Origin of the sequence: Rhizobium sp. YJ-22, from assembly GCF_029601685.1 — a bacterium.
GTDB lineage: Bacteria > Pseudomonadota > Alphaproteobacteria > Rhizobiales > Rhizobiaceae > Metarhizobium.
Map to the genome: position 1 here is coordinate 113,425 of NZ_JARRIR010000004.1, position 224,649 is coordinate 338,073.

General features: G+C 61.8%; 220 protein-coding genes, 3 tRNA genes and 2 pseudogenes (2 of these 225 cut by a window edge). 101 read left to right on the forward strand and 124 right to left on the reverse strand.

Features of this window, described 5'->3' with window-relative positions:
* The 5 genes from P7F60_RS11125 to P7F60_RS11145 all read left to right on the forward strand — a co-directional run.
* Positions 1-1,110 carry the 3' portion of a TolC family protein gene (locus tag P7F60_RS11125; protein ID WP_277917798.1) on the forward strand. It extends 354 nt beyond the left edge of the window, so the window shows 1,110 of its 1,464 coding nt (coding positions 355-1,464); its start codon lies beyond the left edge, outside the window; the stop codon is at positions 1,108-1,110.
* Between the two features lie 15 nt (positions 1,111-1,125).
* Positions 1,126-2,484: a copper oxidase gene (locus P7F60_RS11130; RefSeq protein WP_277917799.1), complete on the forward strand. Its 1,359-nt coding sequence runs from the start codon at positions 1,126-1,128 to the stop codon at positions 2,482-2,484.
* A gap of 33 nt (positions 2,485-2,517) precedes the next feature.
* Positions 2,518-2,997: a plastocyanin/azurin family copper-binding protein gene (locus P7F60_RS11135; protein WP_153312728.1), complete on the forward strand. Its 480-nt coding sequence runs from the start codon at positions 2,518-2,520 to the stop codon at positions 2,995-2,997.
* 18 nt (positions 2,998-3,015) lie between these two features.
* Positions 3,016-3,300: a copper-binding protein gene (locus tag P7F60_RS11140; RefSeq protein WP_149737031.1), complete on the forward strand. Its 285-nt coding sequence runs from the start codon at positions 3,016-3,018 to the stop codon at positions 3,298-3,300.
* A 524-nt stretch (positions 3,301-3,824) separates the two neighbouring features.
* Positions 3,825-4,274, forward strand: a complete 450-nt coding sequence (locus P7F60_RS11145; protein WP_277917800.1) for a DUF411 domain-containing protein — start codon at positions 3,825-3,827, stop codon at positions 4,272-4,274.
* Between the two features lie 10 nt (positions 4,275-4,284).
* Here the strand turns inward: P7F60_RS11145 and P7F60_RS11150 are convergent, their stop codons facing one another.
* Positions 4,285-4,689, reverse strand: a complete 405-nt coding sequence (locus P7F60_RS11150; protein WP_188129318.1) for a MerR family transcriptional regulator — start codon at positions 4,687-4,689, stop codon at positions 4,285-4,287.
* A 53-nt stretch (positions 4,690-4,742) separates the two neighbouring features.
* Between P7F60_RS11150 and P7F60_RS11155 the strand changes: the two genes are divergently transcribed.
* From P7F60_RS11155 to P7F60_RS11175, 5 genes are all read left to right on the forward strand, one after another.
* Positions 4,743-5,522, forward strand: a complete 780-nt coding sequence (locus tag P7F60_RS11155; RefSeq protein ID WP_149737027.1) for a glutaredoxin family protein — start codon at positions 4,743-4,745, stop codon at positions 5,520-5,522.
* Between the two features lie 123 nt (positions 5,523-5,645).
* A complete protein-coding gene (locus tag P7F60_RS11160) occupies positions 5,646-5,999 on the forward strand; it encodes a hypothetical protein (RefSeq protein WP_277917801.1) in 354 nt (117 codons plus the stop codon).
* Between the two features lie 74 nt (positions 6,000-6,073).
* Entirely contained in the window at positions 6,074-7,540 is a 1,467-nt protein-coding gene (locus tag P7F60_RS11165) for a multicopper oxidase domain-containing protein (protein WP_277918171.1), read from the forward strand.
* 13 nt (positions 7,541-7,553) lie between these two features.
* The gene (locus tag P7F60_RS11170; protein WP_277917802.1) at positions 7,554-9,770 is read left to right on the forward strand and encodes a copper-translocating P-type ATPase; all 2,217 of its coding nucleotides are present in this window, start codon (positions 7,554-7,556) and stop codon (positions 9,768-9,770) included.
* Positions 9,767-9,952, forward strand: a complete 186-nt coding sequence (locus P7F60_RS11175) for a DUF2933 domain-containing protein (protein WP_277917803.1) — start codon at positions 9,767-9,769, stop codon at positions 9,950-9,952. The genes P7F60_RS11170 and P7F60_RS11175 overlap by 4 nt, the downstream gene beginning before the upstream one ends.
* A gap of 50 nt (positions 9,953-10,002) precedes the next feature.
* On the opposite strand, the gene P7F60_RS11180 is transcribed toward P7F60_RS11175, so the two are convergent.
* Positions 10,003-11,760, reverse strand: a complete 1,758-nt coding sequence (locus P7F60_RS11180; RefSeq protein WP_277917804.1) for a penicillin-binding protein 2 — start codon at positions 11,758-11,760, stop codon at positions 10,003-10,005.
* Between the two features lie 412 nt (positions 11,761-12,172).
* Between P7F60_RS11180 and P7F60_RS11185 the strand changes: the two genes are divergently transcribed.
* Positions 12,173-12,634, forward strand: a complete 462-nt coding sequence (locus tag P7F60_RS11185) for a hypothetical protein (protein ID WP_149737022.1) — start codon at positions 12,173-12,175, stop codon at positions 12,632-12,634.
* A gap of 1 nt (position 12,635) precedes the next feature.
* Entirely contained in the window at positions 12,636-13,667 is a 1,032-nt protein-coding gene (locus P7F60_RS11190; protein WP_277917805.1) for a serine/threonine-protein kinase, read from the forward strand.
* Between the two features lie 277 nt (positions 13,668-13,944).
* Here P7F60_RS11190 and P7F60_RS11195 read toward each other — a convergent pair whose 3' ends face one another.
* The gene (locus P7F60_RS11195) at positions 13,945-14,298 is read right to left on the reverse strand and encodes a hypothetical protein (protein ID WP_277917806.1); all 354 of its coding nucleotides are present in this window, start codon (positions 14,296-14,298) and stop codon (positions 13,945-13,947) included.
* 380 nt (positions 14,299-14,678) lie between these two features.
* Here P7F60_RS11195 and P7F60_RS11200 point away from each other — a divergent pair, with 380 nt between their 5' ends.
* The 3 genes from P7F60_RS11200 (at position 14,679) to dcm (ending at position 18,002) form a co-directional block, all read left to right on the forward strand.
* Entirely contained in the window at positions 14,679-15,095 is a 417-nt protein-coding gene (locus P7F60_RS11200; RefSeq protein WP_277917807.1) for a helix-turn-helix domain-containing protein, read from the forward strand.
* A 388-nt stretch (positions 15,096-15,483) separates the two neighbouring features.
* Positions 15,484-15,897 carry a hypothetical protein gene (locus tag P7F60_RS11205; protein ID WP_149737018.1) on the forward strand — a complete coding sequence of 138 codons (414 nt, stop codon included), beginning with the start codon at positions 15,484-15,486 and terminating at the stop codon, positions 15,895-15,897.
* A gap of 155 nt (positions 15,898-16,052) precedes the next feature.
* Positions 16,053-18,002 (forward strand): DNA (cytosine-5-)-methyltransferase, encoded by a 1,950-nt coding sequence (dcm, locus tag P7F60_RS11210; protein ID WP_277917808.1) that lies wholly within the window; start codon positions 16,053-16,055, stop codon positions 18,000-18,002.
* Between the two features lie 89 nt (positions 18,003-18,091).
* Here the strand turns inward: dcm and P7F60_RS11215 are convergent, their stop codons facing one another.
* From P7F60_RS11215 to P7F60_RS11225, 3 genes are read right to left on the reverse strand one after another with little or no spacing between them, the layout of a single operon-like run.
* Complete coding sequence (locus P7F60_RS11215) at positions 18,092-18,346, reverse strand: hypothetical protein (RefSeq protein ID WP_277917809.1); 255 nt, start codon at positions 18,344-18,346, stop codon at positions 18,092-18,094.
* Between the two features lie 43 nt (positions 18,347-18,389).
* Positions 18,390-20,270 carry an AAA family ATPase gene (locus P7F60_RS11220; RefSeq protein ID WP_277917810.1) on the reverse strand — a complete coding sequence of 627 codons (1,881 nt, stop codon included), beginning with the start codon at positions 20,268-20,270 and terminating at the stop codon, positions 18,390-18,392.
* A gap of 9 nt (positions 20,271-20,279) precedes the next feature.
* Positions 20,280-20,909, reverse strand: a complete 630-nt coding sequence (locus P7F60_RS11225; protein WP_277917811.1) for a hypothetical protein — start codon at positions 20,907-20,909, stop codon at positions 20,280-20,282.
* Positions 20,910-21,115: 206 nt separating this feature from the next.
* On the opposite strand from P7F60_RS11225, the gene P7F60_RS11230 reads away from it, so the two are divergent.
* From P7F60_RS11230 to P7F60_RS11240, 3 genes are all read left to right on the forward strand, one after another.
* Positions 21,116-21,655, forward strand: a complete 540-nt coding sequence (locus P7F60_RS11230) for a 2'-5' RNA ligase family protein (protein WP_277917812.1) — start codon at positions 21,116-21,118, stop codon at positions 21,653-21,655.
* Between the two features lie 17 nt (positions 21,656-21,672).
* Positions 21,673-22,845, forward strand: coding sequence for a hypothetical protein (locus P7F60_RS11235; protein ID WP_277917813.1), 1,173 nt, complete (start codon positions 21,673-21,675; stop codon positions 22,843-22,845).
* 438 nt (positions 22,846-23,283) lie between these two features.
* Positions 23,284-23,844 carry a PIN domain-containing protein gene (locus P7F60_RS11240; protein WP_347276867.1) on the forward strand — a complete coding sequence of 187 codons (561 nt, stop codon included), beginning with the start codon at positions 23,284-23,286 and terminating at the stop codon, positions 23,842-23,844.
* Between the two features lie 7 nt (positions 23,845-23,851).
* Here P7F60_RS11240 and P7F60_RS11245 read toward each other — a convergent pair whose 3' ends face one another.
* The gene (locus P7F60_RS11245) at positions 23,852-24,532 is read right to left on the reverse strand and encodes a hypothetical protein (RefSeq protein ID WP_277917815.1); all 681 of its coding nucleotides are present in this window, start codon (positions 24,530-24,532) and stop codon (positions 23,852-23,854) included.
* 792 nt (positions 24,533-25,324) lie between these two features.
* Between P7F60_RS11245 and P7F60_RS11250 the strand changes: the two genes are divergently transcribed.
* From P7F60_RS11250 to P7F60_RS11275, 6 genes are all read left to right on the forward strand, one after another.
* On the forward strand, positions 25,325-25,720 hold the full coding sequence (locus P7F60_RS11250; RefSeq protein ID WP_277917816.1) for a hypothetical protein: 396 nt from the start codon (positions 25,325-25,327) through the stop codon (positions 25,718-25,720).
* Positions 25,721-25,811: 91 nt separating this feature from the next.
* Positions 25,812-25,970 carry a hypothetical protein gene (locus P7F60_RS11255; RefSeq protein WP_277917817.1) on the forward strand — a complete coding sequence of 53 codons (159 nt, stop codon included), beginning with the start codon at positions 25,812-25,814 and terminating at the stop codon, positions 25,968-25,970.
* On the forward strand, positions 25,954-26,706 hold the full coding sequence (locus P7F60_RS11260) for a hypothetical protein (protein WP_277917818.1): 753 nt from the start codon (positions 25,954-25,956) through the stop codon (positions 26,704-26,706). Before P7F60_RS11255 ends, P7F60_RS11260 begins: the two co-directional genes overlap by 17 nt.
* A gap of 139 nt (positions 26,707-26,845) precedes the next feature.
* A complete protein-coding gene (locus P7F60_RS11265; protein WP_277917819.1) occupies positions 26,846-29,029 on the forward strand; it encodes a Mu transposase C-terminal domain-containing protein in 2,184 nt (727 codons plus the stop codon).
* 2 nt (positions 29,030-29,031) lie between these two features.
* Positions 29,032-30,075 carry a TniB family NTP-binding protein gene (locus P7F60_RS11270; RefSeq protein ID WP_277917820.1) on the forward strand — a complete coding sequence of 348 codons (1,044 nt, stop codon included), beginning with the start codon at positions 29,032-29,034 and terminating at the stop codon, positions 30,073-30,075.
* 10 nt (positions 30,076-30,085) lie between these two features.
* Entirely contained in the window at positions 30,086-31,915 is a 1,830-nt protein-coding gene (locus tag P7F60_RS11275) for a TniQ family protein (RefSeq protein ID WP_277917821.1), read from the forward strand.
* A 69-nt stretch (positions 31,916-31,984) separates the two neighbouring features.
* Here the strand turns inward: P7F60_RS11275 and P7F60_RS11280 are convergent, their stop codons facing one another.
* Together P7F60_RS11280 and P7F60_RS11285 are read right to left on the reverse strand one after the other, a co-directional pair.
* Positions 31,985-32,611, reverse strand: coding sequence for a nucleotidyltransferase domain-containing protein (locus tag P7F60_RS11280; RefSeq protein ID WP_277917822.1), 627 nt, complete (start codon positions 32,609-32,611; stop codon positions 31,985-31,987).
* 875 nt (positions 32,612-33,486) lie between these two features.
* The gene (locus tag P7F60_RS11285) at positions 33,487-34,179 is read right to left on the reverse strand and encodes a P-loop NTPase fold protein (protein ID WP_277917823.1); all 693 of its coding nucleotides are present in this window, start codon (positions 34,177-34,179) and stop codon (positions 33,487-33,489) included.
* 562 nt (positions 34,180-34,741) lie between these two features.
* On the opposite strand from P7F60_RS11285, the gene P7F60_RS11290 reads away from it, so the two are divergent.
* Positions 34,742-35,290: a type II toxin-antitoxin system VapC family toxin gene (locus P7F60_RS11290; protein ID WP_277917824.1), complete on the forward strand. Its 549-nt coding sequence runs from the start codon at positions 34,742-34,744 to the stop codon at positions 35,288-35,290.
* 192 nt (positions 35,291-35,482) lie between these two features.
* Positions 35,483-36,592 (forward strand): hypothetical protein, encoded by a 1,110-nt coding sequence (locus tag P7F60_RS11295; protein ID WP_277917825.1) that lies wholly within the window; start codon positions 35,483-35,485, stop codon positions 36,590-36,592.
* Between the two features lie 326 nt (positions 36,593-36,918).
* Here P7F60_RS11295 and P7F60_RS11300 read toward each other — a convergent pair whose 3' ends face one another.
* Positions 36,919-37,806, reverse strand: a complete 888-nt coding sequence (locus P7F60_RS11300) for a LysR family transcriptional regulator (protein ID WP_277917826.1) — start codon at positions 37,804-37,806, stop codon at positions 36,919-36,921.
* Positions 37,807-37,892: 86 nt separating this feature from the next.
* On the opposite strand from P7F60_RS11300, the gene P7F60_RS11305 reads away from it, so the two are divergent.
* The gene (locus tag P7F60_RS11305) at positions 37,893-38,690 is read left to right on the forward strand and encodes a phytanoyl-CoA dioxygenase family protein (protein WP_277917827.1); all 798 of its coding nucleotides are present in this window, start codon (positions 37,893-37,895) and stop codon (positions 38,688-38,690) included.
* A gap of 42 nt (positions 38,691-38,732) precedes the next feature.
* On the opposite strand, the gene P7F60_RS11310 is transcribed toward P7F60_RS11305, so the two are convergent.
* Both P7F60_RS11310 and P7F60_RS11315 read right to left on the reverse strand, forming a co-directional pair.
* On the reverse strand, positions 38,733-40,022 hold the full coding sequence (locus P7F60_RS11310; RefSeq protein WP_277917828.1) for a replication-associated recombination protein A: 1,290 nt from the start codon (positions 40,020-40,022) through the stop codon (positions 38,733-38,735).
* Positions 40,019-41,422 (reverse strand): DegQ family serine endoprotease, encoded by a 1,404-nt coding sequence (locus P7F60_RS11315; protein WP_277917829.1) that lies wholly within the window; start codon positions 41,420-41,422, stop codon positions 40,019-40,021. The genes P7F60_RS11310 and P7F60_RS11315 overlap by 4 nt, the downstream gene beginning before the upstream one ends.
* A gap of 250 nt (positions 41,423-41,672) precedes the next feature.
* On the opposite strand from P7F60_RS11315, the gene P7F60_RS11320 reads away from it, so the two are divergent.
* Complete coding sequence (locus P7F60_RS11320) at positions 41,673-42,023, forward strand: hypothetical protein (protein WP_277917830.1); 351 nt, start codon at positions 41,673-41,675, stop codon at positions 42,021-42,023.
* Between the two features lie 178 nt (positions 42,024-42,201).
* Here P7F60_RS11320 and ilvD read toward each other — a convergent pair whose 3' ends face one another.
* Positions 42,202-44,037 (reverse strand): dihydroxy-acid dehydratase, encoded by a 1,836-nt coding sequence (gene ilvD / locus P7F60_RS11325; RefSeq protein WP_277917831.1) that lies wholly within the window; start codon positions 44,035-44,037, stop codon positions 42,202-42,204.
* Positions 44,038-44,382: 345 nt separating this feature from the next.
* Between ilvD and msrP the strand changes: the two genes are divergently transcribed.
* Positions 44,383-45,330, forward strand: a complete 948-nt coding sequence (msrP, locus tag P7F60_RS11330; RefSeq protein WP_277917832.1) for a protein-methionine-sulfoxide reductase catalytic subunit MsrP — start codon at positions 44,383-44,385, stop codon at positions 45,328-45,330.
* Complete coding sequence (gene msrQ, locus P7F60_RS11335) at positions 45,330-45,968, forward strand: protein-methionine-sulfoxide reductase heme-binding subunit MsrQ (RefSeq protein ID WP_277917833.1); 639 nt, start codon at positions 45,330-45,332, stop codon at positions 45,966-45,968. The genes msrP and msrQ overlap by 1 nt, the downstream gene beginning before the upstream one ends.
* Here msrQ and P7F60_RS11340 read toward each other — a convergent pair.
* Positions 45,946-47,430, reverse strand: coding sequence for an NAD(P)H-hydrate dehydratase (locus tag P7F60_RS11340; protein WP_277917834.1), 1,485 nt, complete (start codon positions 47,428-47,430; stop codon positions 45,946-45,948). The two genes, msrQ and P7F60_RS11340, sit on opposite strands and share 23 nt — an antisense overlap.
* A gap of 340 nt (positions 47,431-47,770) precedes the next feature.
* Here P7F60_RS11340 and P7F60_RS11345 point away from each other — a divergent pair, with 340 nt between their 5' ends.
* Positions 47,771-48,109 carry a P-II family nitrogen regulator gene (locus P7F60_RS11345; RefSeq protein WP_018324798.1) on the forward strand — a complete coding sequence of 113 codons (339 nt, stop codon included), beginning with the start codon at positions 47,771-47,773 and terminating at the stop codon, positions 48,107-48,109.
* A gap of 66 nt (positions 48,110-48,175) precedes the next feature.
* Positions 48,176-49,585, forward strand: coding sequence for a type I glutamate--ammonia ligase (gene glnA, locus P7F60_RS11350; RefSeq protein WP_277917835.1), 1,410 nt, complete (start codon positions 48,176-48,178; stop codon positions 49,583-49,585).
* Between the two features lie 140 nt (positions 49,586-49,725).
* Here glnA and P7F60_RS11355 read toward each other — a convergent pair whose 3' ends face one another.
* Entirely contained in the window at positions 49,726-50,766 is a 1,041-nt protein-coding gene (locus P7F60_RS11355; RefSeq protein ID WP_277917836.1) for a TAXI family TRAP transporter solute-binding subunit, read from the reverse strand.
* Positions 50,767-50,788: 22 nt separating this feature from the next.
* Positions 50,789-51,907 (reverse strand): hypothetical protein, encoded by a 1,119-nt coding sequence (locus tag P7F60_RS11360; RefSeq protein WP_277917837.1) that lies wholly within the window; start codon positions 51,905-51,907, stop codon positions 50,789-50,791.
* 220 nt (positions 51,908-52,127) lie between these two features.
* On the opposite strand from P7F60_RS11360, the gene hspQ reads away from it, so the two are divergent.
* On the forward strand, positions 52,128-52,457 hold the full coding sequence (gene hspQ / locus P7F60_RS11365; protein WP_277917838.1) for a heat shock protein HspQ: 330 nt from the start codon (positions 52,128-52,130) through the stop codon (positions 52,455-52,457).
* Between the two features lie 135 nt (positions 52,458-52,592).
* Here the strand turns inward: hspQ and P7F60_RS11370 are convergent, their stop codons facing one another.
* A complete protein-coding gene (locus P7F60_RS11370; RefSeq protein WP_277917839.1) occupies positions 52,593-53,228 on the reverse strand; it encodes an invasion associated locus B family protein in 636 nt (211 codons plus the stop codon).
* A gap of 298 nt (positions 53,229-53,526) precedes the next feature.
* Here P7F60_RS11370 and P7F60_RS11375 point away from each other — a divergent pair, with 298 nt between their 5' ends.
* From P7F60_RS11375 to P7F60_RS11385, 3 genes are all read left to right on the forward strand, one after another.
* Positions 53,527-55,404, forward strand: a complete 1,878-nt coding sequence (locus P7F60_RS11375) for an extracellular solute-binding protein (protein ID WP_277917840.1) — start codon at positions 53,527-53,529, stop codon at positions 55,402-55,404.
* A gap of 93 nt (positions 55,405-55,497) precedes the next feature.
* Positions 55,498-56,169 carry a DsbA family protein gene (locus P7F60_RS11380; RefSeq protein ID WP_277917841.1) on the forward strand — a complete coding sequence of 224 codons (672 nt, stop codon included), beginning with the start codon at positions 55,498-55,500 and terminating at the stop codon, positions 56,167-56,169.
* A 126-nt stretch (positions 56,170-56,295) separates the two neighbouring features.
* Positions 56,296-57,228, forward strand: a complete 933-nt coding sequence (locus P7F60_RS11385) for an EamA family transporter (RefSeq protein WP_277917842.1) — start codon at positions 56,296-56,298, stop codon at positions 57,226-57,228.
* Position 57,229: 1 nt separating this feature from the next.
* On the opposite strand, the gene P7F60_RS11390 is transcribed toward P7F60_RS11385, so the two are convergent.
* From P7F60_RS11390 to P7F60_RS11400, 3 genes are read right to left on the reverse strand one after another with little or no spacing between them, the layout of a single operon-like run.
* The gene (locus P7F60_RS11390; RefSeq protein ID WP_277917843.1) at positions 57,230-57,700 is read right to left on the reverse strand and encodes an OsmC family protein; all 471 of its coding nucleotides are present in this window, start codon (positions 57,698-57,700) and stop codon (positions 57,230-57,232) included.
* Between the two features lie 60 nt (positions 57,701-57,760).
* Positions 57,761-61,267 (reverse strand): transcription-repair coupling factor, encoded by a 3,507-nt coding sequence (gene mfd, locus P7F60_RS11395; RefSeq protein WP_277917844.1) that lies wholly within the window; start codon positions 61,265-61,267, stop codon positions 57,761-57,763.
* Positions 61,264-61,581 carry a succinate dehydrogenase assembly factor 2 gene (locus tag P7F60_RS11400; protein ID WP_277917845.1) on the reverse strand — a complete coding sequence of 106 codons (318 nt, stop codon included), beginning with the start codon at positions 61,579-61,581 and terminating at the stop codon, positions 61,264-61,266. The genes mfd and P7F60_RS11400 overlap by 4 nt, the downstream gene beginning before the upstream one ends.
* 446 nt (positions 61,582-62,027) lie before the next feature.
* Between P7F60_RS11400 and recG the strand changes: the two genes are divergently transcribed.
* On the forward strand, positions 62,028-64,133 hold the full coding sequence (gene recG / locus P7F60_RS11405) for an ATP-dependent DNA helicase RecG (protein ID WP_277917846.1): 2,106 nt from the start codon (positions 62,028-62,030) through the stop codon (positions 64,131-64,133).
* Positions 64,134-64,142: 9 nt separating this feature from the next.
* On the opposite strand, the gene P7F60_RS11410 is transcribed toward recG, so the two are convergent.
* The 5 genes from P7F60_RS11410 to P7F60_RS11430 form a co-directional block, all read right to left on the reverse strand.
* Positions 64,143-64,811 (reverse strand): DUF502 domain-containing protein, encoded by a 669-nt coding sequence (locus P7F60_RS11410; RefSeq protein ID WP_277917847.1) that lies wholly within the window; start codon positions 64,809-64,811, stop codon positions 64,143-64,145.
* Between the two features lie 24 nt (positions 64,812-64,835).
* Positions 64,836-65,330, reverse strand: coding sequence for an N-acetyltransferase (locus tag P7F60_RS11415; protein WP_277917848.1), 495 nt, complete (start codon positions 65,328-65,330; stop codon positions 64,836-64,838).
* Positions 65,327-67,153, reverse strand: a complete 1,827-nt coding sequence (gene glmS, locus P7F60_RS11420) for a glutamine--fructose-6-phosphate transaminase (isomerizing) (RefSeq protein ID WP_277917849.1) — start codon at positions 67,151-67,153, stop codon at positions 65,327-65,329. Before glmS ends, P7F60_RS11415 begins: the two co-directional genes overlap by 4 nt.
* A gap of 99 nt (positions 67,154-67,252) precedes the next feature.
* The gene (glmU, locus tag P7F60_RS11425; protein ID WP_277917850.1) at positions 67,253-68,617 is read right to left on the reverse strand and encodes a bifunctional UDP-N-acetylglucosamine diphosphorylase/glucosamine-1-phosphate N-acetyltransferase GlmU; all 1,365 of its coding nucleotides are present in this window, start codon (positions 68,615-68,617) and stop codon (positions 67,253-67,255) included.
* 170 nt (positions 68,618-68,787) lie between these two features.
* Complete coding sequence (locus P7F60_RS11430) at positions 68,788-70,710, reverse strand: L,D-transpeptidase family protein (RefSeq protein WP_277917851.1); 1,923 nt, start codon at positions 70,708-70,710, stop codon at positions 68,788-68,790.
* Between the two features lie 442 nt (positions 70,711-71,152).
* Between P7F60_RS11430 and fumC the strand changes: the two genes are divergently transcribed.
* The 3 genes from fumC (at position 71,153) to P7F60_RS11445 (ending at position 75,576) form a co-directional block, all read left to right on the forward strand.
* Positions 71,153-72,544, forward strand: coding sequence for a class II fumarate hydratase (gene fumC / locus P7F60_RS11435; RefSeq protein WP_277917852.1), 1,392 nt, complete (start codon positions 71,153-71,155; stop codon positions 72,542-72,544).
* Positions 72,545-72,677: 133 nt separating this feature from the next.
* Positions 72,678-74,285 (forward strand): fumarate hydratase, encoded by a 1,608-nt coding sequence (locus P7F60_RS11440; protein WP_277917853.1) that lies wholly within the window; start codon positions 72,678-72,680, stop codon positions 74,283-74,285.
* A gap of 223 nt (positions 74,286-74,508) precedes the next feature.
* The gene (locus P7F60_RS11445) at positions 74,509-75,576 is read left to right on the forward strand and encodes a GGDEF domain-containing protein (protein WP_277917854.1); all 1,068 of its coding nucleotides are present in this window, start codon (positions 74,509-74,511) and stop codon (positions 75,574-75,576) included.
* A gap of 46 nt (positions 75,577-75,622) precedes the next feature.
* Here the strand turns inward: P7F60_RS11445 and P7F60_RS11450 are convergent, their stop codons facing one another.
* From P7F60_RS11450 to P7F60_RS11460, 3 genes are read right to left on the reverse strand one after another with little or no spacing between them, the layout of a single operon-like run.
* On the reverse strand, positions 75,623-76,009 hold the full coding sequence (locus P7F60_RS11450) for a hypothetical protein (RefSeq protein WP_277917855.1): 387 nt from the start codon (positions 76,007-76,009) through the stop codon (positions 75,623-75,625).
* A gap of 32 nt (positions 76,010-76,041) precedes the next feature.
* Positions 76,042-77,883 (reverse strand): monovalent cation:proton antiporter-2 (CPA2) family protein, encoded by a 1,842-nt coding sequence (locus P7F60_RS11455; protein ID WP_277917856.1) that lies wholly within the window; start codon positions 77,881-77,883, stop codon positions 76,042-76,044.
* Positions 77,884-77,897: 14 nt separating this feature from the next.
* Positions 77,898-78,272, reverse strand: a complete 375-nt coding sequence (locus P7F60_RS11460; protein WP_277917857.1) for a DUF971 domain-containing protein — start codon at positions 78,270-78,272, stop codon at positions 77,898-77,900.
* Between the two features lie 215 nt (positions 78,273-78,487).
* Between P7F60_RS11460 and moaA the strand changes: the two genes are divergently transcribed.
* On the forward strand, positions 78,488-79,477 hold the full coding sequence (gene moaA, locus P7F60_RS11465) for a GTP 3',8-cyclase MoaA (protein WP_277918172.1): 990 nt from the start codon (positions 78,488-78,490) through the stop codon (positions 79,475-79,477).
* A 155-nt stretch (positions 79,478-79,632) separates the two neighbouring features.
* Complete coding sequence (locus tag P7F60_RS11470; RefSeq protein ID WP_277917858.1) at positions 79,633-80,538, forward strand: S1C family serine protease; 906 nt, start codon at positions 79,633-79,635, stop codon at positions 80,536-80,538.
* Positions 80,539-80,660: 122 nt separating this feature from the next.
* Here the strand turns inward: P7F60_RS11470 and P7F60_RS11475 are convergent, their stop codons facing one another.
* Together P7F60_RS11475 and P7F60_RS11480 are read right to left on the reverse strand one after the other, a co-directional pair.
* Positions 80,661-83,198, reverse strand: a complete 2,538-nt coding sequence (locus P7F60_RS11475) for a HAMP domain-containing methyl-accepting chemotaxis protein (RefSeq protein ID WP_277917859.1) — start codon at positions 83,196-83,198, stop codon at positions 80,661-80,663.
* A complete protein-coding gene (locus tag P7F60_RS11480; protein WP_277917860.1) occupies positions 83,185-83,421 on the reverse strand; it encodes a hypothetical protein in 237 nt (78 codons plus the stop codon). The genes P7F60_RS11475 and P7F60_RS11480 overlap by 14 nt, the downstream gene beginning before the upstream one ends.
* A gap of 18 nt (positions 83,422-83,439) precedes the next feature.
* Here P7F60_RS11480 and mobA point away from each other — a divergent pair, with 18 nt between their 5' ends.
* Together mobA and mobB are read left to right on the forward strand one after the other, a co-directional pair.
* Positions 83,440-84,057, forward strand: coding sequence for a molybdenum cofactor guanylyltransferase MobA (gene mobA / locus P7F60_RS11485; protein ID WP_277917861.1), 618 nt, complete (start codon positions 83,440-83,442; stop codon positions 84,055-84,057).
* The gene (mobB, locus tag P7F60_RS11490) at positions 84,054-84,599 is read left to right on the forward strand and encodes a molybdopterin-guanine dinucleotide biosynthesis protein B (protein ID WP_277917862.1); all 546 of its coding nucleotides are present in this window, start codon (positions 84,054-84,056) and stop codon (positions 84,597-84,599) included. Before mobA ends, mobB begins: the two co-directional genes overlap by 4 nt.
* 22 nt (positions 84,600-84,621) lie before the next feature.
* Here mobB and P7F60_RS11495 read toward each other — a convergent pair whose 3' ends face one another.
* Positions 84,622-86,775 carry an OmpA family protein gene (locus P7F60_RS11495; RefSeq protein ID WP_277917863.1) on the reverse strand — a complete coding sequence of 718 codons (2,154 nt, stop codon included), beginning with the start codon at positions 86,773-86,775 and terminating at the stop codon, positions 84,622-84,624.
* A gap of 331 nt (positions 86,776-87,106) precedes the next feature.
* Here P7F60_RS11495 and P7F60_RS11500 point away from each other — a divergent pair, with 331 nt between their 5' ends.
* The 8 genes from P7F60_RS11500 to P7F60_RS11535 all read left to right on the forward strand — a co-directional run bounded on the left by P7F60_RS11500 (position 87,107) and on the right by P7F60_RS11535 (position 93,676).
* A complete protein-coding gene (locus P7F60_RS11500; RefSeq protein ID WP_277917864.1) occupies positions 87,107-87,889 on the forward strand; it encodes an ABC transporter substrate-binding protein in 783 nt (260 codons plus the stop codon).
* Between the two features lie 114 nt (positions 87,890-88,003).
* The gene (locus P7F60_RS11505; protein WP_277917865.1) at positions 88,004-88,807 is read left to right on the forward strand and encodes an ABC transporter permease; all 804 of its coding nucleotides are present in this window, start codon (positions 88,004-88,006) and stop codon (positions 88,805-88,807) included.
* Positions 88,804-89,634 carry an ABC transporter permease gene (locus P7F60_RS11510; protein ID WP_277917866.1) on the forward strand — a complete coding sequence of 277 codons (831 nt, stop codon included), beginning with the start codon at positions 88,804-88,806 and terminating at the stop codon, positions 89,632-89,634. Before P7F60_RS11505 ends, P7F60_RS11510 begins: the two co-directional genes overlap by 4 nt.
* A 158-nt stretch (positions 89,635-89,792) precedes the next feature.
* Positions 89,793-90,059 carry an usg protein gene (locus tag P7F60_RS11515; protein ID WP_277917867.1) on the forward strand — a complete coding sequence of 89 codons (267 nt, stop codon included), beginning with the start codon at positions 89,793-89,795 and terminating at the stop codon, positions 90,057-90,059.
* Positions 90,060-90,129: 70 nt separating this feature from the next.
* The gene (locus P7F60_RS11520; RefSeq protein ID WP_277917868.1) at positions 90,130-90,945 is read left to right on the forward strand and encodes a class I SAM-dependent methyltransferase; all 816 of its coding nucleotides are present in this window, start codon (positions 90,130-90,132) and stop codon (positions 90,943-90,945) included.
* A 24-nt stretch (positions 90,946-90,969) separates the two neighbouring features.
* On the forward strand, positions 90,970-91,842 hold the full coding sequence (locus P7F60_RS11525) for an NAD(P)-dependent oxidoreductase (protein ID WP_277917869.1): 873 nt from the start codon (positions 90,970-90,972) through the stop codon (positions 91,840-91,842).
* A 300-nt stretch (positions 91,843-92,142) separates the two neighbouring features.
* Positions 92,143-93,159, forward strand: coding sequence for a nicotinate-nucleotide--dimethylbenzimidazole phosphoribosyltransferase (gene cobT, locus P7F60_RS11530; protein WP_277917870.1), 1,017 nt, complete (start codon positions 92,143-92,145; stop codon positions 93,157-93,159).
* A gap of 136 nt (positions 93,160-93,295) precedes the next feature.
* Entirely contained in the window at positions 93,296-93,676 is a 381-nt protein-coding gene (locus P7F60_RS11535) for a diacylglycerol kinase (RefSeq protein WP_277917871.1), read from the forward strand.
* A gap of 2 nt (positions 93,677-93,678) precedes the next feature.
* On the opposite strand, the gene P7F60_RS11540 is transcribed toward P7F60_RS11535, so the two are convergent.
* Positions 93,679-95,214 (reverse strand): HAMP domain-containing sensor histidine kinase, encoded by a 1,536-nt coding sequence (locus P7F60_RS11540; protein ID WP_277917872.1) that lies wholly within the window; start codon positions 95,212-95,214, stop codon positions 93,679-93,681.
* Positions 95,215-95,338: 124 nt separating this feature from the next.
* On the opposite strand from P7F60_RS11540, the gene P7F60_RS11545 reads away from it, so the two are divergent.
* From P7F60_RS11545 to P7F60_RS11570, 6 genes are all read left to right on the forward strand, one after another.
* Positions 95,339-95,899 (forward strand): thermonuclease family protein, encoded by a 561-nt coding sequence (locus P7F60_RS11545; RefSeq protein WP_277917873.1) that lies wholly within the window; start codon positions 95,339-95,341, stop codon positions 95,897-95,899.
* Positions 95,896-96,525, forward strand: a complete 630-nt coding sequence (locus P7F60_RS11550) for a uracil-DNA glycosylase family protein (protein ID WP_277917874.1) — start codon at positions 95,896-95,898, stop codon at positions 96,523-96,525. The genes P7F60_RS11545 and P7F60_RS11550 overlap by 4 nt, the downstream gene beginning before the upstream one ends.
* Positions 96,526-96,591: 66 nt before the next feature.
* On the forward strand, positions 96,592-97,080 hold the full coding sequence (locus P7F60_RS11555) for an Lrp/AsnC family transcriptional regulator (RefSeq protein ID WP_277917875.1): 489 nt from the start codon (positions 96,592-96,594) through the stop codon (positions 97,078-97,080).
* A 214-nt stretch (positions 97,081-97,294) separates the two neighbouring features.
* Positions 97,295-98,080 (forward strand): adenosylcobinamide-GDP ribazoletransferase, encoded by a 786-nt coding sequence (locus P7F60_RS11560; protein WP_277918173.1) that lies wholly within the window; start codon positions 97,295-97,297, stop codon positions 98,078-98,080.
* A gap of 49 nt (positions 98,081-98,129) precedes the next feature.
* Positions 98,130-98,351, forward strand: coding sequence for a DUF1289 domain-containing protein (locus P7F60_RS11565; protein WP_277917876.1), 222 nt, complete (start codon positions 98,130-98,132; stop codon positions 98,349-98,351).
* Complete coding sequence (locus P7F60_RS11570; protein ID WP_277918174.1) at positions 98,351-99,052, forward strand: TIGR02281 family clan AA aspartic protease; 702 nt, start codon at positions 98,351-98,353, stop codon at positions 99,050-99,052. The genes P7F60_RS11565 and P7F60_RS11570 overlap by 1 nt, the downstream gene beginning before the upstream one ends.
* Here the strand turns inward: P7F60_RS11570 and P7F60_RS11575 are convergent, their stop codons facing one another.
* The 3 genes from P7F60_RS11575 to P7F60_RS11585 form a co-directional block, all read right to left on the reverse strand.
* Positions 99,053-99,814 carry an ABC transporter permease gene (locus P7F60_RS11575; protein WP_277917877.1) on the reverse strand — a complete coding sequence of 254 codons (762 nt, stop codon included), beginning with the start codon at positions 99,812-99,814 and terminating at the stop codon, positions 99,053-99,055.
* Positions 99,811-100,743, reverse strand: coding sequence for an ABC transporter ATP-binding protein (locus P7F60_RS11580; RefSeq protein WP_277917878.1), 933 nt, complete (start codon positions 100,741-100,743; stop codon positions 99,811-99,813). Before P7F60_RS11580 ends, P7F60_RS11575 begins: the two co-directional genes overlap by 4 nt.
* 86 nt (positions 100,744-100,829) lie before the next feature.
* On the reverse strand, positions 100,830-102,119 hold the full coding sequence (locus P7F60_RS11585; protein ID WP_277917879.1) for an extensin family protein: 1,290 nt from the start codon (positions 102,117-102,119) through the stop codon (positions 100,830-100,832).
* A gap of 292 nt (positions 102,120-102,411) precedes the next feature.
* Here P7F60_RS11585 and P7F60_RS11590 point away from each other — a divergent pair, with 292 nt between their 5' ends.
* From P7F60_RS11590 to P7F60_RS11600, 3 genes are all read left to right on the forward strand, one after another.
* Positions 102,412-102,801: an acyl-CoA thioesterase gene (locus tag P7F60_RS11590; RefSeq protein WP_277917880.1), complete on the forward strand. Its 390-nt coding sequence runs from the start codon at positions 102,412-102,414 to the stop codon at positions 102,799-102,801.
* A 129-nt stretch (positions 102,802-102,930) separates the two neighbouring features.
* Positions 102,931-105,912, forward strand: a complete 2,982-nt coding sequence (gene uvrB, locus P7F60_RS11595; RefSeq protein ID WP_277917881.1) for an excinuclease ABC subunit UvrB — start codon at positions 102,931-102,933, stop codon at positions 105,910-105,912.
* Between the two features lie 43 nt (positions 105,913-105,955).
* Positions 105,956-106,855: an alpha/beta hydrolase gene (locus P7F60_RS11600; protein ID WP_277917882.1), complete on the forward strand. Its 900-nt coding sequence runs from the start codon at positions 105,956-105,958 to the stop codon at positions 106,853-106,855.
* A gap of 32 nt (positions 106,856-106,887) precedes the next feature.
* On the opposite strand, the gene prfB is transcribed toward P7F60_RS11600, so the two are convergent.
* From prfB to P7F60_RS11615, 3 genes are all read right to left on the reverse strand, one after another.
* Positions 106,888-108,019 (reverse strand): peptide chain release factor 2 gene (gene prfB, locus P7F60_RS11605; RefSeq protein ID WP_277917883.1). Its coding sequence is split into 2 segments (ribosomal slippage): positions 106,888-107,949 and positions 107,951-108,019, totalling 1,131 coding nucleotides; the frame shifts between segments, so codons are not numbered across the junction.
* Positions 108,020-108,116: 97 nt separating this feature from the next.
* Positions 108,117-110,576, reverse strand: coding sequence for a penicillin-binding protein 1A (locus tag P7F60_RS11610; protein WP_277917884.1), 2,460 nt, complete (start codon positions 110,574-110,576; stop codon positions 108,117-108,119).
* A gap of 261 nt (positions 110,577-110,837) precedes the next feature.
* The gene (locus P7F60_RS11615; RefSeq protein WP_277918175.1) at positions 110,838-112,022 is read right to left on the reverse strand and encodes an N-acetylmuramoyl-L-alanine amidase; all 1,185 of its coding nucleotides are present in this window, start codon (positions 112,020-112,022) and stop codon (positions 110,838-110,840) included.
* Positions 112,023-112,693: 671 nt separating this feature from the next.
* Here P7F60_RS11615 and P7F60_RS11620 point away from each other — a divergent pair.
* The 6 genes from P7F60_RS11620 to P7F60_RS11645 all read left to right on the forward strand — a co-directional run bounded on the left by P7F60_RS11620 (position 112,694) and on the right by P7F60_RS11645 (position 120,051).
* On the forward strand, positions 112,694-115,549 hold the full coding sequence (locus P7F60_RS11620; RefSeq protein WP_277917885.1) for a ribonuclease E/G: 2,856 nt from the start codon (positions 112,694-112,696) through the stop codon (positions 115,547-115,549).
* 308 nt (positions 115,550-115,857) lie between these two features.
* Positions 115,858-116,616: a DsbA family protein gene (locus P7F60_RS11625; RefSeq protein WP_277917886.1), complete on the forward strand. Its 759-nt coding sequence runs from the start codon at positions 115,858-115,860 to the stop codon at positions 116,614-116,616.
* A gap of 200 nt (positions 116,617-116,816) precedes the next feature.
* Complete coding sequence (gene accB / locus P7F60_RS11630) at positions 116,817-117,290, forward strand: acetyl-CoA carboxylase biotin carboxyl carrier protein (RefSeq protein ID WP_277917887.1); 474 nt, start codon at positions 116,817-116,819, stop codon at positions 117,288-117,290.
* A gap of 10 nt (positions 117,291-117,300) precedes the next feature.
* Positions 117,301-118,644: an acetyl-CoA carboxylase biotin carboxylase subunit gene (gene accC / locus P7F60_RS11635; protein ID WP_277917888.1), complete on the forward strand. Its 1,344-nt coding sequence runs from the start codon at positions 117,301-117,303 to the stop codon at positions 118,642-118,644.
* Positions 118,645-118,650: 6 nt separating this feature from the next.
* Entirely contained in the window at positions 118,651-119,262 is a 612-nt protein-coding gene (gene aat, locus P7F60_RS11640; protein WP_277917889.1) for a leucyl/phenylalanyl-tRNA--protein transferase, read from the forward strand.
* 30 nt (positions 119,263-119,292) lie between these two features.
* On the forward strand, positions 119,293-120,051 hold the full coding sequence (locus P7F60_RS11645) for a DUF930 domain-containing protein (protein ID WP_277917890.1): 759 nt from the start codon (positions 119,293-119,295) through the stop codon (positions 120,049-120,051).
* Positions 120,052-120,069: 18 nt separating this feature from the next.
* Here P7F60_RS11645 and P7F60_RS11650 read toward each other — a convergent pair whose 3' ends face one another.
* The 4 genes from P7F60_RS11650 to gatB form a co-directional block, all read right to left on the reverse strand.
* Entirely contained in the window at positions 120,070-120,471 is a 402-nt protein-coding gene (locus tag P7F60_RS11650; RefSeq protein ID WP_277917891.1) for a DUF2155 domain-containing protein, read from the reverse strand.
* Between the two features lie 150 nt (positions 120,472-120,621).
* Positions 120,622-121,020: an NADH:ubiquinone oxidoreductase subunit NDUFA12 gene (locus tag P7F60_RS11655; protein WP_277917892.1), complete on the reverse strand. Its 399-nt coding sequence runs from the start codon at positions 121,018-121,020 to the stop codon at positions 120,622-120,624.
* Positions 121,021-121,144: 124 nt separating this feature from the next.
* Positions 121,145-121,642 (reverse strand): GNAT family N-acetyltransferase, encoded by a 498-nt coding sequence (locus tag P7F60_RS11660; protein WP_277917893.1) that lies wholly within the window; start codon positions 121,640-121,642, stop codon positions 121,145-121,147.
* Between the two features lie 4 nt (positions 121,643-121,646).
* A complete protein-coding gene (gene gatB, locus P7F60_RS11665; protein WP_277917894.1) occupies positions 121,647-123,149 on the reverse strand; it encodes an Asp-tRNA(Asn)/Glu-tRNA(Gln) amidotransferase subunit GatB in 1,503 nt (500 codons plus the stop codon).
* A 98-nt stretch (positions 123,150-123,247) separates the two neighbouring features.
* On the opposite strand from gatB, the gene P7F60_RS11670 reads away from it, so the two are divergent.
* Positions 123,248-123,586, forward strand: a complete 339-nt coding sequence (locus P7F60_RS11670) for a DUF1294 domain-containing protein (protein ID WP_277917895.1) — start codon at positions 123,248-123,250, stop codon at positions 123,584-123,586.
* Here P7F60_RS11670 and P7F60_RS11675 read toward each other — a convergent pair.
* The 4 genes from P7F60_RS11675 to P7F60_RS11690 form a co-directional block, all read right to left on the reverse strand.
* Complete coding sequence (locus tag P7F60_RS11675) at positions 123,562-124,080, reverse strand: GNAT family N-acetyltransferase (RefSeq protein WP_277917896.1); 519 nt, start codon at positions 124,078-124,080, stop codon at positions 123,562-123,564. The genes P7F60_RS11670 and P7F60_RS11675 overlap by 25 nt on opposite strands.
* A gap of 77 nt (positions 124,081-124,157) precedes the next feature.
* Positions 124,158-125,639, reverse strand: coding sequence for an Asp-tRNA(Asn)/Glu-tRNA(Gln) amidotransferase subunit GatA (gene gatA / locus P7F60_RS11680; protein WP_277917897.1), 1,482 nt, complete (start codon positions 125,637-125,639; stop codon positions 124,158-124,160).
* A gap of 56 nt (positions 125,640-125,695) precedes the next feature.
* On the reverse strand, positions 125,696-125,983 hold the full coding sequence (gene gatC, locus P7F60_RS11685; RefSeq protein WP_277917898.1) for an Asp-tRNA(Asn)/Glu-tRNA(Gln) amidotransferase subunit GatC: 288 nt from the start codon (positions 125,981-125,983) through the stop codon (positions 125,696-125,698).
* A 97-nt stretch (positions 125,984-126,080) separates the two neighbouring features.
* On the reverse strand, positions 126,081-126,785 hold the full coding sequence (locus tag P7F60_RS11690) for a metal-dependent hydrolase (protein WP_277917899.1): 705 nt from the start codon (positions 126,783-126,785) through the stop codon (positions 126,081-126,083).
* 86 nt (positions 126,786-126,871) lie between these two features.
* On the opposite strand from P7F60_RS11690, the gene P7F60_RS11695 reads away from it, so the two are divergent.
* Both P7F60_RS11695 and ruvX read left to right on the forward strand, forming a co-directional pair.
* Positions 126,872-127,168, forward strand: coding sequence for an alkylphosphonate utilization protein (locus tag P7F60_RS11695; RefSeq protein ID WP_277917901.1), 297 nt, complete (start codon positions 126,872-126,874; stop codon positions 127,166-127,168).
* A gap of 2 nt (positions 127,169-127,170) precedes the next feature.
* Positions 127,171-127,659, forward strand: a complete 489-nt coding sequence (ruvX, locus tag P7F60_RS11700; RefSeq protein ID WP_277917902.1) for a Holliday junction resolvase RuvX — start codon at positions 127,171-127,173, stop codon at positions 127,657-127,659.
* On the opposite strand, the gene P7F60_RS11705 is transcribed toward ruvX, so the two are convergent.
* The 3 genes from P7F60_RS11705 to P7F60_RS11715 form a co-directional block, all read right to left on the reverse strand.
* Positions 127,602-127,928 carry a DUF6105 family protein gene (locus P7F60_RS11705; RefSeq protein ID WP_277917903.1) on the reverse strand — a complete coding sequence of 109 codons (327 nt, stop codon included), beginning with the start codon at positions 127,926-127,928 and terminating at the stop codon, positions 127,602-127,604. The two genes, ruvX and P7F60_RS11705, sit on opposite strands and share 58 nt — an antisense overlap.
* Positions 127,925-128,092: a hypothetical protein gene (locus P7F60_RS11710; protein ID WP_277918185.1), complete on the reverse strand. Its 168-nt coding sequence runs from the start codon at positions 128,090-128,092 to the stop codon at positions 127,925-127,927. The genes P7F60_RS11705 and P7F60_RS11710 overlap by 4 nt, the downstream gene beginning before the upstream one ends.
* Before the next feature lie 159 nt (positions 128,093-128,251).
* Positions 128,252-129,901 carry an acyl-CoA dehydrogenase family protein gene (locus tag P7F60_RS11715; protein WP_277917904.1) on the reverse strand — a complete coding sequence of 550 codons (1,650 nt, stop codon included), beginning with the start codon at positions 129,899-129,901 and terminating at the stop codon, positions 128,252-128,254.
* A gap of 157 nt (positions 129,902-130,058) precedes the next feature.
* Between P7F60_RS11715 and P7F60_RS11720 the strand changes: the two genes are divergently transcribed.
* The 4 genes from P7F60_RS11720 to dprA are packed head-to-tail and all read left to right on the forward strand — an operon-like array spanning position 130,059 to position 134,088.
* Positions 130,059-131,000, forward strand: a complete 942-nt coding sequence (locus P7F60_RS11720) for an aspartate carbamoyltransferase catalytic subunit (protein WP_277917905.1) — start codon at positions 130,059-130,061, stop codon at positions 130,998-131,000.
* The gene (locus P7F60_RS11725; RefSeq protein ID WP_277917906.1) at positions 130,997-132,286 is read left to right on the forward strand and encodes a dihydroorotase; all 1,290 of its coding nucleotides are present in this window, start codon (positions 130,997-130,999) and stop codon (positions 132,284-132,286) included. The genes P7F60_RS11720 and P7F60_RS11725 overlap by 4 nt, the downstream gene beginning before the upstream one ends.
* 31 nt (positions 132,287-132,317) lie before the next feature.
* Positions 132,318-132,935, forward strand: coding sequence for a glycerol-3-phosphate 1-O-acyltransferase PlsY (plsY, locus tag P7F60_RS11730; RefSeq protein WP_277917907.1), 618 nt, complete (start codon positions 132,318-132,320; stop codon positions 132,933-132,935).
* A gap of 1 nt (position 132,936) precedes the next feature.
* Positions 132,937-134,088: a DNA-processing protein DprA gene (dprA, locus tag P7F60_RS11735; protein WP_277917908.1), complete on the forward strand. Its 1,152-nt coding sequence runs from the start codon at positions 132,937-132,939 to the stop codon at positions 134,086-134,088.
* Here the strand turns inward: dprA and P7F60_RS11740 are convergent.
* Complete coding sequence (locus P7F60_RS11740) at positions 134,068-134,289, reverse strand: hypothetical protein (RefSeq protein ID WP_277917909.1); 222 nt, start codon at positions 134,287-134,289, stop codon at positions 134,068-134,070. The genes dprA and P7F60_RS11740 overlap by 21 nt on opposite strands.
* Before the next feature lie 256 nt (positions 134,290-134,545).
* Here P7F60_RS11740 and topA point away from each other — a divergent pair, with 256 nt between their 5' ends.
* The 6 genes from topA (at position 134,546) to rpmG (ending at position 142,284) form a co-directional block, all read left to right on the forward strand.
* Positions 134,546-137,227 carry a type I DNA topoisomerase gene (topA, locus tag P7F60_RS11745; RefSeq protein WP_277917910.1) on the forward strand — a complete coding sequence of 894 codons (2,682 nt, stop codon included), beginning with the start codon at positions 134,546-134,548 and terminating at the stop codon, positions 137,225-137,227.
* Positions 137,227-139,581, forward strand: a complete 2,355-nt coding sequence (gene rnr / locus P7F60_RS11750; RefSeq protein WP_277917911.1) for a ribonuclease R — start codon at positions 137,227-137,229, stop codon at positions 139,579-139,581. Before topA ends, rnr begins: the two co-directional genes overlap by 1 nt.
* A 27-nt stretch (positions 139,582-139,608) precedes the next feature.
* The gene (locus P7F60_RS11755; protein WP_277917912.1) at positions 139,609-140,064 is read left to right on the forward strand and encodes a DUF983 domain-containing protein; all 456 of its coding nucleotides are present in this window, start codon (positions 139,609-139,611) and stop codon (positions 140,062-140,064) included.
* A 2-nt stretch (positions 140,065-140,066) separates the two neighbouring features.
* Positions 140,067-140,762 carry an NUDIX domain-containing protein gene (locus P7F60_RS11760; protein ID WP_277918176.1) on the forward strand — a complete coding sequence of 232 codons (696 nt, stop codon included), beginning with the start codon at positions 140,067-140,069 and terminating at the stop codon, positions 140,760-140,762.
* Positions 140,763-140,837: 75 nt separating this feature from the next.
* Positions 140,838-142,022, forward strand: coding sequence for an MFS transporter (locus P7F60_RS11765; RefSeq protein WP_277917913.1), 1,185 nt, complete (start codon positions 140,838-140,840; stop codon positions 142,020-142,022).
* 94 nt (positions 142,023-142,116) lie between these two features.
* Positions 142,117-142,284 carry a 50S ribosomal protein L33 gene (gene rpmG / locus P7F60_RS11770; RefSeq protein WP_277917914.1) on the forward strand — a complete coding sequence of 56 codons (168 nt, stop codon included), beginning with the start codon at positions 142,117-142,119 and terminating at the stop codon, positions 142,282-142,284.
* Positions 142,285-143,052: 768 nt separating this feature from the next.
* Here the strand turns inward: rpmG and P7F60_RS11775 are convergent.
* Positions 143,053-144,423 carry a PleD family two-component system response regulator gene (locus P7F60_RS11775; protein WP_277917915.1) on the reverse strand — a complete coding sequence of 457 codons (1,371 nt, stop codon included), beginning with the start codon at positions 144,421-144,423 and terminating at the stop codon, positions 143,053-143,055.
* An 11-nt stretch (positions 144,424-144,434) separates the two neighbouring features.
* Positions 144,435-144,806 (reverse strand): response regulator, encoded by a 372-nt coding sequence (locus P7F60_RS11780; RefSeq protein ID WP_028754034.1) that lies wholly within the window; start codon positions 144,804-144,806, stop codon positions 144,435-144,437.
* Between the two features lie 146 nt (positions 144,807-144,952).
* Here P7F60_RS11780 and P7F60_RS11785 point away from each other — a divergent pair, with 146 nt between their 5' ends.
* The 4 genes from P7F60_RS11785 (at position 144,953) to P7F60_RS11800 (ending at position 148,690) form a co-directional block, all read left to right on the forward strand.
* Complete coding sequence (locus P7F60_RS11785; protein ID WP_277917917.1) at positions 144,953-145,243, forward strand: DUF3572 domain-containing protein; 291 nt, start codon at positions 144,953-144,955, stop codon at positions 145,241-145,243.
* A complete protein-coding gene (locus tag P7F60_RS11790) occupies positions 145,233-145,898 on the forward strand; it encodes a hypothetical protein (RefSeq protein ID WP_277917918.1) in 666 nt (221 codons plus the stop codon). Before P7F60_RS11785 ends, P7F60_RS11790 begins: the two co-directional genes overlap by 11 nt.
* 68 nt (positions 145,899-145,966) lie before the next feature.
* Positions 145,967-147,259, forward strand: coding sequence for a DNA polymerase IV (locus P7F60_RS11795; RefSeq protein ID WP_277917919.1), 1,293 nt, complete (start codon positions 145,967-145,969; stop codon positions 147,257-147,259).
* A 180-nt stretch (positions 147,260-147,439) separates the two neighbouring features.
* Positions 147,440-148,690, forward strand: a complete 1,251-nt coding sequence (locus P7F60_RS11800) for a L,D-transpeptidase family protein (RefSeq protein WP_277917920.1) — start codon at positions 147,440-147,442, stop codon at positions 148,688-148,690.
* Positions 148,691-148,731: 41 nt separating this feature from the next.
* Here P7F60_RS11800 and dnaE read toward each other — a convergent pair whose 3' ends face one another.
* Positions 148,732-152,226 carry a DNA polymerase III subunit alpha gene (gene dnaE / locus P7F60_RS11805; protein WP_277918177.1) on the reverse strand — a complete coding sequence of 1,165 codons (3,495 nt, stop codon included), beginning with the start codon at positions 152,224-152,226 and terminating at the stop codon, positions 148,732-148,734.
* 405 nt (positions 152,227-152,631) lie between these two features.
* Between dnaE and P7F60_RS11810 the strand changes: the two genes are divergently transcribed.
* Positions 152,632-153,213 (forward strand): hypothetical protein, encoded by a 582-nt coding sequence (locus P7F60_RS11810; protein WP_277917921.1) that lies wholly within the window; start codon positions 152,632-152,634, stop codon positions 153,211-153,213.
* Positions 153,214-153,386: 173 nt separating this feature from the next.
* Here P7F60_RS11810 and P7F60_RS11815 read toward each other — a convergent pair whose 3' ends face one another.
* The 3 genes from P7F60_RS11815 to proS are packed head-to-tail and all read right to left on the reverse strand — an operon-like array spanning position 153,387 to position 156,732.
* Positions 153,387-154,070 (reverse strand): ABC transporter ATP-binding protein, encoded by a 684-nt coding sequence (locus P7F60_RS11815; RefSeq protein ID WP_277917922.1) that lies wholly within the window; start codon positions 154,068-154,070, stop codon positions 153,387-153,389.
* A gap of 14 nt (positions 154,071-154,084) precedes the next feature.
* Positions 154,085-155,392: a lipoprotein-releasing ABC transporter permease subunit gene (locus P7F60_RS11820; protein ID WP_277917923.1), complete on the reverse strand. Its 1,308-nt coding sequence runs from the start codon at positions 155,390-155,392 to the stop codon at positions 154,085-154,087.
* Positions 155,393-155,409: 17 nt separating this feature from the next.
* Positions 155,410-156,732 (reverse strand): proline--tRNA ligase, encoded by a 1,323-nt coding sequence (gene proS, locus P7F60_RS11825; protein ID WP_277917924.1) that lies wholly within the window; start codon positions 156,730-156,732, stop codon positions 155,410-155,412.
* A gap of 65 nt (positions 156,733-156,797) precedes the next feature.
* Between proS and P7F60_RS11830 the strand changes: the two genes are divergently transcribed.
* The gene (locus tag P7F60_RS11830) at positions 156,798-157,028 is read left to right on the forward strand and encodes a hypothetical protein (protein WP_277917925.1); all 231 of its coding nucleotides are present in this window, start codon (positions 156,798-156,800) and stop codon (positions 157,026-157,028) included.
* Positions 157,029-157,305: 277 nt separating this feature from the next.
* Here P7F60_RS11830 and P7F60_RS11835 read toward each other — a convergent pair whose 3' ends face one another.
* The 21 genes from P7F60_RS11835 to P7F60_RS11935 all read right to left on the reverse strand — a co-directional run bounded on the left by P7F60_RS11835 (position 157,306) and on the right by P7F60_RS11935 (position 176,965).
* Entirely contained in the window at positions 157,306-157,596 is a 291-nt protein-coding gene (locus P7F60_RS11835) for a DUF1467 family protein (RefSeq protein WP_277917926.1), read from the reverse strand.
* 209 nt (positions 157,597-157,805) lie between these two features.
* On the reverse strand, positions 157,806-158,210 hold the full coding sequence (gene mce / locus P7F60_RS11840; protein ID WP_277917927.1) for a methylmalonyl-CoA epimerase: 405 nt from the start codon (positions 158,208-158,210) through the stop codon (positions 157,806-157,808).
* Between the two features lie 13 nt (positions 158,211-158,223).
* Positions 158,224-159,891: a ribonuclease J gene (locus P7F60_RS11845; protein ID WP_277917928.1), complete on the reverse strand. Its 1,668-nt coding sequence runs from the start codon at positions 159,889-159,891 to the stop codon at positions 158,224-158,226.
* An 11-nt stretch (positions 159,892-159,902) separates the two neighbouring features.
* Positions 159,903-160,664, reverse strand: a complete 762-nt coding sequence (locus P7F60_RS11850) for a biotin--[acetyl-CoA-carboxylase] ligase (RefSeq protein WP_277917929.1) — start codon at positions 160,662-160,664, stop codon at positions 159,903-159,905.
* Positions 160,664-162,106: an NADH-quinone oxidoreductase subunit NuoN gene (nuoN, locus tag P7F60_RS11855; RefSeq protein ID WP_277917930.1), complete on the reverse strand. Its 1,443-nt coding sequence runs from the start codon at positions 162,104-162,106 to the stop codon at positions 160,664-160,666. Before nuoN ends, P7F60_RS11850 begins: the two co-directional genes overlap by 1 nt.
* A 17-nt stretch (positions 162,107-162,123) precedes the next feature.
* Positions 162,124-163,635 carry an NADH-quinone oxidoreductase subunit M gene (locus P7F60_RS11860; protein ID WP_277917931.1) on the reverse strand — a complete coding sequence of 504 codons (1,512 nt, stop codon included), beginning with the start codon at positions 163,633-163,635 and terminating at the stop codon, positions 162,124-162,126.
* On the reverse strand, positions 163,635-165,638 hold the full coding sequence (nuoL, locus tag P7F60_RS11865; RefSeq protein WP_277917932.1) for an NADH-quinone oxidoreductase subunit L: 2,004 nt from the start codon (positions 165,636-165,638) through the stop codon (positions 163,635-163,637). The genes P7F60_RS11860 and nuoL overlap by 1 nt, the downstream gene beginning before the upstream one ends.
* A gap of 7 nt (positions 165,639-165,645) precedes the next feature.
* Positions 165,646-165,954, reverse strand: coding sequence for an NADH-quinone oxidoreductase subunit NuoK (gene nuoK, locus P7F60_RS11870; RefSeq protein ID WP_277917933.1), 309 nt, complete (start codon positions 165,952-165,954; stop codon positions 165,646-165,648).
* A gap of 29 nt (positions 165,955-165,983) precedes the next feature.
* Positions 165,984-166,598: an NADH-quinone oxidoreductase subunit J gene (locus P7F60_RS11875; RefSeq protein WP_277917934.1), complete on the reverse strand. Its 615-nt coding sequence runs from the start codon at positions 166,596-166,598 to the stop codon at positions 165,984-165,986.
* A 135-nt stretch (positions 166,599-166,733) separates the two neighbouring features.
* A complete protein-coding gene (gene nuoI, locus P7F60_RS11880) occupies positions 166,734-167,225 on the reverse strand; it encodes an NADH-quinone oxidoreductase subunit NuoI (protein WP_277917935.1) in 492 nt (163 codons plus the stop codon).
* 39 nt (positions 167,226-167,264) lie between these two features.
* Complete coding sequence (gene nuoH / locus P7F60_RS11885) at positions 167,265-168,308, reverse strand: NADH-quinone oxidoreductase subunit NuoH (protein ID WP_277917936.1); 1,044 nt, start codon at positions 168,306-168,308, stop codon at positions 167,265-167,267.
* A gap of 11 nt (positions 168,309-168,319) precedes the next feature.
* On the reverse strand, positions 168,320-170,401 hold the full coding sequence (nuoG, locus tag P7F60_RS11890) for an NADH-quinone oxidoreductase subunit NuoG (RefSeq protein ID WP_277917937.1): 2,082 nt from the start codon (positions 170,399-170,401) through the stop codon (positions 168,320-168,322).
* An 80-nt stretch (positions 170,402-170,481) separates the two neighbouring features.
* Positions 170,482-171,180: a 5' DNA nuclease gene (locus P7F60_RS11895; RefSeq protein ID WP_277917938.1), complete on the reverse strand. Its 699-nt coding sequence runs from the start codon at positions 171,178-171,180 to the stop codon at positions 170,482-170,484.
* 5 nt (positions 171,181-171,185) lie between these two features.
* Positions 171,186-172,490, reverse strand: coding sequence for an NADH-quinone oxidoreductase subunit NuoF (gene nuoF / locus P7F60_RS11900; RefSeq protein WP_277918178.1), 1,305 nt, complete (start codon positions 172,488-172,490; stop codon positions 171,186-171,188).
* A 76-nt stretch (positions 172,491-172,566) separates the two neighbouring features.
* Complete coding sequence (gene nuoE / locus P7F60_RS11905) at positions 172,567-173,391, reverse strand: NADH-quinone oxidoreductase subunit NuoE (RefSeq protein ID WP_277917939.1); 825 nt, start codon at positions 173,389-173,391, stop codon at positions 172,567-172,569.
* Between the two features lie 17 nt (positions 173,392-173,408).
* A complete protein-coding gene (locus P7F60_RS11910; RefSeq protein WP_277917940.1) occupies positions 173,409-173,666 on the reverse strand; it encodes a hypothetical protein in 258 nt (85 codons plus the stop codon).
* Positions 173,666-174,856 carry an NADH-quinone oxidoreductase subunit D gene (locus P7F60_RS11915; protein ID WP_277917941.1) on the reverse strand — a complete coding sequence of 397 codons (1,191 nt, stop codon included), beginning with the start codon at positions 174,854-174,856 and terminating at the stop codon, positions 173,666-173,668. Before P7F60_RS11915 ends, P7F60_RS11910 begins: the two co-directional genes overlap by 1 nt.
* Before the next feature lie 159 nt (positions 174,857-175,015).
* A complete protein-coding gene (locus P7F60_RS11920; RefSeq protein WP_277917942.1) occupies positions 175,016-175,618 on the reverse strand; it encodes an NADH-quinone oxidoreductase subunit C in 603 nt (200 codons plus the stop codon).
* Between the two features lie 19 nt (positions 175,619-175,637).
* Complete coding sequence (locus P7F60_RS11925; protein WP_277917943.1) at positions 175,638-176,219, reverse strand: NADH-quinone oxidoreductase subunit B; 582 nt, start codon at positions 176,217-176,219, stop codon at positions 175,638-175,640.
* Positions 176,210-176,575 (reverse strand): NADH-quinone oxidoreductase subunit A, encoded by a 366-nt coding sequence (locus P7F60_RS11930; RefSeq protein ID WP_277917944.1) that lies wholly within the window; start codon positions 176,573-176,575, stop codon positions 176,210-176,212. Before P7F60_RS11930 ends, P7F60_RS11925 begins: the two co-directional genes overlap by 10 nt.
* A 313-nt stretch (positions 176,576-176,888) precedes the next feature.
* Positions 176,889-176,965, reverse strand: a tRNA-Asp gene (locus tag P7F60_RS11935).
* 363 nt (positions 176,966-177,328) lie between these two features.
* On the opposite strand from P7F60_RS11935, the gene P7F60_RS11940 reads away from it, so the two are divergent.
* The 3 genes from P7F60_RS11940 to P7F60_RS11950 all read left to right on the forward strand — a co-directional run bounded on the left by P7F60_RS11940 (position 177,329) and on the right by P7F60_RS11950 (position 178,009).
* A tRNA-Val gene (locus P7F60_RS11940) sits at positions 177,329-177,404 on the forward strand.
* A 153-nt stretch (positions 177,405-177,557) separates the two neighbouring features.
* Positions 177,558-177,800 carry a hypothetical protein gene (locus P7F60_RS11945; RefSeq protein WP_277917945.1) on the forward strand — a complete coding sequence of 81 codons (243 nt, stop codon included), beginning with the start codon at positions 177,558-177,560 and terminating at the stop codon, positions 177,798-177,800.
* 8 nt (positions 177,801-177,808) lie between these two features.
* Positions 177,809-178,009, forward strand: coding sequence for a hypothetical protein (locus P7F60_RS11950; RefSeq protein ID WP_277917946.1), 201 nt, complete (start codon positions 177,809-177,811; stop codon positions 178,007-178,009).
* A gap of 175 nt (positions 178,010-178,184) precedes the next feature.
* On the opposite strand, the gene P7F60_RS11955 is transcribed toward P7F60_RS11950, so the two are convergent.
* From P7F60_RS11955 to P7F60_RS11990, 8 genes are all read right to left on the reverse strand, one after another.
* Positions 178,185-178,619 (reverse strand): DUF1515 domain-containing protein, encoded by a 435-nt coding sequence (locus P7F60_RS11955; protein WP_277917947.1) that lies wholly within the window; start codon positions 178,617-178,619, stop codon positions 178,185-178,187.
* A 35-nt stretch (positions 178,620-178,654) separates the two neighbouring features.
* The gene (locus tag P7F60_RS11960) at positions 178,655-178,876 is read right to left on the reverse strand and encodes a hypothetical protein (RefSeq protein ID WP_277917948.1); all 222 of its coding nucleotides are present in this window, start codon (positions 178,874-178,876) and stop codon (positions 178,655-178,657) included.
* Positions 178,869-179,183: a cell wall anchor protein gene (locus tag P7F60_RS11965; RefSeq protein ID WP_277917949.1), complete on the reverse strand. Its 315-nt coding sequence runs from the start codon at positions 179,181-179,183 to the stop codon at positions 178,869-178,871. The genes P7F60_RS11960 and P7F60_RS11965 overlap by 8 nt, the downstream gene beginning before the upstream one ends.
* Positions 179,184-179,213: 30 nt before the next feature.
* Complete coding sequence (locus P7F60_RS11970) at positions 179,214-179,915, reverse strand: peptidoglycan-binding protein (RefSeq protein WP_277917950.1); 702 nt, start codon at positions 179,913-179,915, stop codon at positions 179,214-179,216.
* A 903-nt stretch (positions 179,916-180,818) separates the two neighbouring features.
* Positions 180,819-181,283: a hypothetical protein gene (locus P7F60_RS11975; protein ID WP_277917951.1), complete on the reverse strand. Its 465-nt coding sequence runs from the start codon at positions 181,281-181,283 to the stop codon at positions 180,819-180,821.
* On the reverse strand, positions 181,280-182,518 hold the full coding sequence (locus P7F60_RS11980) for a hypothetical protein (protein ID WP_277917952.1): 1,239 nt from the start codon (positions 182,516-182,518) through the stop codon (positions 181,280-181,282). The genes P7F60_RS11975 and P7F60_RS11980 overlap by 4 nt, the downstream gene beginning before the upstream one ends.
* Positions 182,515-182,817, reverse strand: coding sequence for a hypothetical protein (locus P7F60_RS11985; RefSeq protein ID WP_277917953.1), 303 nt, complete (start codon positions 182,815-182,817; stop codon positions 182,515-182,517). The genes P7F60_RS11980 and P7F60_RS11985 overlap by 4 nt, the downstream gene beginning before the upstream one ends.
* Before the next feature lie 12 nt (positions 182,818-182,829).
* Entirely contained in the window at positions 182,830-184,410 is a 1,581-nt protein-coding gene (locus tag P7F60_RS11990; RefSeq protein WP_277917954.1) for a hypothetical protein, read from the reverse strand.
* Positions 184,411-184,480: 70 nt separating this feature from the next.
* Here P7F60_RS11990 and P7F60_RS11995 point away from each other — a divergent pair, with 70 nt between their 5' ends.
* Entirely contained in the window at positions 184,481-184,876 is a 396-nt protein-coding gene (locus P7F60_RS11995) for a hypothetical protein (RefSeq protein ID WP_277917955.1), read from the forward strand.
* Between the two features lie 344 nt (positions 184,877-185,220).
* Positions 185,221-185,502 carry a hypothetical protein gene (locus P7F60_RS12000; RefSeq protein WP_277917956.1) on the forward strand — a complete coding sequence of 94 codons (282 nt, stop codon included), beginning with the start codon at positions 185,221-185,223 and terminating at the stop codon, positions 185,500-185,502.
* A gap of 267 nt (positions 185,503-185,769) precedes the next feature.
* Here the strand turns inward: P7F60_RS12000 and P7F60_RS12005 are convergent, their stop codons facing one another.
* The 35 genes and pseudogenes from P7F60_RS12005 to P7F60_RS12175 form a co-directional block, all read right to left on the reverse strand.
* Complete coding sequence (locus P7F60_RS12005; RefSeq protein ID WP_277917957.1) at positions 185,770-186,111, reverse strand: hypothetical protein; 342 nt, start codon at positions 186,109-186,111, stop codon at positions 185,770-185,772.
* A gap of 211 nt (positions 186,112-186,322) precedes the next feature.
* Complete coding sequence (locus P7F60_RS12010) at positions 186,323-188,329, reverse strand: hypothetical protein (protein WP_277917958.1); 2,007 nt, start codon at positions 188,327-188,329, stop codon at positions 186,323-186,325.
* Complete coding sequence (locus tag P7F60_RS12015; RefSeq protein ID WP_277917959.1) at positions 188,329-190,635, reverse strand: hypothetical protein; 2,307 nt, start codon at positions 190,633-190,635, stop codon at positions 188,329-188,331. The genes P7F60_RS12010 and P7F60_RS12015 overlap by 1 nt, the downstream gene beginning before the upstream one ends.
* Positions 190,635-190,907: a hypothetical protein gene (locus P7F60_RS12020; protein WP_277917960.1), complete on the reverse strand. Its 273-nt coding sequence runs from the start codon at positions 190,905-190,907 to the stop codon at positions 190,635-190,637. Before P7F60_RS12020 ends, P7F60_RS12015 begins: the two co-directional genes overlap by 1 nt.
* 2 nt (positions 190,908-190,909) lie before the next feature.
* A complete protein-coding gene (locus P7F60_RS12025; RefSeq protein WP_277917961.1) occupies positions 190,910-192,544 on the reverse strand; it encodes a tail fiber domain-containing protein in 1,635 nt (544 codons plus the stop codon).
* On the reverse strand, positions 192,513-193,001 hold the full coding sequence (locus tag P7F60_RS12030; RefSeq protein ID WP_277917962.1) for a GNAT family protein: 489 nt from the start codon (positions 192,999-193,001) through the stop codon (positions 192,513-192,515). Before P7F60_RS12030 ends, P7F60_RS12025 begins: the two co-directional genes overlap by 32 nt.
* The gene (locus tag P7F60_RS12035) at positions 192,998-194,602 is read right to left on the reverse strand and encodes a hypothetical protein (RefSeq protein WP_277917963.1); all 1,605 of its coding nucleotides are present in this window, start codon (positions 194,600-194,602) and stop codon (positions 192,998-193,000) included. The genes P7F60_RS12030 and P7F60_RS12035 overlap by 4 nt, the downstream gene beginning before the upstream one ends.
* Positions 194,599-195,192, reverse strand: a complete 594-nt coding sequence (locus P7F60_RS12040; protein ID WP_277917964.1) for a hypothetical protein — start codon at positions 195,190-195,192, stop codon at positions 194,599-194,601. Before P7F60_RS12040 ends, P7F60_RS12035 begins: the two co-directional genes overlap by 4 nt.
* Complete coding sequence (locus tag P7F60_RS12045; protein ID WP_277917965.1) at positions 195,189-195,791, reverse strand: hypothetical protein; 603 nt, start codon at positions 195,789-195,791, stop codon at positions 195,189-195,191. Before P7F60_RS12045 ends, P7F60_RS12040 begins: the two co-directional genes overlap by 4 nt.
* Positions 195,791-195,982, reverse strand: a complete 192-nt coding sequence (locus P7F60_RS12050; protein ID WP_277917966.1) for a hypothetical protein — start codon at positions 195,980-195,982, stop codon at positions 195,791-195,793. Before P7F60_RS12050 ends, P7F60_RS12045 begins: the two co-directional genes overlap by 1 nt.
* Positions 195,982-196,305 carry a hypothetical protein gene (locus P7F60_RS12055; protein WP_277917967.1) on the reverse strand — a complete coding sequence of 108 codons (324 nt, stop codon included), beginning with the start codon at positions 196,303-196,305 and terminating at the stop codon, positions 195,982-195,984. The genes P7F60_RS12050 and P7F60_RS12055 overlap by 1 nt, the downstream gene beginning before the upstream one ends.
* Positions 196,305-196,685 (reverse strand): hypothetical protein, encoded by a 381-nt coding sequence (locus P7F60_RS12060; RefSeq protein WP_277917968.1) that lies wholly within the window; start codon positions 196,683-196,685, stop codon positions 196,305-196,307. Before P7F60_RS12060 ends, P7F60_RS12055 begins: the two co-directional genes overlap by 1 nt.
* 12 nt (positions 196,686-196,697) lie before the next feature.
* Positions 196,698-197,132: a hypothetical protein gene (locus tag P7F60_RS12065; RefSeq protein WP_277917969.1), complete on the reverse strand. Its 435-nt coding sequence runs from the start codon at positions 197,130-197,132 to the stop codon at positions 196,698-196,700.
* 13 nt (positions 197,133-197,145) lie between these two features.
* Positions 197,146-198,132, reverse strand: coding sequence for a DUF5309 domain-containing protein (locus P7F60_RS12070; RefSeq protein ID WP_277917970.1), 987 nt, complete (start codon positions 198,130-198,132; stop codon positions 197,146-197,148).
* 27 nt (positions 198,133-198,159) lie between these two features.
* Entirely contained in the window at positions 198,160-199,149 is a 990-nt protein-coding gene (locus P7F60_RS12075; RefSeq protein ID WP_277917971.1) for a hypothetical protein, read from the reverse strand.
* Positions 199,150-199,184: 35 nt separating this feature from the next.
* Entirely contained in the window at positions 199,185-199,427 is a 243-nt protein-coding gene (locus P7F60_RS12080; protein ID WP_277917972.1) for a hypothetical protein, read from the reverse strand.
* Positions 199,424-201,487 (reverse strand): phage portal protein, encoded by a 2,064-nt coding sequence (locus P7F60_RS12085; RefSeq protein ID WP_277918179.1) that lies wholly within the window; start codon positions 201,485-201,487, stop codon positions 199,424-199,426. Before P7F60_RS12085 ends, P7F60_RS12080 begins: the two co-directional genes overlap by 4 nt.
* The gene (locus tag P7F60_RS12090; protein ID WP_277917973.1) at positions 201,487-202,998 is read right to left on the reverse strand and encodes a terminase; all 1,512 of its coding nucleotides are present in this window, start codon (positions 202,996-202,998) and stop codon (positions 201,487-201,489) included. The genes P7F60_RS12085 and P7F60_RS12090 overlap by 1 nt, the downstream gene beginning before the upstream one ends.
* Positions 202,976-203,434, reverse strand: a complete 459-nt coding sequence (locus tag P7F60_RS12095; protein WP_277917974.1) for a terminase small subunit protein — start codon at positions 203,432-203,434, stop codon at positions 202,976-202,978. The genes P7F60_RS12090 and P7F60_RS12095 overlap by 23 nt, the downstream gene beginning before the upstream one ends.
* An 8-nt stretch (positions 203,435-203,442) precedes the next feature.
* On the reverse strand, positions 203,443-203,928 hold the full coding sequence (locus tag P7F60_RS12100) for a hypothetical protein (RefSeq protein WP_277917975.1): 486 nt from the start codon (positions 203,926-203,928) through the stop codon (positions 203,443-203,445).
* 165 nt (positions 203,929-204,093) lie between these two features.
* Positions 204,094-204,321 (reverse strand): hypothetical protein, encoded by a 228-nt coding sequence (locus P7F60_RS12105; protein ID WP_277917976.1) that lies wholly within the window; start codon positions 204,319-204,321, stop codon positions 204,094-204,096.
* Positions 204,318-204,473 carry a hypothetical protein gene (locus tag P7F60_RS12110; RefSeq protein WP_277917977.1) on the reverse strand — a complete coding sequence of 52 codons (156 nt, stop codon included), beginning with the start codon at positions 204,471-204,473 and terminating at the stop codon, positions 204,318-204,320. The genes P7F60_RS12105 and P7F60_RS12110 overlap by 4 nt, the downstream gene beginning before the upstream one ends.
* Before the next feature lie 275 nt (positions 204,474-204,748).
* Positions 204,749-205,066, reverse strand: coding sequence for a DUF3307 domain-containing protein (locus P7F60_RS12115; protein ID WP_277917978.1), 318 nt, complete (start codon positions 205,064-205,066; stop codon positions 204,749-204,751).
* A gap of 1,168 nt (positions 205,067-206,234) precedes the next feature.
* Positions 206,235-206,849, reverse strand: coding sequence for a DUF6362 family protein (locus P7F60_RS12120; protein ID WP_277917979.1), 615 nt, complete (start codon positions 206,847-206,849; stop codon positions 206,235-206,237).
* Entirely contained in the window at positions 206,846-207,274 is a 429-nt protein-coding gene (locus P7F60_RS12125; RefSeq protein ID WP_277917980.1) for a hypothetical protein, read from the reverse strand. Before P7F60_RS12125 ends, P7F60_RS12120 begins: the two co-directional genes overlap by 4 nt.
* The gene (locus tag P7F60_RS12130) at positions 207,271-208,176 is read right to left on the reverse strand and encodes a ribonuclease H (RefSeq protein WP_277917981.1); all 906 of its coding nucleotides are present in this window, start codon (positions 208,174-208,176) and stop codon (positions 207,271-207,273) included. The genes P7F60_RS12125 and P7F60_RS12130 overlap by 4 nt, the downstream gene beginning before the upstream one ends.
* Positions 208,173-208,604 (reverse strand): hypothetical protein, encoded by a 432-nt coding sequence (locus P7F60_RS12135; protein ID WP_277917982.1) that lies wholly within the window; start codon positions 208,602-208,604, stop codon positions 208,173-208,175. Before P7F60_RS12135 ends, P7F60_RS12130 begins: the two co-directional genes overlap by 4 nt.
* The gene (locus P7F60_RS12140; RefSeq protein ID WP_277917983.1) at positions 208,601-208,798 is read right to left on the reverse strand and encodes a hypothetical protein; all 198 of its coding nucleotides are present in this window, start codon (positions 208,796-208,798) and stop codon (positions 208,601-208,603) included. Before P7F60_RS12140 ends, P7F60_RS12135 begins: the two co-directional genes overlap by 4 nt.
* A pseudogene (locus P7F60_RS12145) lies at positions 208,798-208,947 on the reverse strand (ClpX C4-type zinc finger protein); the annotation flags it as partial. The pseudogene P7F60_RS12145 and the gene P7F60_RS12140, both read right to left, overlap by 1 nt.
* A gap of 149 nt (positions 208,948-209,096) precedes the next feature.
* Positions 209,097-209,618, reverse strand: a complete 522-nt coding sequence (locus tag P7F60_RS12150; RefSeq protein ID WP_277917984.1) for a hypothetical protein — start codon at positions 209,616-209,618, stop codon at positions 209,097-209,099.
* Positions 209,615-210,043, reverse strand: coding sequence for a hypothetical protein (locus tag P7F60_RS12155; protein ID WP_277917985.1), 429 nt, complete (start codon positions 210,041-210,043; stop codon positions 209,615-209,617). Before P7F60_RS12155 ends, P7F60_RS12150 begins: the two co-directional genes overlap by 4 nt.
* Positions 210,040-210,510, reverse strand: coding sequence for a hypothetical protein (locus P7F60_RS12160; RefSeq protein WP_277917986.1), 471 nt, complete (start codon positions 210,508-210,510; stop codon positions 210,040-210,042). The genes P7F60_RS12155 and P7F60_RS12160 overlap by 4 nt, the downstream gene beginning before the upstream one ends.
* A 38-nt stretch (positions 210,511-210,548) precedes the next feature.
* Positions 210,549-210,827: a DUF6074 family protein gene (locus tag P7F60_RS12165; protein ID WP_277917987.1), complete on the reverse strand. Its 279-nt coding sequence runs from the start codon at positions 210,825-210,827 to the stop codon at positions 210,549-210,551.
* On the reverse strand, positions 210,824-211,708 hold the full coding sequence (locus P7F60_RS12170) for a helix-turn-helix domain-containing protein (protein ID WP_277917988.1): 885 nt from the start codon (positions 211,706-211,708) through the stop codon (positions 210,824-210,826). The genes P7F60_RS12165 and P7F60_RS12170 overlap by 4 nt, the downstream gene beginning before the upstream one ends.
* Complete coding sequence (locus P7F60_RS12175) at positions 211,705-212,076, reverse strand: hypothetical protein (protein ID WP_277917989.1); 372 nt, start codon at positions 212,074-212,076, stop codon at positions 211,705-211,707. The genes P7F60_RS12170 and P7F60_RS12175 overlap by 4 nt, the downstream gene beginning before the upstream one ends.
* Between P7F60_RS12175 and P7F60_RS12180 the strand changes: the two genes are divergently transcribed.
* The 8 genes from P7F60_RS12180 (at position 212,075) to P7F60_RS12215 (ending at position 218,947) form a co-directional block, all read left to right on the forward strand.
* Positions 212,075-212,806: a helix-turn-helix transcriptional regulator gene (locus tag P7F60_RS12180; protein ID WP_277917990.1), complete on the forward strand. Its 732-nt coding sequence runs from the start codon at positions 212,075-212,077 to the stop codon at positions 212,804-212,806. The genes P7F60_RS12175 and P7F60_RS12180 overlap by 2 nt on opposite strands.
* Positions 212,807-212,878: 72 nt before the next feature.
* Complete coding sequence (locus P7F60_RS12185; protein WP_277917991.1) at positions 212,879-213,922, forward strand: ParB N-terminal domain-containing protein; 1,044 nt, start codon at positions 212,879-212,881, stop codon at positions 213,920-213,922.
* Positions 213,919-214,398: a hypothetical protein gene (locus tag P7F60_RS12190; RefSeq protein WP_277917992.1), complete on the forward strand. Its 480-nt coding sequence runs from the start codon at positions 213,919-213,921 to the stop codon at positions 214,396-214,398. Before P7F60_RS12185 ends, P7F60_RS12190 begins: the two co-directional genes overlap by 4 nt.
* A complete protein-coding gene (locus P7F60_RS12195) occupies positions 214,395-214,868 on the forward strand; it encodes a hypothetical protein (RefSeq protein ID WP_277917993.1) in 474 nt (157 codons plus the stop codon). The genes P7F60_RS12190 and P7F60_RS12195 overlap by 4 nt, the downstream gene beginning before the upstream one ends.
* 50 nt (positions 214,869-214,918) lie before the next feature.
* Entirely contained in the window at positions 214,919-215,584 is a 666-nt protein-coding gene (locus P7F60_RS12200) for a hypothetical protein (protein ID WP_277917994.1), read from the forward strand.
* A 160-nt stretch (positions 215,585-215,744) separates the two neighbouring features.
* Complete coding sequence (locus tag P7F60_RS12205) at positions 215,745-215,915, forward strand: hypothetical protein (RefSeq protein ID WP_277917995.1); 171 nt, start codon at positions 215,745-215,747, stop codon at positions 215,913-215,915.
* Positions 215,890-217,020: a tyrosine-type recombinase/integrase gene (locus P7F60_RS12210; RefSeq protein ID WP_277917996.1), complete on the forward strand. Its 1,131-nt coding sequence runs from the start codon at positions 215,890-215,892 to the stop codon at positions 217,018-217,020. The genes P7F60_RS12205 and P7F60_RS12210 overlap by 26 nt, the downstream gene beginning before the upstream one ends.
* Positions 217,021-217,297: 277 nt before the next feature.
* Complete coding sequence (locus P7F60_RS12215; RefSeq protein ID WP_277917997.1) at positions 217,298-218,947, forward strand: DUF4214 domain-containing protein; 1,650 nt, start codon at positions 217,298-217,300, stop codon at positions 218,945-218,947.
* Between the two features lie 48 nt (positions 218,948-218,995).
* On the opposite strand, the gene P7F60_RS12220 is transcribed toward P7F60_RS12215, so the two are convergent.
* Positions 218,996-219,559 (reverse strand): NAD(P)H-dependent oxidoreductase, encoded by a 564-nt coding sequence (locus P7F60_RS12220; RefSeq protein ID WP_277917998.1) that lies wholly within the window; start codon positions 219,557-219,559, stop codon positions 218,996-218,998.
* A gap of 114 nt (positions 219,560-219,673) precedes the next feature.
* Between P7F60_RS12220 and selD the strand changes: the two genes are divergently transcribed.
* Both selD and P7F60_RS12230 read left to right on the forward strand, forming a co-directional pair.
* Positions 219,674-220,720: a selenide, water dikinase SelD gene (gene selD, locus P7F60_RS12225; protein WP_277917999.1), complete on the forward strand. Its 1,047-nt coding sequence runs from the start codon at positions 219,674-219,676 to the stop codon at positions 220,718-220,720.
* A 106-nt stretch (positions 220,721-220,826) separates the two neighbouring features.
* Entirely contained in the window at positions 220,827-221,117 is a 291-nt protein-coding gene (locus tag P7F60_RS12230) for a hypothetical protein (RefSeq protein WP_347276870.1), read from the forward strand.
* Between the two features lie 27 nt (positions 221,118-221,144).
* Here P7F60_RS12230 and P7F60_RS12235 read toward each other — a convergent pair.
* The 3 genes and pseudogenes from P7F60_RS12235 to selA form a co-directional block, all read right to left on the reverse strand.
* Positions 221,145-221,240: transfer RNA gene (locus P7F60_RS12235), tRNA-Sec, on the reverse strand.
* Positions 221,241-221,337: 97 nt separating this feature from the next.
* Complete coding sequence (gene selB, locus P7F60_RS12240) at positions 221,338-223,278, reverse strand: selenocysteine-specific translation elongation factor (protein ID WP_277918001.1); 1,941 nt, start codon at positions 223,276-223,278, stop codon at positions 221,338-221,340.
* Positions 223,275-224,649: pseudogene (gene selA, locus P7F60_RS12245) on the reverse strand (L-seryl-tRNA(Sec) selenium transferase) (it continues 18 nt past the right edge of the window). Before selA ends, selB begins: the two are co-directional and overlap by 4 nt.

Genomic DNA, 224,649 nt, shown 5'->3' on the forward strand with positions numbered 1-224,649 from the left:
AGCGGGATCGGCACGCCTGGTCTGGAAGCCTACCGGATTCTCGAAGGCGCTATCGCGGCCAACATCCTCGCGCTCGCGACCTACGACCGGAACATCAAGCTTGCCGACAACCGTTTCCGGCAGGCCCAGCTCAAGGCATCGATCGCCACCATTTCGCTCGCCGCGGAAACCCGACGCGCGTGGATCAACGCCGTCGCGGCCTGGGAGAACGTTGCCTACCTGAACCAGGCGAAGAACGCCGCCGACGCTTCCTCCGAACTCGCCAAGAAAATCGGCGAGGCTGGCTCCATGCCCAAGGGCGAACAGGCCCGCGAGCACGTCTTCTATGCCGAGCTGACGGGTGACACGGCCAAGGCCCGGCTGGAAGCGAAACTCGCCAAGGAAGAACTCGTCCGGCTCATGGGCCTGTCGGGAACGGATATCGACTTTCAGATACCGAACCGCCTTCCGAACCTGCCGAAGGCGCTGATCAAGCGGGACGACATCGAAGCCGAGGCCATCCACAAGAGGATGGACCTGCAGGTCTCACGGCTCGAGCTTCAAGCTACGGCGAAATCCTACGACCTCACGAACGCAACGCGCATCGTGACGGACATCGGACTCGTCGGCACATGGGAGAAGGAGCGCGAGCGCGAGGACGGCAAGATCCTCTCCGACATCTCGAAGACCGCATCTCTCGAATTCACGATCCCGATCTTCGACTCCGGCCAGGCGCGGCTGCGCAAGGGCGAGCTGGCATACATGCGGGCGGCAAACCAGTTGGCGGCGCTGGCTGTAAACGTCCGGTCGGAAGCGCGGTCGGCTTATGTGGCCTACAGATCGAACTACGACATTGCCCGGCACTATCGCAACAACGTCCTGCCATTGCGAAGTGCGATCGAGCAGCAGTCGATGCTCAACTACAACGGCATGATCACCAGCACGTTCGAACTCATTTCGGACACGCGCGACAAGATCACTTCCACAATCCTTGCCGTCAACGCAAAGCGCGACTTCTGGCTTGCCGAGGCGAACCTCGCTCCCGTCATCTACGGCGGAAGTACAGGGTCAGGCGCAGCGGAGACGGAAGTCGCGTCTGCGGCAGAAGCGGCGCCCGCGGGCGGACACTGAGAAAGGAAAACGAGAATGTTCAGTAGAAGACAATTGCTCGGAGCAGGTGCTGCCTCCGCCGCCCTCGTCTCCTCCCAGTCCTGGAGCCAGACAACCAACATGGGTCTGCCGGAAGCCGCCGTCATGGAATCGGCGGCGACCCAAAAGCCCGTGAAGCCCTCGGTCGGCCCGGACTACAATCCGGTAGTAACTCTCAATGGCTGGACCCTGCCCTTCCGTATGAACAACGGGGTCAAGGAATTCCACCTCGTCGCAGAACCTGTCGAACGCGAGATGGCTGAAGGCATGACTGCTTACCTGTGGGGCTATAATGGTCAGTCGCCGGGTCCGACCATCGAGGCCGTCGAAGGCGACCGCGTCCGGATCTTCGTGACCAACAAGCTGCCGGAGCACACCACCGTCCACTGGCACGGCATGATCCTGCCGTCGGGCATGGACGGCGTGGGCGGCCTTTCGCAGCCGCATATCCCGGTCGGCAAGACGTTCGTCTACGAGTTCGACCTCGTGAAGTCAGGGACGTTCATGTACCACCCCCACTCCGACGAGATGGTGCAGATGGCGATGGGCATGATGGGCTTTTTCGTGGTCCATCCGAAGGACCCGGCGTTCATGCCCGTCGATCGTGACTTCGTCTTTCTCCTCAGCGCGTACGACATCGATCCCGGCTCATATGTACCGCGGGTCATGGAGATGACCGACTTCAACCTGTGGACCTGGAACAGCCGCGTGTTCCCCGGCATCGATCCTCTGGTCGTATCGAAGAACGACAAGGTCCGCGTGCGGGTTGGAAACCTGACGATGACCAACCATCCGATCCACATGCACGGCTACGACTTCGAGGTGACCTGCACCGACGGCGGTTGGGTGCGGCCGGAGGCCCGCTGGCCCGAGGTGTCGATCGACATCCCCGTTGGGGCGATGCGCGCATACGAGTTCGACGCAAAATATGTCGGCGACTGGGCGATCCACTGCCACAAGTCGCATCACACGATGAACGCGATGGGCCACGAGATCCCGACCTTCATCGGGGTCGACAAGAAGGAAGTCGCCAAGAAGATCCGACAGTTCCGCCCGGAATACATGCCGATGGGTACCGCAGGCATGGCCGACATGGGCGAGATGTCGATGGAGATCCCGGAGAACACCGTTCCCATGATGACTGGCTGGGGCCCGCACGGCCCCATCGAGATGGGCGGCATGTTCTCCGTGGTGAAGGTCCGCGAGGGAATATCCGCGGGCGATTACACCGATCCGGGCTGGTACGAGAACCCGCCCGGCACGCAGGCCTGGGAGTGGACGGGCAGCCTGCCCGACGCGACTAAGGCAAAAGACGCGAAGACGCAGCTACCTTCGAAGCATTCGAACCACGGCTGACACCCCTCCTGAACAACCAAAAAGGAAACAAATATGAGAAATGCAATCATCGGCATGCTTCTAGCAACCGCCCTCACTACTCCTGCTCTCGCATCGGGCAGCCACGCAGGAGGACATGGCGAGGCCATGGCCGTCGGCGAGCCGGGCGACAAGTCCAAGGTCACGCAGACCATCCGCGTCAGCATGAAGGAGACACCGGACGGCAAGATGGTTTTCACCCCGAACAACTTCAAAGTCCGCAAGGGTCAGACCGTACGCTTCACGATCAAGAACGAAGGCGAGCTCGATCACGAGTTCGTTCTCGACCAGGAAGACAAGGTCATGGAGCACAAGGCTGTCATGGAGAAGTTCCCAGACATGGAACATGACGACCCCAATGCCATCCGGCTCGCATCCGGCAAGTCCGGCGAGATCGTCTGGAAGTTCACCAACGACGGAGTGTTCAAGATCGCCTGCCTTGTTCCCGGCCACTACGACGCTGGCATGCACGGCGACGTTGCTGTCGCCAAGTAACCTGAAAGGAACTCGAAAATGAAAAACATCATCAAGCTGGGTCTCGCAGCGGCGATCGCCCTCTCCTCGGCAGCCGGCGCGTTCGCCCAGGAGTTCACCAACGGCACCGTGAAGAAGCTCGACGCGAAGGCAAAGAAGGTCACCCTGATCCATGAAGAGCTCAAGGGTCTCGAGATGCCTGCGATGACCATGGTCTTCGAGGTCAAGGACGATGCCCTCCTGACAAAGCTCAAGGAAGGCGCGAAGGTCCAGTTCGTTGCCGAGCGCGTCAACGGCAAGCTTACCGTCACCCAGGTCAAGTGACGCTGAGGCGGCCGCGCTCGCCGATTGGGGGCGCGGCCGCCAGCCTCAGGAAGTGGGCTGCTGGCATAGGACCTTCCACAAGTCCTGCATCCAGTCCCCAGAGAAAGACGGCTGGGGCATGAGATGGGTGAAGCGGCCGACCTTCACTGCTCCAGGTGCTTCGCATCTTACCCGGACGGCATGCGCACTATGGTCCACGAAGAGGGTATCCCCGCCCGGCGACATCTCCGTTAGGCCGATTCCGACTTCGTAGTCGTACTGCATGTCATCTGGCCTCATGGACGATGTTATGGCGAGGCTGATGGTTCGGCTGTCGGAAAAACGGGCAATGTGGAAGGGCTGGCGTTCTTCGGCTTGAGCGCTTGAACATAGGACTGCGGATGCTGCGACAAGAATACTGATGCGGCACATGAGCACCTCCCGGTACTATCATGCCAGTATAACACAGCGAATGCGTACGCGACAGATTATCCGTTAGACTGCAGTGGGTCTGCATGGTGCGGGCACTAGGAAAGGAAGAGACGATGAAACGTAGGCAATTCATCTGCATGGCAGCGTCGGCGGTGCTTCTCCCTGGCGCGGCCGTGGCAAGCATGCCGAAACTGGTTGTCCATAAGGATCCCTACTGCGGCTGTTGCGAGGCGTGGGCTTCTGCGTTTGCCGATGCGGGCTTCGAAGTCGATCTCAGAAATGAGAACGACATGGACGCAATCAAGGCGAGGCTGAAAATCCCCGCATCCATCCAGGGATGCCATACCGCGACTGTGAACGGATACTTCCTCGAAGGACACGTTCCTCTGGAAGCCGCACAACGACTGCTCGCGGAAAAGCCAGCGCTCGCAGGTCTGGCCGTCGCAGGCATGCCGAAGGGATCCCTCGGCATGGGCACTGATCCCGGTGCATCCTACGATGTCATGGCGATACCGAAGGACGGTGGTGCGCCTTATGTCTACATCGCCGTCAGACCAAAGTGACCGCGTCCCGTCAGATACCGAACGACGACAGGATCGGGCATGGCCCGGTCTTCCCGGATGCGCACTCCCCCACGAGCCGCTTGAGCGCAATCCTCGCCTGATCCAGCTCCGCGATGCGGGCTTCGAGGGCCTCAAGCCGAACTTTCGCGAGCCTTCGTGCAGTTTCCCGATCGTCTCCGGCATCGAGATCCATGAGTTCCTTGATTTCCTCAAGCGTGAACCCCGCGGTCTGCGCCTGTCTGATGAACATGAGGCGGCGGAGATCATCCTCCCCGTAGTGCCGAACACCCACGTGCTTCTTCGGTGTCGTCAGCAGCCCTCGCCGCTGATAGAAGCGAATAGTCTCTACCCCGACGTTTCCGGCCGCAGCAAGTTTTCCAATCGTCATGTCCATTGGCTGTTGACTCCGTACCACGGTACGGAACGTATGGTCATGCCAACGTTTTCACAAGACAAAGGAGAAGTGAAATGTTGGACAAGGTCCAGAACACGAAGAAAGCGGCCATCTACCGCATGGTGATGCCGGGCCATACTTGCCCTTACGGCTTGAAGGCCAAATATCTGCTCGAGCGTTACGGCTACGAGGTCGAAGACCATCACCTGGAGACGCGCGAGGAAACCGACGCGTTCAAGAAGGAGCACGATGTCGCGACCACGCCGCAAGTGTTCATCGACGGCAGGCGCGTCGGCGGACATGATGACCTGCGCAGGTTTCTCGGCAAGAAGGTTGCCGATCCCAAGGCGACGACCTACCGCCCAGTCATCGTGCTCTTTGCCATGACCGCGCTGACAGCGATGGCGACAAGCTATGCGGTCAGCGGCGATCCTTTCACGCTGAGAGCGGCTGAATGGTTCATCGCCTTCTCGATGGTCGTGCTCGCGCTTCTGAAGCTTCAGAACGTCGAGACCTTCGCCACCATGTTCCTGAACTATGATCTGCTCGCGAAACGGTGGGTTCCGTATGGCTACGTCTACCCTTACGCGGAAGGCCTCGCGGGCATCCTCATGGTGGCGGGCGCCCTCAACTGGATCTCCATCCCCGTCGCCCTTTTCATCGGCACCATTGGCGCTGTGTCGGTCTTCAAGGCCGTCTACATCGACAAGCGGGAGCTGAAATGCGCATGCGTGGGCGGATCCAGCAATGTCCCGCTGGGTTTCATCTCGCTCACCGAGAACCTGATGATGATCGCTATGGCCATCTGGATGGCGGCGGCCACCCTGGGCTTCATTGGCGGCCACGCAATGTGACCCGTGCTGCCCGCTGATGCCAATCGGAGATGCCGTGATGCATCTCCGACCCACTTGATGAAGATCAACGCAAGCGTATCCTAGCGCGGTAGATTGTTCCCGTGCGAAACTGGGCAGAACAAGATGAACCTGCGGAAGCTTTCACCGCTGATGTTGAGGATTTGCGTGGTCATTGTTGCCGTCGCCGTCCTCTTCAGCGCGCCCGCCTCCCAAGCCGCTGCTCATCACACCTGCTCTACGGAGACCAGTGTTTCCGTCGGACATCAGCATAGCGGCGACCATCATTCGAAAACGAAGACCGTGCTTGCCGATCAGGCTTGCTGCAGCACAATCTGCGCCGTTTGTCTGCTTATCCTTCCCACGCCTACCGAGTTGTCGTCCGTGTCGATGCTGCTCACCCGAACCTCGGATCTGCAGGATCATCTGACCGGGGTAGCCCCCTCGCCTGCCCTTAAGCCCCCGCAGTCCGCCGCCTGATGAATCCGTCCGCCTTCCAGCGGAAAACCATCATCAGCAATGTCGGCATGCCGACAAGGACAAAGAGGCATATCATGTATCGCCGCCAATTTCTGAAGACGCTAGCCGCAGGGGCGGCAGCCGTCTCTCCCATCCTCAATTCCAGAAGTGCGTTTGCGAATCCCGCCGCCGTGGATCTCATCATCGGAACCAGAACCCTGGAGGTGAACGGCAAGGCCGCCAGGGTCTACGGGCTGGCCGACCGCAACAGCAGGCCCGGTCTGGTCCTTGATGCAGGCTCGGACTTCAATGTCCGCCTTATCAACGAGTCCAAGGAGGACACGCTCATCCATTGGCACGGCTTGACACCGCCGTGGGACATGGACGGCGTACCGGAAAATCCGGCCGCGCCGCTCCCTGCCGGACAGAGTCGGGAATACACCTTCCCTGTCGGACCCGGCGGCACACACTGGATGCATGCCCATACGCTTCAGGAGCAGAGCCTGCTTGCGGCACCGCTCATCGTCCGGACGGCCGAAGACAGAAGCCGGGACGAACAGGAAGTCGTGGTCCTGCTACATGACTTTTCCTTCAAGTCACCCGAGGAGCTGTTGGAAACCTTGAAGGGCGGCAGTTCCGGCCACGGAGGGATGCAGTCGGGCCAACAGAACATGATGCAGACTATGACGAACATGCAGGGGCACCAGATGCCGATGACAGGCATGTCGACGATGAGTATGCCGATGAAAGGGATGTCGTCACCAGACCTGAACGACATCGAATACGACGCATATCTCGCCAACGACCGCACGCTGGACGATCCCGAGGTCATCAGAACCGAGAAAGGGGGTCGCGTTCGGCTTCGCATCATCAACGGAGCGACTGCCACTGCATTCACGGTCGATACGGGAGCGATCGTCGGCAATCTGATCGCCGTGGACGGCATCGATGTCGAGCCCGTGGCGGGAAGCCGCTTCCCGATCTCAATGGGCCAGCGCCTGGACATCCGGCTCGAGCTTCCAGCAGGTTCCGGTTCATATCCGATCCTCGCTCTCCGCGAAGGCGCGACGGAGCAGACCGGAATTGTCCTCGCAACCAGCGGCGCGACTGTCGCGAAGATCGGCACCACCTCTTCAGGCCCAGGGCCTGTTCTCGATCTCGGTCTCGAGCAGCAGCTCCGTGCAAGGAGACCTATTTTCCCGCGCGTGCCCGACCATCAGTTCACACTGACACTGGGAGGTGACATGGCCGCATACACTTGGAGCATATCGCCCGGTGCACCGCTGAAAGTTTCCAAGGACAAGCGAGTTCGCCTGACGATGCGGAACATGTCGATGATGGCGCACCCCATGCACCTGCACGGGCACCACTTCCAGGTCTTGCGCGTCAACGGCCGTGATATCAGCGGGGCTGTCCGGGACACCGTCCTCCTGCCCCCGATGGCAGAGGTCGCGGTGGAGTTCGATACGGGCAATCCCGGCAACTGGCCACTGCACTGCCACCATCTGTATCACATGGCGACGGGGATGATGACCTATGTTTCCTACAACGGCGCGATCTGATCAGGAGACCGACATGGCACACGACCATTATGGACATCCTCACCACCACGATCGCGAGAATGGGCACCACAAGGGCAATGTGGTTCCTCTCAAGGGGCATCAGCCGCCCACCGGGCAAGGAACAATCTTCACGTGCCCGATGCACCCACAGGTCAGGCAGACCGGGCCAGGCAATTGCCCGATCTGCGGAATGACACTCGAACCGGAATCACCGACGATCGCTTCCGGCCCAAGCCCCGAACTTATCGACATGCGACGCAGGTTCTGGATCGGCCTCGTGCTGGCGCTTCCCGTCCTCGCGTTGGAAATGGGCGGGCACCTGACGAACCTGCACATGCTGCTCGGGCCGCAGACATCCAACTGGATTCAGATGGTTCTGGCCACTCCCGTCGTTCTATGGGCGGGCTGGCCTTTCTTCGAGCGCGGCTGGCAGTCCCTGGTGACGCGCCATCTGAATATGTTCACCCTCATCGCGATGGGTACGGGTGTCGCGTGGATCTACAGCGTCGTCGGGACGGTCCTGCCAGGAGCGTTTCCGGAAAGCCTGCGCTCGGCCGAGGGCACGGTCGCGGTCTATTTCGAGGCGGCCGCCGTCATCACGGTTTTGGTGCTGCTCGGCCAGGTGCTAGAGCTTCGGGCGCGCGAGCAGACGGGTGGCGCAATCCGGGCGCTGCTTGATCTGGCACCGAAAGTCGCACGACGCGTGAAAACAGACGGAACCGACGAGGACATCGGGCTTGACGCGGTCGCCGGGGGAGACAGGCTGCGGGTACGTCCGGGGGAGAAGGTGCCCGTCGACGGCACACTGCTTGAGGGTCGAAGCTCCGTCGATGAGTCTATGATCACGGGGGAGTCGATGCCTGTGACCAAGGCGGTCGGAGCCAACCTGATCGGGGGTACCATGAACCAGACTGGCGGCTTCATCATGGAGGCAGGCAAGGTCGGGCGCGACACCATGCTGTCCCAGATCGTCAGGATGGTGGCTGAAGCGCAACGGTCCCGCGCTCCCATTCAGCGGCTTGCGGACGAAGTGTCCGGCTGGTTCGTCCCCGTGGTGATCGCGGTCGCCGTCTTGTCCTTCATTATCTGGATGCTGGTCGGGCCGGAGCCGCGGTTTGCGCATGGCCTCATAGCGGCGGTGGCGGTCCTAATCATCGCCTGCCCCTGTGCACTGGGTCTAGCAACTCCGATGTCCATCATGGTGGGAGTGGGCCGAGGCGCAAGGCTCGGCGTGCTCATAAAGAACGCCGAGGCTCTTGAACGCTTCGAAAAGATCGACACCTTGGTCGTCGACAAGACCGGAACCCTGACCGAAGGCCACCCCAAAGTTACCGCGATTGCACCCCGCGAGGGCATTTCCGAAGTGGACCTTCTCAGGCTCGCTGCCACCTTGGAGCGGTCGAGCGAGCACCCGCTGGCGTTGGCGATCGTAAACGTGGCCAATGAGCGCAAAATCCCGCTCGGCGACGCACAGGACTTCGACAGCCCGGTGGGTAAGGGTGTGACGGGCACGGTCGAAGACAGGAAGCTAATTCTGGGCAGCCACCGGATCATGGGGGAGGCCAGTGTCGATGTGTCAGCGATGGCATCGACGGCCGAGGAGCTGCGCGGCGAAGGCGCGACTGTCATCTTCATGGCGGCCGACAACGTTCTGGTAGGCCTGTTCGCCATAGCAGATCCGATCAAGGCGACCACGTCTGACGCAGTCAGGACGCTTGTGAATGAAAACGTTCGGGTGGTCATGCTGACTGGTGACAACCGGACGACCGCCGAGGCTGTGGCGCGGAAGCTCGGCATTACCGAAGTCGAGGCCGAAGTCCTGCCGGAGGACAAGAGCAAGATCGTCGCCCGACTCCGGAAAGAGGGGCGCATCGTCGCCATGGCCGGGGACGGCGTGAACGACGCTCCCGCACTGGCGGCAGCGGATGTCGGCATTGCCATGGGGACAGGCACCGACGTTGCGATCGAAAGCGCCGGGGTGACCCTTCTGAAGGGCGACCTGCAGGGCATCGCCCGCGCCCGGCAGTTGAGCCGGATGACGATGCGGAACATCCGCCAGAACCTGTTCTTCGCGTTCATATACAACGCCGCCGGAATTCCAGTCGCGGCGGGCGCCCTCTACCCGACGTTCGGGCTTCTTCTGTCGCCAATCATTGCCGCCGCGGCAATGGCCCTGTCATCGGTCAGCGTGATCGCCAACTCACTCAGACTGAGGAGCGTCAATCTATGAACTCGTCTCGCACATGGCTTCTGATGGCTGCCTCGCTCGTCATCGTCGTTGCCTTCTTCATTCTGCGCGAGCACTGGGGGCATGCCCGGGGTCTGGCACCATATCTCCTATTGCTCGTCTGCCCCCTGATGCACCTGTTTCATGGTCATGGCGGCCACGATCACAAGGATCGCTCCCGCTAGGCCCGATGCGCATCGTCGGCGCGGCGGCCATCGTGTGCCGGACGAGATATTCAGTAGTCCGCCACTAGATAAGGTTGCGCGCTCGATCCAAAGCTGGGCTGCACCCCGAGCAATGGGGCGGTGCGCGCGATGATCTGCTTGACCATCGGAGCTGCGGTGGAGGCCGCAGTCCGCCCCCCATGCTCTCCGGTCTTCGGTGCATCGATGATGCTCAGCACGACGTATTTCGGCTTGTCCATCGGGTAAGCCGCTACGAAGGCATTGAAGTTGACATCGCTCGCGTATCGCCCGTTGATGACCTTGTCCGCAGTTCCAGTCTTCCCGCCTACCCGGAATCCTTCGACCTGCGCTGCTCGGCCGGATCCCTTGGTACCGTTCCACGAAAACAGGTAGCGCATGTCGGTGCTTGTCGATGACTTGACCACGGTCTTCGCGAGCTCCGCGGCCGCCTCGGGAGCGCGGGGAAGAAATGTCGGTGGCAGCAGCTTGCCACCGTTGATCAGGGAGGCCGCCGCGACCGCTGTCTGAAGTGGTGTGGTCGCAACTCCATGGCCGAAGGAGATCGTCACCGAGTTGATCTTCTTCCAGGTGCGCGGCTGAGTTGGTGTAGCCACCCCCGGCATTTCGGTCTCCATCTTCGAAAGCAGACCCAGCCGTGTGAGGAATTCCTGGTGGCCCTCGATGCCCACCCTGTCCGCGACGGCCGCGGTACCGATGTTCGAAGAGTACTGGAAGACCTCAGGGATGCTAAGCGGCCTGTTCTTGCCCTTGAAGTCCTTGATGGTGAAACCGCCCATCCGGATTGGTCTTGAAGCATCTACGACTGTGTTGAGGTCGATCTTGCCAGCATCGAGACCCATGGCAAGGGTGAAGCTTTTGAACGTCGACCCCATCTCGAAGGTCGCGTTGCTCATCCGGTTGAACCAGCCTTTCTCGTATTCCTTGTCGATGCGGCCGTCGGCAAGCATCCGGGAAGGCTCGTTCGGATTGTAGTCTGGCACCGACGCCATCGCGAGAACCTCGCCCGTCTCCACGTCGATGATTGCCGCGCCGGCGGCTTCCGCTTGATAGGATTCCATTGCCTTTGCGGCAACATCGCGGACGATGGTCTGTGCACGGATGTCGATCGACAGGCGCACGGGTTCAAGTGGCGCGCCGCTCGTCATGCCGAGCTGGCGGAGATCGGCCAAACCCTGCTGATCAAGGTAACGCTCCATACCTGCGAGACCCTGATTGTCGATATTGACGTGGCCGACGATGTGGGAGGCGGTCTCGGCACCGGGGTAGAAGCGCCGCTTTTCAGGACGAAAGCCGATGCCCGGAATACCCAGGGCCAGAATATCGGCCTGCTGCCTGGGAGTGAGTTGGCGCTTCAGCCACTGGAACGCCGTTTTCGAACGTAGCTTCTGATGCGTCTCCCGCCAGTCGAGGTTGGGGATTACCGAGGAGAGCTTCTCTACGACCTCGTCGGGATCAACGATCCTGCGTGGATCCGCATATAGGGAGGTCATGTTGAGATCGGTCGCCAGTAGCTCTCCGTTCCGGTCCAGAATGTCCGGACGGGATGCAACCATGGCAGGATTGCCGATCGATGCCGTCGTCAGCGGCTCGGCAAACCCGTACCAGACAAGGCGGCCTCCGACGACCGAGAAGCAGACCGCGAACCCGGCTATCAGGATGCCGACGCGCTGCCTGGCCTGACTTCGCCTTCGCGCACCTGCCCCCACAAGCGGCGCTCCTGACGCACCCGCCCTGCTCTTCAGGCTGAAATGGGATCGGCTTCGGAGCCGCACAACGAATGAGAGCATTGCAAACCGACCTGTGAGAAGCATGCGCCGACGCAGAGAGCCTGTGTCACGAGATGATCCGAACCTTTACACAGCATTGATGACAGCCAACGGCAAATTGAAACAAGCACTGCCGATCATTAAAAACTGCATAAATATACAGTTAGGGTTGCACTTTCTTACGGGCCGAAAATTAACGAAGTGCAACCAGCGAATGACGTGGCGATAGCAATTCCGTGAAAGACGCTGCCCATCAAAACGGGGCACCCGCAAGCACGAGCAAATAGCTGTATGCTGCCGCCAGCAGCTTCGTGCCGCACCTTGACCGAATCGTCCCCGTCATCAACTATCCCGCTAGTTTCAAACGACTAAAGCACCCCTGCGTTTCGCGACTGCGTTGTCTCTCCGGGTGCCCTAAAGGACTCGGAAGATAGTGACGGACAGGTGGCTGGGTGTGCACGTTTCAGGCGACGGACTGATCATAGTCGACGCCGAGGTTCCTGATGACGGCCCGATAGTCGTCGTAGCAGACGAGTCCTGGAAGCTGGAGAAGGGCGATCGCCCGAAGGCTTTCCAGACGATCTATAAGCGTCTCTCCGACTATGTCCGCGACAAAGGCATCGCCAAGGCCGTCATCAAGGAGAGCGCCGCCAACGCTCGAGGCATGGGTCTTGCACATCTTCAGGCGGCTGAACTGCGCGGGGTTGCCATATGCGCGCTGGCTTGTGGGTGCCCGGTCGAGCAGGTCTCCAAGGCCCGCATCAGCAAAGGTTTCGGCGAGCGCAAGGCGGACGAATATCTGAAGGACAACGATTTCTGGAAGGAGAACCTCGACGGTCTGGCGATGCGCACCGGAAGCCGCGAGGCCGCCCTCCTCATATTGGCGACCCGCTGAGATGAGCGAGTTCTCTTCCAATCTCAAGATCGGCGCCAAGCTTGGCAACGGGCATTTCGGCGACGTGCACCTCGGAAGCGACGACATCCACGAACAGCTTGCCGTCAAGGTCATCCGCCCCAAGGATGACGACACTCCCGACAAGTGGGAGGAGCGGAAGGAGAACCTTGTGAAGGAGGGTGTCAGCCTCAAGAAGGCGACCCACGACAACATCGTCCAGGTCTACTATGTCAACCGATCGACGACCGAGGACGCAATCTACCTTGTCATGGAACTATGCGAGCGTGGCTCTCTTCAGAAGCCTTATGAGGCGGGCCCGCTCCCGTCGACCGAAGTCCATCGGATAGCGACGCAGATCTGTCACGGTCTGGGGTCACTGCATGACCGGGACATGCTCCACCGCGACCTGAAGCCCGGCAACATTCTGGTCACGAAGAACGGCACCGTGAAGCTCGGCGACTTTGGTCTCGTGACCGACGAGATGGTGCTGGGTTACGCCGAACTAGGCTACTCGTACACCGATCACCTGGCTCCGGAATCACATGAGACAGGACTGTCTAGCAAGAAATCCGATTTCTGGGCACTGGGGATGACGCTCTACCGCCTGCTCCACGGGGACGCATGGTACAGGCAGAGCCCCCTGCCCCGCTTCAGCGTGGCCGATGGAGGATATGCCGACAGGCTGACATGGCTCCCGCACATTTCCGGACGATGGCGCCGTCTCATCAGGGCGATGCTTGCCGACGACACCGCAACGCGTCTGGCGACAAGCCGACGAGCTTTGGATGCGCTCGCCGAGATCGCAGGGGAAGCCGCCTGGGACTGCACAATCGACGCGGCCGGTGTGAGATGGACACGGGAGATCAAAGGCCGCCGGATCGAGGTCGATCTCGTGAAGCACGGAAAGCTGTGGAACTGGACGGCCGTGAGCCATCCGCTGGTCAAGGGATCGAAGAAGACCGTGGGAAGTTCGGGCGGCCCCGTTGCGAAGAGCCTGGCGGACAGCCAGCTCAGGAAGTATTTCGGCGGCTAGCACGGCTCGGGGAGCGCGCGAGATAACTGCCGGAAGCGATGATTTCAGTCCGTGACACCGGGCGCGCCTTCAGGATCGCAGCCGCCTTCGCCCTGCGGTCGCCGCTGCATGCGTTGCAGAACCCATCAGCAGAGTAGTTCCCGCCTTCGCGCTCATGCGGGCGGTCGCAGTGCTTGCAGGCCTTGAAGAGAATCGCGGTCGCCATCTATGCCTTCCGGTTGCATTACCGAACATAATGCGAACGCGTTAACAGTCAATCAAGATCGCCGTTGCGTGTTCAGGTGTCGGCTGGGAACCTGGCGACCAGCCCGTCGACGACTGCGGACGCGTTTTTCGTCCGCGCGACCCGGATGTCACAGGCGCCTTGATCGCCGTCGGCATAATGGACGACCGTGATGCCCTGCTCCTTCGCCTGCGCCGCCAGAAACAGCGCGCCGACCATATCCGGAGTGGGATCCAGGACCACTGCGGACGGCTTGAGAGACCACATGAGGTCCACCGTCTCCCGGATGGTGGATGTCGTGAAGACGGTCGCACCTTTCTGGGAAAGTGCGAGTTCCAGCTTGCGTGCGGTGTCGGCCTCGTCCTGGACGATGACAACGACTCCTTCGAGAGGCGGGGTGCTGCGCATGCAGAGATCCTGAAGATGATTTTGAAGCAGAAAGCGGGAGTGCCATGGCACGGATTAGCAAGGTGTTCTAAAGGATTCGTGGACGGCATGAAGAGATGCACCTGCAAGCGGATCTCACAGGTATCGCCGCATCAGTCCAAAACTTGGATCGGTCGATCCATTTTTTGGAATGATGCCTTGCCGCCAGAGTTGCCGCGTATCCTGACGAATTGACCCAATACGCATCTGCCGTGGCCTGTTTGGTGATCTACGCACTTGATTTGTCGAGCAGGATTCGCGCATGCTCCGGTGCCGCCGCTGTCCATGATGGATTCATTTTCTGCTGAGGCTTTAAAGATCGCGCAGTTGAAAATTGCCGCTGCATGTCCTGGAGGATTCGCATGCTTACAATCGGCGAGCTTTCGAAGACGACCGGTGTCAAGGTCACCACTATCCGCTACTACGAGCAGATGGGTCTCGTCTCCCATTCCGGACGGTCCGGCGGCAACCAGCGCCGCTATTCCGCTGCGGAACAGGATCGGCTGTCTTTCATCAGGCATGCGCGCGATCTCGGGCTTACGCTCGAGGCCATCCGCGAACTCATCGATCTCAGCCAGGATCCAGAGCTTCCTTGTGCCGAAGCGGACCGGATTGCCGCTGAACAGCTAGCGACCGTTCGTGAGAAGATCGCACGTCTCAAGAAGCTGGAGGCGGAACTCGAGCGCATCTCCACCCAGTGCAATGCCAGCCAGATCCGCGACTGCTACGTGATCCGTGCTCTTGCGAACCATGACCTCTGCACGACGGATCACGGCTGAACGGAGTGCGGCCCGGATCGCGCGGTTCCATGGGCGGTGACGGTGATGACCCCGCAGGCTTGACTCCTGATCAAAAAAGAACATAACAAGAACACTCCTATCGACAGAGATAGTATCCGCTCAACATGTTCAGGGGAGCCGCGATAGACAGATGAGTATGGATCCGGACAGCCGAACCAGTCAGCCTCGTGCGGGCATCCATGTCGATCACTGGTGCTGTGTCGGCGACTGCGGCAAGTGGGGCGGCTTTGGGTTTTCCAAGGGCAGATCGGAACCGCAATGGTGGTGCTGGGAACACTACCCCCACAAACCGAACCGGACACGCTCGGAGGCCATCGAGATCGCTGAGGCGATCGGCCTCTAGCTCAGTCATTCAGGTGGCGAAACGATGGATAAGCAAAGCTTCCTCTGCAACGAATACGAACGAATGATCGGTTCGGGCGAATATGTCTGGTCGGGCTGGCGCGATTCTTTCGAGCGTTTTCAGGCCGACCTCTGGGACATGACTCCGACCTCGAGCGCGGGGCGGTATCTGGCGCCGAAGGACAGGGAGCTCGGGTTTTCCCCTGACAATGTCGAGTGGCACTTTCGAAAGACCCGTCCGATAGGGAAGATGACAAAGGTCAGGAAGAACAAGATCCAGGCTCCACCGAGCAGGACGAAAAAGGTCAAGCGAGCGCCTTTGACCGCTGCCGAAAAAAAGAACCTGGCGGAGACAGCAAAGGAAGAGCGGAGACGGAAGCTCGCTGAGGAGTTCGAGTACTGGGAGCGAAAGCGGAACTCGAGCAGCGGCGGTTCCTGAGATGGGTAGATCGGATCTCTAGTGTCGCACCCACGGCAGCCCAAGTCTTTATCTCACCGATCTTGGTCTCCATTAAAATTCGATCCATCCGCTTACCGGTGTCGCAACAAGTGTCCGGATATGACATGCCCCGCAATGAGACAACGGGGAACGAGATGAATCCGAAATCCGAGGCACTGGCTGCGGCGAAGAAGAGGATTGTGGAGCTGCAGTCGCAGATGACCGATCGAATTCTGAAGATGGCTGCGGAGGTCGCGAAGCTTACGAAGGTCGTGACCGAGCGCGAGGCCAGGGAATTCCTTCGCGTGACCTGCAACGTGCCGACTTCGGAGCTGTCGACCTACGTGAAGTTCGCCGACACGCTCGCTGGCCATGAGGATGTGCTCGAAAAAGGCCGGGTGTCGTTCCCTGTCGTGAAGGCCTTGGTTTCCGTGGACAGCGCTGTCCTCGATGAGATCATCGAGCGCATGGATATCGGCGCGCGGATCTCGACGAATGACATCAGCGCCATCAGGAAGCGGCTCAAGGTGGCGGGCCTGACGCCTGCGGAAGTCATGGCGCAGCGCAACGGCAGGCTGGCAGCGGCCGCGGCACGGCGGAATGGCGCATATCAGGCTTCCGAGTTCCAGTGGCGGCTTGATGCCTTCGTGCGCCGCATCAATCTCATCAGGAATGCGGGTGATCTCCTCGACGACGAGATCCGCACGACGGCTTACGACCTCAAGGTCGAATTCGAACACTTCTTCGGAGCTGATCACCAGCCACTCGAGAAGCTCAAGCGCAACTCCCAGGCTCACCAGATTGCCGCGGCCTATCTCGCGCTCATCCATCTTTCAGAAGGAACGCTCGCCGTTGCGGCGGGGGTCGGCGAATGGCTTCCGGGAGACCATCATCCGTGGCTCGTCGCGCTGCAGTCACTTTCCGGACGCGTCTCTCCTCCTCGCGAGGCGCCGAAGAAGACAGATCCTCTCAAGACCGCATTCAATCCTCGTCCGACCGTTGTGGAACTATGCGCTGGCGCGGGTGGTATGGCCATCGGTTTCGAGCGTGCGGGCTTCGATCATGTGGCGCTGGTCGAATGCGATCCACACGCAGCGGCGACGCTGAGGAAAAACAGGCCCGCATGGACTGTGATTGAGGACGATCTGAAGACAATCGACTTCACTCCCTATCAGGCCCTTGATATCGATCTCGTCGCCGGAGGTTTGGCGTGTCAGCCCTACTCGATCGAAGGGAAAGGTCTAGGCAAGGCAGATCCACGCGACCTTTTCCCCGATGCCGTCCGGATCGTGAACGAGATCAAGCCTCGCGCGTTCGTCTTCGAAAATGTGGAAGGGCTGTTGCATGGCAAGCATAGCGACCACATCGCCGACATTCTCCGCGGCTTTCGCCGAGCCGGATATCAGACCGAGATCCATCGAGTTCAGGCATCTGACTATGGGATTGCGCAGGTTCGCCGCCGCGTGCTCATCATCGGTTTGCGTGATGATCTGGCGGACGCATTCCGCATGCCGCCGACATTCCAGGATCGCAGGATGAATGTGGGCGATCTTCTCCTGGATCTGATGGCCGCGAATGGCTGGACAGGCGCACGCGAATGGGCGCGGCAGCGGCGGGAGCAGCCTGTCCTGAACCGACACGGCGAGATCGTCGCGCATGGTGCCCAGGCATCCACCATTGTTACCAGCCGGGGAAAACGGCGCAGGAATGAACAGGATGTCCAGCTCGCGATCGGGTTCGACGCGACGGGCATGCCGGACCGCGCCCCGACGCAGGAAGAGGCTTCAAGGCCGGGATACCTTCCGTCACTCACCCTGCGGATGAGAGCGCGGATCCAGGATTTCCCGGACACCTGGGAATTCGTGGGCGGCAAGCAAGCAGTCGCCAAGCAGATCGGGAACGCAGTTCCGGCACGGCTTGCCCAAGCCGTCGGGCTGGCGCTGGTGTCAGCGATGCGAGATGTCCCGCTCGATTTCGAGGCGATGCTTTGGCCGGACGAGGCGAGACGGGAACTCGTGGACGCTCCTCCCCTCTTTGCTGACCACGACGTAAACTCTGCGGCTGCGGGCATCAGGAATCCGGCGCTCGCTCATGAACCAGTATGATGCCGCGGCCAAGGCCCTTCGTTTCCGTCAGATATCTCCGGGTCGAGCGCGTGTGGTGCCTCCTGCCCTATCTCGAAGCCGCTTTCCCTTCAGCGAACACCATCGTCCGCCTGATCGGGCGGTCGCGTTCGAAGGACATGTTCTTCCGCCTCCTCATTTCCGCAGATGCGCCTTCGCAGGCGCTCTCTGGGATTTCCTTGAGATAGAATCCGGCGCGCTCTCTTGGAAGGCGCGAAGCCAGCATTTGCGAGACCTTCGACAGCCGTCTCTGCGGTTTCCGCCACTTCGTTCTCGGGATCACGATCGCCGCCCTTGTCATCATCAGATTTCCTGTCGCCCGACATCTGGTGTCTCCGAACATGTTGATGGGGTTGAAGTGCGGCCTCTTCATCCTTCGCGTCGACGAAGTGGAGCGTCAGGTCTCAGGATCTGAGCCGCGGCCGCCCCTGAAAGGACTTCGGTCCCCATCAATGCCGATGCGATCGCCATCGTGTCCTCGCGTTGCTGCCGGATGATGCCCTCCGCCCTCGCCAGTTCCTCGGAGAGCAGGCTCTCCACGTGCATCCTCATCACGGCATCGCTGGCCCTCAGCTTATCGAGATCTCGCGAAGCCGACACGTTCGTGTAGCCTAATCCGTTCACGCCGTGGCCACCGATAAGTACCGTAGCGATGTCAGCCGCCCTGTGCAGGTCGGACCCCTGCATCCCGCCGGAACCTTCGTGGATTTCTCCAAGGATCACATGTTCGGCTGCCCGAGCGCCTAGCAGCATCGCAATTTCATTCCGATACATCTGGATCGTCCTGTTACGCAAATTGGACCTGCGCCACTCGACGTGCCCCAAACTGCGGTCGCGATGTCCAGCTTGCCTTGCGACAACAATCGCCTCGATCTCGCCGGTCCCGAGCGCCATTCCAACGATCGCATGACCAGCCTCATGTACGCAGACTGCCCACCTTTCTTTCTCTGAAAGGGTCTCGACGGGCGGCACGATGGAAAGGAAATCACCGCCGCACACTGTCCTGCGGTTTTTACGCGCGATACGGCGCGCATCCCTGACGAGCTGCCGTAGGGCTGCGCCGGAGTACCCGCTAGTCGCGAGAGCAATGGTTCGCATCTCGTCCGCCGGGATGGCGAGACCGAGATGCGCCGAAAGGATCTGTTCTCGAGCCTCCAGATCCGGCATCTCGACCTGGATGTGCCGATCAAGCCTACCCGGCCTGCGAAGGGCCTCATCGATGTCGTCAGGCCTGTTCGTGGCGGCGATTACCACGACGCCGTCCCGTCCGGATGCACCGTCGAGAAGTTCGAGAAGGGCGTTGATGACCTGGAGACCATAGGCGGCATTCTCACCCTTGAGGTGCGCCCTGGAACCGAACGAGTCGAACTCATCGATGAACAGGATGGAGGGCGCTGCTTCGATCGCCTCCTTGAAGCTTGCACGCATGGCACGCAGCATATCTCCCAAGTGCCCTTTCGCCTGCCACTGGGCGCTCGATGCTGTCACCAGGGTCGCGCCGCAAGATCTTGCGACCGCACTCGCAAAAAGCGTCTTGCCACATCCCGGCGGTCCGCTGATGAGCAGGCCACCGTCGACGTCACGCCAATCGATCTCGCCTTGTCGCCAGGCGGTGATATCTTCAATGAGGTCCAGCGCCCACTCGGTCGCCTTTCCGTAGCCAGCAAGCTGCTCGATCGTCGGTTCCCAGGAGACCGAGCGTTTGATCTCCTTCACCTTGGCCGAACCTTCGAGCTTCTCCAGGGTGACCTCGATGGGCCGCGTTCCCTTGATGGCAGAGAACACCACGGACAGAGGGTAGGAGAAGAGTCGCACCGCGTGCTCACGGTCGATTTCCAACCCGAAGACGCTCTTCGCAGCGAGGACCAGATGATACGGCTTGACCGCGCCGACCTGCTCGATACGGTCCAGTGCCACCGACAGTTCCGGTGGTGGGTTTGCGCCGTGCGCCATGAGCACGATGACGGACTTGCTTGAAGCCACCGCCCTTTGCGCCTCGGCTGAGTCAGTTTCCCCCTGATGCTTGCTGACACGCACCAGGGCGACGATGTAGTTCAGTCCGCTGGTGGCAAGCATGTCTTTCACCGCACGTTCATAGAGTTCGATGTCAGCTTCGGGTGGCAGAAGCACCCCAGCAGTCTTGTCTCCTCGAAGGAAGATGCCGCAGCGACGTAGCGGCAGGCGTAGAGAATTGGCATAGGTTGCCACTTCGAGCGATTGCTTTCGCTCGTCATGTTTTGCCCTTTTCATGATTGCCTCCTACGAACGGACGGCGCGGATGGCGGTATCCGGCCCGAGCAGCGCTTCATCGAGATCGACTTCCAGCAGACCCATCATGATCATGCTGGCGATCGATGCCATCGGTCTGCTCTCGCGCACCGCCCCGAGGCATTCGGCGAGCGTCAGTGACCCCTCCTCTTCAAGTCCCGCCAGGATGCGGACGCGGTCTCCGAGTGTCGCTTGCCAGCCCGCGTATCGGACGAGGTCTCTGGCGTTCTGAATTCGAACCGGGTTCAGGTCGAAGATGGAGACTGCCTGGTACCGATAACCAAGGCGCTCCGCGACCGCCGGCAGCCAGGTGATGGTTTCAGGGATACCGCGCCAGATGTCGATGAGGAGATTCCGCTCATCCGAGGTCCGCACCGAGAAATCCACGTAGCGGTGACGTGGCTTGAGCGCAGGGGAGTCATTGACGATAGGCTGTGTCACGCACCGCCAGTGGACCACCATAGGGTCGACTTCCAGCAGGCAGGCATAATCGCTTGCCTCTTGGGAACGATAGAGCGTGCGACCGCGGCACTTCGTTGTGTGAGAAGGAAAGCGTGACTTGTAAGAGATGGGGAGATCGCAAGCTTCATCGCCTGCGGCATGCGCAACAAAGGTCGTCATGACCTTGCCTCCAACGAATAGGTGATGTGGCGGAGACCGGGAACCGTCCCGGACTCGGTCAACCTATTCGGAACGTGGGGGCGCTGAAATTGCTCATGACGGAACGAATAAGGAACGATTTTCCCGACGTCAAGCCGGTTTGATTCGTCGCCGACAAGTCCTAGATCTTTTTGATGTCGAACCCTCCATTGATACTGACAGCGCATGTGAACGATCAGGACTTGCTGTTCTTCGACAATCTCAGGGCGCAGTTCTTCCCTGCGGATCGCAACTTTCTGCGAGCGCACGTAACCATGTTCCACAAGCTCCCCTCGGAGCATCTTCCGCAGATCGAGGATATCCTCGAGGCCGAAGCGGCGCGGATGACGCGAGCGATCGAAGTCGGGGTAATCGGCGTTCGCAACATGGGCAACGGCGTTGCCTTCGTTCTCGACAGTGAACATCTCATGGCAACGAGAGCTCGCTTGAAGACGGAGTTCACGCCCTGGCTCGCACCCCAGGATCATCAGCCATGGGGTCCCCACATCACGGTACAGAACAAGGTGCATTGGCAGAAAGCCGAGGCGTTGTACGACACGCTGTCGCTGGAGTTCGCTCGAAGCACCATTTCCGTGGAAGGACTCGATCTATGGTCCTATCTTGGTGGGCCATGGCGGCATGAAAGATTTTTTTCAGCCGGAGGAAGGCAAGCCAGTCAAGGCGAGTCCCTGGACGATGGGGCAGGCCGGGGTATCTCTGGAGATTGACTGGCAAGGGAGGATGCATGGCACTTTTCGAGGAAAAAGAGCGTACACGCAGATCGCCCCGGCGCTCCGGGGAGCCTTGCTTCGATTTCTACGACAGCTCCGGCAGAAACCCTTATGTCGTCTACCGCGACCTTGTGAACGGCTGGATTGCAGAATTTCCCTCATCCGAGCAGCTCGAGCTGATAAGTCGGATGAAGAACCGTAACGATGCACAGTACGAGCAGGCGCTTGCCGAGATCGTGACATACATCGCGCTGAAGCGCCTGGGTCATGAAGTCGAGATTCACCCGGCATGCCCCCATCCTACGAACAAGCCAGACTTTCTGGTGAAAGACACCTCGGGCGTGGCATTGGCCTACGTGGAGGTGACATCCTTCGGCCCGGATGTGAGGACGGTCGCTCGCGATAACCGCGAAGCCGCCATCTATAACGGTCTTGAGACCGTGGATCTGCCGCCCGGCTGGCTCATGGGATACGAGGTCCGAAAACATGGTCAGACGGCACCGAGCGTGAACAAGCTGAAATCCGAGGTCGAGCTGTGGGCCCGGAACGAGTGTGGGGACGACACGAGGGTGACCCCCAGGCGCACATTCGCGGCCCAGGACTGGGAATTCGATCTCACGCTTCTCGGAGGCTTCAGCAAGGATAAGAACTACGAGCGAAAGATCGGCGCGGCGATGATGGGGCTGCGATCTGTTTCTCCTCACCTGGACCTGCGGGTGGCGTTGGAGAACAAGGCGAGGAAGTATGGGATCCAGGAAACGCCCTACCTCATCGTCGTCGCGGACTGCAAGGGGTCGATTCCAGTAGGGGATCATGTGGAGGACGCTCTCATCGACGGACTGTTCGGAAGCCCGAGCGTCAGATTCCGGCGCCTAGCCGACGGTAGCATGGAGACCTACGACGAGCGGACGGCGGACGGTTTCTGGGGAAGGTACGGCGATCCCAGGAATACCAACGTCAGCGCCGTGGCCTTGCTTCCCGAGCCGAACCTCTGGAAACTCCGCGACGACCGCTGGCAGCCGATCATCGCATACAACCCCTTTGCAGCGAATCCGCTGTCTCACGATGTCATGCCGCTTCCGGGCTTCGGCCTACCGGATGGAGACGGAGACTACGGGCGCATCGAGGGCAGATCGCTCGCGGATCTGGTGGGACTGCCTGCTGAGTGGCCCCCGGAAGACCCTTGATTCATCCCTCGTCCGGGACCGGTGAAAAATTAAAATTTGATTCGTCAATACTATAGCTACAGCAACTGTAGATTCTTTACGACGCTATCTTGTTGACCGCTGAAACACCGGTTACGGTCCAGGCAAGTCAAGAAATCAAAACAATTTCCAAGGTCGTCGTCCTTCAGGGGGCCAGGTAAGGAGAACAGTGCCTCCAGTCCTGGTTTGCGCTGAGTGAAAACGATCGCTTAAGTCCCGTGGCGGTCGATCACCGTCTGCGGGCCAAGGATTTTTGCCGCATTCAGAAATTCATGCATGCGAGCTTCGGCTTCATCTCGTTCCCACATGTCCGACACTCTTGCCTCTTCGATTAACCGAAATGGTCGGATGGCAAAGCAGCCCCACGATGCGCTGCCTTATCATCCACAGTGAAGTCAGCTCGACCTGCAGGATTTGGCAATGACCGAACCTCCGCTTCTACTTGATACCGACATTGTAAGCCTGATGGGTAGGACACGCCCTCCTCCAGGACTGCGGGCTTGGCTGCTGCGAGTAGGAATACATCGTCTGCATATTAGTTACCCCGTTATAACGGAATTGATGCGCGGCGCCCATCTGAAACAGCGCGACGATCCGCAAAGAGCCGCTCGGATCATGGAGTGGGTGAACGAGATACTGAATATCGACTTCCCCTCGCCCGAGATGAATACCGAAGTCGCCTACGTCTACGCACAGATGACATCGGTCTCGTGCCTCAGGCCAATGTGGACGGTTCAGCGTGGTGAGCGGGCGACGCGACTGGGGCATGACCTGATGATCGCCGCGGTCGCCATCACGCACGGCTTGCCAATTCTGACGGGGAACACCCGTGACTACTTGAAAATCCATCAGAGGTTCCCGCTGCCGGGTTTGTACCATCCCTTGGAGTCGCACTGGTACGTGCCGCCTGAGACAGAATTCGTTCTCCCACGCCTCGACGAAATGGAGGAATGCCGTGAAGAGATGCTACCCATGCTTTGAGGCCGCATCAGCGCATCGAAGGCCTTGCGATCCCGCTCTCGAGAGCTTCGACGTAGCTGGCGTTGAACCAGATCGGAGTTTCGCCACCGATCTCCATCTCCCGCACGAAGTATCCGTCAAGTCCCGCTCCACGGATCATGCCCGTTGCATCGAACCTGAGGGATCGTATCGGCTTGGTCATGATCAGCTCCCTCCGGTTCCCGGTGATCATCTGGGTCACGATCTCGGATCTTCCCACGTGGAATTCGACGATGCTGTCGGCATAGTCCGCCTGGAAGGTTCGGGGTCCGACCCTGGTGAACCCATTTTCACAGGCCCACCGGATGGCCCGTTCCGCATTCGGGAGTTCCTCTGCGAGGACATTGGGTCGCTCGGCATCTCGGTAGACCGCGCGGCGGAAACCTTCCGGGAACCACCTGGGCGCAGGGTTGCCTGCTTTCATTCTGTCGGCGAAGTAGTCGTCAAGGCCCGCCGCCCGGAGCATGCCATGGGTGTCGATCCACAACTGGTCCAATCTGAAGACTGCGATATCCAGCCGCCGCGAATGCCTATGGGCTGTAACGCGGCCGCCGGTCCGGTTCAGCGCAACTCTCACACTGTATCCAGCATAAGCGCTTTCGAAGTTGCCGCCGCCGGTCGCCGAAAATCCTCGATCAACGAGCCATTGGTTGATTGTTGTGATGTCCATGTCCGTCTCCCTGGACGGAATGGTGGGTATCGGAGGTGCAAGCGACAACGTTCCGTTCGGGAGAATGTAAACTCAAGCTTAGAGCAAAAACGGAATCCACGAGTACGATATCTCGCGCTCGTCCATACTTGGACGGGTAAAATTTCATCCGACAGCATCTAATAAAACGCCCGCTCAGCAAAATATAACTGCCGCCAAAATAGGTGAATACTACATCTGTCGGTGGAAATCGACTTAACAGCGCGATAAAATTACTGGGACATCCCAAAAACATGCAGATGCCCCGGAAGAGTTCCGTGGATAGTTCAAACTTTAGGGTTTCTATTAATTGGGCGACAACTCCACTAAGTGGCTGTTTTTGTTGATTTTATTCCGTTGCAAAAGTTGAAATCGTCTCTTATGTTCGCAGCGCTCGGATGGCGTGGTGCCATCCCCGGCAAGGAATGAAGTCATGGGCTTTAAAGCCATATCGATAGCCAGGCGGGACGGCCGCCTTTCCTCGATCTAGGGTATCGCCATGAATCTGGCCGCTGCCCATCGAGGCACGGCCGTCCCCCCTTCGCAAGCTCGAAGACAAACCAGGGGACATGCAATGACTTCCAGAGATACCAAACCCACCTCAAGCAGACGTCATGACGACGTTGCCGCCCGCCCGTTGTTTTCGGAATCCGTTCCGGACAGCCCCGGCACCCGTGCGCGCATCACCCCCTGATCCCTTTCCCTCTCTCAAACCGAATTTACGGCACGCATTCCGCGCGCCGGTCCCATACTGCCCAGAGAAAGGCGTCTGCCATGACCACCACCAACCTCCGCCCGACCCGCCCGCTCGACCTCTCGAGCCACTACCTCTCGTATCTCGACGCGATCGATGTCGAGAACCAGTCGCGCCACCTTCAGGGCGAACCCCTGATGACGTACCCGACGTTCGAGGATTTCCTCGATCTCTGCGTTGAGGAGGCCCTGGAGGCCGAGACGACGTTCGGCGCCCGCGCGCACGAATCCGACAGCCTGCACCGTGTTCTTGATGCAGACTTCTGTGACGAGCCGGACCTCAAGTGGATCCTGACCGTGCCGTCTGTCGGAATCTTCGCCGACGAACGCTCCGTTCTCAACCACGAAGCGGATGATGCGGAGCTGTGGATCAGCGATTACGGGACCTTCGCATACCCGTCCTGCGCACGTCACTGAGACTGTTCTGATGATGCCGGAGCCGTTCGCGGCTCCGGACACCGACGCTGGCCGTCGGTTCGCTGGCAGCATCTAATCAAGGGAGACCACAATGGGTCCGGGGTTTATCGTTCAGACCATTCACGAGCGCCGTCAGGGTATCGACCTGCTGGCCCAGCCGTACGAGCGCAAGACTGTCTATGCATCTCCCGACAACGCGTGGATGCGCGAGGTCGGCGTGCGCGAAGGAGGTTTTGAAATATTACGATAAGGATCCCGCCAGCGAGATTCTTTGGCGCAGTCAGCCGTCCGCGGGCCACGCCGACCGTAGCCTCGCTCTCCGCAACACTCCCGGCAAAATCCCTGCCGAAGAGCGCAAGAGCATCGCGACCAACCGGGTCAATGTCGTCAACGAGGCGACCGACACTTATCACCGTCTCGAAAGCCTGCTTGAGGCGAACGCCATGGAGATCCTCATGGCCAGCGACCCCGGCGTGCGCATCCAGGCGCAGTATGGATGGATCAAGTTCCGCCGCAGCGGGGTGGAGAAGCGGCACATGTTCGATTTGCTCGCATGCTTCAGCAACGGCTGCCGGTCTCTTTACGCGGTCCGGCATGAGGAGGGTCTCGGCGATCTCGAGATCGATCTTGAACTCATTCGTAACCAAGAGATGAGGAAGCATGCTCATCGCATCATCCTGCTGACGGAAAAGGAGATTTCGAAACCTGCCGTTTACCGGGCTCGGGAAATTCTCCGCGCACGCAACTTGAAGAACGAGAAGAACAATGCGCTTGCGCTTGAAGTCCTCCGCAAACTTGGTGGCCGTGCCCGGATGTTCGATGTCATGCTGAACATGCCCGATACCGCCTTCTCCATCACCTGGAATGCAGTCTGGGTCCTGATCGATGCTGGCCTCGTAATCCACGATCATCCGGCAGCGGATTCCACGCCGCTCTCGAAGCTTTCCTGGCTCCGGATCTCGGAGGGAGCCCGCCATGCAAACTAGCTTCCTTACAAAGGATGACAGGTTCACCCGGTACGGCATCGGTCCGAACGATCGATGCCGCTACCGGGGTCGCTTGTGGGACTACTCCACGGAGTTCGAGAACGGCGTGGTCCTCCGGTCTGTGGAGACGGACAGACCAGTGGAATTCGAGCCTCTGGTATGGCGGGATGTCACGAGGAAGCTGGAGATCGGCGTCCTTGAGATCCTGTACGACTACCATACGGAGCGGAACGCCATCCTTAGACTGCAGGAGGCGAAGATTTTCGAGCTTCCGCCTCGTGTGGTCCTGCGCGCCCGCATGGTCAGTGAATTCCTGGCGGCCGAATTCGACGTGTACGACACCGGGGTCAAGTTCAGCAGGTCCGATGCCTGCATCGCCAAATTCCTCGCCGTCTTCATCGCGCAATGCGAGGAGCAGGAACCTGAAAAGGGCGGCAACGGTCTGAATCTGAAAAGAGAGAAGCCATCGCCCCGCCAGTTCCGGAGGCTCCTGAAACGCTTTGAACTGGGAGGATTGGATCCCCGGTCATTGCTGCCACGCTACCAGGGACGCACCGCTCCTTCCATCACCTACACCCCCGACGAACTGGCGTTTCACCAGAAGCATGCAGAGATGTACCTGACAAAGGACAAGCTCACCATGAAGGCGTGCTGGGAGGAAATGGTCGGGCAGAACCTGAAACGGGTGAAGGCAGGAGAGGCTTCCCTCAACCTACCTTCTCTTCGATCGTTCCAACGGATGATCAACGAATACGGAGACTTCCGGAAGGAATTCGCGCGCTCGGAAAACAAGCATCGGGTGATGCGCAAGTTCATCATCGCGCAGAAGGGCCTGCAGGTGAAAAGGCCGCTCCAGATCATCGAGATGGACGAGCACGAGATGGATCTCGTGCGCCTTCTCAACAGAAACGGAATCTGGCGGTTCCTTCATCCGGATGTGCAGAAGCGCATTGAGGACAGGCGGAGGGCCTGGATGTCCGTGGCGCTTGACGCGTGGTCGAGATCCGTGTGCGGCCTGAAGATCTTGTATGCCGAACCGGACGCTGATGCCGCAGTTGCGACCCTGGCGATGGTTGCCCAGGATAAAAACAACATCGCCGCCCTTGCTGGCACCACTTGCGAATGGCCCCAGGCAGGCCAACCCGAGGACATCCACACGGACGCGGGCGCTGGCTACATCGCCGACAAGTTCCAAGTCGCCGCAATGGCGTTCACTGGTCGCGCCGCAATCCCGCCCTCGAAGCATCCGCACCTTCGGGCAAGGGTTGAGCGCTTCTTCCGCACGATCAACCAACGCTACATCCATATGTTTTCGGGCCAGACCTTCAGCAACGTGCTCCTCAGGGACGAGTACAATGCCGAGAAGCATGCCCACATCACGCATGACGAGTTATGCTCGCTGCTCGTGCGCCTCATCGTCGAATGCTACCACAACACGCCCCATCGGGGTCTCTATGGACTGACCCCGCTGGAAGCTTGGTACTGGGGTTCGCAGTACGCCGACGGCGCTGTAAAGGGCCCTCCGGGCCCCGACCGCTACCGTGAGATCTTCGGTATCACCGACACTCGCAAGATTGGAAACAAGGGCATCCAGATCCTGAACCTGTTCTATCGCAGCGACGAGTTGCAGGCTCTCCGCAAGCGCTGGCAGAATGCGGAACTGACAATCCGCATCAACGACCAGGACATGTCGAAGATCTCGGTCAAAAATCTCTACACCAACAAGTGGATGGATGTCGGCTGCACCGAGGACGGGCTGGAAGGTGTCAGCCTTTTCGAATGGATGGAAAACATCCGCCACGTCAAACGCAAGTTCGGACGCATGGCGATGTGGTATCAGGAAAAGATGCGCATCGGTCTCGTCGACGTGAGGGAGGCCTCCAGACAGAGCAAGGTCGCCGCCAAGATCAGCACTCCGGGTGTGACGGCGCGGGAGGTTCGCGACTTCGAGGAGAAGGAGATCGCCACGAACCGCTACTCCAAGCGCGAGAACATCGACTTCGGGGACCCCGCCCTGGTCGCCCCGGCCGACGTGTCCGTGTCATCCGATGAAGATCCGTTCAACCCGCAGGGGGTTTTCGAACCCATTCCAGGGTTGCCTGATCAGACGAGATCGGAGTCGCCTGCGTCCCTAGGCAGAAAGTCGACGACTAGGAGTGACCGCGAGCCAACGCAGGCCGACCTCGGGGCAGCGCTGTCACCGGACGGAGAAGACCGGGAAATCGGCAAGCCCGTGGACGGACCTGCCGTCGATGAAGCATCGACGACGCGTCGCGGCGGTCGACGGCCGCTCAGGATCGAAAGCACCAGGAAGGACGACTGACCATGATGGAATCGGCACCTCGGCGCAGCATGCTCGATCACATCCGCAACACCGCCGGCAGCAAGACGGTCGAGCGATCCGCCATCCTCGCGGACTTAAAGGCCACGCACATCGTCACGAGATTCGATGACCTTATCGACGCAGAGCTCGAACTCATGCTGGCCCACATCATGAGCGGCAACGCGGACGAGGGCTATGCGGTGGCCGTGGTCGGAAAATCGGGAGCCGGAAAGAGCACCATCGTCAAGCGCCGCCTCGATGCCAACCCGTCCCTGCAGCCTTTCAAGGACGAGTACGACAACATGATCGGTGCGTGCCTGCGTGTTCGGACTCCGCCAGGCTGCACGGCCAAGAGCCTCGGCCTGGCGATCCTCAGGCATGCAGGCAATCCGGTTGCAGATACCCGCTCGGACCCCTACATCTGGGATCAGGTGGTCACCACCATGATGCGCAAGCAGACCTACATCCTCTATCTCGACGAATTCCAGCACGCCCTGCACGCTCCCAACCAGAAGGGAGTCGATTATCTTGCGAACATCGTGAAGGGTGCGATGCAGGATCTGAGATGGCCGCTTTGGATGATCCTCAGCGGCGTACCCGATCTGCTCACTTTCATCGAACGGGATCCGTTCAAGCAGATGAAGCGCCGGGCTCCCGTCGTGTGGATTGACGAACTGTCGGACAGCCCGGACGACGGCAACGACGACAATGACATCGACTTCATGGGGGATGTCCTCGAACATCTCACCCGTACATGCAGGCTGGATCTTGCCGTGCCCCTGAGCCGCGAGTTCCTGCGGCGGCTCCTGCATGCCGGGATCTGGCGCCTCGGCATGACGATCCAGATCATCAAGATGGCGATCGAGCGTTCGCTGTGGGACGAGAAGTCCGGCGGCAAGATCGTATACCGCCATTTTGTGGAAGCCTACCAGCGCATTTCCAACTGCGACGAATACACGAACGTGTTCACCAGCGAGCGGTGGTTCGAGATCATCCGGGAGGTGAACGAGGACGGGACACTGACGACAACCGTTTCCGGCAGATGAGGATCCTACAATGTTCGGCCTGACCAAGGTACCGCTGTTCGAGGACGAGCTCCTCACGAGCTTCATGTCAAGGATCTCGCGCGCGAACGGCCGCACCCGTTCAAGTGAATTCTGCCGCGATGTGGGAATCAACCGGATCAGGTTCGAGAAGGGCGACAGAGCGCAGATCCTGCGTTTCGCAGAACTGGTCGAGATGCCGGTATCGAAGCTGATGCCCCACGCGGTGGAAGTCCGCGACAATCACGGTGCGGTCATCGGTGGCGAATATTTCCCGGCTCCCTCCCTTGCGCGGCGGAAGCTGCGGTTCTGTCCGGGTTGTCTTGCCGATGACGAGGCGGATCAGCGTCGAATCCCTGGCACCCGCCCGTACTGCCGGAGGGAATGGATGTTCCCGACGATCCGGGCATGCCGGAAGCACGGTCAGACGTTGGTGCAGTCTCTCGATGTCCGCTACATCAACCATGCCTACGATTTTCTGACCGCGCTCGAAATGGAGAAGGACAACATGCCGGAGATCGTCGGCCGGAGCGTTCCCCAGAAAGTCACGCCGTTTGAGATCTTCGTCAGCGACCGCGTAGCCGGTAGGCGCGATCACGGGCCGCTGCTTGATGGCCTCACGCTCGCGTCTTGCACCCACTTCTGCGAACTCATCGGGGTTGCCGCCCTCCACGGAAAGCGCTGCCGGGTGAACAGTCTTGGTGATACCGCCCTTCTCGAGGCGGCCAACCATGCCTTTCTGAAACTCGAGAAGGGCGAGGAGGGACTGCACGCGCTCCTCGATGTCGTCAGAAAAGAGAGCACGCTGTCGAACCTGCGTGGCGGTCAGGCCATCTACGGTCGGATGTACAACAGCCTTCACGACTACCGCGAAGGCCCGGAGTTCGATTCAATCCGGAAGGCGATCCGCGAATATACGCTGGCATCGATGCCGATCCTCAACGGATCCGACTTCTTCGGCAAGGTCGAGGACAGCGCCTGGACTTCCGTCAACATGGTCGTGAAAGCCACGGGCATCAGTGATCAGACGGTTCGTAGAATACTCTGCGCCATGGGGCACCTTCGGACCCATTACCCGGACAAAGGTGAGCAGTTCATATTACGCGCTGATGCTGAAGAGGCCATTGGCATGCTCAACAGCAGTGTCTTGTCCAACGCGGCCGCGAAGATCATCGGCTGCGAGGAACCCTTCTTCGCGCGTCTGGTGGCCGAAGGATTCATCAAGCCGATGCCGTTCGAACGCCGCGCAGCCGAAGACCGCAGCTATGTGATGCTGGATCGCTACGCGAGGTCGGAGATCGAGGCGTTCAAGGCAAAGCTGGACAATGCCATCACTGCCAAGCCTGCCACTGGCATGATCTCCGTAGCGACCGCTGCGAAGTCTATGGGAAGGCAACAGAAAGAGCTGTTGCAACTCGTTTTGGACCAGAGATTGAAAACCGTCGCCATGAAGAATCATGGTCCATTCAGTTCACGGCTGCTGGTGGACGGCAAAGAAGTCAGTTCCGCCCTTGGCCACCGTATTGGGCTAAATGCCACCGAGACCGCGCGGCTGCTCGGGATCAAGCGCGGCCCGCTCACCGCGCTCGTCAAACGCGGAGAACTGACCCCCATCAAATATGGCTTCCACAAGCGGCAGCTCTACGACGAGCGCGAAGTGGAGGCGTTTCGATCGGCGTATCTCTCGTTCGGGGCCGTGTGCACGGAATACGGTCTCAACCGAATGGAGCTCATGCATCGGATCCGACGACGGGAGATTGTTCCCGCATTCCCCCAAGACGAAATCGGAGCCATCCTGATCGCTCGGAGCGCCATTCCTCGCTTGCTGGCTACCGCTGCCTGAGTTCTCTCACCCCAGACTGTGGCCTGTTTCGGATTGCCCCATGCGGAGCATCGTTCCCTGCATTGGCTTTCAAGGGCATCCACCAACCACCATGATCTTTTCTCCTCCCATAATCGCTCCGATCACGCGATCCCCGGCAAGCTGCTTCCATTCCTCCGATGTGTGGAGCTGAAGGTCTATCTCGCGACCGACAACCTCCTCCATCTTTTGCACGGCCTCTCCAATCTCGAGAAAGTCGATGTTGCCAATGACCATGAGGTCAACGTCACTGCTGGCACGCTCACTTCCCTTGACGATGGATCCGAAGATGAATGCCAGTTCGATGCGGTCGCGAAGGGGTCTGAGAACGCCCGCAATGACATCCCTCAGTCCGAAGGTCTTGAGGCAGATCAATCGCAATTCATTATATATCGGGTTCTTCGAGTTGATCGAATAGACGACCTGGTTTCCTCGTGACGACTTGACGACGATATCCGACCTCTCGAAGGCGCGGATGATGTTGCGCCCGGCACCTACGCCGGGGCCGCCGATAGACAAAAGCTCGTTTGTGCCAAACTCCTTCTCCGGGTTCAGGAGAAGAGCTCCGAGCATGCGTTGCTGCCTACCTGAAAGCATAAAGTCGATTGTGGACATCAGGTGAACCTGTTTTTGGACCGATAGAACCAATAATTGGTTCAATTGCTGATGCCAATACATCGGTCCACGTCCGGATTCGATTGATGCCAGTATTGGATCGCTGTCAGCTCGTCAGCATCTACAGGCTTGGAACCGCACCGTCGCGATCACTTGAACGATGACAGAGATCGCCTCGTGGACCTATCCACGAACGCCATCAGCCGTTCCTCTGGAATCGCATCGATCTCAAAACTTCAGTGACATTGAGTGTGGTCGCATAACCGACCTGGTCCCGCGATCTCGGTCGTATTCATCCGATCCAATGCGGCAAGCAACTCGCCATCGTCCATGCGATCACACAACAACCTACCGCGGGATGATAACTCGATAGCTCGGTTTCGAGCTGCCCGTTCCAGAACTCTTCGATTCACACGAGAGCTCCATCCTCTTTCTGAAATTCGATTGCTGCCCCTGAAACGATGATGATTCATCGACTTGCGATTTTGGGACAAACCAAGCTGTCATTTGGGACATTCTTCGCTGTCTGCGGCGGGTGCTAAGTGCTTGGAATCGTGAAAACGGTTGGGACAATCCAAGTGGCTGCGTAGACCGCATTGCTTAATGTCGCGTCCGGTGAAACGATGCCATTGGCAAGGTTCACCGGACGAATCCGACAAAGGCTGCCAAACTGACCTTGGAAGTAATGTGGCGATGCAACCATAGGATAGTTCCGAGACCTGTCTTGGGGTGACGATAGGCGATTGAGAAACCGAAGCTGATCCTGGCCAGTCCGCGAGGAAAATGGCCGGGATTGAAGCCAAAACTGGCCTCCGAGCTTTCGTGAGTTGATTGCTTGGAAAGGGTGACCGTTCACCAAAGATAAAAAAATCGTTCCCCGGGCAGGTAGGTCCTGCCCGGGACCAACAACAAAACAGAAACAGTTCAGGGATCGGGAGCTAAATCAGATCAGTAGACAACAGGAATTCAGCAAAATGAGCCACGTGCCCAAGTTCGGATTTTCCGCCTTTCTGAAATTGATCAACTCCAATCCCAAGCCACAAAAACGCCTCGTCCGAGACAGGTTTCGCCCGAGCACAGGCGGGTAGAGGTTTCCCGTCATTGGTTAGCTCACTGAGAGCGGCACGAAACTGCAGCATGGCAGCCCGACGGCCGTCCTCGCGCTTCCAGAATGCTTCGGCGGCGTCTTGAGCCTCCTTCCCTGCAGCCTCAACGGCTGCATCGACCAGAGGCCCCGTGATTTCAGTCACGCCTGCTGTCGCAAAAGCAGCAGCAATTCTCAGAGCCGGGCGCGCAACCGTGGCGACCACGTTCTTCGCCTTTTTCCAGCTCTTTTGGGGCTTCCCTGCAGGTAAACGGTCACCTATCGCACCGGTAAGCCCGATCAGTGGATCATCCAGATAGTCATTGGCAAACGCATCGAAGTAGACAGTGGTGGCAGCGCCACTGTTCTCGACAGTATGCGCCCCAACCCAACGCTTCAGAAAATACGACTTTCCACTTCCCCAAGGCCCGTCGACGGCCAAGACGATAGGGTCTTCAACACGCTCCAGTAGTTCTGAAATTCGCTGCCCAGTAGCTTTTCTTCCTAGGAGGTCGGATTCACCGAACCCCTCTTCGTAGAGAGCCACGTCCTTTTGCACCGGATGGAGTCGCATTTTCCAATACCGCGTTTTTCGTCGCGGAAGAGACTGGTGTTATTGGCCAGCGAACTCAAGATTGGTGACAACGAAAGCTGAGGTTTTCCACTTGCGCGCGTGCAAACGGCGCTGCCGGAAGCGTTTTGCAGAGATTTAGAACGGGCATTTTGACCTAATCTGCTGGTCCACCATGTGCCAGGAACTCTCGCCCCTTGTCGCTGACCACGTCAGTCCGGACCGTGACGAAATAACGAATGTTCCCTGTCTCGATGACGGCCGATCCGAGCGCACGGACGCGTTCAAGGAACTGTAAGAGTTCCTTGTCGCCAGGCTGGATCGTAATTGAGTCCTTGGCACCCATCACGGATAACTTATCACCGGCCTGGAAATTCTTGCAACGAGTTTGAAGCCGCGAGGCACGGACGTTGAGGGAAATTCGGAATCCGTGAACGACAACAATACGCCATTTACATTCATCGTATGTTAATTAGTCTTTCGCAGACTAATACCCAACAGGGATAAAAATCAGACCTCGCATGGATTGAGGTCGAAGATGAAATTGGCTTTTTTACTGGATACCGACGTTGTAAGTGAAACGAGCAAGGTAAATCCACATCCCAATGTGGTCGAGTTTCTACGAACAGCTCCAAACATTTTCCTACCGGCAGCTGCTCTTCTGGAAATCCAAAAAGGGATTACAGAAGTCTGCGCCCGCAGTCCCATGAAGGCCGTTCGGTTGAGCGCTTGGTACAAGGAGCTGACGAACGGAGAGATACCAATCATCTTTCCGACCCTGGAGATCATCGAAGTCTGCGGAACATTTGCAGCGGAACCTAGGCTCAAGAATTTGCGGGTTCCTCGTGCGGACGCCAGAGACCCTACGTTTGGACAAGACCTGTACATTGCTGCAACCGCGCTCGTTTATCGAACGGCTATCGCCACCTTGAACGTGCGCGATCTCTTACAAATAAATGCAATCCATCCATTGCCGGGTATTTACGATCCGAAGAGCGAGACATGGCACGCGAGAATGAAGCCGCTCGATTTCAATGATGAGGTGGATTGTGATGAGGCGCACGTTATTCCATCGCGAGGTCGTTAAGTTAGGGCATACCGGTGCGTCGTTACGGCCGTGATTTAGGACTGTGGCAGATCGATGGGCGTATCGCGTTAAAACGCAAAGACTTGTTTCGAAGAGAAAATCCCTCAATTGTTCAAGATTTAATTTCTTTATTTTCTCGATGAGAATTCCTTCCGGGGCATATGACGCATGCCGCGAAAAGGAGTTCTCCCGATGCCAGAGCCTATTGAAATCCCTACTCGCGACACAGTGATCTATGATACCACGTTGTCCCTTTGCATAAGGCGAGGCAATCTCGCAGAACAAATGCGAGAGATTATCAAAAAGGTCGATTACTTGTCCCAGTTCTTACCCGAAGAACGGGCGGTAGCCGTTCTTCGCGATGTCGGTTTTACCGATGATGAGATCGCGACCTTAAGGGGCTTCACATCGAATGCGGGGTCGTACAGCAGCCAGTTCGATGGCCTCTCACTAAGCTACGATGCATTTCGGGCACTCAGCCGAATGAGTGAGGACGAGATACGCCATTCGATTACTGTTTTGGAAGCCAACGGCCGTCTCGGCGAGCGTGAACTTGAGTCTTTGCGCGCCGTGCCAGACGCAGCTAAGACCTCCGACTTTGATCAAGCTATGAATATCAGGGACGAATATCTCCGAGACGAATGTCATCGGATAGCGAGCACCCGGATGGATCGGTTTAATGAACTGGCGAAAAAATTATACGGGCTGATGCACAGCTACGAGGCTTGGCGTTACAAGCTGATCAATCACGAGCACAAACTTCGAGATAGTGAATTTCTTGAATCTCTCGGAGATGACGAAATTGACGAACTTTATAACGACTGGCCAGAGCTTGAAGCGGAGGGACACGCGTTCCTTGCTGAAACAGAGCAGGAAATCGTTGAACTCGCCACCATCGTCCTGAGCGATTTCGACGAAATATTTCCGCTCATGAACGTGTCGATGGAAGACTGGCCGTACCTAAAGATCGATAACCCGGTTCGGCAGAAATTTGCCGAAGCAAGATATGCACTGGATAAGCTGACCAAAGGCGGGTTTGTTGGCGGATTTCCTGCGTTCAGCACGGAGTCGTTTAGCTGGGACGCCCTCAGCACGATCCAGTATCTCTCCGGAATTCGCCGTGGCGGGAAAATTTCGCAAAGGCTAGTGCCCCGCCCGGTTCGGAAACTGAAAGCTGTGACTATCGGTACCGCAAGTGGAGCTGAAGCAGTCGGCCTTTATTCAGCTGGGTTCCGGGTTCGTGCATCCTACACAGCGGACGAGTTGAGCGAGGAGACAATTCAAGCCAACCGGCGCACGTAAACACCCTCGGACCTTGTTGCGAGAGTTAACAAAACGGGGCATCGCACCATCGCCTCCAAAAGAACTCATCGGACAAATATTTTACAAGCGGTGCGACCTACCATGAGTTGCGAAATCGGAATCTAAGCCCGGCACCTGCCGGGCTTTTTTTGTGCTTTATTCCCGGGCTATTTTAGCCCTGTGGCAAACTTCTTTGGATCGCGGCAAACTAGATCGGACAACCTCGAAATTTCTCAATGATTTCCAGGGGCATTTGGCGTCGTTTAAGCGGACGCGACACTTAAACAGCGCCGCGCGTCTCCCGACGCGCGGCGTTTTTCGTTTCATCAGCGCGCCGACTTGAGGATAGCCGCGTGGATATCCGGCAGCGGGTTCGGCTGGTCGCCGCAGTGGATGAGGACGATCGGTTCGATGGCTTGCGGGTCGGTGATGACGGCGCGGGAAAGTGGGCGGCCGTCATAGCTGAGCATGCCGGCCGGGTTGGTGTAGCTGACGCCGATGCCCTCGCCGTTGGCGGCGAGGCTGCGCAAGACCTCGATGGAGGCGGCGCGGTGCGCAACCACGGGCGCCAGCCCAAGCGAGCGGAACAGGCCAAGCATGTGGCGGATCGAAAGGCCTTGGTCGGAGAGGATCAGTGGCCGTTCGGCGAGGTCGGCAAGCGTGATCTCCCCTTTCGTTGCCAGGGGATCGTCCGGCGGAAACCAGGCCTGCGGCGAGACGCGGGTGTAGAGCGCGCGCTCGAAACTCGCGTCCAGACCGAGATCGTAGGTCAGCGCCAGGTCGATCTGGCCGGCCAGCACCGCTTCGGCCAGCACCTCGAAGCTCGCCACCCTTGCGCGGATTTCCACATCGGGAAATTGTTCACGCAAATTGCGCAGCAAGGGCGCGAGGTAGATGGGGGCGATGTCCTCGAAAATGCCGAGGGTGATGCGGTCGAGCCGGCGTCGGCCCAATGTTTGCGGATTTTCCAGCCGCGCGGCCTCCGTGAGCAGCGCCTCCGCATCGCTCAAGAACAAGCGGCCGAAGGCGGTCAGCGTCACCGGCGCGCCCTTGCGCCGCAGGAAGAGTTTTCGCCCGAGATGCGTCTCGACCTGGGTGACGGCGACCGACAAAGCCGGCTGCGAGACGTTCAATTGCTGGGCGGCGACGGTCAGGCTGCCGGCATGGGCCACCGCCACCACATATTCGAATTGCCGGAGCGAAAGATATAACATGAACCTATATTTATCTTATCGATATATTATTGGAAATTAAAATCGGTGGCGGCCATGATCGCGTCACACCAGCAGGGAGACATGACATGCCGCATCCGCTCATTACCGAGGAACACATCGAAAAATATCAGCGCGACGGGGTCGTTCTGGTCAAGGGCCTGTTCCGCGATCACGTCGAGACGCTGCGCCGTGGCGTCGAGACCAACATGACCCAGCCCGGCGAATATGCCGCCGAAAACCTCAATGCCGGCGAAGGCGGTCGCTTCTTCGACGATTATTGCAACTGGCAGCGCATTCCCGAATTCGAGGAGGTCATCCGCACCTCTCCCGCCGCCGAAGTCGCCGCCGATCTGATGCGCTCGAACGGCGTGCAGGTTTTCCACGATCACGTCCTGGTCAAGGAGCCCGGCACCTCCAAGCCGACGCCATGGCATCAGGATTCCCCCTATTATTTCGTCGAGGGCCGGCAGACAGTCAGCTTCTGGTCGCCGCTCGACCATGTGAAGGAAGCATCGCTGCGCTGTGTCGCCGGTTCGCATCTCTGGGAAAAGCCGGTCCTGCCGACGCGGTGGCTGTCTGAAAAGAACTTTTATCCCGACTCCGACGTCTACATGCCGGTGCCGGATCCGGATGCCGAAGGCATGACCGTCGTCGAATGGGAAATGGAGCCGGGGGACGCCGTCGCCTTCGACTACAAGACCCTGCACGGCGCGCGTGGCAACCAGAGCCAGGCTCGCCGCCGCGCCTTCTCGCTGCGCCTGTTGGGCGACGATGCCCATTACGTGGAGCGCCCCGGCCGTACCTCGCCGCCCTTCCCCGGCCATGGCATGGTGGCCGGCCAGAAGCTGCGCGAAGACTGGTTCCCGGTGATCTTCCAGCGCTGAGAGAATATTTTATCAGGAGGCGTGGCCCGCAAGGGCCGCGCCTCACTCCGCTTTGCGCTCGCGCTTCAGCTTGGCCCAGAAATCCAGCCGCTTGCGGATATCGCGCTCGAAGCCGCGCTCCGGCGGATCGTAGAAGCGCTGCTGCCCGAGCTTGTCGGGGAAGAAATCCTGCCCGGAAAAGGCATCGGGGTAATCGTGATCGTATTTATAGCCGGCGTGATAGCCGAGTTCTTCCATGAGCTTGGTCGGAGCGTTGAGGATATGTTTCGGCGGCGGCACCGAGCCGGTCTGGCGCGCCAGCGACAGCGCCGCATCGAAGGCGCGGTAGGAGGCGTTGGATTTCGGGGCGGTGCCGACATAATTGATCGCCTGCGCCATGAACAGCCGCCCTTCCGGCCAGCCGATGCGCTCGAAGGCCGTCCAAGCGGTGACGACCTGCACCAGCGCCTGCGGATCGGCCATGCCGATATCCTCCGACGCGATGCAGCAGAGCCGCCGGAAGATCGTGCCGGCATCCTCGCCGGCCACCATCATCCGCGCCGCCCAGTATAGCCCGGCATCGACATCGCTGCCGCGCATGCTCTTGTGGAAGCAGGAGAGCAGGTTGTAATGGCCGTCCTGCGCCTTGTCGTAGATCGGCATGCGTTTCTGCAACACGCCGGCCAGCGCCTTTTCGTCCAGCGGTTCCCCGGGCTCCAGCTCGAACAGATCCTCGGCCAGGCCGATCAGATAGCGCCCATCGCCATCGGCGAGCGACAGCAGTGCGCCGCGCGCCTCCGGGGTCAGCGGCAATGTCTTTTCGCGATATTTTTCCGCCCGTTGAAGCAATAGCTCGGAAGCCTCCGCCCCAAGCGGCTCCAGCGTGAACACCTTGACCCGCGACAGAAGCGCCGAGACGAGCGAAAAACTCGGATTTTCCGTCGTCGCGCCGATCAGCACCACCGTGCCGTTCTCGACATGCGGCAGCATCGCATCCTGCGTCGTGCGGTTGAAGCGATGCAGCTCGTCGACGAACAGCGCCGTCTGGCGGCCGACGACGCGGTCCTTCTGCGCCTCCTCGAACACTTTTCTGAGATCGGCAATGCCGGACATGACAGCCGAAAGCTGGACGAAACGCATGCCGGATTGCTGAGCGACGAGGCGGGCAATGGTCGTCTTGCCGACGCCGGGTGGCCCCCACAAAATAAAGGAGCCGACCTTGCCGGATGTGACCATGCGGGCGATCGGGCCATCCTCGCCGATGAGGTGATCCTGACCGATCACCTCGGAAAGCGCGGTCGGCCGCAGCAATTCGGCAAGGGGCGTCGGCGCGCTCGCCGCAAACAGGTTCATCGGAAGAACTGCCGCAGGCGCTGGCCGTCGCGGTCGATCTCGACCCGCCAGAAACCCGGATCGCCCTGCAGCGCGGCGGCGAAATCCTTGGTCGAGGCGACCGGCGTGCCGTTCAGCGAGACGATGACATCGCGCGGGGCGAAGCCGAGGCGATTGGCCGGCGAGCCGCGCTTGACGTCGGTGATGACGACGCCGGTCGCTTCCGCCGACATGTGCAGTTCATCCGCGACGCGTGGCGACAGGTTGGCGACGACGGCGCCGGCGAAGGGATTGTTGCCCTCGATGGTACGCTGGTCGCGCGGCGAGGTTTCCGGCGCGCCGCTCAGCGTCATCTCCACCGAACGCTCCGTACCGTTGTTCAGTACCTTCAACGCCACGGTCTTGCCGAGGCCGGCGGTGGTCAGGCGATAGGACAGCGCATCGGGATGTTCGACCGGAACGCCATCGACGGCGGAAATCACCTCGCCCGGCTTCAGGCCGGCCTTGGCGGCGGGGCTATCGGGAATGATCTTGATGACCAGCGCGCCGCGCGGCGTGCTCAAGCCTAGCGCCTCCGCGACTTCCGACGTCACCGGCTCGAAGGTGGCACCGACGAAGGGCCGCTCGAAGCTCGACGCGCCCTTGTCGGCGGCGGCGAGGAAGACTTTTACCAGATTGGCGGGAATGGCGAAGCCGACCCCGTTCGAGCCGCCGCCGCGCGAAAAAATCGCGGTGTTGATGCCGATCAACTCGCCCTTCATGTTCATCAGCGCGCCGCCGGAATTGCCGGGATTGATCGAGGCGTCTGTCTGGATGAAGAAGCCGAATTCGGATTTGACGACCTGGTTGCGGGCGAGCGCCGAGACGATGCCACTGGTCACCGTCTGGCCGACGCCGAATGGATTGCCGATGGCGAGCACCAGGTCACCGACCTCAACTGCATCCGAATTGCCGATCGGAAGCGACGGATAATCGCCGCCGGTCTTGATCTTCAGCACGGCGAGATCGACGCGGTCGTCCTTCAGCACGACGTCGCAGGGGTATTCGCGCCCGTCCGACAGCGCCACCTTGATATCGTCGGCGCCTTCGATGACGTGATTGTTGGTGACCACGATGCCCTTGGATTCGACGATGACGCCGGAGCCGAGCGAGGACTGTTTTTCCGTGCGGTTCGGCATCTGCTGGCCGAAGAACTGCTGAAAGAAGGGATCGTCGAAGATCGGCGAGCGGCGCTCGACCATGCGCTCGGCATAGACATTGACGACGGCAGACGCCGTGCGCTTGACCAGCGGCGCAAAGGAGAGCTGCATCTGCTCGTGGCTTTCCGGCAGCACCTTGGTTTCCTGCGCCAGAATCGGTGTCGGCACGGCGATCATCAGGGCCAGAAGGGCGACGGAGGCGCGATAGAACGAAGCGGGCATTCAATTTCCCTCGTGAGGACAGAGTAGTCTTTTAGCGCAATTGCGGGCCGGGAGAGAAGCGAATTTCATCCGTCCGAATGGCGTGAAAACAAGGAGATAGGGTTGGCCGGCACACCGGAAAAGAGGCGGTTTCCCCATACCCCTTCTCTCGGCTTGGAAAAACGGCGGAAGCGTGGACGAAAAGCCGAGGTGAAACCTATCGCCGCGCTCATGCGTTATCTCTACGGATTCATCAGCACACGGGGTTATCATGCTGAAAACAAAAACCGTTCTGCCGGTCATAGCGTTGCTTGCCGCCATGAGTGCCAGCGCGGTCCATGCCGCCAGCTTCGATTGCGAATCGAAAGAACTCAAGCCGGATGAGAAGACGATCTGCGATACGCGTTCGCTTAACGATGCCGATGTGAAGATGGCGACCACCTTTGACATCCTTTCACCCCTGCTTGCCATGGGCGCGCGCGGCACGATGCAGGAACAGCAGGTGAAATGGCTGGCCGAACGCCAGGCCTGCGGCGCCGATGCCGCCTGCCTCATGGCCGCCTATGACAAGCGGCTGAAGGAGTTGGACGAGACCTTCAAGATGATCAACAAGCCGCTTTGAATGCAAAAAGCCCGGCGATGCCGGGCTTGAATTTTTGACAGGGCTTATCCCTCTCCGTCATAGCCGGGCTTGTCCCGACCATCTAAGCACGCGAGATATATCCTTTACCGTCAATACCTTGGCAGGAGTTGGCAGATCCTCGGCACAAGGCCGAGGATGACGTGGAGAGGGTGCAGCCTTACTCCGGCAGGATGCGAACCGCGCCCTTGTCGGCACTGGCGGCGAAGGCGGCGTAGGCCTTCAGCGCGGTGGTGACGTTGCGCTTGCGCGGGGCCGCCGGCTTCCAGCCGAGCTTGTCCTGCTCGGCGCGGCGGGCGGACATTTCGCCTTCGGAAATCGCCAGGTTGATCGTGCGGTTGGGGATATCGATCTCCACGATATCGCCGTTGCGCACCAGGCCGATCGCGCCTCCTTGCGCCGCTTCCGGCGAGGCATGGCCGATGGACAGGCCCGAGGTGCCGCCGGAGAAGCGGCCGTCGGTGATCAGGGCGCAAGCCTTGCCGAGGCCCTTCGACTTCAAGTAGCTGGTCGGATAGAGCATTTCCTGCATGCCCGGGCCGCCCTTGGGGCCTTCGTAGCGGATGACGACGACGTCGCCGGCCTTGACCTCGTTCCCGAGAATGCCCTTCACCGCCGCATCCTGGCTTTCATAGACGACCGCCGGGCCGGAGAATTTCAGGATCGATTCGTCTACGCCGGCCGTCTTCACGATGCAGCCGTCGAGCGCGATGTTGCCGGAGAGCACGGCCAGGCCGCCATCCTTGGAAAAAGGATGTTCCACGGAGCGGATGACGCCGTTTTCGCCATCGGCATCCAGCTCGTCCCAGCGGGCTTCCTGGCTGAAGGCGACCTGGGTCGGGATACCGCCCGGCGCCGCACGGAAGAAGGTGCGCACGGTTTCGCTGCCGGTGCGGGTGATGTCCCAACGGTCGATGGCGTCGCCCAGCGTCGCCGCATGGACGGTCGGCGTGTCGCGATGGATCAGGCCGCCGCGCTCCAGCTCGCCAAGGATGCGCATGATGCCGCCGGCGCGATGGACGTCCTCCATATGAACATCCGCCTTGGCCGGGGCGACCTTGGAAAGGCAAGGCACACGGCGAGAAAGTTGGTCGATATCATCGAGGTCGAAGTCGATGCCGCCTTCATAGGCGGCTGCCAGGATGTGCAGAACCGTGTTGGTCGAACCGCCCATGGCGATGTCGAGCGACATGGCGTTTTCGAACGCCTTCTTGTTGGCGACGTTGCGCGGCAGGATGCTTTCGTCGTCCTGCTCGTAATAGCGGCGGGCGAGATCGACGATCAGGTGGCCGGCCTCGACGAACAGGCGCTTGCGGTCGGCATGGGTGGCGAGCGTCGAGCCGTTGCCCGGCAGGGACAGTCCGAGCGCCTCGGTCAGACAGTTCATCGAATTGGCGGTAAACATGCCCGAGCACGAGCCGCAGGTCGGGCAGGCCGAACGCTCGATGACCTTGACGTCCTCGTCCGAGATCTTGTCATCGGCGGCGGCGACCATGGCGTCGACGAGATCGAGCGCATGGGTCTTGCCGTGCAACACGACCTTGCCGGCTTCCATCGGGCCGCCGGAGACGAAGACGGCGGGGATGTTGAGGCGCATGGCGGCGTTCAACATGCCGGGGGTGATCTTGTCGCAGTTCGAGATGCAGACCATGGCATCGGCGCAATGCGCATTGACCATGTATTCGACCGAATCGGCGATGATTTCGCGCGAGGGCAGCGAATAGAGCATGCCGTCATGGCCCATGGCGATGCCGTCATCGACCGCGATGGTGTTGAATTCCTTGGCGACGCCGCCGGCCGCTTCGATTTCGCGGGCGACGAGTTGGCCGAGATCCTTCAGGTGGACGTGACCGGGCACGAACTGGGTGAAGGAGTTCACCACCGCGATGATCGGCTTGCCGAAATCGCCGTCCTTCATGCCCGTCGCGCGCCAAAGGCCGCGCGCACCGGCCATGTTGCGGCCATGGGTCGTGGTTCTCGAACGATATGCAGGCATGGTGTTATCCTCGACGTCGTTATATCAGGAAAATCTGGAAGCGCCCGGCAAGGACGTCAATGCCGCGCCCGTTAGCTCTTTATTTGTCGCATTTCCGGACGGAAAACCGTTTCACACTTTTCCTGGAAATGCTCTGGTGCCGTTCTCCTAACGCAAACGCCGGAATCTGTCACTATCGGGTCGGGCGATTCCGGTACGCCCGGGCGGACGGTGGATCAAATCTCACCTATCTTACACGAAAACGTGTCCGAAACCCGGTCCGATAGCGCGCCCTTCGCGTAACAAAATGCCATTCCCGCCCGTAATAGCGGTATAAATCCGCAACGCGCACTCAGGATGGTTCCCATGGCTGCCTATCGTCCACCGCATATTCCAAGCTCCGAAATCACCCCGCTCAGCGCCTGGCTGAACCGCCGGCAGTTCATCGCCGCCGCCGGGCTTGCCGCCGGCGGGCTGATTGCGACCAAGGCGCTCGGCGCGCCGCTGACGACCAAACCCGGCGCCTACAAGGTGGATGAAAAGACGACGCCGCGCGAGGACGTGACCACCTACAACAATTTCTACGAATTCGGCCTCGACAAGGGCGATCCGGCAAAACTGTCAGGCGATTTCAAGCCGCGCCCGTGGACGATTAAGGTCGACGGCATGGTCGCCAAGCCCGCCACCTTCGACATCGACACGCTGATCGCCGAATTCCCGCTCGAAGAACGCATCTATCGCATGCGCTGCGTCGAGGCGTGGTCGATGGTCATTCCCTGGGACGGTTTTCCGCTCGCCGCCCTGCTCGACAAGGTCGAGCCGCTCGGCAGCGCCAAATACGTCGCCTTCGAAACCATCGTTCGTCCCTCGGAAATGCCAGGGCAGAGCGGGCTATTCCAATCGTTGAACTGGCCCTATGTCGAGGGCCTGCGGCTCGATGAGGCTCGGCATCCGCTGACACTGCTTGCGGTCGGCCTCTATGGCGAAACCCTGCCGAACCAGAACGGCGCGCCGATCCGCCTCGTCGTGCCGTGGAAATATGGCTTCAAGGGCATCAAGTCGATCGTGCGCATCACGCTGACGGACCAGCAGCCGAAGAATACCTGGCAAATCACCAATCCCGGCGAATACGGTTTTTACGCCAATGTGAACCCGGAGGTCGACCATCCGCGCTGGAGCCAGGCGACCGAGCGGCGCATCGGCGAAGGCGGCTTCTTCTCGGCCGGCGCGCGCCGCCCCACGCTGCCCTTCAACGGCTATGCCGAAGACGTCGCCAGCCTGTACAGCGGCATGGATCTGCGGGCGAATTTCTGATGGCGACGGCGACGCTGATCTTCTCCAAGCGCTGGACCTCAGTTTCGGTCTGGCTGGTCTACGCCATCGGGCTGGTGCCGGCGGCCTGGTCCTTCTATCTTGGCGCAACGGGCGGGCTCGGGGCCGATCCGGTCAAGTCATTCGAGCTCCTGCTCGGGCTATGGACGCTGCGTTTCCTGATCCTGACATTAGCCGTCAGTCCCTTGCGGGAGCTCGGCGGCTGGAGCTTTTTGCGATACCGGCGAGCACTGGGATTGCTGACTTTCTATTATGCGGCCATGCATTTCACCGTGTATGCGGTGCTTGACCAGACGCTGATGCTCGACGCCATCATTGCCGACGTCCTGAAGCGGCCGTTCATCATGTTCGGCATGGCGGGGCTGGTGCTGCTTGTGCCACTGGCCGTCACCTCGAATGCGGCCTCGATCCGCACGCTCGGACCCAACTGGATAAAACTGCATCGGCTCGTTTATATCGTCGCGGCGCTTGGCGTGCTGCATTTCGCGCTGTCGACCAAAGTGCTGAGCCTCGAACAATATATCTATATCGGGCTGATCCTGCTGCTCATCCTCTATCGCGCCGTGCGGCCGATCCTGCGGGAGCCCAAACGCAAGCTCAATCGTCCCCGTAGGGCCTGACGTTATCTGCCAGATCCTCTGCGGTCATGCCGCGTCCGAGCAGATCGGCCGCCTGGCCATGCAGGAAGACGGCGGCGCAGGCCGCCTCGAAGGCCGGCACGCCTTGCGCCAGCAGGCCGCCGGTGATGCCGGCCAGCACGTCGCCGGAGCCGGCCGTCGCCAGCCAGGGTGGCGCGGTGGTGTTGATCGCCGCGCGCCCATCCGGCGCGGCGATCACCGTATCGGCGCCCTTGTAGATGACGACGCCATGGGCGCGGGCGGCGGCATCTTGCGCCTTCGCCACCTTGCCGAGCGTCTCGTCAGCGGCGATATCCGGAAACAGCCGTGCGAATTCGCCCTCATGCGGCGTCAGCACCAGCCTCGTCTCGCCCTCGGAAAACAACGCAAATAATGCTGCAGGATCGTCGCGGAAGGAACTGATGCCATCAGCATCCAGCACCAGCGAACGCTGCGCCAGAAGCGACACGAATTTTCGCGCTTTTTCGCCGATGCCGAAGGCCGGGCCGAGCACGAAGGTCGTAAGACGCGTATCCTCCAGCCAGTCCGCAAGCGCAGCGGCATCCTCGATCTCGCGCAGCATCACGGCGGTCAGCGACGCCGCATTGACCGCCAGCGCATCGCGGGGGGCTGCGACCGTCACCAGCCCGGCGCCGGCGCGAAAACCGGCGCGCGACGCAAGCCGCGCCGCTCCCGTATGTGTGGCCGAACCCGAAAAGACGACGAGATGGCCGCGCTTGAATTTATGCGAATCCGCATCCTCGCGTGGCATGACCGCACCCCACCAGCCGGGATCGTTGATCCGCAGCCTGCCGCCCCAGGCCTCCCTCACGAAGCGATGCGGAATGCCGATATCGAACACCTCCAAAGCACCGCAGAGCGTGCGTCCCGGCAGCAGCACATGCCCGGGCTTTCGCGTCATGAAAGTTACCGTGCGCGCCGCAGAAAAGGCCGAGCCCAGCGCAATGCCGCGCTCGCCGCACAGGCCGGAAGGAAGATCGACCGCCAGCACTGGCACGCCCGCTGCCTTCACCGCCGCTATGACGGCCGCGACCTCCTCCGAGACCGCCCGCGCGAGACCGGCTCCGAACAGCGCATCAATGACGAGATCACCGGCCTGCGGCGCGTAATCCGCCAGCGGCGCGGAGGGGATCGGGCACAGCGCGCGCGCCGTCCGGGCATCGCCCTTCAGCCGGCCGGGATCGCCGAGATGGAAGACATCGACCTTGCAACTGGACTCCAATAGGGCACGCGCCGCGACATAGCCGTCGCCACCATTGTTGCCCGGTCCGCAGAGCACCACGAAACGCAAGGCCTCGCCGAAATGGCGCAGTGCCGAAGCCGCGACCGCCTGCCCCGCCCGCTCCATCAGCCCGAAACTGTCGAGGCCGGAAGCCGCGGCGGCGGCATCGCAGCGATTCATTTCAGCGGGGGTGAGGAGCAGCATCGCAAGAAAATCGGCCATGCTTCATTGTCTGGCTCCATTCCGCCCAAAACACAATCGGAAAACAAAATGCCTTGACGTCGATAATTTATGCATATGCCCAATTTTTGAACATGTTCCTGCTGCCTGAAAAACAGGCGCTCTGTCCATCCGGGCGAACCCCACCGTAACCGGCGTCGATTCACATAAAATTTGGGCAGCAACGGCTGGCCTTTTTGAAAAATTCAGGCGAAAACCTTGGAGACGGACCATCGGAGGCAGCGACGCCAATGCCTGCGGTCGGTCTGGCATGCAATGTGCATGAGGGTCGCCGGCGGGAACATTCCTGCTGCAATGGGGAGAAGCGGAGAGATATTTTCTCATGAAAAAGATCGAAGCGATCATCAAGCCTTTCAAGCTCGACGAGGTGAAGGAAGCCCTTCAGGAAGTCGGCCTTCAAGGGATCACCGTCACGGAAGCGAAGGGCTTCGGTCGCCAGAAAGGCCACACGGAACTGTATCGCGGGGCGGAATATGTCGTCGATTTCCTTCCGAAAGTGAAAGTCGAAGTCGTATTGGCGGATGAAAACGCCGAAGCCGTGATCGAGGCCATCCGCAATGCGGCCCAGACGGGGCGCATCGGCGACGGAAAGATCTTCGTGTCCAACATCGAAGAGGTCATCCGTATCCGCACCGGCGAAACGGGCATCGACGCCATTTGAAATCTTAGCTCCGCCCCCTGAGGGCCGCGGAGCCTATATTCGTCATCTTATTCAAGGAAACCGTCTATGACGACCGCAAACGATATCCTGAAACAGATCAAGGAAAACGACGTCAAGTTCGTCGATCTGCGCTTCACCGATCCCAAGGGCAAGCTGCACCACGTCACGATGGACGTCGTCTGCGTCGACGAAGACATGTTTGCCGACGGCGTCATGTTCGACGGCTCCTCGATCGGCGGCTGGAAGGCGATCAACGAATCCGACATGGTGCTGATGCCGGATCCGGAAACGGTCCATATGGACCCGTTCTTCGCCCAGTCGACCATGGTTATCCTTTGCGACATCCTCGACCCGGTTTCCGGCGAAGCCTATAACCGCGATCCGCGCGGCGTCGCCAAGAAGGCCGAAGCCTATCTCAAGGCATCGGGCATCGGCGACACCGTCTATGTCGGTCCGGAGCCGGAATTCTTCGTGTTCGACGACGTCAAGTACAAGGCCGACCCTTTCAACACCGGCTTCAAGCTCGACTCCTCCGAGCTGCCGTCGAACGACGACACCGACTACGAGACCGGCAACCTCGGCCACCGTCCGCGCGTCAAGGGCGGCTATTTCCCGGTTCCGCCGATCGACAGCTTGCAGGACATGCGCTCGGAAATGCTGACCGTTCTCGGCGAGATGGGCGTCGTCGTCGAAAAGCATCACCATGAAGTCGCTTCCGCCCAGCACGAGCTCGGCATCAAGTTCGACACGCTGGTGCGCAACGCCGACAAGATCCAGCTCTACAAATACGTCGTGCATCAGGTCGCCAACGCCTATGGCAAGACCGCGACCTTCATGCCGAAGCCGATCTATGGCGACAACGGCTCGGGCATGCATGTCCACCAGTCGATCTGGAAGGGCGGCAAGCCGACCTTTGCCGGCGACGAATATGCAGGCCTGTCGGAAAGCTGCCTCTACTACATCGGCGGCATCATCAAGCATGCCAAGGCGCTGAATGCCTTCACCAACCCGTCGACGAATTCCTACAAGCGTCTCGTCCCGGGCTATGAAGCGCCGGTGCTGCTGGCCTATTCGGCCCGTAACCGCTCCGCCTCCTGCCGTATCCCGATCGGCTCCAGCCCGAAGGCCAAGCGCCTGGAAGTCCGCTTCCCGGATCCGGTCGCCAACCCCTACCTCTCCTTCGCCGCCATGCTGATGGCCGGCCTCGACGGGATCAAGAACAAAATCCATCCCGGCAAGCCGATGGACAAGGATCTCTACGACCTGCCGCCGAAGGAGCTGAAGAAGATCCCGACCGTCTGCGGCTCGCTCCGCGAAGCGCTGGAAAGCCTCGACAAGGACCGCAAGTTCCTGACCGCCGGCGGCGTCTTCGACGACGACCTGATCGACAGCTTCATCGAACTGAAAATGCAGGAAGTCATGCGCTACGACATGACCCCGCACCCGGTCGAATTCGACATGTACTACTCCGCCTGATCGGCGCGACGACTCTTTATTTTGTCGCATTTCCGGACGGAAAACCGGTATCCACTTTTCCTGGAAATGCTCTAAAGGCCCCGGTTTTGCCGGGGCCGGATATGGAACCGGCGGCCATTGGCCGCCGGTTTTGCTTTGGCTTACTGCTTTTTCAGACGCTGTTTCAGCAGGTTCAGATATTCCTCGTCTGCCCCTCCCGCCGCCGGCTGCTGCTGGACGGGCGCCTTGCAATCGGGCTTGTAATCGGCCTGCATACCCTTCTTGACGCAGATGCCGACCTGCCAGCCGGGCGGCAGCGCGGTCAGGTCGACGGTCTTCCACTTCGGATGGCCGCGCTCGGCGAGCTGGTCGAGATGACCGAGGATCAGGCTCGAGAAATCCGCCACCGCCTTGCAACTGTCGCGCTGATAAGCGTTGCGCTTGACGTCGTAATCATAGGTCATCAGCACCGCCTTGACCGCGATCAGGTCGAGCGGCTCGTCCTGGAAAGAATAGGTGCCGGCTTCGATGCGCGAGGGCGTGTAGGTGGCGAGCAGCGGCTGGTCCGTGATCGGCAGCAGGTGGAATTTCGCCGGGTCGATCTTGCTGTCGCGGAACAGTGGCGCCGGCGCGCCGGCCACGTAGAAGAAGGCGTCGATCTCGCCGGAAAGCAGCTTCGGCAGCGCCTCGTCGGGATTGAGCGGCAGGCGCTCGCCACCCTTGACCTGCAGGATATCGAGGATCAGCGACGAGGTCAGGAAAGTGCCGCTATCCTTCTTGCCGACGGCGATCTTATGTCCGGCCAGCCCCTTGAGGTCGGCGATGTCCTTGCGGGCGAGCACATGGACTTCTTCGTTATAGAGCGGGAACATGATGCGCACGCCGCGCACCGCCTGCTGCACATCGGGATCGTTAGCCTCGAAGGTTTTCAAATATTCCAGCACGTCGCTCTGGACGATGCCAAACTGGGTGTTGCGGCGATTGCGCACGCCGACGAAGTTTTCCAGCGAGCCGGCGCTTTCGATGACGTTGAGCGTCTGGCCGCATTCCTTGCCAAGCGCGGCGATATCGCGGCCGATCTGGATATAGGTGCCGGTCGGCGCGCCCGTCATGATGCTGCGCTCGAATTCCGCCGCAAGCGTGCCGGTTCCCGCCAAAATCATCACCGCCGACGCCAGCGCCGCACCCCACCGAACCACCATGTTCCCTCCTTTTCGCGTTTGATCAGCAGTCGCTCTGCAAATCCCGGATCATGTTGCGCAGCGTCACCAGCGGTACACGCCCGAAGGCGCTCTCCAGCGCGGTCGCCACGCAGGCGCCGGCGATCAATTGCCGCTTGAGATCGTCACGCTTGTCATCGCTAAGCCCGGCAAGGCCCGGCGTGCGTCCCAGCACGCGCTCCACCGTATCGGCCGGGCGCGGCGTCACGGTCTCGGTGGGCGCCGCAGGCTGCTCGGCGGCAGGTGGTCCACCGGCGGGCTGATCGCCTGAAGGCTCCCTGGTCGCCTGCTGCGACAGCGCATCGCGCTCGGCGGTGACGCGGGCCAGATCCGCCTGCAGGCGCTGCTGCGACTGGCGCGCCGCAGCGAGATCGCCACTTATACGCGCCAGCGCCTGGCGGGCATCGTTGGCCGCCTTTGCCTGCTCACCAGCTTCGGTCTTCGTCTTGTCCAGTTCGGCAGTCAGCGTCTTGATGGTCAGGCTGGTCTCGCGGGCCACCTGCATACTGTCCATCTCGCTGTCGCGGGCCTTGTCGCGCTCCGCCGCCGCACTGCGAAGATTGGCCTGCGCCTCATCGAGGCTGGCCTTGAGGTCGCCGGTCTGCTTCAGCGCCGCATCGCGGGCCTGCTCGGCATCGGCCAGCGCTTTGGTCAGACGGGCGCGGGCGCCGTCGGCATCGGTGTTGCCCTGCTCGGCCAGTGTCAGACGGCGGGTAAGGCCGTCGATCTGCGCCCGCAGGCCGGCTGCCTCGTTGCCCAGGCGATCATTGTCTTGCTGCAGCTTGTCGCGGGATTGGGTCATCCGCGCCAAGTCGTCCTGCAGCTTGCGCTCCTCGGCGTCGGCGGCCTGATTGTCCTTGGACTTGTCGCCATCGGCGGCCATCAGTTTCAGGGTCAGATCGTCGAGTTCGGCGGACTGGCGGCGAACCTGATCGGCGAGCTTGTCGCGCTCCTCCTGCACCGCCTGGTAGGTCTGGCGCTCCTGATGGCCGGCGTAACGCACATAACCATAGCTTCCGGCGGCGCCGATCAGCAGGCTCGCGACGATCGCCAGCACCATGCCGGAGGAATTGCCGGGTCGGCGGCCGTTCGTCGTCCCGCCTCTGCCCCATTGATTGGTCACGGATATCACCCGGAATGCGGTTGCATGGAGGATTGAGGTAGCGCGAAACGGCCGCAGGCGCAAGCAAGCCGGGGCGGACGCACACGGAGGCGGCAGCCGTTTCCCCTTGAGACAGGTGAATCAGCCCTTGTCGCCCTATGACAGGATTTTAACAGCAATGCCGTGAAACTCTTGATCGTGGCGACCGTTATCACCACATACAGGACGAAAGGAAAATGCCATGAAACAGAGCAACGCGAAATTCAATATCGGTGAAGTCGTCCGCCACCGGGTTTTTCCGTTCCGCGGTGTTGTCTTCGATGTTGACCCCGAATTCGCCAACACCGAAGAATGGTGGAACGCAATTCCGGCGGAAATCCGTCCGCACAAGGACCAGCCTTTTTACCACATCCTCGCCGAAAACGACGAGACGGAATATGTGGCCTATGTCTCGGAGCAGAACCTGATCTCCGACCAAAGCGGCACGCCGCTGCGCAATCCGCAGGTCATGCAGATTTTCGATCCGCAGTCGGCCGGCCGTTACCGTCCGAAGTTCAATATCGCTCACTAAGCATTTCCAGGAAAAGTGTGAAGCGGTTTTCCGTCCGGAAATGCGTCATATAGATCTGAAGCAATCGTCCTCCCAAGACGAAAAAGCCCGGCCGCGACAATCGCGACCGGGCTTTTCTTTGCCTCAAAGGGCAGATTACTGCTGAGTGGCAGCCTTCTGAGCGTCTTCCAGCTTCTTACGGGCTTCCTCGGCCTTCTTTTGCATGCCTTCTTCCAGGCTGCGCTGGCTTTCGGCCAGCTTCGATTCGGACATCGGCTCGCCGTCATAGGCGCCGGTGAAACCGGTCAGCGGAATCTTGATCGGGTTCGGGGCGCGGCGGAAGTTGATCGAGGTGAAGACGACCTCGTTGCCCTTCTTCAGCGATGCGATCATGGCGTCGGTCAGGACGATTTCGGCGGTGCAGCGGTCGGGCAGGCAGACGGCATAATCCAGCTTCTGGCCCTTGCCGCCGTCGATCTGCATAACGACGCCCGGCGGGATCAGGCGCGCGGAGGGAACCGAGACCTGGAGCAGCTTGCGATTGACCTTGCCCGAGACCGAGATCAGGCCGACGGCGGTGATCATCTGGCCGCTATTGGCGCGCAGGATGTTCTGAACCGCACAGATGTCGTTGTCTTCCTGCTTCGAGCAGGTCTTGAACCAGCCGAGCGGCGGCTGGCCGGCGGGTGCGGCCTCCTGCGCGCTGGAGACGGACGGCATCGCCGCTGCGCCGAAAGAAACTGCGAGCGCCGAGAGGGCTGCACGCGTGAAAGTGGTTGCCTTGATCATCATAACGAAATCCGTCTCCTGAAATCCGGTGCCCGGGCGGTTCTCCACCGGTCCCGACTGATTTGGTCCATTCCGCCGTCACCTGTCGCGCAAATGAGGCAAATACATGACCCCCGATCCTGGCACCCTGTTACATCGCAGCGCAGCGGATATCCAGCTTTTCTTTGAACTCCACCGCGTTCAACGTGAGATTTTTGATGTTCGACGCCTCGAAATAGCCTTATGGCGCGGCAGTTTAAGCTTCGCATAAACCCTGGAGCGACATGCAGCCGGTGGCAACCGAGTAGAGACATGCGCTAACATGCCGCCTACAAGGATTCGGGAAGGCCGCCGCCCTGCCCGGACAGCAGATCAAAGGAACGTCTCTCCGGTGCGCCGTCTCTTCGCCATAGCCCTCGTCTCCCTCCTTTTCTGGAGCCCGCTTGCCGCCGAACCGCTGCATGGCATCGCCATGCATGGAGACGTGTCGTTGCCCAGGGATTATGCGCATTTCCCTTACGTCAATCCCGAGGTCAAGAAGGGCGGCCGGATCACCTACGGCGTCGTCGGCACCTTCGACAATCTCAACCCCTTCATCCTGAAGAGCATGCGCACCACGGCGCGCGGCATGTGGGATCCGCAATTCGGCAACATGATGTTCGAATCGCTGATGACCCGCTCCGCCGACGAGCCCTTCTCGCTCTATGGTTTGCTGGCCGAAACCGTGGAATGGGACGAGGCGCGCAGTTTCATCCAGTTCAACCTCGATCCGCGCGCACACTGGTCGGACGGAAAGCCGGTGACGCCGGAGGATGTGATCTTCACCTTCGAGCTGCTGCGCGACAAGGGCCGCACGCCCTTCAGCCGGCGCATGGAGGCAGTCGCCAAGCTGGAAAAGGTCGGGGAGCGCTCGGTACGCTTCACCTTCAACGACAAGGCAGACCGCGAGACGCCATTGATCATCGCCGCCTACACGCCCGTGCTGCCGAAACATGCGACCGTCCCTGAAAGCTTCGAGCAATCGACGCTGGCGCCGCCAATCGGTTCAGGCCCCTACAGGATCAAGTCGATCAATCCCGGCGAGCGCATCGTCTACCGGCGCGATCCGAACTATTGGGGCAAGGACATCCCGTCCAAAGTCGGTTTCGACAATTACGACGAGATCGCGGTGGAATATTTTCTGCAGGAAAGCACGCTGTTCGAGGCCTTCAAGAAGGGCGAGGTCGATATCTATCCCGAAGGCAATCCCAGCCATTGGGACCGGGCCTATGATTTCCCCGCGGTCGCCTCTGGCAAAGTGATCAAGGACGTATTCAAGCCGAAACTGCCAACCGGCATGCTCGGCTTCGTCTTCAACACCCGCCGCCCCTATTTCGCCGATGCCCGGCTGCGCAAGGGCCTGTCGCTGGTGTTCGATTTCGAATGGGCAAACCGCAACCTGTTCGAAAATGCCTATACCCGCACCCAGAGCTACTGGCAGAATTCCGACCTTTCCAGCCTCGGCGTGCCGGCCAGTCCGCTGGAGCGCGAGATGATGGGCGACATCACCGCACGCATCGATCCCGCCGTGCTGGACGGCAGCTATCGGCTGCCGGTGACCGATGGGTCGGGTCGGGACCGAAAGGTGCTGAAACAGGCCGTCGACCTGCTGAAGCAGGCCGGCTATTCGATCCGGGGCGGCCAGATGGTCGATGCCAAGGGAACGCCGCTCGCCTTCGAGATCATGACCCAAAATGCCGATCAGGAGAAGCTGGCGCTCGCCTATCAGCGCTCGCTCCGGGCCTTGGGCATCGCGCTGACGGTGCGTACCGTCGATGATTCGCAATATCAGAACCGGACGATCGCCTTCAATTTCGACATGGTGATGAAAAGCTTCACCTCCTCGCTGTCACCGGGCATCGAGCAGGTGTCGCGCTGGGGGTCGCTTGCCCGCGACAGGCAGGGGAGCGAGAACTACGCCGGAACCGCCGATCCCGATATCGACAGGCTGATCAACAACATGCTGACCGCCCGCACGGCCGAAAGCTTCCAGGCGGCGGTGCGTTCCTTCGACCGGATGCTGATTTCAGGCAGCTATTTCGTACCGCTTTATCATCTCGGCGAACAATGGATCGCCCGTCACAAGACCATCGGAAGACCCGACACCCTGCCGCTCTACGGTTATCAACTCCAGACCTGGTGGGATGCGCGGGCACAATAGAAGACGGTTCCCTTCCGGTAACCGGTTGAACGGATGCCGTCGGGCGCATACATGGTCTGAAACCGGCCAGCAGCGCGAAAGGACTCACAGCCCATGGAAACCATCACCATCGACATCGTTTCGGACGTGGTCTGCCCCTGGTGCTATCTCGGCAAGGCGCGGTTGGAAAAGGCGCTCAGCGAGGTCGCCGGCGACATCGAGGCCGAGATCAACTGGCGGCCCTATCAGCTCAATCCCGATTACCCGGCGGAAGGGGTCGATCAGCAGACGACGCTGGCGGCAAAACTCGGCGGCAAGGAAAACATGGATCGCGCCCACCAGACGCTGACGCATCTGGGCGAAGAGGTCGGCATCCATTTCAATTTCGACGCCATCAAGATCGGTCCCAACACGATGGATGCGCATCGCCTGCTGCTCTGGGCGCATACCGAGGGCCACGAGATGCAAAATACCGTCGCCGGCCTGCTGTTCAAGGCGAATTTCGAGGAAGGCCGCAATGTCGGCGATCATGCCGTACTGCTCGACATCGCCGAACAGGCGGGCCTTAACCGCGCCGTCATCGCGAAGCTTCTGGAATCGGACGCGGATCGCGACATGATCGAGAAAGAAATAGAGCAATCGCGCCGCATGGGCGTCAGCGGCGTGCCCTTCTTCGTCTTCGAGCAGAAATATGCCGTCAGCGGCGCCCAGACGCCGGAGCTTCTCGTCGGCGCGCTGCGCGACATCGCCCGCATGAAGGCCGAGGCCCGCGCCAAGGCCAACTGACACCCGCGAAATCGGATGACGACTCGCGCCGGAAACGCTAAGAGAGCCATTCTTTTCCAGCGTTTTTCCGGCGGCTGCATCGCGCGGCCGGTATCGGCGGCGCTTTCTGCCATCGGAGTGTCACCCGTGTCCACAGACCAGCGTCTGAAGGGCGTCGTGCTCGGCTTTGCCGCCTTCGCCGCCTTTTCGTTCAGTGATGCCAGCATCAAGCTGATCGAAGGCGCGCTTTCGCCCTATGAAACCGCGTTTTTCGGCGCCGTCTTCGGCCTGGTTGCCATGCCGTTCCTGGTGAAGAAGGGCGACCGCTGGAGCGACGTGGTGCGCTCCACCAACCGGCCGCTCTGGCTGCTGCGCTTCGCCTGCGCCGCCTCCGGCGCCATCGGCAGCGTCGTCGCCTTCACGCATCTGAGCATGGCGGAAGCCTTCGCGCTGATCTTCCTGCTGCCCTCCTTCGTCACCATCATGTCGGTGGTGTTTCTCAAGGAGGTCGTCGGCATCCGCCGCTGGCTGGCGGTGCTGGTCGGCTTCCTCGGCGTGCTGGTGGTGCTGCGGCCCGGCTTTCGCGAATTGTCCATCGGCCATCTCGGCGCGATCGTTGGCGGCTTCAGCGGCGCGATCTCCATCGTCATCTTCCGGGCCATGGGGCCGAAGGAAAAGAACATCTCGCTCTACGGCGCCGGCGTCTTCGGCTGGATGGCGATCAGCGCGGCGCTGATGGTGCCGGGTTTCATCTGGCCGACGCCGGAACAATGGCTCTATCTCGCCGGCTTCGGCCTGCTGGCGGCGCTCGCCAACGTGCTGATGATGTATGCCGCGACCTATGTCGAGGCGGGGATCATCGGCCCGATCCAGTATAGTCAGATGCTATGGGCGATCCTGCTCGGCTATCTCGCCTTCGGCGACGGCGTCGACATGCCGACCTGGGCCGGCATCGTGCTGATCGTCGGCTCGGGCCTGATGACGCTGGTGCGCGAGCGCAAGCGCGGCACGCGCCTGCCCCCGCCCCTCGGCGCCGATGCGCAGGCGGCCGTCGCCGTCACGCCCCAGGAAGACAAATAGCTTATGCGAGGCGCGGGCGCAGCCTGATCTGCGTCAGCACCGAATTGGCGATGAAGCAGGCCTCGTGCGCCTCATGATGCAAGGCCTCGTGGCGCGCCTTGTCGATGGGCGTCTCCGGCGAAAACCGCACCTCCGGCTGCAACGTCACCTCGATCATCGCAAGCTTGCCCTCGGCATTGCGCGCCATGATGCCTTCGGCCATGTCCTCATAGGCATCGATGCGGAAGCCGGCCTTGGCGGCAATCGAGAGGAACCACAGCATATGGCAGGAGGAGAGCGAGGCGACGAAGGCCTCCTCCGGATCGACGGCGGCTTCCACCGAGAGCGGCAGCGGCACGACATGTTTCGACGACGAGGCCGGCACGCTGATATTGCCGTCGAAATGCCAGACATGGGCGCGCGAATAGCGGTTGTCGACGAAATCCTCACCCTCGCCCCGCTTCCAGTCGATCGTCACCGTGTAGGTCGCCATTTCGTCTCACTCCATTCTCAAGTCGATTCGCACTGTCCGATATACCGGCGGCACTGACCATCACTTTTTGTCGAGAAGCCCCGCAAGCTGGGTCATGACCGTGGCCGCGCCCGCCAGCCGCTTCTCCGGCGTCGGCAGGTCGCGGCTGAGGAAGACGCTGTGATCCGGGCGGATCTTCGCCATCGTTCCCTGCTTGGCGATATAGCCGACCAGCGCCGCCGGATCGGGGAATTCGCGGTTGCGGAACTGCACGACGACGCCCTTCGGCCCGGCCTCCAGCTTCTCGACATTGGCCTTGCGGCACAGCGACTTGACGTAGACGATCTTCAGCAGGTGCTGCACCTCGATGGGCAGAGGCCCGAAGCGGTCGATCATCTCCGCGCCGAAACCGTCGATATCGCGCAGTTCGGTGATTTCGCCGAGGCGGCGATAGAGGCCCATGCGCAGATGCAGGTCGGGCACGTAATCGTCGGGGATCATCACCGGCGTGCCGACCGAGATCTGCGGCGACCAGCCGCTGTCGACGATGTCGTCGTCGCCCTTCACCTCGGCCACCGCCTCCTCCAGCATCTGCTGGTAAAGCTCGAAGCCGACTTCCTTGATATGGCCGGATTGCTCCTCGCCGAGCAGGTTGCCGGCCCCGCGGATGTCGAGGTCGTGGCTGGCGAGCTGGAAGCCGGCGCCCAGCGTATCCAGCGATTGCAGCACCTTGAGACGCCGCTCTGCGCCCGTGGTCAGCACCTTGTTGACCGGCAGCGTCAGCAGCGCGAAGGCGCGCACCTTGGAGCGGCCGACACGGCCACGGATCTGGTAAAGCTGCGCCAGGCCGAACATATCGGCGCGGTGGACGATCAGCGTATTGGCGGTGGGCACGTCGAGGCCGGATTCGACGATGGTGGTCGAGAGCAGCACATCGTATTTGCCGTCATAGAAAGCATTCATGATGTCTTCCAGCTCGCCCGCCGCCATCTGGCCATGGGCGATGGCGACCTTCAGTTCCGGCACGTCCGATTGCAGGAAAGCCTGGATATCGGCGAGATCCGAGAGGCGCGGGCAGACGTAAAAACTCTGGCCGCCGCGATAATGCTCGCGCATCAGCGTCTCGCGGATCACAAGCGGATCGAAGGGCGAGATGAAGGTGCGCACCGCCATGCGGTCCACCGGCGGCGTGGTGATCAACGACAGCTCGCGCACGCCGGTCATCGCCAGCTGCAGGGTGCGCGGGATCGGCGTCGCCGAGAGCGTCAACACATGGACGTCGCTCTTCAGCTCCTTCAGCCGCTCCTTGTGCTTAACGCCGAAATGCTGCTCCTCGTCGATGATCAGCAGGCCGAGATTGGCGAAGTTGATGCCGGAGCCGAGCAGCGCATGGGTGCCGACCACCACATCCACCTTGCCATCGGCGACTTCCTTCTTGGTCTGCGACAGCTCCTTGGAGCCGACGAGGCGCGAAGCCTGGGCGATGCGGATTGGAAAGCCGCGCAGGCGCTCGGAGAAAGTCTTGAAATGCTGGCGGGCAAGCAGCGTTGTCGGCACGACGACGGCCACCTGCACGCCGTTCATGGCGGCGACGAAGGCGGCGCGCAGCGCCACTTCCGTCTTGCCAAAGCCGACATCACCGCAGACGAGGCGATCCATCGGCCGCCCGGCGCCGAGATCGTCGCGTACCGAATCGATGGCGGTCATCTGGTCGTCGGTCTCGTCATAGGGGAAGCGGGCGGCGAATTCGTCATAGAGCCCGTCCGGCGCGGCCAGCACCGGCGCGTGGCGCATCATGCGCTCGGCGGCGATGCGGATCAGGCCGTCGGCCATGTCCAGCAGCTTTTTCTTGAGCTTGGCCTTGCGCATCTGCCATGCGCCGCCGCCCAGCTTGTCGAGTTGCACCTCGGTGCCCTCACCACCGTAGCGCGACAGCAGGTCGATGTTTTCGACCGGCAGGAACAGTTTGGCGTCGTCGGCATATAACAGCTCAAGGCAGGCGTGGGGGGCACCCGCCGCCTCGATGGTCCTCAGGCCGATGAAGCGGCCGATGCCGTGCTCGGCATGGACGACGATGGAACCCTCGTCCAGACCGGCGACCTCGGCGATGAAATCCGCCCCGCGCTTGCGGCGCTTGGCGCGGCGCACCATGCGGTCGCCCAGAATATCCTGCTCGCCGATGACGACGAGATCGCCGGATTCGAAGCCGGATTCGATGCTCAGCACGGTCGAGGCCGCCTCGCCCTTGTCGAGCTTAGACAAATCCTTCAGCGCCTTGACCGGCTTGATGCGCTCCAGCCCGTGTTCGTTCAGCACCTGCAGCAAGCGGTCGAGCGAGCCTTCCGACCAGCCCGAGATCAACACCTTGCGGCCCTTGGCGCGGCGCTCGCCGATATGCTTGACGGCGAGGTCGAAGACGTTGATGCGCTCGCCGCTTTCCGCCTCGCTCGCGGTCTTCGCCCAGCGCGGGCCGGCATGGGCGTCCACGGTGACGACCTTGCGGTCGACGCCTTCCATCTCGTTGAAGGGCGACAGGCGGATGGCCGCGAACATGTCCAGCGTTTTGCCGAAGGTTTTCGCGTCAAGATAAAGCTGGCCGGGGGAAACGGGCTTGTAGGGCGTGCCCTGCGCCATCTGGCCCTTGCCCTGATGGCCGGAATTCTGCCGCGCCTCGAAGTAATCGAGCACCAGCTTGGAGCGCTCTTCCGCCGCCTCGCGCACCGTATGATCGGTGACGATGAGGAAACCCTTGAGATAATCGAAGGCGGTTTCCAGCTTTTCGTAGAACAGCGGCAGCCAATGCTCCATGCCAGCATAACGGCGGCCTTCGGAGACGGCGACATACAGCGCATCGTCGCGGGTTGCCGCGCCGAACAGCGACAGGTAATTCTTGCGGAAGCGGGAAATCGTATCCGGCGTCAGCGTCACCTCGCTCATCGGGTTGAGATCGAGCGAGCGGGCCTGGCCGGTGGTGCGCTGGCTGGCGGGATCGAAGGTGCGGATTGTTTCAAGCGAATCGCCGAAGAAATCGAGGCGCACCGGCTCTTCCGTGCCCGGCACGAAGACATCGAGAATACCGCCGCGCACGGCAAATTCGCCGACCTCGCGCACGGTGGCGACGCGGTCGAAGCCGTTGCGCTCCAGCCTTGCGGCGATATCGTCCATGCGGATCGTCTGGCCGGGCTTGGCGGAGAAGGCGAGGCTTTCGATGATGTCGCGCGGCGCGATCTTCTGCAGCATCGCATTGACGGTGACCAGCAGGATCGCCGGATGCGGCTTCTTGGCATAGGCGATCAGTCCGGAGAGCGCCGCAAGCCGGCGCGCGGAGACATCGGCGCTGGGCGAGACGCGGTCATAGGGCAAACAATCCCAGGCCGGCAGCGTCATGACCGGGATATCGGGCGCGGCAAACCCTAGCATCTGCTCGATATCGGCCATGCGCTGGCCGTCCGACAGCACATAGGCGACGGGACGGCCGGTGCGCGCCAGTTCGGCGATGAGAAACGGCTCCATGCCCGCCGGCACATTGGCGACGGTCAGCGACGAATCGACGCTCGCAAGCAGCTTCGGATCGAAACCGGGAATCATTCCTTGGTCCTTACCTTTTCGATGAGCACCGGATCGAAATCCGGCCGATAGGCGGCGATGCGGGCGAACATCGGGGTCAGCATATGCTCAGGCGTTTCGGCAGCACCGGTGATCCAGCGCACCAGATCGTTGTCCTCCTCGGCCATGATCCGCTCCAGCTCGTCCAGATCGGCATCGCCGAGAACAGCTATCTCGTCCTCCGCGAACTGGCCGAGAACCAGATCCATCTCACGAATGCCGCGATGCCAGCAGCGATAGAGAATCCGGCGGCGGCGGGGGTCGAGATCGGCGCTCGTGCGGCTGATGCTTGTCATGACGGAAGCTTTCTAACGGAACGGGATGACGATTGTTTCGGCGATGCGGAAGATTTCGCGGACGTAAAGGCCCCCTCATCTGTCCTGTCGGACATCTTCTCCCCGCCGGGGAGAAGAAGAAGGCCGGATGCTTCCGTCCGGTGACATGCAAGGACACCAGAGGAGAATGGCAGCTTTTCCTCATCTCCCCTTCTCGCCAGCGGGGAGAAGGTGCCGGCAGGCGCATGAGGGGGCGCGCGAAGCGCAAATGCCGCCCCGGCGAACAACGTCGGGGATCGGGCGGCAAATCCGGTGGGAAGCGCAGTCTCTGGCATCGTGGCGAATCTTTTTGGCCGCCGCGGCGCGGTTGATGCCGCAGCGTTGAAAGGAGGACAGGGGTATATAGCGGCTGCTTTGGCGATTGTCAGCCTTGCCAAGAGCGCATTTCTCGTCGCATTTTGCCGGGCATGCGCCCTGCTTTGCTCGATCCCCTGTTCGCTTCCGTTTCCTCCCTCCCCGGCGTCGGCCCGAAGCTGGGGGAACTTCTGGCGCGGCTGCTCGGCCGCGAGGATGCCGAGGATGCGCGCGTGCTCGACCTCCTGTTCCATGCGCCGAGTTCCATCGTCGACCGCCGCAACCAGCCGGGCATCGCGCTCGCCCCCGAAGGCGTGATCGTGACCATCACCGGCCGCATCGACCGCCACCAGCCGCCGCCGCCAGGCAAATCCTCGATGCCCTACCGCGTCTTCCTGCATGACCAGACCGGCGAGCTGGCGCTGACCTTCTTTCGCGCCAAGGGCGACTGGCTCAGCAAGGCACTGCCCATCGACGAGACCGTGACCGTCAGCGGCAAGGTCGACTGGTTCAACGGCCGCGCCTCCATGGTCCATCCCGATTACATGGTGAAGGCATCCGAGGCGCAGAACTTGCCGCTGGTCGAGCCGATCTATCCGATGACCGCGGGCCTTTCGTCGAAGGTGCTGCGCAAGGCGATCGACGGGGCGCTGGCCCGCCTGCCGGTGATGCCCGAATGGGCGGACCCGGCGCTGGCTCAGAAACAGGGTTTTCCCGAGGTCGACGAGGCCTTCCGCGCGCTGCATGATCCGCGCGACGAGATGGATATCGATCCGCAGTCTCCGGCGCGGCGGCGGCTTGCCTATGACGAATTCCTGGCTGGGCAGGTATCGCTGTCGCTGGTGCGGCAGAAGCTGCGCAAGGTCGCCGGCCGGCCGGTTCACGCTACGGGAGCGATCAGCAAAAGAATTCTCGCCGCCCTGCCCTTTTCGCCCACCCGCAGCCAGACGGAAGCGGTGGCCGATATCCTCAAGGACATGGCCGGCAACCAGCGCATGCTGCGGCTGCTGCAGGGCGATGTCGGCTCCGGCAAGACGCTGGTGGCGCTGCTCTCCATGGCGGCGGCCGTCGAAAGCGGCGGACAGGCGGTGCTGATGGCCCCGACCGAAATCCTCGCCCGCCAGCATTTTTCGACCATCTCGAAGCTGGCCGACGCCGCCGGCATCACCGTCGACGTGCTGACCGGCCGCACCAAGGGTCGCGAGCGCGAGGCGATCCTCGAACGCATTGCATCCGGCGAAACCCAGATCGTCATCGGCACGCATGCGCTGTTCCAGGATGCCGTCGCCTATCACGACCTCGCGCTCGCCATCGTCGACGAACAGCACCGTTTCGGCGTGCATCAGCGCCTGCGCCTAACCGCCAAGGGCATCTCGCCGCATATGCTTGTCATGACCGCGACGCCGATCCCGCGCACGCTGGTGCTCGCCGCCTTCGGCGACATGGACGTTTCCAAGCTCACCGAAAAGCCGGCCGGCCGCAAGCCGATCCAGACCGTCACCGTACCGACCGAGCGAATCGGCGATATCGTTAGCCGGCTCAAAAGCGCCATTTCCGAGGGCAAGAAGGCCTACTGGATCTGCCCGCTGGTCGAGGAATCGGAGGAATCCGACCTGATGTCGGCGGAGGAGCGCCATGCGACGCTGGCGCAGGTCTTCGGCGCCAATGTCGGCCTCGTGCATGGCCGGATGAGCGGCAGCGAGAAGGATGCCGTGATGCTCGCCTTCAAGAACGGCGAGTTGCGGCTGCTGGTGGCGACGACGGTGGTCGAGGTCGGCGTCGACGTGCCGGATGCGACGATCATGGTCATCGAGCATGCCGAGCGCTTCGGCCTTGCCCAGCTCCACCAGTTGCGCGGCCGCGTCGGGCGCGGCGACGAGGCTTCCACCTGCATCCTGCTCTACAAGGGGCCGCTCAGCGAGACCGGCCATGCGCGGCTGTCGATCCTGCGCGACACGGAAGACGGTTTCGTCATCGCCGAGGAGGATCTGAAGCTGCGCGGCGAAGGCGAGTTGCTCGGCACCCGCCAATCCGGCACGCCGGGTTTCCGCATTGCCAGTCTCGAAGCCCATGGCGACCTGCTGGAAATCGCCCGCAAGGATGCGGCCTATCTGCTGGAAAAGGATCCAGAATTGACGAGCGCCCGAGGCGAAGCGATCCGTACCCTGCTCTATCTGCACCGCCGCGATGAAGCGATCCGTTTCCTCAGGGCCGGATAAATTAGTCGGCTAAGCATCTACTGGCGTTGTCTTCTCGACATAATCGGGCGTGATCAGTCCGCCTGAGATTAGTAGCTTGGCGCCATCCTCTGCGCTCATGTCGAGCACGATGACGTCCTTCTTCGGCACGAACAGCAGGAAGCCGGCGGTCGGCACCGGGGTCGGAGGCAGGAAGACGGTGACCATTTCCTGCCCCAGGCGATCGAAACGGCTGGCGATTTCGCCCTTGGCATCGCCGGCGATGAACACCAGCGACCACAGGCCCGGGCTCGGATACTGGATCAACCCGACCTTCTTGAAGGTGGTCGAACGCTCCTGCAACACGGTCTCGAAAATCTGCTTGATGGAACTGTGGACGGTGCGGACCATCGGTGTGCGCCGCAGGATCGATTCGCCGAAATTGACGATGGAACGGCCGATCAGGTTCTTGCCGAGAAAGCCGATGATGGTGATGAACACCACCGCGATCAGCAGGCCGAAGCCCGGAACGGCGAATTTCAGGTAGCTTTCAGGATTGTAGCGCGCGGGGATATAGGGCTTTACCCAGCTATCCGCCCAGTGAATGAACGTCCAGGTCAGCCAGATGGTAATCGCTATCGGTGCGCAAATGATCAACCCGGTCAGGAAGTTGTTGCGCACCCGCGTGGCGATGCCTTCGCTCTTCGGAGTGTCCGTCATGTGCCGCCCGAACGTTCCGCCGCGTCAACAGTCGAATGCTTCATGATACCGAACATTGCCGCAAGCCATCGGGCCTGACAAGGCAAGCGCCAAAAAATATTGCGGCGCACAACCGGGGAAGACGACGCCCTCCTCGTTGCGGAAGCCGAATTTCTTATAAAACTCCGGGTCGCCCATGACGACGCAGCCCTTCGCACCGGCAGCGGCCAAGCGCTGCAGGCCTTCGCGGATCAGCGCCGAGCCGATGCCCTTGCCCTGCGCTTCCGGGGCAACGGAGACCGGCCCGAGTCCATACCAGTCCGCCGTGCCGTCGTCGATGGACACGGGCGAAAAGGCGATATGGCCGACGACCCCTGCGCCCTCCTCCGCCACCAGCGACAGCGTCAGGGCGTTTTCGGCGCGCAGGCGGGCGACGATGATGTGTTCGGTCTGGTTGCTATGAGGGTGGTCCGCGAAGGCGGCGACGGTCACGGCCTCGATGGCGGCGGCATCCCCAGGCCTTTCGGCGCGCAGCATCATTCGACGGTCACCGACTTGGCGAGGTTGCGGGGCTGATCGACATCCGTGCCCATGAAGACGGCGGTGTGATAGGCGAGCAACTGGATCGGCAGCGAGAAGATCATCGGCGCGATGATCTCGTCGACTTCCGGCAGGACGATGGTGGCGACGGTCGGCAGGGTCGAGGCGGCCGCGCCCTTCTCGTCGGTGATGAAGATGATGCGGCCGCCGCGGGCGGCGACTTCCTGCATGTTCGACACCGTCTTTTCGAAGAAGCGGTCATGCGGGGCGATGACGATGACCGGCATGTTCTCGTCGATCAGGGCGATGGGGCCATGCTTCAGCTCGCCGGCGGCATAGCCTTCGGCATGGATATAGGAGATTTCCTTGAGTTTCAGCGCCCCTTCCATCGCCAGCGGGTAGCTGGTACCGCGACCGATATAGAGCACGTCCTTGCATTTCGACAGCTCGCGCGACAGCGCTTCCATCTGCGGCTGGATGAGGTTCAGCACCCGGCTCATGATGCGAGGCATTTCGGTGAGGTGCCGCACCAGCGTCTTTTCGGTGGCTTCGTCGATGGTGCCACGGGCACGCGCCGCGCCGATGGCGAGCGAGGCAAGCACCGCGAGCTGGCAGGTGAAGGCCTTGGTCGAGGCGACGCCGATTTCCGGGCCGGCGAGGATCGGGAAGATGGCATCGGCCTCGCGCGCGATGGTCGATTCGGTGACGTTGACCACCGCGCCGATCTTCAGCCCCTGCTCCTTGCAATAGCGCAGCGAGGCCAGCGTGTCGGCGGTCTCGCCGGATTGGGAAATGAACAGTGCGGCCTGATCGGGCGATAGCGGCATTTCGCGATAACGGAATTCCGAGGCGACGTCGATTTCCACCGGCAGGCGGGCGTAACGCTCGAACCAGTATTTGCCGATGGAGGCGGCGAGGAAGGCGGTGCCGCAGGCGGACATCGCCAGGCCCGTTACCTTGGAAAAATCGATGGTGCCGCTATCGAAGCGCGCGCGCCGCTCGGCGAAATCGACGTAATGGCTGAGCGCATGGGAAATGACTTCCGGCTGCTCATAAATCTCCTTTTCCATGAAGTGTCGGTGGTTGCCTTTGTCGACCAGATAGGCGGCGGCCTGGGTTATCTGGCGCGGGCGCGAGACCGGGCTACCGCTCAGATCGAAGATGAAGACCCCGTCCTTGCCGACGATGGCCCAGTCGCCATCGTGGAGATAGGTGACCTCGTTGGTGAAGGGCGACAGCGCCACCGCATCCGAGCCGAGATAGACCTCCCCCCGGCCATAGCCGATGGCGAGCGGCGGGCCGGAGCGGGCGGCCATCAGCGTCGACGGATCGTCCTCGAACATCACCGCCAGCGCATAGGCGCCGGTGACGCGCTTCAGCATTTCATGCATGGCCTGGCGACGGCCGAGGCCTTCGCGGCGATAGCGCGCCAGAAGCTGGGCGACGACTTCCGTATCCGTCTGCGTCTCGAAGGTCGCGCCGCCGGCGATCAGTTCCTGCTTGATCTCGGCGAAATTCTCGATGATGCCGTTATGGACGACGGCGACCCCATCGACGAAATGCGGGTGGGCATTGGTCTCGTTCGGCACGCCGTGCGTCGCCCATCGAGTATGAGCAATGCCGATATTGCCGGGAAGCGGCTCCTTCGCCAGCACGCCGCGCAGGTTGACGAGCTTGCCTTCGGCGCGACGCCGGTCCAGCTTGCCCTCATTTATGGTGGCGACGCCGGCGGAATCATAGCCGCGATACTCGAGACGGGTCAGCGCGTCGACAAGGCGCTCCGCCACAGGGCCAGTCCCGACGATCCCGACAATTCCGCACATGCAAGCCTCCTGAAACAGTCCGCATTTTTGTATGCGGCAGTCCTAACTTTTTCAGCGGTTTACGCAACCCGCCCATCGGTCACATTCGATTTCGCCAGGTTACGACTTCGCCGCTTTTTTCGCAGCCTTCAGCGCCAGCGCCCGCTCACGGATCAGCTTTGCGCGGCCGGGCTTGGTCTCCTGCCGGGCGCGGCCGAGCGCCAGGGCCTCATCCGGCACGTCGACGGTGATGACGCTGCCCGATGCCACGTAAGCGCCGTCGCCGATGCTGACGGGGGCGACGAGAGCCGAATTCGAGCCGATAAAACTGTTCTCGCCGATGCGGGTCAGGTGCTTGTTGACGCCGTCGTAATTGCAGGTGATCGTTCCGGCGCCGATATTGCTGCCGGCGCCGATGATGGCGTCGCCGATATAGGTCAGGTGGTTGACCTTGGCCCCCCGGCCGATATCGCCGTTCTTCACCTCGCAGAAATTGCCGACCTTGGAGTCTTCCGCCAGTTTCGCACCGGGGCGCAGGCGAGCGAAGGGGCCGACGGTCGCGCCGGTCGCGATATGTGCGCCCTCGATATGGCTGAAGGCATGGATGACGGCGCCGCTTTCGATGGTGACACCGGGGCCGAAGACGACATTCGGCTCGATCAGCACATCCTGACCGATGACGGTGTCATGCGACAGGAACACGGTTTCCGGGGCGATCATCGAGACACCGGAAATCATCAGTTCATGGCGGCGGCGCTGCTGCCAGAGCTTTTCGATGGCGGCGAGTTCGGCGCGGTTGTTGCAGCCGGTCAGTTCTTCTTCCGGCGCATCGACGGCAACCGCATGGCCGCCGAGCGAGCGGGCAATTTCCACGAGATCGGTGAGGTAGAATTCGCCCTTGGCATTGTTGTTGCCGATGCGGCCGAGCAGGTCGAGCGCCTTGCGACCGTTGATCGCCATCAAGCCGCTGTTGCACCAGGTAACCGCACGTTCGGCGTCGCTGGCATCCTTCTCCTCGCGGATGGCGATCAACTCGCCGTCCGCGACCAGCAGGCGGCCATAGCCGGTGGGATTGTCGGTGTGGAAACCGATGACCACGACGTCATTGCCGGCGGCCAGACCCTCGCGGGCGGCGCGCAGCGGCGCATCCGTGATCAGCGGCACGTCACCGTAAGCGACGAGGATATCATCGTAGCCGCGCCCGATCGCCTCGCGGGCAGCGAGCACGGCATGGCCGGTGCCGAGGCGTTCGGTCTGCAGCACCGGCGTCACCGAGGCGCCGGCCACGGATGCGGCCGCCGCAACCTCCTCGGCATTGCGGCCGACCACCAGCGCCACATCGGAAATGCCGGTACGGACGATGGCGTCCATGACATGGGCGATCATCGGTCGGCCGGCGACCGGATGCAGCACCTTGGACATCGACGACTTCATCCGGGTGCTTTCCCCGGCGGCAAGGATGACGGCAAGGCAGGTGCGTTCCATGAGAATCTCCGCGAGGCGTTGGTGTATCCGCCCGGACTGCGTAAAGGCAGTCGCGCCGGGCGGCAAGTCACAGTCGCATCCCAAGACAAACAATCCGTGACGGCAGGTCCGAACGAAAACGGACGGGAATTGCTTCCCGCCCGCCCGTCTCTTGCCGTCCCGCGAAAGGCTCAGCTCTGTTCGCGCGCCCTGGTCGTCGCCTCGAAAGCCTTCACGACATAATCATCCCGGCCGTAAACGTCGTCGAAGTATTCGACCTCGTCGTTCTTGTTCGGCCATGCCGTGAAGTAGGCGACATAGACCGGGATCTTCTGTGGAACGGCGACCGCCTTGTTCTTGCCGGCCGCGATCTGCTTGGCGACGTCGTCGACGCTGGTGCCGAGAACGGCTGCCGCCATGGCGCGCGGATCGGACAGGCGCACACAGCCGTGGCTGAGGGCACGCATATCCTTCTTGAAGAAGCTCTTCTGCGGCGTGTCATGCATGTAGATCGCATGGCTGTTGGGGAACAGGATCTTCAGTTCGCCCAGCGCATTGTCGCCGCTCGGCGGCTGGCGCACCGAGATGGCGTTGGTCGAGCCGTACCAGTTGACGCTGCTGGACGACACGGCCTGACCGTTGACGGCGACCTCGTAGCCCATGCGATCGAGATAACCGGGATCAGCGCGCAGCTTCGGCAGCATCTCGTTGATGATGATCGACTGCGGAACGCCCCAGAAGGGATTGAACTCGACGGTCTGGATCTCGTCTTCGAAGAAGAACGTCTGGTGCGCCTTTGAGCCGACGACGGTGCGCATCGACAGCTCTTCGCGGTTGTTGTTGTGGTAGTAGACCATGAAGGCCGGCTGGTTGATGAAGACATAGCGGCTGCCCAAATCGTTCGGCAGCCAGCGCGCCTGCTCCATGGCGACGATCAGCTTCTGCTGCTTCGCGCCGTCGCTATGGCCGATGAGCGCCCGCACGGTCGCCTGCCCGATGACGCCATCCGGCTTCAGCCCACGCTCCTTCTGGAAAGCCTCGACGAGATCGACGATTTCGGGCGTATAGTCCTGCGCGGCCGTGGCCGTCGCCAGAGTCGTGGCGTGAGCGGCCTTCAGGTCGGCCGAGCCCGAGCGGGCGATGGCGGCGACGATGTTCGGCAACTGGTCGGACGTGCCGCCCGGCTTGAGAGCGCCGGTCAGCGTGATCGAAATCGGCTGGGCGCCCTCGCCCTGCTCGGCGCGCAGCTTCGCAAGCTCCGCCTTCAGCGCCGCGAATTGCGGGCTGGAAGGCGAGCGGCTGTTGAGATAGGCGGCGATGTCGGGCGAAGCGGACGCCACCTTCATGACACCGGCCAGATTGACCGTCTTGCGCTTGAAATCGTGATAGCCGGAAATGCGGTTGGGATCGACGCGGCCGCGCACGGTGTCCTGCACATAGGCGAGCATCCTGGCGGAGAGATCCAGCTCAAACTGCATCAGGCCGCGGGCGCGTCCTTCGGCATCGGCCGGGTCGGCGGGCTCGGTCGGCAGCGACACGGCATAGTCGCGTGGGTCGAGGCCGACATCGGCGGCCGCATTTAGCACGTCGATCGCCGCGCGGGCCTTGTCGGTCACCTGCTCGCCGGCGACCCAGAGAAGGGGCGCGCCGTCGCCGTAATAGGTTTCCAGAGCCTTGGCGATATCGTCGGGCGCCATTACCCTGGCTTCCGACATGGTGCGGCGCTGGCCGAGACCATCGGACGGGCTCGGCGCCAAGCCGACCTCGCTCGGTTCGGCGGTGACGGCGCCGGTGACGACCGGATCGGCGAATCGGGCCGTCGAGACGAGGCGCAGGCCATCGGCCTTGTAGGTGTAGTAAGTCGGGCCGGTGACCTTGGGCAGCGGCTTCGGCTCGGAAGGCGCGGCCATCGCCTCCTGTGCGGGGCTCGTCGCCATCGGCATGGCCACGCCCGGCAGAGCCTGCTGCTGCGCCTGGCGGCCCGGCGATTGCGCCAGCTTGTTGCTGCGCAGAAAATCGAACAACGTGCCGGCCGACGCCGGCTGAGCGCCGAGGAACGCCACACTGCACATCAGACCCAGCGCCAGCGCGCCGACACTCCGGTATTTCGTCATGTAAAAAGTCATCCCCGTCATCTGAGGTCGGCACCGCCCCGGCGCATTCTTGATAAAACGCAGTGTTACTGGATCGTCCCTGCGTTGAAAAGCAAACGGCCGGGTACGGACGGTTATTCGCGACGACCTGTTTCCGAAAAAACACGGCCGCTTCGTGCATACTGACATTCATACAAAATTATGAAATGATTGGTTAATTTTTCGCGATTTTTTTCGCCAGCCTTGTTTGCGACATCAGGGGCGCCCATGCAATTCGTTGAAATCATTGTGGCTGTGTCCGGAAAGCAACGACATCGGCCTTTGGGGTCGGACGTTCACCATAACGTGAAGCTCTGTCCCCCCGCCGTCCGGCCGCATCGCTCATCTTGACGCTGGCGGCGGCCGAGGCGGGCACCCATACTAGAGCGCAGGGAGACCCCCCTGACGCCACGGAAGGAAGACCATGAGCACCACCCGCACCGAAACCGATACCTTCGGCCCTATCGAGGTTGCCAGCGACCGCTACTGGGGCGCGCAGGCCGAGCGCTCGCGCGGCAATTTCAAGATCGGCTGGGAAAAGCAGCCGCTGTCGATCGTGCGCGCGCTCGGCATCGTCAAGCAGGCGGCGGCGCGCGCCAACATGGCGCTCGGCCATCTCGACCCCGAGCTCGGCAAAACCATCGTCGCGGCGGCGCAGGAGGTCATCGACGGCAAGCTGAACGAACACTTCCCGCTGGTCGTCTGGCAGACCGGCTCGGGCACGCAATCGAACATGAACGCCAACGAGGTGATCTCCAACCGCGCGATCGAGATGCTGGGCGGGGTGATGGGCTCCAAGAAGCCGGTGCATCCCAACGATCACGTCAACATGAGCCAGTCGTCTAACGACACCTATCCGACGGCCATGCACATCGCCTGCGCCGAAGTGATCGTCCACCGCCTGCTGCCGGCGCTGAAGCACCTGCACGGGGCGCTGGAAGCCAAGCGCAAAAGCTTCGACCACATCATCAAGATCGGCCGCACCCATACGCAGGATGCGACGCCGCTGACGCTGGGGCAGGAATTCTCCGGCTATGCCGCGCAGGTCGCCTCCTCCATCCGCCGCATCGAGCTGACGCTGCCCGGCCTCTACGAGCTGGCGCAGGGCGGCACCGCCGTCGGCACCGGGCTGAACGCGCCCATCGGCTTTGCCGAGAAGGTGGCTGAGGAGATCGCCGGCATCACCGGCCTGCCCTTCGTCACCGCGCCGAACAAGTTCGAGGCGCTGGCTGCCCATGACGCCATGGTCTTTGCCCATGGCGCGATCAACACGGCGGCTGCCGCCCTGTTCAAGATCGCCAACGACATCCGCCTGCTCGGCTCCGGCCCCCGCGCCGGTCTCGGCGAGCTTGCGCTGCCGGAAAACGAGCCGGGCTCGTCGATCATGCCCGGCAAGGTAAACCCGACGCAATGCGAGGCGCTGACCCAGGTTTGCGTGCAGGTGTTCGGCAATCATGCGGCGCTGACCTTCGCCGACAGCCAGGGCCATTTCGAGCTGAACGTCTACAATCCGGTGATGGCCTACAACTTCCTGCAATCGGTGCAGTTGCTCGGCGATGCCAGCGTCTCCTTCACCGACAATTGCGTCACCGGCATCGAGGCGCGCGAGGACAATATCCGTCATGGCGTCGAGCGTTCGCTGATGCTAGTCACCGCGCTTGCCCCGACCATCGGCTACGACAGTGCCGCCAAAATCGCCAAGACCGCCCACAAGAACGGCACGACGCTGCGCGAGGAGGCCCTGAAGACCGGCCTCGTCACCGCCGAGCAGTACGATTCCATCGTGCGTCCCGAGCGGATGATCCAGCCCGGTTGAAGGAGTTGAAACCATACTTCGCATGAAAGGAAGACGGTCGCGGCAACGCGGCCGTCTTCTTCTTTAGATTCATTGCAATTTGGAATTCGACTGCGTAAACCACCGCCATCTCCCACCCTTGAAGGCTATTTCAATGGCAGATGCGCTTTTTCCGCTCAGCGAAGACACCACCCCCTATCGCAAGATCAGTTCCGACCATGTCTCGGTCGACACGTTCAAGGGCCAGGACGTCCTGACCGTCGAGCCGGAGGGCATGCGCCTGCTGGCCGAAGCCGCCTTCGCCGACATCAACCATCTGCTGCGCCCCGGCCATCTCAGCCAGCTCGCCCATATCCTCGACGACCCTGAGGCCACCGACAACGACCGCTTCGTTGCCTATGACTTGCTGAAGAACGCCAACATCGCCGCCGGCGGCGTGCTGCCGATGTGCCAGGATACCGGCACTGCGATCGTCATGGGCAAGAAAGGCCGCAACGTCTGGACCGATGGCGGCGACTACGATGCGTTGGCGCGCGGCGTGCTCGACGCTTACGAGCGCAAGAACCTGCGCTATTCGCAGCTCGCGCCGCTGAAGATGTTCGAGGAAAAGAACACCCGCAACAACCTGCCGGCCCAGATCGACCTCTATGAGGAAGGCACCGACGCCTACAAGTTCCTGTTCATGGCCAAGGGCGGCGGCTCGGCCAACAAGACCTTCCTCTACCAGGGCACGCCCTCGCTTCTGACCCACGACCGGATGATCGACTTCCTCAAGGAGAAGATCCTGACGCTGGGAACGGCAGCCTGTCCCCCCTACCATCTGGCGATCGTCATCGGCGGCACCTCCGCCGAGATGACGCTGAAGACGGTGAAGCTGGCGTCCGCCCGCTATCTCGACGGCTTGCTGACACAAGGGTCGGAAAGCGGCCATGCCTTCCGCGACCTCGAAATGGAAGCCGAAATCCATAAGCTGACCCAGAATCTCGGCGTCGGCGCCCAGTTCGGCGGCAAGTATTTCTGTCATGACGTGCGCGTCATCCGCCTTCCCAGGCATGGCGCGTCGCTCCCCATCGGCCTCGGCGTCTCCTGCTCCGCCGACCGCCAGGCGCTCGGCAAGATCACCCGCGACGGCATCTTCCTCGAACAACTCGAAACCGATCCGTCGAAATACATGCCCGAGGTCGACGAGGCCAAGCTCTCCAGCTCGATGGTGCGCATCGACCTGAACCAGCCGATGAGCGCCATCCTCGCCGAACTTAGCCGCCATCCGGTGAAGACACGCCTGTCGCTGACCGGCACGATCATCGTCGCCCGCGACCTCGCACATGCCAAGATCCGCGAGCGCCTCGAAAACGGTCTCGGCATGCCCGACTACATGAAGAACCATCCGGTCTATTACGCCGGCCCGGCCAAGACGCCGGCCGGTTACGCCTCCGGCTCCTTCGGGCCGACCACGGCGGGGCGCATGGACAGCTATGTCGACCAGTTCCAGTCCTTCGGCGGCTCGATGGTGATGCTCGCCAAGGGCAACCGCTCGCGCAGCGTGCGCGACGCCTGCAAGGCGCATGGCGGATTCTACCTCGGCTCCATCGGCGGACCTGCCGCGCGTCTCGCGCAGGATTGCATCAAAAAGGTTGAGGTTCTCGAATATCCCGAACTCGGCATGGAAGCCGTGTGGAAGATCGAGGTGGTGGATTTCCCCGCCTTCATCGTCATCGACGACAAGGGCAACGACTTCTTCCAGGAATTGAATCTGAGCTGACTTCTCCGCCGGGGCGGGCAAGGCAAAATCCGCCCCGGCGTCCGGCAAGGCCCAAGTGTTTGTTTACTATTTTAGGACAAAGTAAAGTTCGACATTTCAAAAATGCGAACTTCCCTATGAATTCTTGTCGGAAACAACTTGGGCAAATGCATTAGCAATTTCACAAGGTTTCTGCGGTAACAGATTCATTCAGGTTGTGAGCAAGCAGTTAGGAGCAGCCGAAATGACGACGGCACCTGCGCTGAAAGCGCAGATCCCTGACATCGCAGGACAGATCACGTATGCGATGCGGACCATGGGAGTCGCTCCCATACCTCGCAACTACGAGTTGTTTTACGAAGCCTACATCGGCTCCAATCCTGCGCTGACGCGTGATCTCGCCGCATTGGGCAACCGAGCGACCCAGGAAGAACTGGACGCGATTGCCCAACAGCACGCCATTCACGGGCAGGCCCGGATCTTCGAAGCGGCCCATATCAAGCTCATTAACGAACTCGACGGCGTGATGCGCCTGCTGCGCCAGGAGCAGACTTCTCTCGACAGCTATAACAAGCTGCTCGGCGAGACCTATGAGCGCATCAACAACAAGCACACGACCAGCGCCGACCTGTTGCGCAACGCGGTGCAGCTTCTGCAGGAAGCCACCGGCGACACGATGGCCCATGGCGAAAAGACGGTCGAGGGTTTCGCCCGCAAGTCGGAGGAGATGGATCAGGTCCGTCGCGAACTCGACGAATACAAGCGTATCGCCAATACCGATTCGCTGACGCGGCTGGCCAATCGACGCGCCTTCGACGACAAGCTGGTCTCGCTCTACGACAATCCGATGGCGCTCAGCCTCACCAGCCTCATCATCGCCGATATCGATCATTTCAAGCGGATCAACGATACGTTCGGCCATCCGGTTGGCGACAAGATCCTTGCCACCGTCGCCAGCATCATTCGCAGCAATCTGCGCCGCGATGTTTTCGTCGCCCGCACCGGCGGCGAGGAATTCGCCATCATCGTCGAGGGCCAAACGGAAGACGAGGCCCTGCAGATCTGCGAGCGTATCCGACGCGTCCTGGAAACGACACCGTTCAAGAATTCCAAGACCGGCGTCAATTACGGTCCCGTCACCATCTCGCTGGGCCTGTGCATGGCCTCCGAAGCCGCCGATGCCGGCGAACTCTACAGCCGCGCCGACGTCGCCCTCTACAGCGCCAAGAGCGCCGGACGAAACCGGACGATGCGCTTCGAGGAAGGCATGAAGAAGGACTTCGTCAAGAGCTGGCTGATCTACAAGAAATAGCCGCGACGTGCCCGGATGGCGCCGCCGCGCAATCCCGTTTCGGCGATCAGTAGACGGTGACGTCGATATAGTCGCCGCCGCTGCCGCGATAGATTTCCACATGAATGCTGCAATTGCCTCTCACCAGGGCGCGCGCCGCCTGGCGGGTGATGGTGCCGCGGCTGATCATCCGTTCGGCGAGATCGCGGTTGCGGGCCGAGGCAAAGAAGCCGTCGCCCTGGTCGCCGCGCTGGCGGATGTTGAAGCGATGGTAATTGGCGCGATCCTGGCGGATGACCTGCCAGGGCTGCGTCAGCCGGGCGCCGCTGGAATTGTAGAGATCGTCCTCGCCGATATAGGCGTCGTATTGCTCGATCAATTGGTCGGCGCGGGCTATCCCCGCCGTCAACAGGCCGCAGGTCATGACCGCCGCCGCCAGTGCAAGTCTCTTCATTCGGTTTCCCTTTCCCTCTCGAAATGATCGGCTCAGCCGGGCGTCTCGGCTGCGCCTGCGGCCTGTGCCGCCTCGCGCGCGGCGTCGCGGGCGGCGCGGTCGCGACCGGTGCGCGCCGCCACCAGGTCGGCGGGCTGGGCATTGCCGCGAATGAGCGCGCGCCCGGCGTAGATGCCGCCGACCAGGTCCAGTTCGAAACGCTGGCGGTCGATTTCGCGCGTCTCCTCGACGATGCTGGCTGCAACGTCAGGAGCCTCCCCCAGCACGCGCAGGGTCTCCTCGCCGAAGCGGAAGGCGGATTCGACCGTCTCGCGCATCTGGAAATCGACGCCCGCCTGGATGAGGTCGATGGCATGGCCGCGATCGAAGGCGCGCGCCAGCACCGGCACCAGAGGATATTCATGGCGCACGTGTTCGGCGATCTTCAGCGCCGCATCCTTGTCGTCGATCATGATCAGGATGGCCCTGGCGGTCGCGGCCCCCGCCGCATGGAGAATCTCGGGCCGCGAGGCATCGCCGTAATAGACCTTGAAGCCGAAATCGGCGGCGTCACGGATGAATTCCGCATTCTTGTCGATCAGCGACACGGTATAGCCCCGGGCCAGCAGCGGCTGCGAGACGATCTGACCGAAGCGGCCGAAGCCGACCATCAGCACCGAGCCCTCGACATTTTCCGGCCCGGACAGTCCTTCCGTATCCGGCTGCGGTTTCGGCGCGAAGCGATCATGCAGGATGACCATCAGCGGCGTCAGCACCATCGACAGGATGATGGTCGCACCGAGGATGGCATTGGTCTCGCCGTCGATCAGGCCGGCGGCGCGGGCCGCCGCATAGAGCACGAAGGCGAATTCGCCGCCCTGCGCCATCAGCACCGCCCGCTCCAGCGCCTCGGCGCGGCTCGCCTTGGCGAAGCGGGCGACCAGGTAGATCAGCCCCGCCTTGGCCGTCATGAACACGACGACGCCGGCCAGCACCACCGGCAGGTTTTTGGCGATGACAGAAAGATCGATCGCCATGCCGACGCCAAGGAAAAATAGTCCGAGCAGGATGCCGCGAAACGGCTCGATATCCGCCTCCAGCTGATGGCGGAAGGACGATTCCGACAGCAACACGCCGGCGAGAAAGGCGCCCATGGCCATCGACAGTCCGCTAAGTTGCATGGCCAGCGCCGAACCCAGCACCACCAGCAGCGCCGCCGCCGTCATCACCTCGCGGGCATTGGCCGCCGCCAGCACCCGGAACAGCGGATTGAGAAGATAGCGGCCGGCCAGGATCAGCGCCGCCAGCGCTCCGACCGCAATGGCGATCGAGGTCAGCCGCTCCGTCAGCCCCACCGCCTCGCCGCCGCCGCCCAGAAACGCGACGATGGCGAGCAAGGGAACGATGGCGAGATCCTCGAACAGCAGGATGGCGACGATTTTCTGGCCCTTCACCGCCGAAACGGCGTTGCGCTCCTGCAGCATCTGCATCACGATGGCGGTGGAGGTCAGCACGAAGCCGGTGCCGGCGACGAAGGCGATGACCGGCGCATAACCGAACAGGAAATGCGCCACCACCGTCAACGCCGCGATGCAGCAGCCGACCTGCAGGGCGCCGAGCCCGAAAATATCCTTGCGCATGTCCCACAGCCGCGAGGGCTGCATTTCCAGCCCGATGACGAACAGGAACATGACGACGCCGAGTTCGGCGATGTGCAGCACCGCCTGCGAATCGGAAAAGAACCCGAAACCGAACGGGCCAATCGCCAGTCCCGCCACGAGATAGCCGAGCACCGAACCGAGCCCGATGCGCTTGAACAGCGGCACCGCCACCACGCCCGCCGCCAGGAGGACGACGACTTTTGCAAGATCGGTTGCGTGTCCCTCGACGGCCATCGGTCTTTCCTTCGTCAGCGCGGCTTTTCGGTTCGGTCGCGGGTCATGCCCTTGTCGGCGAGTTCCTGCTCGTAGGCCGCAAACAGCGCTTCGCCCTTTTCGCCGAGTTCGCGCAGATAGGTCCAGGTGAAGATGCCGGTATCGTGCATGTCGTCGAAGCCGATGCGCACGGCGTAATTGCCGGTCGGGGCGACCGACAGGATGGCAACGTTGCGTTTGCCCGGAACCGTCACCTTCTGCCCCGGCCCATGGCCCTGCACTTCCGCCGATGGCGACAGCACCCGCAGCAGTTCCGCCGAAAGATCGAACCGGGCGCCGTCGTCGAAGGCGACGATCAGCCGGTGCCGGTCCTTCGAAACGCGCAGTTCCGTGGGCCAGGATGTGCTCATATGCGTCTTCCCAACTCTTTCGTTTTCATGCCATTCGAGACAGGAGTACGTTGCCCGGCAACCCTGCGCAAGCGCAAACTGGCGCCGCCGTTTTCCGCTCTTTGCCTTGACGATGCCGCATCCGAGGGACACATTATAACCTTAACGGAGGACCGGGTGTGAATACGATAACAAGACCGACGCAAGGCGCGCCGCTGACGGCGGACAGATCGCCGATGATCGATCCGTTCGGGCGTCGGGTGAGCTATCTGCGCGTTTCGGTCACCGACCGCTGCGACTTCCGCTGCACCTACTGCATGGCCGAGACCATGCAATTCCTGCCCAAGAAGGATCTGCTGACGCTGGAGGAACTGGATCGACTCTGTTCCGCCTTTATCGCAAAGGGCGTACGCAAGCTCAGGCTGACCGGCGGCGAGCCGCTGGTGCGCAAGAATATCCTGTATCTCATCCGCTCGCTCGGCCGCCATATCGACGAAGGCCGCCTGGAAGAGTTGACGCTGACGACCAACGGCTCGCAACTCGCCCGTTTCGCCGACGAACTCTACGATTGCGGCGTGCGCCGCATCAACGTCTCGCTCGACACGCTGAACCCCGAAAAATTCCGCCAGATCACCCGCTGGGGCGATTTCGACAAGGTGATGGCCGGCATCGAGGCGGCGCAAAAGGCAGGCATCAAGGTCAAGCTCAATGCCGTGGCGCTGAAGGACTTCAACGACCGGGAAATTCCCGAGATGCTGCGCTTCGCCCACGGTCGCGGCATGGACCTGACCGTTATCGAAACCATGCCCATGGGCGAGATCGACGAGGACCGCACCGACCAGTACATGCCGCTTTCGGTGCTGCGCGAAAGGCTGGCCGAAGAATTCACCTTCACCGACATTCCTTATCGCACCGGTGGGCCGGCGCGTTACGTCGAGGTCGCGGAAACCGGCGGGCGGCTGGGCTTCATCACGCCGATGACCCATAATTTCTGCGAGAGCTGCAACCGCGTGCGCCTGACCTGTACCGGCACGCTTTACATGTGCCTCGGCCAGAACGACGCCGCCGATCTGCGCTCCGCCTTGCGGGCCTCCGGCGACGATGCCCTGCTGATGGCGGCGATCGACGAGGCGATCACCCGCAAGCCCAAGGGCCATGATTTCATCATCGACCGCACCCGACAGAAACCCGCCGTCGCGCGCCATATGAGCGTGACCGGCGGCTGACGCAGCGATCGGGACGATCCGAGCAACGGTGAGAAAAACGCGCAGTTGCGGGATTTGCGTGGCGCCTTCCCTTGTTCCGGCCCGCCTTCGATCATAGCTATGACATGAGAGAAGGGCGGCATTCCCACGCCGGCCCGCAAGACAGGATGGATGGCATGGATATCGACAGCATTCAGCGCTCGATCGTCGCCGTCAGCGCGACGATCCCCGACAACGCATACACCGCAAAGACGCTCGGCACCCACCGCGAAGGCAGTGGGGTGGTCATTCGCGAAAACGGCCTCGTCTTGACCATCGGCTATCTGATCACCGAAGCCACGCAGGTCTGGCTGACGCTGCATGACGGCCGCATCGTCGCCGGCCATGCGCTGGCCTATGACCAGGAAACCGGTTTCGGCCTCATCCAGGCGCTCGGCGCCCTCGACGTCCCCCCCGTCAGGTTCGCGGAATCCGCCGCCGTCAAAATCGGCGACAGCGTCACCCTCATCGACGGCAGTCGCCATGCGGTGAAAAGCCGGATCGTGGCGCGGCAGGAATTCGCCGGATACTGGGAATACCTGCTGGATGACGCCCTGTTCATCGCCCCGGCCCACCCCTCCTGGGGCGGAGCGGCGCTCATCGATGCCGAAGGGCGGCTGGTCGGCATCGGCTCGCTGCGGCTGCAGATGAGTCGCGGCGGCGAGGTCGCGGACATCAACATGATCGTGCCGATCGACCTGCTCGCGCCGATCCTCGACGATGTGCTCAACACCGGCCAGGTGAATCGCGCCCCTCGCCCGTGGCTCGGCGCCTTCTCGGCGGAAGCCAGCGGCGGCGTGGTGGTAATGAGCGTCGCCGACCACAGCCCGGCGCAGCTTGCCGGCCTCAAGCGCGGCGACGTCATTTCGGAAATCCGCGACGGTGAAGTCGGCGGCCTTGCCGATTTCTACCGCAAGGTCTGGGACAGCGGCCCGGCCGGCGTCGAAATTCCCATGCGCGTCATTCGCGATGGGCGTGACGCCTGGGTACGCGTCAAATCCGCCGACCGCAACGCCTTCCTGCAGAAGCCGCAGCTTCAATAAAAATGAAAGGTCGATCCCTCTCCTTTGCCGCGCTCCGCACGCCCGGAGATGACGTCATGAGGGAGCCCGCCGGCTTGTCGATATGAAAACGGCCTCCGAAGAGGCCGTTTTCAATTTCGGTATCAGGCGGCAGTGTTCTGCCAACGCCGCTCGCCGTGATGGCCGAGATCGATCTGGTGGTCGCTGATCCGGAAGCGGTCGATTTCGTCGGCGAGCAGGCCGACGCGCTGGCGCAGGCCATGGATCTCGGCATTGTTTTCCTCGACCATGGCGGCGTTCTGCTGGGTGATCAGTTCAACCTCCTGTACCGCCTTGCTGACCTCGCTGATGCCGGTATATTGCTCGCTGGCGGCGGCCGAGATCGCGGCGACGAGTTGCTGCACCTCGCTCACATGGTTGATGATGACCGACAGCGCCCCGCCGGTTTCCTCGACCAGCGTCACGCCGCTCTGCACCTGGGCGGAGCTGGCCTGGATGAGGCCCTTGATTTCGCGCGCCGCACCGGCACAGCGCTGCGCCAGTTCCCGCACCTCCTGCGCCACGACCGCAAAACCGCGCCCGGCCTCGCCCGCACGGGCCGCCTCGACGCCGGCGTTCAGCGCCAGCAGGTTGGTCTGGAAAGCGATCTCGTCGATGACGCCAATGATGGTGGCGATCTTTTCCGAGGACTGGTTGATCTCACCCATGGCATGGACGGCGCGGGCGACGATCTCGCCGGAGCGCTGGGCATGCCCCTGGGTGTCGTTGACGGTTTGCGAAGTGCGTCTGGCGCTGTCGGCAGTGGAGCGCACGACATCGCTGAGATGGCGCAACGCCCGCGAGCTTTGCTCCAGCGCCGCCGCCTGCTGTTCGGTGCGGCGGGCGAGGTCGTCGGCGGAAGCGGCGAGATTGCCTGTGCCGCCGCGAATTTCCTCGGTGGTGGCGCGCACGTCGGACAGTGTGTGGCGCAGCGCGCCGACGGCATTGTTGTAGGTATGGGCCATCTCGATGAAATCGGCCGACAATTCGTCGCTCATGCCCTCCTGCAGATCGCCGGCGGCGAGTTTCTGCAGCACGTCGGAGAGGGCGGCGAGCGCCTGCTTCTGTTCCGCCTCAATGCGGGCACGCTCGGCAGCGCGGCGGGCGGCCTCCTCCGCGCTCGCCTCGCGGGCGGCGGCAGCCTCCTGCTCCAGCCGGACGTTTTCCAGCGCATTGTCCCGGAAGACGGCGACCGAACGCACCATGTCGCCGATCTCGTCGCCACGGTCGCGGCCGTCGATGGCGACGTCGAGATCGCCCTTCGCCAGACGCGTCATGGTCTCGTTGACCCGCTTCAGCGGCCCGCGCAGGCTCTCGACGAGCATCAGGCCGCCTGCGATGGCGAGCAGCGTGCCGAGCACCATCGCCGCGACCGATACCTTGGCGGAACGCTCACTGTCTTCCTTGCCGAGTTCCTGCGCATCGCTGACGAAGCTCTTGAGATCGGTCATGGCGGCGTTGAGGATATCGACGGTGGCGCCGCGCGCCGCCTGCCAGTTGGCGGAAGCCAGCAGCATTTCGGTGGAGGAATGGTCGATCAGTTGCACGATCGGCGTCACCTTTCCGGCGAAATCGCGCATCGTGCTGTTCTTGGAGCCGAGCTGGGAAATGACGGAACTGGAGATGGTCAGTTCCGCCAGGTCCGCCATCACTACTTCGCGCGCTTCCGTGCTGAGCTGCACGCGCATCTGGTTGACGTCGAGGCGGAGCTTGGCGATGGATTGAAGCGATTGGTCGACGAACTGCAGGAGATCGCGCAACTGGCTGACATCCTTGTCGAGCCCGACGAAACGCTCGGCGGCGGTGTTCGAGTTGGAGATCGCCTTTTCCGCCAGCTTCTGCTCCAGCGCCGGGAAGGCCGACAGTGCGGCGAGGATCGCGGCGGCATCCTTGCCCTTCAATGCGGCATCGAGCTTTGCCTGAAGATCGACGACCGGCTTGACCGCCTCCCGCCCCTTGGCCGAGAGAAGGCCGTCGACCTTGGCCAGTTCCTTGGCAAGGGCGGGCACATAGGTGCCGGCGGCCTTCATCTGCGCGGACGGATCGGTTTCCTTCGAAATCGCGATGCGCACCTTGGCCATGCGGTCCGACAGGCTTTTGAAAGCCGAGGCGTCGAACAACAAGCCCTTGGCGAAGGCTTCCTTGTCGGAAAACTCGGTGCGGATGACGTCGATCTGGTTCTTGGCGGCGTCGGCGTAGCCGCCGAGCGATTCGAGGCCGGCGAGCATGTCATGGTCGATGCCGTCGCGTTGCGTCTTGATCGTCCACAGCGCCTCGGCCTGCTCGCGCATCCGCGTGCCGAGGCCGGTCACCCGTTCCAGCGCCTTGCGCTGATCGTCGCCGGTCAACAGGCCCTCGAGAACCCGGATGCCGTTTTCCTGCCGGTCGATCGCCTCCGTCAGCGCGGCGCGGCTGTCTTCGGCCGGCGCGCCGGTGAAATTCAGCAAGCTCGCCTGCAGGTTTTCGAAATCGCCGATATTCTCGATGGTCGAGCGTGTCACGGTCATGTGACCGTTGAGCATCGTCGCGGTATAATATCCGACAAGGCCGACCCCGGTGATCAGGGCGACGAAAGGCACCACGAACAGCAGCACCTTGGTGACGATTCGGCGGCTTTGCAAAAGACGATCAATGGAAAACAAGGGGTGACCTCTGCCGACGCATGATCCGGAGCCGGGAGATCATCGCTCGGCCCAAGCGGATCCAGTCAGATCTTGCCTCATGCAAGAGCGATGCAGCGAGGCTGCGCCAAGAGAATTGAGGAAGGATTAAAAATTCTTGCAAAAGCTTTTGTTTTAAAAGAGCTTTTGCCGACATGGCCGATGCTTCGGCCAAAGCCGACAAAAAGTTTTCCGTCTGCGTCATCCATAAAATCGAGGGGGTATGGTGAAACAGAGCTTGCTGCATAAGCCGCCCGGCCTGATCCTGGCCGGCGGTCAGTCGCGCCGCATGGGAAGCGACAAGGCACTGCTGGCCTTCGGCGGCACGACGCTGCTCGGCCACATCACGGCACGGCTAAGGCCACAGGTGACGTCGCTGGCGCTGAACGGCCCGCTTGAACTTGACAGCGACCTGCCCCGCCTTCCCGACAGCCTGACCGGCCATCTCGGGCCGCTCGCCGGCATTCTCGCGGGGCTGGAGGCGCGGCTCGGCCCTGATGCGACGCATGTGCTGACCGTTCCGGTCGACAGTCCCTTCTTTCCCGCCGATCTCGCGGCGCGGCTGGCGGATGCCCTCGACGGCGACGAGACAATCGCAGTCGCGGCCTCGCAAGGGCGCGATCATCCGGTTTTCGGGCTCTGGCCGGTGGCGCTGGCGAACGATCTGCGCCGCTTCGTGCTGGATGACGAGCGCCGCAGCATTCGCGGCTTTCTCGATCGCCACAATGCGCGGATTGTCGAATTCGCAGAGCTTCCCAGCGGGCTCGATCCCTTCTTCAATGTCAATACGCCTGCGGATTTCGCACGGGCACAGCAATTTCTGGAACGAGGCATGGCATGACCGAGCGTCGCATTTTCGGCATTTCCGGCTGGAAGAATTCGGGCAAGACGGGGCTTGCGGTGCGCATCGTCGCCGAACTCACCCGGAGGGGTTTCCAGGTCTCGACCATCAAGCACGCCCACCACGATTTCGACATCGACAAGGTCGGCGCCGACAGCTACCGCCATCGACAGGCCGGGGCGCACGAGGTCACCATCGTCTCCGGAACGCGCTATGCCATCATGCATGAATTGCGCGGCGCGCCGGAGCCGAGTTTCGAGGAGATCCTTGCCCGCCTCGCCCCTTGCGACCTGGTGCTGATCGAGGGCTACAAGCGCGAGCCGATCCCCAAGATCGAGGCGCGACGGCTGGAGGCCAGCAACCGGACACCGCTGGCGCCGAGCGATCCCCATATCGTCGCCATCGCCGCCGATCATGCCGTCGCAGATACCGACCTGCCGGTCTTCGATCTCGACGACACCATGGCGATCGCCGATTTCATCGCCGTTACCGTCAATCTGCCGGGACGAAAAACGCCGCCGGAAACCAGCGGCGCTTCGTGACGGGCATCACGTTCCCGGCAGATCAGTTCTTGGCGACCGGGCGGACCAGCGGTGTCACGCGGCGGATGGTGACGCGTCGGTTCTGCTGCTCGGCAGCTTGCGTGCGCACCTTGAGGTAACGCTCGCCATAGCCCTGCGTCGTCATGTTTTCCGGCGGGATGCCGTAGACCTCGGTCAGTAGAGAGGCGACCGAGTCGGCGCGCTTGTCGGAGAGGATCAGGTTCGACTGGTCGGAGCCCACCGCATCCGTATGGCCTTCGATCAGGAAGGTTTCACCCGGATCGCGCTTCAGTACCTTCTGGATCGCATCGGCCACCTGGCGCAGCGTGCGCGCCTGGCTCATCGGCACCTCGGCGCTGCCGGTGGCAAAGGTGATGGTATCGAGGTCGATACGGCGCACCTTGTCGCGCAGGCGAGCGGAATACTTCACCTCGTCGATGGAATAGGTGCGCTCGACGCGCTCCACCGGCGGCTCGGCGAGGAAGTCGTAGTAGTCGCGGTCCGGCTCGCTCGATGTGTCGATGATGTAGTCCTCGACCGGCACCGTCAGGCGCATCGGCGGCAGGTCGCGACCGGCGTCATAGACGACAGGCGGACGGTCTCGGTCGGCGTCGGGAGCATATACCAGCAGATATTCCTCGCCGTCCGAGCCGATGCGCGAGCGCTGGATGATATCGCCATACTGATTGTAGATGGTGATCAGGCGCACGCCATTCGGCCGCTCGATGGTTTCGCGATAACGGCCGCGCGGCAGGCGGTCGTAGTGGGTTTCCTCGGCGTCGCGGCTGAGGCGCGGACGATCGTCGCCGCGCACCACCATGTGGTTGTCGACGCGCAGCACGGTGCGATTGTCGTTCTGCTGCAGGATGACGACATTGTTGGTTGTGTTGGTGGTGTTGTTGATGGTCGTATTGCCGCTTTCTCCGTCCTGACGGTTGCGGCGATCTCGACCGCCACCGGCATTCTGGCCGTCGGCGCCCGACTGCATGGCGGCACCGCCCTCTATGACGGCCGGAAGGGCAAATTGCGGGGCCTTGTCGATGCGCTGGCCCTTTTCCTCGATCTGCTTGCGCAACTGCTCCGCGTTCACCTGCGGCGCGGCGGCCTGAGCCTCGGCGTCGTTCTTCGGCGGGGGCGCGGCCTGCTCGCCGCGCTGCGCTTCGCGCTGGCGGCGGCGTTCGTCGCGGGCGGACTGGCCGCCGCGATTGTCCGCATCCTTGTCGCTGTCGAGCACGGCGGCGCCATTGTTTACCGGCAGGACGACGGTCTCGTCGGTCTTGGAAGGATCGGCGGCAATCGCCTTCTTTTCCTCGACCGTGCGCTTGTCGACGATCGGCGGGGCCGGCGGCTGCTGGGCAGCTGCATCCGGGGCGGGCGCGGCAGCGCCGTTTTCACCCTGCGTCTGCGGCTCGGGGGTCGGTTGGGCAGGCGCCGGCGTCTGTGGCTGCTCTGCGGGCTGCTGGGTCTCGGGCTGCGGCGCGGCCGGCTGTTGCTGATCGGCCGGGGTCGTTTGCGGTTGTTCGGCCGGCTGCGGCGCGGCGGGTGCCTGGGCCTCCGGTTCCGGCTGGGGCTTCTTGTGCTTGCGTTGCGGCGCTTGCTCCTGCTGCTCTTCGGCCTGCTGCTTGTGGCGTTTGTGGGTCGGCTGCTCTTCCTGCTGTGGCTGTTCAGCCGGGGCCGCTTCCGGCTGCGGCTCGGCAGCGGGCTGTTCGGCGGGCGCCTGCGCCTCGGGCTGCGGCGCGGCCGGTTCTACCGCCGGCGCCTGCTCTTCGGCCGGCTGCTTCTTGTGCTTGCGCGGCGCCGCCTGTTCGGGCTGCTCGGCAGGAGCCGCTTCCGGCTGAGGCGCAGCGGCGGGCTGCTCGGCCGGTGCCTGGGCTTCGGGCTGCGGCGCGGCGGCCGGCTGCTCGGCCGGCGCCTGGGGTTCCGGTTGCGGCGGGGCCTGCTCTTCGGCGGGGGCCTGTTCTTCGGCGTGCCGCTTCTTGTGCTTCTGTTCGGCAGGCTGTTCTTCCGTCTGGGCCTGCGGCTGCTCCTCGGGCAGGATTTGCGGCTGCTGCTCGTCGCTCGCCTGGGCGAGCTCGAAAGGTTGCTGGCCGTTGGCGGCTAAAACCGACTGGACCGTCATCGCCACCGACAGGAACGGCAGGGCAACACCGGCGAACAGTCTGGATCGAAGCGTCATCTATCTTCCTCTTCTTGCGAAGGTTCGTCATCTGCCGCGCATCTTGCGCGCGGCGGTTTTCTCTTGATCGCTCTTCATGGCTATCGAACGGCGACTTAACCGGCGATGAATGACGATTTTGCGTCACGGCCAACGCATAAGCGACGCGATCGTTCCCAAAACGGCCTCTGGCATCGTTGCAGGACGGGCGTGGACGGCTTTCGCCTGCGACCTATTTTCTGTTGCTTTTCTCGCAAGGCGCGGGAATATCGTAACCGGCGGGTCCAAGCCCGCACCCATTTGGCGACCGGAGAAAAGAACCGCCCGGCGCCCGCCAACAGAGAGGATCACCATGCGTATCGCCACTCGCCTTCTGGCTGCGGCCTCCCTCGCCGCCCTGTCCCTTTTCGCCGGCAACGCCCTTGCCGAGGGCGAAAAGGTGATCATCGGGACGGAAGGCGCCTACCCGCCCTTCAACAACCTCGAATCCGACGGCACGCTGACCGGCTTCGACATCGACATCGCCAAGGCGCTCTGCGACGAAATGAAGGTGACCTGTGAGTTCGTCACCCAGGATTGGGACGGCATCATCCCCGCCCTGCAGGCCAAGAAGTTCGACGCCATCATCGCCTCGATGTCGATCACCGACGAGCGCAAGCAGAAGGTCGATTTCACCGACAAGTATTACAACACACCGCCGGCCATCGTCGTGCCCAAGGATTCGCCGCTGAAGGATGCCTCGGAAGAATCGCTGGCCGGCAAGACGATCGGCGTGCAGTCCGGCACCACCCATGCCAACTACGTCGAAGCCCACATGAAGAAGTCGGAGCCGAAGCTTTATCCGACCGCCGACGAATACAAGCTCGACATCGCCAATGGCCGCGTCGACGCCGTGGTCGACGATATCGTGGTGCTGTCGCAGTGGCTGAAGACCACGGACGGCGCTTGCTGCAAGCTGCTCGCGCCGCTGCCGATCGACATCAAGATCAACGGCCAGGGCGCCGGCATTGCCATCCGCAAGGGCGATGACGCGCTGCGTGAAAAGTTCAACGCGGCCATCAAGGCGATCCGCGCCAACGGCAAGTATGAGGAAATCAACAAGAAGTATTTCGATTTCGACGTCTACGGCGGCTGATTCGGTTTCGAAGAAACAAGCGTTCGATGGCGGGAGATGCAATCTTCCGCCATCGGCATATGAGATAGAAAGATCAATCAAAATGCGGACCCAACCGCAAAGGGGATATATGGTATGAGCGGACCGTTCTCCGCCTTGGGCTCGTTCTGGGCCTGGATTTCCTATGTTTTCGATCCGTTCTGCGGTCCGGTGGGCGTGTTCAGCCTGTTCGGTTCCTCGACGGTGGTGGCCTGCGGCGATGCCGGCTGGGGTGACGAGATCGCCTTCGGCGTCAAGGTGACGATCTCGCTGGCGCTGGCGACCTTGCCGCTGGGCCTCGCCATCGGGTTCTTCATGGCGCTGGCGCTGCAAGCGGAGGACAAGGTGCTGCGGCTGGCAGCCGGCATCTACACCACCATCTTCCGCGGCCTGCCGGAACTGCTGACGCTGTTCATCGTCTATTACGGCGCACAGATCCTTATCCAGTCCGCCTTCGCCGCGCTGGGGTATGACGAGCGCATCGAGATCAACGCCTTCTTCGCCGGCATGGTGGCGTTGTCGGTGGTGTTCTCGTCCTATTGCTCGGAAGTGCTGCTCTCGGCCTTCAAGGCGATCCCTTACGGGCAATACGAGGCCGGCGATGCGCTGGGCCTGCGCCGCGCCCACACCATGGGGCTGGTCATCCTGCCGCAGCTCGTGCGCATCGCCCTGCCCGGCCTCGGCAATCTCTGGATGAACCTGCTGAAGGACACCGCCCTCGTCTCGATCATCGGCCTTTCCGATATCCTTCGCCAGACCGGCGTCGCCGCCAAGGTCAGCAAGGAAGCCTTCTTCTTCTATGTACTGGCCTGCATCCTGTTCCTGCTGCTGGCGATCATTTCCTCCTACGGATTGCGCCATATCGAAAAATGGGCTTATCGCTCGGAGAAACGCCGATGAGCTATGTTCAGGAACTGATCCCGCCGCGCCCGGCGCCGGCGGTGGCGATAAAGCCGGTCAGCGCCAGCCGCATCACCGGCGTCGTGCTGCTGACGCTGTGGGCCCTGCTTGGCGTCGCCCTTGTCTACATGATCGTCTCCGGCTGGGACGTCGAAAAATTCACCCGCTACGGGCCGCGCTATCTGTCCGGCCTGTGGGTGACGCTGTCGCTGGTCGGAGTTTCGCTGGCGCTGGGGGCTCTGCTGTCGCTGCCGATCGCCTTCGCCCGCATGTCGAGCAATCGCTTCCTCAACGCGCTGGCCTACGGCTATGTCTACGTCTTTCGCGGCACGCCGCTTCTGGCGCAGCTTTATCTGATCTACTACGGCTTCGGCAGTTTCCGACCGCAACTGGAAGCGGTCGGCTTGTGGTGGTTCTTCCGCGAGGCCTGGTATTGCGGCATGCTGTCGATGATGCTGAACACCGCCGCCTATCAGGCGGAAATCCTGCGCGGCGCGATCCTCAGCGTGCCCAAGGGACAATTCGAAGGCGCGCAATCGCTCGGCCTGCCCGCCTCGGTCACCTTCCGCAAGATCGTGCTGCCGCAGGCGCTGATCGTGGCGCTGCGCCCCTATGGCAACGAGATCATCCTGATGATCAAGGGCTCGGCCATCGTCGCCGTCGTCACAGTGCTCGACCTCATGGGCCAGACGCGCTACGTCTTTTCGCGCACCTTCGACTACCAGGCCTATCTCTGGGCAGCGATCTTCTATCTCTCGATCGTCGAGCTGCTGCGCCATGCCTGGGCGGCGATCGAGGCGCGGTTGACCCGTCATCTCAAGCGCTGAGCACCTTGGCAGCACTCTCAATTGAATGCTGCCAAGCATTTGAATTCAAACGTTAAATGTGCTATTATGGCCCTAATGTAAAGCTTCGGTTAACCGTGTTCGTGTTCTCTTTCAAGGATGCAGCCCACGACTGCGGCAACTTTGAAAGCGAGGCCGTCATGAGTAAGGACATGGAACTGCAACTGAAGGGCTACGGGGTAACCACGGCCCATATCCTCTATCGTATGCCGGACCATCCGGCGATCCTCCAGACCTATGTCTGGCAGCATTACGACCTCGCTCCGGACTTTCCGGAAATGCGCCATTTCCTGAAATTCTGGGAGGAAACGCTGGAAGGGCCGCTGCATTCGGTGCGTTACGTTCACCGCAGGCTGATCTCCGCCGGCGAATGGCGGGCGCTGAAGGGCGAATTCATCCTGCATTGAACCGTCTTGTCCTTGCCATTCCCACCCACGCTCTTTAGACCATCGAAAACGGTTTACGGAGCGTGCGGCAATGACGAAGATCGACGAGGAAGCCCTGGCGGAAGCCTATAACCAGGCGCTGGCGCTGGAAAAGGCCGGCGACATCGACGCCGCAGTCGCGGCCTATCGCCAGGTTCTGGAGATCGATCCCGAGGATCACGGCGGTGCGGCCGTGCGCATCGCCGCCATGGGATGCGGCGAGACGCCGCCCAAGGCACCGGATGCCTATGTCGAAACACTGTTCGACCAGCATGCCGAAGTGTTTGAGGACGTGCTCGTCGAGCAGCTCGGCTATGCCGTGCCGATGATGGTGCGGCAGCGTCTGCAGGCGCTGAAGCTCGGCCCCTTCCAACGCCTGCTCGATCTCGGCTGCGGCACCGGCCTTACCGGCGAAGCGCTGGCCGACATGGTCGAGGATATGACCGGCATCGACATTTCCGAAAACATGGTCGAGCTCGCCCATGAAAAGGAACTCTACGAAACGCTCTACGTCGCCGAGCTGGAAGACTTCCTCGAGGACAATGACGACGAGCCCTTCGACATCGTGACCGCCACCGACGTGCTGCCCTATCTCGGGGCGCTGGAGCCGCTGTTCTTCGGCGCGGCCGAAAACATGACGCCCGGCGGCCTGTTGATCTTCTCCTCAGAGACCCTGCCGGCCGACGTGCTCGGTGAGCGGCCCTACATGGTCGGCCCGCACCAGCGTTTTGCGCATGCCGAATCCTATGTCCGCCAACGGCTCGACGAGACCGGCTTTGACGTGGTCGAGGTGACCGACATCAATGTGCGCATGCAGGACGGCAATCCGACCCCCGGCCATCTGGTCATCGCCCGCCTGCGCGGCTGAAGTTAATCAAGAGGAGCATGACCAATGGCAAATGTGGCGTTCATCGGCCTCGGCGTGATGGGTTTTCCGATGGCGGGACACCTGAGGAACAAGGGCGGCCATGCCGTGACGGTCTATAACCGCACCGCCGCCAAAGCGGAAAGCTGGACCAAGATCTATGGCGGCGCATCGGCGCCGACGCCGGCGCAAGCGGCGCGCGACGCCGATTTCGTCTTCACCTGCGTCGGCAACGACGACGACCTGCGCCAGGTCACCACCGGCGCCGACGGCGTCCTTTCCACTATGAAGCCAGGCGCCATCCTGATCGACAACACCACGGCCAGCGCCGAAGTTGCCCGCGAACTCGACGCCGCCGCCCGCGCCCGTGGCTGCCGTTTCATCGATGCGCCGGTCTCCGGCGGCCAGTCCGGTGCCGAAAACGGCGTGCTGACCGTCATGTGCGGCGGCGAGCCGCAAATCTTCGAGAAAGCGCGGCCGGTGATCGACGCCTATGCGCGCATGGTTGGGCTGATGGGCCCGGCAGGAAGCGGCCAGCTTTCGAAGATGGTCAACCAGATCTGCATCGCCGGGCTGGTGCAGGGCCTGTCGGAAGGCATCCATTTCGCCAAGCGCGCTGGTCTCGACGTCGAGCGGCTGATCGAGGTGATCTCCAAGGGCGCCGCCGGCTCGTGGCAGATGGAAAACCGCCACAAGACGATGAACGAAGGCAAATTCGATTTCGGCTTCGCCATCGACTGGATGCGCAAGGATCTCGGCATCGTGCTGTCCGAAGCCCGCCGCAACGGCGCCACCCTGCCGGTCACCGCGCTGGTCGACCAGTTCTACGGCGACGTGCAGGCCATGGGCGGCAATCGCTGGGACACGTCGTCGCTGCTGGCGCGCCTGGAGAAGCCGTAAAGCAAGAGCAAGACTGTCGCCGCCTATCCCTTCCGGCAACCTCATCGCATATGAGCCGAGCGCTGCTCCAAAACCCCTTCCCCCCCTCGGGGAGAAGGGATTTTCGGCACCGAGGAGCACTATGGAGCTATCCTGCTTCCTCTTCGCAGCTCAGGAATTTCAAGGCAGCGGCTTCCTTCCATACCCGCCCTCCGTCTGCGACAATGGCAGCCGCTTTTGCAGTTGGCGATTTTCGTCAGGCTCCTTTATAGACGGCGACGGCTTCGTTCCATTGCTTCGAGCACAGACAAGGATATCCCCATGAGCGTGACCGGCCTTCCCTTCGACGATTTTCGTGCGCTGTTGCGGGAGCTCCCCGGCCCCGATGTGAAGGCGCTGGCGGAGGCGCGCGCGCGTGACGCCCAACTCACCAAGCCGCCGGGCGCGCTCGGCCGTCTCGAGGAAATCGCCTTCTGGCTGGCCGCCTGGAGCGGCCGCGCGCCGGCTGTTACCCGGCCCCTGGTCGCCATCTTCGCCGGCAATCACGGCGTCACCCGCCACGGCATCACGCCCTTTCCGCCTGAAGTGACCAAGCAGATGGTCGCAAACTTCTCTTCCGGCGGCGCGGCGATCAACCAGATCTGCATCGCCCATGATCTCGGCCTGAAGGTCTTCGACCTGGCGCTGGATTATCCGACTGGCGACATCACCTGCGAGCCGGCGCTTTCCGAGCGCGATTGCGCCGCCACCATGGCCTTCGGCATGGAGGCGATTGCCGGCGGCACCGATCTGCTGTGTATCGGCGAAATGGGCATCGGCAACACCACCATCGCCGCCGCGATCAATTATGCGCTATACGGCGGCACGGCGGCCGAATGGGTCGGCCCCGGCACCGGTTCGCATGGCGAACTGCTGGAGAAGAAGGTTCGCGCGGTCGAGACCGCCGTCGCCTTTCACAAGGACCACCTCTCCGATCCCCTGGAAGTGCTGCGCCGCCTCGGCGGCCGTGAAATCGCCGCCATGGCCGGCGCGATCCTCGCCGCACGCATGCAGAAGGTGCCGGTGCTGATCGACGGTTATGTCGCCACCGCCGCGGCCGCCATCCTCAAGGCCGCCAACCCCTCGGCGCTCGATCATTGCCTGATCGGCCATGTCTCGGCCGAGCCCGGCCATCTGCAGGCGGTCGAAAAGCTCGGCAAGACGCCGCTTCTGGCGCTCGGCATGCGGCTCGGCGAAGGCACGGGTGCGGCGCTTGCCGCCGGCATCGTCAAGGCCGCCGCCGCCTGCCATTCCGGCATGGCGACCTTCGAAAGCGCCGGGGTCAGCAACAAGGGCTGATGTTTTTTACGGTAGGCGCGCGGCGTGGCGACACGCGCCCGCGCTTGCGCCTTCGCCCTCGAATCGCTATGCGCAACGGCAAGCCATGCCAACGGAGCCGGGCGGCAAGCGCCGCCTGCAGCAGAAAGTACATGACGTGAGCACAGCGCCCTTCGAGAAAAAGACCGGCATCAGCCATTTCTTCGCCGCCGCGAGCTATTCGCGCGACGGTTTCCTGCGCCTGCTGCAGGAAGCCGCCTTCCGGCAGGAACTCGGCTTCTTCGTCGCCATCCTGCTGATCTTCCTGCTGGTCGGGGCCAGCGCCGGCGAATTCATGGTCGTGACCGTCCTGTTCCTGGCGCTGTTTGCGATAGAGGCGATCAATACCGCCATCGAGGAGCTTGTCGATCGCATCTCGCCGGAGATTTCGTCCGTCGGCAAACATGCCAAGGATCTCGGTTCATTCGCCGTCCTCTGCACGATCCTAAGCGCCAGCCTTTATGCGCTGGTCACTGTCGCCATGCACCTGTTCGCATAAATTTACGCGAAGCTGCGGCGGCGGCGCTCGACGGCCTGGGTTTCCTCGACCGCAGGCAGCGATTGCAGCACGCGCTTGGCGGGCAGGATGGCGATGACCTCGGTGCCCTCGCGAAGCTTCGATTTGAGATGAAACTGGCCGTTGTGCTTGGCAAGGATGGCCTGAACGATCGGCAGGCCGAGGCCGGTGCCCTGCTCGGCGCTCTTGATGGCGATCGAGCCCTGGCCGAAGGCGGAGAGCACGACCGGGATTTCGTTTTCGGGAATGCCGGGGCCGTTGTCCTTGATCGAAATGTACTGGCCGCCGCCGGCCGTCCAGCCGACCTTGACGGTGACCTCGCCGCCTTGCGGCGTGAATTTGACGGCATTCGACAGAAGATTGAGGATCACCTGCCGCATGGATTTTTCGTCTGCCCAGACCAGCGGCAGGTTCGGCTCGACATTCGACTGGATGGCGATGTTCTTGGCGCGGGCGCGCAATTGCACCATGCCGATGCAATCCTCGCAGATTTCCAGCAGCGAGATCGACTCCTCGTTCAGTTCGTAGCGGCCGGCCTCGATGCGCGAGAGGTCGAGGATCTCGTTGATCAGGTTCAGCAGGTGCTGGCCCGAGCGGTGAATGTCGTTGGTGTATTCCTTGTAGATCGGATTGTTGAGCGGCCCCATCACCTCTGTCGCCATCACCTCGGAAAAGCCCAGGATGGCGTTCAGCGGCGTGCGCAATTCGTGCGACATCGAGGCGAGGAAACGGGATTTGGCAAGATTCGCCTCTTCGGCCCGGCGACGGGCCTCGTCGGACATCGACTTGGCGACTTCCAGCTCGGCGATCAGGTCGTCCTTTTCCGACTGGAAGGAGAGCAGGCTGCGATTGGTCAGGAACATGCGGTCGCTGACATAGATGAAGAAAGCGAAGGCGATGGCGAACATCGCCAGCAGGCCGATATCCGGCACGTCTCGGCTCAGTCCCGCCTTGGCGGCGAGCGCCAGCGCGACCGGCGCGAAGCCGAACATCACCGCCCGTCGCAGCATGGTGTTGGCCAGCGAGGCGGCCGAAAGTGCGACCAGAAGCCCCGCGCCCTTGAACAGCACATAGCTGTTGCCACCGCAGAACTGGCATTGCTGCAGGGCGAACAAAGCCCATCCACCGCCGTTCAGCACCTGGCCCGCCAGCAGGTAACGCCGCCATTTGCGCGCCGATTCCGGCGTCATCTCGCGGGCCTTGGCGCGGCGCGCGATCAGGATGTTGGCGGCATGGAAGCTGAGTGCAAGGAAGGCCCAGCCGATCAGATTGAGCTGCTGGTTGAAATAGGTGCCGATGGCGGTGATCAGCAGCACCAGGATCGGAACGACCGTCGCTCCCTGCAGCATGGCCGTCAGATGCATCACCATCATTTCGCGGTCGAAATGCTGGGTGGTGGCGTTTCCGGTCTGCAGGCGTTCGCGCGTGGCTTTGACAGCCTTCGCCACAGCCTTGTTCTTATGGCTGCGGGAAAGATCGACGATATTCTTGTCGGTCTGGGAGCTGACGCCTTGACTCATGGTGCTCGGAAACGGAATGCGGAACAGTTCTTTCAGCCTAAGCACAATTCCTTAAGAAGATGCTGCCGTGAAATGATTTGTTTGCCATCTTGGGTGACGATTCGTTTGGGATTGGATGCCGCATTTGAGAAAACGACCGCGCCTGTGGCGCGATGCGATCGTCGCCTTCGCGCTGATCTTCCTTTTATGGCTGATCGCGATGAAGCTGCAGCAGCGTAACGAGCAGGTTCTGGCCGGCCCCTTCGTCGTCGTCGACGGCGATACGCTGTCGCTGGCCGGCGAGCGCCTGCGGCTGCGCGGGCTGGATGCGCCGGAGCTGAAGCAGAGCTGCGGCAATTCGGAAAGGCCATGGCCCTGCGGACAGGCGGCCCGGACGCGGCTGGCGGAACTGGTCGGCGCCGACACGACCTGTCGCGGCGCCGAGCGCGACCGATATCGCCGCCTGCTGGTATCCTGCCGCACGGGCCAGCAGGATCCGGCCGCGCTGATGGTGCGCGAGGGGCTGGCCGTTTCCGACGGTGGCTACGGGCTGGAGGAAGCGCAGGCGCGGCTTGCCGGCCGCGGCCTCTGGGCCGGTGATTTCAAGCGCCCCGCCGACTGGCGGCGCGAGCACGCGGCCATGGAGGGAGACGAAGGCATGTTCGGGTGGATCCGCAACCTGTTCAGCCGCGAGGAGGCGCAATGAAACCCGACGACGTCATCCGCCTGAGCGCCGAGATCGCCGCCTGCCGCATCTGTCGCGACAATCCGTTGCGCGGGCCGGCGGACCGGCTTCCGCATGAGCCGCGGCCTGTCGCCGTGCTTTCCCCGACCGCACGCATCCTGATCGCCGGACAGGCGCCGGGCCTGCGGGTGCACGAAACCGGCCTGCCCTTCAACGACGCCTCCGGCGACCGGCTGCGGGCCTGGCTCGGCGTCGACCGCGACACGTTCTACGATTCCAGCCGCTTCGCCATCGTGCCGATGGGCTTCTGTTTTCCGGGCTATGATGCGCGCGGCAGCGACCTGCCGCCGCGCCGCGAATGCGCCCCCGCGTGGCGACAGCAGGCCATTGACGCCATGCCGCAAGTGGAGCTGGCGCTGGCAATCGGGCAATATGCGCAGAGCTGGCATCTGGGGCCGTTGCGCGGACCTTCGTTGACGCAGACGGTGGAGAACTGGCGCGGTATCGTCGCCGCGACCGACAGCCCGGCGGTGCTGCCGCTACCGCATCCCAGTTGGCGCAATACCGGTTGGTTGAAACGGCATCCGTGGTTCGAGGAGGAGCTGCTGCCTTTCCTCAGGAACACGGTGAGGAGATTGACAGCGTGAAACAATTTTCTTTCAATCATTCAAAATTGCGGTATATGAGAAAAATTAATTCGAGGGATTGTCGATATGGATCGTCTGGACCGTAAAATTCTGCGCCTTCTGCAGGAAGACTCGACTTTGGCAGTGGCGGATCTGGCCAAGAAGGTCGGCCTGTCCACCACGCCCTGCTGGCGCCGCATCCAGAAGATGGAGGAAGACGGCGTCATCCGCCGCCGCGTCGCGCTTCTGGACCCGGTAAAGGTCAACACGAAGGTTACGGTCTTCGTCTCTGTCCGCACCGCCTCGCATTCGGTGGAATGGCTGAAGCGCTTTTCGGAAGTCGTGGCCGAATTCCCGGAAGTGGTCGAGTTCTACCGCATGAGCGGCGATGTCGACTACCTGTTGCGCGTCGTCGTGCCGGATATCGCCGCCTATGACGCCTTCTACAAGCGGATGATCGCCAAGATCGAAATCCGCGACGTCTCCTCCGCTTTTGCGATGGAGCAGATCAAATATACGACGCAGCTTCCGCTGGATTATATGATTCTGGAAAACCAGAAGGCTGGGGAAGAGTAAGGGTTCGACGTCGAACCTTGGGTGAGCGTTTCCCTATCTCCCTTCTCCCCCGGGGGAGAAGATCGCCGCAGCGGAATGAGGGGATGCCGCCGGCACATATGGATGAGATCGCTCGGCATCGCCTTCCCCCTTCTCCGGCCCTTCGGCCCCTTCTTCCCGGAGGAGAAGGGAAAGGCGCCAAACCATCGCATTGAGATCTTTCACTCCAGAAAGGCTGACCGTGTTGCGGGAATTTTGCGGCGATATCCTCCGTGCAACGGCGTTCCTGAGCCGGTTGCCGGTTCCGGCACGTTTCTTCGAGGGGCATGACGGGCGCATGGGCGGCCTGGCCGGGGCCTTTGCCCTGTCCGGCCTGCTGCTCAGCCTTCCGGCCGCCCTGCTCGCCGCGCTGCTGATCGCCGGTGATGCGCCGCCGCTGCTTTCCGCTCTCCTGGTGCTCAGTCTCCAGACGCTGGTGACCGGCGCGCTGCATGAGGACGGCTTTGCCGATTGCGCCGATGGGCTCGGCGGCGGGCGGGATCGCGATCGTGCGCTTGCCATCATGAAGGACAGCCGCATCGGCGCCTACGGGGTGATCGCGCTGGTGCTCGGCTTTGGCCTGCGCGCCTCCGCGTTCTCGGCGCTGATGGATGTGGCAACCCCGCTTTTTGTCGCGCTCGCCTTCCTGCTGGCGCAGGCGGTCAGCCGCGCCGCCATGGCCTGGCACTGGCAGGCCCTTCCCTCGGCCCGGCCCGGCGGCGTGGCCGATTCGGCCGGCCTGCCGGAACACGGTTCCGTGCTGGTCTGCATCGGCACGGCGCTGCTTGCGGCGCTCGTTTTCGTCGTCCTCGACCTGCCGCTGCTGCCGGTCGTCGTCGCCGTGCTTCTGGCTGGAGTCGTCACGGCCGGGTTTTCCCGTTTCGTGCGCCGCAAGATCGGCGGCCACACCGGCGATACCATCGGCGCCACGCAGCAACTCGCCGAAATGGCGGTGCTCGTCGCCCTTGCCTTGATGGCGTGAAAAGCCGATATAGAGCCCGAACCCTCGCCGCAACGTGACCGGTCACCGTATGGAATCGCCCTGTATTCTCGTCTGCTCCATCGACATGAACACCGGCTATTGCTTCGGCTGCGGTCGCACGCGTGACGAGATCGGGCTGTGGACCAGCTATTCCGATGCAGAGCGTCGCGCCATCATGGAAGCCCTGCCCGCGCGGCTGGAAACGGTCGAACGCAAGCCGCGCCGCGAAACGCGCCGCACCCGTATGGCGCGGGAGCGCAACCTGACATGATGAACAGGCTGACCGTCGTTTTCGTCATTCTCTTTGCCGGCCTTGCCGTTCTTCTGTTCAGCGACAGCAGCAGCCGCATCATGGGGTTGAAGCAGGACGAATTCGGCCGCTTCGTCACCCTGCTGCCCTTCGCCGCCATGCTGGGCGCCGGCATTCTCGCCAGCCGCCGCAATCTCGGCGACAGTCTGCGGCAGATGTTGATCTGGCTGGTGATCATCCTGGCGCTCGCCACCGCCTATCTCTACCGCTTCGACGCGATGACCATCGGCAACCGGCTGCTCGGTGGGTTGATGCCCGGCCATGCCGTCGTCGTCACCGATCGCGACGGCGATCAGGATGTGGTGATCTACAAGGCGATGAGCGGCCATTTCGAGGCCAATGCCGAGGTCAACGGCCAGACGGTCGGCATGCTCGTGGATACCGGCGCCAGCATGGTGGCGCTGACCCAGGAAGACGCCGTGCGCGTCGGCATCATCCCGGAAAACCTCACCTATTCGATGACTGTGACCACCGCCAACGGCATCACTACCGCAGCACCGGTGACGTTGACCGAGCTGTCCATCGGCCCCATCACCCGCCGCAACGTGCCGGCCATGGTCGCCGAGGAAGGCAAGCTCGACCAGAGCCTGCTCGGCATGAGCTTTTTGGGCACGCTCAGCAGTCTGCAGATGCAGACGGATGAACTGCGGCTGCGGAACTGATTAGTTCTTCAGACGGTAACCCGTCCTGAAAATCCAGGTCAGCGTGATCAGGCAGGCGGCCAGGAAGAGAGAGATCATCATCAGGCTGATGACCGGATTGACGTCGGCGATGCCGTAGAAACTCCAGCGGAAACCGCTGACCAGATACAGCACCGGATTGAAGTGGCTGACCGCCTGCCAGAAGGGCGAGAGCATGTTGATGGAATAAAAGCTGCCGCCGAGGAAGGTCAGCGGCGGCACCACCAGCATCGGGATCAGGTTGAGCTGCTCGAAATTCTTCGCCCAGATGCCGATCATGAATCCGAACATCGAAAAGCTGACGGCCGTCAGCAGGAAGAACAGGACCATCATAAAGGGATGCTGGATGTGGATGTCGACGAAGAAATTGGCGGTCAACAGGATGATCGCCCCGATGATCATGCCCTTGGTCGCCGCCGCGCCGACATAACCCAGCAGGATCTCCGCCGTCGAAATCGGCGCCGAGAGGATCTCGTAGATCGTGCCGGTGAATTTGGGGAAATAGATGCCGAAGGAGCCGTTGCCGATGCACTGGCTGAGCAGCGTCAGCATGATCAGCCCCGGCGTGATGAAGGCGCCGTAGGACACGCCCTCCACCTGCTGGATGCGCGAGCCGATGGCCGCGCCGAAGACGATGAAATACAGCGAGGTGGAAATGACCGGCGAGACGACGCTCTGCAGCAGCGTGCGCCGCATCCGCGCCATCTCGAAATAATAGATGGATTTGACCGCCTCGAAATTCATGCTCTTTCCCCCACGAGTTGGACGAAGATGTCCTCCAGCGAGCTTTGCTGCGTCGACAGATCCTTGACGTGGACATCGGCGGCGGCAATCGCCGCCAGCAGTGAGGCGATGGTCGCCTGCTCGCCCTCATGCGCGGCATTGAAATCGTAGACCAGCCGGTTGCCGTCATTGGCGAGCGACAGGCCGCGCCCCTCCAGCGACCCCGGCATTGTCGGCAGCGGCTCGGCGAGATCGAGGATCAGTTGCTTGCGCCCGAGTTTCTGCATCAGCGTCGCCTTGTCCTCGACCAGCAGCAGGTTGCCGCCATTGATGACGCCGACGCGGTCGGCGATCTCCTCGGCCTCCTCGATGTAATGGGTGGTGAGAATGATTGTGACGCCATTTTCGCGCAGACGTTCGACCACCTTCCACATGTCCTTGCGCAGCGTCACGTCGACGCCGGCGGTCGGTTCGTCGAGGAACAGCACGGTCGGTTCGTGCGACAATGCCTTGGCGATCAGAACACGCCGCTTCATGCCGCCGGAAAGCTCACGCAGCATGTTGTCGCGTTTGTCCCAGAGCGAGAGATCCTTGAGGATGCGCTCGATATAGGCGGGATCGGGCTTGCAGCCATGCAGGCCGCGCGAGAACACCACCGTGTTCCATACCGTCTCGAACTGGTCGGTGGTCAGTTCCTGTGGCACGAGACCGATCAGCCGCCGCGTCTGGCGAAAATCGCGCACCACATCATGGCCGGCGACCTTCACCTCGCCGCCGCTCGGATTGACGATGCCGCAGACGATCGAAATCATCGTCGTCTTGCCGGCGCCGTTCGGCCCGAGCAGGGCCAGGATCTCGCCCTGCTCGATATCGAGATTGACGCCCTTCAGGGCCTGAAAACCGTTTGAATAGGCTTTGGTGAGATTGCGAATGGAAACGATGGGAGCCATGGAACGCTCTTGCGGGAGACACTTTTGAGCTTCACGCTATATAGATGTCCCGAGGCGACGGCACACCCCCCATGGCCAGAAAATAGTCAGTCGCAGTGACGATAGCCCGAGCGGCGCTCGCGCAAGTCGAAGTGGAAATGATCCTTGTGGTGCGGGTCGCTGCCCGGGCCGAGCACGGTGTTGAAATATTTGCAGCTATCGCTGCGCACCGCCTTCAGCAATGCCTTTTCGCGGAAAGCGAAGAAACCCGGCTTGCGCACGTCGATCTTCTTGCCGTTGTTGAGCACGAACTTGCCGACATCGATGGCGTTGCCATGCGCGTGCTCCGACCAGGGATTGCGCGCGCTGGAATTCATCCGCCGGCAGGAATAGCCGCCGAGCGGGACGATGGTCTTGATGCCGGACCAATAGCGCATCCGCGCCGAGGGCTGCAGCTCGTTCTTCACCCACTTGGCGAAGGCGAGCGTCACCTGGCAGTTCAGCTTGGTGGCCGGGCGAACGCCGATGCTGCCGCCGGAAAGACCGCTGACCTGGATCGGATAGGGAATGCCGCAGGTCGGGCCTTGCGAGATCGGCGAGATATCCTGGAAGACGACGCCCATGCGCTTCAATTCGGCGCGGCAGGCGCGTTCGGAGGCCGGCATGACGCCGGGCGTCTGGCGCTCGATGGCGGGATTGTCGGGACGCGCCAGGAAGGCCACCTGCTCGCTGCCCTCGTCTGCGACCGGCGCGCTGCGGCGGCCCTGGCGGTTCGACGCCTGCGGCTTCCATTGCGATTGGGTGTCGAGTTCCTCGCCCATGTCCGATTGCGGCAGGCGGCTGCGGCCGGCCGGCTGCGACACCACCGTCGGCGCATCGGTGCCGATTCCATCGACCACGGGCTGGTCGGTCTCGCCCTCGGCGATCTGGTTGGCCTGCTCCTCGGCAAGCCCGACCACCGGCTGCTGTTGCCGCTTTGGCGCGACGCCGAGTTGCGAATCCATGTTGACGCCGCCTTCCGGGGCGCGCAAAGGCTGCACGCCCATGGAGGTATCTATGCCGTCATTGGCGGCCAGCGCCTCCTCACTGTCGATCTTCGGCAGGCGGCGCGGCGTGGCGGCGGCGTTCGCCTGCAGCGGCGCGCTTTCCACCGACGAAGCGCTGGCAGGATCGCCGGCTTCGAAGGTATCGACCGAGGAAACCGGCCGAGGGTTGGCGGTATAATTCGCCTGCTGGTCGACGCCCGAGGGCGGCAGCGGCTGGGCCACGTTCTGGACCGGCTCGACCGAGCCGACGAAGGTGCTGTCGTCGAACCGGGCGGAGGGCGTACACGCAACCAGGGCCGTCGACATCAGCAACGGCGCCGCGACACGCCGCAGAAAGGAAACATACGCCATACAACCGTCTCTTCCGCAACGCCGCCGGGAGATTCCGACGAAACCTGAGGCAAGCCTGCACCGGGGTCGCGACGCATCCATGGCCGATCCGTGTCGAATCCATGGTTTCGCGCCGCATGTGGCCGCACGCGCACCGAAAGAGGACAGTTTAAGCGGATATGGTAAATGCCGGGTTGACGCCTGACGGCCAGAGTAACCTTAACCTTTGGCAAACCTGCCCTCGCCTCTTGCCAGCCCCTCGGCCCCGTCCCATTCTGGCGATCCCGCCAGACCCGTAATCGAGACGAATCGCATGACCGAGAATGACAAGCCGACCGGAGAACTGACCCTGCGCACCCTGGCCATGCCCGGCGACGCCAATGCCGCCGGCGATATTTTCGGCGGCTGGGTGATGGCGCAGATGGACCTGGCCTGCGGCATCCGCGCCGCCGAGCGCGCCGGGGGACGCGTCGTCACCGCCGCCGTCAAGGAAATGGCTTTCCGGCTTCCGGTGAAGATCGGCGACACGCTTTGCGTCTATACCGATATCGTCGCCGTCGGTCGCACCTCGATCACGCTGCGGGTCGAAAGCTGGGCGCAACGCTACCTGACGCCGGTCATGGAAAAAGTGACGGCCGCCACCTTCATCATGGTGGCGCTCGATGGCGACGGCCATCCCACGCCGGTGCCGGCAGAAGGCTGAGACTTTTCCGGGAAAGTGGACATCGGACGAAAAATGCGATGAGCACATAAATCGCGGCTCGACGCGCGTGTTTCCTTTTTGTACTCATCCCCCCTTTTCTTCCGCGCGGACTCTCTCCATATTCCGCCCATGGCCAGATCTCCAAAAAAACCGTCCAAGCCGACCGGCTTCGAGGAAGCACCCCAAGCGGACTTTGAAGGCGCGCCGATCAGTGGGTCCGTCGCCGACTGGGTGCGTCAGCTCGAGGCCGACGCGGAATCCACCAGCTTCGAAAGCCAGCGCGATATCGCCTCCAAGGCCGGCAAGCACCGCAAGAAGGTGGAAATCGCCGCGCGCGACAAGCAGGACACCACGGCGAAGAAATCCCGGGGCGGCAGCGACATCACCGCCCAGAAGACATCGCGCGGCGTTTCCATCGGCGCCAGCAGCGATCCGAAGACGCGCGCCGCCGCCGGCCTCAATCCGGTCGCCGGCCTCGACGTCTCGCTGGAAGATGCCGGAAACCTCGCGCAAGGGTCTGTCACCGCCACCGTCGATGCTCTGGCCAAGCTGATCGAAAGCGGCAACCCGCTGCACAAGAACGGCAAGATCTGGACGCCTCACCGCCCCGCCCGGCCGGACAAGTCCGAAGGCGGCATCGAAATTCGCATGGACTCGGAATACAAGCCGGCCGGCGACCAGCCGACCGCGATCGGCGACCTCGTCGAAGGCCTGGAAAGCGGCGAGCGCAGCCAGGTGCTGCTCGGCGTCACCGGCTCCGGCAAGACCTTCACCATGGCCAAGGTGATCGAGGCGACCCAGCGCCCGGCCGTCATCCTCGCGCCCAACAAAACGCTGGCGGCGCAGCTCTATTCGGAATTCAAGAATTTCTTCCCCGACAATGCGGTGGAATATTTCGTCTCCTACTACGATTATTACCAGCCGGAAGCCTATGTGCCGCGCTCCGACACCTATATCGAGAAGGAAAGCTCGATCAACGAGCAGATCGACCGGATGCGCCACTCGGCGACGCGCTCGCTGCTGGAGCGTGACGATTGCATTATCGTCGCCTCGGTCTCCTGCATCTACGGTATCGGCTCGGTCGAGACCTATACGGCGATGACCTTCCAGATGTCGGTCGGCGACCGGCTCGACCAGCGCCAGCTCCTCGCCGATCTCGTCGCCCAGCAATACAAGCGCCGCGACATGGATTTTACCCGCGGTTCTTTTCGCGTGCGCGGCGATACGATCGAACTTTTCCCGGCCCACCTTGAGGATGCAGCCTGGCGCATCTCGATGTTCGGCGACGAGATCGACTCGATCACCGAATTCGATCCGCTCACCGGCCAGAAGACCGGCGAGCTCAAATCGGTGAAGATCTACGCCAATTCGCACTATGTCACGCCGCGCCCGACGCTGAACGGCGCGATCAGGGCGATCAAGGAAGAGCTGAAGCACCGGCTGGTCGAACTGGAAAAGGCCGGCCGCCTGCTGGAGGCGCAGCGCCTCGAACAGCGCACCCGTTACGACCTGGAAATGCTCGAAGCCACGGGCGTCTGCAACGGCATCGAGAACTATTCGCGCTACCTCACCGGCCGCAACCCCGGCGAGCCGCCGCCAACGCTGTTCGAATATATTCCCGACAACGCCATCATCTTCATCGACGAAAGCCATGTGACGGTGCCGCAGATCGGCGGCATGTATCGCGGCGACTTCAGGCGCAAGGCGACGCTGGCCGAATACGGCTTCCGCCTGCCCTCCTGCATGGACAACCGTCCGCTGCGTTTCGAGGAATGGGACGCGATGCGGCCGCAGACGGTCGCCGTATCCGCCACGCCCGGCTCCTGGGAAATGGAGCAATCCGGCGGCGTCTTCGCCGAGCAGGTCATTCGCCCGACCGGGCTGATCGATCCGCCGGTCGAGGTGCGTTCGGCCCGTACCCAGGTGGACGACGTTCTCGGTGAAATCCGCGAGACCAGCCTCAAGGGCTATCGCACGCTGGTCACCGTGCTCACCAAGCGCATGGCGGAAGACCTCACCGAATACCTGCACGAGCAGGGCGTGCGCGTCCGCTACATGCACAGCGACATCGACACGCTGGAGCGCATCGAGATCATCCGCGACCTGCGCCTCGGCGCCTTCGACGTACTGGTCGGCATCAACCTGCTGCGCGAGGGCCTCGACATTCCCGAATGCGGCTTCGTCGCCATCCTCGACGCCGACAAGGAAGGTTTCCTGCGCTCGGAAACGTCGCTTATCCAGACCATCGGGCGTGCGGCGCGCAATGTCGATGGCAAGGTCATCCTCTATGCCGACCAGATCACCGGTTCGATGAAGCGGGCGATGGAGGAAACCAGCCGCCGCCGCGAAAAGCAGGTGGCCTACAATACCGAGCACGGCATCACGCCGGAATCGGTGAAGGCGCGGATATCCGACATCCTCGACTCGGTCTACGAGCGCGATCATGTGCGCGCCGACATTTCCGGCGCCGCCGGCAAGGGTTTTGCCGATGGCGGGCATCTCGTCGGCAACAATCTGCAATCGCACCTCAACGCGCTGGAAAAGCAGATGCGCGACGCCGCCGCGAACCTCGACTTCGAGGCTGCCGCCCGGTTGCGCGACGAAATCAAGCGCCTCAAGGCTGTCGAGCTCGCGGCCATGGACGATCCCATCGCCCGCGAGGAATCGCGCGCGCTGGAAGGCAAGTCCAAGCGCGGTTCGACCCCGGAACCGGCCGCGCCCTCCTATTTCCAGAAGCCTTCGCTCGACGACATGGGGCCGGGAACGGACACCGCGACGCCCCTGTTCCGCAAGCCCGACCTCGACGACATGGGCCGCGACGTGGCCGAGCCCGCCGGCAAGAGCCTGTTCCGCCGCAACACGCTGGACGAGATGACGGTCGGCCGCACCGAAAAGCCTGTTACCGGCAAATTGCCGGAACGTCCGGAGGAATCACTCTCCAGCAAGAAGCGGTTTTCGCCCTTGCTCGAGGGGCAGCCGGAACGCAGTGACGACCAAGCCGATCACCGTCCCCTCGTTCGCGGCCGCGTCGGCGCCGGCTCCTACGAGGAGCCTGGCGAAGCCAAACGCAAAGGCCGCACCAAGGGCAAGACCGGACGGCCGGGCCGCTGAACACCCGCCTGCGGGGAAGGGTATCTGACGAGGGAAACGGTCGATGAAAACCGTGGACACAGGCGTTCTGCATATCGCCTATCTCGAATTCGGCCCGCCGCACGGCGTGCCGACGGTATTGCTGCATGGTTTTCCCTATGACGTCCATGCCTATGACGACGCCAGCCGCCTGCTCGCCGAAACCGGGCATCGCTGCATTGTTCCCTATCTTCGCGGCTATGGTCCGACCCGCTTCTTGAGCATGGAAACGTTACGTTCGGGGGAGCAGGCAGCGCTCGGCGCCGATCTGCTGGCCTTGCTCGATGCGCTGTCCATCGAAAAAGCCGTGCTCGGCGGCTATGATTGGGGCGGGCGTGCGGCCTGCATCGTCGCGGCACTGCATCCGGATCGTGTCCATGGGCTTGTCAGTTGCGGCACCGGCTACAACATCCAGAACATTGCGGCGGCGGCAATGCCGGTCGCGCCGGAAGAAGAGGCACGTTACTGGTATCAGTATTACTTTCATTCCGCACGCGGTCGCACGGCGCTTGAGACGAACCGTCGCGACCTCTGCCGCTACATCTGGCAGCTCTGGTCGCCGTCCTGGCGCTTTACCGCTGATGTCTTCGAACGCTCGGCGACCTCATTCGACAATCCAGACTTCGCCGATATCGTCGTCCATTCCTATCGGCATCGATTTGGCGGCATTCCGGGCGATGCGGCCTATGAAGCGATCGAGGCGCGATTGGCCAGGCAACCGGATATCCATATTCCCACCATCGTCCTGCAAGGCGCGGATGATGGCGTCGATCCGCCCACACGATCGGATGGCGATGCGAAGCATTTCCGGGATTTTTATCAGCGCCGCGTCATTCCCGAGACGGGGCACAATCTGCCTCAGGAGGCGCCGCGCGATTTCGCCGACGCCATTCAATACGTCTCGCGCGGTTTTCAGAGACGATAGGACGGCGGCGCCCGAAGGCGCCGCCATGCCGGTCAATCGATGTCGGCGACGGCCGCGTCGGCCTTGCCGCTAATGCGATGGGCCAGCGCAGCCTCCATGAAGGGGCTGACGTCGCCGTCGAGCACGTCACCGGGCGCGGTGCTTTCGACGCCGGTGCGCAGATCCTTGACCAACTGGTAGGGCTGCAGCACGTAGGAGCGGATCTGGTGGCCCCAGCCGATGTCGGTCTTGGAGGCCGCCTCGGCATTGGCCGCTTCTTCACGCTTCTTCAGTTCGGCCTCATAGAGACGGGCGCGCAGCATGTCCCACGCCTTGGCTCGGTTCTTGTGCTGTGATCGTTCCTGCTGGCAGGCGACGACGATACCGGTCGGGATATGCGTGATGCGCACAGCCGAGTCGGTGGTGTTGACGTGCTGGCCACCCGCGCCCGACGAGCGGTAGGTGTCGATGCGGCAATCGCTTTCGTTGACCTCGATCTGGATCGATTCGTCGACGACCGGATAGACCCAGACCGACGAGAACGAGGTATGGCGGCGCGCATTGCTGTCATAAGGCGAGATGCGGACCAGGCGATGCACGCCCGATTCGGTCTTCAGCCAGCCATAGGCATTGTGACCCTTGACCAGCAGGGTCGCGGACTTGATGCCGGCTTCTTCTCCGTCATGTACTTCCAGCAGTTCGACCTTGAACTTCTGCTTCTCCGCCCAACGCGTGTACATGCGCAGCAGCATGCTCGCCCAATCCTGGCTCTCGGTGCCGCCGGCGCCGGAATGGACTTCGAGGTATGTGTCGTTGCCGTCGGCTTCACCCGAAAGCATGGCTTCCACCTGAAGCCTGCCGGACTCGGCCTTCAATTCCTTCAGCGCATTTTCGGCATCGGTGACGATATCCTGATCGCCCTCTTCCTCGCCCATCGCGATCAGCTCGATATTGTCGTCGAGCTGTTGCGTCAGGCGCTTAACGCCGTTGATGCTGTCGTCCAGCTGCTGGCGCTCGCGCATCAGCTTCTGGGCTTCCGTCGAATCGTTCCAGAGGTTCGGATCCTCGGCCTTGTTGTTCAACCAGTCCAGTCGTCTTATCGCCTGGTCCCAGTCAAAGATGCCTCCTCAGCAGGCTTATGGCCTGCTTGATTTCGTCGACTACGTTCTCGATTTCAGCGCGCATCGTTCCTGTCTTTGCTCTGTCAAAAAATCGTGGCCTGTCCATAAGGTCACGCGCCCCGGATGTAAAGCCGGAGCGCGCAGCCGAAAAGGATCGGGGGTCAGAAAAGCCCGCCGGCGCCGGAGGTGACCGCCTGGTTGGCCTGCGGCGAGGTGCGCATGATCTCGTCGGGATCGACGGTGCCTTCCATGCCGATGACGTTGAAGCTGTCGGCGGGGCCGGTGCCGGGCTTGAAAGCCTCGACGATGGTGTCCGGCTCGCCTTCCATCGCCCGCATGCCGGTCTTGCGGTTGACCGGGATCAGGCTCATGCCCTCGGGAACGATGAATTTCGTCGGCGGGCTTTCCTTCATCGCCTGCTGCATGAATTCGTTGAAGATCGGCGCCGAAAGCGATCCGCCGGTGCCGCCGCGGCCGAGCGGCGCCGGCGTATCGAAGCCGATATAAAGGCCGGCGACCAGATCGGGCGTATAGCCGACGAACCAGGCGTCCTTCTCGTCGTTGGTCGTGCCGGTCTTGCCGGCGACATCGCGACCGTCGAGCTTGATCTTGCCGGCCGCCGTACCGCGCTGGACGACACCCTGCATCATCGAGGTGATCTGGTAGGCGGTCATCGGGTCGAGCACCTGCTCGCGATTGTCGACGATGGTGGGCTCGTCCTGGTTCTGCCAGCCGCCGGCATTGCAATTGTCGCAGCCGCGTTCCTCATGGCGGAAGATGGTCTTGCCGTAGCGGTCCTGAATACGGTCGATCAGTGACGGCTTGATCTGCTTGCCGCCGTTGGCGAGCACGGAATAGGCCGAGACCATGCGCAGGACAGTGGTTTCGCCCGAGCCCAGCGACATCGACAGGAGCGGCAGCATCTTGTCGTAGATGCCGAAACGCTCGGCATATTCGGCGACGAGGTTCATGCCCATGTCGTTCGCCAGCCGCACCGTCATGAGGTTACGCGACTTTTCGATGCCGAGGCGCAGCGTCGAGGGGCCGGCGGAACCGCCGCCATAGTTTTCCGGGCGCCAGACCTGACCGCCGGAGACGATCTCGATCGGTGCGTCCATGATCACCGAGGCCGGGGTATAGCCGTTGTCGAGCGCGGCGGCATAGACAAAAGGCTTGAAGGAGGAACCCGGCTGGCGCTTTGCCTGCGTGGCGCGGTTGAATTCCGATTGCGCATAGGAGAAGCCGCCGACCAGGGCCAGGACGCGGCCGGTATGCGGATCCATGGCGACCAGAGCGCCCTGCACCTTGGGCGGCTGGCGCAGGCGGTAATTGCCGGAATTGTCGCCGCCGATCTGTTCGACATAGACGACATCGCCCGGCGACAGCGCGCCATCGGGCGATTTCGCCGTCTTGCGGTCGCCCTTGGCGGAGCGGTAGGCCCAGCGCATGTTTTCCGCCTCGATACGGCCGGTCTGGCGATCGCCGCCGACCTTGCCGCTGGCCTCGATCTGCGGCCGAATGCCGATGTCGACACCGCTCTTGTCGGCGCCGAGGACGACGGCCAACTTCCATTCCGGCACGTCGGCGAGCGCGGGAATCTTGGCAAGCTGGGCGCCCCATTCATGGCTGACGTCGATGGTGGAAACCGGGCCGTGGAAACCGCGGCGTTCGTCGTAATTGATCAGGCCGTCCTGCAACGCGCGGCGCGCATAGGCCTGCAGCGTCGGATCGAGCGAGGTTCGCACCGAAAGACCGCCCTCATACAGCGCCTTGTCGCCATAGCGCTCGATGATCTGGCGGCGCACTTCCTCGGAGAAGAATTCGGAGGCGAACAGATAGGAGCCGTTGCGGCGCGGCGTGACGCCCAACGGCTGCGCCTTGGCTTCCTCGCCATCCGGCTTGCTGACGTAACCGTTCTCGACCATGCGGTCGATGACCCAGTTGCGGCGTTCCAGCGCCGCTTCCGGGCGGCGGAAGGGATGGTAGTTGGCAGGTCCCTTGGGCAGCGAGGCGAGATAGGCGGCTTCAGCGACGGTCAGCTCGGTGACGGACTTGTCGAAATAGGTGAGCGCCGCGCCGGCGATGCCATAGGCATTCATGCCGAAGAAGATCTCGTTGAGATACAGTTCCAGGATCTTGTCCTTGGAATAGGCCTGTTCGATTCGGAAGGAGAGAATCGCTTCCTTGACCTTGCGGTCGATGGTCTGGTCGGACGAGAGCAGGAAGTTCTTGGCCACCTGCTGGGTGATGGTCGAGGCGCCCTCGGGGCGACGGCCGGAACCGATGTTCTGGATGTTGTTGACCATGGCGCGGGCGAGACCGGTGAGATCGACGCCCGGATGATTGTAGAAATTCTTGTCTTCCGCGGAGAGGAAAGCGGCCTTCACCCGGTCTGGAATGGCCTGGATCGGCAGGAACAGGCGGCGCTCGCGGGCATATTCGGCCATCAGCGCGCCGTTGCCGGCATGGATGCGGGTGGTGACCGGCGGCGCATAGCTCGCCAGGACCGCGTAATCGGGAAGATCTTTCGAAACCCCGTTCAGATAGACGGCGACAGCGGCGGCGACGCCGAAAAACAAGACGCAGGCCAAGCCGAACAAGTATCCAATCAGTCTGATCATCGTCTGAGCTACCGGTCCTTCACAGGAAGAAAAGCTGTATTTGAAATTCGTTTCGCCGCGCCGAGCGTCGCGCCAGCGATACAATCGCATAGATGCCCGCGTTTTGCACGACGCCTGCCGGTTTGCAAGAGACCGCCGCCACCGGACGCATCACGACTCGTCCCTATCGACGAACTGTGCCGGTCAATAATGGTCCGAATGTGAGCAAAATAGGGCCTCGCCGACGTTTTCCCTGCATCTGTCACCGGATCGCAACGGCGCTCAGCCGCCATCCGCCGCCGCCTTTTCGCGGTATCGACGCACGGCGACCGCCAGGAGGTCGGCAACCTTCGCCCGCCATGCTTCGTCGAGCAGCAGTTTTTCGTCCTCGGGATTGGACAGGAAGCCGAGTTCCAGCAGGATGGAGGGCACGTCCGGCGCCTGCAGCACCCGGAAACCGGCATAGCGATGCGGGTTGTTGATCAACCCGATCTGCCCCTCGAAAGCGCCGACCACCGAGCGGGCCATGGCGATCGAAAAGGCCTGCGTCTCGCGCCGGGTCAGGTCGAGCAGGATATCGGCGACCTCGGCCGGCTCGTCCCCAAGCTTGATGCCGGCGATCTCGTCAGAGAGGTTTTCACGCTTGGCAAGGGCGGCGGCCAGTCCATCCGAAGCGTTGTCGGAAATCGTGTAGACGGTGGCGCCGCGGATCGAATTCTGCTGCAGCGTATCGGCATGCAACGAGACGAAGAGATTGGCGCGCTTCTCGCGGGCGATCTGCACCCGTTCCGACAAAGACAGGAAACGGTCGTCCTCACGGGTCAGCACGGCCTTGATGCCGGGTTCCCGGTTGAGCCGTTCGACGAGGCCACGGGCGAAGGCGAGCGTGACGTTCTTTTCCTCAGTCTTGCTGTCGGCGCCGATGGCCCCGGCATCGATGCCGCCATGACCGGCATCGACCGCGATGACGAAGGCGCCGTCCGTTGCCGGCTTCTGCGCCAGCATCGCGCTGGCCGGCTTCGGGGCAATGTCGCCTTGCCGCCAGGTCTCGGCCGCCGCAAGCGCCTGGAAACGCTTTTCAGACACCGAGACGGCGTCGAGCACGAGGCGGATATCCTTGCCCTCGACCTGCACCTTGGCGGTGGTCAGTTCCACGGGCTTGCGGGCCGTGAGCACCAGCCGGGCGCTGTCGGCATCCATCGTGCCGTAGCGGATGTCGGAAAACAGGCCGCGCGGCGCAAGCTGGTCGGCGGGAAAACCGAAGGCGACCCTTGGCAGGTCGACGATCACGCGCGGCGGATTTGTGACGTAATGCACGGCGACGTCGATCTTCTTCTCCAGATCGATGACAATGCGCGAGCGGGCGTCGTCGCCGGCGATCCGCGCGCCAAAGGCAAGCACCGCATCATCGGCGGCCATCGCGGGCATCGCCGCGAGAAAGCAGGCAAAAAGCGCGACGGCGCGCATCGCCCTCAAGCCTGCATTGCGGATCACAAGGAATGTCAAAGCCGGATGCACCCTCTCCCGGAGCCCGTTGCTGTCTGGCGATTCGCCGAGGCCCTGTCTCATATGCCGGAAAATTCCGGCGGGTTGAAGGCGGAAGACGTGAGGCCGGCGACCGCAACCCCGCTCATCGACAGAAATCGATCAATATTATGACGCACTTGGCTTTTCCCTTGCTATTGCGACACGGAGGACATACAAGCATAGATGAAGGCATAAGGTGCTGACGGGATAGATCGCCGCAAGGCAGCCAGCCGTATTTTCGGATCTGGCGCTAACTGGCGCAGGCTTCATCCGTCGTCAAAGCAGTGCTGCCTGAAACTGGATCAGCCGGCGGTGGCCGGAGAAAAACATCGACGGCATGCCGTCACGCTCGCAGGAGCAAATTCATCGGATCCTCATAGGGTTCAAGGTATCGTCATTCTCGTTTGGTCGTTGATGTCGTTGCAGCAGTTTTCGTCAGAAGTGAACAGGTCCAGGGATGTATCTTGTCCCGGTGCTGTCCTGCTGCCGGCCGCTCGACGCTCCCGGGCGGGAATTAAAATTTCCGGCGCTTTGTCCGCTTTGCACGCATTTTCCGCTTCACGAACCGGTTTGCCTGCTCGCTCGCATTCGCGCCGAGGAGCAGAAAGTCAATGGCAGACAAAATGCTTATCGATGCGTCTCATGAAGAGGAGACGCGCGTCGTTGTCGTTCGCGGCAACCGCATAGAAGAATTCGATTTCGAATCTCAGCACAAGAAACAAATCCGCGGCAACATCTACCTGGCAAAGGTGACCCGCGTCGAGCCGTCGCTGCAGGCGGCGTTCGTGGATTACGGCGGCAATCGCCACGGCTTCCTGGCCTTTGCCGAAATCCATCCCGATTATTACCAGATCCCCCTTGCCGACCGGCAAGCGCTTCTGAAGGCCGAAGCCGAGGAGCATCGCAAGGACGACGACATCGAACCGGTCGAGACCGGCACCGATGTCGAGGCCGCTTCCATCGAGGAAACGGTCGAGGTCGCCGCCGAGGAAGCGCCGGCCGTCGAAGCAGCGCCGGTGACGGAAGCCGCGCCCGCCGAGGCCGCTGCCGCCGAAGAAGAGACCAAGCCGAAAGCCAAGCCGCGCCGCAGCCGCAAGCGCAAGGCCGATGTCGAGGTCGCCGCCGAGCCGGTCGCCGTCGAAAGCGCCGAGACGCCTGCCGATGAGCAGGACGACGACGGCAAGCCCGGCGAAATGGCCGCGATGGTCGATACCGACAGCATTTCCGAGGAGACGCTGGCGCGTCGCCACGATGACGACGACGATGATGACGATGACGGCGAAAAGGAAGTCATCGAATCCGTCGGCGCCGAAGACGCCATGGAAGAGGTTCCGGATCGCGTCGTGCGCAAGCCGCGCAAGCAGTATCGCATCCAGGAAGTCATCAAGCGCCGCCAGATCCTGCTTGTGCAAGTCGCCAAGGAAGAACGCGGCAACAAGGGCGCGGCGCTGACCACCTATCTGTCGCTGGCCGGCCGTTATTCGGTGCTGATGCCGAACACGGCGCGCGGCGGCGGCATTTCCCGCAAGATCACCAATCCCACCGACCGCAAGCGGCTGAAGGAAATCGCCCGCATGCTGGAAGTGCCGCAGGGCATGGGCGTCATCCTGCGCACCGCCGGCGCCAACCGCACCAAGGTCGAGGTCAAGCGCGACTTCGAATACCTGATGCGCCTGTGGGAAAATGTCCGGACGCTGACGCTGAATTCGATCGCGCCCTGCCTCGTCTATGAGGAAGGCTCGCTGATCAAGCGCTCGATCCGCGACCTCTACAACAAGGACATCAACGAGATCATCGTTGCCGGCGAAGAAGGCTATCGTGAAGCGAAAGACTTCATGAAGATGCTGATGCCGAGCCATGCCAAGGTGGTCCAGCCTTACCGCGACCTGCATCCGATCTTCTCGCGCTCCGGCATCGAGGCGCAGCTCGATCGCATGCTGCAGCCGCAGGTGACGCTGAGATCCGGCGGCTACCTGATCATCAACCAGACGGAAGCGCTGGTTGCCATCGACGTCAATTCCGGTCGCTCGACCCGCGAACACTCCATCGAAGACACCGCGCTGCAGACGAACCTGGAAGCGGCGGAAGAAATCGCCCGCCAGCTTCGCCTGCGCGACCTTGCCGGCCTGATCGTCATCGACTTCATCGACATGGAGGAGAAGCGCAACAACCGCTCCGTCGAGAAGAAGCTGAAGGATTGCCTGAAGAACGACCGCGCCCGTATCCAGGTCGGCCGCATCTCGCATTTCGGCCTTCTGGAAATGTCGCGCCAGCGCATCCGCGCCTCGGTTCTGGAATCTACAACCCAGGTCTGCCCGCATTGCGCCGGCACCGGCCATATCCGCTCGCAGTCGTCTGTGGCACTGCATGTCCTGCGCGGCATCGAGGAGTATCTCCTCAAGAACACCACGCATGACATCATCGTCCACACCACGCCGGAGACGGCGCTCTACCTGCTGAACCACAAGCGCGGCACCATCGTCGACTACGAACGCCGCTTCGGCGTCTCGATCGTCGTCGAGGCCGACAACGCGGTCGGTTCGCAGCATTTCAGCATCGAGCGCGGCGAGCCGGTCGAAAACCCGGTCAGGATTGAAACCCTGATCCACTTCGAACCCGAGCCCGAGGATGACGACGACATCGTCATCGAGGCGGACGAGGACGAAGAAGACGAAATCGTCAGCGAGCGCGAAGAAAGCGCCGAAAAGGCTGCGCGCAACAATGACGACATCGGCAATCGCAAGCGCAAGCGCCGTCGCCGCCGTCGTGGCAACAAGGGCCAGGCCGGAGACGACCAGGCCGTCCGTGGCGACGCGATCGCCGGAGACCAGGACGATGACGAGGATGGCGACGAGGACGAAGGCGATAACGGCGCCGAGTCCGAAGCCGCCACTTCCGACGACCAGCCCAAGCGCAAGCGCCGCCGTCGTGGCAAGCGTGGCGGCCGCCGCAACCGCGAGGATGGCTCGCTGATCGATGAGAACGGCGAAGCCTCCGATGATGGCGACGACGAGGACGAAAGCTTCGAAGCCGCCGCGGAAAGCGTGAGCGTATCCGTCGAATCCGCGGAGCCCGCCGACGAGGCACCGGTCGAGCCTGTTGCCGCCGTCGCGGAAGCGGTCCCTGCCGAAGAAAGCGCCAAGCCGGCCAAGGCCCGCCGCAGCCGCAAGGCCAAGGCTTCGCCTGTCGAAGCCCCGGTTGCAGAGGAAGCGGCACCCGTGGCGGAGGTCAGCGAAACGGTGGAAATCGCGGCAGATGCTGCCGATCTCCCCGCCGAGCCGGCCGCTATGGATGAGGCTGCGCCCGAGGCCGAGACCACCGAGGCCAGGGCGGTGCGTGCCAATCGCGCATCGAATGTCTCCTCGTCGGAGCCGGTTGTGACTTCGAAGCGCGCGACCGCCGATGGCGACGAAGAGCCGCCGAAGCCGAAGAAAGCCGGGTGGTGGCAGCGCCGCGGCTTCCTCTGAGGCCTTGCCAGTCTTATCGAACACGGAAACCGGCCCTGGCGGCCGGTTTTTCTTTGCGGGATCAATTCAAGACCTTCCGAAACTGAATCCGCAATGCGCGGCAAGCCGCTGAAAGGACTGCAAATCCAGTGCTTGCGGCGAGGCCCGACAAATGCCGCATTGTTGCGCTCATCACGTTCTTGCGACTCGCGCGGGCGCGGCGATTTTTTCGGTTTGCATCCGGGGCCGGCCGCCCTACTCTCCGCGGGACACAAGCGGGCCGGCACGACCGTTTCGGCACAGGCAATTCAAGACGACGAGGAAACACCATGGCCTTCACCTTCAAACCGATCGCAGCGGCAGTGCTCGCCCTGTCCATGGGCGTCGCGGCTCCGGCCATGGCGCTCGATGACAAGCAAAAGGAAGAGATCGGGCAGTTTATCAAGGAATATCTGATCCAGAATCCCGAAATCATGCTCGACGTCCAGAACGCGCTGCAGGCCAAGCAGGAGGCGGCGCGCACGCAGGCTTCCGCGGAGGCGGTCGCGGCCAACAAGAAGGCGATCTTCTCCGATAGCGGCGACATGATCCTCGGCAATCCCAAGGGAGACGTCACCATCGTCGAGTTCTTCGACTACAATTGCGGTTACTGCAAGCATGCGCTGTCGGACATGAACGAGATCATCGATGCCGACAAGAACGTCCGCTTCGTCCTGAAGGAATTGCCGATCCTCGGTCCGGATTCGATGGCTGCGCACAAGGTCTCCTATGCTTTCAAGGCACTGGCGCCGGAGAAATACGGCGAGTTCCACCGGGCGTTGCTCGGCGGTGACGTGCGGGCGACGGAAGAGCGCGCCATCGAGGTCGCGACTTCGCTCGGCGTCAAGGAAGATGCGTTGCGCAAGCAGATGGCGGACAAGCCGAACGATGCGTCCGTCAAGGACGTCTATCAGCTCGCCGGCACGCTCGGCATTACCGGCACGCCGTCTTACGTCATCGGCAATGAGGCGGTGTTCGGCGCCGTCGGCGCCGAGGCGCTGGAAGAAAAGATCGGCAATGTCCGCAGTTGCGGCAAGACCATGTGCTGAGCGGACGTCTTTCCACCGTCAACATGGCATTTCCGGCCATTCTCAAGGGTTGAGCGCGCCGCGGGGGCTTTTCCTCCGCGGCTGGCCGGTCTATAGCTTCGGGACCGATTTCGGCTGAAACGCCTGGCCGCCAGCGAATCCTCGCGGCGCGGCAGCGTCCCACCATACGTCAAGAGAACGAAAAGACAGGGCAGAACTTCATGTCTGAAAAGAAGAACGGCATCGACAAGGCTTTGATCCGCGACCTCGCGAACATCCTGAACGAGACCGACCTGACCGAGATCGAAGTCGAGCAGGACGACCTGCGCATTCGCGTCTCCCGTGCCGGCGCTACCCAGTATATCCAGGCCCCGGTTCCGATGGCGGCTCCGCTCGCCATGGCCCCGGCCGCCGCTGCCGCTCCGGCTGCAGCCGCCCCGGCCGCGCCGGCGCTGAACCCGGCCAATACGATCACCGCCCCGATGGTCGGCACCTGCTATCTGGCTCCCGCCCCGGGCGCGCGTCCCTTCATCGAGGTCGGCGCCACGGTCAAGGAAGGCCAGACGCTGCTGATCATCGAAGCGATGAAGACGATGAACCAGATTCCTTCGCCGCGCTCCGGCACGGTGACGCAGATCCTCATCGATGACGGCCGCCCGGTCGAATACGGCGAAGCGCTTGTTGTCGTCGAATAAAGGACACGGCATGATCTCCAAAATCCTCATTGCCAATCGCGGGGAAATCGCGCTACGCGTGCTCAGAGCATGCAAGGAGCTGGGTATCGCCACCGTCGCGGTCCATTCCACCGCCGACGCCGACGCGATGCATGTGCGCCTCGCCGACGAAAGCGTGTGCATCGGCCCGCCGCCGTCGCGCGAAAGCTACCTCAACATCCACCAGATCGTTGCCGCCTGCGAAATCACCGGCGCCGATGCGGTGCATCCGGGCTACGGCTTCCTGTCGGAAAACGCCAAGTTTGCCGATATCCTCGACGCCCACGGCATCACCTTCATCGGCCCAACCGCCGATCACATCCGCATCATGGGCGACAAGATCACGGCGAAGAAGACCGCCGAGTCGCTCGGCATCCCGGTCGTTCCGGGTTCGGATGGCGAGGTGAAGCCTGAAAATGCGCTTGAAGTCGCAAGAAAAATCGGCTTCCCGGTTCTCATCAAGGCCACCGCCGGCGGTGGCGGTCGCGGCATGAAAGTCGCCAGGACCGAAGAGGAACTGGAAGAGGCCGTCTCGACTGCCCGCGCCGAAGCGCTGGCTGCCTTCGGCAACGATGCTGTCTACATGGAAAAATACCTCGGCAAGCCGCGCCACATCGAAATCCAGGTTGTCGGCGATGGCGAAGGCAATGCCATTCATCTGGGCGAGCGCGACTGCTCGCTGCAGCGCCGCCACCAGAAGGTCTGGGAAGAGGCCAATTCCCCTGCCCTGAGCGTCGAGCAGCGCATGGCGATCGGCAAGGTCTGCGCCGATGCGATGAAGAAGCTGAAATATCGCGGCGCCGGCACCATCGAATTCCTCTATGAAAACGGCGAGTTCTATTTCATCGAAATGAACACCCGCTTGCAGGTGGAACACCCGATCACTGAGGCGATCACCGGCATCGACCTGGTGCATGAGCAGATCCGTGTCGCCTCAGGTGGAGGCTTGTCTGTGACTCAGGACGAGATTTCCTTCCATGGGCACGCCATCGAATGCCGCATCAATGCCGAGGATCCGCGCACCTTCGTGCCCTCGCCTGGGACGATCACGCATTTCCACGCACCGGGCGGTCTGGGCGTACGCGTCGATTCGGGCGCCTATCAGGGCTACAGAATCCCGCCCTATTACGACAGCCTGATCGGTAAGCTGATCGTCCACGGACGCACGCGCAACGAATGCATGATGCGCCTGCGCCGCGTGCTCGACGAATTCGTCATCGACGGCATCAAGACGACGCTGCCGCTGTTCCAGGATCTGATTTCCAACCCGGATATCGCCAATGGCGACTATGATATCCACTGGCTGGAAAATTATCTCGGCGGAAAGGCCAACTAAACCACGGTGGCGCGGCGCAGCGGATATTCGAAGGTTACGCCCGAGGTTCTGCTGCGCGCCTATTCCATCGGCCTGTTTCCGATGGCCGAGTCGGCGGACGATCCGCGCATCTTCTGGGTGGAACCCGAGATGCGCGGCATCATTCCGCTAAATGATTTCCACGTCTCGCGCAGCCTCTCCAAGGAGATGCGCAAGAAACCCTTCGACATCCGTTTCGACACCGCCTTCGAAGCCGTCATCGCCGGTTGCGCCGAATCGACCGGCGACCGGCCGACAACCTGGATCAACACCACGATCCGCTCGCTCTACTCCACCCTGCACCGCTACGGCTATGCCCATTCCGTCGAGGCGTGGAGGGGTGATGAACTGGTCGGCGGCCTCTACGGCGTCTCGCTGGGCGCTGCGTTCTTCGGGGAAAGCATGTTCTCTCGCGCCACCAATGCCTCGAAAATCTGTCTCGTGCATCTGGTGGAGCGGCTGCGGAACAAGGGTTTCCGCCTGCTCGACACGCAATTCACCACCGAGCATCTGAAAACCTTCGGCGCCATCGACGTGCCCAAGGCGGAATACGCCAAGATGCTTGCTGACGCGATGGAATCCGCCGATCTGGATTTCTGATCCTGCTTGTTATCGCCATGATTGCCGACGATGCTGCGGCCTTCTGGGCGGACGATTCTCGTGGCGGCAATCATACAGAAACAATGGCGCGGCGGCCTGCGCCGGGGCCTGATGGCTTCGCTGGCCTTTCATTTCTTCCTGCTTGCCGTGCTTGCGCTACTGGCGCACAACCCGCCGCAGCTTGTCGAAGCCATCGAGCAGCCGATTGCCGTCAGACTCGTCCCGCAGCCCACGCCCTCCCCCGTGCAGACAGTCGACCGGCCGTCGCCCCACATCGAAGCACCCGAGAAGGCCGCCGACGTCCCTCCATCACAGGAAGCCACGCGCATTCAGCCGGGGGTCGGCACCGTGGAGACGGGAGATCCACCTCCGCCAATCCCGGCGGATGATCCCCCCATGATCGCCGCCACGAAATTCTATTCGACCGGCATCCTCAACGACCCGCGCAGCCGTGGCGCGAAGGCGGCGTTGCGTGCGCTCGAAAACTCGGAAAAGATGGTGCAAACCTGCAATCTCGAAGCGATGGCGCAGGTGGGGCATTGGGAAAAAACCCATCGTCCCGATTTCGTCGTCGCCTACACGTTCGAGGAACCGAAGTTTTCCGGCCCGTCACTGGAGGCGATGGGAGCGGCTTTTCGCAGCCGGCATCAGTGGTACAGGCTGCGCTATACCTGCCTGTTGACGGCCCGGCTCGATGCCGTGGCGGGATTTACCTTCGCCGTGGGCGATGCCATTCCTGCGGGGCAATGGGCGCAATACAATCTCACCGATGACGGCGGGACGGATTAGGCGAACAGGGTGAAGCGGTCAGTTCTGCGCGTTATCCGGCGCCGGGACGTCCGACTTCTGTTTGCAGTCCTTCAGCCAGACGTCATAGATCGGGTGCTCGACCGCGTTGAGGCCTGGGCTTTCGGCGAACATCCAGCCGGAAAAGATGCGGCGAATCTTACGGTCGAGGGTGATTTCGTCGACCTCGACGAAGGCGTCGATCTTCTGCGCCTCGGTCTCGTCGCGGGAATAACAGACACGCGGCGTCACCTGCAGCGCGCCGAACTGCACAGTCTCGTCGATATAAACATCGAAGGTGGTGATACGTCCGGTAATCTTATCGATGCCGGAGAAAACGGCGACGCGATTGTTGATGCGGGCGGCCTGGGCTTCGACGGCGGCGCCGGCAACCAATGCCGAACCCGCAAGCGCGAGGGCCATGCCTCGCCCGCTCCAAAACCGCCGTAAAAATCGCATTGTTTCCCGTCTCCAGACCTACCGGTTTACCGTGGAGCTAGACCCCAATTATGGCCAGAGTAGCTTCGCATTTCTTCGAGCCGCGAAAATGCTCTTGCACATCGTCTGCCGGTGTCAGTTGCCGGGCGTCCAGGCATCGTAATCGCCGGTGACGCGGGGACGTTCACCGCCAACGGCGATCGAGCCCGGCGGGCGATAAGCGAAGGGCGTGCCGGTCGGGTTGGCGCGGTGCGCCTTCTGCCATTCGCGGGCGGTGTAGTTTTCCTTGGAGGGCGGGGTGTCGGTTCGATGGTGCATCCAGCCGTGCCAACCGGGCGGGATAGCCGATGCCTCTGCATAGCCGCTATAGATCACCCAACGGCGGGTGCGGCCCTCGGAATCCTTGCCGCCCTGGTAATAGACATTGCCGAAATCGTCCTGCCCGACGCGCTCGCCGTGACGCCAAGTGTGAAAGCGCGTGCCGAGGGTCTGGCCGCTCCACCATGTGAAAATCTGTAAGAGAAGATTCTTCATCTGTATTCCTTCGGCACCTGGCGGAACCCGCCTGTCATGCGCAATCTGCTGTTCCGCTTATGCCGCCTCAAGCCTGAATTGTCCAGCGATTCCGGCGTTGCAGCCACCGGAATCAAGCGCCGTATCAATCGACGCCGAGCGCCTTTTCGAGCACCAGCGTCAGCGGCGCCGGGCCGCCTGCCCGCTCGATGCGATCGATTTCGACCATGCCATGGGCATTGAAGAAGGCGAGTGCGGCGCGGTTGCGGGCATCGACTTCCAGCCGCAGGATTTCGGCATCGGGAAAGCAGGTTTCCAGCTCGGCGAAAATGTCGCGGCCGACGCCCTGGCGCTGATGGGTGGGATGGACGAGGATCCAGCGGATTTCCGCCGTCTTGGCGAAGTCACGCGACATCATGGCATAACCCATGCCGGCGATCTCGCGGCCGCTATCGGCGACGAGGAACTCGCTGCCCTTTTCCTTCAGCGCGGCGCGAAGCTTTTCCGGCGACGTTTCGGCCGCGATCAGATCTTCGGCCTCATCCGCCACATGCAACACGTTCAGCGTCGCATGCAACGTTTCGCGCATCAGTGTGCGCACTTTGTCGAGATCACGCTCGCCGGCAGTGCGCACAAAGAACATCGGTTTATTCCTCGATGCCAAGCTTGGCCTTGACGACGGCCTGCACGGCCTGCGGGTTGGCCTTGCCGCCGGTCGCCTTCATCACCTGGCCGACGAACCAGCCGGCCAACGTCGGCTTGGCCTGCACCTTGGCGACCTGATCCGGGTTGGCGGCGATGATGTCGTCCACGGCCTTTTCGATGGCGCCGGTATCGGTCACCTGCTTCATGCCACGGCTTTCGACGATTTCCGCCGGGTCGCCGCCTTCGGCCAGCACGATCTCGAACAGATCCTTGGCGATCTTGCCGGAGATGGTCTCGGCCTTGATGAGATCGATGATCTGCCCAAGCTGCGCCGGCGAAACCGGAGTCTCTTCAATGCTTTTGCCGGTTCTGTTCAAGGCGCCCAGCAGGTCGTTGATGACCCAGTTGGCGGCGGCCTTGCCGTCACGGCCGGCGGCAACAGCTTCGAAATAATCGGCAATCGCCTTTTCCGAAACCAGAACCGAGGCGTCATAGACCGACAGGCCGAGTTCACGCACGAAACGGGCCTTCTTGTCGTCAGGCAGTTCCGGTAGATCGGCCTTCAGCGACTCGACGAAGGCATCGTCGAATTCCAGCGGCAGCAGGTCCGGATCGGGGAAGTAGCGATAATCATGCGCATCTTCCTTGGAGCGCATCGAGCGCGTCTCGCCCTTGCCGGGATCGAACAGGCGGGTTTCCTGATCGATGGAACCGCCGTCTTCGAGGATGGCGATCTGGCGGCGCGCCTCGTATTCGATGGCCTGGCCGACGAAACGGATCGAGTTGACGTTCTTGATCTCGCAGCGCGTGCCGAACTCGCCGCCCGGGCGGCGCACGGAGACGTTGACGTCGGCGCGCATCGAGCCTTCGTCCATGTTGCCGTCGCAGGTGCCGAGGTAGCGGACGATGGAGCGCAGCTTGGTCAGGTATGCCTTGGCCTCGTCGGACGAGCGCATGTCCGGCTTGGAGACGATTTCCATCAGCGCCACGCCGGAGCGGTTGAGATCGACATAGGACATGGTCGGATGCTGGTCATGCATCGACTTGCCGGCATCCTGTTCCAGATGCAGGCGCTCGATGCCGATTTCGATATCCTCGAAATTGCCCTGGCGATCGGGGCCGAGCGAGATGACGATCTGGCCCTCGCCGACGATCGGATCCTTGAACTGCGAGATCTGGTAGCCCTGCGGCAGGTCGGGATAGAAATAGTTCTTGCGGTCGAAGATCGAACGGTTGTTGATCTTCGCCTTCAGGCCGAGGCCGGTGCGCACAGCCTGCGCCACGCATTCCGCGTTGATGACCGGCAACATGCCGGGCATCGCCGCATCGACCAGCGAGACATTAGAATTGGCCGGCTTGCCGAATTCGGTCGAGGCGCCGGAAAACAGCTTGGACTGGCTCAGCACCTGCGCATGGACTTCCATGCCGATGACAATTTCCCAGTCGCCGGTGGCTCCGGGGATCAGGCGCTTCGGATCGGGTGTGCGGACGTCGACAATGCTCATCGGATGCTCGTGAAGTCTGTTTTCATCGTGTTCGTGAGGTAGAGCAATTGCCGCGGCGGCGCAAGCTTTTGTCAACCGCTCGCGGTCTACCATATCCTATGCTCTACCTGCTTCTCGCACTCATCTTCATCGCAATCAATGTGTTCGCCTTTCTAGCATTCGAGTTCGACAAGCGCGCGGCTATGAATGGCGAATGGCGCATCAAGGAGTCCACGCTGCTCACGATTGCATTTTTGGGCGGAAGCAGCGGCGCGCTCATCGGCCAGCAGGTTTTGCGACACAAGACGCGCAAACAACCGTTCCGAACCTATCTGATCGCTATCGCCGTTCTGCATCTCGCTCTGGCCACGATGTTTATCGTCTCGCCCGACTGGACAGTGAACACCTTGCGCGGTTTATTGAATCCCGCCTCTCAAAGCATAGATCCCGGCCCGTAAAGTTCCACGTCCCTACCGTCCTCCAGCTGTTTCGACAATCCAACCGACTCGATATCGCGGTCCAGCTTCGGCGCATAGACGACCGACAGCCATTGCACCCGGTAGCCATTGCGCTTGAAGAAGGCGATGGCCGGTTCATTGCGGGCATGCGTCTGGAGGCTCACCGAATCGAAGCCCTGCCGGCGGATATCCTTCTCGATCAGCGCCAGAAGCGCCGCGCCCAGCCCCTGCCGCGCGAAAGCGGGATCGATCCAGAAATCGCTGATCACCTCGTTGGCCGCCTCGCGCGCTGCCCAGCCGGCGGGGCGGCCGTTGCGCTCGACCACGGTGATCATCCGCCAGGCTTCGCGCACGAAGCCGGTGAAGGCGTTGGCCGCCCGGCGCTCCATCTCGGGTGAAGCGCCGAGACCGGCGACGGCGCGTTTCCAGGCGGAAAGTCCGATGTCGGCAAGGATGCTCGCCTCGTCATCCCGCGCCCGTCGTATCCCGATCATTCTTCCCCTCGCAAAAAAGAAAACCCGCCTTCGTGACGCAAAGGCGGGTTGATGCCGTCAGCCGAAGGCGGTGAAAATCACCACCACTTTTCCGGCGTCAGCTTGCCGACCGCCTGCTCGATGACATGCGCGGTCTTGAACAGAGTTTCCTCTTCGAAGGGCTTGCCGATCAACTGCAGGCCGAGCGGCAGGCCGCGGCTGTCGAGGCCGCCGGGAACGGCGATGCCCGGCAGGCCGGCCATGTTGACGGTGACCGTGAAGATGTCGTTCAAGTACATCTTCACCGGATCGGAGGCCAGATCCTCGTCGGCGATGCCGAATGCGGAAGATGGGGTGGCAGGCGTCAGGATCGCATCGACGCCGGCCTGGAAGGCCAGTTCGAAGTCGCGCTTGATCAGCGTGCGCACCTTCTGGGCGCGCAGGTAATAGGCGTCGTAATAACCGGCCGAAAGCACATAGGTGCCGATCATGATGCGGCGCTTGACCTCCTGGCCGAAGCCGGCGGCGCGGGTCTTCTCGTACATGTCGACGATATCCTTGCCGTCGACGCGCAGGCCGTAGCGCACGCCGTCATATCGGGCGAGGTTCGAGGACGCCTCGGCGGGCGCGACGATGTAATAGGCCGGCAGGGCGTATTTCGTGTGCGGCAGCGAGATATCGACGATCTCGGCGCCGGCATCCTTCAGCCAGGCGATGCCTTTCTGCCAGAAGGCTTCGATCTCTTCCGGCATGCCTTCGACGCGGTATTCCTTGGGAATGCCGATCTTCATGCCGCGCACCGACTGGCCGAGCGAGGCTTCGTAATCCGGCACCGGCAGGTCGACGGAGGTCGTGTCCTTGGCATCGACGCTGGCCATGGACTTCAACAGGATCGCGGCGTCGCGGACATCGCGGGCGATCGGGCCGGCCTGATCCAGCGACGAGGCGAAGGCGACGGTGCCCCAGCGCGAGCAGCGGCCATAGGTCGGCTTGATGCCGACCGTGCCGGTGAAGGCGGCGGGCTGGCGGATCGAGCCGCCGGTATCGGTGGCGGTGGCGCCGGCGCAGAGGAAGGCGGCAACGGCAGCGGCCGAGCCGCCCGAGGAGCCGCCCGGCACGAGCTGCTGGTTCGAACCCCTGGCGCGCCAGGGGTTGATGACCGGGCCGTAATAGGAGGTCTCGTTCGACGAGCCCATGGCGAACTCGTCCATGTTCAGCTTGCCGAGCATGACGGCGCCGTCGTTCCAGAGGTTCTGGGTGACGGTCGATTCGTAGCGCGGCTTGAATCCGTCGAGGATATGGCTGCAGGCCTGGGTGTGCTCGCCTTCGGTGGCGAACAGATCCTTGATGCCGAGCGGAATGCCTTCCAGCGCGCCGGCCTCACCGCTGGCAATGCGCGCGTCGGAAGCCTTGGCCATGCTGCGCGCCTTGTCCGGCGTCACGGAGACATAGGCGTTGATCTTGTCGTTGGCGGCGGCGATGGCCGCGAGATAGGCGTCGGTCAGCTCGACGGCGGAAAATTCCTTAGCGCGCAGCTTCTCACGGGCTTCGGCGATGGTCAGGCGGGTCAGGTCGGTCATCGGTCAGGCTTTCGAATAATGGGGGTCGCGGGCGGAAGGCTGGGCGTTAAACCCGCTCACTCCACCACCTTCGGCACGAGGAAGAAATTCTGATCGGTGACGGGCGCGTTGGCGACGATATCGGCCGCCTTGTCGCCATCCGTCACGGCATCCTGCCGCTCCTTCATCGCCATCGGCATCACCGAAGTCATGGCCTCGACGCCATCGACATTCACTTCGGAAAGCTGCTCGACGAACCCCAGAATGCCGTTCAGCTCGCCCATCATGCGATTGGCCTCGTCTTCGCTGACGGCGATACGGGCAAGATGGGCGACGCGCTTGACGGTGGCGAGGTCTACGGACATCGATTTTCTCCGGTTATCGAGGATGCCGCCAATTCCGGACGGCATCCTGTTTTCCCTCGCTATAAAGGCCCGGCCGTTCGCGTGCAACGGGGATTTGTCAGAGCGACAGGCTGTCGCCGGCCTTCGGCGTCGCAACCTTGGCCTTGGCGCCCTCCATGCCGGCCACGAACTTCTCCGGAGTCTGGTCGATGATCGGGAAGGAGCCGTAATGGCAGGGCAGAACGGTGGAGAAGTTGAAGAAGCGCTGGCAGGCGAGTGCTGCCACCGCGCCGCCCATGGTGAAGCGGTCGCCGATCGGCACCAGGCCGATTTCCGGCGCATGCAGCTCGTTGATCAGGCCCATGTCGGAAAAGATGTCGGTATCGCCCATGTGGAACAGGGTCGGCTCGTCATCGAAATGCAGCATCAGCCCGTTGGGATTGCCAAGCGCATGCGAAACGCCGTCTTCGGTGATCTGTGCCGAGGAATGCAGGGCATTGGTGAAGGTGACGCTGAAGGAGCCGAAGGAAACCGTGCCGCCGGTATTGCCCATCTCCATCTTTTCGACGCCCTTGGAGCCCAGCCAGGCGGCGAGATCGGCATTGGCGAGAACGGTGGCGCCGGTCTCCTTCGCCAGCCGGATCGTGTCGCCGACATGGTCGCCATGGCCGTGGGTCAGCAGGATATGGGTGAGGTCCGCCGCCGCGTCCTTCGCATCCAGGCCGCCAAAGCCCGGATTGCCGGTGAAGAAGGGATCGATCAGGATTTTTGCCGTTGCGGTTTCGAGACGGAAGGCGGAATGGCCGAGCCAGGTGATTTTCATCGGATGCTCCCTTTGGATTTTTACGCAGCTTGTGACATAGAGCGTCGATATAGGTAAAATCTACGCAACAGAAAGTGGAAAAGACAATGAGCGCCGGCGATGACGATTATGTGTATGACGAAGCCAGCGGCGAATGGCGCCCGGCCTCTGAAATGGCGGCGGCAAATGCAATCGTGGTGCAGGATAGCGCCGGCAATGTGCTGGCCGATGGCGATTCGGTGACGCTGATCAAGGATCTCAAGGTCAAGGGCACCAACACGACGCTGAAGCAGGGCACGGTGATCCGCTCCATCCGCCTGACCGACGATCCCGAGCATATCGACTGCAAGCACGAAACCATCAAGGGCCTCGTGCTGCGCACCGAATTCGTGCGCAAGCGCTAAGCATGGGCGTCCTGACCATCGAGGAATTTTCGTCTCTCCTGCAACCCGGGCAACCGGTGGCCGGGCTTGATCTCGGCACCACGACAATCGGGCTTGCCGTCTCGGATATCGGCCGGCGACTGGCCAATCCCCGGCCGGTGCTGAAGCGGACGAAATTCACGCAGGATGCGGAGACGCTGCTCGCCTTCGCCGCGAAAGAAAAAATTGTCGGCTTCGTCATCGGCCTGCCGATGAACATGGACGGTTCCGGCGGGCCGCGCGTTCAGGCGACGCGCGCCTTCGTGCGCTCGATGCAGGACAAGACCGAACTGCCCTTCGTCTTCTGGGACGAGCGGCTGTCGACGGTCGCCGCTGAGCGGGCGCTGCTGGAAATGGACGTCTCACGCGCCAAGCGGGCAGAACGCATCGATTCGGCCGCCGCCAGCTTTATCCTTCAGGGAGCCTTGGACAGGCTTTCGGCGCTGTCGCGCCTCACCTCTTCGGGCGACTGACGCCCGCGCCACCAGGCGGCGATCGCCTTGCGGCGGCGGAAGGCGATCAGCGAGAAGAGGAACAGGCTGTCGACGACGATGGCACGCATCACCAGCGGCGGTATGGTTTCCGGCGGAATGCCGAGCACATGGCCATAGATGCTGAAGACGAGATCGTGCGCCTGCCGTGTCAACATGAACACGCCGAAGCTCATGTCGTAGTAGGACAGGCTGTACCAGCTCGTCAGCAGCAGGATCGGCCCGGCCCAGAAGATCAACAGCCACTTCATGCCGCCTGCTCCCGCCGCGCGCCGTGTTTCAGCGCGTGCGTACGCGGCAAAACAGCCGTGTTCGACAACGCCATCAGGCTCAACACCACCGCCGGCACGCTGATATCGAGCGCCAGCACGGCAAAAAACGTCATCATGACGACAAGCAACGCAAATCGCGCCACGGGACCACCGTTTCCGTTGGTTAACACACTACGTCAGAGCAAAGTGGCGCGTTAACCCTGATTGCGCAACGTAAACTCTTTATTAAGGTTAACGACAGCGTTGCGGGCTGTGGACACGGGCGTTGGAAACGACCCTCAAGGCATTGTTATCATACGATTTCAGCTTGCGGGCGGATAGAGCAGGTCGACGATGTAACCGGCGTCGAAACGGGAATCGAGCATTCCGTAGGTGGAGCGCCAGCCGGCGGCAAGGCGGGTTTCGAGGAAAGCGTCGGCCACCTTGCCCGCCCCGAGGCGATAGAGTTCGGCGGCGGCGGCGGCAAGCGCGAGCTGCTCGATCAGCAGCCGCCCTGCCCCCTCGTCACGGTCACAAAGCGCCATGGCGGCGCGCAGCACTTCGACGATCTTGCGGCCGGAGCGGCCGAGATCGCGGGCCAGGTCCTCGAACACGGTTTCGAACAGATCGCGACCGCGACTCAAGACCCTGAGCACGTCGAGCGCCATGACGTTGCCGGAGCCCTCCCATATGGCGTTGACCGGCGCCTCGCGGTAATGGCGGGCGATGGGCCGCTCCTCGATATAGCCGCTGCCGCCGAGGCATTCCATCGCCTCGTAGATCAAGGCGGGCGCGATCTTGCAGCACCAGTATTTGGTGACTGGCGTCATCAGGCGCGCATAGGCGGCTTCCGCCCTGTCCTCGCCTGCCCGGTCGAAGGCGCGGGCGAGGCGGAAGGCGAGCGCCGTGGCGGCGGCGACATCGAGCGCCATATCGGCCAGCACCCGGGTCATGATCGGCTGGTTGACCAGCATCTTGCCGAAGACGCTGCGGCCGCGCGTGTGATGCACGGCTTCGGCGAGCGAAGCGCGCATGATGCCGGCCGAGGCGACGGCGCAATCCAGCCGGGTCAGCGTCACCATGTCGAGAATGGTGCGGATGCCGGCATCGGGCGCGCCGAGCAGGAAGCCGAAGGTATCCGTGAACTCGACTTCGGCCGACGCATTAGAGCGATTGCCGAGCTTGTCCTTGAGGCGCTGGATCTGCAAGCCGTTCGGCGTGCCGTCTTCCAAGAGGCGCGGCACGAGGAAGCAGCCCATGCCTTCGCGCGTGCGCGCCAGCATGACGAAACCGTCGCTCATCGGCGCGGAAAGGAACCATTTGTGGCCGGCGAGGCGATAGATGCCCTCGCTCACCCGCTCTGCGGTCGAGATGTTGGCGCGCACATCGGTGCCGCCCTGCTTCTCGGTCATGCCCATGCCGAGCGTCACGGCCGATTTCTGCATCGCCGGGCGGTTGGTCGAATCATAGGTGCGCGAGAGGATTTTCGGAGCCCATTCCTTCTGCACGGCAGGCGCTGCCATCAACGCGGCGACGGCGGCGCTGGTCATGGTCAGCGGGCAGAGATGCCCGGTCTCGGCCTGGGCAGTCAGAAAGAAGCGCGCAGCGCGGATGCGGTGAGCATTGCTTTTCAGCTCAGGATCGCTCTGGGTTTCCCAGACGGAACAATGCAGGCCGTTCGCCATCGAGCGGCGCATCAGCGCGTGCCACGCGGGGTGGAATTCGACGACGTCTATGCGCTCGCCGCGCGGCCCGTGAGTGCGCAGCTTTGGCGCGCTCTCGTTGGCCATGCGGGCGAGATCCTGCACCTCCGGCGCGGTCACATGCCGGCCGAGCGCTTCCAGTTCCTCGCGCACGCCGCGCGGCAGCCGCGAGGTCAGATCCACCAACATCGGATCGAGCCTGTAGGCATTGACCCCGGACCACAATTTCGGCTGGTTGAGATCGGCGAGTTTGTCTTCGGTCCGGCGCATCGAGGTTCCAGAATTAATAGGATTCAATCAGGCTGTAGTGCGAGATGATTAACATTGCCTTGGGCCTTGCAAAACCGCTCCATAAGTTTGCGCGACAGCTTGCCGGGATCGGCGGCAGTCTTTATAGACCGCCTGAACATGGCCCGGAGGCATTTTCATGGTCTTCTTTCCCCACCGACACCTGATCGGCATCAAGGGGCTCACCCCCCCTGATATCACCTATCTTCTCGACAAGGCCGACGAGGCCGTGAAGATCAGCCGGCAGCGGGAAAAGAAAACCTCGACCCTGCGCGGCCTCACCCAGATCAACCTGTTCTTCGAGGCCTCCACCCGCACTCAATCCTCTTTCGAGCTGGCGGGCAAGCGTCTCGGCGCCGATGTAATGAACATGTCGGTCGGCAATTCCTCGGTGAAGAAGGGCGAAACGCTGATCGATACGGCGATGACGCTCAACGCCATGCATCCGGACGTGCTGGTGGTGCGTCATTCCTCGGCGGGCGCCGCCGCGCTTCTGGCGCAGAAGGTATCCTGCGCGGTCGTCAATGCCGGCGACGGCGCGCATGAGCATCCGACACAGGCTCTCCTCGACGCGCTGACCATTCGTCGCGCCAAAGGCCGGCTTTCGGGCATCATCGTCGCCATCTGCGGCGATGTGCTGCATTCGCGCGTCGCCCGCTCCAACATCATCCTGCTGAACGCCATGGGCGCGCGGGTGCGCGTCGTCGGCCCGGCGACGCTGATGCCGTCGGGCATCGCCGACATGAGCGTCGAGGTCTTCCACTCGATGGAGGAAGGATTGAAGGATGCGGATGTCGTGATGATGCTGCGCCTGCAGCGCGAGCGTATGGCCGGCTCCTTCGTGCCCTCGGTGCGCGAATATTTCCGTTTCTACGGGCTGGATGCCGAAAAGCTTAGATATGCCAAGGAGGATGCGCTGGTCATGCATCCCGGCCCGATGAACCGTGGCGTCGAGATCGCCTCCGAAATCGCTGACGGGCCGCAGAGCGTCATCGAGCAACAGGTGGAAATGGGCGTCGCCGTGCGCATGGCGGTGATGGAGGCGCTGCTGGTGTCGCAGAACAACGGAGAGCGGGCATGAGCGCCGTCACCATCCTGAAAAACCTCCGCATTATCGATCCCTCGCGCGATCTCGACGAGACCGGCACCATCGTCATCGAGGACGGCCGCATCGCCGCCGCCGGCGCGGATGCGCGCAACCAGGGTGCGCCGGAAGGCGCTGATGTGCGCGATTGCGCCGGCCTCGTCGCCGTTCCCGGCCTCGTCGATGCCCGCGTCTATACCGGCGAGCCCGGCGCGGAGCACCGCGAAACCATCGCCTCCGCCAGCCGCGCGGCAGCGGCCGGCGGCGTTACTTCTTTCATCATGATGCCGGATACCGATCCCGTCATAGACGACATCGCGCTGGTCGAATACGTCTTGAAGACGGCGCGCGACAAGGCGCTGGTCAATGTCTATCCGGCGGCGGCGCTGACCAAGGGGCTGGCCGGCGAGGAAATGAGCGAATTCGGCCTGTTGCTCGAAGCTGGCGCCGTCTGCCTCACCAATGGCCGCGCGCCGCTGCACGACACGCTGATCCTGCGCCGGGCGCTGACCTATGCGCGCGAATTCGACGCGGTCATCGCGCTCGAAAGCCGCGACAGATATCTCGGCGCCAACGGCGTCATGAACGAGGGGCTGTTCGCAAGCTGGCTCGGGCTTTCTGGCATTCCGCGCGAAGCGGAAATCATTCCGCTGGAGCGCGACCTGCGCATCGCGGCGCTGACGCGCGGCAAGTATCACGCCGCGAAAATCTCGGTGCCGGAATCGGCCGAGGCGATCCGGGTGGCGCGCGGGCGCGGCGCCGACGTCACCTGCGGCATTTCCATCAACCACCTGTCGCTCAACGAGAACGACATCGGCGAATATCGCAGCTTCTTCAAGCTGTCGCCGCCGCTGCGCAGCGAGGACGACCGCAACGCCATGGTCGATGCGCTGGCTGACGGCACCATCGATATCATCGTCTCCTCGCACGATCCGCAGGATGTCGACACCAAGCGGCTGCCGTTCGCCGATGCAGCCGATGGCGCCATCGGCCTCGAAACGCTGCTGAGTGCGGCACTTCGCCTGCATCACAGCGGCCGCGTGCCGCTGAAGCGGCTGATTTCGGCAATGTCGACCCGCCCGGCCGAGATCTTCGGGCTCGACGCCGGCACGCTGAAGCCGGGCGCCAAGGCCGATATCGCGCTTCTCGATCTCGATGAGCCATGGCTGGTCTCGGAAGACAGCATCGTCTCGCGTTCGAAGAACACGCCATTCGAAAACGCCCGCTTCAGCGGCCGCGCCATCGAGACCTATGTGGGCGGAAGACGCGTTTACGCCCGGTAACACCGTAAGATCATCGCCGAGGGAGACAGGCATGAGCGAACTTTGGAACTGGCAGATCGCGCCGTTGCTGGCGCTCGCGGCGCTGGTTATCGGCTATCTGCTCGGCTCGATCCCTTTCGGCCTGCTGCTGACGCGAGCCGCGGGGCTCGGCGACGTGCGCAAGATCGGCTCGGGCAATATCGGTGCGACCAACGTGCTGCGCACCGGCAACAAGAAGCTCGCCTTGCTGACGTTGCTGCTGGATGCGTTCAAGGGAACGGCTGCTGTGCTGCTCGCCACCAAGGCATTCGGGCCCGAAGCGGGCATGATCGCCGGTCTCGGCGCCTTTCTCGGCCATCTGTTTCCGGTCTGGCTCGGCTTCAAGGGCGGCAAGGGCGTGGCGACCTATATCGGCGTTTTGCTCGGCCTTTCGCCAGGCATGGTGCTGGTCTTTGCCGTCGTCTGGCTGTCCATCGCCTTCCTCAGCCGCTACTCGTCGTTGTCTGCGTTGATCGCGACACTTGTCACGCCGGTTGTATTGTGGCTCATTGGGCAGGAAAAGCTCTGCCTGGTGATGGCGCTGCTGACGCTGATCACCTGGTGGAAGCACAAGCCGAATATCGAGCGGCTGATTCTCGGCACGGAAAGCAAGATCGGAAAGAAGGGATGAGATGGGCGACGACAGCGCAAGGCGAACCGGAATTGCGCTGACCGAACCCCAGAGAGTAGCCTGGCTGCGGCTGATCCGCAGCGATAATGTCGGCCCGATCACCTTTCGCGACCTCATCAATCATTTCGGCTCGGCGCAGACCGCGCTCGACATGCTGCCCGAGCTGTCACGGCGTGGCGGCGCAAAACGGGCAATCCGCATCGCCAGCCGCGACGAGGCCGAGCGCGAGCTGGAGATCGCGGCCCGCTTCGGCGCCCGCTTCCTCGGCATCGGCGAACCCGGCTATCCCTCGGCGTTGCGGCAGATCGACGGCGCGCCGCCGCTTTTGGCCGTCAAGGGCGAGATCGCGGCGGCGACGCATCCGGTGGTCGGCATCGTCGGCGCCCGTAACGCCTCTATCCATGGCGCGCGCTTTGCGGCGATGATTGCCCGCGAGACCGGACGGGCCGGCTATACCATTATCTCCGGCCTGGCGCGCGGCATCGATACCGCCGCACATCGCGCCAGCCTCGACACCGGCACCATCGCGGCGATGGCCGGCGGGCTCGACCAGCCCTACCCGCCGGAAAACATTCCGCTTCTCAATGAGATCTGCGAGGGGCGCGGGCTGGCGATCAGCGAAATGCCCTTCGGCTGGGAGCCGCGCGCCCGCGATTTTCCCCGGCGCAACCGGCTGATCGCCGGCGCGGCGCTCGGTCTTGTCGTGGTCGAGGCGGCCAGCCGCTCCGGCTCGCTGATCACGGCGCGGCTGGCGGGCGAGTTCGGGCGACTGGTGTTTGCCGTTCCCGGCTCGCCGCTCGATCCACGCTGCCAGGGCACCAACGGGCTGCTCAAGGACGGGGCCATCGTCACGACGGAAGCGGCCGATATTCTCGAAGCCCTGCAGCCGCTGTCGCGCATCGACCTATTTTCCGCACCTGACCTGCAGGAGCCGCCCCGCGAGGCGATGCGCCAGCCCATGACGTTGCCCGGGGAGGAAGACCGCACGGCGATCGTCAATGCACTCGGCGCCAGCCCCGTCGACATCGACGCCGTGATCGACCATACCGGGCTGCCGGCGGCAGCGGTTCACATGATCCTGCTCGAACTCGACTTGGCCGGGCGATTGAACCGCCATGCCGGTGGCCAGGTGTCACTGGCCATGCTTGCCTGAAACACGGCGCTGAGGCGTCGTCTGCTTGCCGGCCATGAGATCGCCGGCCTCCATATAGGCCATTTCCAGGAAATAGCAGAGAAGATCAGCGTGCTCGCGGCCAGCGATCTGCCGGAGTTCGCCGACCAGTTGGCGTATGTAGGCAATGTTTTCGCGTCGATCCACATCGCTCGTGGGGCTGCGGGAAGGTCTGGCCGCCATCTTTGCTGCTCCATGACTGGGAAAAGGCATACTCAACCTCTACCCTTCGTTGTGGAATCAAGGATAGACAATTAATTTTAAATTGCAATACCGCTCAACGTGTATCAAGGGTTGCATTCCTGCATGTGGCGTATAATTTGCGTTCACCCTCTTGACCCGGACGAAATCACTGTCCATGTCGAAAGCCCGAAAGACCGGTTCGCGACGAGAACGAAGCCGGCCGCAATCCCGCGATCCAATTCTTTAGAGATATGCGATGAATGTTGTAGTGGTAGAGTCGCCGGCCAAGGCCAAGACCATCAACAAGTATCTTGGGCCTGGTTACAAGGTTCTCGCCTCGTTCGGTCATGTGCGCGATCTTCCCGCCAAGGACGGCTCGGTGCTGCCCGACCAGGATTTCGAAATGCTGTGGGAAGTCGACGGCGCCTCGCAGAAACGGGTGAAGGACATCGCCGATGCGGTGAAATCCTCCGACGGCCTCATCCTCGCGACCGACCCGGATCGCGAAGGCGAAGCCATTTCCTGGCATGTGCTCGATCTCCTCAAGAAGAAGCGCGTCATCGGCGACAAGCCGGTCAAGCGCGTCGTCTTCAACGCCATTACCAAGAAGGCGGTGCTGGATGCGATGGCGCAACCGCGCGACATCGATATCGCGCTGGTCGATGCCTATCTGGCGCGTCGGGCGCTCGATTACCTCGTCGGCTTCAATCTGTCGCCGGTGCTGTGGCGCAAGCTGCCGGGCGCCCGTTCCGCCGGCCGCGTGCAATCGGTGGCGTTGCGCCTCGTCTGTGACCGCGAGTCGGAAATCGAGCGTTTCGTCACCGAAGAATATTGGCAGATCGCCGCGCTTCTGAAGACGCCGCGCGGCGACGAATTCGAAGCCCGGCTGGTTTCCGCCGATGGCAAGCGCCTTCCCCCGCGCGGCATTACCAACCGGGAAGCCGCCGACCGCCTGCGCAACCTGCTCGACGGCGCGTCCTATGCCGTCGAGAGCGTCGAAGCCAAGCCCGTCAAGCGCAATCCGAGCCCGCCCTTCACCACCTCGACGCTGCAGCAGGCCGCGTCCTCCAAGCTCGGCTTCTCGGCCTCGCGCACCATGCAGGTGGCGCAGAAGCTCTATGAAGGCATCGACATCGGCGGCGAGACCGTCGGCCTCATTACTTATATGCGTACCGACGGCGTGCAGATGGCCCCGGAAGCCATCGATGCCGCCCGCGCCGCCATCGGCGACCAGTTCGGCGCCCGCTACCTGCCGGAAAAGCCGCGCTTCTATTCGACCAAGGCGAAAAACGCCCAGGAAGCCCACGAAGCCATCCGCCCGACCGATTTCAACCGCACGCCCGACCAGGTGAAGCACTATCTCGATCCGGATCAACTACGCCTCTACGATCTCGTCTGGAAGCGCGGCATCGCCAGCCAGATGGCATCGGCCGAAATCGAGCGCACCACCGTCGAGATCCTCGCCGACAACGGCGGCGACAAGGCCGGCCTGCGCGCCGTCGGCTCGGTCATCCGTTTCGACGGCTTCATCGCCGCCTATACCGATCAGAAGGAAGACGGCGAGCAGGCCGACGACAGCGAGGACGGCGGCCGCCTGCCGGAAATCAACGCCCAGGAAAAGCTGGCGAAGAACAAGGTCAACGCCACCCAGCATTTCACCGAGCCGCCGCCGCGCTATTCCGAAGCCACGCTGATCAAGAAGATGGAGGAGCTCGGCATCGGCCGCCCCTCCACCTATGCCGCGACGCTGGCGACGCTGCGCGACCGCGACTACGTGACCATCGAAAAGCGCAAGCTGCTGCCGCAGGCCAAGGGCCGGCTGGTGACGGCCTTCCTCGAAAGCTTCTTCAACCGTTACGTCGAATACGACTTCACCGCCGATCTCGAAGAGAAGCTCGACCGCATCTCCGCCGGCGAACTGAATTGGAAGGACGTGCTGCGCGATTTCTGGCGCGATTTCTTCGCCCAGATCGAGGACACCAAGGAACTGCGCGTCACCAACGTGCTCGATGCGCTGAATGACATGCTGGCGCCGCTGGTCTTCCCCAAGCGCGAGGACGGCTCCAATCCGCGCGTCTGCCAGGTCTGCGGCACCGGGCAATTGTCGCTGAAGCTCGGCAAATACGGCGCTTTCGTCGGCTGCTCGAACTATCCGGAATGCAACTATACCCGCCAGCTCTCTTCCGAAGGTGGCGCGGAAGCCGATGCCGCCGGCCTCAACGAGCCGAAGGCGCTCGGCAAGGATCCGATGACCGGCGAGGAGATTACCCTTCGCAGCGGCCGTTTTGGTCCCTATATCCAGCGCGGCGATGGCAAGGAGGCCAAGCGTTCCTCGCTGCCCAAGGGCTGGACGCCCGACAGCATCGACCATGAAAAGGCGCTGGCGCTGCTTTCGCTGCCGCGCGATGTCGGCCAGCATCCCGAAAGCGGCAAGATGATCTCGACCGGCCTCGGCCGTTACGGTCCCTTCGTGCTGCATGACGGCACCTATGCCAATCTGGAAGGCGTCGACGAGGTCTTCACCATCGGCCTCAACCGCGCCGTTTCGGTGCTGGCAGACAAGCAGACCAAGGGTGCGGGCGGGCGTGGACGCGCCGCACCCGCCGCGCTGAAAACGCTTGGCGACCATCCCGATGGCGGGCCGATCACCGTTCGCGACGGCCGTTACGGTCCCTACGTGAACTGGGGCAAGGTCAATGCTACATTGCCCAAAGGCAAGACGCCCGAGGACGTGACGCTGGAGGAAGCTTTGGCGCTGATTGCCGACAAGGCCCCGGCCAAGGCGACCAAGGCCAAGGCCGCGCCGAAAGCCAAGGCCAAGGCGGCGAAGGCCGAGGACGGCGACACGACCAAGGCCGCCAAATCGGGGGCCGCCAAACCGAAGGCTGCGAAATCCACGGCCAAGCCGGCCGCGAAAACGAAGACAAAGAAGAGCTGATGGCGACAAAACCACCGCGCGGCAGGGCATCTGCCGGAAAACCGACAGGCAAGGCGCGCCGCGCGGACGCTTCCGAAACCGCCAACGACCTCATCCACGGCGTCCTTCCGCCGCGCGACGTCGTGCTGCGCTTCATCGCCGAGCACCCCGAAAAGGCCTCGAAGCGCGAACTCGCCAAGGCCTTCGGGCTTAAAGGCGAGCAGCGGGTCGAATTGAAGGAGCTGCTGCGCACGCTGGAAGACGACGGGCTGGTTCAGAAGAACCGCAAGTCGCTGATCCGCCCCGGCGCGCTGCCGCCGGTCACCGTGCTCGACATCACCACCCGCGACAAGGACGGCGAGTTGATCGGCCGCCCGGCCGAATGGCCGGAAGAGGCCGGCGTCGCGCCGGCCGTGCTGATCCGCCAGTCGTCGCAGGCGCGCGCCAAGAGCAAGGCCCCCATCGGCGGCCTCGGCGACCGGGTGCTGGCGAAGATCTTCCCGGCCGGCGATCGCGGCGGCCCGGCCTATACCGCCCGCATCATCAAGCTGCTCGACCGGCGCCGCAACGCCCTGCTCGGCGTCTTCCGCGAAACGCCCGGTGGCGGCGGTCGGCTGATGCCGATCGACAAGCGTGGCGAGGAAATGGTCATCGACCCGGATTTCACCGGCGAAGCCAAGGACGGCGACCTGATCGAAGTCGAGGTGGCGCGCCTCGGCCGCTACGGTCTGGCGCGCGGCAAGGTTCTGTCGGTCATCGGCTCGGTCGCCTCGGAAAAGGCGATCTCGATGATCGCCATCCATTCCCATGGCATCCCCTATATCTTCCCCCCCGCCGTGATCGCCGATGCGGAAGCGGCCCAGCCGGCGCCGATGGGCAAACGCGACGACTGGCGCGCCCTGCCGCTGATCACCATCGATCCAGCCGATGCCAAGGACCATGACGACGCCGTCTATGCCGAGGACGACCCCTCGCCCGACAATGAGGGCGGAACCATCGTCACCGTCGCCATCGCCGACGTCTCCTGGTATGTGCGCCCCAACGCGCCGCTCGACCGCGAGGCGCTGAAGCGCGGCAATTCGGTCTATTTCCCCGACCGCGTCGTGCCGATGCTGCCCGAACGCATCTCCAACGATCTCTGCTCACTGCGCGAGGGCGAAGACCGGCCGGCGCTTGCCGTGCGCATGGTGTTTTCGCGCGACGGCCGCAAGCTCGGCCATACCTTCCATCGCATCATGATGAAAAGTGCCGCCAAGCTCTCCTACCAACAGGCGCAGGCGGCCATCGACGGCAATCCCGACGACAAGGCCGGCCCGCTGCTAGAGCCGATCCTCAAGCCGCTGTGGCGGGCCTACGAGACGATGAAGCGCGGCCGCGACCGCCGCCAGCCGCTCGAACTCGACATGCCCGAGCGCAAGATCCTCCTGAAACCGGACGGCACCGTCGACCGGGTCTTCGTGCCGCCGCGCCTCGACGCCCACAAGCTGATCGAGGAGATGATGATCCAGGCCAATGTCTGCGCCGCCGAGACGCTGGAGAAGAAGCGCCAGCCGCTGATCTACCGCATCCACGACGCGCCGTCGCTCGCCAAGCAGGAGGGTCTTCGCGAGTTCCTGGCGACGCTCAGCATTCCGCTCGCCAAGGGCGGCAATGTGCGGGCCAATTCCTTCAACGGCATTCTTGCGAAAGCCGAGGGCACGCCGCACCAGACCATGGTCAACGAAATGGTGCTGCGCTCGCAGAGCCAGGCGATCTACAGCCCGGAAAATATCGGCCATTTCGGCCTCAACCTGATGAAATACGCCCATTTCACCTCGCCGATCCGCCGCTATGCCGACCTGATCGTGCATCGGGCGCTGGTGGGCTCGCTGGGGCTCGGCGAAGGCGGCATCACGCCGGACGAGGAAGGCACGCTGGACGACATCGCCGCCGAAATCTCAACCTTCGAGCGGCGCGCCATGGCGGCCGAGCGCGAGACGGTCGACCGCCTGATCGCCCATCACCTTTCCGGCCGGATCGGCCAGGAGTTCAATGGCCAGGTGCGCGGCGTCACCAAGGCCGGGCTGTTCGTTTCGCTGCCGGAATTCGGGGCGGACGGCTTCGTTCCGGTCTCGACGCTGGGGCAGGACTACTTCATCTATGACGAGGCGCATCAGGCGCTGACCGGCGAGCGCACCGGGCTCGGCTACCAGCTTGGCGACCGCGTGCAGGTGCGGCTGGTGGAAGCCGTGCCGCTGGCCGGCGCGCTGCGCTTCGAAATGCTGAGCGAGGGACGGAAGATGCCGACCGCCACGCGCTCTTTCCACAAGACCTCGCGGCGCGGGACGGCAAGGCCCCGCCAGCCGGGAACGCGCCCGCCACGCGGCCGGCGTTAATCTCGGGAAAACCGGAAGGAGAGACGAATGTCGAGCGATCACAGCCAGGAAGCCATGCGCTTCGGCGCCCCGAGCGAGGCCGAACGGCCGGTCGGCCGCTCGATCATGCGTGGGCTGCTCAACACGTGCCCGGCCTGCGGCAGCGGCCGGCTGTTTCGCGCCTTCCTGAAGCCGGTCGACCGTTGCGCGGCCTGCGGCGAGGATTTGTCGCACCAGCGCTCCGACGACCTGCCGCCTTATCTGGTAATCTTCATCATCGGGCATGTCACCGTCGGCGGCTACATGATGACTGACATGATCTGGCATTTGCCCACCTGGGTGCATATGGTCATCTGGGGACCGATCACCCTGTTGACGGCGCTTCTGACGATCCAGCCGATCAAGGGTGGCGTCATAGGATTGCAATGGGCCTTGCGTATGCACGGTTTCGGCGGACACGAGGACGAGCTGGACGATCCCGACGCCGGAGGATATCGCGAATGAGCATGCCGGAGCGGCTGGACCGCGTTGAAAACATCCATCCCGGCGCATTGCGCAACCCACCCGTCAAGCCCCGCGATGCCGCAACCCTTATTCTGCTCGACCGCTCCGCCGGGCGCCCGCGTGTCCTGCTCGGAAAACGCAGCAGCAAGCATGTGTTCATGCCCGATGCCTATGTCTTTCCCGGCGGCCGCCGCGACCGGCTGGATCATGTCCTGCCGTTTGCCAGCGATCTGCATCCCGACGTCCTCTCGCGCCTGATGGCTGAAAAGAGCCGCAGCGCCTCGCAGCGCGGCGCGCGTGCGCTCGCCCTTGCGGCCGTGCGCGAGCTGGAGGAGGAAACCGGGCTGGTGCTCGGCGAGCGCATCGCCGGCCGCTTGCATGCCCAGCTCGGCACGCTGCGCTACGTCGCCCGCGCCATCACGCCGCCCGGCAGCGTGCGCCGCTTCGACACCCGCTTCTTCTCCACCTTCGCCGACGAGGCCGGCATGACGCTCGACGGCATCGCCGACACCCACGAGCTGCACGATCTCGGCTGGCACGACCTGCAGGAACTCGACGGCCTGAACGTGCCGTGGATCACCCGCTCGGTGCTCTGCGACCTGGCGAAGCTGCTCAGCGACGACCCCGCTCTGCCCTTCGGCAGCACCGTGCCCTTCTATTACAGCCGGCGCGGCCAGTTCTTTCGCAGCAGGTTATAGCGCTTTGTTTTATCGCATGTTGTTATCGGAAAACCGCCGCACGCTTCTTCGCAACATGCTCTGACAGGATTTCGCATGTCTTCGCCGCATAACGGCCCCCCGGATCATCCTGAGGTCATCCATTGGCCGTCCCTGGTCGCCGCCGTCTCGGCCATCACCGCCGTCGGCATCGCCATCGGCCTCGGCCTGCCGCTGCTCAGCATCATCCTTGAAAAGCGCGGCATCTCCTCGACGCTGATCGGGCTGAATTCCGCCATGGCCGGTATCGCCGCCATGGCGGCGGCACCCGTCACCACCTGGTTCGCGCATCGCTTCGGTGTCGCCACGACCATGATCTGGGCCGTGCTGGTCTCGGCGCTGAGCGCGCTGGGCTTCTATTACGCCGAAGCCTTCTGGATGTGGTTTCCACTGCGCGTCGCCTTCCACGGCGCCACGACGACGCTGTTCGTGCTCTCGGAATTCTGGATCAATGCCGCCTCGCCGCCGCATCGGCGCGGGCTGGTGCTCGGCATCTATTCGACGGTGCTGTCGCTGGGCTTCGCCACCGGCCCTCTGATCTTCTCCATCGTCGGCAGCGAGGGCATCCTGCCCTTTGCGATCGGCGCCATCGCCATCCTCGTCGCCGCCATTCCGATCTTCATCGCACGCAACGAAAGCCCGGTGCTCGACGAAAAGCCGGAGCTGCATTTCTTCCGCTACGTCTTCCTGGTGCCGAGTGCCACGGCGGCCGTCTTCATTTTCGGCGCGGTGGAGGCAGGCGGGCTGTCGCTTTTTCCGATCTATGCCACCCGCTCCGGCTTCACCGAGTCGCAGGCCGCCCTTCTGCTGACGATCATGGGCCTCGGCAATGTCGTCTTCCAGATCCCGCTCGGCATGCTGTCCGATCGCATGAAGGACCGGCGCAAGCTGCTGTCGCTGATGGCCATCATCGGCCTTTGCGGCTCGCTTGCCCTGCCCTGGCTGGCGTCGAGCTGGCTGCTGATGGCGGCGGTGCTGCTGTTCTTCGGTGGCTGCGTCGCCGGGCTCTATACGGTCGGCCTCAGCCATCTCGGCTCGCGACTCACCGGCGCCGATCTCGCCGCCGCCAATGCCGCCTTCATCTTCTGCTATGCAGTCGGTACGGTGGCCGGCCCGCAGGCCATCGGCGCGGCCATCGATATCAGCGGAAATAACGGCTTTGCCTGGGCGATCGCCGGATTCTTCGGCCTTTACACAGTCCTCTCGCTCGGACGCACGCTTTTTGGGCCAAAACGGACTTGACTTTTCGGGCGCGGGAAGTAGTTTCGCGCCAGAATTTGCCGTGGGCCCTTCCGGATGTCCACGGCATCATTTTTTAGAATAAGGCAGGATGACCATGGCGAAAGCTACAACGATCAAGATCAAGCTGCTGTCGACCGCCGACACGGGCTTCTTCTACGTCACGACCAAGAACAGCCGTACGATGACGGAAAAGATGACGAAGACGAAGTACGACCCGGTTGCCAAGAAGCATGTCGAGTTCAAGGAAGCCAAGATCAAGTAAGATCGTCTTTCCGGACTTTTAAAAAAGGCGCGGATTTTTGATCCGCGCTTTTTTTGTGCCTTCCGTTTGGTTTGGGCCAAATAGCGGACATGAAAAACGCCGCATTTCCGGGCTGGAAAGCGGCGTTCTTGAAATGGGGGCCGGCTGCCGGCGGACGGCACGAGGAACCGTATATTCGCCAAACAGCCGGCCGACCCCACGACCCAGGAGATGCGGCGGACCTGAGCATCATGGGGTAACCGTATCCTCGTCACCGAGGTTGTCTTCTTTTCTGATCTCAGTTTGCCCAAAATCTGAAGAAAATCAACAAATTCTTAATTCACCGCCCAAGCTTTGTCCCCATATGGTTAAAGTCGGGGGCCTTGTTTCGTCTGATGTATTTTCAAATTGCAAGTCACGACACTATTTCAAAACTTGAAACGCGTATAACTTCAAATTCAGCAAGAAATATTGAAAAATCTGCATCGGCGACAAGAAAAATTCTCGTGACGAGCCAGCAGCAACCCGGATGCAGAGCCACTCCGGCGGGCCATATAGTCCGCTATTGCGTTGCAGGATATCGCTAAAGCTCGATCTTCTCCCGCAATCTCAGGAAAAGAAACTATCCGGCATTCATGTAGTCTTTACGACACCCGTGACGGTTATCCCCAGAGAATACCAGGCCGCCAACCTATCGGTATACGCGCGCGACGCAGCACGGCTTTCAGAGCGAAATCCACCTTTGCGTGCATACGAGTTGTCCCTCTTGGAAGCCGCACGCGATTCGTCTCAAGCAGCTGCCGCCACGACCCGATTGCGGCCGCTGCGCTTGGCCTCGTAGAGGGCGCGGTCGGCATCCTTGAGCAGCGCCTCCGGCGACGGTGCGCCCCATAGCGTCGAGGACAGACCGATGGAGGCGGTGATATGCAGGTCGACGCCGGCGCCCTTCAGGCGGAAGGGTTCGTTCTCGATGACCGCGCGCAGGCGCTCGGCGGCAGCGGTCGCCATCTCCGGCACGGTATCGGGCATGACCAGCACGAATTCCTCCCCGCCGTAGCGGCAGGCGAGATCGGCGCCGCGCACCGTCGAGCGAATGCGGCGGGCGAATTCCTTCAGCACCTCGTCGCCGGCATCGTGACCATAGGTATCGTTGACCGACTTGAAGCGGTCGATATCGGTGATGCACAACGACATCGGACGTGACCGCGCCTTGGCGCGCTGGAACAGCACGGCCAGGTGATTGTCGAGATAGCGGCGATTGTTGAGCCCGGTCAGCGCGTCGGTAACCGCCAGTTCGATCGTCTGCTGCACGCTGCTGCGCAGGCGGTCGTTGAAGCGCTTGCGGCGAATCTGCGTCAGGCAGCGGGCGATCAGTTCGTTGGGATCGATCGGGCGGACGATATAGTCGTTGACGCCGAGATCGAGGGCGCGCACCACCATCGTATCCGCCCCCTGCTCCGTCACCAGCAGCACCGGCACGAAACGGGTACGCTCCAGCGAGCGAAGCTGCGAACACAGGCGCAACGGATCGTAATCGTCGAAATTCGAATTGACGATGACCAGTTCGAACGGCGTTTCCGCCGCCTCAAACAGCGCCGCCTGCGGATCGGACATGGCCGTGACCTGCGCAATCGGCTTCAGCGCCTTGACGATGCGCTCCTGCGAGCTGCCGCGCCCGTCGACGAGCAGGACATTGCCGCTCTCGTCGTTGCGCATCTCGGCCTTCATCAGCTCTTCCATGCCGATGGTGTGCGCCGTCTCGGCGCGCAGGCGCAGTTCGTCGCTCAAAGCCTTGAGGCGCAAGAGGCTTTTCACGCGCGAGATGAGCTGCAGGTCGTTGACCGGCTTGGTGAGGAAATCGTCGGCGCCAGCTTTCAGGCCGCGCACACGGTCGGCCGGCTGGTCGAGCGCAGTCACCATGACGACCGGGATATGCATGGTCTTGGGATTGGATTTCAGCCGCTCACAGACCTCGAAGCCATCCATGCCCGGCATCATGATGTCGAGAAGGATGAGGTCGACCTGGGTGCGAGCGCAGAGATCGAGACAGGCAAAACCGTCGGCGGCTGTGAGCACGTCGAAATATTCGGCCAGCAGGCGGGCTTCGAGCAGCTTGACGTTGGCGGGAATGTCGTCGACGACCAGAATGCGAGCTGTCATGACGCTTCCCTTCAGGCGTCGCCGAGATAGGTCTTGATCGTCTCGATGAATTTCGGCACCGAGATCGGCTTGGAGACATAGGCTTCGCAGCCACCCTGGCGGATGCGCTCCTCGTCGCCCTTCATGGCGAAGGCGGTGACGGCGATGACCGGAATGACGTGCAGATCGTCGTCTTCCTTCAGCCACTTGGTCACTTCCAGCCCCGAGACCTCGGGAAGCTGGATATCCATCAGGATCAGGTCCGGCCGGTGCTTGCGCGCCAGATCGAGCGCCTCCATGCCGTTGCGGGTCTGGATGGTCGTGTAGCCGGACGCTTCGATGAGGTCGCGAAACAGCTTCATGTTCAGCTCGTTATCTTCTACGATCATGACCTGCTTGGGCATCCGACCTGTCCTTGAACCGAGAATGCGCGGCGCGCGCGTTTTAATATAGGTATGCGCGGCAGCTGATTCTATTCTGCTGCCGGGAGCGTAAAGTCATTTGGTTGAGAAAAAGGTAATCCAGACGCAAAATGCAGAAGAGACCGGAAATGCAGAAGATCGCCGCTGCCGACCCGCAAGAGGTTGCCATCGCCATACTTGGCTGGCTCGCCAACGATCCGGACATGCTCGGCCGCTTCCTGGCGCTGTCGGGCGTCGCCCCTATCGACCTGCGCGCCCATATGGCCGACCCCGGTTTCCAGGCAGGGCTGCTCGATTTCGTCATGCAGGACGAGCCGAGCCTGATGACCTTCTGCGAGGTCTCCGGCTTCGCACCGGAAGCGGTGGCGGCGGCCTGGAACAAGCTTTCCGGGCCGGGGCTGGCGTCCGGTGAGTATTGAGACCGATTGCCTGGCGGAAATCGCCGGCGTAACCCTCGGCGAGCGTCCGCTGATCGTCAGCGACGTCGACGAGGTCGTGTTCGAGTTCATCTCGCCCTTTTCCGCTTTCCTCGCCGCGCAAGGCTGCCGCCTGCTGCCGCGCTCCTTCCGACTGCATGGCAACATCGTCTGCGAAGCGGATGGCGTCGAAATCGAGGCACAGCGGGTCACCGACCTCATCGACGCCTTCTTCGGCGACCAGAACCGCTGGCAAAAGCCCGCTTGCGATGCCGTCGAGACGCTGCATGCGCTCTCCGCCGATCACGATATCGTTTTCCTGACGGCGATGAAGCCGCATCACAAGGCGCTGCGGCGCGCCGCACTCGACAGTTTCGGCCTGCATTTCCCGATGATCGCCACTGAAGGGCCGAAGGGCCTTGCGGTGCGCGAGCTGCATCGCAATCGCGCCCTGCCGGTGATCTTCGTCGACGACATCGACCGCAACCTGCAATCGGTGGCAGAGGAAGTGCCCTCCTGCCTGCTGATCCGCATGATCGCCAATGCGGATTTCCGCTCGCTGGCGGCGCCACCGGCCGCCGGTGTCGAGACCGTCGCAGGCTGGCGTGATCTGGCGGTGCGCATCCAGACTCACTGCAGCGCAGAGAATAGGGGATGACCGGCGGAGGCGCTTGAGGGGCGCCGGCAAAGGCGCTATGAAGAGATGTTCAACCTTTGTTCCCGATCATGACGCCGCAACCAGCAAAGATGCCGGGCTTCTGCCGGGATTGCCTCCGGGATGCACCCACCGAGGAGCGGCGTTGCCGCGCCTGCGGCAGCCCGCGGCTGGTGCGCCATGCGGAACTGCTGGACCTCACCATCGCCCATATCGATTGCGACGCCTTTTATGCCGCGGTGGAAAAGCGCGACAATCCCGAGCTTGCCGACAAGCCGCTGATCATTGGCGGTGGAAAACGCGGCGTCGTCTCCACCGCCTGCTACATCGCCCGCATTCATGGCGTCCGCTCGGCCATGCCGATGTTCAAGGCGCTGGAGGCCTGCCCGCAGGCCGTGGTGCTTCCGCCGAACATGGAGAAATACGTCACCGTGGGACGCCAGGTGCGGGCGCTGATGCAGGAATTGACGCCGCTGGTACAGCCGCTCTCCATCGACGAGGCCTTTCTCGATCTCTCCGGCACCGAGCGGCTGCATCATGCGCCGCCGGCACTGACGCTCGCCCGCTTTGCCCGCCGCATCGAGGCGGAAATCGGGATCAGCGTTTCAGTCGGTCTCTCCTATTGCAAGTTCCTCGCCAAGGTCGCCTCCGACCTGCAGAAGCCGCGTGGCTTCTCGGTGATCGGCCGCGAAGAGGCCCTCACCTTCCTCGCCGCCCGGCCGGTCACCACCATCTGGGGCGTCGGCAAGGCCTTTGCGGCGACGCTGGAGAGCGACGGGATCCGTATGATCAGCCAGCTCCAGACGATGGAGGAAGGCGACCTGATGCGCCGCTACGGCACCATGGGCCAACGCCTCTACCGCCTGTCGCGCGGTATCGACGACCGCGACGTCCATCCCAACGATGCCGCCAAAAGCGTCTCGGCCGAAACCACCTTCTTCGACGACATTCACCGCCATGACGATCTCGTGCCAATCCTGCGCGATCTCTCGGAAAAAGTGGCGCGGCGGATGAAGAAAAGCGCCGTTGCCGGCCATACCGTCGTGCTGAAGCTGAAGACGGCGGATTTCAGGATTCGCACCCGCAACCGGCGCCTCGCCGACCCGACCATGCTGGCCGACCGCATTTTTCGCACCGGGCTGACGCTGCTCGAAAAGGAAACGGACGGCACGAAATTCCGCCTGCTCGGCATCGGCGTCACCGATCTGTGCGATCCCGGCCGCGCCGATCCGCCCGATCTGGTCGACGCGCAGGCAACGCGGCGGGCGGCGGCGGAAGCGGCAATCGACAAGCTGCGCGACAAGTTCGGCAAGAAAAGCGTCGAAACCGGCTATACGTTTCGCCCGAACACATCCGATCAATAGCGCGTGATCCCCCGGCGCGGCCTTTCTTCCTGTACGCGGAAAGCGGGAAATGCTTCAGTTTCAGTGCCTGGCGCGGGATGCGCATCGAGGCGAAGCTTCTCCCGCAGGGACGACATTTCAAAACTTATTAAACTTCGCCGCGTAACGTGTCGCGATGTGTTTTGCGTATGGGGTAGCATCATGATGAGCCGCCTGGTTTTCGGCCTCGGCCTCCTGTCCACGACCGCTTTCGTCTCGCCGGCTCTCGCCGATGGCGCGCGCGACCTGCAGATCGTCGTGTCGAAGGACAATCAGTCGCTGGTCGTCTATGACGGCGGCCAGATCGTCGCCAAGTCCAGGGTTTCGACCGGCAAGGCCGGGCATTCGACGCCGACCGGCATCTTCTCGATCATCGAGAAGAAGAAGTATCACGAATCCAACATCTATTCCAATGCGCCGATGCCCTACATGCAGCGCATCACCTGGTCTGGCATCGCGCTGCACGAATCCAACAGCGTGCCGAACTATCCGGCCTCGCATGGCTGCGTGCGCCTGCCGGCCAAATTCGCCAAGGCGCTCTACCAGATGACCGAGCGCGGCGGCCATGTGATCATCACCGACCGGGCCGTGGCCCCCGAACCCTTCAGCCATCCCGCCCTGTTCAAGCCGCGCAATCCGGTGACCGATCCCGTGCTGCTTTCCGATGCCGATTTCCGGCCGACGACGCCCGACCCATCGCTGCGAAAGGTGGAGATGGCGATGAACGAGGTGCTGCCGAAGACGGGCGCGACCGCGACCGCCGTCATCGCCGACACCGCGCCGGTGCGCATTCTCATCACCCGACGCACCGACCGCGAGACACTGGTCGACGTCCAGACGATGCTGACCAGCCTCGGATATTACGCCAGCACCATCGATGGGCAGGCCGGACGGGCGACACTCGACGCCATTGCCCGCTTCAAGTCAGACAAGACGATTGCAGCCAAGGCGTTACTGAGCGAGGAATTTTTGGACGCGCTCTATCAGGCCGCCGGCAAGGGCCATCCGCCACATGGCCAGATCCTCGTGCGCCAGCGTTTTGCGCCGGTGCTCGAAGCGCCGATCGAGATCGCCGATCCCGAGATCGCGCTTGGAACCCATTTCCTGCAGGCCATCGACGTTCATCGCACTGCGGGCACCGCCGAATGGAATGCCATGACGCTGGAAAACCGCCTGTCGCCGGCAACGATGAAACGTCTTGGCATCACCAGCCAGGCAGACGCCGACGCTTCGGCTGCGCTGGCGCGGACGCTGGACCGCATCACCATTCCCGACGAGGTGCGACGCAAGATCGAGCCTCTGATCAGCGAGGGCTCGTCGATCACCATTTCCGACACGGGCCTTGGCCCGGAAACCGGTCAGGGCACCGATTTCATCACGCTGACCCGCACCGCCAGCAACCCTGCCGGCTGATGCCTGCCGTATCGTCAGTTGCCTGACCTGGAGTCAGGCAACTACACCAGTTCGACATCGATGACGCCGGGGGACGCGCGTAACGCTGCGGCAATCTCAGGCGAGATGCGGTATTTGTCCGATAGCTCCACCTCGATCTCGCGGCGGCCGTCTTCCTTGATGACGATGAACGACACCAACCCGTCGCCCTTGGCGTTGAGATGCGTCGCGACCGCCTTCAAGGGGCCGGAATCGCGGACATAGACGCGCAGCGCCTTTTGCATCTGCACCGATTTCTCTTCCAGCGACTGCGCCGTCTGGATGCGCAAGCCGATGCCTTCCGGCCGCTCCTCGGCGGCGACGGTGATGATCAGCGACTTGCCGGGTTCCAGCAGGTCGCGATACTGGCTCAGCCCTTCCGAGAACAGCACGGCCTCATACTGGCCGGAAGCATCCGAAAAGGCGACGATGCCCATCTTGTTGCCGGTGCGCGTCTTGCGCTCCTGCTTCGAGGTCACCGTGCCCGCAAGCCGGCCGGCGGTCGCGCCCTGTTTTACGGCGACGGAGAAATCGGCGAAATTCTGCACGCGCATCTTCTTCAGGATCGCGTCGTAGGAATCGAGCGGATGGGCGGAGAGATAAAAGCCGAGCACCTGGAATTCGCGGTGCAGCCGCTCGGAAGGAAGCCAGGCGTTATAGGTCGGGAAGGTGATTGTCTCCGGCCCGGTGGCGGCGCCCGAGCCGAACATATCCGACTGGCCACTCGACTTGTTTTCCTGGGCGCGCTGGGCGTAACCGATGACGCGGTCGAGGCTGGCGACGAGTTGGGCGCGGTCATGGCCGAAACAATCGAAGGCGCCGGCGCAGATCAGGCTTTCGAAGACGCGCCGGTTGACCTGCTTGGGATCGATGCGCAGGCAGAAATCCTCGATACTGGCAAAGGGCGCATCGCCGCGCACCGCCATGATATGCTCGACCGCCGCTTCGCCCACACCCTTGATCGCCGCCAGCGAATAGAAGATGCAGTTCTCGCCGACTTCGAACAGGCGATGGGAGGTTTGCACCGAGGGTGGCACGACCTTGATTCCGAGGCGCTTGGCGTCCTGGCGGAAGTCGTTGAGCTTGTCGGTGTTGGCCATATCGTAGGTCATCGACGCGGCGAGAAACTCGACCGGGTAATGTGCCTTCAGATAGGCCGTCTGGTAGGAAACGATAGCATAGGCGGCGGCGTGCGACTTGTTGAAGCCGTAATTGGCGAATTTCGCCAGGAGATCGAAGATCAGGTCGGCCTGCGGCTTCGAAACCTTGTTGGCGACGGCGCCGGTGACGAAGCGCTCGCGCTGCTGGTCCATCTCCGCCTTGATCTTCTTGCCCATCGCGCGGCGCAGGAGGTCGGCCTCGCCGAGCGAATAGCCCGAGAGAACCTGGGCGATCTGCATCACCTGTTCCTGATAGACGATAACCCCTTGGGTCTCCTTCAAAAGGTGATCGATCATCGGATGGATGGTCTCGATCTCCTCTTCCTGATGCTTGCGGGCATTGTAGACAGGGATGTTTTCCATCGGGCCGGGGCGATAGAGCGCCACCAGCGCGATGATGTCCTCAATGCAGTCAGGGCGCATACCGATCAGCGCCTTGCGCATGCCGGCACTTTCCACCTGGAAGATGCCGACCGTCTCACCGCGCGACAGCATGTCGTAGGTCTTGGGGTCGTCGAGCGGGATCGCCGAAAGATTGATCTCGATGCCGCGGCGGCGGACGAAATCCACCGCCGTCTTCAGCACCGTCAGCGTCTTGAGGCCAAGGAAGTCGAACTTGACGAGCCCGGCCTGCTCCACCCATTTCATGTTGAACTGGGTGACCGGCATGTCCGAGCGCGGATCGCGATACATCGGCACCAGCTTCGACAGCGGCCGGTCGCCGATGACGATGCCGGCGGCGTGGGTCGAGGCATGGCGATACAGGCCCTCGATCTTCTGGGCGATATCCAGCAGGCGGGCGACGACCGGCTCCTTGTCCGCCTCCTCACGCAAGCGCGGTTCTTCCTCGATCGCCTTGGACAGCGGCGTCGGGTTGGCGGGGTTGTTCGGCACCAGCTTGCAGATCTTGTCGACCTGGCCATAGGGCATTTCAAGCACGCGCCCGACGTCGCGCAACGCCGCGCGCGCCTGCAGCGAACCGAAGGTGATGATCTGCGCCACCTGCTCGCGGCCATACTTGCCCTGCACGTAGCGGATCACCTCTTCACGCCGGTCCTGGCAGAAGTCGATGTCGAAGTCCGGCATCGAGACGCGGTCAGGATTGAGGAAGCGTTCGAACAGCAGCGAAAAACGCAAGGGATCGACATCGGTGATGGTCAGCGCATAGGCAACCAGCGAACCCGCGCCCGAACCACGCCCCGGCCCGACCGGAATGTCGTTCTGCTTGGCCCATTTGATGAAGTCGGCAACGATCAGGAAGTAGCCGGGAAACCCCATGCGCTCGATAACGCTGAGCTCGAATTCCAGCCGCTCGCGATAATCCTGTTCGCTATAGCCGGGGGCAATGCCAAGCAGGGCGATGCGGTCTTCCAATCCTTCCTGCGCTTGCCGGCGCAATTCCGCCGATTCAGCGCGCTCGGCTTCGGCCGGATCCGCTGTCGCGCCGGTGAATCGCGGCAGGATCGGCTTGCGTGTACTCAGGATGAAGGAGCAGCGCCGGGCGATTTCGACGGTATTTTCCAGTGCTTCCGGCAGATCGGCGAACAGTTTCGCCATCTCCGCGCGGCTCTTCAGGTAATGGTCCGGCGTCAGCCGGAAACGGCTGTCATCGGAAACGATGGCATTGTGCGCCACGGCCATCAACGCATCATGGGCCTCGAAATCGTCCGGCGACGGGAAGAAGGCCTCATTGGTGGCGACCAGCGGCAGATCGTGCTCATAGGCGAGGTCGATCATCTTCGCTTCGTGGCGGCGGTCGTAACCCCTCTGGCGCTGAAGTTCGACATAGAGCCGATCTGCGAACAGACGTTTCAGTGCCGTCAGGCGATGGACCGCCACCGCGCCGTGGCCCTCGCGCAAGGCGCAATCGATCGGCCCGGTCGACGCTCCCGTCAGCGCAATCAGCCCCAGCGTGCCGATCTCTTCCAGCCATGAAAGCCGGATATTGACGGCGCTGTTTCCCTCGCCGCCGAGATAAGCGCGGCTGACCAGATCGACCAGTCGTTCGTATCCGCCGGCATCGGCGGCCAGCAACACGATAGAGGGCAGCTTAACGAAAGTTTGCGGCCCGCGCCGCTCCGCCTCCATGCCGTCTTCCATGTCGATGGCGATCTGGCAGCCGATGATTGGCTGCAAACCATCGCCGATCGCCTTTTGTGCGAATTCCAGCGCGACGAAGAGATTGTTGGTATCGGTCACGGCAATCGCCGGCTGGCGGTCGGCAATTGCCTTGCTCAACAACTTCTTGAGCGGCAGCGCCCCTTCGAGCAGCGAATAGGCGGAATGCACGCGCAGATGAACGAACTGAACCGGTTCGCTTGGCTTGCCATTCGTTTCCACACTGCTTTCAGCACCCATGACGATCTTCCGCATCCACCAGACTCATCTCCTATTTTCGAACGGGAAGGAGGACGAGTCCAGCACGGGAAAGACGTTATGCAGGGCTTTGACACGATATCTGAAACAGGCGGAGGAACATCACGGGAACAGGGAATAACAGCGACGCTTCCGGACAGCGCCGGAGCCACCGGAAAGTTCAAATAGCCAGAACGATGAAGCAGACGCTTGTGACGAAAGTGACAATGGATGCGAAGGCTGCGATATCGCGAATAACATCGGTCATTGCTGATCTCCATTTCGTTATGTTCTTATCATGTTCTATTTATGTTCCGTCGTCAAGCCACATTTGCGCAGATGCTGGACGATGCTGGACCGGCCGATGGCCGGGCGCTATTGCTGGTGACGACAGCAAGGGAGACAGGAATGAAACGGCATATTCTGGCTGCAGTCCTATTCGGTATTCCGGCGGGAACAGCCATGGCGCAGGACTTTCCCGCCGACCGCATCATCGCGGCGGCGACCGGTGACTGGAACAAGGACGGCGCGCCGGATCTTGCACTGCTGGTGGCGCCCGGCGACGACAGCGACATGATCTCCATCGACATCTTCTTGCAGAGCGACGATCACAAGCTGCTGAAGCCGGTCGCGCAGGCGCGCGACAAGATTTTCGGCAATTATAGCCATGACGGGCTCTATGGAAACGATCCCGACATCAAAGCGCTCGGCAACGGTTCGATTGCCGTCACGTCCCAGCAAAATGCGATCGGCCGAAATCGCTGGGAGCAAACACTGACCATCGCCTATCGCAACGGCGATTTCGTCGTCGCCGGCTATACCTACAATTATTACGATACGCTCGACCCCGACGCTGCCGGCAAGTGCGACTACAATGTCCTGACCGGCAAGGCGACGGTAAACGACAAGCCGGCCAAGGTCGCGCCGAGGACGATCAAAATCCAGGACTGGGACGAGGAAAAGGATCGCGGTCCCTGCCCGACCGGCTAAGACGCCGATGGCAAGACAAAAAGCCATCCGCGGCGGGCGCTGCGGATGGCTTTTTCATGCGATAGCGCGTTTCCCGGAAAAGTGGATACCGGTTTTCCGTCCGGAGATGCGACAAACAAAGCGTTGGAGCGTTTTCGCGATTTAAGGAAATCGGAAATGCTCTCGCGAAATCGTCAGATTTCCTCGACCTTGCCGTCGGCGATGGTCACGCGGCGGTCCATGCGCGCGGCAAGTTCATGATTATGGGTGGCGATCAGGGCGGCGAGGCCGGACTGGCGCACCAGCGCTTCCAGAGCATCGAAGACGTAATGGGCGGTGGCGGGATCGAGATTGCCAGTCGGCTCATCGGCCAGCAGCACCAGAGGCGCATTGGCGACGGCGCGGCCAATGGCGACGCGTTGCTGTTCGCCGCCGGAAAGCTCGGCCGGGCGATGATCGCCGCGATGCGCGATGCGCATGTAATCGAGAAGCTGGCCGGCGCGCTCGCGGGTCTCGTTCCACGGCAGGCCGCTGATGAGCTGCGGCATCATGATGTTTTCCAAGGCGGAAAACTCCGGCAGCAGATGGTGGAACTGGTAGACAAAGCCGATATCGGCGCGGCGGATGGCGGTGCGCTCGTCATCGCTCAGATTGTTGCAACTGCGGCCGTTGATCAGCACTTCGCCGGCATCGGGATGTTCGAGCAGGCCGGCGACATGCAGCAGGGTCGACTTGCCGGTTCCGGACGGCGCGACCAGCGCGACGATCTCGCCGCGATGCAGCGTTAGGTCGGCGCCCTTCAGGATGGACAGGACGGTATCGCCCTGGCCGTAGCGGCGCTCGATCCCGGAAAGCTGCAATGCGATCTGCCGTTTCATCGATGGTGTTTTCCTTATTCGTATCGCAGCGCCTGCACCGGATCGAGCCGCGAGGCTCGCCAGGCGGGAACGATGGTCGCGATGAACGACAGCGTCAGCGCCATCACCACCACAGAGACCGTCTCGCCGACATTCATGTCCGCCGGCAACTGGCTGAGGAAATAGAGTTCGGGATCGAACAGCACCGTGCCCGAGACCCAGGAGAAGAATTGACGGATCGATTCGATGTTCAGACAGACGATGACGCCGAGCAACACACCGGCAAAGGTGCCGGCCGTGCCGATCGCCGCGCCCGTCATGAAGAAGATGCGCATGATCGACCCGGAGGTCGCACCCATGGTGCGCAGGATGGCGATATCGCTGCCCTTGTCCTTCACCAGCATGATCAGCCCGGAGATGATGTTCAGCGCCGCGACCAGCACGATCAGCGTCAGGATCATGAACATGACGTTGCGTTCGACCTGCAAGGCCGAGAAGAAGGTCTGGTTTCGCTGTCGCCAGTCGGTGATGAAGACCTGCCGCTCCGCCGCATCCTCGATTTTCGGCCGCAATTCGTCCACGTCATCCGGATTGGAAACGAACAGCTCGATCGATTGCACGATGCCTTCGGCGTTGAAATAGAGCTGCGCTTCCTCGAGCGGCATATAGATCATCGACGCGTCATATTCCGACATACCGATCTCGAAGATACCCGAGACGGTGTAGGACTTGATGCGCGGGTTGACCCCCATCGGCGTCACGTCGCCTTCCGGCGACATCAGCGTGATCTGGTCGCCGGCGGTGAGCCCGAGCTGGGCGGCCATGCGCGAGCCGACGAGCACGCCGTCACCGGCAACGAAGCCATCGATATTGCCGCTCTTGATATTGCCGGAAATCGTCTTCAGGGCCTTGAGATCGTCGGCGCGGATGCCGCGCACCAGCGCGCCGGTGCCGGCGCCGCCCTTGCCCGAGGCCAATGTCTGGCCCTCGACCAGCGGCAGCGCCATGGTGACGCCCGGGATGGTCGAGAATTTCTTCGCCAAAGCGCCGTAGTTTTCCAGCGGCGAATCGATCGGCTGGACGATCATGTGACCGTTGACGCCGAGGATGCGCGAGATCAGCTCGGTGCGGAACCCGTTCATCACCGCCATGACGATGATCAGCGTGGCCACGCCCAGCATGATGCCGAGGAAGGAGAATCCCGCGATCACAGAGATGAAGGCTTCCTTGCGCCTGGCGCGCAGATATCGCCATGCCACGACCCGCTCGAAGGCCGAGAACGGCCGTCCGGCCTTGCTCTTTCCGAGCGCGACCGTCTCCTGCTTACCCGCGTCCACCGCCATGCCCACTCCCCGTTCCGTCAGCCGACGAGCCTGTTCAGCGCGGCTTCCACCGTCAGCGTTTCACGCGCGCCGGTCTTGCGATCCTTGAGCTCGACCTCACCGTTGGCGAGTCCGCGCGGACCGGCGATCACCTGCATCGGAACGCCGATCAGGTCGGCGGTTGCGAATTTCGTGCCGGCGCGGTCGTCGGTATCGTCGTAGAGCGGATCCTTGCCGGCATTGCGAAGCGCCGTGTAGAGGCGTTCGCAAGCATCGTCGCAGACCGCATCGCCCGCCTTCATGTTGATCAACACGGCATCGAAGGGCGCGACCGCGGCCGGCCAGACGATACCGTTCTCATCATGGGACGCTTCGATGATGGCGGGGACAAGGCGGGTCGGACCGATACCATACGAGCCCATATGCACAGGATGCTCCTTGCCGTCGGGGCCCTGGACCTTGGCGCCCATCGGTTCGGAATACTTGGTGCCGAAATAGAAGATATGGCCAACCTCGATGCCGCGCGCCGAAAGGCGTTCGCCTTCGGGTATGGCGTCGAAGGCCGCCTCGTCATGCATTTCCGAAGTCGCCGCATAGACCGAAGTCCATTTGTCGAAGATCGACTGCATGCCGGCGACATCCTCGAAGTTGGTGTCCTCTGCCGGGATGTCGAAATTGACGAAATCGCGGTGGCAGAAGACTTCCGATTCGCCGGTATCGGCGAGGATGATGAATTCGTGGCTGTGGTTGCCGCCGATCGGGCCGGTATCGGCGCGCATCGGAATGGCGCGCAGGCCCATGCGCGAGAAGGTGCGCAGATAGGCCGCGAACATGCGGTTATAGGCGTGGATCGCGTCTTCCTTGGTGAGGTCGAAGGAATAGGCGTCCTTCATCAGGAATTCGCGCGAGCGCATCGTGCCGAAGCGCGGACGGATCTCGTCGCGGAACTTGAGCTGGATGTGATAGAGGTTCAGCGGCAGGTTCTTGTAGGACTTGACATAGGAACGGAAGATGTCGGTGATCATCTCCTCGTTCGTCGGGCCGTAGAGCATCGGACGCTCCTGGCGGTCCTTGATGCGCAGCATTTCCTTGCCGTAATCGTCGTAGCGGCCGCTCTCCTGCCAGAGTTCGGCCGATTGCAGCGTCGGCATCAGAAGCTCAATGGCGCCGGAGCGGTTCTGCTCCTCGCGGATGATGGCATTGACCTTGTCGAGAACCTTCTTGCCGAGTGGCAGCCAGCTATAAATGCCCTGGGATTGCTGGCGGATCATGCCCGTGCGCAGCATCAGCCGGTGGGAAACGATTTCCGCTTCCTTGGGGTTTTCCTTCAGAATGGGCATGAAAAAGCGGGAAAGGCGCATCGGCTTAACTTCCAAACTATGGGATTCGGGTTCGCAATAACGGGAATCAATCGTGGATCGACGGTTTGACCGAAGATGTCTTAGCCGCTTCGCCGGAGGAAGAAAACCCGCTCGTCATACCTTCCCTCCGCTTGGCTGCCGCTCGGCGTCTCGCGCCGCACAGCACCACTATTTCCGAGGCGGAATTGAGGCGAAAAGCAAAGAAATTGCGCAACAAATTTGTCAACAGAAAAATTATCCGCGACTGTAGCAAAAATGCCAAAAAAATGGGTGACAAAGCCCAAACCTTGGGCTAGGTTCGGCTCAGAAAAGAGGCAGGGAGATTAAATTCTTGTCGTTTCGCGGTTAAAGTCTTGGGAGGATTAGGTCTTAGGCGCGCTCGTTCGCAGCCCCGGTAACGGTTGAAGATCACGCGATAACTTCAAAAACAAGGCTTTGGCCTTGTTTTTTTTTGCTTTCATGGACCCGTGCAAGAGATTCCGGACGGGAAACCTCGACACGCTTTTCCTAAGAATGCTCTAACACGCCATCGTTACAAAATTACAACCGATCGTCGCCAGTTGATTCCGGCGCTCAATCAACGCCGGACGGGCCCGTCTGCTCGAAATTCGGCAGCAGGCGCAGCGAATCCATGCTGATGCCGAAATACACCGTGCAGAGATACCAGCCGCCATAGATCAGCGCCGCAACCAGCGTGGTCAGCAGGAGCACCTTCTTTGCCTGGAAGCGCGCTGGCGCGCTTTCCGGCGTGCCGGGCACGACGTAATTCTCCTCGGCCTGTGTGCGCATGCCAAAGGGAAGGACGGCAAACAGCGTTACCCACCAAATGATGAAATAAATGGCAAAGATCGAAAACAATTGCATCTTCACGCTCCGCTGACCAGCACATTTCCGGCGAACAGGCGTTCACCGGAAATGTGCTGGCGTTTTGTTTTTGCCGCATTTTACAACGCCAAAGCGACCACGCTTCGACCGAAAATGCTCCAGATCAAACCGCGACAGGCGCCGCTGCAGTCCCGTTGATACGGGCAGGCCATAGCGCCCTGCCCGGCCGGCCGCAACCGGCCGAATTGTCACACCTGTTCCAGCTCGATCAGGGTTCCGTAGAAATCCTTGGGATGCAGGAAAAGCACCGGCTTGCCATGCGCACCGATCTTCGGATCGCCCTTGCCGAGCACGCGGGCGCCATCGGCGGTCAGCTTGTCGCGCGCCGCCAGGATATCGTCGACCTCGTAGCAGATATGATGGATGCCGCCATCCGGGTTGCGCGTCAGGAAAGCGCCGATCGGCGAATCCGCGCCCAACGGCTCCAGCAATTCCACCTTGGTGTTCGGCAGGTTGACGAACACCACCGTCACGCCATGTTCCTGCAAGGGCTGCTTGTCGGAGACCGAGGCGCCGAGCACGTCGCGATAGGAGGCCGTCGCCTTGTCGATGTCCGGCACGGCGATGGCGATGTGGTTGACCCGACCCAGCATGGTTTCTCTCCTGTCAGATGCGGTTCAGGAAGACGGTGACAACCGGCTTCTTGCCCCACATCTCATTGGCGGTCGAGCGTACGGCGCGGCGCACCGCTTCCTTGACCATCTCCAGATCCTTGCGCCGCGCCCGCGGGATGCTTTCGACGGCGCCGAGGACGGCGTCGTAGAGCGTATCCTCCATGTTCTCGCCCTCGATGTCGTATTCCGGCAGGCCAATCGGCACCACCTCGGGATCGCCGACGAAATCGAAGCGGCTATCGAGCAGCACGCTCACGGCGACATGGCCGACATAGGAAATCTTGCGACGCTCGCCGACGCCCATCTCGTCGAAATCGCCGATCAGTTTGCCGTCCTTGAAGATGCGGCCATGCGGCGCCTCGTCGATGACCTCGGCCGGGCCCGGCGCCAGGCGCAGAACGTCGCCGTTGCGCACCCGCGGAATGTTGACGATACCGGACTGGAAGCCGAGCTCGGCCTGCGCCGTCAGATGCGTCGCCTCGCCATGCACGGGCACAAGGATCTGTGGCCGAATCCAGGCATACATCTGCTGCAACTCGCTGCGACGCGGATGGCCGGAGACATGCACCAGCGCATCGGAATCGGTGACCACCTTGACGCCCTGCTCGATCAGGCCGTTCTTGATGTCCTGAATGCCCTTTTCATTGCCGGGAATGGCGCGCGAGGAAAACACCACCATGTCGCCGGCGGCGAGCGAGACGTTGCGCATCTCTTCGCGCGACAGTTTCGCAAGTGCGGCGCGCGGCTCGCCCTGGCTGCCGGTCAGGATGACGACAATCTTGTTGCGCGGGATCGTCGCGTACTGATCCTCCGACACGAACGGCCGGATGCCGTCGAGCAGGCCGATTTCGCGCGAGACGTCGACGACGCGCTTCAGCGAACTGCCGAGCAGCAGCACCTCGCGGCCAGCCGCCTGCGCCGCTTCCGCTACCGAGCGGATGCGGCCGACATTCGAGGAGAAGGTGGTGACCAGCACGCGACCCTCGGCGGTCTCGATGATCGAGCGCAGGCTTGCCTCGACCTCGCGCTCGGACGGCGAAATGCCGTCGCGCACCGCATTGGTGGAATCACACATCAGCGCCAGCACGCCCTCGTCGCCGATGGCTCGGAAACGGGCCTCGTCGGTGAGCGGCCCCATGGAGGGCGCCAGATCGATCTTCCAGTCACCGGTATGCACGACCGTGCCGAGCGGCGTGCGGATCACCAGCGACATCGGCTCGGGAATAGAATGGTTGACGGCGACGCCCTCGACGCTGAACGGACCGATATTGACGACATCGCCCGCCTTGAACGGCGTCACCGGGATATCGCCGCGCGATTCCTCGTATTTGCGCTTTGCCTCCAGCAGGCCGGCGGTGAAGGCTGAGGCATAGACCGGCACATTGAGGCCCGGCCACAGGTCGTTCAACCCGCCGTAATGGTCCTCATGAGCATGGGTGATGATGATCGCCTTGAGGTTACGGCGCTCCTCGGCAAGGAAGCGGATATCGGGCAGCACCAGATCGACGCCTGGAAGGTCGAGACCCGGAAAGGTGACGCCGCAATCGACCATGATCCACTGTCGGTTGGACGGCGGTCCGTAGCCGTACAGCGCGAGATTCATGCCGATCTCGCCCACGCCTCCCAGCGGCAGAAATACCAGTTCATCCTTGGTCGCCATGGTCGTTCCATTCATGCAAAGAAAACATCACCGGCTGCGATCGACATCGCGTCGCGCCCGGTCTCCAAAATCAAATAGCCCTGATCGTCGATGCCGGCAAATCGGCCGGTGAGCGAACGGTCGGGCAAATTGACGGTTATGCGCTCGCCGACGCCGCAGGCTGCCGCACGCCAGCGCGCTACGATCCCGGCCGCGCCAGCGCCGCCATTCCAGACGGCCAGCGCCCGGTTCATCTCGACATAGAGATGCGCAAACAATTCCTCCGGCGAGATATGCACGCCCTGCTCGGCAAGGCAAGTGACGGGATAGTGCGCCATATCCGGCCGCGCCACCATGTTGATGCCGATGCCGATCACCACCACCAGCCGCCCGTCGCGCGTGGTTTCGCTTTCGAGAAGAATGCCGCAGGTCTTGGCGCGGCCGATCAGTACGTCGTTCGGCCACTTGATCTCGACAGGATGGCCGCTGGCGGGAACCACCCGGCTGATCGCGGCATGGACGGCGACGGCGACGGCCAGCGGCAAGGTGCGCACAGCCTCCATCGGGCCGGGATCAGTCAGCAGCAGCGAAGCATAGAGATTGCCGGCCTCGGACACCCAGGGACGCCCGCGCCGCCCGCGCCCGCCGGTCTGCCGGCGTGCCGTAATCCAAAGCGGCCCGGCATCGCCGGACCGCGCATGGTCGAAACAGACGGTGTTGGTCGAGATGACGTCACCAAGCGCAATGTGCCGGATGTCTTCGTCAAACCGGCGGCTATGCAGCCTGTCCGCCATCAAAAGAACGAGGCCGCCGCGGCACCAGCCGCCGCGCCGATCGAGCCGCCGATCAGCACGTAGCCGGCAACGAACAGGCCCGACAGGCCATAGACCAGCTTCAGCGCGCCGGAGGGCGGGGCGAATTCGCCCTTGGCGTCATCGAACCACATCAGCTTGACGACGCGCAGGTAGTAGTAAGCACCAACGACCGAAGCGAGCACACCGATGATGGCCAGCGCGTACAGCTTGGCTTCGATGGCGGCGACGAAGACGAAATACTTCCCGAAGAAACCTGCCAGCGGCGGAATGCCGGCCAGCGAGAACATCAGCGCGGTCAGCACGACGGCCATGAACGGGTTGGTGGTCGACAGGCCGGCGAGATCGTCGATGTTTTCGGTGACTTCACCATCCTTGCGGCGCATCGACATGATGATGGCGAAGGTGCCGAGCGTCATGACCATGTAGATGGTCATGTAGATGACGACGCCGGAAACGCCTGTCTTGGTGCCGGCGGCGAGACCGACCAGCGCATAACCCATGTGACCGATGGAGGAATAGGCCATAAGGCGCTTGATGTTTCGCTGGCCGATGGCGGCGAAGGCGCCAAGCAGCATCGAGGCGAGCGCGATGAAAGTGATGATCTGGCGCCAGTCGGCCATGATCGGCTCGAAGGCGGTCGCGGCGATGCGCACCAGCATGGCCATGGCGGCGATCTTCGGCGCGGCAGCGAAGAAGGCGGTGACCGGGGTCGGCGCACCTTCATAGACGTCCGGCGTCCACATGTGGAACGGCACGGCCGAGATCTTGAACGCAAAGCCGGTCAGCACGAAGACGAGGCCGAACAGCAGGCCGAGCGAACGATGCTCGCCGGAAAGCGCGGTAGCGATATCGGCAAAGCCGGTATGGCCGGTGAAGCCGTAGACCAGCGACATGCCATAGAGCATCATGCCCGAGGACAGGGCGCCGAGCACGAAATATTTCAGGCCGGCCTCCGTCGAGCGCAGGTTGTCGCGGTTGATGGCGGCGACGACATAGAGTGCCAGAGACTGCAGTTCCAGCGCCAGATAGGCGGAGATCAGGTCGTTGGCCGAGATCATCAGCAGCATGCCGACGGTCGCCAGCACCAGCAGCACCGGGAATTCGAATTGGTTCAGATGCTCCGAACGCGCCTGACCCATGCTCATGATCATCGCGGTCACCGCGCCGATCAGCGCCACGACCTTGAGGAAGCGGGCAAAGCCATCGGCGATGAAGGCGCCGCCGAAAGCGAGCCCTTCCGAACCGGCCATCAGGATCCACGCGCCGGCGACGAGCAGCAACAGGATGGCGAGGCCCGTGACCGGGCCTGCGGATTTCGAGCCGGAGAATACCCCGATCATCAGCAGCGCCAGCGCGCCGATGGCGAGGATCAGCTCCGGCGTCGCGAGATGCAGACTTGCAAGCAAGAGTTCAGAAGTCATGTCTCAAAAATTCCTGTTCACTTGAGCGTCAGCGCGACGTCGTGCGCTGCCTGCAAGGCTGCCGTATAATTGTTGACCAGCAGGTCGACCGAGGCCGCCGTCGCGTCGAAGATCGGAGCCGGATAGACGCCGAAGAAGATGGTCAGCGCGATCAACGGATAAAGGATGGCCTTCTCGCGCGGCGACAGATCGAGCAGCCCCTTGAGGCTTTCCTTGTCGAGCGGGCCGAAGATCATGCGGCGATAGAGCCACAGGGCATAGCTGGCCGACAGGATGACGCCGGTCGCGGCAAACAGCGCCACCCAGGTATTGGCGCGGAAGACGCCGATCAGGGTGAGGAATTCGCCGATGAAACCCGACGTGCCCGGAAGGCCGACATTGGCCATGGTGAAGATCATGAAGGCGACGGCATATTTCGGCATGTTGCTGGCCAGGCCGCCGTAAGCGGCGATCTCGCGGGTATGCATGCGGTCATAGACGACGCCAACGCAGAGGAAGAGCGCACCGGAGACGAAGCCGTGCGAAATCATCTGGAACAGCGCACCCTGCACACCCTGCTGGTTGGCCGCGAAGATGCCCATGGTCACGTAACCCATGTGGGCAACGGAGGAATAGGCGATCAGCTTCTTCATGTCCTCCTGCATCAGCGCCACCAGCGAGGTGTAGATGATGGCGATGACCGAGAGCGTGAAGACGAACGGCGCGAAATGGGCCGACGCCAGCGGGAACATGGCCAGCGAGAAGCGGATCATGCCGTAGCCGCCGAGCTTCAAGAGGATGCCGGCCAGAATGACCGAACCGGCGGTCGGTGCCTGGACGTGGGCATCCGGCAGCCAGGTATGCACCGGCCACATCGGCATCTTTACAGCAAAGGAGGCGAAGAAGGCGAGCCACAGCCAGGTCTGCATGCCGGCCGGGAACTTGAACTGCAAGAGCTGCGTGATGTCGGTCGTGCCGGCCTGCCAGTACATGGCCATGATGGCGAGCATCATCAGCACCGAGCCGAGCAGCGTATAAAGGAAGAACTTGTAGGAGGCGTAGACGCGATCCTTGCCGCCCCAGACGCCGATGATCAGGAACATCGGGATCAGGCCGCCTTCGAAGAAGACGTAGAACAGCACCAGGTCGAGCGACACGAACACACCGACCATCAGCACTTCCAGCATCAGGAAGGCGATCATGTAGTCCTTGATGCGCTTCTCGACCGAGAGCCAGCTCGCCAGCACGCAGAAGGGCATCAAGAGCGTCGACAGGATGACGAACAGCATGGAAATGCCGTCGACGCCGACATGGTAGGAAATGCCGGTGCCGAGCCAGTCATGCTTCTCGACCATCTGGAAGCCCGGGTTCGAATTGTCGAAACCGATCCAGATGAACAGCGAGACGATGAAGGTGAAGACCGTCGTGAACAGCGCGATGTTAAGCACGTTCTTCCGGCCCGAGGGCGTGTCGTCGCGTACCATCAGCAGCAACAGCACGCCGACCAGCGGCAGGAAGGTGACCGTTGAAAGAATAGGCCAATCGGTCATCAGAAGGAACTCCCGAGCATCATCCAGGTGACAAGCGCCGCAACGCCGATCAGCATCGCAAAAGCATAGTGATAAAGGTAACCGGTCTGCAGGCGGACCACGCGGTTGGTCACGTCAACCACGCGGGCGGCAATGCCGTTCGGGCCGTAGGTATCGATCACGCCGACATCACCCTTCTTCCACAGGAACCGGCCGAGCGCCTTGGCGGAACGGACGAACAGCAGGTCGTAAAGCTCGTCGAAGTACCACTTGTTGAGCAGGAATTCGTAGAGCACGCGGTGCTGGCGAGCCAGAACCTTCGGCGTTTCCGGCGACTTGATGTACATGTACCAGGCGGTCACGAAGCCGACCAGCATGGCGATGAACGGGCTGAGCTCAACCCAGAGCGGCACATGGTGGAAGTGTTCGAGGATCTCGTTTTCCGGCAGGGTGAACAGCGCGCCCTTCCAGAATTCGGCATATTCATGGCCGAAGAAATGGCCTTCGAACAGGACACCGGCGAGAACCGCACCGACAGCCAGGACATACAACGGCACGAGCATCACCATCGGCGATTCATGGACGTGGTGCATGACTTCATGGGAAGCGCGCGGCTTGCCGAAGAAGGTCAGGAAGGCCAGGCGCCAGGAATAGAAGCTGGTGAACAGCGCGGCGATGACCAGCAGCGTGAAAGCGAAGCCCGAGACGGCCGAATGCGAGGCATAGGCGGACTCGATGATAACATCCTTGGAGAAGAAGCCGGCAAAGCCGATCATCGTGCCGGGGATGCCGACGCCGGTCAGCGCCAGCGTGCCGATGGTCATCATCCAGAAGGTGATCGGGATATGCTTGCGCAACCCGCCCATGTACCGCATGTCCTGCTCGCCGTCGACGGCATGGATGACCGAGCCGGCGCCAAGGAACAGCAGGGCCTTGAAGAAGGCGTGCGTGAACAGGTGGAAGATCGCCGCGCCATAGGCGCCGACGCCGAGTGCCACGAACATGTAGCCGAGCTGCGAGCAGGTCGAATAGGCGATGACGCGCTTGATGTCGTTCTGCACCAGACCGACGGTGGCGGCGAAGAAGGCGGTGATCGCGCCGATGACGGTGACGACCGTCAGGGCGTCATGCGACAGTTCGAACAGCGGCGACATGCGGGCAACGAGGAAGACGCCGGCGGTGACCATGGTCGCGGCATGAATGAGCGCCGAAACCGGGGTCGGGCCTTCCATGGCGTCCGGCAGCCAGGTGTGCAGCAGGAACTGCGCCGACTTGCCCATCGCGCCCATGAACAAGAGCAGGCAGACGCCGGTGATCGCATGCGCCTTGTCGAGCTGCATGCCGAACAGGTTGATGACCGCCGTATTGGCGTCAGCAGCGCCTTCCGCCGGCAGGTAGGTGGCGGCGGTGGCGAAGATCGTCTCGAAATTGATCGAGCCGAACAGCACGAAGACGCCGGCAATGCCGAGGATGAAGCCGAAGTCGCCGACGCGGTTGACGATGAAGGCCTTCATGGCGGCCGCGTTCGCGGAGGGCTTCTTGAACCAGAAGCCGATCAGCAGATACGAGGCCAGACCGACACCTTCCCAGCCGAAGAACATCTGCAGCAGGTTGTCCGACGTGATGAGCATCAGCATCATGAAGGTGAACAGCGACAGATAGGCGAAGAAGCGCGGACGATGCGGATCGTGATGCATGTATCCGATCGAATACAGATGCACGAGGCTCGACACCGTGTTGACGACGACAAACATGACTGCGGTCAGCGTATCGACGCGGAAGGCCCATTCGACATCGATGCCGCCGGACTGGATCCAGCGCAGGACGGGAACCTTGATGACTTCACCGGCCTCGCCGTGGCCAAGCGCGACGTGGAAGAAGACGATCCAGGACAGGACCGCGACAAGCATCATCAGGCCGGTGGTAACGTATTCCGACGCCTTGGCGCCGATCGCGCGCCCGAACAGGCCGGCGATGAGGGCGCCGATCAAAGGAAGAAAGACGATCGCTTTATAAAGGATCATAGCCGTATCAGCCCTTCATCATATTCACGTCTTCGACGGCGATGGAGCCGCGGTTACGGTAGAAGACCACGAGGATTGCAAGACCGATCGCCGCTTCCGCCGCCGCGACCGTCAGGATGAACAGCGCGAAAACCTGACCCGTAATATCGTTCAGGAAGGAGGAGAACGCGACCATGTTGATGTTGACCGCAAGCAGGATCAATTCGACCGACATCAGGATGACGATGACGTTCTTGCGGTTCAGGAAGATGCCGAACACGCCGAGCGTGAAGAGAATGGCACTGACGGTAAGATAGTGGGAAAGACCGATTTCCATGTTTTTAAATCCTCAGCCTCGCGCGCGCTTCACACGCCCTGCCCCGGCTTGACCTTGACCACATGCACCGCCGTTTCCGGCGAACGCGCGACCTGACGGGAAATATCCTGGCGCTTGATGTTCTGGCGATGGCGCAGCGTCAGCACGATGGCGCCGATCATGGCGACCAGAAGCACGAGGCCGGCAATCTGGAAGAAATAGACATAATGGGTGTAGAGAACGTCGCCGAGGGCGGCGGTGTTGGTCCGTTCGGCCAGCGCCGGGATCGGCATCGACACCGTCTTGGCGATCTCCGGCGAGACGACGCTGCCGCCGATGACGATCACCAGTTCAGCCGCCAGGATCAGACCGATCAGGGCACCGACCGGCGCATATTCGAGCACGCCCGAGCGCAGCTCGGCGAAATCGATATCGAGCATCATCACGACGAAAAGGAAAAGAACCGCCACGGCGCCGACATAAACGACGAGCAGGATCATCGCCAGGAACTCCGCTCCCGTCAGCAGGAACAGACCGGCGGAATTGAAGAAGGTGAGGATGAGGAACAGAACCGAGTGAACCGGGTTCCGTGCCGAGATCACCATGAACGCCGATCCAACGGCGATGAAGGCGAACAGATAGAAAAAGAGAGCCTGCAGACCCATGTTGGTGCCTTTTCGTCTTCTGCGGGCGCGGTCTTGTCCCGGCCCGTTGAAGTTTTGCCGACCATCCGTGGCCGGCGCTCCGTAATGTTCGTGCGCCGCCGCATCCCGCTAGGGGCGCGGCGACTTCGGATCAGATCAGCGATACGGCGCGTCCATCGCGATGTTGCGCGCGATTTCGCGCTCCCAGCGGTCGCCATTGTCGAGCAGCCGCGCCTTGTCGAAGTACAGCTCCTCGCGCGTTTCCGTCGCGAATTCGAAGTTCGGGCCTTCGACGATGGCATCGACCGGGCAGGCTTCCTGGCAGAAGCCGCAATAGATGCACTTCACCATGTCGATATCGTAACGCACCGTGCGGCGGGTGCCGTCGTTGCGGCGCGGGCCGGCTTCGATGGTGATCGCCTGAGCAGGACAGATCGCCTCACACAGCTTGCAGGCGATGCAACGCTCTTCGCCGTTGGGATAACGGCGCAGTGCATGTTCGCCGCGGAAGCGCGGGCTGACCGGACCCTTTTCGAAGGGGTAGTTCACCGTCGCCTTGGCCCGGAAGAAATACCGCATCGACAGGAAGAAGGCGCCGACGAACTCCTTGAGGAACAGCGAACTGATGGATTGAGACAGGCTGGCCATCTTAGACTCCAACTTTTCCCGAAACGATAGAGCCGGTCATCATGCCCACCCCGTCAGTTTCAGAACGAATGCAACGATGACGACCATCGCCAGAGAAATCGGCAGGAAGACCTTCCAGCCGAGACGCATCAGCTGGTCGTAGCGGTAGCGCGGAACGAAGGCCTTCACCATCGCGAACATGAAGAACACCATCGATGCCTTGAGCACGAACCAGATGATGCCCGGAACCCAGTTCAGGACGGCGATATCGAGCGGCGGCAGCCAGCCACCGAGGAACAGGATCGTCGTCAGCGAGCACATCAGCACGATGGCGGCATATTCGCCGAGCATGAACATCATGTAGGGCGAGGAGGAATATTCCACCATGAAGCCGGCGACGAGTTCCGATTCCGCTTCCGGAAGGTCGAAAGGCGGGCGGTTCGTTTCGGCGAGCGCCGAAATGAAGAAGATGACGAACATCGGGAACAGCGCCAGCCAATGCCAGTCGAGGAAGGACGACGGCAGGCCGAGCATGGTGCCGAGACCGTCCTTCTGGGCCAGCACGATGTCCGTCAGGTTCAGCGAGCCGACGCAGAGCAGCACGGTGACGATGACGAAGCCGATCGAGACTTCATAGGACACCATCTGCGCGGCCGAACGCAGCGCGCCGAGGAACGGATACTTCGAGTTCGAAGCCCAGCCGCCCATGATGATGCCGTAGACTTCGAGCGACGAGATCGCGAAGACGTAGAGAATGCCGACATTGATGTTGGCGATCACCCAGCCCTGGTTGAGCGGGATCACCGCCCAGGTGGCGAGCGCCAGCGTTACCGCGACGAGCGGGGCCAGCAGGAACACGCCCTTGTTGGCGCCGGCCGGAATGATCGGCTCCTTGAAGACGAACTTCAACAGGTCGGCGAAGGACTGGAACAGACCCCAGGGACCGACGACGTTCGGGCCGCGTCGCAGCTGGACGGCCGCCCAGATCTTGCGGTCGGCGAGAAGGATATAGGCGATGAAAAGCAGCAGCGCGACGAGCAGAAGCAGCGACTGTCCGACCATGATCGCCGTCGGCCAGACATAATTAGATACGAAAGAGTCCATGGTCCCTGCCCTTACTCTGCCGCGACTTTGAAATTGTTGCGGGCGAGCGCCGAGCATTCGGCCATCACGGCCGACGCACGCGCGATCGGGTTCGTCAAATAGAAGTCTTTGACGGTCGACGCAAACCCGGATTTCGCAATGTTCCCGCCTTTTTGCGCAAGGGCTGCAATTGCGGCCGAATCCGCCGGTGCGATCTCGTCGATCGCGCCAAAATGCGGGTGATCGGCATAAAGTTTCGCGCGCAATTGCGACAACGAATCAAAGGGAAGCTTCTTGCCGAGCACATCCGACAGGGCGCGCAGGATGGCCCAGTCCTCGCGGGCATCGCCCGGCGCGAAGCCGGCGCGGTTGCCCATCTGGACGCGGCCTTCGGTGTTGACCCAGGTGCCGGACTTTTCGGTGTAGGCAGCGCCCGGCAGGATGACGTCGGCGCCATGGGCGCCGGCATCGCCGTGCGAGCCGATATAGACGGTGAATTTTGCGGCCTTGGCCGAGAAATCCAGTTCGTCGGCGCCGAGCAGGAACAGCACGTCCATCGAGGCCAGCATGCCGGCCGCATCGACGCCGTTTGCGCCCGGCACGAAGCCGAGGTCGAGGCCGCCGACGCGCGAGGCGGCGGTGTGCAGCACGGCCAGACCGTTCCACTCGTCGCTGATCGCGCCGACCGAAACGGCAAGGGCTGCGACCTGCGACAGGACGGCAGCGCCATCGGCACGGGCAAGCGCGCCCTGGCCGACAATGATCAGCGGGTTCTTGGCGGCGCGCAGCTTCTCGATGAAGGAGTGGTTGCCGGCGGCAAGATCGGCGAGCGTATCGGTGCCGGCGCCGAGGTAATCGTAGTCGTAACGCAGTTCGCCGGCTTCGCCGATCACGCCGATCGGGAAACCGCCGCGACGCCAGCGCTTGCGGATGCGGGCGTTGAGAACGGCGGCTTCGTAGCGCGGGTTGGCGCCGACGATCAGCAGGGCGTCAGCCGCTTCGATGCCTTCGATGGTTGGATTAAAGAGGTAGCTGGCGCGGCCGAGCGACGGGTCGAGCGCGGCACCGTCCTGACGGCAATCGAGATTTTCCGAGCCGAGGGACTTGATCAGCGCCGAGAGCGCATACATCTCTTCGACGGAAGCGAGATCGCCGGCGATGGCGCCGATCTTGTTGCCGGAAGTCGCTGAAACGGCGGCCTTGATGGCGGCGAAGGCTTCGCCCCAGGTCGCGGCCTGCAAACGGCCGTCACGGCGAACGTAAGGCCGGTCGAGGCGTTGCGTCTTGAGGCCGTCCCAGATGAAGCGGGTCTTGTCGGAGATCCACTCTTCGTTGATCGCCTCGTTGACGCGGGGCAGGATGCGCATGACTTCGCGGCCACGCGTATCGACGCGGATGGCGGAGCCGAGCGCGTCCATCACGTCAATGGATTCGGTCTTGTTCAGCTCCCACGGACGGGCAGTGAAGGCGAAGGGCTTGGAGGTCAGCGCGCCGACCGGGCAAAGATCGACGACGTTCCCCTGCAGTTCGGAGGTCATCGCCTGTTCGAGATAGGTGGTGATTTCGGCATCCTCGCCGCGGCCGATCAGGCCGAGTTCGGCAACGCCGCCAACTTCCGTGCTGAAACGGACGCAGCGCGTGCAGTGGATGCAGCGGTTCATCACCGTCTTGACCAGCGGGCCGATATACTTGTCCTCGACGGCGCGCTTGTCTTCGTGATAGCGCGAGGTGTCGATGCCAAAAGCCATGGCCTGGTCCTGCAGGTCGCATTCACCGCCCTGGTCGCAGATCGGACAATCCAGCGGGTGGTTGATCAGCAGGAATTCCATCACGCCTTCGCGGGCCTTCTTGACCATCGGCGTATTGGTGAAGATTTCCGGCAATTCGCCGTTCGGGCCGCCGCGCACGTCGCGCACGCCCATGGCGCAGGAGGCAGCCGGCTTGGGCGGGCCGCCCTTGACCTCGATCAGACACATGCGGCAATTGCCGGCGACCGACAAGCGCTCGTGAAAACAAAAGCGCGGAACTTCGGCCCCGGCTTCCTCGCACGCCTGAAGCAGCGTGAAATGATCCGGTACCTCGATCTCTTTGCCGTCTACTTTTAGCTTCGCCATCGTACTTATGTCCTGTTTCCGTCCACTCGCGCGGACGCCGCACATTTCATCGTTCTGCTCGCCCGGTCACGGGCGAAAAATCACTTTTTAGCCTTGCGGCCGCCGGTCAGGGCTTTTGCTTGCCCGACCCAGTCGTCCCGGCCGATGCGGCCGTCAAAGCCGAGTTCGGCATCGATGCGCCTGACATCCTCGTCGCTCCAGGCCGCGATATCGGCGAAGCGATTAATGCCCTTGCCGTTTAACACCTGTTCCAGCTTAGGACCGATGCCCGAAAGCTGCTTGAGGTCGTCCTTGACGGCGCGCGCCTTGCGAACCGGCGCGGCCGGTGCCTCGACCACGGGAGCCGGAGCCGCGCGTTGGACCGGAGCCTTCGGCGCGGCGGGCTTTGCCGCCGGTTCCTTGGTCACGACGACCTTCGGCTTGGCCTTGGCAACGGGTGCCTTGGAGATCGTTGCCTTGGCGACCCTCACCGGTTCGACGACCGGTTCGGGAGCAGCGGCAACCACCGGCGCTTCGACAAAGGGGGTAACGGCCGGTTCGGCCGGCTTGTTCACAACAGGCGCAGCTTCGGCCGGAGCCTTGGTCTCGCTCCTCGCCCCGCCCAGCGCAGCCTCGAAGAAGCCGAGCATGGTGTTGGCGAGCTGGCGCTGGAAATCAAGGCCAGCCGCTGCCGCTGCCGCGAAGGCCGACGCCGAATGCAGGAACGGATTGACGGGTGCGGCAGCCTTGTGGGCCGGAGCGCCCTCCCCCTTCTGGTGCTTGTCGGCGGGACCGGTCATCGGGCTTACTCCGCGGCCTGCATCACGGCGCCGTGCGACGTCGCGTTGCGGGTGAATTCATCGATGCGCTTTTCCATTTCGGGACGGAAATTGCGGATCAGACCCTGGATCGGCCAGGCGGCCGCGTCACCGAGCGCGCAGATAGTGTGGCCTTCGATCTGCTTGGAGACCTGGAACAGCATGTCGATTTCGCGCTTCTGGGCATTGCCCTTGACCATGCGCTCCATGACGCGCCACATCCAGCCGGTGCCTTCGCGGCACGGCGTGCACTGGCCGCAGCTCTCATGCTTGAAGAAGGCCGCCAGGCGGGCAATTGCCTTGATGATGTCGGTCGAGCGATCCATGACGATCACCGCAGCCGTTCCGAAGGAAGATTTCACCTCGCGCAGGCCGTCGAAATCCATCGGACAATCGATGATGTCCTCCGCCTTGACCACCGGGCAGGACGCGCCGCCGGGGATGACCGCCAGCAGGTTGTCCCAACCGCCGCGAATGCCGCCGGCATGGCGCTCGATCAATTCACGGAAGGAAATGCCCATGGCTTCCTCGACCGTGCAAGGCTTGTTCACATGACCCGAGATCATGAACAGCTTGGTGCCGACATTGTTCGGGCGGCCGATGGCCGAGAACCAGCCGGCGCCACGGCGCAGGATGGTCGGGGCAACGGCGATGGATTCGACGTTGTTGACGGTCGTCGGGCAGCCGTAGAGACCCATATTGGCCGGGAACGGCGGCTTCAGGCGCGGCTGGCCCTTCTTGCCTTCTAGGCTTTCGAGCAGCGCAGTCTCTTCGCCGCAGATATAGGCGCCGGCGCCGTGATGAACGTAAATGTTCATGTCCCAGCCGAGCTTGTTGTTCTTGCCGAGCAGGCCAGCGTCATAGCATTCGTCGATGGCCGCCTGAAGCGCCTCGCGCTCGCGCATGTACTCGCCGCGCACATAGATATAGGCCGCATGGGCGCCCATGGCGAAGGAGGCGATGACGCAGCCTTCGATCAGCGTATGCGGATCGTGGCGCATGATTTCGCGGTCCTTGCAGGTGCCGGGCTCCGATTCGTCGGCATTGACGACGAGGTAATGCGGGCGGCCGTCGCTTTCCTTCGGCATGAAGGACCACTTCAGGCCGGTGGGGAAGCCGGCGCCGCCGCGACCGCGCAGGCCGGACGCCTTCATCTCGTCGATGATCCAGTCCCGGCCCTTTTCGAGAATCTGCTTGGTGCCGTCCCACTGACCACGGCTCATGGCGCCTTTCAGCGACTTGTCCTTGAGGCCGTAGATATTGGTAAAGATGCGATCCTGATCTTTCAACATCATCTATTCCACAAGTTTGCCAGCGTCAGCTGTTCGTTCGTTAGCATAAGGCAGTCGGGTGCGCTTTGAAAATCGATCATGACTTGCCGCTTTCCGGCGCTGGCTTTTCGCCTTCGGCCGTGCCCGCCGCTGCCTTCGCATTCGCTTCCGCAGCGGCTGGCGCCGTTGCCGGCGTCTTCAAGGTCGGATTGGTTTCGTCGGCTGCCGTCTTGGCGCGCGCGGCGTTCGACGGGGGCACACTGGCGCCCTCGCCTTCAGCGTTTCCCGACGCAGTGCCGCCCACGCTCGCCTCGTCTCCGAGCAGCGTCGTCGGGCCGCCGGCGGGGGCGGAGAACCAGCGGTCGATCTGCGGGCCGGTCTTGACCTCGGCGCCGCGGCCTGCCTCGAACTCGTCGATGATCTGTTCCAGACGCTCGGGCGTCAGGTCTTCATAGGCATCCTTGAAGATGATGACCATCGGCGCGTTGACGCAGGCGCCCTGACATTCCACCTCTTCCCAGGAGAGCGTGCCGCCCTCATTGAGATGGAAGGGATCCTTGTGGATCTTGCGCTTGCAGACGTCCATCAGCTCTTCCGAGCCGCGCAGCATGCAGGGCGTCGTGCCGCAGACCTGGATATGGGCACGCGTCCCGACCGGCTTCAGCTGGAACTGCGTGTAGAATGTCGCCACTTCGAGAACGCGGATATAGGGCATGTCGAGCATGCGCGCCACCGACTCGATACAGGCGCGCGTCACCCAGCCGTCCTGCTCCTGCGCCCGCATCAGCAACGGGATGACGGCGGATTGCTGCCGCCCCTCCGGATATTTCCGGATAGTGGCTTCTGCCCAGATCGCGTTCTGCTCATTGAAAGCAAAACTTGCGGGTTGGACGTTCTCTTCGGCAAGTCGACGAACGGACATTCTTCCTCACGCCTATCTCAGTTTATGGTTCCACACCGCGTCTTCGTCAGGGAGGCGAATTCGCAGGCATAGGCCGACTGGTCTTTCTGCATAAACACGATGATCTTGCTGCCGTTGGGAACGGCAGCGCGAATTTCATAACCGGCAGCCAGAAGCTGCGCCATGCTGGCGACATCGCCCGCCGAGCTGCCCGAGCCGTCTGCCTGCGGCTGCGTCTGGGCAGCGGCAGAGCCGGCGGCAAGAAGGGCGGCGGTCAGGGCGAGCGCCAGGCGCATCAGCGGTCCACCTCGCCGAACACGATATCCAGCGAACCCAGCACCGCCGAGACGTCGGCGAGCTGATGGCCACGGCACATGAAGTCCATGGCCTGCAGATGCGCATAGCCGGGGGCGCGGATCTTGCAGCGATACGGCTTGTTGGAACCGTCGGAGACGAGGAAGACGCCGAATTCGCCCTTCGGCGCCTCGACAGCCGCGTAAACCTCACCGGCCGGCACGTGATAGCCTTCGGTGTAGAGCTTGAAGTGGTGGATCAGCGCTTCCATCGAACGCTTCATCTGGCCACGCTTCGGCGGCACGACCTTGCCGTCCAGCGACGAGACCGGACCGGTGCGGGCATCGCCGAGCAGACGATTGACGCACTGGCGCATGATCTTGGCCGATTCGCGCATTTCGATCATGCGGATCAGGTAACGGTCGTAGCAGTCGCCGTTCTTGCCGATCGGAATGTCGAAATCGAGCTCGGAATAGCATTCATAGGGCTGCGAGCGGCGCAGATCCCAGGCAGCGCCCGAACCGCGCACCATGACGCCCGAGAAACCCCAGGCCCAGGCATCTTCCAGCGACACAACGCCGATATCGACGTTGCGCTGCTTGAAGATGCGGTTGTCGGTCAGCAGTTCGTCGATATCGTCGACGGTCTTCAGGAAGGGATCGATCCACTTGCCGATGTCTTCCACCAGTTCCGCCGGCAAATCCTGATGGACGCCGCCGGGACGCACGAAGGCGGCGTGCATGCGCGAGCCGGAGGCGCGCTCATAGAACACCATCAACTTCTCGCGCTCTTCGAAGCCCCAGAGCGGCGGCGTCAACGCACCGACGTCCATCGCCTGCGTGGTGACGTTCAGCAGATGCGACAGGATACGGCCGATTTCCGAATAGAGAACGCGGATCAGCTGACCGCGAATCGGAATTTCGAGGCCGAGGAGCTTTTCCACCGCCAGCGAATAGGCATGTTCCTGGTTCATCGGCGCGACATAGTCGAGACGGTCGAAATAGGGCAGCGCCTGCAGATAGGTCTTGGTTTCGATCAGCTTTTCGGTTCCGCGATGCAAGAGGCCGATATGCGGATCGACGCGCTCGACGATTTCGCCGTCCAGCTCCAGCACGAGACGCAAAACGCCGTGCGCAGCCGGATGCTGCGGTCCGAAATTGATATTGAAATTGCGGACATTGTGTTCGGTCATCGCCATGCTCGCATGTTTGAGTCGCTATGGAAGTCCGGACAGTGAAACGTCGTCATCTCGATTGTCCTCATTCACAACCTTGGCGGCACCTGTTACGCCGAACGGGCGCCATGTACAATCGGCATTCCGCCGGCGACCGCGAGGCCACCGGCGCCGGGATCAGGCCTTCGCCTTCTCGTCACCCGGCAGCACGTAGTCCGTGCCTTCCCAGGGGCTGAGGAAGTCGAAGTTGCGGAATTCCTGCTTCAGCTCGACAGGCTCATAGACCACGCGCTTCTGGGCGTCGTCGTAGCGAACCTCAACGAAACCGGTCGTCGGAAAGTCCTTGCGCAGCGGATGGCCCTCGAAACCGTAATCCGTGAGGATGCGGCGCAGATCCGGATGGCCGGTGAACAGGATGCCGTACATGTCCCAGGCTTCGCGCTCGAACCAGTCGGCGCCCGGATAGACCGATGTCGCCGAGGGCACCGGCTCGTCTTCCGAAGTCGCCACCTTGATGCGGATGCGCAGGTTCTGTTTCGGTGACAGCAGGTGATAAACCACATCGAAACGCTCAGCGCGCTGCGGCCAGTCGACGCCACAGATATCGACCATGTTGACGAAGCCGCAGCGGGCATCGTCACGCAGGAAGGTCAGAAGCGGGATCAGGTTCTCGCCGGTCGCCGTCAGCGTCAGTTCGCCGTAACGGATCTCTGAACCCGCGATCAGCGCGCCGCGGGTCTCCGCGAGGTAGGTAGCAAGCTCGTTCAAGGCTTCGCTCATTGTCGTCGTCCTCTAACGCTTACCGCTCGATCGTACCCGTCCGGCGAATCTTCTTCTGCAGCAGGAGCACGCCGTAAAGCAGCGCTTCCGCCGTGGGGGGACAGCCGGGAACGTAGATATCGATGGGAACGATGCGGTCGCAGCCACGCACGACCGAATAGGAATAGTGGTAATAGCCACCGCCATTGGCGCAGGAGCCCATGGAGATGACATAACGCGGCTCGGGCATCTGGTCATAGACCTTGCGCAGCGCCGGGGCCATCTTGTTGGTCAAGGTGCCGGCGACGATCATCACGTCCGACTGGCGCGGCGAAGCGCGCGGCGCGAAGCCAAAGCGCTCGACGTCGTAACGCGGCATGGAGACCTGCATCATCTCGACCGCGCAGCAGGCGAGACCGAAGGTCATCCACATCAGCGAGCCGGTGCGCGCCCAGGTGATCAGCTCGTCGGTGGAGGTGACGAGAAAACCCTTGTCGGCGAGCTCGTTGTTGATCTCGCCGAAGAACGGATCGTTGGCGCCGATCGGCTTGCCGGTATTGGGGTCGAGAATGCCCTTCGGCTGCGGCGCGACGAGCGTGTTCCCTTGTTGGATCACTCCCATTCCAGCGCTCCTTTCTTCCATTCGTAGATAAAGCCGATGGTGAGCACGAAGAGGAAAACCATCATGGACCAGAAGCCGAACCAGCCGAGATCGCCGAAGGAAACGGCCCAGGGAAACAGGAACGCCACTTCGAGGTCGAAGATGATGAACAGGATCGACACCAGGTAGAAGCGGATGTCGAATTTCATGCGCGCGTCGTCAAAGGCATTGAAGCCGCACTCATAGGCGGAAAGCTTTTCCGAGTCGGGCGCCTTGTAGGCGACGGCGAAAGGCGCGATCAGCAGCGCCAGCCCGATCACCAGCGCGATACCGATGAAAATCGCAATCGGGAGATAGGAACTGAGAAGTTCGGTCATCATAGTCATCCATGCTTGTCGCGAATGCCGGGCGACATCCGTGGCGATCAGCCAGCAAGCCGAAAGAGCGTTGCAACGAGCCGTGGTTAGCGCAGCCCGCGCCTTCATGCAAGTCATGGACCATGAATTCGACAGGCCGCGCGGGACTTTCTGACCCCGCGAAAACCGCAGCCGAGGAAAGCATCGCGAATCGGCAAAAGCAAGCGGAAAAGCCTTGAATGTCACAGTCTTGCAGGGCACTATGCACGCCCCGCGGAAGTCCCGACCCGAGAGAGGCGACACTCTGTCGCAATCCAGCCATGCAAAGAAGAAATGGCGCGAGTGACGGGGCTCGAACCCGCGACCTCCGGCGTGACAGGCCGGCACTCTAACCGACTGAGCTACACCCGCATCCTTCCAAACAGGGAAGCATTTCCCCGACCGGGCGACGTTGCCGTCCGATGAGCGGCTTCCTAAGGGGTTCGGCCGGAGGTGTCAAGCGGCTTCGAAGACAATTCCATGACATCGGAAATTTTCTTGGACGCCGCCCCTCGAACGCGGGGGCGAAGCGCCCTTCTTGGCGCGCCACGCATATCGGTTCGCCGGCCACTGTGGATGAAAGCCTCGGGATTTCCACAGCTTGCCCACTTCTCTTCTCCATGGGGCCGCCTTTCCAAAAAAAAACGCAAAACTTTCAAAAAGCCTCTTGCGGTTTGCGAATGATCCGAATACATCACGGCCACCGACGCGGCGGACATGCTCCGAACCGCAGGCGGGCGATTAGCTCAGTTGGTAGAGCGCCTCGTTTACACCGAGGATGTCGGGAGTTCGAGTCTCTCATCGCCCACCAAACACCTTCCATAATTTGCGTTTCAAGGCCCTGCAACAGCGGGGCTTTTGTCGTTTTGGGCCTATCGAAAAATCCCTCACCTACCCCCTTTCAGCCCCCATTGATTCGCTTATGTAACTCGCCACGGTTCCCTCACCTTTTTCGGAGGTTTTCATGAGCACCAAGGGCAAACTAATCGTGCTGGCTGCATTCAATAAAAATGATGAGGGGGATTTGGTGCCAGCCTTCGATCCGCGTCAGGTTGATTCGGAGGAGCGAGCGAAGCGCGAGGCCCGGATGATGGCCGAAAAATATGCAGGCGTCGTCGCCTGGAGCCGTGAGGCTGACCCGGCTATCGGTGAATATGGACCGCCGGTCGTGCTGTTTCAGGCTGGCGAGATACCGGACTTGGAATAGGATCGTCGATGAGCAAGAAACAATTGATGGCTGAGATTGAGCATCGCCTGAACGGCGTCTCGCCCAACTCCGATGGCGTTCGCGTTGTCAGCGTTGGGAAGACGTCTCTGGAGGTCGCCTTAAAGTTCGGCAACGTCGCGAGCCGAGACGAAATTGCACAGAGCATTCGAAGCAAGTGCGACGAGAAAGGCATCGTGCCCAACGATTGACCGGCGAGTAGGCGTTTCATCCTACTTTCCCGTCGAAAGAATCAACATGTCTAAACTGATTGAAGCGCCGGGCGCATTCCGATAGTTTCAACACGTCGGTGCTTCCACTGCGCCGACATCCCCCACCCCTGCTGCACCACCCCGGCAGCAGGGGATTTTCTTGTACTGAGACCTTCTACGGTATCCTCAGCCAGTGCCGCACCGCCTGCACTGCAGTCTCCCCGAACCACGCCAACATGCCCCCGACCGTCAGACCGGCGAACGCAATTGCTCCCGCAATGCCGGCTCCGATGGTCTTCATGCGCTTCATGTCCTCGATAATCGGAGAGGCTTCATCCTGGTTCTTCTTCACGGTCTCCTCCAGCGCAATGAGCCGGTCACGTATCTGCCCGTCGATCTGGCCATGGATCGAGACCGTTTCGTCAAGGTGGGCGATTTGGGCCGCTTGCTCGTCAAGACGGCGGTGGATGACCGCCCGGCTTTCCCGAGCGGCCGCTTTCTCATCCCGGAAGTCTTCCCGGATTTGTCCCAGATTTTCCTTCACGTCCAGCATGCCCTGTTCGAGCCTGCCGAGGACGCGCACGATTTGCGTCTCTTCGCTTTCCGCCATCCGCCCAACCTTGCCTTATGCGCATCGCCGTGCCGTCATCGCTCGACGGGCGGTTGGACCTTGAACAGGCCGGTCAGCCCGTCGCGTGTGATGTTCAGGGCGAGCTTGATGATCTTGTCCGCAAGCAGGAAGCCGCCGGCAACCGTGGCGGCCGTGGCTGGGTCGAGCCCGAGCGTGGTCCAGTCGAAAGCGATCAGCGCGCCGACAATGAGCCCGATCAGGTTCAGGACGTTGTGAAATGCGTTGGCGTTAAGCATGGGTCTTTGCCTCCTTGAGGGCGATTGCGACGGTCGCGTATGCCGTCGCCACGAGGACGAGAGCGTTGGCCGCGGTGACGTTGGACGGGTCGGCGCAGATGACGCGCACGCCGGCATAGGCTGCGGCTTCCTTGTCGATGGTGGATTGCTTGACCGAGCCGGACAGGGCCAGTGCCGCGAAAGCGAGGTGACCGGTATCGAGAGCCTGGCAGGCGGTGGCCAGGTTCTTCTGGAATGACGGGTCGCCGGTCGTGGTGCAGGACGGCAGCAGAAGGCATGCCGCCGCGATGAGAGGCAGGGTGCGCATGGTGGTCTCCGATGTTTGAGGGGGCGCCTGTCAGGCTTCGTCGGTGGTTTCTTTCAGGCCGGCGCCATCGCTGACGACGGTATGCTCGCCGATATCGATCGCGGTCAGAGGCCAGCGGGAGCCGTTCGGCCTCAGGCGGGTCTTGGCGATCCGCGAGACGTTGATGCTGTCAGCCTGATTGCCCCCGAGGACGTGATAGTGCGTGGTGTCCTCGCCGACATAAAAGCCGACATGACCGGTCCACGATGCCGGCGATCCGCGCCAGAAGACGAGGACGGCGCCCTTGCGCGGCGTCACGGGCTTGCCGAACGCCAGCCAGTTGACTGCGCCATAGGGATTGTTCGGAAGGGCTTCGTCCGGCAGGGCCAGAGCAATGCAGGTTTCCACGAAATCGCCGCACCAGGCCACCTGAGCCGGATCGCCGACCGTTCCGCCGTCCGACTTGAGAAACGCTCTCAGCGCCGCGTTGTCGCGCTTTTCGTGCAGGCCCTTCTTCCTCTCCGCGATATCGAGCCATGGCGTTGCATCGGGGCTGTCGGCCGGTGACTGAAGCGCTCCGCCGAACAGCGCCCGGAGGGTCTTCGGCCCGGCGATGCCGTCCACCTGGAGATGACTGGCGGTCTGGAATGCCTTGATGGCGGCAATGGTGCGCCGGCCGCGGATGCCGTCGGCAGCACCGACGTCATAGCCGAGCGCGATCAAGCGCCGCTGCAAATCTTGCACGGTCGTCATGGTGTCGTTTCCTTATGAAATTAGTAGAAGCGTTCGGGGAACTTTCAGCTTCGCTGCGAGTTGAACGGGCGCCACTCCATTTGGCGTCCCTGTGTGTTCCCCGACTCGCCCGGTACTGAGATGCCGGGCCTTCTTTTTTTACGGGAATGAAATTTGCATCGAACGCCGATGCAGGGTCGGGGCCATGTATTTGTCCTAACGGGTTATTTCTCACAGTCGACAAGGCGCGGTGAAACATTCAGCTTGCCGCTGTCGGATGATCCGACTCAAAAAAGGAAAGCATGATGGCTTACGAGTGGGACTGCGAACGAGCACGACGCTCTTACTTGATGAAGGTTGGCTTTGCGGCGGTCGCGGCCGTAGTCACCGCAGGTTTCCCGGTCTGGATTGTCGTCAAAGCGATGGGCTGAAAGACTGGCACAGCTTGACGATCAATTTTTGCCTTAAATTTTGGTATTGCCTCGAAAATAGACAGCCTTTATCGCCTTAGTGTCGCGATGGTTGGATCGGTTCCCCACGCGGTGCGGGAGCAGGCTTTTGGTCCCCCAAAGGCCTGCCCCCGCTTTTTTTATGGATGCGAACATCAGCCTCACGCAAGCTTCATAGGCTGAATATTCAGCATGACGTATGATTGGACAGGCGCTCAAACGCGCCGCTCGCACATTTTGAAATCGGCTATTGCGGTCGCTGCAGTCAGTGACATCCTGATTTTCATCATGGCCGCAGTGAGTACCACAGGTTCGCTGTTCGTCTGGTAACGCCGGAAGGCAATTGATGTCGGCCATTGGCGTGATCGTACAAGATCGGTCACGCCCTTGCTTTCAACACACTCTCCGTTAATTGTGCCAAAGCCAACGGCCGGGGCCGCCTACCCCTACGCTTTTTAGCGTGGCGGCCCTGTTTCTAGAGCGTGGCGGCGAAGCGCCAGAAGTCGTCAGCCTGTTCGCTGGTCCAGCCGTAAAGGCCACGGATCAGGTCAGCGATAGGGTGCTGGCGCTCATATCGGGTCGCGCCACGGATCAGCATACGCGCCGGAAAGCGCTGCTCCTGCGGGAGCTGGTCAATTAGCGCGTCCATGGCCGGCGGGATGATGCCGGGACCAACCGCGTCGAGAGCTTCGGCCTCGGTGATCTCGCCGCGATAAGCCAATGCCTGGAAAAACTGGCGGTCGGAAATGTCTTCGATCTGCGCCGGCTGCGGCTCTTGCGGGACTTCGATCCACTGGCCGTTTTCGTAGCGATGACCGATGACGGTTTCCGGCGCCTCGTCGGCCAGCAGAACCATATTCGGAGCATCGACCTCACCCGAAAGATCGGAAATAGCCACACAGACCGAGCCAGAACTAAGTTGGGCGTATCGATAGGTCATGCGTTGAACTCCGTGATTGTCCAGCGCCCAGACAGTGCCGTCATTGCGGAGCCCGCAGCAGATTTCCCGCTAATTCTAAGATTTGTTGCGCTCGTCATTCGTAACGTCGCAATGCATCCGCTGCCCGATGTGCCGAACTGCGCCTGCGCAGCAGCAGCATTGTTCCCGAAGCTGCCATCGAAATCGATAAAACACTTGCTGGGGTCTACAGAGGAAACCGTGACGTCAAGATAGACAGCGTCCTCTCCTGTGCCGGTGGAAAGTGTTGTTGAGCTAACGAACCCAGACTGCATGGACTTGATCACGCTCCCGCCTCCTGCTTGCGAAATATAGGCTGACCCATTCCAGACAATCGTGTCTCCGGTCGCGGGAGAGAGGGCTGCAATGTTTGAAAGCTTGGCGTTCTGCGCTTGAACATTGGTTCCGATAACAAGGCCCAGCAGCGTCCGCATGACTGCATAATCTGCCGCCGTAATGAGAGACCGCCCGTTCGCAGAGGCGTTGGTAATGTCCGCTGCTGTGATGGCCAGAGCCGTCTTGAGCGCGCTCGCGCTGATCGCTCCAGTCAGCCCCGCCACTGACAGGACCAAGTCTGTCGGCGTCAGCATTTCCTTCCAATCCGCCAGCGTGCCGGGATTGTTCGTTGCCAGGATGAACGTCTTGTTGAGATCAGTGCGGATCGCAACATCGCCCATCTGCGCCGACAGGGCGAGCATTGCCGCCTGGCTTGGGACGACGAATGGTTCGGTAATGGCAATCGCTGGCAGGATCGACGTGTCGAGCTTGCCAGCGTCGTCCAGCACCGGGATGTTGCCGGCGGATGTTCCCTTCACCAGAGACAGCAGCGTGCGCATCGCCGAATAATCGGCGGCGGTCAGGATCGATTGGCCATTAGCCGATGCGTCGGAAATCTGAGATGCGGTGTGGGTGTGGACGGCGGCGGCGAAGTCTGCAGCGTCCTCCAACGCAGCCGAGCCGAAGTCCGGCTTCCCGGTAACGTCGGCCCAAGGGATTTGCGCGCCAGGCTGGAGAGCCGTCGATGCCAATAGCCCTTGCGCAGCCGTTGCGAAGGACGACGCTGAAAAGCCGCCGTCCCGTATCTTCTTCCCGTCCGCGCCATCGAACGCGGCAAAATTGCCATCGGCGGCGGCATCTGGTCCGGTCACATTCCCCGAGCCGCCTCCGTCCCCGCCGGCCTTCGGGAAGACGCCGGTTGCAAGCGCCGGGCCGGTCATGCAGGCATCCCCGCAATGAACTCACCCGGCTTGCAGCCGATATCCTCGATCACCCCTGCCTGGATCAGAATGCGAGGGTCTTGAGCCGGATTGGGATCGAGACCAATTGCCACCCACCAGTCGGCGTCAGACTTGAACCGAATGACCGGCTTTTCGCTTGATGCGCCGCTTGTGGTCACGCCAGTCGAGGTGAGCGTTTCCGACCAAACGACCTCCCCGAAGATTGGCTGACGGGTAAAAGTGTTCGTCGTGTCGCTCACATAAGAACCACACGCGATATGAAGACCAGTAAATGCCATGGGAATATCCTCTTACGAGACGGCCTTGATCCAGCCGTAGGTGGGGTCGTCATCTGGGACTTTAAATTGCGTGGGAGATGTCCTAAGCCCGGTCAGGACCGTTCCAGTCGCGCCTACAGTGACGTATGCAAAGTCATTGCTTTCGTCGTAGACAACGTCGTTGAGGTTTGTGCCAACGCCCGTTGCGGAGAGCGCCCAAGACGTACCAGCAGAGGATATCAAGGCAGTCCCGGTATTGCCAACAACAAGCCATTTTGCCGAGGGGCTGTAAGACGCCGAGTTCAGTTGCTGGGAAGTCCCACTCGTCCGGCTCGTCCAAGCGACGCCGTCTGGAGACGAAATAATTAGCCCGCCGGCGCCCACTGCGATGGAAAGACTAGCGCCGTTGGCTACCCCATAAATCGTGCCGGAGCCGGGCGATGTTCTTGCTGTCCATGTCGTTCCGTCAGGCGATGTGTAGATGCCGCTGGCGCCAAACGCCCGGACGGCGATAAAAAGACTACCGGTGTATGTGACATCTCTGATCGTCCCTGTATCGCTTGGCAGCGTGCGTTGCGTCCATGAGGTTCCGTTCGGTGATGTGAAGCCGGAAATCTGATTGAGCTGCGAACCCCCGACCACAACGAAAACCCCATTCCCGAAAGCAATCGAAAATGCTGAATATCCTGAAGCGGTGATGTTGCTAGCGCTCCACGTAACGCCATCGGGAGACACGCACGCGACAACCTGACCGTTGTTAGGGTCGAACCCAACTGCTACAAAAATGCCGTTCCCGTAGGCGACGCCAGTCAAATTGAGAGATGTGCCACTTGATCGCACGGTCCAGTTTGTGCGATCCGGCGAGGTTATGATCGTGCCGGTAGCACCAACTGCAACGAACAGACCTTCGCCATAGCAGATTTCGTTTAGCTCAACGGACACGCCAGAGGTTTTCGCTACCCATTCAACACCATCTGGCAATGCAGGAAGCAAAGCGGCAAGCTCAGGATAATCCGCGATATTGTAGATACCGCCGTTTCGACGTAGCCAGTCCGTGCTCAGCGTGCGCGCACTGTCGAGGAAATCCCCGACCTGATAGGCAGACGACGCATTGCCCGGATTGAGCAAGATAAACGCCCCGCCCCCGGCATTGGCCGCAGGATCGTAGGTGATCCAGTAATAGCCGGTCGCGAGGATATCGCCGGCATTCACATCGACCAGGCCGGCCGCGACGGTCTTGTAGAGCGGCTTTGCCCCGTTCCCGTCGAGATCGATTGTCGCGCCTCCGGCTGCAACATCACTCGCCGCTCGGAAGCCCAGATAGAGCGTCGCAGCGTAGGCGTCATAACCGCGCGAGGTGACGATGGTGATGGCGTTTGCCGTCCCGCCGACCGTATTCACACCTGCTATGTCTTTCGCGGAGATCAGGCCGAGTGCTTCAGCCGCGCCGTCGGGCGTCGTCGCCCCCGTCCCGCCAGCCCCGACAGGACGCGCGGCGTTCAGGTCGTTCGTGATGTCGTCGAGAAAGCCATTGTACTTTCCCGACTGGATCGCCTGCAGCGTGACACCTTTCGTGCCGGATGGCACGGCGTAGATACCGTCTGTTCTGGGCATTCAACACTCCATAGAAAAAGGCGCCTTGTGAGGGCGCCTGCATGACTCGACTCTTGCGGGAAATTTTTGGATGATCCTCCCTCTAAGCGAGGAGGATGAAACGATGAAGGTTCAGGGCTTGCAGACGATCAAGTCGTCAAGGGCAGCGGGGGACGGCGGCTCAATCACACTTTCCATCGCCGACAAAAGCGGCGCGGTGCATGAACTTCAATTCGACCGAACGCTGGTCGCCGATCTGATCAACACACTTCTGGTCGGGGCGAGCTTCCTCAAGCCCATACCAGAACTTCCTCTTCTCTCACTGTCAAAGATTGACGTGGTGGCAACCCCTCATGGGGCCGTGCTTTCCCTAGAAATTGCTCCCGGCGTTCACCAGAAACTCGGAATACCGTCAGATGACCTGACCCCACTTCGAGACGCGCTAGGAGAAGCCCTAGAGTTTTCGGCGGTCGGGCGGGTACAGTGAACTCGATGTCAGCGTTTGGCTGATAGGTGTCCATTTTTCCGTTCCTTTCACAACTATCGATTAACTAGCGCCACGGATTTCACTCGACTTGCGTGCGCTCTTTGGAAAAGGTGGCCCGATAAGGAGCACCCTCATGTTTAGAAAAATTGTCGTCTCATTGTGTTTCACATCGATAATGGCGCTCGCCGGCTGTGCGTCGCCATACAGCGGGTATCGGTCATCCGGCTATCGCGGCAATTGCCAATTCCCGTCAGATGTCGATGCGCGCGGTCGCCGATGCGGCAAACGCAGCGCCTATTCGCGGCCTGGCGGGTGGTGATTTCTTTCGATGCTGGAGAAGACCAATGGAAAACAAGTTTCAACTTGTAAGTTTTACAGTTGGCGGGCCGTCAATGTCCGTTTGCAAAGAAGCGATGGAAAAGGACGCGGAGACCAAAGCTGTTTGGCGCCTGCTTGAGCGATTTGATGACAAGAACTGGCTCGGCGTGATCATTGCTGAAGAAACCGCCGGCGTGACCGCCAAACTCAAGGACGAAATTGCCGTTCTTCGACAGCATTCTTCTGAAGACCCATTGGAGATCACTCGCGAAGATCGGAAAGCATTCAAGGCTTGGCTGGCATCCTAAAGCGTTCATTACAAGGGCGACTTGAGGCTCCTCCGAATTTTGTAAGCAACAGGGGACAACCTCTACGTCCTCACCCTGTCGAGTCCATATTGGGGAAGAGGTCCGAACGTGGTGAATGAATGGCTTGATGCTCACCTGTAGAGCTTTCCCCAGAAGAGGTGGCGAGGAATGCGCGAAGGTTCCTTTCCTCGTCACTGGTCTCAGGCTCTACGACAAACGTACCGCTGCTCTCTGAAAAGCGCATTTTCTATTCCTTTCGTGATGAGTTCATGCTGCTTCGGGATCAGGGCGCCCGGTTCCACCAGACTGGATAGGACGTGGCGTGTTCATGCCGATCAGCAAATCGTTGACAAACGCGTTGTGCTTCGCCGAGGCAATCTGTGCGATGCCCATATTGGCAAACGCGCTCTCGACATTGCCGTTGGAGAATATCGGCGCCGGCTGCTGCTGGACCTGCAGAATGAAGTTCGGCGCGGCCGCGCTTGCGAGGTGATCCGCATATTTCACGTCACACCAGCAGGCGTCGAACTTGACCTGCACATGCAGCAGCCGGGCGACGAATTCGACGATCCGGCGACGCACGCCGGCAGGACGAGGAGAAGCTCGCATCTTTCCATTCCTTCTGGGTTGTGAGATTGTGCCGGGCATGATCCGGGTCGTTCAAATCGCATGCATCGCTGTGACTGCTCTCATCCTTTATGGAGTGAAAGAGGGGCTGCTTGGCCTGTCGGCTTGGGGCGGCCCAGGATTTAGCCTTGGCTTTATCTTCGGCATGGCATTTTGCGTTGCAGGCTATCTTCTGATTATTTGGATCGACCCCTCATCGCGCCCGCGCGGTTCCGGCCCCGAGCAAGATTGACTGTGTCATCTGCTCGATAAGGCGTTGGCGGTTCGGTGACAGGCCATTCGGCGACATCAATTGAAGCACTTCCGGGCGGTTGCTGACGAGAAGGTCTGCAAGGGCCTTGTTCTTTTCCTGCGTGCGGCCGTCCATGATGGTCCTGAACAGCTTATCCGCCGTCTTCAGACCCGCGCCGCGAACAGCGCCGGGCACGCCGCCAGCCGCATAGGCCTGTCGAATAATCGCCGGATCAGGACTTCCACCAAGCGCCTCTATGTGCTGCTGCCGGCCGGCGGTCGCGCTGTTTCCCGTCACAAATTCACGCGTCCTTGCAAAAGCCAGTTCGTTTTCCAGCACCTTGAACAGCCGGTCGGCTTTCTCCTGGCCGAACAGCGTCGCCAAGCGGTCCCGGTTCCAGTCGCCTTCGGTCTTGATCAGCCGGTTCAGGCGCTGGACGTCATTGGCGTTGGTTCCAAGGATCCTGTCGACCTCTGCCCGGGCGCCCTGCGACAGGCGAAGCGGAACTGCAGATGGCCCGACATGGAAAGGCTGCGGCTGCGCACCGGCTTCTACTTCGGCGGCAAGTTCCGATGGACGGGGCGCCGTCCGGCCGCTGTCGAGCACCTGCTGACCGCGACCGATTGCATCGCGCTGGCGAGCGAGTTCGGCATACCGGCCATCGATCTCTTTGAGGCCCGGAACGGCATCGGCCAGGCTGTCGTCGATCATCTGGCGAGCTTCCGACAGGGCGCGGATGACCTTCGGGTCAGCCTCTGTCGCTAGCATGCCGTCAATGGCCTGCCGAGTTTCGAAGTGGACGCGAGGATTGCTCGACAGTGCGTCGGCGCCGTCAACATTCAGCATCCCTCGCACTTGCTGTAGTTTTCGCTGGGCTGGCCCGCGAAGGCGAGAAATGGAGCGGTCGAGGTCGTCAGCCACTGGCGAGATATCGTAGGGCCGGACGCCCCGGAACGCTTCTTCGTATGCCGGCGACAATGCCTGCTGATTGGCCGCGATGTCGTCGATCACATCAGAAGGGACGATATTGCGGCCAAGATTTTCGTCCACGGAAGTACGGATACGGGAATTCGCGCCGGCTCGCCGAGCCTCTAGCGCATCGCGCACCACTGCATTGCCCTCGCCTGACATGTTTGCAAGCGCCGCCGTGCGACCGCGAATATTGTCGCCGATATCGGCCACCATGCCTTCCGGCCCGAGATCGGACAGGCGGCCTTGCGCTGTCGGGACATCGAGATTGTCGGCGTCGAATGCCTCACGGAGCTTGTTCACGGCGTAGCGAGTGGTGCCGGCAGCTTTCGCCGCCTGACCGCCGCGGAACATTTCGAGCAGTTTGTTTGCGCCCGCGCCGACGGCCTTTCCGACCGCCGGACCAATAAACCCAGTTCCGGCTCCCCACATTGCCCCATTTTGAATGGCTTTCGGATCGCCTTCAGATCGAACAGCACTATCGGCCGCGCCAATACCGCCGCCTGTGATGGTGGAATACAGCGAACGGAGCAAGAGACTGCCCGGGCCACCGCCGAACGCGGCCGGTGCGGCCATAGCGGCCGGCAGCATCCCGCCGACGGCACCGGTGATGTTCGCTCCGGTCGTAATGTAAGGGTGCGCATCCTGCGCCCGGCTCGTGATATCCTGCGCCTGCTTCAGCCGGTCTTCGTAACTTCCTCCATCAATAGCAGATGTCAGGCCGGCAGCAGCGCGTTGTGTGGCACCAAGGATCATCGGGCCAGCAATCGGCACGCCGTCGACAAGGCCGGTCAGCCCTGCCCCGAGCGCGCCGCTCGCGCTGTTCGCACGCTCGTCGGCATCGAGTAGCGCCTGCCCTTCCTCGAAAGACAGATGCTTGCCGGAGCGTGGGGCCGGCGGAGACGCGAAGCCCTGGAAGCCTTTGAGCGCCGAAGCTTCGTCAGGCGCATCGATTTCGTATGTTGCGCCGTCCGGTCCCTGAATTTCGAAGATCGGCATTATGGCTTCCTTCTGATCTTAACACCGCCGCCAACGTCATTCCACTCGCCGGGCGCCGGTTGACCGCCAGAACGCTGACCGGCCAAGCTGCCATCGACAGACTGTTTGATGTTGCCAAGCATGCGCTTCAGTTCGTTGACGCTGTTGTTCGCGCGACCTTCAGCGCCGCCGGTCGTGGCGTCCCAAAGCTGGCTCGGGAGGTTGGTGATGCCGCCTTCCTTCGTCACGTCGATGACCGGGTCGTAGATCATCCGCTCCATCAAACCGAGGTCGGGGCCGTTGAGGACGCCGAGATTGAAGAGTTCCTTCAACTGCAACATGATCCCCTGACGAACAGAGTTCAAATTGTCTCGTGACTGCCCAGGCCACACTTCGATGCCGTTATCCTTGACCAACTGTGCATATCGGTCGAGTTCGCCAGATATCGTGGTGAATGCTTGATCGACGTTTGCCGCACGGTTCCGGGTTGCTTCGGTCGGCTTCTGGGCCGTGCCGGGAGTCAACTGAATTGCGCCAGGCGGCGTGCTGCCGGAGGGCTGCGGCAGAGCCGGGCTCGGGAACGAAGACGGTTGCGCGGCGCTTGGCGGCGATGCGGAGGACGGCGCGGAACGCGGGGGCTCCGATCCGGCGAAGATATCAATTCCACCGCCCTGAGGCGAGGTGATCGGCTGTGCCGGGCCCCCATTGGCCGGCTGACCGAAAATGCCCTGCGGCGTCATGAAGATGATGGACCCGTCTGCCGGGTTGGTGATCTGCTTCCCGGCGGCTAACTGCTGCGCTTGATCCTCCGTCAACTGGCCAGCATCCATCAGCCCGTTCAAGGCTTGCGCCTCGACGGAATTTCCTGAGAACCGGAACTTGCCGCCCGGCGTTGCGCCCGGAGGAGAAATCCATGTCTTCGTGTTCGGGTCATAGAGACGCCCCTCACCCGCATTGATCAGGGACTGCTCTTTTCCTGCCTCGCGCTCAAGCTTCCGCAATTCGGCCTGATACTTCGGGTCGTTCTGCTGCTCCTGCCGCTCCCAAGCCTTACGGGCACGGTAAACCTGCTCCTCGCGCTGAGACTGTACCGCCTGCAACTGCTGCTGAAGCAAGCCCTGTGCCGCTGCCTTCACATCGGCCGGCGTAAACGGGCTGGCGATGATCTGGTAAAGACGCGGATCGATGCCGCTGGCCTGCGCAAGCTGTGTCGGGGCCGGTGCGGCCTGCTGCGGTTGGCGCATGTCCTTCGGCAAGAATGGGCTGTTCGGGTTCCCGGCAGGTGCGATGGTTTCGCCCTGCTGCCCGGCGATAACCGGGAAGATGCCGACGTTCGGATTTCCACCGCGCGCACGGATCGCATCGGCAGCCGCCTGCGTCTCATCGACCGGCGGAGAAGGCGGCGTCGAGACATTGGTGGGAGGCGGAAGCGGCGGGGCGCTGGCCATCTGCTGCGGTGCCTGCGCTGCGATTGCGGCGGCGGCCGGCGACTGCGAGACCATCGGGTCGCGATAGGCCATCATCGGGCCAGCGCTTGCGACTTCCCCACCGCCGAAATCAACCGGCGTCGTCCCACCCCCGCCTTTACGGCTGGACCAGTTGCGGAAGTCGGCCACGGTCATGCCACGAAGAAACGGATTGGCTTTGATCACGCCCGGATCGACATAGGCGCTCACAGGCTGGCTGTCATCGCCAGAAAGGACGCTACGCGCACCGCCGGCGCCGAGGAAGTGGGCAGCATAGAGGTTGCCGGGCGTCGCGTCGATGCCGGCGCCTGCCAGGGCCTGCGCGTTGTCACGCGTGAAAGCCCGGATCGCCTTTTCCTGCTGCTGTGGGTCCATTCGCCCATCTGCAGTCAACCCGAGTTCCGGGTATTTCCGCATCAATCCGTTCCATGTGCTGTCGATGAACTGGTAGCGTCCGGCCGCCGAGGATGTCGGGTTGCGCGCGGCATCATTTCCTCCGCTTTCTGCCGCCCGGATGGCGCTAAAATAGTCACCGTTGCCAGCTTCGGGCGCCGGGGATGATGCGGCCAGTTCCTCCGCAATGGCAGGAGCCGGCATCGAGGAGCCGGCCGGGTTGAAAAAGCCCTTGGCGACGTCCTCGAACGTCGCGCGCATTTGATCCGCACCGGCCTTTTCCTGCTTGTCCAGCCGCCATTTCCCGACGCCAGCGCCGATGCCCTTCAGCACCGCGCCCCAGCCCTCTTGCGCGGTTTTCGGCGTTGCGCCCATGATCTGCGCCTGAAGGCTTTCGAGCAGCGCCCGCTTGCGCGCCACGCTTTCCGCCGTCTCGCCGGTGTTGCCGCCGAAGATAAATCCGACCATCAGAAAAGACCCCCGTTATGGCGACCGGTGAAGAAGTTGGCGAGGCCGGTCATGAACGACGGCTGACCGCCGCCCGGCGCTGCCGGGAAGGCCTTGTTCTGGTCACGGAATTTCGACAGGCCGAGACCGACGCCCGCCGCAAGCTGGCCCCAGCCTTCGGCGGCGTTCTGGGCCGGATGCCCGAGCATCGACATGGCGAACTGCTGTGCAAGCTGGTTACGGTCGGTCGGCTTGCCGGAAGTGCCGTTTGCGGGGATCAGGAAACCTGCCATGCTCATGCTCCTACCGGCACTTCGACATCGAACAGTGCGCCATAGTTGACGCGGCGGAGGCCATCGGCGCCCTTGCGAACGGCGTCTGGCCGCTTTTTCTCCGCTTCCTGCGCCATGACCCCAATATGCTTACGGCCGTCGTCGAATTCGCCGCGATACCGATATTCGTAAAGGTTGTGACCCTTGAGCTTGCCGACCTTCTTGATATCCCGCTTCGCCGTCTTGTCCGAGAGGCTGAACAGGCTGGCGAGGCCGCCGAGGATGGCCCCGGTTCCGGCCGACTTCGCCTGCGCGGCTGCGACGCGGTTCTGGTAGTCCTGCTGCATCAGGCCGGCCATGTCGACCGTCGGCATCTGGGCGCTTTGCGTCGGCGAGAAGTTCGGGTTCTGCACCTGAGCGCCAGAAAGCAGGCTGGTGATTTCGTTGATCGGCTGATTGCGAAGCGCATACTGCTCGTTCAGGAACTGAGCGCGAAGGGCGTTCTGCTCATTGAATTTCTGCGTCTGGATCGCGTTGTTACCCTGGATCACGGCATTGTTGCCGGCAGTCGTCCGATAGGCGTTGTCCGCGTTCTGCTGCGTCGCCGTATTCCCAAAATTCGCCCGGCCGAGAAGCTGGTCGTAAATCTGCTGCTGTGCCGCGTTTCCGAACTGACCGCGCGCAAGCTGCTGCGAAAAGTCCTGCTGCTGCGCGGAGTTCTCGAACGTCGCCCGGTCGCGGTCCATGCCCACAAGGCGGGACTGTTCCTGGCCGGCCGACAGGATCGCCCCGAGACGCGCGTCGTTCTCCGCCCGGCTGGCCTCGTCGAAGGCACGATTATAGGCGACGGACCCAGGCTGAAGGCCGCGATTGACGAGCTGCTGACGAAGGTTCGCCTTGTTCTGGTCGAGGGACGGCTGCATGCGCGCCATCAACGCGTCTTCGACCTTCTGACGATCCGCCGAATAGTCGTTGGCGCCGTAGGTGCGCGTGATGTCGCCAGCATCGCCGAAGCTGGTCGAGATGTTCCCGGCGTCGCCGAACGACGTTGCCAATTCAGGCGCTGACATGAAGTCGCGCAGGTTGGTGTAATTGCCAGCCGTTCCGGCCGCAGGAGCGCCATCGAGAGAGAACGGGCTGCTGAGAAGGTTATTCAGCTTGCTCGACTGGTCGGCCGCCAGCGTCGAAAGATTGAGGCCGGCGCGGTTGTTCTGGTCGAGGATGGCCTGCTGCGCGGGATCGAGCGTCGTCGTCAGCGTTGATGTCGGGATATAATAGCCCTTCATCTCGGTATAGGCGGGATCGTACTGCGGGTCGCCGCCTACCGCCTCATCCTTATAGCCGGTGATGACCTGACGGCCGTTCGGGCCCCCGACGGTGGAATAGATCGGCACCTTCTGCGTCTGGCCCGTCGGGGAGCCGGGCAGCATCGGCCGATCCTTGACAATCGACCCGTCTGGCGCGCGATACCAGGTCTGACCGTTGTCGTCGGCAATGAACTTGCTGCCGGTTTCCGACCATGTCTGAGAACCGTACGGGCCAACCTGGTTCGTCTGGCTCAACGCATTGTTGGCGAGCGCCGTAGAAATGTTGGTCGAGGTCTGGGCGGCGGCCTGCTCTTTCGGGCTAGGCGGCTCGGGTGTCTTTGGCTTGCCCATTCAGGTCGCTCCGATAAAATTTGCTCTGCTTCCACGCGTCGTCGGTCAGCGTGAAAATTCGCTCGTCCTCGTTCCGGCCGCGAAGCCGGGGGATGACGAAGCTGGTGAAGCCGTAGGCGTGGAAGATGCGATGCAGGCTTTTGTTCTCTTCCGAAATGCGCGCAACCACCATCTGGCAACCGCAGTCGCGGAAGGCGTAGGAGAAAATCGCCTCAAGAGCCTGCCGGCCAAGCCAGCGCTTGCTCTCTGCTGCTGCCGAAATCTCGATCACATCGGCCATCGGCTCGTAGTTGTGGAACACGACGGCGCCGAGAAAGACGGCATCGTCGAAAGCCGCCATACACCGGCATTCCCCGAAGCCTCGATCACCGGCACCGATCTTGCGAGAGATGTAGCTGACGATGGCCTCGTGTTCTGCGGGGTTTATGCTTCCGCTCGTCCACAACAGCGAAATCATGCCACTGCCTCGCCGCCATGGACCTGCATCGTCGCGAGATCGATCTGCAGGGTGAGTTGAAACTGCCCGGAAGACGTCACCGCGCAACCAACAGCGAGCGTTTCGCCATTGGCCCGGACGTTCTGCCGGAAATTGAACCGCTGGAGCGCCGACACCTCATCCCAGACGGCGACATCCCACAGACCGACATCCCAGACTGAGGAATTCTCATTGCCGATGGTGACGGCGCTCTGCGTCGGGATGCTCGTATCGCCGTCGGCGCGCGCGAACAGCTTCACATTCGGCTTTTCCTTGCCCCGGAAATACATCTGGGCGAGCGAGGCCGATTTGCGCTGCCCGATGTTGCCGGCGGCGATGAACTGCGACAGGTACGTCGCCTGGAAAGGCTGACCGTCGTCACTCCCGCTGGTATCGGCCGACCAGACATAGCCCTCGTTCCCGCCGAAGAAGAGTCGGCCCTCTTTCACGCCAAAGCAGTTGGCCGGCCAATTTCGGATGAACGACCAGCGTTTCGTCTGGCTGTGCAGGACGAACGTGGTGTCTGGCACGACGACGTTGTTCGGGAAGGAGATCAGGACAAGGTTCTGCTCTTCCCACAGCGTCATGCGCCAATCGCCACCGGTGGAAATTGCGGCCTGCGACCATTCCTCTTCGATAGGCTCCGAAAGCGGCGGCTGGTCGGCTCCCCGCTGCAATACGGTGGACATCGAGCGCAGACCAGACACGGTGCAAACCAGAACATCGCCGATCAGCGGGAGGAAGGCATTCTTGCCGAGCGGCTTTCCGAGAGGATAGACGCCGACCAGCGCGAAATTATTGCCGGGGTCATCGCCGCTGTAGATCGCGGCCTCGCCTTCCGTCGTGACGAACACGCAATAGGCATTCGGGCCGTCGCCAGCCTCGAAAGACCATGTGAAGCCTGTCAGCAGCGATCCGCCCTTCGAGAAGATGCTGCCGAGCGGAAAGACCTTGGCCGCGCCACCAATCGCGTCCACATCCTCAAGGTAGTATGCATCGAGCGTGCCGGCCTTGATGAAGAATTCGCGCTTCTTGAAGAGCCAGCCATGCGAGAAGCTGGCGCTGGTCGTCAGGTCACCGACATCGAAGGTGATTGACGGCGTCGTCGCCCAGGCCGTGCCGTTATAGACCTGGCGCGCATCATGACCGTTGACGGCGATCAGGTATCCGCCCGCATCCGTCGTGTGCTGGAAGGACGACCAGTCGCCACCGTCGAGCGTATCCACATCTGCGGCGATGGTGTCCGGCAACGGCGGCGGGTTCGAGACGTCATAGATCGCCGATCCGGTCGCCATGAACAGCTTTTCCATGCCGCCATAGCGATAGCGCATCGAACTCACCAGCGCGGTGGCATCCTCGACAAGGCCAGACCTGACCGAGCCGCCACGAATGCGCGCGCCCCGGATCGTCGGCAGCCAGTTGTCGAGCACGCTGGCAGCGCCGGAAATCTCGTCAGCGAGACCGGCAGTCGTCACCAGCCCGAGCTTGGGCGCGGGATAGACGAGCGGGGCAGATGTCGGCCGATTGCCGCCACCACTCCCGCCGCTAGGCTTCTGCGCGCGACCGGGACGGATCGGGATCATTGCGCACCCCTGTCGGCTTTGATTTCCTGCACCAGATCGGCTTCGAATTCGGCCAGATTGTCGTCGAAGACGAGGCCCTGCTGCCGTTTCCAGCGCCAGATCACGTCCTTTTCCAGCAGGCGTTCCGGGAACAGGATTTCGTCGTCGTCAGAGCCGAAATCGCTCTTTTCCGTCGTACCGTTCTTGATCCAGTTCCGAGAGACATAGAGCATTTGCGCTCCAATGCCGGCAGCGGCGGGCAGGAACGAGAAGGACGCGCCGGTCTCGAAGTAATAGGGCTGCGACGTGTTCACGCGCGCCAGGACCGCCCATTGCGATCCGTTCGTGACCGGGCGAAATGGCTCGCCTGCGGCCGTGGTGATGGCGCCGCCGGGGATCAAGCGGTGGAAGTCAGCAGGGATCGGGCCGGGAGAGGCCCCGAACGCCGTCGTCTTGAGCATCTTGCTCCAATCGACGCGGCGGGAAATCTCGTCGCCACCAGCCTTGGCCATGCGGACGAGCGATTGAGCCTCGTCATTGCCGAACACCTGGTCGAACCGGTCGAGGTTGATGATGTCGCAGACATTGTTGATGATCGTCTTCAGCGTCATGGCGTGAATGCTCCGATGACGAACTGTCCATTGGCCCAGCGCGACCGCTCGTCGGTCAGCTTCAGACCCTTGATGGCGTCATCTTTCAGCGCGCGAGCGGCTGTGGCTTTGTCGACATCGGCACCATAGATCGCGATTTCCTCGACGATGCCGTACAGGTAGACGTCGGGCGCCTTCTCCAGCAGCCAGTTCGTCGGCGCAGCGGGGGTGAGCGGAGGGATTTTCGCATAATAGATCAGGCTCAGCGTCGCGCCATTCGCCGGGCGGGCCTGAAGCTGGTTCCCGACAACCGCATAGCCGGCGGGATAACCGCTGAAGCCGCGGTAGCGCTCCTGCAGTTCCGTCAGCGACCACGCCGAGAGAGGAAGGCCATTCGGCGCGGTCATCTGTCGGACTTCGAGGAAATCGGCCGGCAGATCGGCGTTGCCGTCGGTCAGGACGATATCCGAGACCTTCTCCATATCAGCGATGCGTAGCTTGCGGTTCAGCTTAGCCTCGCACAGACCGACGAAGCGCGCGAACAGATGCGCCACGTCGTTGCGGCCGGCATATTCGCAGGCGTCAATCAGCAGCGAGCCGTAATCGGAGATGGTGGACATCAGTGCGCCTTCCTGACCATTTCACTCATGGCTTGGGCATCGCCTTCGGCATTTTCGCGCATGAACGACAGCTCAATCATCCACAGTTCGTAGATGTCCATGAAAACCGCGTCCGTTCTTGCGCCGGAGAGCGTGACGGCTTCGTTGAGCTTCAGGCGCTCCAGCGCCGTATCGCGGTCACGCTCGATCATCACACCCGCCCTTCGAAGGACCGCCAGGCCCTATTGTCTGAATTATTCAGCCACCGGGCGACATACTTGTCGTCGCCCTCGTTGTGCGCCTGCATGATGTTCTGCTGGTAGGCGTGGCTGATCGGGATGGAGGCAATTTTGACCCAATCACCCATGGCATTCCCCGCCGTGGCATTGCGGGTAAATTCGTTCATGCGAACGATGTCATCGACGGGCTGGTCGATCCTGAAATGATGTTCCTGCCCGTCGAAATAGTGCCAGACGGTCCGGCCAGTGTGACGGTTCCAGTCGTACAGTTCCCATTGGCCGTCCCGAATGATCATTACTCGTCATCTCCGAAGTTGGAGAGCGCCGGCTCCGCCTTGCCTTGGGCGACAAGCTCACGAGCTTTCTTCAACGGGACCGCGACGGTATCGCCGGCATACTTGCGCTCGTTCTCGGTCGGCCAGTAATCGGCTTTCAGCTTGACGTCGATTGTCTTGCCGCCGGTCGTCTTGACCGTCTCCGGGATGGAGACGGGAGACGGGCCAGGGGTGACGTCGACCACCTTTGGAGGAGCCGCATCGGCGGCCATCGGGATTTCTTCCGAAACGGCCGACTGGGACTGCAGGCGCTTATCGATCTCCTGCTGAAGGCGCTCATCACCCCAGCGGGCATCGATTTTGATACCAAGCTCGCGGGCCTGGTTTTCGAGATCAGACATGATCGTTCTCCTTTAGACAGCCGCACTGAACGGCGTCACTTCGGTGCCCGTGCCGGCACAGAGGATTTGCACCTGCCAGAGGTTCGCCGCGATGTCCTTCAGCCGGATACGGTCACCCTTCAGGCCGCCCTTGGTCGAGCCGTTCATGGTGATGGCGTCGGTATCGGCCGCCGTTTCGAAGCCGGCCGTCGTGTCGCCTGCGTCCTGCAGCATGACACACTGACCGGTCATGACGTCGGACGCGTTCGCCACCTGAACAATGAGGTTGTTCGAGGTGATGGTCGTGCCGACGACGATGTCGAATTCCGTGCCGGAGCCGTAAGCCGCCGGCAGGGTCAGCGTAGACCCTGCCGCACGGTTGACGGTGACGATAGCAGGCGCGCCATGCGTCGAAGCGTTGAGCGCCTGGGTGGCGCCGATGACATTAAAGGGAAGATATGCGGGCATTGTCGGGGCCTCCTTAGCTCGATGCCGTCATGCCGAAGACGTCGGCGACAATGCCGAGGCCCTTTTCGTTCGCGACCTTCAGGCAACCTTCGCCGATGATCACGCCCTTGTCGGCGTCACCGGTCTTGGCGACGTCCTTGTCTTCCTGGATTTTGCGGAACCACAGCCAGGAGGCGAATTCCGGATCGATGAAGAAGACGTTTCGGGCGAGCGCCGGGCTTGCGGACTGGACGACGTTTGGCTCGACCATGACCTTGCCGAACGGGCCCTCGTAATAGTCGGCCGTCGCAACCATCGTGTTGCCCTGGCCGCTGTCGACCGAGTAACGGAACGGGGCGACGTTGGCGTCGGACATGATCGAGACGAACACCGACTTGATGTAGGAAGAGCCGACGACCTTCTTGAACTTGGCGCCGTTGTTGAAGCCCTGCTGCATCACGCCATCCATGAGCGTCTTGGTGAACGCGCGCTGGGTGCCGTTGGTAGCCGGAGTGGTTACGCCGCCGACAAAGCCGCCATTGGCGCCACCGGAGCCGCGAGAGACGTTGCTGGTGATCCAGGTCGGCAGGCCGCCGGAACGACGCACGACGCCGCCCTGTGAGGGCGTGTTCGACAGGATCGAGAACTCGACGTCCTTGCGGATGCCGACGCCCTTCTTGGCCTTCTGGTACTTGCGCTTGAGCACGTTACCGGCTTCGGACGCAGCTTCCTGAGAACCGGAAATGATCCAGTCCTTACGGAAAATCTGCGTGTAGTTGCCGGGACGAACGGGCGGGTCGGCCTTGTCAAAGGTGTATTCTTCACCTTCTTCGCGGGCGTTGTCGCCGGGTGCTTCAAGGCTGTCGGTGATCCACTCGGGATGGATGCCTTCAGCAGAGCCCTTGCTCAGCATGGTGTAGATCGGGGTATCTTCCGGGTCGATGCGGGAGACCACATCGGCCAGGGTTTCGCGGTTCGTCGTCGCATTGTTGGTGCGGACGGTATTGGTAATGACAGCCATGGGGCTGCTCCTTGAAAAACGGGGTTGTTAATCGAAGTCGATCAACATCGCGTCGTGGATAGAGCCGGAACGAGCCAGTCGTTTCATCGCATCCTTGTTCTTGCGAATTGCCTGCTGCGAATTGTTCTGCGCCTTGGCCTTCGCGACCGCGACAGGCGCATTCGCCACCTTCTTCATGGCCTTTGCCTTCGCCGCTTCAGCCTGCAGGCCGAGGCGAGCGTAATGCGCCAGCTTATAATAGCGGTGGTCGGTAAGACCCTGCATTTCCGCTTCGGTGAAACCGAGGCTTCGGGCTGTGTCGAACGCATCGTCAAAGAACTGCTCTTGCTGTTCTCTGGTTTTCAGCAGGTCCGGGAAGGCATCGAGGAGGGCTTGCTTCTCTCCGACCAGCGTCTGGTGGCGCTGCTCGTCGGAAATCTCCTGTGCAACCTTCTGCGGCTCGCCGGCAAGCGAAAGCAATTGCTGAACCTGCTCAAGAGCAGCATCATAAACAGCCTTCTGCGCGGCGAACTTATTCGGATCGGATACGGCGAGAGACCTGTCGGGCTCGGGCGGCATCTGGCTTACAAGGAATTGGGAGAGTGCGGCCGCCGTATCGGCGACCCGATTTGACTTCGTTTCCAGATCGCGCCGCGAATTGGCGACTTCCTGGGTTTTGCTGCGGTAGTCTTTCTCCCGCATGTAACCGAGCTTCAGCTCCTTCACGGGAACCTGCTCGCCGCCTTTCAGGGTAATGAGGGTGTCATCGAACTTGGCGTCGTCGACCGGCTCGTCACCGTCGTCTTCGCTGCTCTCGCCTTCATCGCCATCTTCGGCGTCATGGGGGAGTTCGGACGGCTGATCATCGTCATCGTCCGGCAATTCGGCCGTTTCGTCCGCGGTCTCTTGCTCAGGGTTGGCGTTGGCGTCGTCTTCTTCGCCAAGCTCCACGAAATCGAGTGCGCGCGGATCAGACAGGCTGATTGCGTCAACGGTTTTGCTCCCGCCGTCGTCCGGCAGGTTGGCACTATCGTCCATTTGGGGGTTTCCTTTTTCGGAGGGGACAGCCGGCGCTAGGCGGGCCTGTTTTTCACAGCCTTGGCTTCTTCAACGATGAAGTTGAGCTTGCTGCGAAATTTCTTGATCGCCCGCGCTTCTGCGGCATAGGCGGCTCGTTTGTCGTGATCTGCCGGATCAGCGTTGATGCAGGCGTTCGTCGCGCTCCGCTCGATCTCGTCCCAGATTTCGTTGAACAGAGGGATGTCCAGCATTTGACGCGCTTCGGCCGCGCGGCGGCGCAAGAGTTCGTCGCTCATCCTGGGTCACCTCCGATGTGGACCGGCGTCACCGGCTGGGCCGAAAGCACCTGCACAGCGTTCTGGCGGGCCTTCATCTCCATTTCCTTGTCAATCTGGTACAGCTTCAGCTTGAAGTCCTTTTCCATTTCCTCGCGTCTGAGCGTCATCTCGTTTGCCAGCCTCATTTCCTCAAGCCTGGCGTCGGATTGGGCTTTCGCCTGATCGGCGGCGGCCTTCGCCTTGATCTTCTCCATCTCAGGATCGGTCTTGTTCTGGCTCGACTGGATCGCCTGCTGGATTGCTTCCGGCGTCGGCTTGGTCAGATACGGCAGGGCGGACGGCAGGCCGGCGGAGATGATCGTCTTTTCAAGCGCGGTATAGAGATTGTCCGGTGTCACGAATGGGTTGTTGACCGCACCGAAGGCCGCCAGCAGCTTTTCTTGCAAACCGGCGACAACCTGCATCGCCATCATGTCGCGCTCGCGTGTGCCGGCTCCGAGGCCGGTGTTCACATGGGCATCCATGCTCGCATTCCACGACCGGGGATCGAACGTCACCCAATCGTCGCGGAGCCGAACCGTACGCGGCTTGTCCTGGTGCTTGATGACCAGCTTCAACAGCCCGCCGAACACCTTTTTCAAGCCGTGCGCGATGGTGCGAACCATCAATTCCGTCTGACCGACACCGGCCTGCTCCATCAGCGATGAAGCCTTGGCCGTGACGTTCTGCAACGCATCGGGGGCGAGACCACCGGCCGCGTCCGTGATGCCTGTCCGATCTTCCAGTTCGCGGTCCAGATATTCGAGCATCGAGAACGACGCCTGGGCAACGAACGGGACTTCGCTCCAGCTTACCGCCGCGCGCACATCGGGGATTTCCTCCGATATGCGGATCGGCTTGCCGAAGGAAGGGTTCAGCATCGAGTCTGGATTGACGACAGCGCCCTCGCGAACGATAGGCTGCTGATTGTTCTGCCAATAAACGTTGTCGGCCGTCTCACGCAGGAACACGACACGAGCGGTTTGCAGGTCCATCGCATCATCGGTGACAGAGTGCCCCTCGCGGTCATGCGGTCGGCGTTCACAGGTGATGTCGGCGAAAGGAACCTCGTCCCATTCCTCGTTTTCGAACAGGTATTCGTCCTTGATCCCGCCAGCGTAAACCAGACGACGCAGTTCAGCGATGCCGTCGCCATCTTCGTCGATGCGGACAAAGAGTTCGTAGTATTCGACCTCCTGCAGCGACTTCTCGACTTCGGTAACGTCGATGCCCGCGCCGCGGCGGCGGGACTCTTCTTCGGCATCGTCCTTGCCGCGCGCTTCCGGCAGCGCCCAAATGCGGTCGCGGTCATACCCCATAGCCACAAGATCGGTGCGGCGCAGGTTCTCGGTAATGCCGACCAACGGGCTTTCGTCGATATCGAGCGCATCGGGATGGATCAGGAATTTTTCGGGCGCAACAGCCTCAAGCCGTGTAATACCGCGCGTTTCGCGACGCCTGATCTTGACGGTATAGGTCGGCACCTCTGCCGGCCCCTGCGGAGTGTCGATCTGCTCGACGCCCTGCTCCTGCTCCAGAACGGTCACATCGTCGTCGGCGACCAACTGCACCAGCGACATTTCATCAAGCCCGGTATGCTTCGATACGGTCGTGGTGATCTTCTCGTCGTACCACCAGCGAATGATGCCGTTTCGCAGCTTCAGTGCATCGTGGATCGCGTCCTGCACCGCATTGTAGCCGTTGCTCTCCGGGAACACGACATTGTTGATGTAATCCGTCGCCTGTTCGGCGCTAGCCTCATCACCTTTGGCAACTGGCTGATACTCGACGACCTTATCACCACCCAGGATGACGCGGACGATGGACGGCAACACCTTCTTGATGGTCTTGCGGACATCCCGGCTGACGAGGCGCGAACGGCCGTCAATCTCCGGGACATAGGCTTTCATCTCGCCGTCGTAATAGTCGTTCGCCTTCTGGCGCTTCGCCGACAGGTCGTCACGATAGGCTTCGGCGTCCTCGACGAGATACCCAATCGTCGTCGAAAAGGTGTCGTCTGCCGTCTTGATGTTGGCCATCAGGCGACCTTTCTCGTCTTGAATTTCCATGCGTCGTCGGTCTTCGGCTTCTGCGGCTTGTAGCCGTCTGTGAAGGTCATGAAGCCGTCTGCGCCGTGACTGTGTTCGTCGTGGCGAGGATGACCGCGCCACACACCAAGCTTGTCATCCCAGTCGCGGGAATAGTTTTCGAGATGGACGATACCAGGAGCCGTTCCCGCTTCATCGAAGCAGCATCCCGGCAACTTGCTCCGAACAGCCTGGATAGAATTCTGCTTGTTCGGGCTGCGTTCGACCGTCACGAAGCGATAACCGAGATCGGCCGCCATGGTCTTAATGGTCTCTGCCTTGCCGCTTGTCGCTGTATGCCGGCGATGGTCAACGTCGTGCGGGGCGTAGTGGACACCCCAAACAGCACCACGTTGCGCCGCCCATTTCTCAAGCCAGTTGAAATAGTGGCCAAGCCCCATCCCGCTGTCTTCGAAGTAACCGACGAAACGATCCTCGCCCGCTACGGACTGATGAAGCCAGATCGTTTGATTGTCGCCCTGGCCAAAATCCCAGAACGTGTTCACCGCTATCTTAGGAACGAACGGGAAATTCCCGATCCGCTTCAGAAGCCTGAGCGCTCGCATCTCCTTGCCGAAGTATGCACCCTCGCGCGCGGCCTTGAATGCCTCGTCAGGCGTCGATGGGAATTCCTTCCACATGTCGTCGCCCTGCTCGACCTTCTTCGCCGCGTACCACCATTTCTGGCCATAGGTCAGCGTGATGCCGTGCTCTTTTCGCAGACTCTCGAAATACGCATCGTCCTCGACAGTGATAAGCACCGCCTCGTCGAGCATGTATGTCGGGTCTTGCCACCAGGCGAAGAAATGGAACCGGTAATCCAGATCGCCCAACGCCCGGCCGGCATCGAGCACCGCGCGCGCCGTCTGCGTTTTGTCGTAGAAGTCGCCGGCCCTGCCCTCTGCCGTACTTTCGATGAAGCAGAGCTGCCGCGGTGCGAGCGTGTTCAGCGTGCCTGACTTGACTTCCTTGGCCTTGTCGGGGGCCTTGGCGCATATCTTCCCGTATTCCGAGACATGCAGGAAGTTGAACGTCCCGGATCGCAGCGAAACACCAACCTCGACACCGGAGCCATTGTCGAATTCGACCTGTACCGTGTTGTCCGATTTCAGAGCGACGTTGCGCCTGATCTCCGCAGGCAGCCGCTCGTAGGCGAACTTGATGCGGGCGAGCAGCTTCTGCGCATTCGTCTTCGTGTCAGCCACCAGACCGGCCGCGAAATTCGAATTGAACAGGCAGCAATCCAGCGCCAGCAACAGAATGAACGTCGAGAAGCCCATCTGGCGGGCCTTCAGGATGATGTTCAGATAGTGCATCTCGTCGAGGAGCTTGCGCTGCGCCTCGTTGAGCTTGAACAGCACGACATTCCCGTGCTTGTCCTGGATGTAATAGAGGTTTTCGAGCCGCCAACGCCGATCAGACCATTGCGCGATCAGCGCTTCACTTAGTGCGGGTTCGCCCATCAATCGCGTCCATCAATGCCTTGATGCTGTCGCCGGCCTCGTGCGTCGTCTTCTGATCTACGTCGATGCGGTCGCCGTATTTCTTCGGTCGCATCCGCGCCGCAACCCACTTCCGAGTCTCGATCTGCAACCGCCGATGTTCCGTCATGTCGAAGGTCGTTACCTCGACCTTGCCGTCGCCCGTCCGCTTCGTTTTCTGACCGATTTTCGGTGTGTCCGCGATGGCCACCATCTCATCGACAAAGGTGTCTGCTTGGGCTTCGCGCGCACGCGCGTATTGGTCCGCGAAGGCTGCATTTTGCGCCAACCACTTGAACACTGTCGACTTGCTTGGCATCGCCTTGTTACGGCAGACGGCACGAAGGCTCAGGCCGCTTGCCAGACGGTCACAGATGGCGTCGGCAATCTCCTGAGTGAATACAAGCCTGCTTGCCATGACGCTGCTCAGCAGGCCTTATCGCCAGTCAGGTACGGATGCAGCGCGGTATAAGCGTCAAGCGCTTCCTGTTCGCTCTTAAAGCCCCCAACCGTGATCTGCAGGTCATAGGAGCCTTTGCGTTCCATCGACATGAAGGTGTCTGGCGAGACAGACGCCATCGTGGCGCGCAGGGACCCGCTTGCCTCTGGCTGTGGGCTAACGGACAAACTACCGAAGGTGCGGAAAGTCACCGGGCCTTCGACAGTCTTTGCGGCAGCAGGTGACAGGTTTGCATATCCGACCGTGCTATCGGTTTTACCGCGGCGCAGTGCGCGAGAAATGACCTCGACGAAAAGCCCTGCACGTTCCGCCTTCAATTCGATCACCTGCCCCGCAATGAGCAGAGCCGGGCCACTGGCGGTCGTCACCTCTTTGGTGAAGCAGGTTTCCTCAATGAGGAGTTCGACCTCAGCATCACGCTGCGGGTTCTTCGTGAAGTCCGTCGAGTACATGTGATCACCTATTTGAACATTATGGGGTTCCCGGTCTGCCCACTTGCGCGCTGTCTTGCATGAGGGAAATGCATCCCCGGGCGACCCAGCGCTGTCGTCTACCGACACGAGTGAAAGCCTTGTTTTCCTGTCACCGGGTTAGGCAGGGCGAAAGGTTGGCCCCCCCTACAGAAAACTGAACTTGACCCGCGAGCCGTTGACCGAATAGTGCCAGGTGGCAATCTCGGAGAGGCTGGGATCGGCGCCCTCATCCATTACGAGATAGCGGACGCGAGAAAGCATGAAGCCCATGCGCTTGGCCAACTGCTTCGCCGAAACACCTTCGTCCAGCGCGGCCTTCAACATGCCGTAGCGAACACGCTCGACGAACGGAACGAAGTGATCGAGCGTCATCCGTAGAAACTCCACCAGATCGCTGTCGCATAGGCTGCAATAGCCGCGAGCCCAATGAAGGCGGGCGGAATGAAGAACTCGTACTCCGGGAGATAGATGCGCTCGCCGTTATCTCCAGTGTAGATTTTGCCGCCGGTCTGCCGATAGAACATCTGGTCTCTCCGTCGCCCACTATTGTCCGCACCTGCGTGAAAAGCTGTGCTTCAGGAACTGAACAATCTCGGCAGGCATAATTGTCCCCGGTACTGGTCTGGTCCCATCGGCGTAGACGAAGTGACGAGCGCCGATGCGGTCGTTGAACATGTCGAATGTCTCGGTGACGGTGGCTACAAGCTCGCCGCTATGGTTACGAACCTCTGTTCCGGCCTCGACACGGTAAGTCGGCATCGCGTCTCTCGCTATTGTCTACCCGCCTACGTGGGAGGGGTTAGGCGGCGAGGAAGGCGATGTAGGCCGCCTTGCAGATCAGATGCAGCGCCTGGTCGGTGGCAAAGCTTGTCTTGCCCTTCACCTTGGCTTCATCGATCGCCGTATGTAGCGCCCATTCGATCAGGCCGAGCCAGACATTCCCTGTCACCAGGGCCACCGCGCCGCCGTGGATGCCGGCATGAGCAACGAGGTGGTAGGCGCGCAGCGGGCCTTTGAATTTGGCGGTGGCTAGGAATTCACCCTGAAGCGGATAATCAGCTACCCAATGGGCGGCGAGAAGCATCAGCGCCAGTGTGGCAACTGTGACGATATCCATTTCTCTCTCCGCTGAAACGATAATCCCGCCATGCACGGGGGCATAGGGCGGGGTGATAAAACGAGGTCAAAACCAAGCTTCTGTTATCGCTTGGTGATTTCGCTTAAGGCGATAAATCGTCACCTTTTACTGATAAATCACAACGGGCTTGGCGCATGCCCCGCATTTAACCAGCCTGCCCTATGTCCTCAGGGTGACGATGTGGCTGGCACCGCGTTGTGAATAGAGCAGGGCGATATAGGGTGCAGGCCCACCGCCTCGTGCCTTCCTGCACTGCAAGTGTCATGACGGGCCGGCGACCCTTGCCGGTTTCGTCCACAGCGTCCAAGAAGCATTCCTGCTCCCCGCTGCTTCACCCGTGCCGGCTGGCGGTAAGATCGTGATCCGGTGGCGTTCAGCCTGTGCCTGCGCTTCCTTCAGCGCCGCCGTCATGATTGGGGTCGGGAATATTGCCAGCGTTCGGAGAGGCGTCCCACTCCTGGTTTATGGCTACACCGCAAGGCCGCGAACCGGCGGGGCAGACGGCAATATGAACCAGCTTCCCGAACTTGACAGGAAGGAACGGCCAGGCACAAACCCCAACCTTCTCAGACTGGCTAAAGTCGCCTCGCCTGCCTTCCCGATAAGACCCCGCTGGCTGATTAACCTCCCAGCAGGGAGCAAGACTAAAGTCGTCCTGCCTCTTTCCTCGTTTGCCCTCGCTATTCAGCGGGGCGGATGGATGATGCGAGGCGGGGAGATCGGTGCGCACAAAGCCTAGGATTGCCTCAAGCATCCCTCTCCGCATATGAGGCTTGCTTCCCTCCTAAAGGAGCCGCCTCGCATTTCGTTGAGGCCATAGCCTCGAATTCTTTTGGGCCGATATTCCTCAACCGCGAGCGGGTGGGTACTGCTCGGTTTCGCGCCCCTCCAGCATCTCAGGGTCTTTCACCTACTCTGCTGGCACGCTCCGATAATCTCAGACCGGCACCTGTCGGAAGCGCGTCGTGCCGGAATTCCCGAAAAGGCTTCAACACCTGAAGCTTCATGGCTTCTCCTCGCGTGAGGGACCATCTTTTCGAATTGGTCCCGCAGGGATGGCTGAGGGCCTTGTCCCCGCGGGGGTGTGAACGCCGCTCCCGGAATTTCCGGTGTTCGAATTCTCTGACGAGAAGGGTCGCTAGCGGCTCTACCGCGCGGCCCGCTCCAGAAGCTGCCGGCGGCGTTCGTTTCGCCATTGGACATGCTCCAGCGTCTGAGCGCGAACACGTTCCTTCTGGCCGGTGACTTCCTCGTCTCGCCAATCAGTGGCGCAACTCTTTGAAGCTACCGTTATTGACGTGTCTTCTACGGCCATTTGCGTCAGCTCGTCAAAGCCCACTGTCAACCGGACGCGGCACTTTTGGTTGAGATTGTCCGCAATCCGTTGACAATGCGCCTGTATTCGACGTTCGAAACTGCTTCGCGAGATGCCGATTTTCTTCAAATAGGCGTCGAGATAGATGCCCTTGCGGGTTTTTATGAAGGCATAGTCGTAAACGAGCTTGCGGGCGTCCTCGTCCAGGTACTCGTTAATCCAGTCCCAGACGGCGTACATGCGGCTGATCGCGCCTGCAGTCGGGACATGCCTCGCTTTGGCTCTCTCAGCCCCGTAGGCGTCCATCATGCTCTGAACCACCTCCGACATCGATCCGAGGCGCATACGCGGCCCTAGAGCCGCTGGTGACGATCTGAGCGTCAATGCCGCCTCGATGATATGGGCGCGAACTTGCTCATAGGTCCATTCCGCGAATGCTACCGTCATGCTGCTTCTCCTATCTCGGGCCAGAGGCCGAACCGCATCGTCAGCGCCACCAGCATTGCATCGCTGGTTGCCACGCCGCTTTTCATGGCACGGGCGCTACGTCGCAGCGCGCCCATGTTGATCGCGTTGAAATCGTCGACCAGGGAAGGCCGGCGGATCAGCTCGGGATTGCTGATGATAAGCCGGGAGACCGCCTTCAGGACGTCGGCGTAAAGCTCCTTGGCGTTGTCGGGCGTGCCGGTGACGAGCATAAGCACGAGGCGCAGGTGGTCTTCGCCGTGACGCCGGCCAATCTCGCGGATCGTCGGTTTGCAAAAGCACTGCCGAGACCTGCGGCTGGTCGGACTGTGAAGCCGCCAGTCGAGCAGAGACACGCCGCATTCGCGGGCGACCTTGTGGATGTTTACGCCTTTCGACAAGGTCACCCCGCCATGATCGAGCGATATTCGGCATCGAGCGAATCCGCTTCACGCTGGTAATGCCTGACGCCATCGGCGCGGTCGATAACCTGCTGCCTGCCCTGCTCCGCCAGTTCGTCCGCGCGCTCGTTTCCGGCGATGCCGGCATGGCCCTTGACCCACCGTACAACGATATGCGCGCCGCTCGCGCCGGTAGGGTCTTCTTGCGCCCCGGTCGCCGCGGCCGAGGTCGTCAACGCCTCGTCGATGGCCTTCCACAGGTCGGCGTTCATGAGGATCCGGTTCTCGGGCTTCGCATCAGGCCCGCCACGCTGCCAGCCTTTCGCCTTCCAGCCGTGCCGCCACTCGTTTACGCCCTTCACGCAATACTGGCTGTCGCACCAGATGGTGATCCGCTTCGGCGCCGGCACCATACCGAGTTTCGCGGCCTTCTGGATTGCGTTCAAGAGCGCGGTCATTTCCATCTGATTGTTTGTTGCCGCTGGATCGCCGCCGAAGGCATGAGAGAATTCGATGCCGTCGATGTACAGCACCCACGCCCAACCGCCGACGCCGGGGTTCGGAACCGCCGCGCCGTCGCAGAAAATGTGAACGCCGGTCTTCACCGCTTCGGGATCGAACGAGGGGCGGCTTTTCAGTTGGTCGCCCTTCTTCGTTTTCTTCTTCGCCGGGCGGTCCTCTTTCGGCGCCCGATATTCGCGGACGCTCTTGGATTCGATGGCAGCCTGGATCAGGAGCAGCGTCGGCATCATGTCCGCGCCCTGCGGCGGGAACTTGATCCTGCTGCCGATGAGTTGCTGCGCGAAGAACGCCGCCGATCTCGCGGACGGATGACGATCCGGGGCAACGCCGCGCTTCTGGAGATAGTCCCTCAATGGGTAGAGCGATTCCGGGAAAACGAAGGTCACGCGCCCAACTCCTTCAGCCAACGAACGATGTCCATTTCCTTTTCGTGGCGCATCCGGTCGTGATCAATTTGCCGCTGCCTCGCCATCAGCATGCCGGTCTTCCGGGATTCAGAGACCGAGCGCAGAGCCGAAATGTTCGCTTCGGCCAGGTGGCGGCGATGGAAAAGCCGCTCGTGCTCGATGGTGAACTTTTCCTCGTCGGTCAGTTCGCCCGTCAACCAGCGCTTGGTGTCGGCGATCTGCTTTTTGACGTAGGCGACCCGGTCAAACCCGCCTACACTTTCGTGGTGACGCACATTGAAGCTCGGCATAGGAACCGCCTTACCGGAAGACAGCGCCATTTGAGCACCGGATCGAATAGCCCCCGGCCCCGCTGCGGCCGCACCGGCGAACAGACCAAGGAACCCTCTACGCTTTGTGAGCATCATTGATCTGTCTCCTTCCCAAGCGCCACGCGCACATGGCAGCCGCAAAGTCCCTTGTCGAAGCAGTCGCCGGCTGTCTGGTCTGACGGTTCACCGGCGGCCGGGCGCGGGCATGAAGTTTCGCGAATCGTACCCGTCAACAGGCGGATGCGGCGGCGGAGTTGCCAACGGGTTTTGAGGATGTTGAACAGGATCATGCTGCCCTCCCGCTTTCAACGACGATATCCATGCAAAGCCGGGTGCAGTCGTCGCAGATGAAGATACTCGCCGGGCCAGCAATCAGCTTTTTCACCTTGTGCAGGCTCGCGCCGCAGAACGAGCAAAAGAGCGTCGGCTGGTCCTTCAGCCGCTTTACCTCAGCTTCGGCCTGATCCGCGCGCGCGGCTTCTTTCGTGGCTCGGGCCTGCCAGAAGGAAGCGTGTTCCTTCTCGCACTGGTGCATGCGCTGTTCGGCCTCAAACAACGCCCGATAGCTTTTGAACGACAGACGCCAACTCATGCCACTTCCTTCCATTCAAGGAAGGACAAAGCGAGCTTGTCGCCGCGGGCGGCTTTCATGGTAGCGACTTCGCCAAGCATCGCGTCCTCAGGCTGGGCGATGAACAGCGGGGCGAACCGTCCGAGAAGCTGGAAGTCGTCGAGGCCCGAGAACGTGACTTCGAAGATGTGTTCCCGATATGCCGCCAGGCACTGAACGGCTTCATCCAGGTCGGAGAACTTCAGCTTCCGGGCGATGGACCGTGTCACCTCATTATTGTCCGGCCATCCGAGGCCAGAATCCCAGATTGCTTCCGCAATTTTCTCACCGAGCACCCACCTGACCATGGCCTCTACGCCTTGGCGAATTGCAAACCGTTTCGCCTCCGGGCTCAATTTGTCCAGAACCGGTTCTGCGATGGCCGCAAAGTCCCGCGGCCCCATGTCAGACGGTCGTTTGCCCTTCAGCATCTCAGCGTGGATTGAAGCCGCAACTTTTGCAGTCAGCTCGACCTCAGCAAGACGTGTGACGTTCTTCATTTCGAGGATCCTTCGGATTTGAAAATGTGCGGGAGGATCTCGTGGATTTCTTTCAGGGCCTTGGCGTAGACCCGGCGCCGGACCGGACGGGCCAGACGGTCAACCGCGAAATCGATCTGGTCGTCTGCCGAATGCCCGATCGCGAAAAATCGGTCTCTGAGGATGACGGCGTCGGCATTGGATTCGAGCGCAGCCACGATGCGATCACGGCTGAAGCGGAGACCACCGTCGGCGAGGTATGTCTTGGGCCTGACGGCTTCGACCATGTGAATGCTGAAGATGTCGGTCGCTCGAGCGTTATCCCAGCCCCCGCCCCGCGATACGAACCTCTCCAGCCATTCGCCCATGTCCGATCCTGGAAAGAAATACGACCCGTAGAAGGCAATCACCCACTGGCCGGGCTTGATGTCGATGAAGGGCGTCATAGCTGCCCCCGATGCGCATGCGCGCGTTCCATGCAGAGATAAAGCTCTGACTTCGGGGGAAATGGCGGGTGATCGTCGGCGGATGCCATTTCAGCATATGGCAGCAGGAAATCCGGCCACGGGGGCATTTCCTGATACTTAGTTCTGGTCTCCATGCCCATCGGAGACAAAGGCTCGTGCTTTTCTTCCGGCACAAGATGCCAAAGACGGAAACGAAGAACGTCGTGGAACTCTCGCGGCCATAGCAGGATAGGATCGCGGCCACGAAACAATGTGTCGAATATTTCGGCCCGGTCTGGGGCGTTAAGGTGCAAGTCTCTGAAAAGAGCACCAGCGGCTCTGGCCTTTTTCGTTCTGTAGTCGATAAACCCTGTCTTCGGCGAAACGGAGAGAAAGCTGTCCCAACCGTGAACCCGTGCTTGGAAGAACTCGTAGAACGCCCACGCGTCATCCTCGCTCTTGATCATCGTTCTTTCCCGGAGCGTGAAACCTCGAACAGTGACGGTCATGCTGCACCTTTGGGATTGTTGCCGGCTGGCGAGGCAGAAATCGATTGCCGCCGAATTTCAAATTCCACGGCCGCCCTGAAGCTTCGAAGCTGCGAGTGGATCTCCGGCTCGGCGAACCCGAGATCGGCCAAGCCTGCGCAAAGCCGGTTCAGTTCCGTCTTCCAATAAGCCTGCTGTTCCTTACCGGCCCTCCGCATCAGCACTTCCGCCACACGACGGACCTTGCCGACGCGGCGGTTCAGCGGAAACGGGATCATCTGGCATGTGTCGGTCATGATGCCCTCCGTTCGGATTCGCGCGCGCGCGCAGCGTCATACTCCAAGGTTTCATGGGCTCCGCCCAAACCCGCAAGGAGCGTTGCCCCTTGACCCGGTGCGCCGGCTTCGCCAGCGCCGTAACCATCCGGCACGGGGATCCGGTCGGGCACCGTCGGCGAAAACGGAATCGCTGTACCCGTGATTTGCTCTTGAGGATGGAGGGTCGAAGAGACGTCGGCGCCATTGTTTGGCGTAGAGATTTCGGCTGGGTTATATTCAATAAGTATGTCTGTAGCCCCACTTCCGGTCTCAGCCGGTTTGAATGCGGAAGTGGGACTTCCGGTCTTAACCGCCGTTGCGGTCAGAATTTGCCATTCGTCGAAGTCGCCGAGAGCGGGGATTTCGCTGGAAACAAGGACGTCCATTGGCGCGTAACGGCGACGGCGTTCATTGCCTCTTGCCCGCCCCCGGCCTTGTGCAGCTTTTGAGAGGTTCGAAGCGGCCTCGCCAGACGGAGCATCGGCCTGGGCTTCTGCCGCCAGCATGTCCTTGGCCCAATCGACCGACAGGTAATAGACTTTGCAGTTGCGGAAGTTCTTCCGCGGCGAAAGGGCGCGAATCCGTTCCTGCCGAGTTTTGGGCAAGTCGACGAACTTCGCAGGGAAGAGGGCCCCCATTTCCGCCAGATAGGCGATCAGGTCGTGAATGTTGCGGACGGAGCAGCCGCAAATCTTGGCGAGTTCCGACTGGCTGGACCAGCAAAACCGTGAAGACTGGTTTGCGGAGTGGACGAGATACCCCAGCAGGTCGCGGTGCATCTTGTGCTGTCGAAGTTTCGGGCACGCGTACATGCCGGCACGGAAGACATTCTTCCAGTTTGGTTGCGGGGCGGAGGTCATTCGGCGACCTCCGGGCGTTGATAACCGATTTCGGCCATCCACTTCATGAGACCCAAGGGCAACTGTTTACCCTCCGGCCAGTTGTCGGCGCACCACCGCATGACCTGGTCAAAGGTTCGCGCGGTGAAGCTGTTCTCAGGGTTAGCGAGCCGACTGAAAAAGTTCGGGTCGCTTTTGGCTCGGCGGGCAACCGTCGAGACGGCGCAGTCGCTCGCAGAAGCGAACGCGGCGGCGGTTTCAAGGAGGATTTTGCGGAGTTCGTTTTCCATGACGACGACAATGATATGGATTAATCCATTTTTTACAAGCGCATTGTATGGATAATTCACATTGGCCCACACACGAAAAATATGGATACTGCCACGCATGGACAATATTCTCGCCGACCGAATTCAGGAGCGCCTCAAGGCTCTCAACATGAACGTGACCCAGGCCGCCGTTAGATCGGGCTTAGGCAAAACTGCCGTTCGCGACATCATTGCAGGCAAATCGAAAAGCCCCACTGTGGCTACACTTGCCAGCTTGGCCGAAACGCTTCAATGCACAGTGTCCTATTTACTTGGCGATGCGAACCACCCTCTAGCGTTTCGACCGAGCGAAAATGAGATCCTCGACATCAGATTATCTGACATTACTAGCATTCTTAAAGTTGGGGTCTTTCAGAAACCTGCTAATGAACTGATTTCATACGGAAAAAACCTTCTCTACGGCCATCCAATCGCACCTGATCATTCTGTCGATTTGTACGAAATTGGCGATGACAGCATGAATGACGCAGGGTTTCTTAGAGGTGACGTGATTACAACTGCGATGCCGTACAACATCAAAGACTTCCAGGCCTACAAGAACCGATATGTCGTAGTTACCCGCATCGTTTCACCTCACGATCTTCATGAAACATCTTTGCGGGAGGTTGTGCTCGGTGAAGATGGGTTCATGTTGACGACCCGCCCTAAGAGCGGCAGCCCTGACATTATCGACCTTGAATTTGCCAGCCGATTTGAGAATGACCCTGCCGCGTACGTCGTTGCCCCCGGCGAAGTGATAGTCATCGAGGGATTTGTCATCAGAGTTGTCCGAGACATTCCATCGCTATGATTTATCCATAGGACACCTTGACGATGGATTTATCCATGGATATGTTTTCTCCACAAACTCGATGGAGTGAACATGAGCGCGATCCGGTTCCAACCCGCGGCATCTCCGACCATAGTCCCGCTTTCCGCCATTCAGACCAACGGTGGGACGCAACCTCGGGCGGCCTTCTCTGACGAAGTCGTTGCCGATTACGCGGCAGCGATGGCAGCCGGCGCTGAATTCCCCAAGATTGTCGTCTTCTTCGACGGCACTGAATATTGGCTGGCCGACGGATTCCACCGTCACGCCGCACTCGTGCGCAATGGCGTCACGGAAGTTGCTCCTGACATCCGCCAAGGAACCCGACGGGATGCGATCCTCTTCAGCGTCGGCGCAAACGCTTCACACGGCTTGCGCAGAACCAACGAGGACAAGCGCCGCGCTATAGCGACCCTTTTGCAGGATGCAGAGTGGTCGACATGGAGTGATCGAGCTATCGCGCGACGCTGCTCCGTTTCAGATTTCATGGTGCGGTCACTGCGAGAAAATCGCTGTGAGGAACGAACCTACGTCACCAAACACGGCACCACTGCCACCATGAACACGGCAGCCATTGGTTTGGCTACCAAACCGCTACCCGCGCAGGATTCGGTTCTGGGCGAAAAGGAAATGCAGCCTTTACCCACCCCGGTGCACAGTGAGCCGGGTGACATCGCACGAAATCCGTACCATGTCGAGGGTGATGAAGTTGGTACGAAATTCGTACCGACCTCCGATGACGAAATCACCGCCGCCGACCTCGAAAATGATCCTGGCTTTCAGAAGGCCGTGGACGCGCTGAACAACGCAAAGGCCCTTCAGGAAGCGATCGACGCGCTGCCGGCGGCAGAGCCTATGACGCCCGAGCGGGAAGCGAGGCTAGAGCGCGCCTTCGGCACCCGGGAGAACCGCGCCCACATCTCGCAGATCCTTCGCGCCGCCGAGTTGGTGCAGGAACTGCCTCCGCCGGCCGATATGGTCGCCGCGGTGCCATCGGCCCTCCACCACGCCGTCGATGTGCCGGCGCTTCTCAACGTTTCGCAATGGTTCGAGAACTTCGCACGCGCCTGGGAGCGCCGAAAAGGAGCATCCGCATGACAGCTTACTCCAACACCGTCAACAAGGCCGTGGAGACGGCACTTGCAGGCGACGGTTTCAACGCCCGCACCCTCGCGCCGACGGTTTACGACCGGATCAGCCGTGTCGATCGCAAGCGCACCAGCATCGCAACGATCACTCGAGACCTTCGCGAAGCAGCCAATGCCATGGCCAAGAACGCGATGAAGGCTCACGACGACAAGCAGTTCGGCTTCAGCTTCCTGCTGCTTCCCGGCGCCGTGGCGGTTGATGACGACGAGACCAAGGTCAAGCTGACGCTGTCCCTGTCCCGTGTCGAATACCGCAAAGCGATTGATGTCCGCCGCAAGCGCGAGCGATCGATGGGTGAAGTCGCCAGTGAGATGGAGTTGGCCGAAAAGGTCGCGGCACCCTATTGGGACCATCACCCTGACTGGACATTCGGCCAATGCATCGAGCAGGCCGAGAAGGATTCCGAGGCGGGAGAAGCGGCATGACCATCGAGGATCGAGCCCGCGAGGCGGCAAAGGAGATTTTCGATCGGTGCGTGGACGAGGATGTGACGAAACCCATCATCGACGAGATCCAGAAAACGCACATGCTGTCGAAAGGTGATCTTGCATGGGCGCGTGGGCAGATCGCCAGTGCGCGAACGGAAGCGTGCGCCGAGTTCGAAGAGCGCATCGTCGAAAGAGCATCCGTGATGCTGACCCAGGTAGAGACGATCGGTCGCAAGATCGCAGAAGCCGAAACTCTGCATCACCCGCTCCCATGGTCGAAGATGGACCTCATCCAGATGAGCGATCTCGTCGCTCTCAAGCTCGCCTCAGAACTCTGGGAAGAAAACACCAACAGCATTGCCTTCAAGAGCGAATTCACGGCCGCGCTTGTTGCCAAGGGCCAGCAAGCATTCGTCGATCGCATTGCCGAACTGAGCGTGGCGGGCAGCCCGCCTGGCAAAGCCTGATTTTTAGCCCGCGATAGACGGGCACCATCATCGAAACACGGAGAAGATCAATGAACAGACCGATTCAGTCTGCCGCCGAAGGCATGCCGAAAATCTCCCGTCGAACCGCATTGGCCTCGATAGCCGCCACCATCGCGGCGCCGGCGACCGCCAGCGAGACCAGTTCCGTTGCACTAGACGGTTTGCTGGCCCGACATCGCGAAGCTGTTGCTGTAGCTGATGCCGCCGGTGAGCGCGTCAGAGCGATCGAGGACGGACCGACGCTTAAGGTCCTTCCCGCCGTCCGCGTTCGCCTGGGCGATCTGCCGGTCTACGCCAAGTCCGAAGAAGCGATCGAGCGGCATTTCGCTTCCAAGGATCCCGGCCGGTTCATCTCGGAACAGAACCGCAAGCTTCCCAAGCACGTCGAAGCTCGCCGACGCTGGCAGCAGGAGCGATCGGCAAAGCTGTCCGAGTTCCGGAGGCTCACGGCCCAGGAGAAGGCGCTTGAGGACCAGTCCGGCCTCACAGCCGCAATGGCATCCGCGGAACGTGCCTTCGCGGCCATGTGGTCGATTGAGCAGCAAATCATCGTCTACGTGCCTGTGAGCCTCGCTGAGGCGGCACAGAAGGCAGAATGGTGCGTTGCTGCCTGGGGCTCATCGCTCCGCTATCACGCCGACGGCGAAAATGCTCTCCTGAACGCGTTAACCGCAATCGCAAGGGCAAAGCCATGACCACCAACGAAAAACTGCCGACAGCAGAATATCTGGAAGCACGCGAAGCATTCTTGGAGTTCGTCAGAGCACTGGCACGGTGGGCTGCTCGCAGGGATTTCGAGGAAATGTATGGGCCATCACGCCCTGTGGATAGCGGGGAAATCGGGGGAAAGCAGCCATGTCCACACCCGCGCTAATCCGAAAGCAAGACATGCAGCGCGCCGCCGAGGTCGCGAAATCCACCGGTTGTCGCATTGAAATCAAGGTCGGCGATGCGGTTTTTACCGTCATCCCCGATGCACCGGCCGGCAAGGAGCCCGGAATTGACTATTCCAGACCAAGCCTATGATGCTTCGGGCATGCCCCGGAAACAGTACCCCCACGTTCACAAACAGCAGACCCGCCACGGAAAGTGGGTCTTCTATTTTCGCATCGGCAAGGGGAAGCGCATCCGCCTTCCGAACCCGACCGATGCCACCTTCAAGGCCGCGTACATGGCCGCACTGACAGGCGGGAAGCCCCTGCCGGTCGAGAAGGTCTATGAAGGCACCCTGAAATGGCTATGGGACCGCTACACGACCGAGAGCGCGAAGTGGGCGGGATATAGTGCCGCCACGCAGAAACAGCAGCGGCTGATCATGCTGAAGGTGCTGGAGAAGAATGCGCGACATTCGCTGAACGCGTTCACGCAGGACGTCATCCAGGAAGGTGTGGACAAGCGGCACGAAACGCCCGCGGCCGCGGCGAACTTCCTGAAGACGATGAAGGGGATGTTTTCGTGGGGAAAGAAGATGCGCCTTGTGTCGGTCGATCCGACTATCGGCGTTGAACCGCCCAGCTACAAGACGGATGGATTCCCGCCGTGGACGGTCGAGGACGTCGTAGCATTCAGGACCGCGCACAAGGTTGGCACGGTGGAACGGTTGGCCATGGAGCTTATGCTACTCGCGGGCCTGCGCCGATCCGACGTTGTTGTCGTCGGCCGGCAACATATCAGCGGCCGGGTGCTGTCTATAGACACAGCAAAGACCGGCGCGCGGATCACGGTGGAGCTTTCTGACGAGTTGGTGAAGATGATCGAAGCAACGCCACGGAAGGGCCTTCACCTCGTCGAGAATGCCTTCGGGAAGGCCTTTACCAAGGAGAGCTTCGGCAACTGGTTCCGCATCAAATGCACGGAAGCGAACGTCACCAAGTCGGCGCATGGGCTTCGAAAACTCAGCGCAACACTGGCGGCAGAAGGCGGCGCGGCGACCCATCAACTACTCGCGCAATACGGCTGGACGAACATCGCAACAGCCGAAATCTACACCAAAGGCGTCGATAGAAAGCGTCTCGGGATCGAGGCAAGTCGCATCGTCGCGGACCAGATCGGGAACATAAAAATCCCTCACCCAAATCAAAGTGAGGGGAAAAATTCAGAAAATAAAGCAAAAACAAATACTAAGCGATAGGCCTGTGGGCTCTCATCGCCCACCATTTTCTCACTTCCTCCATATTTTTGTAGAATTCCGTGGTACCGTAGCACCGATTGCCGCGCTTCGAAGCGGCTGCCTATCCGGCGGGCAACGCTTTTCTCCTTCTTTCTATCGCAAGTTTGCAGGCGCGGACGTAGATGCGCGTCAAGGGTGGCAATCGACCAAAACTGGTGACACCAGTTTTGGCGTTTTGGTGCGCGAGACCGGCCCATTAATCCTTCCTCCAGTTTCAACTCTCTGGGGGATTCAGAGCATGCCAGCCGGTGGTACCGCCGTCGCGACGACGGGCATTTCCTATATTGATGGGATTCTTTACGGAACCAAGTGGAACTCCAATACGCTGACCTACAGCTTTCCGACGCTGGCGGCGCAGGTGACCGGCTATGCGCCGGGCGCGGAAAACCCGGTGGAGAACACCGCTCCCTTCGAGGCGCTGACCGAGGCGCAGAAGGCGGTGATGCTGCGGGCGCTGGCGCACTGGTCCGGCGTCGCCAACATCCATTTCGTCGAATCGGCCAATCCGTCCGATTCGGATATCCGCATCTACTGGTACAAGAGCGCCGACAACTCGACCGCCCAGGTCGTCGACTTTCCCGGCGACAAGGCCGAGTCGGGCGATGTGCAGCTCGGCGGCGGCATGGATCCGGCCCTACCTTGGTCCGAAGGCACCTATGAATTCACCACGCTGCTGCATGAACTCGGCCATGCGCTCGGCCTGAAGCATCCGCATGATGCGATCGGCAGCTTCCCATCCGTCGATACTTCGATCGATTCGGTGGAATCGTCGGTCATGAGCTACAGCAGCTATATCGGGGAAAACTCCGGCGAAGGTTACACGATCCAGGCCGGCAGCTTTCCGATCGGTCCGATGATGAACGATATCGCCGCCATCCAGGCGCTGTACGGGCCGAACCGGACGACTCAGGCCGGCGACAATGTCTACAAGTTCGATCCGAATACGCCTGTCGTCTTCGTCACGCCCTGGGATGCCGGCGGCACCGACACCTATGATTTTCAGGCTTATGCCAGCAACCTGACTGTCGACCTGCGTGCAGGCGCCTGGACGAATCTCGGCGGGCAATACGCCATCCTCGGCGCCGAAGGCCAAATGGCGCGCGGCAATATCGCCAACCCCTATCTTTACAATGGCGAAACCGCCAGCTTGATCGAAAACGCCATCGGCGGCAGCGGTGACGACACCATCCACGGCAACCAGCTCGCCAATATCCTGACCGGCAATGGCGGCCAGAACACGCTCTACGGCTACGATGGCAACGACACGCTTTATGGCGGCAGTGGCAACGACATCCTCGACGGCGGCGCGGGCGACGACCTGCTGGTCGGCGGCGGCGGCTCGGACAGGCTGATCGGCGGCAGTGGCCTCGATACGGCGGTCATCGACGGCGCGCGCTCCACCTTCGGCGTCAAGATCAAGGACGGCGCAGTGACGCTGACTTCGTCCTCCGAAACCAGCCTGACCGAAGTCGAGCGCATCAAGTTCAGCGATGGTACCCTCGCCTTCGACCTGGAGGGACATGCCGGCCAGCTTTTCCGCCTCTACAAGGCGGCATTCGACCGCGCCGCCGACGCCGGCGGTTCCGGCTACTGGATCCGCAAGCTCGACGCCAATGAACTCAGCCTGCAGCAAACAGCCAAGCTTTTCCTGAGCTCGCCGGAATTTTCGGCCCGCTACGGCTCGATGAACGACAACCAGAAATATGTCGAGGCGCTCTACAGCAACGTGCTCGGCCGCTCCTCCGAAAAGGCCGGCATGGATTACTGGGTGGGTGCGCTGAATTCCGGCGAATACTCCCAGGACAAGGTGCTGGCCTTCTTCGCCGACAGCACCGAGAACAAGGGCCTGCAATCCGCCTTCCTCAATGACGGCCTCTGGTACGTCTAACCCGGCAATTCACCGCGTGGCGGGCCAAGGCCTGCCGCGCGGCTTTTCTCATGCCCGCCGGTTGGCAGCGATCCAGGCGGCGAATCGCTCCATGAAACCGGAGAGGAATTTTTTCGTTTCGTCCTTGGCCAGTTTGCCGTCGTCATCCAGCAGGCCGGCCACGCCGCCGATATAGGCCTCCGGCTGCTGCAAGGTCGGGATATCGAGAAACACCAGCGACTGGCGCAGATGATGATTGGCGCCGAAGCCGCCGATTGCGCCCGGCGACACGCTGACGACGGCGCCCGGCTTGCCGCTCCAAACGCTCTTGCCATAAGGCCGCGATCCGACATCCAGGGCGTTTTTCAAGACCGCCGGCACCGAACGGTTATATTCCGGCGTCACGAACAGCACGGCATCGAAGCCGCGCACCTTGTCACGAAAAGCGGTCCAAGCCGCTGGCGGTGTGCCCTCGTCGTCGAAATCCTGGTTGTAGAGCGGCAGGTCGCCGATTTCGACGATCTCCAGTTTCAGATTTTCAGGGGCGAGCCCGATCAGGGCATGAGCGATCTTGCGATTGAACGAGGCTTTTCGCAGGCTGCCGACAAAAACCGCGACGGATGAACTGGTCATGATGTTCTCCTTGGTTGACACCAGAAGAATATGGCGGCTCCATCGGCTTGCAAGCGCCGGCTTGCAAAACCGGCAAGCAGCCATATCTGATGAAACGCGATGTCAGGAGATCCCATGCACTCTGCCCCTCGCCTCACCGAACTTGCCCATGGCGGCGGCTGTGGCTGCAAGCTGGCGCCCTCCGTGCTGCAATCCCTGCTGGCGCGGCAGCCGGCAATGCAAGCCTTTGCACCGCTACTGGTCGGCAGCGAAGCTGCCGACGATGCGGCCGTCTGGCAGGTGGACGACAAGACCTGCGTCATCGCCACCACCGATTTTTTCATGCCGGTGGTCGACGATCCCCATGATTTCGGGCGCATCGCGGCGACCAATGCCATTTCCGACATCTATGCCATGGGCGGGCGGCCGATCATGGCGCTCGCCATCCTCGGCATGCCGATCGGCAAGCTGGCGCACGAAACCATCGCCCGCATCCTCGAAGGCGGGGCGAGCATCTGCGCCGAGGCCGGCATTCCCGTCGCCGGCGGCCATTCGATCGATTCGGTCGAACCGATCTACGGTCTGGCTGTCATCGGCCTGTGCTCACCGGAAAAATTGCGGCGCAATGGCGGGGCGCGGCCGGGCGACGCGCTGATCCTGACCAAGGGGCTCGGCGTCGGCATCTATTCGGCGGCGATCAAGAAGAATGCCTTGCCGGAAGGCTGTTATGCCGAAATGCTGGCCTCGACCACGCTGCTCAACCGCATCGGCGCCGATCTTGCCGACGATCCGCATGTGCATGCACTGACCGATGTCACCGGCTTCGGCATTCTCGGTCACGGGCTGGAGATGGCGCGCGCCTCGGGTCTGCGGCTCGAAGTCGACCTTGCCGCCCTGCCCTTCCTTTCCCAGGCGCAATCGCTGGCGCGCGAAGGCTTCATAACCGGCGCCTCGCAGCGCAACTGGGCGAGCTATGGCGCCGATGTCGACCTGCCGGAGGCCTTGCCGGACTGGCAGAGGCTGCTTCTGGCCGATCCGCAGACCTCCGGTGGGCTTCTGGTTGCCTGTTCGGCTGACAAGGCCGATTCGATTTGCGAGACGATTCGCGGCGCCGGTTATCCGCTGGCTTCAATCGTCGGAAAAGCGTCGGAAGGACCGGCGCGGATCGTCGTACAGGCCTGAACGTGGAACCGGACGGGCTAGGTTTCGTTTTGAACAAACAGCGAAGGAGAAGGCCATGCCGAGGTTGAAGACCGCCCTTGCCGCCGGCGCGATATCCCTTTTTGCCATGGCGCCCATGACACTGGCGCAGACGAAGAGCGTCGACCCGATCACCACCTGCGCCACCCCGTCCGGCAAGGCCGAGCCGGCGACGCCGCCGGACAGGACGAGCTCCGATGGCACCGCTCCCGGCAATGCCGGCTCCACCGGCTGGACGGGCGGCACCGGCGGCGTGCAAATCGGCACCAATCCGCAAGGCGCGACCGAACATTCGCAGACATGGCAACCGCCGACAGCCCGCGGCCTCGACCTGACCATGACGCCGCCGGAAAAGCCCGCCGACAACAAGGCCTGCTGATATAGCTTTCAAGGAATAGACGCCGGCTGGCGGAAGAGAATGGGAGTCGAACCCACCCGAGACAGCCTCGCTGCCCCACCCGGATTTGAAGTCCGGACGCCCCACCGGGGACGACGCTCTTCCTCTGCCTGAAGCGTTCCGCTTTCTCCGAAACGCTCCATCTATTTGTTTTCACGCGTTTCCGGACGCAAAACCGCGTCACACTCTTGCTGGAAATGCTCTAAACACTTTTTCTGGAAATGTCTTCGTCAAACAAGTCCAGCCGATGCGGATTGAGGCGGCGGACATCGCCGCGCCGCAGGGTCACACCCTGCCGATCGAAGAACTCGAGAATTTCGATCGCCACCTTTCTACCGTTGTTGACCCGGTCCCGAAAGAGACCGGCGGCAAATTCTCCCTTTTCCGTGCCGGCCGCGACATCACGGATGATCTCCACCATCTCGGCGGTCGTCTCGCGCATGAAAAAATGATCGTGGCGGAGCTCGTCCACCCGGCCGAGCCGGGCGCAGAGTTTCAGCACGCGGCGGATGGCGCGCTCGTCCTGGCCCAGCATGTCCGCGAAATCGCGCACGCGCGGCGGGCGAAAGCGACCCTCGCCTTCCAGATGCGGCAGCAGCCGGGCAAACAACGCCTCCTCTTGCGAGCTGAGCTTCACCACATGCCCAGGCAGGCGCACGAAGGCGCCTTCCAGCGCCAGATGCCCCACAACCTGCTCCGCCTTCAACGCGGCCAGAAAGGCGGCCGCCGGCAGGCGCGGCGTCACCTGGAGCCGCAGCCGCTCGCGGCCCATGCCCTGCAGATCGGGATTTTCCGCATGGAAAGCGCTCAGCATTTCATGAAATGTTTCGCACAGTGCCGCGCGCTGTCGGCGCGACAGGGCCAGCCGCTCGCCGCCGGCGCGGATGCTCTCGGCATTGCTGGCAGAAATCGCGTTTGCCAGTTCCTCCTCGGAAAGCGCACGGTCGCGGCCGAAGACAATGAGATCGACGACGAACGGCGGGACATCGAGCATTGCGCGCAAGGCATCGGCGGCCTCCGGCCGGGCCATGGCGTCGAGCAGAGCAAGCCGTTCCGTCGTGCGGCGTTTTCGCAGCGGCGCGCGCAGGTCGAGGAAGCGGCCGCCGCCGATGGTGCGTTGGGCGGAGACGTCGCGCAGGATGAAACGGTCGAGGGCGGCGGCGGCGATTGGCCGGTCGAGCACCAGTTGCACCTTGGCCCGGCCGCCTGGGGGCACGGGATGTTCCAGCGGTACGATGCGGACATCCGTTTCCGCGCCGCCGTGATGCAGGCGGGCGGAAAACCATTCGCCGACCGACTTCGATTCGGAAGCGAGAACGGAAAGTTCGGCATCGATGCGCGCCGCCGGCGCATGCAAGGCCGGGTCGATCACCATGTCGCCACGGGCAATCGCCTCCTTGGAAATGCCGTCGCCAACGAGATTGAGGGCGCAGCGCTGGCCGGCGATGCCGCGCTCCGCCTTTTCGTTCTGGGCATGAATGGAACGCACCCGCGCCGGCAGACCGGAAGGGCTGATCGCCACCTGATCGCCGACCGCGACCGAACCGGACAGCACCGTGCCGGTCACCACCGTGCCGGCGCCGGAAAGCGTAAAGCAGCGATCAACCGCCAACCGGAAGCGGCCGCTCGCGCGCGCCGCCCCGATCTCGCGCTCGGCCGCGGCGAGTCGCGCCTTGAGATCATCCATTCCTGCGCCCGTCGCGGCCGAGACGGTGAGAATATCGGCAGCGGCAAGGCCGGTCGGGGCCAGAAGGGCGTGGATTTCGAGGCGCAAGGCTTCCAGCCGGGCGGCATCGGCCAGATCGGATTTGGTGATGGCGACAAGGCCGCGGCGGAGGCCGAGCAGGTCGAGGATGGCCAGATGCTCGCGGGTCTGCGGCATGATGCCGTCATCTGCGGCGACCACCAGCAGCGCGAAATCGATGCCGCCGGCACCGACCACCATCGTATGAATGAAACGTTCGTGGCCGGGCACGTCGATAAAGCCGGTCACCGTTTCGGCGAGACGCACATAGGCGAAGCCGAGATCGATGGTGATGCCGCGCGCCTTTTCCTCCTTCAGGCGGTCGGTGTCGACGCCGGTCAAGGCCTTCACCAGCGTCGTCTTGCCATGGTCGATATGGCCGGCGGTTCCGACGATCATGATGGGGCGAAGCCGCTGGAAAGACTGTCAAGGAAGCCCGCTTCGTCCGACAGGCAGCGCAGGTCGAGGATAAAAGCGCCATCGCCGATGCGTCCGAGGATGGGGCGCGGCAGGAGGCGCAGCCTAGCCGCCAGCGTCTCCAGCGCACCGCCGCTCGCGCCGGTGATTCTCAGGCCGGCGCTCGGGATCGTATCGACCGGAAGCGCGCCGGAGCCGATCTGGCTGGCGCAGGCGCAGGTATCGACCGCATAACCCAGCGGCGCGAGCAGCGCGGCAAGCGCAGGCGCCAGCCGCTCGGCCTGCTGGCGGATATCCGCCTCCTTGCGGGATAGCAGGCGGAATGTCGGCAGGCGCTCGGCCAGCCGGTCGGGATCGCGATAAAGTTTCAGCGTCGCCTCCAGTGCGGCGATGCGGATCTTGTCGACGCGCAGCGCCCGTTTCAGCGGGTTGCGGTTGATTTCAGCAATTAAATCCTTGCGGCCGACGATGAAGCCGGCCTGCGGCCCACCGAGCAGCTTGTCGCCGGAAAAGGTGACGAGACCGGCGCCCTCCGCCACCGCCTCGCGCACCGTCGGCTCGCGTTTCAGGCCGAAGCGGGAGAGATCGATCAGCGTGCCCGAGCCAAGATCGTTGACCAGCGCCACGCCGGCCTCTTTCGCAATATCGGCCAGTTCCGCGCCCGGCACGTCGGCAGTAAAGCCTTCGATGCGGTAGTTCGACGTATGAACCTTGAGGATCAGCGCCGTTTCCGGACGCAGCGCACCGCGATAATCTTTCGGATGGGTGCGGTTGGTGGTGCCGACTTCGACGAGGCGCACGCCGGCGCGCTCCATGATATCCGGCATGCGGAAGGCGCCGCCGATCTCGATCAGCTCGCCGCGCGAGACGATGGCCTCGCGGCCGGCGCCGACCGCATTCAGGGCGATCAGCACGGCAGCGGCATTGTTGTTGACGATCGTCGCGTCTTCAGCGCCGGTCAGTTCGCAGAGCAGGCCGCGCAGATGGCTGTCGCGCTCGCCGCGCCGGCCGCTGTCGAGATCGAATTCCAGCGCCGCCGCCTCCCGCATGGCATCGACGGCGGCGGCAATCGCCTCCTCCGCCAGCAGCGCGGCCGAGATTGGTGTGCAGCACCGTGCCCGTGAGATTGAACAACGGCCGAAGATTGGAGCGGTCGCGATGTTCCAGCCGCGCCAGAAGCGCGGCGAAAATGCCCGCCTCGTCCGGCGGCGTCCCGCCGGTCCGCATCGCCTCGCGGATATCTTGAAGCGTGGCGCGCAATTCCTCGGTCACCAGTGTGCGGCCGTAACGGTCGAGAAGCGGCGCCAGCAGCTGCGATTTCAACAGGCGGTCGATGGAAGGCAGTGCGCGAAA

What these genes read in the sequence shown, in the direction of transcription:
- P7F60_RS11955 (WP_277917947.1), bottom strand. Translation starts at nt 178,619, where the DNA reads ATGGCGGAAAGCGAAGAGACGCAAATCGTGCGCGTCCTCGGCAGGCTC.
- P7F60_RS12190 (WP_277917992.1), top strand. Translation starts at nt 213,919, where the DNA reads ATGACAGCTTACTCCAACACCGTCAACAAGGCCGTGGAGACGGCACTT.
- P7F60_RS12020 (WP_277917960.1), bottom strand. Translation starts at nt 190,907, where the DNA reads ATGGCAGGTTTCCTGATCCCCGCAAACGGCACTTCCGGCAAGCCGACC.
- P7F60_RS11720 (WP_277917905.1), top strand. Translation starts at nt 130,059, where the DNA reads ATGGTCTTCTTTCCCCACCGACACCTGATCGGCATCAAGGGGCTCACC.
- P7F60_RS12085 (WP_277918179.1), bottom strand. Translation starts at nt 201,487, where the DNA reads ATGGCCAACATCAAGACGGCAGACGACACCTTTTCGACGACGATTGGG.
- P7F60_RS11375 (WP_277917840.1), top strand. Translation starts at nt 53,527, where the DNA reads ATGCCGCCTACAAGGATTCGGGAAGGCCGCCGCCCTGCCCGGACAGCA.
- P7F60_RS12030 (WP_277917962.1), bottom strand. Translation starts at nt 193,001, where the DNA reads ATGATTTCGCTGTTGTGGACGAGCGGAAGCATAAACCCCGCAGAACAC.
- P7F60_RS11300 (WP_277917826.1), bottom strand. Translation starts at nt 37,806, where the DNA reads ATGTTATATCTTTCGCTCCGGCAATTCGAATATGTGGTGGCGGTGGCC.
- glmS (WP_277917849.1), bottom strand. Translation starts at nt 67,153, where the DNA reads ATGTGCGGAATTGTCGGGATCGTCGGGACTGGCCCTGTGGCGGAGCGC.
- P7F60_RS11390 (WP_277917843.1), bottom strand. Translation starts at nt 57,700, where the DNA reads ATGGCGACCTACACGGTGACGATCGACTGGAAGCGGGGCGAGGGTGAG.
- P7F60_RS11190 (WP_277917805.1), top strand. Translation starts at nt 12,636, where the DNA reads ATGAGCGAGTTCTCTTCCAATCTCAAGATCGGCGCCAAGCTTGGCAAC.
- P7F60_RS11670 (WP_277917895.1), top strand. Translation starts at nt 123,248, where the DNA reads ATGCTCTACCTGCTTCTCGCACTCATCTTCATCGCAATCAATGTGTTC.
- P7F60_RS11820 (WP_277917923.1), bottom strand. Translation starts at nt 155,392, where the DNA reads ATGGCGGTGGACGCGGGTAAGCAGGAGACGGTCGCGCTCGGAAAGAGC.
- P7F60_RS11945 (WP_277917945.1), top strand. Translation starts at nt 177,558, where the DNA reads ATGAGCACCAAGGGCAAACTAATCGTGCTGGCTGCATTCAATAAAAAT.
- P7F60_RS11305 (WP_277917827.1), top strand. Translation starts at nt 37,893, where the DNA reads ATGCCGCATCCGCTCATTACCGAGGAACACATCGAAAAATATCAGCGC.
- gatA (WP_277917897.1), bottom strand. Translation starts at nt 125,639, where the DNA reads ATGACCGACCTGACCCGCCTGACCATCGCCGAAGCCCGTGAGAAGCTG.
- P7F60_RS11990 (WP_277917954.1), bottom strand. Translation starts at nt 184,410, where the DNA reads ATGCCCAGAACAGACGGTATCTACGCCGTGCCATCCGGCACGAAAGGT.
- P7F60_RS11460 (WP_277917857.1), bottom strand. Translation starts at nt 78,272, where the DNA reads ATGAGCACATCCTGGCCCACGGAACTGCGCGTTTCGAAGGACCGGCAC.
- P7F60_RS11800 (WP_277917920.1), top strand. Translation starts at nt 147,440, where the DNA reads ATGATGAGCCGCCTGGTTTTCGGCCTCGGCCTCCTGTCCACGACCGCT.
- P7F60_RS11655 (WP_277917892.1), bottom strand. Translation starts at nt 121,020, where the DNA reads ATGAAGAATCTTCTCTTACAGATTTTCACATGGTGGAGCGGCCAGACC.
- P7F60_RS12185 (WP_277917991.1), top strand. Translation starts at nt 212,879, where the DNA reads ATGAGCGCGATCCGGTTCCAACCCGCGGCATCTCCGACCATAGTCCCG.
- P7F60_RS11215 (WP_277917809.1), bottom strand. Translation starts at nt 18,346, where the DNA reads ATGTCGGGCGACAGGAAATCTGATGATGACAAGGGCGGCGATCGTGAT.
- uvrB (WP_277917881.1), top strand. Translation starts at nt 102,931, where the DNA reads ATGGCCAGATCTCCAAAAAAACCGTCCAAGCCGACCGGCTTCGAGGAA.
- P7F60_RS11450 (WP_277917855.1), bottom strand. Translation starts at nt 76,009, where the DNA reads ATGAAGAGACTTGCACTGGCGGCGGCGGTCATGACCTGCGGCCTGTTG.
- P7F60_RS11345 (WP_018324798.1), top strand. Translation starts at nt 47,771, where the DNA reads ATGAAAAAGATCGAAGCGATCATCAAGCCTTTCAAGCTCGACGAGGTG.
- P7F60_RS11445 (WP_277917854.1), top strand. Translation starts at nt 74,509, where the DNA reads ATGACGACGGCACCTGCGCTGAAAGCGCAGATCCCTGACATCGCAGGA.
- mfd (WP_277917844.1), bottom strand. Translation starts at nt 61,267, where the DNA reads ATGATTCCCGGTTTCGATCCGAAGCTGCTTGCGAGCGTCGATTCGTCG.
- P7F60_RS11965 (WP_277917949.1), bottom strand. Translation starts at nt 179,183, where the DNA reads ATGCGCACCCTGCCTCTCATCGCGGCGGCATGCCTTCTGCTGCCGTCC.
- P7F60_RS12040 (WP_277917964.1), bottom strand. Translation starts at nt 195,192, where the DNA reads ATGACGCTGAAGACGATCATCAACAATGTCTGCGACATCATCAACCTC.
- nuoL (WP_277917932.1), bottom strand. Translation starts at nt 165,638, where the DNA reads ATGATCCTTTATAAAGCGATCGTCTTTCTTCCTTTGATCGGCGCCCTC.
- P7F60_RS11715 (WP_277917904.1), bottom strand. Translation starts at nt 129,901, where the DNA reads ATGCGCCGGACCGAAGACAAACTCGCCGATCTCAACCAGCCGAAATTG.
- P7F60_RS11760 (WP_277918176.1), top strand. Translation starts at nt 140,067, where the DNA reads ATGCCGGAGCGGCTGGACCGCGTTGAAAACATCCATCCCGGCGCATTG.
- P7F60_RS11860 (WP_277917931.1), bottom strand. Translation starts at nt 163,635, where the DNA reads ATGACCGATTGGCCTATTCTTTCAACGGTCACCTTCCTGCCGCTGGTC.
- P7F60_RS11495 (WP_277917863.1), bottom strand. Translation starts at nt 86,775, where the DNA reads ATGACGCTTCGATCCAGACTGTTCGCCGGTGTTGCCCTGCCGTTCCTG.
- P7F60_RS12110 (WP_277917977.1), bottom strand. Translation starts at nt 204,473, where the DNA reads ATGTTCTATCGGCAGACCGGCGGCAAAATCTACACTGGAGATAACGGC.
- P7F60_RS11625 (WP_277917886.1), top strand. Translation starts at nt 115,858, where the DNA reads ATGGCCTTCACCTTCAAACCGATCGCAGCGGCAGTGCTCGCCCTGTCC.
- P7F60_RS11505 (WP_277917865.1), top strand. Translation starts at nt 88,004, where the DNA reads ATGAGCGGACCGTTCTCCGCCTTGGGCTCGTTCTGGGCCTGGATTTCC.
- P7F60_RS12205 (WP_277917995.1), top strand. Translation starts at nt 215,745, where the DNA reads ATGTCCACACCCGCGCTAATCCGAAAGCAAGACATGCAGCGCGCCGCC.
- P7F60_RS11180 (WP_277917804.1), bottom strand. Translation starts at nt 11,760, where the DNA reads ATGCTCTCATTCGTTGTGCGGCTCCGAAGCCGATCCCATTTCAGCCTG.
- rnr (WP_277917911.1), top strand. Translation starts at nt 137,227, where the DNA reads ATGGCGACAAAACCACCGCGCGGCAGGGCATCTGCCGGAAAACCGACA.
- nuoG (WP_277917937.1), bottom strand. Translation starts at nt 170,401, where the DNA reads ATGGCGAAGCTAAAAGTAGACGGCAAAGAGATCGAGGTACCGGATCAT.
- P7F60_RS12065 (WP_277917969.1), bottom strand. Translation starts at nt 197,132, where the DNA reads ATGCCCGCATATCTTCCCTTTAATGTCATCGGCGCCACCCAGGCGCTC.
- P7F60_RS12010 (WP_277917958.1), bottom strand. Translation starts at nt 188,329, where the DNA reads ATGCCGATCTTCGAAATTCAGGGACCGGACGGCGCAACATACGAAATC.
- P7F60_RS11520 (WP_277917868.1), top strand. Translation starts at nt 90,130, where the DNA reads ATGACGAAGATCGACGAGGAAGCCCTGGCGGAAGCCTATAACCAGGCG.
- P7F60_RS12060 (WP_277917968.1), bottom strand. Translation starts at nt 196,685, where the DNA reads ATGTCTGATCTCGAAAACCAGGCCCGCGAGCTTGGTATCAAAATCGAT.
- P7F60_RS12055 (WP_277917967.1), bottom strand. Translation starts at nt 196,305, where the DNA reads ATGATCATTCGGGACGGCCAATGGGAACTGTACGACTGGAACCGTCAC.
- P7F60_RS12015 (WP_277917959.1), bottom strand. Translation starts at nt 190,635, where the DNA reads ATGGTCGGATTTATCTTCGGCGGCAACACCGGCGAGACGGCGGAAAGC.
- P7F60_RS11765 (WP_277917913.1), top strand. Translation starts at nt 140,838, where the DNA reads ATGTCTTCGCCGCATAACGGCCCCCCGGATCATCCTGAGGTCATCCAT.
- P7F60_RS12150 (WP_277917984.1), bottom strand. Translation starts at nt 209,618, where the DNA reads ATGAAGAACGTCACACGTCTTGCTGAGGTCGAGCTGACTGCAAAAGTT.
- P7F60_RS12115 (WP_277917978.1), bottom strand. Translation starts at nt 205,066, where the DNA reads ATGGATATCGTCACAGTTGCCACACTGGCGCTGATGCTTCTCGCCGCC.
- P7F60_RS11155 (WP_149737027.1), top strand. Translation starts at nt 4,743, where the DNA reads ATGTTGGACAAGGTCCAGAACACGAAGAAAGCGGCCATCTACCGCATG.
- P7F60_RS11515 (WP_277917867.1), top strand. Translation starts at nt 89,793, where the DNA reads ATGAGTAAGGACATGGAACTGCAACTGAAGGGCTACGGGGTAACCACG.
- P7F60_RS11995 (WP_277917955.1), top strand. Translation starts at nt 184,481, where the DNA reads ATGATCCTCCCTCTAAGCGAGGAGGATGAAACGATGAAGGTTCAGGGC.
- P7F60_RS11290 (WP_277917824.1), top strand. Translation starts at nt 34,742, where the DNA reads ATGAAATTGGCTTTTTTACTGGATACCGACGTTGTAAGTGAAACGAGC.
- P7F60_RS11410 (WP_277917847.1), bottom strand. Translation starts at nt 64,811, where the DNA reads ATGACGGACACTCCGAAGAGCGAAGGCATCGCCACGCGGGTGCGCAAC.
- P7F60_RS12155 (WP_277917985.1), bottom strand. Translation starts at nt 210,043, where the DNA reads ATGACGCCCTTCATCGACATCAAGCCCGGCCAGTGGGTGATTGCCTTC.
- nuoN (WP_277917930.1), bottom strand. Translation starts at nt 162,106, where the DNA reads ATGACTTCTGAACTCTTGCTTGCAAGTCTGCATCTCGCGACGCCGGAG.
- msrP (WP_277917832.1), top strand. Translation starts at nt 44,383, where the DNA reads ATGGCTGCCTATCGTCCACCGCATATTCCAAGCTCCGAAATCACCCCG.
- P7F60_RS11355 (WP_277917836.1), bottom strand. Translation starts at nt 50,766, where the DNA reads ATGGTGGTTCGGTGGGGTGCGGCGCTGGCGTCGGCGGTGATGATTTTG.
- P7F60_RS12135 (WP_277917982.1), bottom strand. Translation starts at nt 208,604, where the DNA reads ATGATGCTCACAAAGCGTAGAGGGTTCCTTGGTCTGTTCGCCGGTGCG.
- P7F60_RS11975 (WP_277917951.1), bottom strand. Translation starts at nt 181,283, where the DNA reads ATGACCTATCGATACGCCCAACTTAGTTCTGGCTCGGTCTGTGTGGCT.
- P7F60_RS12175 (WP_277917989.1), bottom strand. Translation starts at nt 212,076, where the DNA reads ATGCGTGGCAGTATCCATATTTTTCGTGTGTGGGCCAATGTGAATTAT.
- P7F60_RS11440 (WP_277917853.1), top strand. Translation starts at nt 72,678, where the DNA reads ATGGCAGATGCGCTTTTTCCGCTCAGCGAAGACACCACCCCCTATCGC.
- P7F60_RS11740 (WP_277917909.1), bottom strand. Translation starts at nt 134,289, where the DNA reads ATGGCGGCCAGACCTTCCCGCAGCCCCACGAGCGATGTGGATCGACGC.
- P7F60_RS11145 (WP_277917800.1), top strand. Translation starts at nt 3,825, where the DNA reads ATGAAACGTAGGCAATTCATCTGCATGGCAGCGTCGGCGGTGCTTCTC.
- P7F60_RS12180 (WP_277917990.1), top strand. Translation starts at nt 212,075, where the DNA reads ATGGACAATATTCTCGCCGACCGAATTCAGGAGCGCCTCAAGGCTCTC.
- hspQ (WP_277917838.1), top strand. Translation starts at nt 52,128, where the DNA reads ATGAAACAGAGCAACGCGAAATTCAATATCGGTGAAGTCGTCCGCCAC.
- nuoI (WP_277917935.1), bottom strand. Translation starts at nt 167,225, where the DNA reads ATGGCCAGCCTGTCTCAATCCATCAGTTCGCTGTTCCTCAAGGAGTTC.
- mobB (WP_277917862.1), top strand. Translation starts at nt 84,054, where the DNA reads ATGACCGAGCGTCGCATTTTCGGCATTTCCGGCTGGAAGAATTCGGGC.
- P7F60_RS11370 (WP_277917839.1), bottom strand. Translation starts at nt 53,228, where the DNA reads ATGATGATCAAGGCAACCACTTTCACGCGTGCAGCCCTCTCGGCGCTC.
- P7F60_RS11620 (WP_277917885.1), top strand. Translation starts at nt 112,694, where the DNA reads ATGGCAGACAAAATGCTTATCGATGCGTCTCATGAAGAGGAGACGCGC.
- P7F60_RS11785 (WP_277917917.1), top strand. Translation starts at nt 144,953, where the DNA reads ATGCAGAAGATCGCCGCTGCCGACCCGCAAGAGGTTGCCATCGCCATA.
- P7F60_RS12070 (WP_277917970.1), bottom strand. Translation starts at nt 198,132, where the DNA reads ATGGCTGTCATTACCAATACCGTCCGCACCAACAATGCGACGACGAAC.
- P7F60_RS11930 (WP_277917944.1), bottom strand. Translation starts at nt 176,575, where the DNA reads ATGACCGAACTTCTCAGTTCCTATCTCCCGATTGCGATTTTCATCGGT.
- glnA (WP_277917835.1), top strand. Translation starts at nt 48,176, where the DNA reads ATGACGACCGCAAACGATATCCTGAAACAGATCAAGGAAAACGACGTC.
- accC (WP_277917888.1), top strand. Translation starts at nt 117,301, where the DNA reads ATGATCTCCAAAATCCTCATTGCCAATCGCGGGGAAATCGCGCTACGC.
- P7F60_RS11970 (WP_277917950.1), bottom strand. Translation starts at nt 179,915, where the DNA reads ATGACGACCGTGCAAGATTTGCAGCGGCGCTTGATCGCGCTCGGCTAT.
- P7F60_RS12200 (WP_277917994.1), top strand. Translation starts at nt 214,919, where the DNA reads ATGAACAGACCGATTCAGTCTGCCGCCGAAGGCATGCCGAAAATCTCC.
- P7F60_RS11275 (WP_277917821.1), top strand. Translation starts at nt 30,086, where the DNA reads ATGTTCGGCCTGACCAAGGTACCGCTGTTCGAGGACGAGCTCCTCACG.
- P7F60_RS11780 (WP_028754034.1), bottom strand. Translation starts at nt 144,806, where the DNA reads ATGCCCAAGCAGGTCATGATCGTAGAAGATAACGAGCTGAACATGAAG.
- P7F60_RS11320 (WP_277917830.1), top strand. Translation starts at nt 41,673, where the DNA reads ATGCTGAAAACAAAAACCGTTCTGCCGGTCATAGCGTTGCTTGCCGCC.
- P7F60_RS11455 (WP_277917856.1), bottom strand. Translation starts at nt 77,883, where the DNA reads ATGGCCGTCGAGGGACACGCAACCGATCTTGCAAAAGTCGTCGTCCTC.
- mobA (WP_277917861.1), top strand. Translation starts at nt 83,440, where the DNA reads ATGGTGAAACAGAGCTTGCTGCATAAGCCGCCCGGCCTGATCCTGGCC.
- cobT (WP_277917870.1), top strand. Translation starts at nt 92,143, where the DNA reads ATGAGCGTGACCGGCCTTCCCTTCGACGATTTTCGTGCGCTGTTGCGG.
- P7F60_RS11500 (WP_277917864.1), top strand. Translation starts at nt 87,107, where the DNA reads ATGCGTATCGCCACTCGCCTTCTGGCTGCGGCCTCCCTCGCCGCCCTG.
- P7F60_RS12005 (WP_277917957.1), bottom strand. Translation starts at nt 186,111, where the DNA reads ATGCGAGCTTCTCCTCGTCCTGCCGGCGTGCGTCGCCGGATCGTCGAA.
- P7F60_RS12230 (WP_347276870.1), top strand. Translation starts at nt 220,827, where the DNA reads ATGGCGCCCATGACACTGGCGCAGACGAAGAGCGTCGACCCGATCACC.
- selD (WP_277917999.1), top strand. Translation starts at nt 219,674, where the DNA reads ATGCACTCTGCCCCTCGCCTCACCGAACTTGCCCATGGCGGCGGCTGT.
- P7F60_RS12140 (WP_277917983.1), bottom strand. Translation starts at nt 208,798, where the DNA reads ATGATCCTGTTCAACATCCTCAAAACCCGTTGGCAACTCCGCCGCCGC.
- P7F60_RS11415 (WP_277917848.1), bottom strand. Translation starts at nt 65,330, where the DNA reads ATGATGCTGCGCGCCGAAAGGCCTGGGGATGCCGCCGCCATCGAGGCC.
- P7F60_RS12165 (WP_277917987.1), bottom strand. Translation starts at nt 210,827, where the DNA reads ATGACCGACACATGCCAGATGATCCCGTTTCCGCTGAACCGCCGCGTC.
- P7F60_RS11510 (WP_277917866.1), top strand. Translation starts at nt 88,804, where the DNA reads ATGAGCTATGTTCAGGAACTGATCCCGCCGCGCCCGGCGCCGGCGGTG.
- nuoE (WP_277917939.1), bottom strand. Translation starts at nt 173,391, where the DNA reads ATGTCCGTTCGTCGACTTGCCGAAGAGAACGTCCAACCCGCAAGTTTT.
- accB (WP_277917887.1), top strand. Translation starts at nt 116,817, where the DNA reads ATGTCTGAAAAGAAGAACGGCATCGACAAGGCTTTGATCCGCGACCTC.
- P7F60_RS11140 (WP_149737031.1), top strand. Translation starts at nt 3,016, where the DNA reads ATGAAAAACATCATCAAGCTGGGTCTCGCAGCGGCGATCGCCCTCTCC.
- P7F60_RS11430 (WP_277917851.1), bottom strand. Translation starts at nt 70,710, where the DNA reads ATGACGAAATACCGGAGTGTCGGCGCGCTGGCGCTGGGTCTGATGTGC.
- P7F60_RS11690 (WP_277917899.1), bottom strand. Translation starts at nt 126,785, where the DNA reads ATGAAAATCACCTGGCTCGGCCATTCCGCCTTCCGTCTCGAAACCGCA.
- P7F60_RS11950 (WP_277917946.1), top strand. Translation starts at nt 177,809, where the DNA reads ATGAGCAAGAAACAATTGATGGCTGAGATTGAGCATCGCCTGAACGGC.
- P7F60_RS11135 (WP_153312728.1), top strand. Translation starts at nt 2,518, where the DNA reads ATGAGAAATGCAATCATCGGCATGCTTCTAGCAACCGCCCTCACTACT.
- P7F60_RS11850 (WP_277917929.1), bottom strand. Translation starts at nt 160,664, where the DNA reads ATGGCGGACAGGCTGCATAGCCGCCGGTTTGACGAAGACATCCGGCAC.
- P7F60_RS11695 (WP_277917901.1), top strand. Translation starts at nt 126,872, where the DNA reads ATGAGCGCCGGCGATGACGATTATGTGTATGACGAAGCCAGCGGCGAA.
- P7F60_RS11585 (WP_277917879.1), bottom strand. Translation starts at nt 102,119, where the DNA reads ATGGCGTATGTTTCCTTTCTGCGGCGTGTCGCGGCGCCGTTGCTGATG.
- P7F60_RS12160 (WP_277917986.1), bottom strand. Translation starts at nt 210,510, where the DNA reads ATGATCAAGAGCGAGGATGACGCGTGGGCGTTCTACGAGTTCTTCCAA.
- P7F60_RS11815 (WP_277917922.1), bottom strand. Translation starts at nt 154,070, where the DNA reads ATGAAACGGCAGATCGCATTGCAGCTTTCCGGGATCGAGCGCCGCTAC.
- P7F60_RS11590 (WP_277917880.1), top strand. Translation starts at nt 102,412, where the DNA reads ATGACCGAGAATGACAAGCCGACCGGAGAACTGACCCTGCGCACCCTG.
- P7F60_RS11315 (WP_277917829.1), bottom strand. Translation starts at nt 41,422, where the DNA reads ATGCCCGCTTCGTTCTATCGCGCCTCCGTCGCCCTTCTGGCCCTGATG.
- P7F60_RS11130 (WP_277917799.1), top strand. Translation starts at nt 1,126, where the DNA reads ATGTTCAGTAGAAGACAATTGCTCGGAGCAGGTGCTGCCTCCGCCGCC.
- P7F60_RS12035 (WP_277917963.1), bottom strand. Translation starts at nt 194,602, where the DNA reads ATGATCCCGATCCGTCCCGGTCGCGCGCAGAAGCCTAGCGGCGGGAGT.
- mce (WP_277917927.1), bottom strand. Translation starts at nt 158,210, where the DNA reads ATGCTGGGTCGGGTCAACCACATCGCCATCGCCGTGCCGGACATCGAC.
- P7F60_RS11925 (WP_277917943.1), bottom strand. Translation starts at nt 176,219, where the DNA reads ATGGGAGTGATCCAACAAGGGAACACGCTCGTCGCGCCGCAGCCGAAG.
- P7F60_RS12050 (WP_277917966.1), bottom strand. Translation starts at nt 195,982, where the DNA reads ATGATCGAGCGTGACCGCGATACGGCGCTGGAGCGCCTGAAGCTCAAC.
- recG (WP_277917846.1), top strand. Translation starts at nt 62,028, where the DNA reads ATGCGCCCTGCTTTGCTCGATCCCCTGTTCGCTTCCGTTTCCTCCCTC.
- P7F60_RS11980 (WP_277917952.1), bottom strand. Translation starts at nt 182,518, where the DNA reads ATGACCGGCCCGGCGCTTGCAACCGGCGTCTTCCCGAAGGCCGGCGGG.
- P7F60_RS11165 (WP_277918171.1), top strand. Translation starts at nt 6,074, where the DNA reads ATGTATCGCCGCCAATTTCTGAAGACGCTAGCCGCAGGGGCGGCAGCC.
- P7F60_RS11755 (WP_277917912.1), top strand. Translation starts at nt 139,609, where the DNA reads ATGTCGAGCGATCACAGCCAGGAAGCCATGCGCTTCGGCGCCCCGAGC.
- ruvX (WP_277917902.1), top strand. Translation starts at nt 127,171, where the DNA reads ATGGGCGTCCTGACCATCGAGGAATTTTCGTCTCTCCTGCAACCCGGG.
- dnaE (WP_277918177.1), bottom strand. Translation starts at nt 152,226, where the DNA reads ATGGGTGCTGAAAGCAGTGTGGAAACGAATGGCAAGCCAAGCGAACCG.
- P7F60_RS11555 (WP_277917875.1), top strand. Translation starts at nt 96,592, where the DNA reads ATGGATCGTCTGGACCGTAAAATTCTGCGCCTTCTGCAGGAAGACTCG.
- P7F60_RS12080 (WP_277917972.1), bottom strand. Translation starts at nt 199,427, where the DNA reads ATGAGCGACGAACTCTTGCGCCGCCGCGCGGCCGAAGCGCGTCAAATG.
- P7F60_RS11920 (WP_277917942.1), bottom strand. Translation starts at nt 175,618, where the DNA reads ATGAGCGAAGCCTTGAACGAGCTTGCTACCTACCTCGCGGAGACCCGC.
- P7F60_RS11845 (WP_277917928.1), bottom strand. Translation starts at nt 159,891, where the DNA reads ATGGCGACCAAGGATGAACTGGTATTTCTGCCGCTGGGAGGCGTGGGC.
- P7F60_RS11220 (WP_277917810.1), bottom strand. Translation starts at nt 20,270, where the DNA reads ATGAAAAGGGCAAAACATGACGAGCGAAAGCAATCGCTCGAAGTGGCA.
- dprA (WP_277917908.1), top strand. Translation starts at nt 132,937, where the DNA reads ATGGGCGACGACAGCGCAAGGCGAACCGGAATTGCGCTGACCGAACCC.
- P7F60_RS11255 (WP_277917817.1), top strand. Translation starts at nt 25,812, where the DNA reads ATGGGTCCGGGGTTTATCGTTCAGACCATTCACGAGCGCCGTCAGGGT.
- P7F60_RS12105 (WP_277917976.1), bottom strand. Translation starts at nt 204,321, where the DNA reads ATGACGCTCGATCACTTCGTTCCGTTCGTCGAGCGTGTTCGCTACGGC.
- P7F60_RS11615 (WP_277918175.1), bottom strand. Translation starts at nt 112,022, where the DNA reads ATGCGCGCCGTCGCGCTTTTTGCCTGCTTTCTCGCGGCGATGCCCGCG.
- P7F60_RS11170 (WP_277917802.1), top strand. Translation starts at nt 7,554, where the DNA reads ATGGCACACGACCATTATGGACATCCTCACCACCACGATCGCGAGAAT.
- P7F60_RS12045 (WP_277917965.1), bottom strand. Translation starts at nt 195,791, where the DNA reads ATGTCCACCATCTCCGATTACGGCTCGCTGCTGATTGACGCCTGCGAA.
- nuoH (WP_277917936.1), bottom strand. Translation starts at nt 168,308, where the DNA reads ATGGACTCTTTCGTATCTAATTATGTCTGGCCGACGGCGATCATGGTC.
- P7F60_RS12025 (WP_277917961.1), bottom strand. Translation starts at nt 192,544, where the DNA reads ATGGGCAAGCCAAAGACACCCGAGCCGCCTAGCCCGAAAGAGCAGGCC.
- P7F60_RS11310 (WP_277917828.1), bottom strand. Translation starts at nt 40,022, where the DNA reads ATGAACCTGTTTGCGGCGAGCGCGCCGACGCCCCTTGCCGAATTGCTG.
- P7F60_RS11875 (WP_277917934.1), bottom strand. Translation starts at nt 166,598, where the DNA reads ATGGGTCTGCAGGCTCTCTTTTTCTATCTGTTCGCCTTCATCGCCGTT.
- fumC (WP_277917852.1), top strand. Translation starts at nt 71,153, where the DNA reads ATGAGCACCACCCGCACCGAAACCGATACCTTCGGCCCTATCGAGGTT.
- P7F60_RS11675 (WP_277917896.1), bottom strand. Translation starts at nt 124,080, where the DNA reads ATGATCGGGATACGACGGGCGCGGGATGACGAGGCGAGCATCCTTGCC.
- P7F60_RS11985 (WP_277917953.1), bottom strand. Translation starts at nt 182,817, where the DNA reads ATGGCATTTACTGGTCTTCATATCGCGTGTGGTTCTTATGTGAGCGAC.
- P7F60_RS11195 (WP_277917806.1), bottom strand. Translation starts at nt 14,298, where the DNA reads ATGCGCAGCACCCCGCCTCTCGAAGGAGTCGTTGTCATCGTCCAGGAC.
- P7F60_RS12095 (WP_277917974.1), bottom strand. Translation starts at nt 203,434, where the DNA reads ATGGCAAGCAGGCTTGTATTCACTCAGGAGATTGCCGACGCCATCTGT.
- P7F60_RS11650 (WP_277917891.1), bottom strand. Translation starts at nt 120,471, where the DNA reads ATGGCCCTCGCGCTTGCGGGTTCGGCATTGGTTGCCGGCGCCGCCGTC.
- moaA (WP_277918172.1), top strand. Translation starts at nt 78,488, where the DNA reads ATGATCGATCCGTTCGGGCGTCGGGTGAGCTATCTGCGCGTTTCGGTC.
- P7F60_RS11525 (WP_277917869.1), top strand. Translation starts at nt 90,970, where the DNA reads ATGGCAAATGTGGCGTTCATCGGCCTCGGCGTGATGGGTTTTCCGATG.
- P7F60_RS11540 (WP_277917872.1), bottom strand. Translation starts at nt 95,214, where the DNA reads ATGAGTCAAGGCGTCAGCTCCCAGACCGACAAGAATATCGTCGATCTT.
- P7F60_RS11705 (WP_277917903.1), bottom strand. Translation starts at nt 127,928, where the DNA reads ATGAAGTGGCTGTTGATCTTCTGGGCCGGGCCGATCCTGCTGCTGACG.
- P7F60_RS11725 (WP_277917906.1), top strand. Translation starts at nt 130,997, where the DNA reads ATGAGCGCCGTCACCATCCTGAAAAACCTCCGCATTATCGATCCCTCG.
- P7F60_RS11910 (WP_277917940.1), bottom strand. Translation starts at nt 173,666, where the DNA reads ATGCGCCTGGCGCTCGCCCTGACCGCCGCCCTTCTTGCCGCCGGCTCT.
- P7F60_RS12075 (WP_277917971.1), bottom strand. Translation starts at nt 199,149, where the DNA reads ATGGACGATAGTGCCAACCTGCCGGACGACGGCGGGAGCAAAACCGTT.
- selB (WP_277918001.1), bottom strand. Translation starts at nt 223,278, where the DNA reads ATGATCGTCGGAACCGCCGGCCATATCGACCATGGCAAGACGACGCTG.
- P7F60_RS11960 (WP_277917948.1), bottom strand. Translation starts at nt 178,876, where the DNA reads ATGCTTAACGCCAACGCATTTCACAACGTCCTGAACCTGATCGGGCTC.
- topA (WP_277917910.1), top strand. Translation starts at nt 134,546, where the DNA reads ATGAATGTTGTAGTGGTAGAGTCGCCGGCCAAGGCCAAGACCATCAAC.
- P7F60_RS12220 (WP_277917998.1), bottom strand. Translation starts at nt 219,559, where the DNA reads ATGACCAGTTCATCCGTCGCGGTTTTTGTCGGCAGCCTGCGAAAAGCC.
- glmU (WP_277917850.1), bottom strand. Translation starts at nt 68,617, where the DNA reads ATGGAACGCACCTGCCTTGCCGTCATCCTTGCCGCCGGGGAAAGCACC.
- P7F60_RS12100 (WP_277917975.1), bottom strand. Translation starts at nt 203,928, where the DNA reads ATGTACTCGACGGACTTCACGAAGAACCCGCAGCGTGATGCTGAGGTC.
- P7F60_RS12000 (WP_277917956.1), top strand. Translation starts at nt 185,221, where the DNA reads ATGGAAAACAAGTTTCAACTTGTAAGTTTTACAGTTGGCGGGCCGTCA.
- nuoK (WP_277917933.1), bottom strand. Translation starts at nt 165,954, where the DNA reads ATGGAAATCGGTCTTTCCCACTATCTTACCGTCAGTGCCATTCTCTTC.
- gatB (WP_277917894.1), bottom strand. Translation starts at nt 123,149, where the DNA reads ATGAGCATTGTCGACGTCCGCACACCCGATCCGAAGCGCCTGATCCCC.
- P7F60_RS11660 (WP_277917893.1), bottom strand. Translation starts at nt 121,642, where the DNA reads ATGTTCTTTGTGCGCACTGCCGGCGAGCGTGATCTCGACAAAGTGCGC.
- P7F60_RS11380 (WP_277917841.1), top strand. Translation starts at nt 55,498, where the DNA reads ATGGAAACCATCACCATCGACATCGTTTCGGACGTGGTCTGCCCCTGG.
- P7F60_RS11160 (WP_277917801.1), top strand. Translation starts at nt 5,646, where the DNA reads ATGAACCTGCGGAAGCTTTCACCGCTGATGTTGAGGATTTGCGTGGTC.
- P7F60_RS11610 (WP_277917884.1), bottom strand. Translation starts at nt 110,576, where the DNA reads ATGATCAGACTGATTGGATACTTGTTCGGCTTGGCCTGCGTCTTGTTT.
- P7F60_RS11280 (WP_277917822.1), bottom strand. Translation starts at nt 32,611, where the DNA reads ATGTATTGGCATCAGCAATTGAACCAATTATTGGTTCTATCGGTCCAA.
- nuoF (WP_277918178.1), bottom strand. Translation starts at nt 172,490, where the DNA reads ATGTTGAAAGATCAGGATCGCATCTTTACCAATATCTACGGCCTCAAG.
- P7F60_RS11470 (WP_277917858.1), top strand. Translation starts at nt 79,633, where the DNA reads ATGGATATCGACAGCATTCAGCGCTCGATCGTCGCCGTCAGCGCGACG.
- P7F60_RS11400 (WP_277917845.1), bottom strand. Translation starts at nt 61,581, where the DNA reads ATGACAAGCATCAGCCGCACGAGCGCCGATCTCGACCCCCGCCGCCGC.
- P7F60_RS11340 (WP_277917834.1), bottom strand. Translation starts at nt 47,430, where the DNA reads ATGGCCGATTTTCTTGCGATGCTGCTCCTCACCCCCGCTGAAATGAAT.
- P7F60_RS11245 (WP_277917815.1), bottom strand. Translation starts at nt 24,532, where the DNA reads ATGGACATCACAACAATCAACCAATGGCTCGTTGATCGAGGATTTTCG.
- P7F60_RS11895 (WP_277917938.1), bottom strand. Translation starts at nt 171,180, where the DNA reads ATGACCGGTCCCGCCGACAAGCACCAGAAGGGGGAGGGCGCTCCGGCC.
- P7F60_RS11775 (WP_277917915.1), bottom strand. Translation starts at nt 144,423, where the DNA reads ATGACAGCTCGCATTCTGGTCGTCGACGACATTCCCGCCAACGTCAAG.
- P7F60_RS12170 (WP_277917988.1), bottom strand. Translation starts at nt 211,708, where the DNA reads ATGACCTCCGCCCCGCAACCAAACTGGAAGAATGTCTTCCGTGCCGGC.
- msrQ (WP_277917833.1), top strand. Translation starts at nt 45,330, where the DNA reads ATGGCGACGGCGACGCTGATCTTCTCCAAGCGCTGGACCTCAGTTTCG.
- P7F60_RS11575 (WP_277917877.1), bottom strand. Translation starts at nt 99,814, where the DNA reads ATGAATTTCGAGGCGGTCAAATCCATCTATTATTTCGAGATGGCGCGG.
- P7F60_RS11205 (WP_149737018.1), top strand. Translation starts at nt 15,484, where the DNA reads ATGGATAAGCAAAGCTTCCTCTGCAACGAATACGAACGAATGATCGGT.
- P7F60_RS11235 (WP_277917813.1), top strand. Translation starts at nt 21,673, where the DNA reads ATGGCACTTTTCGAGGAAAAAGAGCGTACACGCAGATCGCCCCGGCGC.
- P7F60_RS11250 (WP_277917816.1), top strand. Translation starts at nt 25,325, where the DNA reads ATGACCACCACCAACCTCCGCCCGACCCGCCCGCTCGACCTCTCGAGC.
- dcm (WP_277917808.1), top strand. Translation starts at nt 16,053, where the DNA reads ATGAATCCGAAATCCGAGGCACTGGCTGCGGCGAAGAAGAGGATTGTG.
- P7F60_RS11565 (WP_277917876.1), top strand. Translation starts at nt 98,130, where the DNA reads ATGGAATCGCCCTGTATTCTCGTCTGCTCCATCGACATGAACACCGGC.
- P7F60_RS12195 (WP_277917993.1), top strand. Translation starts at nt 214,395, where the DNA reads ATGACCATCGAGGATCGAGCCCGCGAGGCGGCAAAGGAGATTTTCGAT.
- P7F60_RS11600 (WP_277917882.1), top strand. Translation starts at nt 105,956, where the DNA reads ATGAAAACCGTGGACACAGGCGTTCTGCATATCGCCTATCTCGAATTC.
- P7F60_RS11225 (WP_277917811.1), bottom strand. Translation starts at nt 20,909, where the DNA reads ATGACGACCTTTGTTGCGCATGCCGCAGGCGATGAAGCTTGCGATCTC.
- P7F60_RS11200 (WP_277917807.1), top strand. Translation starts at nt 14,679, where the DNA reads ATGCTTACAATCGGCGAGCTTTCGAAGACGACCGGTGTCAAGGTCACC.
- P7F60_RS12215 (WP_277917997.1), top strand. Translation starts at nt 217,298, where the DNA reads ATGCCAGCCGGTGGTACCGCCGTCGCGACGACGGGCATTTCCTATATT.
- P7F60_RS11480 (WP_277917860.1), bottom strand. Translation starts at nt 83,421, where the DNA reads ATGACGCAGACGGAAAACTTTTTGTCGGCTTTGGCCGAAGCATCGGCC.
- P7F60_RS11270 (WP_277917820.1), top strand. Translation starts at nt 29,032, where the DNA reads ATGATGGAATCGGCACCTCGGCGCAGCATGCTCGATCACATCCGCAAC.
- plsY (WP_277917907.1), top strand. Translation starts at nt 132,318, where the DNA reads ATGAGCGAACTTTGGAACTGGCAGATCGCGCCGTTGCTGGCGCTCGCG.
- P7F60_RS11570 (WP_277918174.1), top strand. Translation starts at nt 98,351, where the DNA reads ATGAACAGGCTGACCGTCGTTTTCGTCATTCTCTTTGCCGGCCTTGCC.
- P7F60_RS11810 (WP_277917921.1), top strand. Translation starts at nt 152,632, where the DNA reads ATGAAACGGCATATTCTGGCTGCAGTCCTATTCGGTATTCCGGCGGGA.
- P7F60_RS12090 (WP_277917973.1), bottom strand. Translation starts at nt 202,998, where the DNA reads ATGGGCGAACCCGCACTAAGTGAAGCGCTGATCGCGCAATGGTCTGAT.
- P7F60_RS11295 (WP_277917825.1), top strand. Translation starts at nt 35,483, where the DNA reads ATGCCAGAGCCTATTGAAATCCCTACTCGCGACACAGTGATCTATGAT.
- ilvD (WP_277917831.1), bottom strand. Translation starts at nt 44,037, where the DNA reads ATGCCTGCATATCGTTCGAGAACCACGACCCATGGCCGCAACATGGCC.
- P7F60_RS11175 (WP_277917803.1), top strand. Translation starts at nt 9,767, where the DNA reads ATGAACTCGTCTCGCACATGGCTTCTGATGGCTGCCTCGCTCGTCATC.
- gatC (WP_277917898.1), bottom strand. Translation starts at nt 125,983, where the DNA reads ATGTCCGTAGACCTCGCCACCGTCAAGCGCGTCGCCCATCTTGCCCGT.
- P7F60_RS11240 (WP_347276867.1), top strand. Translation starts at nt 23,284, where the DNA reads ATGACCGAACCTCCGCTTCTACTTGATACCGACATTGTAAGCCTGATG.
- P7F60_RS11645 (WP_277917890.1), top strand. Translation starts at nt 119,293, where the DNA reads ATGCTGCGGCCTTCTGGGCGGACGATTCTCGTGGCGGCAATCATACAG.
- P7F60_RS11835 (WP_277917926.1), bottom strand. Translation starts at nt 157,596, where the DNA reads ATGCAATTGTTTTCGATCTTTGCCATTTATTTCATCATTTGGTGGGTA.
- P7F60_RS11915 (WP_277917941.1), bottom strand. Translation starts at nt 174,856, where the DNA reads ATGACCGAACACAATGTCCGCAATTTCAATATCAATTTCGGACCGCAG.
- rpmG (WP_277917914.1), top strand. Translation starts at nt 142,117, where the DNA reads ATGGCGAAAGCTACAACGATCAAGATCAAGCTGCTGTCGACCGCCGAC.
- proS (WP_277917924.1), bottom strand. Translation starts at nt 156,732, where the DNA reads ATGCGCCTTTCCCGCTTTTTCATGCCCATTCTGAAGGAAAACCCCAAG.
- P7F60_RS11580 (WP_277917878.1), bottom strand. Translation starts at nt 100,743, where the DNA reads ATGGCTCCCATCGTTTCCATTCGCAATCTCACCAAAGCCTATTCAAAC.
- P7F60_RS11550 (WP_277917874.1), top strand. Translation starts at nt 95,896, where the DNA reads ATGAAACCCGACGACGTCATCCGCCTGAGCGCCGAGATCGCCGCCTGC.
- P7F60_RS11795 (WP_277917919.1), top strand. Translation starts at nt 145,967, where the DNA reads ATGACGCCGCAACCAGCAAAGATGCCGGGCTTCTGCCGGGATTGCCTC.
- P7F60_RS12120 (WP_277917979.1), bottom strand. Translation starts at nt 206,849, where the DNA reads ATGACGGTAGCATTCGCGGAATGGACCTATGAGCAAGTTCGCGCCCAT.